The organism is Roseomonas genomospecies 6 (genome assembly GCF_008365375.1).
Taxonomy (GTDB): domain Bacteria; phylum Pseudomonadota; class Alphaproteobacteria; order Azospirillales; family Azospirillaceae; genus Azospirillum.
In genome coordinates this window covers 1-224601 of sequence record NZ_QOKW01000002.1, presented here as the reverse complement: position 1 = coordinate 224601, position 224601 = coordinate 1, and the positions used below count along the sequence as shown (strand labels likewise).

The window sequence follows — 224601 nt, the reverse complement described above, 5'->3', positions numbered from 1 at the left end:
CTGGATGCGCTTGAACAGGACGGTGACGTATTTGCGGTCGTTGGGGGCCACGACGTCGAAGAGGCTGGTGCCGACCAGCCCGGCCACGTCGCCTTCGGTCAGGCGGCAGCGCGCGCCCGCGCAGAACAGGATGGTTCCCCGCGCATCCGTCTCGATCAGCAGATCCGCCGCGGCGAAGGCGAAGCCGACGAAGCGGTCACGCTCGCGCAGCGACGGACGTCGGACCTGCGCGCTGGTCTGCGGCACCGGGCGTCTGATCGAGTCATGCGCAAGCTGCATCATCAATGGCCCGGAATTGAGAAAAAGTTTATCGAATTTCGTTCATTCATTGAGTGGAGACTAGCGGGGTTCCCGCTTTGAAAAAAGCGGCAAGATTGACCCAACGGTTTCGAACAAAATTTCGAAACATCGCATTTTCAATGATTTAAGGGAAAATGCCGCAAGGGGCGCGCCCGTTTACCGCACCCATGGCGAGAAAAAGCGAAACGGCGGGCCGTCCCGGAACAGGGAGCGGCCCGCCGCGGCGATCGAATAGGGCGGTTGCGTGATGATCTGGCAGGGAGGTCAGGAGCGCGGGAAGAGCCGCGTCACATGGCCCATCTTGCGGCCCGGACGGGACTCCGCCTTGCCGTAGAGGTGCAGGCGGGCGCCGGGTTCGGCCATCAGGTCCGGCCAGCGGTCCGCGTCGGCGCCGATCAGGTTTTCCATCTCCGCGTCCGCCACCCGTTCCACCGAGCCGAGCGGCAGACCGCAGACGGCGCGGACGAGCTGCTCGAACTGGCAGGAATGGCACGCGTCCATGGTCCAGTGGCCGGAATTGTGTGGGCGCGGCGCCATTTCGTTGACCAGCACGCCGCCGTCCGGGGTCACGAACATCTCCACCGCCAGCACGCCGACGAGGTCCAGCGCCTCCGCGATGCGGCGGGCGACCCGCCCGGCCTCCGCAGCCGTCTCCGCGTACACGCGGGCCGGGGCGAGGGTCTTGTCCAGGATGCCGTCCTTGTGCCGGTTCTCCACGGCGGGGTAGGCGGCCATGGTGCCGTCCAACCCGCGGGCGACGATCACCGACACCTCGCAGGTGAAGGAGACGAAGCCCTCCACGATGCCGGCGTCGGAGCGGATGGCCGCCCAGGCGTCCGCCGGGTCGGTGCCCGGCTCGATGCGGGCCTGCCCCTTGCCGTCATAGCCGAGGCGGGTGGATTTCAGGATGCAGCGCGGCCCGATCTCCGCCACCGCCTTCGCCACCTCCTCGGCGCTGCGAGCGGCGCGCCAGGGGGCGGTGCCGATGCCCAGCGCGTTGACGAAGGACTTCTCCTCCACCCGGTCCTGGGCGACCGACAGAACCTTGCCGCCGGGATGGACGGGGGTGAAGCGGCCCAGATGCTCGACCACGGCGACCGGGACGTTCTCCCATTCCAGAGTCACCACGTCGACCGAGCGGGCGAAGGCCTCCAGCGCGTCCAGGTCGTCCCAGCCGGCGGAGGTGAAGGCCGCCGACACCTGGGCGCAGGGGCTGCCCTCCGACCCCGGCGCGTAGACGTGCGTCTTGTAGCCCAGCCGGGCGGCGGCCAGAGCGGTCATGCGGCCGAGCTGCCCGTCGCCCAGCATGCCGATGGTGGAACCGGGCGGAAGGATGCGGTGGGACATGGCTCAGGCGGGCTCGTCCACGGGGGCTTCGGCGACGGCGGCGGTCTGGCGGGCGCGCCAAGCGTCCAGAGCCTCGGCCACCTTCGGGTCCATCAGGGCGATGACCGATCCGGCCAGGAGCGCGGCGTTGATCGCCCCGGCCTTGCCGATGGCCAGCGTGCCAACGGGAACGCCGCCGGGCATCTGGACGATCGACAGCAGGCTGTCCATGCCCTTCAGCGCGTGGCTTTCCACCGGGACGCCGAAGACGGGCAGGGGGGTCATGGAGGCGGCCATGCCCGGCAGATGGGCGGCGCCGCCGGCCCCGGCGATGACCACCTTCAGGCCGCGCCCGCGGGCGGTGGTGGCGTACTCGACGAGGCGCTGCGGGGTGCGGTGGGCGGAGACGATCCGGACCTCGTGCGGGACGCCGAGCGCGGTCAGCGTCTCGGCGGCGTGCTTCATGGTGGTCCAGTCCGACTGGCTGCCCATGATGATGCCGACCAGCGGCGTGTGGTCGGTGGTGGCGGCGATGGATGCGGACACGGCGCGCGCTTTCCTCTAGGTCCGGAAAGCGGCGCATTATAGAAAGCGCGCAGGCGGAGTCCAGAGCGACGCGATGCGCCGGCCTGCCTTTTCCCACCGGGGCGGCGATCAGGCGATGATGTCGGGCAGCAGGCGGCTTTCCAGAACCGCGATCTGGTCCTTGAGCGCAAGTTTGCGCTTCTTCAGACGTTGCATCTGAAGCTGGTCGAACGGCGCACGTTCGTGCAGTCGGGCGATCACGTCGTCGAGGTCGCGATGCTCGCTGCGAAGCGTGGCCAGTTTGTCCTTAAGCATCTCTTGTTCGTTCATACGCGCGGGGCCCGCTGGCTGAGCGGCCGGGACTATACCAGATTTCCAGCGCAGCGGCAGTGCGAAACCACTCATTCTTCGCAGGGTTATAATCCGGTCGCCGGAATGTAATATACTCGGAGGACCAGAACCATTGCGGTGGAGCAACGTTCTGGTATGACTACCTTTCGCAGCGGTTCCAGACGACACGGGACAGTCATCCATGACAGCAGGCAAGCGCATCGGCATTCTCACCAGCGGCGGCGACTGCGCCGGGCTGAACGCGGTCATCCGCGCGGTGGTCCACCGGGCCGTCCTGACCTATGGGTGGCAGGTCCTGGGCATCAAGGAAGGCACCCAGGGGCTGTTGCAGCGCCCGGTGCAGTATCAGGTGCTCGACCTGCCGCAGGTCGACGGCAACATGATGCGCATGGGCGGCACGATCCTCGGCACCACCAACCGCGGCGATCCCTTCGCCTATCCGATGGCGGACGGCACGCAGAAGGACCGGTCGGACGAGATCATCGGCGGCTACCGCGAACTGGGGCTGGACGCGCTGATCGGCATCGGCGGCGACGGCAGCTTCGCCATCCTGAAGAAGCTGGCCGACAAGGGCGGCTTCCAGATGGTCGGCATCCCCAAGACCATCGACAACGACCTGGGCCTGACTGAGGTGTCGGTGGGCTACGACACCGCCGTCGGCGTGGCGGTGGAGGCGCTCGACCGGCTCCAGCCGACCGCGGCCAGCCATGCCCGCGTCATGGTCCTGGAGGTGATGGGCCGCGACGCCGGCCACATCGCCCTGGCCGCGGGCATCGCCGGCGGCGCCGACGTGGTGCTGATCCCCGAGATCCCCTATTCCATCGAGAAGATCGCCGCGAAGATCCGGCAGGTGCGCGCCACGGGCCGGAACTTCGCCCTGGTCGTCGTGTCGGAGGCGGTGAAGACCGCGGACGGCACCGGCGTGCAGAAGCTGTTGCAGGGCGGGGAGAAGCGGTACGGCGGCATCGGCGACTACATCGGCGAGAAGATCGCCGAGGCGACGGGGGCCGAAACCCGCGTCACCGTCCTGGGCCACGTCCAGCGCGGCAGCATGCCCAGCCCGCGCGACCGGCTGGTCGCCTCCGCCTTCGGCGTGCACGCCGTGGACCTGATCGCGGAGGGCAAGTTCGACCGCATGGTCGCCTGGTCCGACCGCGGGGTCATCGACGTCCCGATCACCGATGCCATCGCCAAGTACGCCTGCGTGGAGATGGACGGCGCGATGGTCAAGACCGCCCGTGGCCTGGGCATCAGCCTGGGCGACTGAGCGGAGGCTCATGAGGAGGCAGGCACGGCGATGTCGGAAAACCCGCTTTGGGACTTCTCGCTCGCCGTCTACGGGCGGCCGGGCGTGCCCGCCGCCTGCCTCGACCTTCAGGACCGGCTCGGCCAGGACGTGAACCTCCTGCTGTTCGCCGCCTGGGCGGGCATGGACTGCAACGCCGACCTGCCGGCGGCGGAGTTGGAGCGGATCGACTCCGCCGTCGCCCCCTGGCGGGCGGAGGTCGTCCGCCCGCTGCGCGCCGTGCGCCGCCGGGTGAAGGGGGAGGACGACGCTCTCTACCGCCGCATGAAGGCCGCGGAGCTGGAGGCGGAGCGCGTCCAGCAGGACCGACTCTTCGCCCTGTCCGGTCTCACCCCCGCCCCGGGCGGCAGCGTCGAGGCGGCCGCGGCGAACCTCTGCCGGCTGGTGCCGGACGGGGACCCGGCTTTGATGGCGCTTCTGGCGGCGCTCGGCACGCCGCCCGAGCCCTGACGGAACCGGTGCGATGACGACGCCGGCCATCCTCACCTCTTTCCGGCTGATCCTGCGTCCCTGGCGGGACGGGGACGGCGACGCCTTTCATGCGCTGTCGCGCAACCCTACGGTGATGGAGCATCTGCTGCCGCTTCCCGACCGGGCGGCCTGCGACGCGGTGATCGCGCGCATCGGCGAGCATTTCGACCGGAACGGTTTCGGGTTCTGGGCGGTGGAGCGGCCGGGACACAGCCCCTTCATCGGCTTGGTCGGGCTGGCCCGCGTGACCTGGGAGGCGCCTTTCGCGCCCGCCGTGGAGGTGGGCTGGCGGCTCGACCCGGCCCACTGGGGGCAGGGGCTGGCGACGGAGGCCGCCGGGCTGGCGCTCTCCTACGGGTTCGACACCGTCGGGCTGACGGACATCGTGGCCTTCACGGTGCCGGCGAACCGGCGTTCGCAGCGGGTCATGGAGCGGCTGGGGATGGAGCGCGACACGGCGGGCGACTTCGACCACCCGTGGGTGCCCGACGGCCACCGCCTGAAACGGCACGTCCTCTACCGCATCGGGCGCGAGCGGTGGCGGGCCGGACTCGACGCGGGAATCAGCGGACGAGGATGAGGCTGTTGCGGTCGCCGGTCTCGTCGGACACCTGGAAGGGCTTGCCGACATAGAAGGCCTGGCAGCGCTTGCCGCCGGACAGACGGGTCAGGGCGGCCTCCCACTCCTGGCCGCGCGGGCCGAGGATGCGCAGCTTCAACTGTTCGAGCAACGGGAAGATCTGATAGCCGTCGATGTCCAGCGGCTCCCCCTTGGCGGAGAAGGCGTCCTGGTTCAGCGTCAGGGTCTTGCCGTTGAGTTCCAGCGTCACGTCCTGCGCCCACGGACAGCCGTTGCCGCCGGCTCCGCCGCCCTTCTCGCTGGCCGCCGCGGGGGACGGTTCCACGGCCAGGATCGCCGGAACGAGGGCGCAGGTCAGGGCCAGGGCGCAAACGTTCAAGGTGCTTTTCATGGGTGGAAGGCTCCCGGCACGCTGAATACTCCGGTGTGTTCCGGCGGGTTGGATGCATCATATTTGCCGCAAATGCGAAACGCAACGTGGGGCTTCTCGTGGGTGGGTTGCGGGAACGGCAGGTCTGTGTCAGATCGGGAGCACCGATTCCCTCTTCCGCCCCGGAAGTGGGATGGTTTTTCTCATGTCCTCCGGCATTTCCCATGGCGACGATCATCGAAGCTCTTCTGGCCGCCATCGACCACCACCAGTCGGGCCGGCTGGCCGAGGCGGCGACGCTCTACGGGCGGATTTTGGAGGCCGACCCGGAACAGCCCGACGCCGCCCAGTTTCTGGGTGTGCTCCGCATCCAGACGGGCCGTCCGGCGGAGGGGGAGCGGCTGTTGCGCCGGGCGCTGGCGCTTCGTCCCGATTCGGCAGGCGCGCAGTCGAATCTGGCCGGCGCCCTCCAGACCATGGGCGACGCACCGGGGGCGGAGGCCGGCTACGCCCGCGCCCTTCGGCTGGACCCGCTGCTGGCCGACGCCCATGCCAGCCGGGCCGGCGCCTTGCGCGACCTGAACCGGGTGGAGGAGGCCGTGCGCTCGGCGCAGCGCGCTCTGGCGCTGGTTCCGGCCTCGGCGGACGCTCTGGTGAACCTCGCCGAATCGACCCTGGCCGGGCGGCGGGCGGCGGCGGCCGAGCGGGCGGCCCGGCGTGCCGTCGCCCTGTCGCCCGGATCGCCGGCGGCCCGCATGGCGCTCGGTTCCGCCTGCGCCGCTCAGAAGCGGGACGACGAGGCGGAGGCCGCCTACCGCGCGGCGCTGGGGCTCGCCCCCGGCTACGGCACGGCCTGGGAAAATCTGGGATCGCTGCTCGCCGGGCAGGGCCGGTTCGAGGAGGCGCTGGACGCCTTCGCCGCGGCGGAGCGTGGCGGCGCCGGGCCGTCCCTGTGGGCGGCGCGCGGCGGCGCCTTGCTCGCCATGGCCCGCCCGGTGGAGGCGCTCGCCGATTTCGACCGGGTGCTGGAGGTCCGCCCCGGCGATGCCGGTATGCGCTGGAACCGCGGCTTCGCCCGGCTGCTGGCCGGGGATTACGACGGTGGCTGGCCGGAGTTCGACTGGCGGCGCCACGATGCGGGGGCGGAACCGCCCTGGCGCCGCTTTTCACAGCCCACATGGACCGGTGAGGACACCGCCGGGCGCACCATCCTGCTCTACGCCGAACAGGGGTTGGGCGACACGCTGCAATTCGTCCGCTACGTCCCGCTGGTGGCGGAGCGCGGGGCGCGGGTGATCCTGGAGGTGCAGCGGCCCCTGACGACCGTTCTGTCCGGCCTGCCGGGGGTGGAGCGGCTGATCGCCCGCGGCGATCCCCTGCCGGAATTCGACCTGGAATGCCCGCTGATGAGCCTGCCGCGCGCCTTCGGCACCAGGCTGGACCGGGTTCCCGCCTCCGTTCCCTATCTGCGCCCCGATCCGAGGCGCGCCGCCGCCTGGAGGGAACGGTTGGCGGAAGGGGAAGGGCTGCGGGTCGGGCTGGTCTGGGCGGGCAACCCGCGCTTTCCCGGCGACGCGCTGCGCTCGCCCCGGCTGACCGGGCTGCGGCCCGTGCTGGAGGTGCCGGGCGTGCGCTTCTTCGGGCTTCAGAAGGGGCCGGGGCGGGAGGATCTGGAGCGGGTGGCGATGCCGCTCTCCTTCACCGACCTTGGGCCGGAGATCGCCGATTTCGCCGACACGGTGGCGATCATGGCCAACCTGGACCTCGTGATCTCGTCCTGCACCGGGCCGGCGCATCTGGCCGGGGCGCTGGGGGTGCCGGTCTGGGTGGTGCTTCCGTTCTCGCCGGATTGGCGCTGGCTGCTGGGGCGGGAGGACAGCCCCTGGTACCCGACCGCCCGGCTGTTCCGCCAGACGCGCGTCGGCGACTGGGCGGAGGTGGCCGGGTGCGTCGCCGAGGCGTTGCGCGCCGTGTCCGTTACGACTTCAGGGTGATGGTGGTCTGGGTCATCTCGTCGGCGGTGGACACCAGCTTGGAAGCGGCGGAATAGGTTCGCTGCGCCTGGATCAGCGTGGTGAACTGCTCCTCGATCTTGACGTTCGAGCCCTCGACGCTGGCCGTGTTCAGCTTCGCCCCCACGGTCGTCGGCGCGCTGGTGCCGGTCTCGTTCGACAGGTTGCCGAAGGAGTTCAGGCGGATGGCGCCCGAGTCCGCGGTGGTCCGGAACATGGTGCCGGACACGCTCTCCAGATCCGTCGGGTTGATGACCGTCGCGTCGGGGATGCGGTAGACGTAGCGCTGCTTCCCGCCCTGGAAATTCGCCGCGACGAAGCCGTCCGCGGTCAGTTCCGCCCCCTGGTAGGTGCCGGCCCGGATGCCGTTGTTGCCCTGGACGATGCCCAGCTCCATGCCCGCGATGCTGGTGATGGAGTTGTTCATTTTCCCATAGGAGCCGATGTCCAGCGTCGTCTGGGCGAAATTGCCGCCGGGGTTCAGCGTCAGGGTCGCCGGGGCACCGGTCGTCCCGCCGGTCAGCGTGCCGTTGCGGGCGAAGTTCAGCGTGCCGAGCGGTTGCCAGGTGGTCGGATCGTTGACCGTCCCGTTGCCCACCGGCTTGCCGTCCGCGCCGGCGACCCCGGCGTTGAAGACCTGCCATGAGGAGGTGCCATCCTCCGCTTCTCCGGTCTTCAGGAAGCGAAGGGACATCGTCCCGTCGGCGCCGTTCTTGTCCACGAGCTTCAGAACGACGCCGGTGGTGTTGGCCGTGGTGATCTCGCCGGTCACCGGGGCCTGATCGCGCGGCAGGTTGAGGTTCAGCGACGCCTGGGTCGAGGCTTCGCGGTAGTCGCGCAGCCCCTCCAGCGTGACCGCCGAGAGCGTGCTGGCGCTTCCGAAACCGCCGGTTCCGCTGGCGGGGTCGAGCTTGAAGCCCATCAGCGCCTTGCCGGCGCCGTTCACCAGATGGCCGTCCTTGTCGGGGGTGAAGTCGCCGGCCCGCGTCAGGAACAGCGAATCGTCGTTCGGCCGGCCGGTGGTTCGGGTCGTGCCGGCCAGGAAATCCATGTCCTGGACGACGAAGAAGCCGTTGCCGACGATGGCCGCGTTCGTGGTGACCCCCGTCTGGGTGACGGTGCCGCCCGCGTGGTCCAGCCGATCGAACGCGCGGACGCCGTTGCCGGGGTCCATGTTTCCGTTGCGGTCACTCAGCGCGAAATCGGCGAATTGGGTTTCCGACGCCTTGTAGCCGGCCGTGTTGGCGTTCGCGATGTTGTGCGAAATGGTGCCCAGCGCCCGGCTCTGCGCCGTCAGCCCAAGAACGCCATTGTTGAGGATGTTGGTGATGCCCATGGTCCGGCCGCCTCATTCCCGTCGAAGCGCGTGTGTCGGAACGCGCTGACAAGTGGAAAGCAAGAGACGTGCCAGGAATGAGGAGAGGGTTGGTGCCCTCTCCCGCCCCGGAAAAGGGGCTTTTGCACCGGGAAGGCGACGGAGTGGGCATAAATTTCCCGGCAGGACCGCTCCGGTTGCCGTCCGCTGGGTAGCTTTCGCCCACCCGAAGCCCTCAATCGACCGGCTCGAACATCTTCGTCTTGGAGTTGATGGCCCACAGGTCCCCGTTGTCCAGGTCGAACCACCAGCCGTGCAGTTCCAGCGTTCCGGCCTCGACCCGCTCGCGCACGAAGGGGAAGGTCATCAGATTGTCCACCGAGGTGCGGACGGCGGCGCGCTCGATCACATCGGGTTTCTGCTGAAGACGCTCGAAGGCGGCCTTGCGCTGTTCCTCGTCGGTATCGCCTTGCGCGGGCGGTATGTAGGGGTCGAGCGCCGCGCTGGCGATGGACACCCAGGGCGACACGAAATCGTTCTGGTCCGGATCGCCCTTGCGCAGGCGGATCAGCCCCTGGATGCCGCCGCACAGCGCGTGGCCCAGCACGATGACATGGCCGACCTGAAGCACCTGCACCGCATACTCGATGGCTGCGGAGGTGCCGTGGTAGCTGCCGTCCGGCTGGTAGGGCGGAACGAGGTTGGCGACGTTGCGGACGACGAACATCTCGCCCGGCTCGGCCTCGGTGAGCAGCGCCGGATCGACGCGGCTGTCGGAGCAGCCGATCATCAGGATCTTCGGCTTCTGCCCCTGCTGGACGAGCTGGCGCATGCTGTCTGGCCGGCGCTCGTAGTAGCGGGCGCGGAATCCTTTCATCCCGGCGAGAAGCTGACGAATCGGAACGTCTTGGTCGCGGGTGTGTGGCATCGTTCTGATACCCCTCATCGGTCGGGATTTAGCGGATGCGGTATAACCCAGGCCGGCTCATGTTTCCAGAACCTCCGCAGGCGCCGGTTCCCCCCAGCGGCGGACGATGCCGGCGTCCAGCCCGAACAGGTCGAGCGCCCGGCCCACGGCGTGGTCCACCAGATCGTCGATGGTCCGCGGGCGGTTGTAGAAGGCCGGAACCGGCGGGGCGATCACCGCGCCCATCTCGGCCAGTTGGGTCATGGTGCGCAGATGCCCCAGGTGCAGCGGCGTCTCGCGCACCATCAGCACCAGCGGGCGCCGCTCCTTCAGCGTGACGTCGGCGGCGCGGGTCAGCAGCGTGGAGGTCACCCCGGTGGCGATCTCGCTCATCGTGCGGACGGAGCAGGGGGCCACGATCATGCCCATGGCGCGGAAGCTGCCGCTGGCGATGGCCGCGCCGATGTCGGCGGCGGCGTAGGACACGTCGGCCAGAGCCCGCAGATCCGCCACCTTCATGTCCGTTTCATGGGCCAGGGTGACTTCGGCGGAGCGGCTGACGACGAGGTGCGATTCGACGCCGATGCGGCGCAGCACGGACAACAGCCGGATGCCCAGGATCACGCCCGAGGCTCCGCTGATTCCGACGACGAGACGGGAGGGTGCGGTCATGCCCGAGATGTAGCGCGCGGGCGGCGCGGCGTCCAGAGCGCGCAACGCGGGGGCGGGGAGGAACGGGCCGCCCCCGTCTTCAACGACAGGAGTTTCTCCGGCGCAAAAGAAAAGCCCCCCTCCCGCCGGGGGAGAGGGGCCGGGGAGGCGGCGTCAGCGCGCCTCTTCCCGCTCCGAATAGGGCGACTCGTCGCCGTAGCCTTCCTCGCCGTCCTGCGCCTCGCGCTCCTCCTGGGACAGCGGAACGCCGCCGCGGCGGACGGCCAGGGCCAGGGCCTCCTCAAGCTCCCGCTGGGTGCACAGGCCGAGCAGCACGGGGTTGCGCGGCTTGATGTTCGGCGCGTTCCAGTGCGTGCGGTCGCGCACCGCCGCGATGGTCGGCTTGGTCGTGCCGATCAGACGGCAGAGCTGCGCGTCCGACAGCTCCGGATGGTGCTTCAGCAGCCAGGAGATGGCGTCCGGCTTGTCGCCGCGCTTGGTGATCGGGGTGTAGCGCGGCCCCTTGGACCGGGCGGCCGGCAGCGGCAGGTCGGGGACCAGCAGCTTCAGGCGCAGATCCTGGTTGCGCTCGCACCGTTCGATCTCGGCCTTGGTCAACTGACCGTTGGCCACCGGGTCCAGCCCGACCATGCCGACCGCCACCTCGCCATCGGCGATGGCCTGGACCTCCAGGGAATGCAGGCCGCAGAAGGCGGCGATCTGCTCGAAGGTCAAGGATGTGTTCTCGACCAGCCAGACGGCCGTCGCTTTCGGCATCAAGGGCAGTGCCATCGTCCCTCCTGACAAACTCCAACCCGACCGCACCCGCTGGCGGCTGGGGCGATCGGCCATACTTTACCGGACAGTCCCGAGCGTCGCCCTCCATATAGGGCCGGAACCGGTCGATGTAAGCGTGCTCGGGCAGGCGGCCGGGAAAACCCGGACGCCGATCCTCTGCTAACCGTCTTGGCGCGCTTTAGCAAGCCCACCCCGCGGTTCGCAAACAAGAATGAGGCGAAAAAAATGCTTGAAAGGGAATTCCAGGCTGTGATGCCGCGGAATTCCCTTCGCAAGCCAACGGTTCGCGCCGGCGGCGATCAGCCGCCAACCGTCATGACGATCTTGCCGATGTGCGCGCTGGATTCCATCAGCGCGTGCGCCTCGGCGGCCTGCTCCAGCGTGAAGACCTTGTGGATCACCGGCTTGACCGTGCCGGCTTCCAGCAGCGGCCAGACCTTCCCGCGCAGGGCGGCGGCGATGCGGCCCTTCTCCTCCACCGAGCGGGCGCGCAGGGTGGAGCCGGTGAGGGTCAGACGCTTGGTCATCACCGGGAACATGTTGATGGAGACCTTCGGCCCCTGGAGGAAGGCGATGGAGACGTGCCGCCCGTCCGGGGCCATGATGCCGATATCGCGGGCGATGTAGTCGCCGCCCACCATGTCCAGCACCACGTCCACGCCGCGCCCGCCGGTTTCCTTCTGGATGACGGCGGCGAAATCCTCGGTCTTGTAGTCGATGGCGCGGTCGGCGCCGAGTTCCTCGCAGGCGCGGCACTTCTCGGCGCTGCCGGCGGTGGTGAAGACCTTGGCGCCGAAGGCCTTGGCGAGCTGGATGGCCGTGGTGCCGATGCCGCTGGAGCCGCCATGGACCAGCAGCGTCTCGCCGGGCTTCAGGGCGCCGCGCTCGAACACGTTGGTCCAGACGGTGAAGAAGGTCTCCGGCACGGCGGCGGCCTCGACCATGCCATAGCCCTTCGGGACGGGCAGGAGCTGCGGCGCCGGAACCGCGCAATACTGGGCGTAGCCGCCACCGGAAATCAGCGCGCAGACCGCGTCGTCGGCGGCCCAGTCCGTCACCCCTTCGCCCAGCGCGACGACGCGTCCGGCGATCTCCAGGCCGGGCAGGTCGGAGGCGCCCGGCGGCGGGTCGTAGCGGCCCTGGCGCTGCAGCATGTCCGGACGGTTGACGCCCGCCGCCTCCACCGCCACCAGGACCTCGCCGGGGCCGGGCACCGGGGCCGGGCGCCGCACGGTGCGCAGGACCTCCGGGCCGCCGGGTTGCGAAATCTCAACGCAGGTCATGCTGTCCGGCAGGGCGATGCCCATGGTGTCCTCCCCCATTCCTCGTTGACGCGGTGTCCACCAATCCGGCCGCCGCCGATCCGGGTCCCGGGCCGGGCCGTTTGTGTCCGCAGGCGTCCAAAGTTAGAATTCCCGACCGGCGCTGACAAGCACGCGCCGCCGGGCTTTCCGGTGGGCGGGAAGCGGACGGCGCGGGGCAGGGATGCGCGACGGCGGAAGGAGAAGCCCATGGACATCGACGATCTGGAGCCGCGCAAGGCCAAGCCGGTGCCGAAGGACCTGACCGCGCTGGGCGTGGCGGAGTTGAAGGACTACATCGCCGGGCTGGAGGCCGAGATCGCCCGCGCCCGCGCCGCCATCGCCGCGAAGGAGGCGCAGAAGAACGCCGCGGAGGCCTTTTTCAAGAAATCGTCCTGACATTGGGAAACGCCCCTCTCCCGGATGGGAAGAGGGGCGTCCGGACGCGCAACCTCAGTCCGCGCCGACCAGATCGCGGTAGCAGTGCCAGGAGGCGTGGCCGATCAGCGGCAGGGCCAGCGCCAGACCCAGGAAGCCGGTGACCATCCCCGCCGCCATGAACAGCACGATCAGGAAGGCCCAGCCGGCCATGGTCCGCAGATTCCCGCGCAGAACCGCGACGCTGGTGGCCATGGCGGTGAAGGTGTCGGTGTCGCGGTCCAGCAGCATCGGGATCGACACCACGCTGATGGCGAAGACCGCCGTGGCGATGATTCCGCCCACGATGGTTCCGGTCAGCAGGAACGGGATCGTCTGGGACGAGAAGAAGATCCGGTCGACGAGCTGGTCGAAGGCCGGCGGCTCCGTCGCGAAGAACAGCGCGAAGAGCAGGAAGGCGATTCGTATCCAGGCCAGCATCGCCAGCATCAGCGCCAGCCCGATCCCGGCGATCTGCACGCCGTTGCGGCGGTAGGCGCCGGCCACCTTCATCAGGGTCGGCTTCTCCCCCCGTTCCAGCAGGCGGCTGGTCTCGTACAGGCCGACCGCGAAGACCGGCCCCAGCAGCATGAAGCCCGCCGCCATCGGCAGAACCAGATACTGCATGTCGTACATCGCCAGCCCGGCCACCAGCACGAAGCTGGAGATGACCGCCAGAAGCCCGTAGGCGATGCTGATCCCCGGGCTCGCGCACATGTCGCGCCAGCCCGCGCTCAGCCACACCCAGGGGCGGTCGACGTCGACACTGCGGATTCGCGGAAGATAGGAAGCCGGCTTGTGGAACTCGGACGGTTCCTTGCGCCGGATCGGCCGATGGAACTGGGACGCACCGCGGTGAGACGACATGTCGACCATGATGATGGTCCTCCTCTTTGCCCTTTGCGCCTCTCGAGGGGCAACTGTAGCAAAGCGATCCGCAGCGTTCCAGATTGTCTTATGGACGAACTGTCCGGGTTGCCAATTGTCACAAAAGCGATACCAAAGCACGGGCTGGGCCGTTACTCCTCGACCTTCTTGCCGTCGAGATCCGCCGCGCGGCGCTCGGCATCCTGGCGGTCGCGGAGCTTTTCGGCCTTGGTGCGTCCGAAGCGGATGCGGTTCTCCTCGGCGGTCTTTTCACGCTCCTCCTTCAGGCGCATCTTTCGGAAGCGGTTCAGGTTGACGATATCGGCCATGGGCGCATCTCCGGGGCGCGGGGCATTTCGTCCTTCGGACGACATCAGCCGTTGGAATGCCCAAATTGCTTGTTTTCCTTTGGGGCGATAGCTTAACGGAACACGGCGCCTCCCGGAAGGCCGGGGCGGGCGCCGTCGATTCTCTCGGCTTTTGGCAAAGATACGGCGACTCAACAGCCGAACGGTGGGGAAGGCGGGTCAACCGGTGAAGAAATTCCTGATCGCTGCTCTGGTTCTCGTCGGCCTTCTCGTGGCTGCGGTGCTCATCGTGCCCAGCGTGATCGATTGGAACGCCTACAAGGCCCAGATCGCGGAGAGGGTGTCCGCCGCCACGGGCCGCAAGGTGGAGCTGAAGGGCGACATCGGCCTGTCGCTGCTGCCGGCCCCGGCGTTGACGGTGCGCGACGCGCGGCTGGCCAACGCGCCCGGCGGGTCGGAGGAGGACATGGCCCGCCTGAAGGAGCTGGACGTCCGCGTCGCGCTCGGCCCGCTGCTCGGCGGCCACATCCAGGTGCAGAGCATCCGGCTGATCGACCCCACCTTCCTCTTCGAAACGCTGCCGGACGGACGCCTCAACTGGGACCTGTCGCCCGCCGGTGCCGGGCGTCCGGCGGACGGCTCGGGCGGGTCCGGCGATGGGCTGGCCTCCGCGGTCAGCTTCGATCAGGTGACGGTGGAGAACGGCACGATCCTGTACCGCGACGCCCGCACCGGGCAATCGGAGGTCATCGACCGGCTCGACGCGCGGATCGTCGCCGGCAGCTTCACCGGTCCGTTCCAGGGGCAGGGCAGCTTCCGCGCGCGCGGCGTGCCGCTGCGCGGGGAGATGTTCGTCAGCCGCCTGATCGACGGCGCCGCGGTCCAGGTCCGGGCCTCGCTGTCCATGGCCGACACCGACGCCACGCTGCGCTTCGCCGGAATCGTCACCAACCCGCCGGGCAACGGCGGATCGCGCGCCCAGGGCGACCTGCGCGCCGAGGGCAGCGATCTGGCCCGCGCGCTGGCTCTCGTCCGCGGCGGTTCGGCGAACGGCGAGGGCAAGGGAACCGACGCGCTGCTCGCCCAGCCCTTCGGCATCCGCACGGCGGTCGAAGCGTCCCCGGCGGGAGCCAGCTTCACCAATCTGGAAGGGCAACTCGGCGACACGCGCGCCACCGGCACAGCGACGCTGCGCACCGGCACCCCCGCCCGGGCGGAGGTGACGCTGGCCCTCAACCGGCTCGACCTCGACGCCTGGCTGGACCGCGCCGGTTCCGGAGGCAGGTCCGGTGCGGAATCCTCAACCCCGCCGGCGCCGCCGCGCAACGGCACCGCGGCCAAGGGTGTCCAGCCGCCGAACGGCGCGCCCACGCCCGCAGCCGGTGGCGGCACATTCGCCCTGCCGGACGCGTTCGACGCCAAGCTCGACCTCGCGGTGGACGGCATCACCTACAACGGCGGCGTGGTCCGCCAGGGGCGTGTCGAGGCCAGCCTGTCCGGCGGCACGCTGAACATCGACCGGTTCAGCGCCCTGCTGCCCGGCGGGTCCGACATCGTGGCGGCGGGCGAACTGGCCGCGGCCAACGGCCAGCCGAACCTCAACCTGCGGATGGAGGCCAACGCCGACAATCTGCGCGCCCTGCTGGAATGGCTGAAGGTGGACGTGCGCGCCGTGCCCGCGGACCGGCTGCGCCGCGCCTCGGTCGCCGCGCAGGTTCAGGGGCGGCCCGGACGGGTGGACGTGAACGGGCTGGACTTGCGGGTGGACGCCAGCCGCCTGACCGGCGCCGTCGCCTATGTCGACCGCGGACGGCCCGCCTTCGGCGCGCGGCTCGACCTCGACCGGCTGAATCTCGACGCCTATCTGCCCCAACCGGCCGGCAACGCGGATACCCAGGCGGCGCCCGCCGCTCCAGCCACCGCTCCGGCGGGGACCGCCATGGCCCCGGCGCCCGCGCGCAACGGACGTCCGCCGATGACGCCGGCCCGGCTGTTGGCCGGCGTGGACGCGAATCTCGAACTGTCGGTGGGGCAATTGACCGTGCGCAACACGCCGGTCCACGGGCTGCGGCTGGACGCCACCGCCGCGGGCGGTGCCCTGTCAATCAAGGAAGCGAAGGTGGAGGACGCCGCCGGGATGAAGCTCCGTCTGGACGGGCAGATCGCCGGTCTGGAGCCGTTGCGCGGCGCGCACCTGACTCTGAACGCCGAGGCCGCCAGCCTGGAAGGGCTGGCTCGCGCCGTTCCCTGGCCGGAAGGCGCACCGGCGCCGGGGCGGTTGGGCGCGGTGAAGGCCCAGGCCCGCCTGTCCGGCGACGCCGAGCGTCTGGCGGTCGAGCTTGGGCTCGACGCGGCGGGCGGCTCGCTGGAGGCCGGGGGCGCGCTGCTGAACGTCGAGAAGGACGTCTCCGCCGACCTGAAACTGCGCGCCAAGCACCCGGAGATAGCCCGGCTCGCCAGTTTGTTCGCCGATGATGCGGTCTCCGGTTCCTTTGGGCAGATGGACCTCTACACGGAGCTGGCGGGGACGCGGAAGGCCTTCACGCTGGGCAACATCCAGGGCGTTCTGGCCGGCGTCACGGTCAAGGGAAAGGCCGGCGCCGATCTGAACGGCGGCAAGCCGCGCGTGGAGGCCGAACTTCAGACCGGCGACCTGGAACTGGACCGTCTGGCGGCGCTCCCCGCCGCGGCCTCCCGTCCCGCCGCCCCACCACCCGCCGCCCCGCCACCCGCCACCACGGCGGACGCGGCATCCCCCACCGCGCCCGCCGCCGCCGGTACGGCGGAGTTCGGCTGGCTGCGCCGCTTCGACGGGCGTCTGGTTCTGACCTCCTCGGCGCTGGTGAAAGGCGGGACGCGGATCGAGAATCCAGCCCTGCGCGCCACCGTGATGAATGGGGTGCTGACGGTGGAGCGGTTCGACGGCGGCCTGATGGGCGGCCATCTCGGCGCCACCGGGCGGCTGGCCGCTCCGGGCGACCGGACGCCGACCGCGGAGGCCACCGTCACCCTGTCCAAGGCCAAGCTCGCCGAGGCGGTGGGCAGCGGCTTGGGCGGAGGGGCGCTGGAGATCGCCGGGGGTGTTCTGGACGCCGAGGCCAACCTGTCCACCAGCGGGGCTGGCGGCGACGCCATGCTGAGGGCGCTGTCCGGCCATGGCCGGATCAACGCCCGCGACGGCCTGCTCCGCGGTTTCGACCTGGGTGCCCTGCGCGACCGGCTGACCAGGCTGGAGCGCCCGCAGGAGCTTCTCGGCGCGGTGATGGGCGGGCTTCAGGGCGGCGAGACCCGCTTCGCCCGTCTGGACGGCAGCTTCGCCATCGACAAGGGCGTGGCGCGGACGGAGGACATGCGCCTGACCTCCGACCTGGGCGAGGGGACGGCGGCGGGGCAGGTCGACCTGCCGGCGCAGACCATCGACATGCGCGTCCGCCTGACCGTCCAGTCCGATCAGGCGCTGCCGCCGCTGACCGTCCGCCTGACCGGCCCGCTGGACAAGCCGACCCGTTCCTTCGAGATGCAGGAGGTGCAGGAGTATTTCGCCCGCCGCGCCGCCGAGGGGCTTCTGAACAGGGTCGTGCCCAAGGATCTGCCGCTTCCGGGCGGCGGCGGGGGAACCCCGAAGCCCGACGCGCTTTTGAAGGGACTGATCGACGGGTTGCGGCGTTGAGAGGGGTGGTCCCGTGACGCATCGCGTCCAAGCCCGTTGAAGTTCTGTGGGTCGGGTCCCATAATGCGGCAGACAAGAAGCGGATTTTGAGTCGATGCAGGTGGACAATAAGATTCTGGACGATCTGGCCCGCGTCGCGGGCGGCGCGCTCGGCGCGCTGTCGTCCCTGCGCGAGGAAGCTGAGGCGCAGATGCGCCAGCAGTTCGAGCGCGTTCTGTCGCGGATGGACGTGGTGAGCCGCGAGGAATACGAGGCCGTCCGCGCCATGGCCGCGAAGGCCCGCGAGGAGCAGGAAGCCATGGCCGAGCGGCTCGCCGCGCTGGAGGCCACGGTGGCCGGCCTGAAAGCCGGGCACGAGCCCAAGCCGGCGCCGGACGCCCCCGCCGCCGCTCCCGCGGTCGGCCCCATTGCCGGAGGGGGCATGGGGCCGGTCTGATCCGGCCACGTCACCCCTCCGTTCCTTCACGGATGCACCGCCGAAAACCAGTTGCGCCGGCCAGACCCTTTTGGCACGGTGCGTCAGGTGGTACCCATCCGGCTGCCAGCCACAACATCTCGGGGCTCCCCTTCTTGCGCGAAGGCGGACCGGCCCCGGGGCGGTTCCGTCCACCGCGCCTTTACAGGAGGACGCCGACATGTCGGCTGTTGCCGTCGACACCCCCTCTTCCGCGCACAATCCCCTGGACATCGTCGAGGAGATCGTCACCGCCAACGAATGGCCCTTCGAGCGGGCCGGCGAGGATGAACTCATCGTCGAGATCGGCGGACGCTGGTGCGATTACCGGCTCTATTTCGTCTGGCAGTCCGACGTCAGCGCGATGCAGTTCTCCTGCCAGTTCGACATGAAGGTCCCGGCGGCGCGCCGCTCCTCCGTCAACGATCTTCTGGCGGAGGTGAACGCGCGCATGTGGCTGGGCCATTTCGACGTCTGCGCGGAGGAGTACACCCCGATGTTCCGCCAGACCATGCTGCTGCGCGGCTCGCGCGGCGCGACGGTGGAGCAGTTGGAAGACCTCGTGGAGATCGCCCTGTCGGAGTGTGAGCGCTTCTATCCCGCCTTCCAGTTCGTGATCTGGGGCGGCAAGTCGGCGTCGGAGGCGGTCTCGGCCGCCATCCTGGACACCGCCGGTGAGGCATGACCGTCATGGCTGAAGGTCGGGCGCAGGGTTGCGCATTGCTTCTGGCCGGCTGCGGCAAGATGGGCGGCGCGATGCTCGACGGCTGGCTGAAGGCCGGCATCGCGTCCAGCGTCGCCGTGGTCGAGCCGGCGGGCCTGCCGGAATCCCTGCGCGGCAACCCCGCCGTCTTCCTGGCGAGCGCGCCGGACGCCGTCCCCTCCACCTTCGTGCCCGACGTGGTGGTCCTGGCGGTGAAGCCGCAGGTGATGGACTCGGTCCTTCCGGCCTACCGGGCGCTGGTCCGCCCCGGCACGGTGTTCCTGTCCGTCGCCGCCGGCAAGACCATCGCCTCCTTCGAATCCGCGCTGGGGGAGGGGGCGGCCATCGTCCGCTCCATGCCCAACACCCCCGCCGCCATCGGGCGCGGAATGACCGTCGCCGTCGGCAACCCGGTGGTGACCGGGGCGCAGAAGACGCTGTGCGATTCGCTGCTGCGCGCGGTGGGCGACGTCGCCTGGGTCGATGACGAGTCGCTCCTGGACCCGGTGACCGCCGTGTCCGGCAGCGGCCCCGCCTACGTCTTCCTGATGGTGGAGGCCATGGCGAAGGCCGGTGAGGCCGCCGGATTGCCCGCCGATCTTGCCATGCGTCTGGCGCGGGCCACGGTTGCAGGGGCGGGCGAGTTGCTCCACCAGTCTCCAACCGCCGCCGCCGACCTGCGCAAGGCGGTGACCAGCCCCAACGGCACCACCCAGGCCGCGCTGGACGTGCTGATGGCCGAGGACGGGATTCAGCCGCTGTTCGACCGCGCCGTCGCCGCCGCCGCGAACCGCTCCCGCGAGCTGGCGAAGTAGCGCGCCGTGGGCACCCTCAGCCCCTCCGCCCAGCGGGTCCAGGAGCTTCTGGACGGCTTCGGCCACGGCCACGCCGTGGTGGAGCATGAGGGCAGCACCCGCACGTCGGAAGACGCCGCCAACGCCATCGGCTGCACCGTGGCGCAGATTGCCAAGTCCTTGATCTTCCGTGCGAAAGACAGCGGCCGTCCGGTGCTGGTGGTGGCCAGCGGGGCCAACCGGGTGGACGAGAAGGCAGTGGGCCGGCTGATCGGCGAGAAGATCGAGCGGGCCGATCCGGACTTCGTTCGGGAGAACACCGGCTTCGCCATCGGCGGGGTGCCGCCCATCGGTTACGCCGTGCCGCCGCTGGTGCTGATCGACGCCGATCTGCTGGCGCTGGACGCCATCTGGGCCGCCGCGGGCACTCCAAACGCGGTCTTCCGCCTGACCCCGGCGCAGCTCGTCAGCATGACCGGCGGGCGGGTCGAGACCATCCGAAAAGGCTGACCGGGACCCGGAAAGGCCGGTCAACCGGGCAGGATGCCGCAGCGCGGCATGACGGCGCATCGCCGGGGCACCCCCCTTCCAACCCTCTGGATTCTCTGGCAAGACTCTCCCCAACGAGTTCTTGAACAGAGACGCATTGGGAGGACCCCGTGACCGACGCCCGGCACAACCCGTACGAGACCGACCTCGACCAGAACGCCGCCAACGCGGTGCCGCTGTCGCCGCTCTCGTTCCTCCGCCGCACCGCCGCCGTCTATCCGCAGCGCATCGCCGTGATCCACGGCCCGGTCCGCCGCACCTGGGCGGAAACCTATGAGCGCTGCGTGCGCCTCGCCTCGGCCCTGGCGAAGCGGGGCATCGGGCCGGGCGACACGGTCGCGGTGATGGCCCCCAACACGCCGGAATCCTTCGAGGCCCATTTCGGCGTGCCGATGACCGGCGGCGTCCTGAACGCCCTGAACATCCGCCTGGACGCGGAGGCCCTGGCCTTCATCCTGGAGCATGGCGAGGCCAAGGTCCTGCTGACCGACCGGGAGTTCTCCGGCGTCATCTCCAAGGCCGTCCACATGCTGGAGCCGAAGCGCCGCCCCATCGTCATCGACATCGACGACCCGCAGGCCAAGGGTGGCGAGCTGATCGGCGAGCAGACCTACGAACAGTTCCTGGAGACCGGCGACCCGGCCTACGAGTGGCCGATGCCGGCGAACGAGTGGCAGGCCATTGCGCTGAACTACACCAGCGGCACCACCGGCAATCCGAAGGGCGTCGTCTACCACCACCGCGGGGCCTATCTGAACGCCATGGGCAACGTCCTGACCTGGGCGATGCCGCACCATCCGGTGTATCTGTGGACCCTGCCGATGTTCCACTGCAACGGCTGGTGCTTCCCCTGGACGGTCACCGCCATGGCCGGCACCAACGTCTGCCTGCGCGCCATCTCCGCCAAGGGCATCTACGACGCGCTGGCCGACCTGGGCGTCACCCACATGTGCGGCGCGCCCATCATCATGGGCCTGATCGTCAACGCGCCGGAGGACCAGAAGCGCGAGATCCCCACCGGCGTGAAGATGATGACCGCCGGTGCCGCCCCGCCCGCCGCGGTGATCGAGAAGATCGAGCGGTTGGGCTTCGACGTCACCCACGTCTATGGCCTGACGGAGGTCTACGGCCCGGTCACCATCTGCGCCTGGCACGAGCACTGGAACGACCTGCCGCTGGACGAGCGCGCGGCGCTGAAGGCGCGGCAGGGCGTGAACTACGCCACGCTGGAAGGGCTGATGGTCGCCGACCCCAACACGCTCCAGCCGACCCGCAAGGACGGCGTGACGATGGGCGAGATCTTCATGCGCGGCAACACCGTCATGAAGGGTTACCTGAAGAATCCGCGGGCCACGCAGGAGGCCTTTTCCGGCGGCTGGTTCCACACCGGCGATCTGGGCGTCTGGCATCCGGACGGCTACATCGAGCTGAAGGACCGGTCGAAGGACATCATCATCTCCGGCGGCGAGAACATCTCGACCATCGAGGTCGAATCGGTCCTCTACAAGCATCCGGACATCGTGGAGGCCGCCGTGGTCGCCCGCCCGGACGAGAAGTGGGGCGAGACGCCCTGCGCCTTCGTCACGCTGAAGGAGGGCAAGCAACTGACCGAGGCGGAGGTGATCGCCTACTGCCGCGAACATCTGGCGCATTTCAAGTGCCCGCGGACCGTCGTCTTCACCGCGCTGCCGAAGACCTCGACCGGCAAGATCCAGAAATACGTGCTTCGCGATCAGGCCCGCGCGCTGAACGGGACGAAGGCGTGACGGCTGTGGCCGGGGGCTTCGGCCCCCTGTTGCCGGAGGAGCGGGCGGACGCCGCGGCTCTGGTCCGCCAGGGCTTCGGCATTCCCCGCGCGTATTTCGACCGGTCCGTGGAGCTGTTTGGACCGGATGTGATGCGGGGCCTGCGCGCCGGACCGGAAACGGGCCGGGCCGGGCAGGTCGTCGCCTGCGCCGCCGTCTGGCCGATGGACCAATGGTTCGGCGGACGCCCGGTGCCGGCCTGCGGCGTGGCGGCGGTCGCCGTCGATCCCGCGGAGCGCGGGCGCGGCTACGGCAGCGCGCTCATGCGCGGCGTTCTGGAGGAGGCGCGGACCGCCGGGGCGGCGCTGTCCGTGCTCTACCCCGCGACCTTGCCTCTCTACACCCGCCTGGGATTCGGGCGGGGCGGGGTGTCCTTCGACTGGAGCGCGCCGCCGGCCTCCCTCGCCGCGGGGCCGCCGCCAGGGGACGGATGGGTCCGCCGAACCGACGCCGCGGACGCCAGTCATCTTGCGGCACTTCGCCGCAGCCTGTTCGCCTCCGCCAACGGTCTGGTGGAACGCAACGAGGGGCTGTGGAGCTTCGCGCTCTGTCCGGACGGCGTCCCGTCGGACGTCTACACCCTGGACGGACCGGGCGGACCGGAGGGTTACATCGCGGTCGCGCCGCCGGCCAAGCGCGCGCTGACGGTGGCCGACCTCTGCCTGCTCAGCCCGCGCGCGGTGCGGCTGGCTCAGAGCTTCCTGGCCGGCTACCGGGCGCAGGTGGACCGCGTGTCCTGGCGCGGCGGGCCGGACGACCCGCTGGCCCTGCTGGCCCCGGACACCGGTCCGCGGACGGACGCGAGGGACGAGTGGCTGCTGCGAATCCTGGACGTCCGACGCGCCTTGGAGGCCCGCGGGTACCCACCGGGGATTGCGGGGGAACTGATCCTGGATGTCGCGGATAGCCTGATTTCCGGCAATTCCGGCCGCTTCCGGCTACGCCTGTCCGGAGGAAAGGCCACCGTGACGCCCATGGCGGGGGGAGAAGAGTCCGGTAAATCGGCGGTCGGAACGGTGCTTTCCCTGTCGGTTGGGACCTTGGCCACCCTCTACAGCGGGAACAAGGGTCCGGGTGTTCTCCGTCAGGTTGGGCTTCTGCGCGGCGGCGATGCCGCTATGGCGTTGGCATCGTTGATGTTCTCCGGACCGGTGCCGTGGATGCCGGACCGGTTCTGAAGCGGTGTTACCAGTCGTGTTTGTCAAACCAGAAATTAACCCTTTATGCTGTATCCCTTAGAGACGAAGGCATGACGACGGTCAGTGCATAAGGCCGTATGAGGCGGGGGAGCCCGATTTCATGACGATTGGAACGCGGATTGCGCTCGGTTTTGCAGCGGTCCTTCTGATGACGGTTGCGGTGGCGTTCGTTGGGTGGAACAGCCTGCGCACCTATGCCGGGCGTGTCGATCTGGCGGCGCACACCGCCGAACTGGACGCCCGTCTGAAAACCGTGCGGATCGAGGAAGCCCGCTTCGTCACCGAACGCGACTCGAAGGCCGCCGACAACGTTCCCGGCATGCTGGACCGTCTGCGCGATGAGGCGCAGGGCACGCGGGCCGCGCTGGAAGACGCCGGCAGCATCCGTCTGCTGGACGAGATCCTGGCGGGAATCGCCGGCTACCGCGGCGCCTTCGCCAACTTCGTCGCCCAGGACAAGGAAGCCCGCGCCCGCACCCGGAGCATGGAGACCCGCGCCCACGCCCTGCGGGACATCGCGGAAAAGATCGGCAAGCAGCAGTCCGACCGCTACGATCAGAACATGGTCAGCCTGAAGGACGCCGAGCACGCCGTGCGGCAGAGCCGCGACACCTCGGACCGGGCCGACCGGCTGATCGAGATGGTTCTGGAGGCGCGGCGCCTGCAGGCCGACGTCGCGCACACCCGCAACCCTGCCACGATGGAAGCCGCCGGGGCGGCCATCGCGGCCCTGCTGGCGAACGCGGAAGCCATCGAGAAGGACCTGGTCGGCACGAACGACGAGGAGCTGGCCGGGCGCATCGTCACCACCGTCAACACCTACCGCACCGCCTTCGAACAGCTCCGCGCCGACGGCGCGGGAGAGGTGAGCGGCGCGCGCATCCAGGCGCTCGACCGCAACGCCCGCCAGATCCAGGATCTCGCCCATGAGATGCAGGAGAACCAGTCGATGGTCTCCAGCGCGCTCCAGGAGGCCGCCAACTTCGCCCAGAGCGAGGTGAACGAGGCCGTTCTGCTGCGCAGCATCGCCATGCGCCTGATCCAGGGCGCGCAGTCCGCCATGCTGGGGCAGCGCGATTTCATCCTGGCCGGCGGGGAGGACGCGCGCGCGGCGGTGGCCTCGGCGGTGACGCAGACCCTGTCGCTCGCCAGGCAGGCCGGCGCGGTTCTGGTGGATGCGGAGGGCCGCGCGCTGATCGCCGCCATCACCGAAGCCGCCCAGGCGTTCGACAAGGAGTTCGCCGCTCTGGTCGCCGCCAGCGACAATCAGCGTGCCGCGTCGATGTCCATGGCCAAGGCCGCGGGCGACGTCAGCGAGCAGGTGGCCCGCCTCGTTTCCATCCAGCGCGACGACCGTGAGAACGGGCGCAGCGGGGCCGAGATCATCATCGCCATCGGCGCCGCCATCGCGCTGGCTCTGGGCATCGTCATGGCCTGGATCATCGACCGCGCCATCACCCACCCGATGCACGCCATGACCAAGGCCATGGGCCGGCTGGCCGAGGGCGACCTGACGGTGGACATCCCCGGCAGCGACCGCAAGGACGAGCTGCGCGCCATCGCCGACGCGCTGAGCGTCTTCAAGGAGAACGCCCTGGAGATGCAGCGCATGGAGGGCGAGCGGGAGGAGATGCGCCGGCAGATCGACGCCGACCGCCGCCGCACCATGAACGAATTCGCCAACGGCTTCGAGCAGGCGGTGTCGGGCGTCGTCCTGTCGCTGACCGAGTCCGCCGGCAATCTGGGCCGCGACGCGCAGGAGATGTCGTCCGACGCCGCCCTGACGACCGCGAAGTCCAGCGCCGTCGCCGCGGCGTCGGAACAGGCGTCCAGCAACGTGCAGACCGTCGCCGCGGCGGCGGAGGAGCTGTCCTCCTCCATCGCGGAGATTTCCCGCCGGCTCAACGACAGCTCGCAGGTGGCGGTGGGCGCCGCCGCCAAGGCGACGGAGACCAACGGCATCGTCGAAGGTCTGGCCGAGGCCGCCCAGCGCATCGGGCAGGTGGTGGACCTGATCGGCGAGATCGCCGAACAGACCAACCTGCTGGCGCTGAACGCCACCATCGAGGCGGCGCGCGCAGGCGAGGCCGGCAAGGGATTCGCCGTGGTGGCGACGGAGGTGAAGAACCTCGCCGGGCAGACCGCCAAGGCGACGGAGGAGATCTCCACCCAGGTGGCGCAGATGCAGGCGGCGACCGGCGGGGCGGTGGGGGCCATCCGCACCATCTCCGACGCGGTCGGCACCATCAGCGGCACCGTGACCGAAATCGCCCGCGCCATGGAGCAGCAGGGACTCGCCACCCGCGAAATCGCCCAGAACGTCAACCAGGCCGCCGAGGGCACGCAGGAGGTGATGCACCACATCGCCGAGGTGACCAACGCCGCCACCAAGACCGGTGGCGCCGCCGACGCCGTTCTGGACGCCAGCCGCACGCTGACCCGGCAGGCCGAGCATCTCCGGTCCGAGGTGCAGGGCTTCCTGAACAAGGTGCGCACCGCCTGACCGCCTGACCGCCTGACGGTCTGGCCGCGGTTTGCCGGGGGGCGGGGGTGGTGGACTGGGCGGCCCTTGAGGTGGTGCTGCGTCTGCTGCGCCTACAACCTGCGCCGTGCGGCCGGCGTATTGGCGCCAGCGTGAGGGAGGACTCCGTCCGCATGGCGCCACGCCACTCGCCTCCACCCCCGCAACGCCCCCAAAATGCTCCGCCACACCCCTCGGGCGGGCCTATCGCGAAACCCTCCTCCGGGGAGAGTGAGGTCGGAATGTAACGCACCCGGAACCCGCCGCTTGCACGGCGTGTGGGAGGGCGCTAACTATGCCCGTTCCACAAGAGTCGCCGGCCCGCCACAGCGTCGGCCACCTTCAGGCGTCGGAGAGTGTGCGTTGAAGTACGTCAGCACGCGGGGCCAGGCCCCGGTCCTGGGTTTCGAAGAAGTCCTTCTGGCCGGTCTGGCGCGTGACGGCGGCCTTTATGTGCCGGAAAGCTGGCCGCAGTTCTCGGCGGACGAGATCCGGGCGATGCGCGGCCTTCCCTACAGCGAGATCGCCGCGCGCGTCATGCTGCCCTTCCTGGGCGGCGCCATCGCCGAGGACGATTTCCGCGCCATCGTGACGGACGCCTACGCCGGCTTCGACCACGCCGCGGTGACGCCGCTGGTGCAGATCGACGAGCGCACCTGGGTGATGGAGCTCTTCCACGGCCCGACGCTCGCCTTCAAGGACGTGGCGCTGCAGCTTCTGGGCCGCCTGTTCGACCATGTGCTGGCCAAGCGCGGGGAGCGGGTGACCATCGTCGGCGCCACCTCGGGCGACACCGGCTCCGCCGCCATCGAGGCGTGCCGCGACCGGCAGAACGTGGATATCTTCATCCTGCACCCGAAGGGCCGCACATCCGAGGTGCAGCGCCGCCAGATGACCAGCGTCCTGTCGGACAACGTGCACAACATCGCGCTGCACGGCACCTTCGACGACTGCCAGGATCTGGTGAAGGCGATGTTCAACGACATGGCCTTCCGTGACAAGATTGGCCTGTCGGCGGTGAACTCGATCAACTGGGCGCGCATCATGGCCCAGATCGTCTATTACTTCGTCGCCGCGGTGGCGCTGGGCGCGCCGGACCGCAAGGTGGCCTTCACCGTGCCCACCGGCAACTTCGGCAACGTCTACGCCGCCTACGGCGCGCGGGCGATGGGCCTGCCGGTGGAGCGGCTGATCGTGGGCTCCAACGCCAACGACATCCTGGCCCGCTTTTTTGCCAGCGGCACCATGTCGGCGGCTCCGGTCGTGCCCACATTGAGTCCCAGCATGGACATCCAGATCTCCTCAAACTTCGAGCGGCTGCTGTTCGACCTGCTGGGACGCGACGGCGCCGCCGTGCAGGCCGCCATGGACGGCTTCCGCGCGGAGGGCCGGTTCGCCGTCACCGACGCGCAGCTTGCCGAGGCGCACGCGATCTTCGCCGCGGGCCGCGCCGACGATGCGCGCACCATGGACGTCATCAAGGAGGTCTGGGAGAAGACCGGCGGCTATCAGGTCGATCCGCACACCGCCGTCGGCGTCCATTCCGCGATGACCGCCCCGGTCGATCCGTCGGTGCCGGTGGTCGTGATGGCGACCGCGCACCCCGCCAAGTTCCCCGACGCGGTGGAGAAGGCCACGGGCCGCCGCCCGGTCCTGCCGCCGCGCCTCGCCGATCTCTACGAACGGGAGGAGCGGCTGTCCGAACTGCCAAACGATATGGCGGCGGTCCAGGCCTTCGTCGCCGAACGCGCCCGCGCCGCCCGGGAGGCCGCATGAGCATCCGTGTGACCACGCTGCCGAACGGCTTGCGCGTCGCCACCGACACCATGCCCGACGTGCAGTCGGTCTCGCTCGGCTGCTGGGTCGGGGTGGGCACGCGGAACGAGGCGCCGAGCATCAACGGCGTGGCGCATCTCGTCGAGCATATGCTGTTCAAGGGCACCAAGCGGCGCTCCGCCTTCCGCATCTCCGAAGAGATCGAGAATGTCGGCGGCCAACTGAACGCCTACACCACCCGCGAGCAGACGGCCTATTACGCGAAGGTCCTGCACGAGGATACGGCGCTGGCGCTCGACCTCATCGCCGACATGCTCCAGAACTCCGTCCTCGACGAGGAGGAGCTGGCGCGGGAGCGCACGGTGGTGCTTCAGGAGATCGGGCAGTCCGTCGACACACCCGACGACATCATCTTCGACCATTTCCAGTCCACCGCCTATCCGGGGCAGGCGCTTGGGCGCCCGGTGCTGGGGTCGGCGGAGATCGTCGGCGCCCTGTCGCGTCCGGCGCTGGTGGACTACATCGACGGTCATTACGGCGCGCCGGGCATCGTCCTGGCCGCGGCCGGGCGGCTGGAGCACGACCGGCTGGTCGACATGGCCCTGTCGGCCTTCGGCGGCCTGTCCTCCCGCGCGGCGCCGGAATCCGAGAACGCGCGCTACACCGGCGGCGACTTCCGCGAGGCGCGGGATCTGGAGCAGATGCACCTCGTCCTGGGCTTCGACGGGGTGGGGGTGCACGATCCGGACTATTACGCCCATTCGGTGATGTCCACGCTGCTCGGCGGCGGCATGTCCTCCCGCCTCTTCCAGGAGGTGCGGGAGAAGCGCGGTCTGGTCTATTCCATCTACACCTTCTCCGGCGCCTACCGCGACGGGGGCCTGTTCGGCATCTACGCCGGCACGGGCGAGGACGAGGTGGCGGAACTGGTGCCCGTCGTCTGCGACGAGGTGATGAAGGTGGCCGAGGACGTGACCGAGGAGGAGGTGGCCCGAGCCGCCGCCCAGCTCAGGGCCGGCACGCTGATGGCTCTGGAAAGCTCCATGTCGCGGTGCGAGCAATTGGGGCAGCAGCTTCTGGTCTATGGCCGCCCGGTGCCGGTGGAGGAGATCGTGCAGAAGATCGGCGCGGTCGACCGCGAGTCCATCGTCCGCGTGGCACGGCGCCTGCGCGACAACCGTCCCACCCTGGCCGCGCTCGGCCCCATCAACCGGCTCGAGGAGTATGACCGCATCGCCGCGCGGCTTCAGTAGGGGAGAGGCGGCATGATCCGCCTGCTCGGCAGCGGTCTCATCAGCCCGCCGGCGATCCGGCTCGACGGGCCGGTCTGCTACATCCGTCCACCGCTGCCGCGGGACTGGCGTGAATGGGCCGATCTGCGGGCGGAGTCCCGCGCCTTCCTGACCCCGTGGGAGCCGACTTGGCCGGCGGACGCCCTGACCCGCGCGGCCTTCGGACGCCGGCTGCGGCGGCAGGCGCAGGAATGGCGCGACGACCAGGGCTACAGCTTCCTCGTCTACGACCGGGCGACCGACCGGCTGGTCGGCGGGCTCGGCCTGACCAACCTGCGGCGCGGCGTGGCCCAGATGGCGACGCTCGGCTATTGGGTGGGGCAGCCTTACGCGCGCAACGGCTACATGTCCGGAGCGACACGTCTGGTGCTGGATTTCGCCTTCGGACAATTGGGATTGCACCGGGTCGAGGCCGCCTGCCTGCCGACCAACGCGCCCAGCCGCGGGCTGCTGGAGAAGGTCGGCTTCACCCATGAAGGCTACGCGCGCGGCTATCTGCGCATCGACGGGGTGTGGCGGGACCATGTCCTCTACGCCATCCTGCGCGAGGAATGGCGGGGATAGCCCATCCGGTCTGGGTAGGGCGCTCCCAATTCCCTGGGCTTTGCCCTGGTCGGCTTAACCCGCGATTAACGGGGCGGGTGCAGGCTGACGGCATGTCCTTCGCATCGAGAGAGGCGGATATGTCGTCGAACCCCATCTGGACGAAAGAAGATTCCCTGACCTACACCGTCGAACTGGACGGGCGCCGGGTCGATCTGCGCTACGAGGCGTCGGGCTTCCAGAGCGGTTGGGCCGTCTATGCCGGCAACAAACTGGTCGAACGGTGCGGCGAGCTGATGCAGGCCCGCGGTCTCGCCATGGCGCTCGCCAGCAAGGGGCTTTGAATCGCCGTCCGTGTCGTGAACGTCCCGCCGCTTACAGCGCGGCGGGTTTGCGGCCCAGGCCGACCTCCAGCGTCAACTGATCGATCCGCCCATCGAGACGGCCGATCTCCCGCATCCGCAGGACGCCGATCATCTCCTTCATCTGGCGCTGCTCCTCACCGAACTCACTCATGGTCTTTTCGAGGCGGCTCACGCGCGCGTCGAGGTTTGCCACGTCGTCCTTGGTGGCGAGGGTCGGGAGAGTTGACTCGATGCGTTCGACCTTGTCGAGAAGAACGGTCAGGATCGACTTCAGTTCGGCATCCATTGCGGGCTCCGCTTGCGTACCATCGTAGGATACCACCGGGAGGCGATCTTCTCCAGTCCCGTTACGCGTGCCCGGCTTCCGCCGACAGCATGGAGAGGCTGACGCCGAGCTTGGCGATGGAGCGTTCCCATTTGGTGTCCAACTCGGGATCGAAGAGGAGCGACTCGTCGCAGGGGACGTTCAGCCAGCCGTTCGCCTGGATTTCCGCGTCCAACTGGCCCGGCCCCCACCCGGCATAGCCCAGCAGCAGGATGTTGCGGCGTGGCCCGCGATTCTCGGAAATGGCGCGCAGGATGTCGATGGTCGCGGTCAGAGCCACCTCGTCGTCCACCACCAGCGTGCCGTCCCGCACATAGTCGGTCGAGTGCAGCACGAACCCCCGCCCGGATTCCACAGGACCGCCATAATGGACGGGCATGTTGGCGATTGGCTCCTGGATGTCGATCTCGAGTTGTTCCAGCAAATCCTCGAAAGTGACGGACCCGAACAGGCGATTGACGACGAGGCCCATGGCGCCGTCTTCGTTGTGTGCGCACATATAGATCACGGTCCGCTGAAAACGCGGGTCCGTCATGCCCGGCATGGCGATCAGCAACTGGCCGGTCAGATAGTCCGAGGACTTGGTCAGGTGCGGCATGGGCGCTATCCTTGTGTCGGGGGACGGGCGGACCGTTGGGCGGCCACCCGCAGCCGTCTTCGCCCGAGTGTGACAGCACGGGCCAAGCTTTGTCATCCATATACAGCCGCGGCCGATTGGCGGCCCGCTGCGTCTTGATATGAGAACAGTCGCTGCGATGAAAAGGTTTGTTCCGTTCCTGCTCGCCATCCTGGCCTTGGCCGCACCCGGAACGGGGTGGGCGGAGACCGGTACCTGGGTCAAGTCCGGCCCGGTGGAGGCGCGGCTCGTCGCGTCGGTGCGGGGGGTGGGCGACCTCGCCACGGTCCCGCTGGGCATGGAAGTCCGGCTGGAGCCGGGCTGGAAGACCTATTGGCGCACGCCGGGCGACGCCGGGTTCGCGCCCCGGCTGGACTGGTCGGAATCGCGGAACCTGAAGGGTGCGGAGCTGAGCTACCCGGCGCCGCACCGCTTCACCGTGCTGGGTTTCGAGACGGCGGGCTACGACGCGGAGGTGCTGTTCCCCATCGCCGCCACCCCGGCGGAACCGGGCAAACCGCTCGACCTCGCGTTGAAGGCGGAACTGCTGGTCTGCTCGACCATCTGCGTGCCGGAGATGGTGGCGCTGTCCCTGTCCATCCCCGAAGGACCGGCGGCGCCGGGACCGTCCGCCAACGACATCGCCCGCGCCCAGGCTCTTGTGCCCGGCGACGGGCGGGCGTCGGGCCTGACGGTGACGGCGGTGCGCGGGCAGGGCGCCGCCCTGGAGGTGGAGGTGACCGCCCGCGAGCCGATGGTCGCGCCGGACGTGTTCGTGGAGACCGAGCCGCCGGTGACCTTCGCCGCCCCCAAGAGCCAATTCCGGGACGGCGACCGGCGCGTGATCCTGCGGATGAACGCGACCGATCCGCCGCCCGGACTGGACCTTTCCGGACGGGCGATGACGCTGACCGTGGTGGACGGCAACCGGTCGGTCGAAACCCCGGCGACCGCCGCGGCGGGGCTGGGCGGAGGCGCCGGGGCGGCTCCGGCGGGGCTGCTGTCCATGCTGGGGGTGGCCCTGCTGGGCGGGCTGATCCTGAACCTGATGCCCTGCGTGCTGCCGGTGTTGTCGCTGAAGCTGTTGTCCATCGTGCAGCACGGTGGAAGGGCTCCCGCAGCGGTGCGGGCGGGGTTCCTGGCCTCGGCGGCGGGCATCCTGACCTCCTTCCTGATCCTGGCTGGGGCTCTGGTCACGGTGAAGGCGGCGGGCGGTGCCGTCGGCTGGGGCATCCAGTTCCAGCAGCCGCTGTTCCTCGTCTTCATGGTCGTTCTGGTGACCCTGTTCGCCGCCAATCTGTGGGGCCTGTTCGAGCTTCCGCTGCCGCGCGCCATCGCCGACCGGCTGGGCGGGCCGGTGGGGCAGGGGCCAGAGGGACAGAGGTTGGGCGGGCAATTCGCGACCGGCGCCTTCGCCACCCTGCTCGCCACACCTTGCTCCGCGCCGTTCCTGGGGACGGCGGTCGGCTTCGCGCTGGCGGGCGGAACGCTGGAGGTGTTCGCCATCTTCGCCGCCCTCGGCGTCGGGCTGGCGCTGCCCTATCTGCTGATTGCCGCCTTCCCGCGCGCCGCGCGTCTGCTGCCGCGCCCGGGACGTTGGATGGTGGGGCTGCGCCGGGTGCTGGGCGCGGCGCTGGCGCTGACGGCGCTCTGGCTGCTGTCGGTGCTGGTGGTCCAGGTGGGCGAGGTTCCGGCGCTGGCCGTCGCGGTGCTGATGGGTGGGCTGGTCGCCGCCTTGTGGCTGGGACGCCGTCTGGCGGAGTCGGCGCGCTGGGCCGGGACGGCGCTGGCCGGGCTGCTGGCCCTGGTGGCCTTCGCCGTTCCCGCGGTCTTCGGCCCCTCCGCCGGAGCGGCCCCGGTGGCGGAAAGCACGGCGGCGCGCTGGATTCCCTTCGACGAGGCGGCGATCCGGGAGCAGGTGGCCGCCGGGCGCACGGTCTTCGTGGACGTGACCGCCGACTGGTGCATCACCTGCCAGGCGAACAAGAAGCTGGTGCTGAACCGCGGCACGGTCGCGCAACGGCTGGAGGATGCCGGGACGGTGACCGCCATGCGCGCCGACTGGACCCGTCCGGACGAGGCGATCGCCCGCTACCTTGCCCGACACGGCCGCTATGGCATTCCGTTCAACATCGTCTATGGTCCGGGGGCTCCGGAAGGCATCGCGCTTCCGGAGTTGCTGACCGAGGGCGCCGTTCTGGATGCGCTCGACCGGGCGTCAGGCAAACTCAAAAGCTGAATCACAAAAAATCGGGAGTTCAGGAGACATGACCATCCAAGTGGGCGACGCCATTCCGACCGTCACGCTGAAGCATCTGACCGACAACGGGATGCAGGACATCACCACCGACACGCTGTTCAAGGGCAAGACGGTGGTGCTGTTCTCCGTGCCGGGCGCCTTCACCCCGACCTGCTCCGCCAAGCATCTGCCGGGCTTCGTCCAGAAGGCCGAGGATCTGAAGGCCAAGGGCGTGGACGACATCGTCTGCCTCGCCGTCAACGATCCTTTCGTGATGCGCGCCTGGGGCGAGAAGAACGGGGCGTCCGGCAAGGTCACCATGCTGCCGGACGGCAACGCCACGCTGACCCAGGCTCTGGGCCTGACCATGGACGGCACGGGCTACGGCCTGGGCCTGCGCGGCCAGCGCTTCGTCCTGGTCGCCAAGGACGGCAAGGTCACCCACCTCGCCGTCGAGAAGCCGGGCCAGTTCGAGGTGTCCTCGGCGGACGCGGTGCTGGGGGTTTTGTAAAAGGGGGCCTGAATCCCTCTCCCGGGGCGGGAGAGGGCATGTTTGCGGCGTCACCCCACCTTCGTGCGGTCCCAGGTGGTGTCGCCGACACCGCGCTCGCGCAGCTTCGCCTTTTGCACCTTGGCGGTCGGCGTCTTGGGGAAGGCGTCCACGATGTCGATGTAGCGGGGCTGGGCATAGCGCGGCAGTTCGCGTTCAGCGAAGGCCGCCACGGCCTCCGGCGTCAGGGTGACGCCGGGTGCGGCGACCAGGGCGACCATGATTTCGTCCTCCGCCCCCGGAATGCCCGCCGGCACGGCGTAGGCGGCGACCTCCGCCACCCCGTCAAGCCGCGACAGCACGGTTTCCACCTCGTAGGACGAGACGTTCTCGCCGCGGCGGCGGATGCAGTCCTTGATGCGGTCCACGAAGGTGACGTAACCCTCCTCGTCCATCACCGCGGCGTCGCCGGTGTGGAACCACAGGTTCCGCCACGCCTCCACCGTCTTGTCGGGCATCCGGTGATAGCCGGACAGGAAGCCGAAGGCGGCCTTCGGGCGCACCATGACCTCGCCGACCTGACCGCGCGGCACGGGGATGTCGGTCTGCGGGTCGCGGATCTCCACCTCGAAGTAGCGGTCATAGACCCGCCCGCAGGTGCCGGGGCGCGGCTTGCCCATCTCGGCGTAGAGAGGGATGTTCACCTCGGTCATGCCATAGAGGCTGATGACGTCGCGGATGCCGAAGCGCTCGCGCAGCACCCACTCGGTGTCCGCCGGGTTGGGGGCGGCGCCGACGAGGCGCAGGGGATGGTCCCGGTCGTCGGGGCGCGGCGGCTGGGCCACCACGAAGGCGGTGACGGCGCCCAGCGAGTTGGTTACCGTGCAGCCGTGGCGCCGGATGTCGTCGAGCCAGGAGGAGGCGCTGAACCGCTCCCGCAGCACCGCCGATCCGCCGGAGATCATCGCGGCGTAGAGCTGCATGTACAGCCCGTTGGCGTGGAACAGCGGCAGGCAGATGTAGAAGCGGTCCTCCTCCGTCAGCGCGAAATTGTCGATGGAGCCCAGACCGAACAGGAAGCCGTGGCCGTGCGGCATCAGCACGCCCTTCGACAGGCCGGTGGTGCCCGACGTGTACATGATGCAGGCGTCGTCGCCCGCGCGGGGCAGGGGGCCGTCGTAGGGGGCGGCGTCGCGCCAACATTCCAGGGCGATGTGAGGCGATCCGTCCGCCGCGCCGGGCACCACCAGCCGGCGCAGCGCGGTCAGGCGCGGCGCGATGTCGGTGATGCGGTCGGCCAGAGCGGCGTCGACCACCGCCAGAGCAGCCCCGGCATTTTCCAACTGGTGCTCCAGGAAGCCGCCCTTCAGCTCCGTGTTCAGCGCGACCATGACGGCGCCCATCCGCCCCAGCCCCAGCCACACGCGCACGAAGTCCAGCCCGTTCGGCAGCATCACCGCCACCGTGTCGCCCGGCTTCACACCCAGCCCGGCGAAGAAGCCGGCCATGCGGGCCGCCTGCTCCTGCGCCTCGGCGTAAGTCAGCGAATCCCCGCCGATCATCGTGACGAAGGTCTTGCCGCCGCGTTCGGCGGCTTGATGGGCCAGCACCTCGGGCAGCACCCAGCGGGCTTCGTTCCGCAAATGCGGATACATCTCGGTCTCCTCCCAACGATCTTTCGTCGTTCGTTATGGGAGGGAGCCTAGCGGGGCGGGAGGGTTGCCGTCCAGGGACCCTTGCGGGATGGCGCTCAATCGCCGGACGGGATCAGCCCCGCGCGGCCTGCCGGACGTCGGCGACGCCCTGCCGTGCCAGCGCGTCGGCCCGTTCGTTCTCCGGATGGCCGGCGTGGCCGCGGACCCAGTGGAATTCGATCCGGTGCTGCCGCTTCGCCTCGTCCAGGCGGCGCCACAAATCCTCGTTCTTCACCGGCTTCTTGTCGGCGGTCTTCCAGCCACGGGCCTTCCAGCCGTGAATCCACTGGGTGATGCCGTTCTTCACATACTCGCTGTCGGTGTAGAGCCGCACCTCCATGGGCCGCTTCAGGGCTTCCAGCGCCTGGATGGCGGCCATCAGTTCCATGCGGTTGTTGGTGGTGGCCGGTTCGCCGCCGTACAACTCCTTCTCCACCCCGTTGTACCGCAGGATGGCGCCCCAGCCGCCGGGACCGGGGTTGCCGCTGCACGCACCGTCAGTGAAGATATCCACGATCTTCGGTGCGCCTTCGCCGCCGTTCGCTGCTTCGGTCATCGCATCAGACCTGATCGCTGCCGCCGTCGTCGAGCGCGTAATCGCCCACGCCGCGGACGGTCTGGTGGAAGCGCAGCTTGCGCAGATATTCCAGCGGGTCCTTCGGGCGTACGAAGGCTCCCGGCGGGTGGTTCAGCCAGTCGTACAGGCGCGTCAGCAGGAAACGCACGGCGCTGCCGCGGCACAGCCAGGGCAGGGCGGCCAGTTCCTCCGGCGACAGCGGGCGGACCTTCTGATAGCTGGTCAGCAGCATCCGCGCCTTGGTGGCGTTGAACGACCCGTCGATCTCGAAGCACCAGGCGTTCATGCAGATCGCGATGTCGTAGGCCAGGAAATCGTTGCAGGCGAAGTAGAAGTCGATCAGCCCGGACAGCCCGTCGCCGCGGAAGAACACGTTGTCGGGGAACAGGTCGGCATGGATGACGCCGGACGGCAGCCCGGCGGGCCAGTTAGCCTGCAACGCCGCAAGCTCCGCCTCCAGCGTGGCGCGCAGGTCGCGGGCCACCTCGTCGGCGCGGTCGGCGCATTTCCCGAACAGCTCCGTCCAGCCGTCCAGCGACAGGGCGTTCCGGCGCTCCATCCGGAAATCGGCGACGGCCAGATGCAGGCGGGCCAGCGCCGTCCCCAGCTCCGCGCAATGATGCGGCGTGATGCGGCGAGGCCACATGCCGGCCAGGAAGGTGACGATCACCGCCGGGCGCCCGGCCAGCTCGCGCAGAGCCTGCCCGTCCGTTCCCTGGACCGGCAGCGGGCAGGCGATGCCCTTGTCGGCGAGATGCTCCATGAGCCCCAGGAAGAAGGGCAGATCCTCCCGCCGGGTGCGCTTCTCGTAGAGCGTCAGGATGTAGGGGCCGCGCTCCGTCACCAGGAGGAAGTTGGAGTTCTCCACCCCCTCCGCGATGCCCTTGCAGGACAGGACGGCGCCCAGATCGTACTGGGCGATGAAAGCGTTCAGCTCTTCGTCGGTGACTTCGGTGTATACGGCCATGCCCAGCGCCTTACCGGGATTCGGGGCGCCGGTCAATGCTGCCGCGGCCGCTCACAGCGCTATGCCGTCGTAAAGCGCGGCCAGGGGAAGCTCCGCCCCGATGGAGGCCAGCGGCAGGGTCGCGTCGCCGGTGAAATCCTCGACGATCCAGCGCCGCCCGTCGCGGCGCCAGAGCTGCGCGCGGACGGCGCGGCTGTCCACGAGCAGGACCTCCTGAATCGAGGGGATCTGCATGTAGTCGGGCACCTTGGTGCCGCGGTCGTGGCTGGCCGTGCTCTCCGACAGGATCTCGACCACCAGCACCGGGTTCGGCGTGGAGCGCTGGCCGGGCTGGTGGGGCGAGCAGGTGACGGCGATGTCGGCCTCGTAGAAGCGGTCCGCCCGGTCGTCCCGTTCGATGGCGGCTTCGGACAGGACGCGGCAGGGTGGGCGCAACCGCCGACGAACCTCATAAACGACGTTCGCGGCGATCTGGCTGTGCGCCTGGGAGCAGGCATTCATCGCCCGCGGCTGCCCGCCGACCAGTTCATAGCGTGTGTCCGGCTCCTGCCGGTCGGCCCAGTCCAGGAAATCGTCGATGTCCATCTTCTGAATGGCCGGGGCGCCCATGAACGTCTCCTTCGCGAAGGCCGGTCCCTGGATTATGCGTCCGCCGGGACCGGACGGGAAGGGGCGCCGCCGTCCAGGAGCGGCTTCGGCAGCTTGAAGGTGATGTCCTCGAAGGCGGTGCGAAGCTCCTCAACCGTCACGGCGTAGCGGGCGCGGGCGGCCTCGATGACCTCCTCCACCAGCACTTCGGGGGCGGAGGCTCCGGCGGTGATGCCCAGCGTGGCGACTCCGTCCAGGGCCGACCAGTCGATGTCCGCCGCGCGCTGGACGAGCTGCGCCCGCTGGCAGCCGTGGATCTTCGCCACCTCGACAAGCCGCTTGGAATTGGAGGAGTTCGGCGCGCCCAGCACCAGCAGGGCGTCCACCTTGGGTGCTATGGCCTTCACCGCCTGCTGGCGGTTGGTGGTGGCGTAGCAGATGTCCTCCTTCTTCGGCCCGCTGATGGACGAGAAGCGGGCCTGAAGAGCCGCGACGATGCTGGCCGTCTCGTCCACCGACAGGGTGGTCTGGGTGGCGTAGGCGAGGTTGTCCGGATCGGCGACCTGGACCGTCGCCACGTCCTCCACCGTCTCCACCAGCACCACCGCGCCTTCCGGCAACTGGCCCATGGTGCCGATCACCTCCGGGTGGCCGGCATGGCCGATCAGCACGATCTGGCGCCCCTCGTTGAAGTGGCGTTCGGCCTCGCGGTGCACCTTGCTGACCAGCGGGCAGGTGGCGTCGAGGTAGAACAGGCCGCGCTGCTCCGCCGCAGCCGGCACCGACTTCGGCACGCCATGGGCCGAGAAGACCACCGGCACGCCGTCGGGCACCTGATCCAGCTCGTCCACGAAGATGGCGCCCTTGGCCTCCAGGCTCTGCACCACGAATCGGTTGTGGACGATCTCGTGCCGGACATAGACGGGGGCGCCGAACCGCTCCAGCGCCACCTCCACGATCTGGATCGCGCGGTCCACGCCGGCGCAGAAGCCACGGGGGGCCGCGAGCAGGATGGTCAGGGGCGTCTGGGTCATGCGCGTCGTTCCGGTGTCTCGAAAAAGGGGCCGTATGGGTTCGTTCGTCGGAGCGGCGGCGTGGCCTTGTGCCGGCCCCACCGCTTCTCTAAAGTCGTGGCAGAACACACCCTTCCAACCGTTAGGCCAGACCGATGGACCGCCGCCGCGACCGTAATATAGGAACCCCCGTCCGGAAAAGCCCGCGGGCGCTTGCATTCGCGAGTCTCGGCGCGGGTCTCGGCGTCTTGGCGCTCACCGGCTGCTCCGGCTTGGGGGGCGGATCGAACACGCCGGCGGACGCGGCGCTGGCCTGCCCGAAGGTGTCGATCGTCCGCGATCTGGCGGAGGTCACCCAGTTCCGCAACGGCGGGCGCGACCTGACGGACGTGACCTCCCGCGCGGCTCTGGCCGATTACTCCGGCAACTGCGATTACACCAGCGACGGCGTCACGGTGAACGTGAACGTCTTCCTGATCGCGGAGCGCGGACCGGCGATGCAGGGCAACACGGCGAATTACCGCTATTTCGTCGCCGTCGCCAAACCGGGCGAGGAGACGCCGACCACCAAGACGGAGTTCGACACCTCCGTGACCTTCGAGGCGGGCAAGCTCCGCTCCGGCAGCCGTGAGGAGCTGGCGCCGAAGATCCCGCTGCCCAAGGATGCCAACGGCAAGGACTGGAAGATTTTCCTCGGCTTCCAGTTGACGCCGGAGCAGTTGGCCTTCAACCGGGCGCAGATGAAGCAGTGAGCGGGTGACGGGGGAATGGGAGGCGCCCCCGATCCTCGCCGGGAACGGGACCTTCACGGATTTCGCGGATTGGACCACGGATTTCCGGCGCCCGCCGGAAGCCGCATCGAACCCCGATTGACATTCCCAAAGGTCCCGGTAGGTTAAGCGGCACAAGCTGACGATCCCTCGCGGGAGAGATCGCCGTCCGGCCACCGGAAAACCGGATGTCGGACGGTGGCGCCGAAGGAGCAACCGCCCCGGAAACTCTCAGGCAAAAGGACCGCAAGGGGGATAAGGCAACTCTGGAAAGCAGCTTTGTCCGCGCATAGCGGACGACGGCTCACCGAAGGAGTAAACCGGTTGTCAAGGGTTGGACCCCGCCGGTGAATCTCTCAGGTCCAGGACAGAGGGGGCAGGACCTGCGCCAATTCCGGCGCGGGTTGTGCGACCCTATGTCGGAGGACCCGCGTGACCGAGGCTTCTGAGTCCCTCAAGACAACGCCGCTGCACAGCCTCCATCTGGAGCTGAAGGGCAAGATGGTGCCCTTCGCCGGCTACGACATGCCGGTGCAGTACCCGCTCGGCATCCTCAAGGAACACCAGCACACCCGCGCGAAGGCCGGGCTGTTCGACGTGTCGCACATGGGGCAGGTGCGCCTGACCGGCGACGACCCCGCGGCGGCGCTCGAATCGCTGGTCCCCGGCGACATCAAGGGGCTGGCTCGTGGGCGCATGCGCTACACGCTGTTCCTGAACGAGCAGGGTGGCATCCTGGACGACCTGATGGTCACCAACGCAGGCGACCACCTGTTCCTGGTCGTCAACGCCGCCCGCAAGGACCACGACGTCGCCCACATGCGCGAGCGCCTGAAGGGCAAGGCCGAGGTGGAACTGCTGGACGACCTCGCCCTGATGGCCCTTCAGGGGCCGGAGGCCGCGGCGGTGCTGGGACGCTTCATCCCCGAAGCGGCCACCATGAAGTTCATGAGCTACCTGCCGGCCACCTTCAACGGCATCCCAGTCATCATCACCCGCTCCGGCTACACGGGTGAGGACGGCTACGAGATTTCCTGCGACAAATCCGACGCCCAAACCATCGCCCGCGCTCTGCTGGCCGAGGACGAGGTGGAAGCCATCGGGCTGGGTGCCCGCGACTCGCTGCGCCTGGAAGCCGGGCTCTGCCTCTACGGCCACGACATCGACGAGACGACGACCCCGGTCGAAGCCGGACTGGAATGGGCGCTGTCCAAGCGCCGCCGGGAGGAGGGAGGCTTCCCCGGTTACGACGTCATCAAGGACCAGCTCGCCAACGGGACTCCGCGCCGCCGGGTCGGCATCCAGCCGGAAGGCCGCCAGCCGGCCCGCGAGCACACCGACATCTGCGACACGGACGGCAAGAAGATCGGCGAGGTGACCAGCGGCGGCTTCGGTCCCACCGCCTCGGCCCCGGTCGCCATGGGCTATGTGGACCGCGCGCACGCCGCCGTGGGCACGCCGGTGCAGCTCATGGTCCGCGGCAAGCCGCTGGCCGCCAAGGTCGCCGCCATGCCCTTCGTGCCGCAGCGTTACTACCGCGGCTGACCAAACAAACACCGAGCGAACAGGGGAAGACCATGACCATCAAGTACACCAAGGACCATGAGTGGGTCCGCGTCGAGGGCGACGTCGGCACCGTCGGCGTCAGCGACCACGCCCAGCACCAGCTCGGCGACGTCGTGTTCGTCGAACTGCCGGATGTCGGCCGCCAGCTTCAGCAGGGCAAGGAAGCCGCCGTCGTGGAATCGGTGAAGGCCGCCAGCGACGTGTTCGCCCCGGTCTCCGGCGAGGTGATCGAGGCCAACGCCGATCTGGAGAACGACCCGTCGCTGGTGAACGCCGGGGCGGAGACCACCGGCTGGTTCTTCAAGCTGCGCCTCAGCAACCCGTCGGAGTTGGATGGGCTGATGGACGAAGCCGCCTACAAGGCCTTCGTGGAAGGGCAGGCCTGAGATGCGCTATCTGCCCCTGACCGAGGCCGACCGGCGGTCCATGCTGGAGGCCATTGGCGTGCCGTCGGTGGACGCGCTGTTCCGCGACGTGCCCGAGGCGGCCCGCCTCTCCGGCCCGATCGAGGGGCTGTCCAACCATATGGGCGAGCTTGAGGTCGATCGCGCCCTGTCGGCGATGGCGGGGAAGAACCTGCCCGCCGGCAGCGTGCCGAGCTTCCTCGGCGCCGGCGCCTACCGCCACCACATCCCGGCGACGGTGGACCATCTGGTGCAGCGCGGCGAGTTCCTGACCGCCTACACCCCGTACCAGCCGGAGGTGAGCCAGGGCACGCTTCAGGTCCTGTTCGAATTCCAGACCCAGGTCTCGCTGCTGACCGGCATGGACGTCGCCAACGCCTCCATGTACGACGGCGCCACCGCCTGCGCGGAAGCCGTGATGATGGCGAACCGCGTCACCCGGCGGAAGAAGGCCGTGCTGTCCGGCGGCCTGCACCCCCATTACCGCGACACCACCACCACCGACGCCCGCTTCATCGGCTTCGAGACGGTCGCCATGCCGCCGGCCCCGACCGGTGGCGAGGACCTGCTGGCCGAGGTGGACGGCGACACCTCCTGCGTCGTCGTGCAGAACCCGGACGTGTTCGGCCATGTCCGCGATTACACCGAGCTGGGCAAGGAGTGTCAGGCCAAGGGCGCCCTGCTGATCGTCGTGGTGACGGAGGCCGTGTCGCTCGGCCTGCTGACCCCACCGGGCGCGATGGGCGCCGACATCGTGGCGGCGGAAGGCCAGTCTCTGGGCAACGCGCTGAACTTCGGCGGCCCCTATGTCGGGCTGTTCGCGGTGAAGGAGAAGCTGGTCCGGCAGATGCCGGGCCGCCTCTGCGGCCAGACGGTGGACGCCGACGGCCGGCGCGGCTTCGTGCTGACGCTCTCCACCCGCGAGCAGCACATCCGCCGCGAGAAGGCGACCTCCAACATCTGCACCAACTCCGGCCTGTGCGCTCTGGCCTTCTCCATCCACCTCAGCCTGCTGGGGGAGGAGGGCTTTGCCCGGCTCGCCCAGATCAATCACGCCAAGGCCGTGCAACTGGCCGACAAGCTGGCCGCGGTGAAGGGTGTGGAGATCGTCAACGGCAGCTTCTTCAACGAATTCACGGTGAAACTGCCCAAGCCCGCGGCGGACGTGGTCGAAGCGCTGGCGCAACGCGGCATCCTGGGCGGCGTCCCGGCGTCCCGCCTGTTCGGCGGCGGGCTGGACGACCTGCTGATTGTCGCCGCCACCGAGACCAACACCGAGTCCGACATGGACGCCTTCGCCACCGCCCTCGCCGAGGTTCTGTGATGAGCATGAACAACCAGGGTCGCCCGACCGGTATCCAGAGCACGGACAGCGCCGTTCCGGAGACCGTCACCGGCAACCGCGGCCTTCAGATCGAAGAGCCGCTGATCTTCGAACAGGACAGCGCGGGGCGTTGCGGTGTGGACCTGCCGGACGTTCCGGCGGTGGGCTCGCGGCTGGGTGCGGTGAAGCCGCGCGGCCGGATCGGGCTTCCGGGGCTCGCCGAGCCGCAGGTGGTCCGCCACTACACCCGCCTGTCGCAGAAGAACTACGCCATCGACAGCGGCCTGTATCCGCTCGGCTCCTGCACGATGAAGCACAACCCGCGCCTGAACGAGAAGATGGCGCGGCTTCCCGGTTTCGCCGACGTGCACCCGCTCCAGCCCGAAAGCACGGTGCAGGGCGCCTTGGAGCTTATGGCGGAGCTTGGCCGCTGGCTCGCCACGCTGACCGGCATGGCGGCGGTGACGCTGGCCCCGGCGGCGGGCGCGCATGGCGAGATGTGCGGCATCATGGCGATCCGCTCCGCCCATGACGCCAAGGGCGATAAGGGCCGCACCAAGATCCTCGTCCCGGAAAGCGCCCACGGCACCAACCCGGCGACCGCCGCCGCCTGCGGCTACACGGTCGAGGCGATCCCGGCGACCGAGGACGGGCGAGTCGATCTGGAGGCGCTGAAGGCCAAACTCGGCCCCGACGTGGCCGGCCTGATGCTGACCAATCCGAACACCTGCGGCCTGTTCGAGCGCGACATCATCACCATCGCCGAGGCGGTGCACGCGGCGGGCGCCTATTTCTATTGCGACGGCGCCAACTTCAACGCCATCGTCGGGCGGGTGCGTCCGGCGGACCTCGGCATCGACGTGATGCACATCAACCTGCACAAGACCTTCTCCACCCCGCACGGCGGCGGCGGTCCGGGCTCCGGCCCGGTGGTCTTCGCGGAGTCGCTGGCTCCCTTCGTTCCGGTGCCCTACGTGGTCCAGGACAAGGACGGCGCCTTCCGTCTGGTGGAGCAGGCCGGCGACGGCCCGGCCTTCGGGCGGATGAAGGCGTTCCACGGCCAGATGGGCATGTTCGTCCGCGCGCTCGCCTACATGATGAGCCACGGCGCCGACGGGCTGCGGCAGGTGGCGAACGACGCGGTTCTGAACGCGAACTACCTGCTGGCCCGCCTCCAGGACGTGATGACGCCCTCCTTCGAGGGACCATGCATGCACGAGTGCCTGTTCGACGACCGTTTCCTGAAGGGGACGGGGGTGACCACGCTCGACATCGCCAAGGCGCTGATCGACGAGGGCTTCCACCCGATGACCATGTACTTCCCGCTGGTCGTGCATGGTGCCCTCCTGATCGAGCCGACCGAGACGGAGTCGAAGGCCAGCCTGGACCAGTTCGTGACCGCCCTGCGCGCCCTTGCGGAGCGGGCCAAGTCCGGCGACGTGGCCTATTTCCAGGGTGCCCCGCGCCTGACCCCGCGCCGCCGCCTGGACGAGACCGCCGCGGCGCGCAAGCCGGTGCTGCGGTGGGCGCCGGTGGTTGAGCCGGAGAAGGTCGCGGCGGAGTAGGGCGTACTTGCCCCCATTACCCTCTCCCCTCTGGGGAGAGGGTCAGGGTGAGGGGGCGCCCGAAGGGCGGAAACGTAGCCTCATTGCAGAGCTTTTCCGGCCTGCGGCCGCCCCCTCATCCTAACCTTCTCCCCAGAGGGGAGAAGGAACTGGGGCCTACCGCTGATCCAGCTTCACCTCGATCCGCCGGTTCCGGGCCAGCGCCTCGTCGCTGGTGCCGGGGTCGAGCGGCTGATACTCGCCGAAACCGGCGGCGGCCAGACGGTCCGCCGGAATCCCCTGGTCGATCAGATACTTCACGACCGAGATCGCGCGCGCCGCCGACAGTTCCCAGTTCGAGGCGAACTGGATGCGCACCGGGCGCGCGTCGGTGTGGCCGTCCACGCGCAGAACCCAATTGATGTCCGGCGGGATCGTCCGGCCGATCTCGATCAGCGTGCGCGCCAGTTCGGCCAGCCGCAGCTTGCCCGCCTCCTCCAAGGTCGCGGAGCCGGAGGGGAACAGAAGCTCCGACTGGAAGACGAAGCGGTCGCCGACGATGCGGACGTCCTGCCGGTTGCCCAGAGCCTCGCGCACCCGCCCGAAGAACTCCGACCGATAGCGGGCGAGGTCCTGCACCTTGGCGGCCAGTGCCTGATTCAGCCGCGACCCGAGTTCGGCGATCTGGACCTGCTGCTCCTCCGCCTTCTTCTCAGAGATTTCCAGAGCCGCGCCGATGCGGGCGAGTTGCTCGCGCAGGGCGGCCATCTGCCGGTTCAGCAGATCGACCTGCTCGTTCGCCTTGCCGGTCTCGCCCCGCTCGGCGGTCAGGGAGGCCATCAGTTCGGTGATGCGGATGTCGCGCTTCTCGATGTCCTTCTGCGCGAGCATCGTCTTCTCGTCCGCCGTGGCGAGCCGCGACTCCAGCGCCTTGGCGCGGTCGCGCTCCCCGCCCAGCTCGGTCAGCAGGGCCTGGCGCTGCTCCTCGGTCAGGCGCTGCTGCGCGGCGGCGGCGGCCAGTTCGCCTTCCAGTTTGGTCCGGGCCTCGCGCAGAGCCTTCAGGTCGGCCTGGAGGCTGGCGGCCTCGGCCAGCTTCAGCTCGATGGTTTCCTTGTCGGCGCGGATCGTGCGCTGCAACTCCTCCGCCGCGCGGGCGGCGTGGTCGAGGTCGCCCTGGAGCATGGCGATGCGGCTGGTCATCGTGTCCCGCGCCGCGACGGAGCCCTGAAGCTCCGCCGAAAGCTGGGCGACGTTGATGCGCAGGTCGGCGTTGGCGTCCCGCTCCAGCGCCAGCAGGTCGTTCAGCTCCGCCACCTTGCGGTTCAGGCTGCTGAGCTGCTCGTCCCGTCCGGTCAGAGCGGTCGCCATGTAGAATTGGGCGACGATGAAGACCATCAGCAGGAAGATGACCACCATGACGAGGGACGACAGCGCGTCCACCCATCCGGGCCATGCGCTGGCCTCGCGGTGGCCGTTGCGGCGGCTGATGCTGGGCATGGCGGGGTGTCCCTCCGGGCGTTGAACCCCTCTCCCGCCTCGGGAGAAGGAGAGTGAGGGTGTGGCACGAAGGATGCGCTGATCCTCGCCCATACCCTCACCCGGCCGCTTCGCGGCCACCCTCTCCCGGGACGGGAGAGGGAAGACAGGTCAGCGCTGTTCCGACTCTTCGGCCAGGGCTGCGATGGTGCGGGCCAGCAGCTTGATCTCGCTGCGGATCTCCTGCACCGCCTGGACCCGGCCCGTGGACGACTCCTCGACCATGCGGGCAAGGTAGATGTCCATGTTGCGCAGATGCTGGCGCGAGGCATCGTCGAACCCGCCGATGGCGGCGTCCGACAACCGGTCGAGCAGCCCCTTCATCTCGAGCTGGCTCTCGCCCAGCCGCAGGAGAAGCTGCTGTTCGGCGCGCATCTGGTCGGTCAGCGTGCTCAGCCGCTCGGTCAGAGCCATCAGGTTGGCGTTGGCGGACCGGCGGCCCTCCTCGGCGGTGGCGACGGTGCGCTGGAGCGAGTCGAGGTTCTCCGCCGTCTGCTCCAGAAGCGCGGTCAGATAGGCCGGCATCGACTGGTCGCCGGTTTCCAGGCTGCCGCCGGCCCCGCTCGACAGGCGGGTGGCGCCGGACAGCCAGTCCTCCACGTCCTGGAAGAAGCGGTTGTGCGCCTGGCTGGCCTGAAGCTCCAGGAAGCCCAGAACCAGCGACCCCGCCAGACCGAACAGCGAGGAGCTGAAGGCCGTGCCCATGCCGGTCAGCGGCGCCTCCAGCCCGTGCTGGAGGTTGCTGAACATCGCCCCGACGTCGCCGCCCTGCACCGACAGCCCGCCGATGACCGAACCGACCGACTGCACCGTGTGCAGCAGGCCCCAGAAGGTGCCGAGCAGGCCGAGGAAGATCAGCAGCCCGATCAGGTAGCGCGACAGCTCCCGCGACTCGTCCAGCCGCGAGGCGATGCCGTCGAGCAGCGAGCGCATCGACAGCGCCGACAGGGTCAGGCGGCCGCGCCGTTCGCGCAGCATGCGCGCCATCGGGGCGAGCAGCACCGGCTCCGGCGCGGCGACGGCGGGGTTGCCGGACTGGAAATGCTCCAGCCACGCCACCTCGGGCCGCAGCATCAGCACTTGGCGGAAGATGAACAGGATACCGGCGAGCAGCGTGCCGAGGATCAGCCCGTTCAGCGCCGGGTTGTTCATGAAGGCGGCGCGCAGGGCCGGGAACAGCAAGGCCGTCACGCTTCCCACGACCACCAGGAAGAGGATCATCCGTGTCAGGAAGCGCTCCGGGCGCGTCATCGGGGAAGGCTCCTCAAGCGGCTGGGACGACGGGGCGATGGCGGCCATGGGCACTCTCGTCCAGGGGAAGGGGCAGGCGGTACGGGTTACAGAGGGCAGCTCACTGGTTCAGGAACTCCACGTCCAGCCGGTCCGGCGCGCCGCCGCTCGCCTCCATGCCCATGGCGCGGATGTCCACGCGCGTGCTGGCGATGCCGGCGGCCCCCAAACGCTCGCGGACGGACAAAGCGCGGGCCAGCGACAATTGCCGCGCCTCGCGCGCCGTCTCCGGCGTGCCGCTGGCGTAGGAGCGAATCTGAAGCCGCAACTGGCCGCTCGCGCGCATCCGCTCCGCGATGGCGTCCAGCCGTGCCTGGGCCGTCTCCGGCAGGTCGGCGGCGGCGCCGTCGAACAGCACGGTCAGCGGCTCCATCCGGGGCAGGGTGGGCGGCTGCGGCGTGCCGGGGGACGGTGGCGGCAAGGCGGCGGTCTGCGTCCGGTCGGTCTGCGTCCGGTCAGGCGGCGGAGGGGGGGCCGGCCGCGCGGACGCCGGGACCGGGGGGGCGCCCTCCGGCATCGGCGGCGGGGGCGGGCTGGCTCCGACCTCGATCCGCGGCAGGTCCGGCGCCGTCATCATGGTCGGAGCCTTGAAGACGGGCGGGGCCGGCGGCGCCGGGGGCGGGAAGATGTCCGGCCGCGGCGGGATGGGCAGCGGCTGCGCGTTCTCCAGCGTCAGCGCTCCCGCGTTGGCGGTGACCGCCGGGGCGGGGGCGGAGGCGCCGGACTGTGGAGGCGGGGCAGCGGGCGTCGAGCAGGCGGTCACGGCCAGGGACAGCACCGCGGCGGCGGCGGTCCGGACGCGCAGGGATACCGATCGCCCGGCGGGCGCATTCGGAGAACGGCTCATGCGTCCGACAATCCTCATGGTGACCAGCGCATTGTTCCCAGTTACACGGAAAAGCGTTGGTACCATAGCCCTTCGATTGGCGTAGCGACAACGCCCTTTGGGCCGCGCGGCGAGTTTCCCCACCAAAGCGCGGCCCCGCTATCCTATCGTCAACAAGGGCTTATGGCCCAGCCGGAGGTCAGCCCTGACCGGCATCCGCCGTTCCGGCGGGGGCGGAGCGGACCTTGCGCTCCGTCGCACCGCGCAGGATCTTGGCGATCGGCAGATGGAAATGGGCGTTGGCCGCCAGAATGGTCCCGCCGAACACCGGGTTGCGCCCGCCGCCGATCTCACCGACGAAGCCGCCGGCCTCGGTCACCAGCAATTGGCCCGCCGCGGCATCCCAGGGGGCGAGACCGCGCTCCCAATAGCCGTCGAAGCGGCCCGCCGCGACATAGGCGAGGTCGAGCGAGGCGGCGCCGAAGCGGCGGATGCCCGCGACCTCCTTCATGAGGGCCTCGGCCTCCACCAGGAAGCCGGCATGGTCGCCCCGGCCCTTGAAGGGGATGCCGGTGGCAAGCACCGCGTCGGCGAGGTTGCGGCGCTCCGACACGCGCAGGCGCTGGTGGTTCAGGAAGGCGCCCTGGCCCTTTTCGGCCCAGAACATCTGGTCGTGCACCGGCTCGTACACCACGCCGGCGACGATCTCGCCGTTCTTTTCCGCGGCGATGGAGATCGCCCAGTGCGGGATGCCGTGCAGGAAGTTGGTGGTGCCGTCCAGCGGATCGACGATCCAGCGGGCGGCCGGGTCGCTGCCCTTGCTGGCGCCCGTCTCCTCCATGAGGAAGCCGAAGTCCGGGCGGGCCTTCTGCAGCTCTTCGCGCAGCAGCTTTTCCGCCTTCATGTCGGCGGCGGACACGAAGTCCGCCGGGCCCTTGCGCGAGACCTGGAGGTGCTCGACCTCGCCGAAGTCGCGGACAAGGCCGCGGGCCGCCTTTTCGGCGGCGCGGACCATCACGTTGATGAGGGCGGAACGGGTGGCCATGGGCGTGCTTTATCTCGTGCGGAACCGGAAAAAGAATACACCGGCCCCCGCCGTGAGCGAGAGCCGGTGCGCAGAAAAATCGTCAGGACGGTCAGTCCTTGGCGCGCTCGACATACTCGCCGGTCTGGGTGTCGACGACGACGCGGGTGCCCGACTCGATGTGCGGCGGCACCAGGATCGACACGCCGTTCTCCAGCTTGGCCGGCTTGTAGGAGGAGGAGGCCGTCTGGCCCTTCACCACCGGGTCGGCTTCGGTGATCTGCAGGGTGACCTTGCCGGGGATCTCGACGCCGAGCGGCGCGCCTTCGAAGGACTGCACGGTGACTTCCATGCCGTCCTGCAGGAACACCTTCTGGTCGCCGATGATCTCACCGGGGATCGAGGTCTGCTCGTAGCTTTCCTTGTCCATGAAGGTGTAGCTGTCGCCTTCGGCGAACAGGAAGGTCATCTCGTGCTCGTCCAGGCGGGCGCGCTCGACCGTCTCCTGGGTGCGGAAGCGCTCGGTCGACTTGTTGCCGGTGCGCACATCCTTCATTTCAAGCTGGATGAAGGCGCCACCCTTGCCGGGCTGGACGATAGCGGTCTTCGTGATGACCCAGAGCTTCCCGTTGTGCTCCAGCACATGGCCGGGACGCATCGTGTTGGCGTTGACCTTCATGACTTACTCGTGATCTCCAGAAGACAGGCGGCGCGGAACCTAGCAGCTTGCCGGGCCGGTGGCAACGCCGGGCGGGGGGTGAATCGGCGTTCTGCGCCTTCTTTGTCCGTTTTCGCCGCCGTTCCCACTCTGCTAAGCAGCGTCATCGCACCGTCAGTGAAGGCCGTCATGCCCCCCGTCACGCCTCCCTGGGCGCCCGAGAGCTTCGCCCGCCGCCGTCCGAACCTCGCCGTGCGCGGCCGCGTGCTGGGCGCCGTCCGCCGCTTCTTCGAGGAGAACGCCTTCCTGGAGGTGGACACCCCGGCGCTCCAGGTGTCGCCGGGGATGGAGCCGCATCTCCAGGCTTTCGCGACGGAGCTGGTGGGGCCGCACCCTGACGACCGGCTGAGGCTGCACCTGCACACCAGCCCCGAATTCGCCATGAAGAAGCTGCTGGTGGCGGGGCTGCCGCGCATCTATCAGATCGCCCACGTCTTCCGGAACGGCGAGCGGTCGGCCACCCATTCGCCGGAATTCTCCATGCTCGAATGGTACCGGGCGGGGGAGGGCTACCGGACGCTGATCCGCGATTGCGAGGATCTGGTGCGCGAGGCCGCCATCGCCGCCGGGCGGACGCGATTCGCCTTCCGCGGCATGACCTGCGACCCCTTCAAGGAGTGGCGGGTGCTGACCGTGCAGGACGCCTTCCGGGAGTATGCGGGGATCGACCTGCTGGAGACCTTCGACGGCACCCACGACCCCGACCCGTCTCCGCTGGCCGCGGTCGCGGCGCGCATCGGCATCCACCCGCACGACGGCGACCGCTGGGAGGACATCGTCTTCCGCATCATGTTCGACCGGATCGAGCCGCATCTGGGCGAGGGCGTGCCCTGCGTGCTGACCGACTATCCCGTTTGCATGGCCGCTCTGTCGCGCCCCAAGCCGGAGGACCCGCGGCTGGCCGAACGGTTCGAGCTGTACGCCTGCGGCCTGGAACTCGCCAACGCCTTCGGCGAACTGACCGACGCCCGCGCCCAGCGCGCCCGCTTCGAGGCCGACATGGACCTGAAGGAGCGGATCTACGGCGACCGCTTTCCGGTGGACGAGGACTTCCTGGCGGCGCTGGAGCACGGCATGCCGGAATGCAGCGGCATCGCGCTGGGCTTCGACCGGCTGGTCATGCTGTGCAGCGGGGCGGAGAGCATCGGCGAAGTGCTGTGGCTGCCGGTGGCGGGGGGCTGAACCCCGCCACCGCCACCAACCGGCCTCAGGCCGTGACGTCGATCACCACGCGCCCGCGCACCTGGCCCGCGAGGATCTGCCCGGCAAGCTCCGGCAGGTTCGACATAGGCTCCACCGTGTACATCGCCTTCAGGTGGTCCTTGTCGAGGTCGCGGGCCAGCCGTGCCCAGGCGCGCTCGCGCCGCGCGATGGGGGCGGCGACCGAATCGACGCCGATCAGCGTGACGCTGCGCAGGATGTGCGGCAGGACCGTGCCCGGAAGGTCGGCGCTGCCCGCCAGACCACAGGCGGCGACGGCCCCGCCCCAGACGGTCTGCGACAGGGCGTTGACCAGTGTAATCCCGCCCACCGAATCGACGCCGCCAGCCCAGCGCTCCTTCTGAAGCGGCGGACCCTTTTCCTGCAGGGCGGCGCGGTCGATGAATCCGGTGGCGCCCAGGCCGGACAGGTATTCATGAGTCTCGGGTCGTCCGGTGGAGGCGGTGACCGGATAGCCGGCCTTGGCGAGCAAGGCCACCGCGACGGAGCCGACTCCGCCCGCGGCCCCGGTGACCAGCACCTCCTTCCCGCCGGGCTGGATCGTCCCCCAATCCTCCAGCGCGTCCACGCACAGGGCGGCGGTGTAGCCGGCGGTGCCGATTCCCATCGCCTCTTCCGGCGAGAAGGCGTCGGGCAGGCGGATCAGCCATTCCGGCTTCACCCGCTGGAACCGGCTGTAGCCGCCCCACTGGGTTTCCGACAGGCCCCAGCCGTTGACGATCACCTTGTCCCCCGCCTTCCAGTCGGCGGAGCGCGACTCCACGACCGTCCCGGCGAGGTCGATGCCCGCGACCATCGGCAGCTTGCGGGCGATCCGGCCCTTGCCGGAGACGGCGAGGCCGTCCTTGTAGTTCAGGGTGGAGAAGGCGACCTCGACCAGCACGTCGTGGTCCGGCAGGTCGGTCAGGCTCAACGGCTTGAAGCCCCCTTTGGGCTTGCCGTCGGCGTCTTCGATGACGAAGGCGGTGAAGGTGTCGGCCATGCGGATTTCTCTCCCGGATCGCGTTCTTGATTGGCGGCTCGATTGGGGGAAAGCCTAGCACGGAAGCCGGGATGGACAAGATGGGCGTCGGGTAGGGGACGCGGATGGGGAGTGCCCGCCCGCGCCCACCAACCGGCAAAATCAGAACGTGATCTTCGTCTGGAGCGCGATCACGTCCACATGGGCCTTGTAGTCGGCGGACAGGTTGCCGCGGAAGGCGTCGCTGCCCGTCAGGTTGTCGCGCAAGTCGATCTTGGCCTTGTTGGCGAAGATGTGGCTGTAGCCGATGTCGGTCCGGATGCTGTCCGTGAACTGGTAGCCGGCGCCGATCGACACCCAATACCGGTCCTCGTCCGGGATGCGCGGCGTGCGGTACTGGTCGCTGACCGGGGTCTGGTCATAGGCGACGCCCGCGCGCAGGGTCAGCTTCTCGTTCCACTTGTAGGCCGCACCCAGCGCGAAGAACCAGGAATCGTCCCAGTTCTCGTCGGTCACCGAATCGGTGCGCAGCGGGTTGCGGTAGCGGATGCGCAGTTCCTTGAAGCGCGACCAGTTGGTCCAGTGCGCGTCGGCCATGACGGCGAAGGAGCTGGTCAGCTCGTGGTAGGCGCCGAAGGCGATCACGTCCGGCGTGGCGACCTTCGCCCGCACCGGCGAACCGGCGAAACTGGCCTGGAGCGCCGGAACGGCGGGCACCGCCTCGAACTTCGAATCGCCGTCCAGTTCGTGGAAGACGGAGGAGCGGTAGGAGACGCCGAAGCGGGTGCCCTTCACCGGCTCGTACAGCATGCCGGCGGTGAAGCCCACGCCCCAGTCGTCGCCCTTCACCTCGCCCACGCCGTCGCGCGATCCCGGCGCGATGGGAACGCCGGTGGCCGCCAGGATCGAGCCGAAGTCGATGGCCTGGCTCAGCCGCGCCTTGGCGTACTGGAACTGCAGACCGCCGGCGATGGTCAGGTCCGGCATCAGCCGGTAGGACACGGTGGGGGAGATGTTGATGGTCAGCAGGCTGGAGTGGATGCCGTGGTAGCGGCCCGTCCAGCTTTCCGGATAGTCGGTGGACAGGCCCCAGGGGGCGGTGACGGCAAGGCCCAGCTTGACGTCCGGCGACACCGTGTAGGCCAGATAGCCCGAGGGAATCACCGCGTCCATGCCGATGTCGCCGGGGTTGCTGGTGCCCAGGATGGTGCTGCCGCCGAGCCGCGCGGCGCGCGTGCCGCGGGCGTTGCTGGTCTTCGAGGTCGGGAACACGCCGCTCAGCACGCCGACCGCCTGATTCCCGTCCACGGCGCCGAGCGCCGCCGGGTTGAAGAAGAGGGCGGTGGCGTCACCCATGCCGTTGGCGGTCGCGCCCGCGAAGGAGGTGCCCTGGCCCGAGGCGCTCTGCTCCTTCAGCAGGTAGCCGGCGGCCCCGGCGGGCAGCGGCGCGGCGATGGCGGCAACCGCGGCGGCGGCGAGCAGATTCCCCTTCAGAGACCATTTCGACATGCGTTTCTCCCCAATTTCGTTATTTGACGCAATGATACACACATTGACGTTAACGTAAAGTGGGTGAACGGAAAAAATGTTGGGCCAACAATCTATGTGCCCAGAGGTGGATTTTGGGGGTGGAATGCGCGCCGCGGTCGATTCGCCGCGGGCTGGAGAAAGGGTGTGGGGTGGCGGTCAGCCGAGCCAGTCGGCGACCATCGCCATGCCGGCGCCGATCACGCTCTGGGCGTCCGTCCAGATCAGCTTCGCCGTGATGGCGATGGAGGCGATGACCAGCATGGGCCGGACGATGGCGGCCCCGTTGCGGATGACCATGTGCGCGCCGACCTGCGCGCCGACCATCTGGCCCAGCCCCATCAGCAGCCCGGCCACCCAGGCGATCTGGCCGCCGGCCAGGAAGAACAGCAGCGCGGCGATGTTGCTGGTGAAGTTCAGCACCTTGGTGTGGGCGGTCGCCTTGCGCAGGTTGAAACCCAGAAGCGAGACGAAGGCGATGGCGAAGAAGGTGCCCGTGCCCGGCCCGAGAAAGCCGTCGTAGAAGCCGATGCCCGTCCCGGCGAGCAGCGCGAATCCGCGCTCCCCGATGCGCTGCTGCGCGTCGATCTCGCCGGCCTTCGGGGAGACGAGCAGCCAGATGGCGATGCCGATCAGCAGCGCCGGGATGACGTTGCGCAGGAATCCCGGGTCGATCATCTGGACGATGATGGCGCCCGCGGCGGAGCCGGCGAAGGTGCAGGCGATCATCATGGCCATGTCGCGCGGCTTCACCTCGCCGCCGCGCGTGAACTTCACGGCGGCGGAGAAGGACCCGAAGCTCGATTGCAGCTTGTTCGTCGCCAGCGCCTCGGCGGGGGAGAGTCCGGCCCAGAGCAGGGCGGGAAGGGTCAGAAGCCCGCCGCCCCCGGCGATGGCGTCAACGAAACCCGCCAGAAGGCCGACCGCGAACAGCGCGGTCAGCGTCTCGATGGAAAGAAGGTCCATGATCGGAAAACGGCCTTCACTCTCCAGCGGATTCGGCGGCGGCGATGGCGGCGTTGAACGCCTTCACGGCGGCGCCCGGCCCGTCGGGATGGTTCCACACGGCGCCGACCACGGCCAGGAAATCGGCCCCGGCCCGCACCAGCGGTCCGCAATTCTCCGGGGTGATTCCGCCGATGGCGACGCAGGGCACCTCCATCAGCTCCGACCACCATTGGAGCAGTTCCAACTCCGCCTTGTGTTCGGCGTCCTTGGTGGTGGTGGGAAAGAAGGCGCCGAAGGCGATGTAATCCGCCCCGGCCTCGCCCGCTTCCATGGCGAGATGGCGGCTGTCGTGGCAGGTCACCCCGACGATGGCGTCGTTGCCGACGATCCGGCGCGCCTGGGCGTAGGGCGTGTCCTTCTGCCCCACATGCACGCCGTCGCAGCCGGTCTCGCGGGCCAGCCCGGGATGGTCGTTCAGGATGAAGGCCACCCCGCGGTCCTGCGCGATCGGGCGCAGAACGTCGCAAGCCCGGCGCACGGCGTCGTCGGAGCAGTCCTTCAAACGCAACTGGACGCAGGCGACATCGCCCGCGTCCAGCGCTTCGGTCAGTTTCGGCGCGAACGCCGCCGGTTCCAGGACCGGCGGCGTCACGAGGTAGAGCCGGCAGGCGGTTTCGGTCAACCGAGGCGATCCTTACTCTTTGCCCTGATAGATCTTCATGATCCGGTCGAGCAGCTTCAGGGCCTCGTCGCGCGGACGCTGGAAGGCGTTGCGGCCGATGATCGACCCGTTGCCGCCGCCGTCGCGGATGGCGCGGGCGTCCTCGAACACCGCGTCCTCGCCCTTGGTGGCGCCGCCGGAGAAGACCACGATGCGGCGGCCGTTGAAGGCGCACTGCATGATGTGGCGGACGCGGTCGGCCTGGGTGGCGATCTGGATGCCCTTGGACTCGTAGACCTTCTTGGCCTCCGCCTGCTCCAGATGGGCCGACGGCAGCTTCACCTTGATGATGTGGGCGCCGAGCAGGGCGGCCATGTGGGCGGCGTAGCCGATCACGTCGATGGCCAGCTCGCCGTCCTTGGAGACGGTGCCGCCGCGCGGGTAGGACCACAGCACGGTGGGAAGGCCGACCGACTTGGCCTCCTTCGACAGCTCGCGGATCTCCTCGTACTGGTCGTACATGGCGTCCGAGCCGGGGTAGATCGTGAAGCCGATGGCCGAGCAGCCCAGCCGAAGCGCGTCCTGCACCGAGGCGGTCACCGCCTGATCGGCGTTTTCCTTCTGGCGCGACAGGCTGTTGGCGCTGTTCATCTTGAGGATCAGCGGGATCGAACCGGCGAAGGTGCCGGCGCCGGCCTCCAGCGAGCCCAGCGGAGCGGCGTAGGCGTTGCAGCCCGCGTCGATGGCGAGCTGGTAATGGTAATGCGGGTCGTATCCCGGCTCGTTCGGCGCGAAGCTGCGCGCCGGGCCGTGCTCGAAGCCCTGGTCGACCGGAAGAATGACCAGCTTGCCGGTGCCGCCCAGCTTGCCTTCCATCAGAATGCGGGCAAGGTTGGCCTTGACGCCGGGGTTGTCGCTTTCGTAGTTCGCAAGAATTTCCTTAACGCGACGAGTGAGCTTCATCTGGCTCTTCCCCTTGGGGTTTCTGTCGGAAATGCGGCCCTCATAGCCCAGCGCGGGCCTCTTTGCAACGCCGGCAGGGGTGTAGTGCGGCCTTCCGCGGCGGCAAAAGGGCCTATCCGGGAGGTCAGGTCCGGCGGCGCCAAAGGGCTATGCAGCCGTCGCGGCAGGGCCGAATTTTGTCACAGCCGAATATTGTCACAGAACAGATTGAACGACGACGTAGAGGCCGTACCCGGCGCCAACCGCCACGGCCCAGGCCCCGGCGGCCAGGCCGACCCAGATGGCGACCAGCCGCGGACCTCGGATCGCTTCCACCCGCGGAGCGGGAAAGCGGGAGCCGCGGGGAAGCCCGTCCGGCCTTTCCGGAAGGGGGGTGGGACCGTCACCCTTCGGCGTCGTGGCGTCCGCATGGGGCCGCAAAGGCGTGGTCGTGCTCATCGGGGTGGTACCGCATCGTGGGTTCGAAACCACAATACACCACTTCCGATCGTGGTGGTTTGGGGAAAAAGCGGTATCGCCTTGGGACTATTCCGTGACAGAGATGCGACCTTGCCCGCCCAGCCATTCCCGGCAGGCGCGCCGTGGATCGCGGACGCCGCGCAGATCGAGCGGCTCGGGCAGGCCCGTCAGCAGGCGCGCACCGCTCCGGGCGGCGATGTCGGCCAGCCGGGCCGCGATGTCGGCCCGCCCGGTGAACAGAAGGGCGGCCATCCCGGCGGACAGCGCTGCCAGGACGTCGCCGGGACGGTCGGCGCAGTCCAGAACCGCCATCGGAGCCACCTCCGGATACAGTGCGGAGGCGCGGTCGGTGATCGCGCGGAACCAGCCGGCCCCGGCGTAGGCCGCCGCTCCGGGCGCGCTGACCAGCAACAAAGGGACGTTCAGTTCCGCCGCCGCCGCGCAGGCGGTGCTGGCTTCGGCGAGGCTGTGGACGCGGATGGGGCGGGTCTGCGGGAGCGGTTCGGTCATGTCGGGACGAAACGGGGCGGGCGTCTTCCCATCCCGACTCCGGGAATTGAGGCAGGTCAAACCGCGGGGCCGGAGGCGAGGCTATCCTCTCACCCTACGCATCCCCTAGGGTCGCCGACGATGATGGACTATAAGGGCTACAAGGCCCAGATCGATTTCGACAACGAGGCCGGCATCTTCGTCGGCGCCGTCATCAACACGCGCGACGGCATCACCTTCACCGGCCGGTCGGTCGATGAGCTGCGCAGGGCCTTCCGCGAGGCGGTGGACGACTATATGGCGATGGCCTGCGACATGGCGGGCAACACCGAGCGGCCCTTTTCCGGAAAGCTCGCCATCCGCGTCAACCCGATGCTCCACCGCGCCATCGCGACCTGCGCCGAGCGCGAGGGCAAGAGCGTCACCGCCTGGGTGGCCGACCGCCTGACCGAGGCCACGGGCATCAACGCCGTCAAGGCGGGGTGACCACGGTCCTGTCGTGACGGAGCGGTCATGAAAAAGAAGGGCGCCCCTTTGCGGGGGCGCCCTTCTCCTTTGGCAGCAAGCCGTGGGCGGCTTACTTGGCGTTCGCCATGGCGACGGCGGTGTCGCTCATGCGGTTGGAGAAGCCCCACTCGTTGTCGTACCAGGTCATGATGCGGACGAAGTTGCCGTCGATGACCTTGGTCTCGTTCAGCGCGAAGATCGAGCTGTGCGGGTCGTGGTTGAAGTCGGTGGAGACCAGCTCTTCCGTGTAGGCGCCCAGCACGCCCTTCAGCGGGCCGTTGGCGGCCTCGGAGATGGCCTTGTTGATCTCCTCCACCGAGGTGGCGCGCTTGGCGGTGAACTTGAAGTCCACGACCGAGACGTTCGGGGTCGGCACGCGCATGGCGGTGCCGTCCAGCTTGCCCTTCAGCTCCGGCAGCACCTTGCCCACGGCCTTGGCGGCGCCGGTGGAGGTCGGGATCATGTTCAGCGCCGCGGCGCGGGCGCGGTGCAGGTCCTTGTGGTTGGTGTCGACGATGCGCTGATCCCCCGTGTAGGAGTGGATCGTCGTCATGAAGCCCTTCTCGATGCCGATCAGGTTGTGCAGCACGAAGGCCACCGGGGCCAGGCAGTTCGTGGTGCACGAGGCGTTCGACACGATGCGGTGCTCGGCCTTGAGCTGGTCGTGGTTGACGCCGTAGACCACCGTGATGTCCTCGTCGGTGGCCGGGGCGGAGATCAACACCTTCTCCGCGCCCGCTTCCAGGTGCTTGGCGGCGTCGGCGCGCTTGGTGAAGATGCCCGAGCATTCCATGGCGATCTGGACGCCCAGATCCTTCCACGGCAGCTTGGCCGGGTCACGCTCCTGCACGACCTTGATCGAGTGGCCGTTGACGATCAGCTCGCCGTCGCGGGTCTCGATGGTGCCGGGGAAACGGCCGTGGACGCTGTCGTACTTCAGCAGGTGGGCGTTGGCCTTGAGGTCGGCCAGGTCGTTGATCGCCACGACCTCCACGTCGTTGCGGCCGCTCTCGTAGATGGCCCGCAGAACCAGACGGCCGATACGGCCAAAACCGTTGATCGCTACCCGAACAGCCATTGTTTTCCTCCAGTCTGGCATTCCCCGACCCCGAACCATACGGCTTGGGGCGGTAACTCCCGGCCCCGGATGTGTGGTCCGGGGCGGTGATTGTCAGCCCCGGACCGTCGGCCCGGAGCCCGATCCCGCGAACGCTCGCTCTTTTACAGGCGCGCCTTGGCCGCGGCGACCACGGCCTCGGCGGTGATGCCGAAGTGCTTGTAGAGTTCCTGATAGGGAGCCGACTCGCCGAAGCCGGTCATGCCGACGAACGCGGTGCCCGTGGCGCCCGGATAAGCCAGCCAGCGGTCCCAGCCCTGACGGATGGCCGCCTCGACCGCGACGCGGACGCCGCTGCCCAGAACGGACGCCTTGTAGGCGTCGTCCTGCGCCTCGAACAGCTCGAAGCTCGGCACGGACACCACGGCGGCGCCGATCCCCTCGGCCTGGAGCGCCTTGCGGGCCTCCACGGCCAGCGAGACTTCCGAACCGGTGGCGAGCAGGGTCACCTTGCGCTCGCCCTCGGCCTCCAGCAGCACGTAGCCGCCGCGGGCGGAGCGGTTCTCCTCCGCATGCTCGGTGCGCAGGGTCGGCACGTTCTGGCGGGTCAGCGCCAGGACGGACGGGCCGTTGACGCGCTCAAGCGCGATCTGCCAGCACTCCGCGGTCTCCACGGCGTCGGCCGGGCGCAGGGTCAGCAGGTTCGGGATGGCGCGCAGCGCGGCCAGATGCTCCACCGGCTGGTGGGTCGGGCCGTCCTCGCCCAGGCCGATCGAGTCGTGGGTCATCACGAAGATCGAGCGCTGCTTCATCAGCGCGGCCAGACGGATCGCCGGACGGCAGTAGTCGGCGAACTGCATGAAGGTGCCGCCGTAGGGGATGACGCCGCCGTGCAGCGCCATGCCGTTCATGACGGTGGCCATGCCATGCTCGCGCACGCCGTAGCGGACGTAGCGCCCGTTGAACTCACCCCGGCCCTTCACGTCGGCGGTGTTCTTCGCCTTGGTGTTGTTCGACGGGGTCAGGTCGGCGGAACCGCCGATCATCTCCGGCACCGCCGGGACCAGGACGTCGAGCACGTTGCCGGAAGCGACGCGGGTGGCCCAGCTCGGCTTCTCCTCCGACACCTTCTTCTTGAAGGCGCCGATCAGCTCGTCCAGGCCGGCGGGAACGCCGTGGCCCATGGCCGCCTCGAACGCCTTGCGAGCGGAGGGGTCCAGCGCCGCGACGCGCTGCGCCCAGTCGGCGTAGGCGGCGTCGGCGCGGGTGCCGGCGGCGCGCCAGGCGTCCAGCACGTCCTGCGGGACGACGAAGGGCTCGTGCGGCCAGCCGAGATTCTCGCGGGTGGCGGCCACCTCGTCGGCGCCCAGCGGCGAGCCGTGGCAGCCGTGGGTGTTGGCCTTGTTCGGGGCGCCCTTGCCGATGATGGTGCGGCAGGCGATCAGCGTCGGCTTGGCGGAACCCTGAGCGGCCTCGATGGCCTTGGCGACGGCTTCCGGATCGTGGCCGTCGACGGTCGCCGTGTTCCAGCCGTAGGAGCGGAAGCGGGCCGGCGTGTCGTCGGTGAAGCTGAGGTCGGTCGAACCGTCGATGGAGATATGGTTGTCGTCCCACAGCACGATCAGGCGGCCCAGCCCGAGATGGCCGGCCAGCGAGCAGGCCTCGTGGCTGACGCCCTCCATCAGGTCGCCGTCGGAGGCGATGACGTAGGTGTAGTGGTTGACCAGATCGTCGCCGAAGCGCGCGTTGGTGATGCGCTCGGCCAGCGCCATGCCGACGGCGGTCGAGATGCCCTGGCCCAGCGGACCGGTGGTCATCTCGATGCCCAGCGACGGATCGACCTCCGGATGGCCCGGCGTCAGGCTGCCGAGCTGGCGGAAGCGCTTCAGCTCCTCGATGGTCATCCGCTCATAGCCGGTCAGAAAGCCCAGCGAGTAGATCAGCATCGAGCCGTGGCCCGCCGACAGGACGAAGCGGTCGCGGTCGGCCCAGGCCGGCTGCTTCGGGTTGAACTTCAGGAAGCGCGTGAACAGCACCGTCGCCACGTCGGCCATGCCCATCGGCATGCCGGGGTGGCCGGACTTCGCGGCCTCCACCGCGTCCATGGACAGCGCGCGGATGGCGTTCGCCATGGTGGTGATGGGGGCGGGCGGGGTGGCGGCGGAAGCAGCGGACATCGGGCAGGGTTCCTGAAGAATGTTCCCGCGGGCGGGCGCGCAGTCGAACTGAGGTGGGCCGGACGGGGTTGGGCAACACCGATTGGCGGGAAACCAGGGCTTCCCGCAAGACGCGCGCACCATGCAGAACCCGTGTGCGCAGGTCAACACGGGAATGGGGATGACCGCCCGGCTTCCGGCGCATTTTGCGGGTGCCGTTTCCGCCGCGTTCCGCGGCGTAATTCCGGTTGACGGCGCGGCATGGTCGGCCCAACTGTAGCGCTCGGCATTTTATGCATCTGCGAACCGCTGGTCCATTAGCCGTCCGTTTGCCCATCAAGGTTCCCCGCCCATGGATTCCCTGAAAGCCGCGCTCGACCGCCTCTCCAAGGCCGTGGACCGCCTGGAGCATGCCGCCTCCGCCCGCGAGGAACGGGTGACCAAGCGCGAGCAGGAGCTGACCGAGTCCCTGCGCGAGGCCCGCATCGAACAGGCGCGTGCCCAGGAGAATGCGGAAACCGTGTCGAAGCGTCTGGAGGCGGCCATCGGACGTCTCGAAGCCGTGCTGGAGAATTGAGCCATGGCCCAGGTGGACATCGAGGTGAACGGGCGCGCCTACCGCGTCTTCTGCCAGGACGGCCAGGAGGCCCGCCTGCGTGAGCTGGCCGCCTTCGTCGACGCCAAGCTGAAGCAGGTGACCGGCGGCGGCAAATCCGGGTCGGAGGCGCAGATGCTCGTCCTGACCGCCATCGTCATGGCGGACGAGATGCAGGACGTCATGGCGGGCCGCGGCCTCGCGTCGCTGTCCACGGTGAGCGAGGCCGAGATGGCCGCCGCGGTGGACAATGTAGCCTTGCGCATCGAAGAGGTTGCCGCGCGGCTCGAGCGCGCCTAAGTTAGGTCTCGGAAGGTCGCTGCCTGGTTCGTCAGGTCGCAATAATCCCCAGGGCCGATAATCTTAGACTCTCGGGAGCTGTCCCTGTCCGGACCCTGGTCCGGTTACACGGCGCCCACCTGCTCTGCAGGTCATGGAGGATAAGCAATGCCAACGGCCGAGGCGGCACCTTCCGCCCTCCCATGGATTTCCCAGACTTCTCCCAGGCGACGATGACCGACCCGCGCGCGGCCAAGGACGCCGCCCGAGCCCGGGCGCGCGCCCGGCGCGACTCCCTCGGCGATGACCGGATGCGCGCTTTTGCCGCGGACGCGCTGCGCGACCGGTTCCTGGAGGAGCTGGTTTCGCCGGGGCTGGTTCCCGATGGTCCGATCGCCGGCTATTGGCCGCTGGGTTCGGAACTCGACGTGCGGCCTGTGCTGCTCCATCTTAAGGCCGGCGGGCGATCCGTCGCCTTGCCGGTGTCCGGGCCGCGCGGGCGGGCGCTGACCTTTCGCGACTGGGACCCGGCGCAGCCGCTGGCCGCGGGGCGTTACGGCATTCACGAACCCGGCCCCGACCGGCCCGAGGTCGTGCCGGCGGTGCTTCTGGTGCCGATGCTGGCCTTCGACCGCAACGGCCACCGGCTGGGTTATGGTGCAGGCTATTACGACCGGACGCTGGACGCCCTGCGCGCGATCCGGCCCGCACTGGCGGTCGGGGTGGCCTTCGCCGCCCAGGAGATGGACGCGGTGCCCCGCGGGGCGCACGACGAGCGGCTCGATTGGATTCTGACGGAGCGCGAGACGCTCCGCTTTGCGCAGTGAAGGTTGGGGACGATGCGGCTTCTGTTTCTGGGTGACGTGGTGGGGCGGACGGGGCGCGACGCGGTGATCGCGCACATGCCGATGCTGCGCGAAAAGCTGGACCCCGACCTGACCGTGGTGAACGGCGAGAACGCCGCCGGTGGATTCGGCATCACCGTGAAGATCGCCGAAGAGTTCTTCGCCGCGGGCGTGGACGTGGTGACGCTCGGCAACCACTCCTGGGACCAGAAGGAGCTGGTGGCGGCCATCGACCAGCAGCCGCGGATCATCCGCCCGCTGAACTACCCGGACGGCACGCCGGGGCGCGGCTTCGTGCTGCTTCAGGCGCGGGGCGGGCGCAAGGTGCTGGTCATGAACGTGATGCTGCGTCTGTTCATGGACCCGATGGACGACCCCTTCGCCGCGGTGGACCGGGTGCTGCGCGCCCACCGGTTGGGCCCCAACGGCGCCGACGCCATCCTGGTCGACGTCCACGGCGAGGCGACCAGCGAGAAGATGATCATGGGCCATTTCTGCGACGGCCGCGCCTCGTTGGTGGTCGGCACGCACAGCCACGTCCCGACGGCGGACCATGTGGTGATGAAGGGCGGCACCGCCTATCTGACCGATGCCGGCATGTGCGGCGACTACGACAGCGCCATCGGCATGAAGAAGGAGGTCGCCATGGCCAAGATCATCCGCAAGTTGCCGACCGAGCGGCTGAGCCCGGCGGAAGGCGAGGCCACCCTCTGCGGCTGCTACGTCGAGACGGACGACCGCACCGGCCTCGCCACCAGCATCCAGCCGCTGCGGCTGGGCGGCCGGCTGAGCCAGTCCATGCCGGTGCGGGGCTGAGCGACATCACCGGCCCGGGTCCCGCAGGGCGCAAAAGGGGCGCCCCAATCCTGCCATATTGACTTTCTAAATGGGTAGGTGTCGTCTCCGGCGCCGAAAGCGTGCGGTGGCGCACTGGAACTGGTACATGTGTCCCTCCGCTTTCCAAGCTGTTTCACAAGACCTTGTCTCTTTGAATCCATCTGGGGCTCGTTCGACGCATGGCCGGTCATAGCCAATTCAAGAACATCATGCACCGCAAGGGCGCGCAGGACGCCAAGCGGTCGAAGATCTTCAACAAGCTCGCCCGGGAAATCACCGTGGCGGCCAAGGCGGGCCTGCCGGACCCGGCGGCCAACCCGCGCCTGCGCGCGGCGATCACCGCGGCCCGCACGCAGAACATGCCGCGCGACCGCATCGACCGCGCGATCAAGCAGGGCACGCCGGGCGGCGGTGACGACACCAACTACGACGAAGTCCGGTATGAGGGCTACGGCCCCGGCGGCGTCGCGCTGATCGTCGAGGCGCTGACCGACAACCGCAACCGCACGGCCGCCGAGGTGCGCTCCGCCTTTACGAAGTACGGCGGCTCGCTGGGCGAGACGAACTCGGTCAGCTTCATGTTCAGCCGCGTCGGTGCGATCTACTACCCGGCCTCCGCCGCGGCGGCGGACGCCGTGTTCGAGGAGGCGCTGGAGGCCGGTGCGGAGGACGTGGCATCCGACGAGAACGGCCATGAGGTCACCACCTCGGTGGAGAATTTCGCCGTCGTGCGCGACGCGCTGGAAACCAAGTTCGGCGGTGCGGAGAGCGCGCGCCTGACCTGGAAGCCGCTGAACACCGTCGCACCGTCCGAGGACGCCGCCGCCAGCCTGATCAAGCTGCTGGACGTGCTGGAAGACAACGACGACGTCCAGACGGTCGAAGGCAACTTCGACATCTCCGAAGAGCTGATGCAGAAGCTGACGGCCTGACGCCAGGCTGCGGAGCGGAGGGGACCGGGGTGCTTGGGCAGGCCGGAAGAAGCGGGGCGGTGCAACAGCCGCCCGTACGCCTGTTGGGGCTGGACCCCGGCCTCCGCCACACCGGCTGGGGCGTCATCGACGTGTCCGGCAACCGGCTGACCCATGTGGCGGACGGTGCCGTCCATTCCGACGGCGACCGCCCGCTGGCCGAGCGCCTGTGCCAGATCCACGACGCCCTGTCGGAGGTGCTGGAGCGCTACCGCCCCGACGAAGCGGCGGTGGAGGAGACCTTCGTGAACAACAACGCGGTCTCCACGCTGAAGCTGGGGCAGGCGAGGGCCGTGGCTTTGCTGGTTCCTGCGTTGGCCGGCTTGGCGGTCGCCGAATACGCCAACAACATGGTGAAGAAGGCCGTGGTGGGGCAGGGCCGGGCCGACAAGACGCAGGTGCAGGCCATGGTGCGCCTGCTTCTCCCCGGCTGCGCCATCACCACGCCGGACGCCGCGGACGCGCTGGCCGTGGCGATCTGCCACGCGCATCACCGCGCAAGCTGGCAGATGTGGCGGAGGGGGACGGATCAATCCCTCTCCCGCCCCGGGAGAGGGTGGCCCGAAGGGCCGGGTGAGGGTCTTGCGTTGCTTGACCCGGCCAAACAAGCGAAGCGCTATCCGACGCCGCAGGAGACCGAACGTGCGCGGATCTTGCGACGCGATTCCACCGATGTGGAGAAAGTCCTCTGGCAGCGACTCCGCAACGGTCAGCTCGGGGCGAAATTCCGGCGGCAGGAGGCCATATTCGGCTACACGGTCGATTTCGTTTCCCACGACCATCGCCTGATCGTCGAATTGGATGGCGGGCAGCACGCCGACCGTGCCGAACAGGATATGCGCCGATCCCGCCTGCTGGAACAGGCGGGCTTTCGCGTGCTCCGTTTCTGGAACAACGATGTGAACGAGAATCTGGAAGGCGTGCTGAGCACGATCAAAGCACGCCTGGAAGAAACCACCGTGGTGCGTCGGCCGGTCGCTGCGGCGGCACCCTCACCCGGCCCTTCGGGCCACCCTCTCCCGGGGCGGGAGAGGGGAAGCGGGGATGAAAGCGCATGATCGCCAAGCTCACCGGTGTCGTGGATTCGGTCGGGACCGACTGGGTGGTGGTGGACGTCAACGGGGTCGGCTATCAGGTCGCCTGCTCCAACCGCACGCTGTCGCGCATGGCGGTGGGGGAGCGGCGGGCGCTGGTCGTGGAGACCTTCATCCGCGACGACCGGATCACCCTCTACGGCTTCGCCGATACCGGCGAGCGGGACTGGTTCCGGCTGCTGACCACCATCCAGGGCGTCGGCTCGCGCCTCGCCCTGTCGATCCTCGGTGTGCTCGACCCCGACCAGCTCACCCGCGCCATCGCGGCGCAGGACAAGACCGCGCTCACCCGCGCCGACGGCGTGGGGCCGAAGGTGGCCGCGCGCATCGTCAACGAGTTGAAGGACAAGGTGGGCAACCTCACCCTCGGCGCCTCGGCCGCCGCCGCTCCGGCGGCGGGCGGCAAGGCGGCGCCGGCGGCGGGCGGTCCCGACAACATGGTCATGGCGGACGCCGTCTCGGCCCTCGTCAATCTCGGCTACGGGCGGTCGGAGGCGTTCGGCGCCGTCGTGGCCGCCGGGCGCAAGCTGGGCGACGGGGCCGGCGTGTCGGAGCTGATCCGCCATGGCCTTAAGGAACTCAGCCAATGACCGCCGACCAGAACGGCTCCGATCCCGACCGGCTGGTGCAGCCGGGGCGGGGCGCCGGCGACTCCGGCGAATCTTCCATCCGCCCGCTCTCGCTTGCCGAGTTCATCGGCCAGCGGCAGGCGCGTGAGAACCTGTCGATCTTCATCCAGGCCGCCCGCTCCCGGGGGGAGGCGCTGGACCATGTGCTGCTGTTCGGGCCGCCGGGCCTGGGCAAGACCACGCTGGCCCAGATCGTCTCGCGCGAGCTGGGGGTGGGCTTCCGAGCGACCTCCGGCCCGGTCATCGCGCGGGCGGGCGACCTCGCCGCTCTGCTGACCAACCTGCAGCCGCACGACGTCCTCTTCATCGACGAGATTCATCGCCTTAATCCCGCCGTGGAAGAGGTGCTCTATCCCGCCATGGAGGATTTCCAGCTCGACCTCATCATCGGCGAAGGCCCGTCGGCGCGGTCCATCCGGATCGATTTGCCGCCCTTCACACTGGTCGGCGCGACGACGCGCTCGGGCCTCATCACGCGTCCCTTGCGCGAACGCTTCGGCATTCCCGTGCGGTTGCAGTTCTACGAGCCGGACGAGTTGGAGTTGATCGTCCGCCGCGCCGCGGGCGTGCTCAACATGCTCATCACGCCGGAAGGCGCGCGGGAGATCGCGAACCGGTCGCGCGGGACGCCGCGCGTGTCGGGCCGGCTGTTGCGCCGGGTGCGCGATTTCGCCGCGGTGGCCGGCGTGCCGGAAGTGGACGCCCGCATCGCCGACGCCGCCCTGACGCGGCTGGAGGTGGACCGGCTGGGCCTCGACAGCATGGACCGGCGCTATCTGGGCATCATCGCCAACAACTACGGCGGCGGCCCGGTGGGTGTGGACACGCTGGGCGCCGCGCTGGGCGAGCAGCGCGACGTGCTGGAGGAGGTGGTGGAACCCTACCTGATCCAGCAGGGCTTCCTGCAGCGGACTCCGCGCGGGCGCATGCTGACCGACCAGGGCTTCCGCTATCTGGGCCTGAACCCGCCCTCGGCGCCGACCCGCCAGTTCGACCTGCTGGACCGGTTGGCCGGTTCCGGCCAGGAGCCGGAGGAGGACGGCGATGCCTGACGGCGCCGGGGCCGCGAATCTTTCGGGCTGGTTTGACGAGAACGCGCAGCACAGGCTGCGCTTGCGGGTCTACTACGAGGACACGGACGCCGGGGGGCTGGTGTATCACGCCAACTACCTGCGCTTCTTCGAGCGGGCGCGCACCGAGATGCTGCGGCTGGCCGGGTTCACCAACGCCGGACTGGCCGAAAGCGACGGTGTGTCATTTGCGGTACGACGGGCGGAGATCGATTTTGTCGCTCCCGCAAAGCTCGAGGATACGCTTGAAGTGGTGACGCGAATCACCGATACCGGCGGTGCCTCCTTCGCAGTTGCACAACTTGCCCGTCGCGACGGTCGCGACCTCGCGCGGGCGGAGATTCAACTGGCGATGATCAACCTGGCCGGCGACCGGGCCGGACGTCCCGCGCGCCTTCCGGCGCCGGTCCGCGAGGCGCTCAACGATTTGTACAAAAGGCAGAAGCGAGACTGACTGCGATGGATCTTAATTCCGCCCAGGTGGTCGGGGCCGCGGCGAAGGCCCACGACATCACGATGTGGGGCCTGTTCTGGCAGGCCGACCTGATCGTCAAGGTCGTGATGCTGATGCTGCTGGTTGCCTCGGTGTGGTGCTGGGCCATCATCATCGAGAAGCTGATGCGCATCCGCCGCCTGAACGCGCAGGCGGACGCCTTCGAGGAGAGCTTCTGGTCAGGCGGATCGCTGGACGCGCTGTACGACCGCATCGGCCAGAACCCCGCCGACCCGATGTCGGCGACCTTCGCCGCCGGCATGCGCGAATGGCGCCACGCCGCCGACCGCGGTATCGGCTCCATGAAGGGCTCGCTCCAGCAGCGGGTCGAGCGTGTCATGTCCGTGACCATCGGGCGCGAGATGCTGCGCGCCGAACGCTACATGACCTTCCTGGCGTCGGTCGGTTCGACGGCGCCCTTCATCGGCCTGTTCGGCACGGTGTGGGGCATCATGAACTCCTTCACCTCCATCGCCGCGTCGGGCAACACCAGCCTCGCCGTCGTCGCGCCCGGCATCGCGGAGGCGCTGTTCGCCACGGCGCTGGGCCTTGTGGCCGCCATTCCCGCCGTGATCTCGTACAACAAGTTCACCACCGACCTCGGCCGCTACGCCGACCGGCTGGAGACCTTCTCGGGCGAGTTCTCGGCGATCCTGTCGCGCCACCTCGAGGAGCGGGGAGCCGCCTGACATGGGAGCCCAGCTCGCAGGGAAGGGCGGCCACGGACGGGGCCGCCGCCGCGGATACCGCGCGATGGCCGAGATCAACATGACGCCCTTCATCGACGTCATGCTCGTGCTGCTGATCGTCTTCATGGTGGCGGCGCCGCTGCTGACCGTGGGCGTGCCGGTCGATCTGCCGAAGACCAACGCCGCCCCGCTGGAGGCGCAGAAGGACCCGCTGTTCGTGACCGTGCAAGCCGACGGCCGGGTCTATGTGCAGGAGACGGCGGTGGAGACGGGCAACATGGTCCCGCTGCTGATCGCCGTCACCAACAACAATCCCGAAGCCCGCATCCTGGTGCGCGGCGACGCGAAGATCGCCTACGGCAAGATGCTGGAGGTGATGGGCACCATGAGCGCCGCCGGCTTCAAGAAGGTCGGGCTGGTCGCCGAGATGCCCAACGGGCCGGGCGCCACCGGGCCGCGCGTCGGCGGTCCGGCGCAGCGCTGAGACGCCACGGCGAGTTGAAGGCTGACCCATGCGCAAACCCCTGATCGCATCGGCAACGCTGCACGTCGCGCTGATCGCGCTGTTCGTGCTCGGCATGCCGCCCAGCGATCGCAAGCTGGACATCCCCGCCTCCATCCCGATCGAGATCGTGGATGTGGGCGAGGTGACGGAAGCCGCGCGCGTCGACAAGGGCGAACCGAAGCCGTCGGCCCCCAGGCCGCCGGTGCCCGAGTCCAAGCCCAGCCCGCCGGCTCCTTCGCCGCCGGAACCGGCCAGCGAACCGCCGCCCCCGCCGCCCCGGCCCGAACCGAAGGTTCCGGAGCCGCCGAAGGTCGCCCAGGTGACGCCGCCCCCGGCGCGCGAACCGCCTCCGCCGCCCAAGCCGGCTCCGCCCCCGCCGCCGCCCGATCCGGAACCGGCCCCGGTGGTCAAGCCGCCCGAGCCCAAGCCGGAGCCGAAGCCGCAGCCGCCCAAACCCGAGCCCCCCAAGCCGGAGCCGCCCAAACCGGAACCGCCAAAGCCCGAGCCCCCGAAGCCCGAGCCCAAGAAGCCGGAACCGGCCAAACCGGAGCCGCCGAAGCCGGAACCCAAGAAGCCCGAGCCCGCCAAGCCGGAGCCTCCGAAGGCCGAGCCGAAGAAGCCGGAGCCGCCGAAGCCGGAGAAGACCGATGCGCTCGCGGATCTTCTGAAGAACGTTCAGAAGAACGCTCCGGCGAAGCCGGCGCCGTCCGACGCGAAGGCCGACAGCAAGGCGGACAGCAAGGCCGAGGCCAAGCCGTCCCAGCAGGCCGCCGCGTCGCAGGCGCCGTCCGGGGCCGCCAAGGCCGTGAACGGACCCGACAAGCCGTTCAAGCCGTCCGGGCGCGCCATCGACGGCATCCGCGGGGCGGTGAGCAAGAACTGGAACTTCGACCCGGGCCGCAAGGACGCCGGGAACATGCAGGTGGAGATCATCGTTGAGCTGGGCCGCGACGGTTCGGTGCTGAACGCGACGATCAACGAAAGGTACCGCTCCCGCTACATGTCGGACGCGGCCTTCCGGGCGTCCGCCGACGCCGCGCTGCGCGCGGTGAAGCGGGCCAGCCCCCTGCCCATCAGCGAGTTCTCCGGCGACTTCACGCCCGCGCGGTATGAAGAGTGGCGTTACTTCGTGTTCAATTTCGACCCGAGGGACATGTTCTGACCATGACGAAGAAGACGAGGCTTCTGCTGAAGGCCGCCGGTTGCGCCGGCGCCCTGCTGCTCGCCCTCGGCGTCGCGGCGCCCGCCCCGGCCCGCGCCGAGGTGCGTATCGACATCACCAAGGGCGTGGTCGAGCCGCTGCCGATCGCCATCACCAGCTTCGCCGGAGCCGGCGGGCGCGAGGCGCAGGTCGGTTCGGACATCTCCAAGGTGGTCTCCGCCGATCTGGAACGGTCGGGCCTGTTCCGTCCGCTCGATCCCAAGGGCTTCCTTCAGACCCCGGACCAGCTCCGCTCCGGCGAGCCGCGCTATCAGGACTGGCGCGCCGTCGGTGCCCAGGCGCTGGTCGCCGGCAACACCACCGCCATGGGCGACGGCCGCATGAAGGTGGACTTCCGCCTGTGGGACGTGGCCGCCGGCCAGTACATGCAGGGGCTGAGCTACACCGCGACCGCCGACAGTTGGCGCCGCATCGCCCACATCGTCGCCGACGCCATCTACAAGCGGCTGACCGGCGAGGAAGGCTATTTCGACACGCGCATCGTCTATGTGGCCGAATCCGGCCCGGCCAACGCGCGCAAGAAGCAGCTCGCTATCATGGATCAGGACGGTGAGAACCACCAGTTCCTGACCGACGGCAAGAATCTGGTCCTGACGCCGCGCTTCTCGCCGGCGACCCAGGAAATCACGTACATGTCCTTCTTCAACAAGAAGCCGCGCGTGTACCTGTTCAACATCGACAGCGGCCGCCAGGAGGTCCTTGGCGACTTCCCCGGCATGACCTTCGCCCCGCGCTTCTCGCCGGACGGCAACAAGGTCATCATGAGCATGGCCCAGAACGGCAACACCGACATCTACGCGCTGGACCTGCGGACCCGCCGCCAGATCCAGCTCACCGATTCGCCGGGCATCGACACCGGTCCCAGCTTCTCGCCGGACGGCCAGCGCATCGTCTTCGAGTCGGACCGCGGCGGCAGCCAGCAGCTTTACATCATGAACGCGGACGGTTCGGGTGCGAAGCGCCTGACCTTCGGCGAGGGCCGCTACGGCACGCCGGTGTGGTCGCCGCGCGGCGACCTGATCGCCTTCACCCGCCAGCGGGGCAGCAACTTCGCGCTCGGCGTGATCCGTCCGGACGGCACCGGCGAGCGTATCCTGACCGAGTCGTTCCATGTCGAAGGCCCGACCTGGGCACCGAACGGCCGCGTGCTGAGCTTCTTCCGTGATGTCCCCTCAGGCGATGGCCGCGGGCGCAGCGCGAAGCTCTATACAATCGACGTGACCGGGGCAAACGAACGCCGTGTGATCACTCCGCTCGACGGCTCCGATCCTGCATGGTCGCCCTTGATTCCCTAGTGGAGTAGCCCTATTTTGCGCGCGCAAGAACGTCGCTCAAGACATGGCCGGAAGTCGGTACTTCCGTCGGGGTCTGGCGGAAGTCGGCGCCGTTCTTCCTCCACAATCCGGTCAAAAACATCTCGTGTCGCTTAGGGGGTCATTAGACATGCGTATCAAGTATCTGAGCCTGATCGCGGCCGTCGCTCTGGTTGCCGCTTGTGAAACCGCTCCGAAGGACGCCGGCAACGCCAACACCAATGGTGGCGCCACCCAGTCCAGCATCCGTCCGGGCTCGCAGGAAGACCTGGTCGTCAACGTCGGCGACCGCGTGTTCTTCGGTCTCGACCGCTACGACCTGGCTCCGGAGGCTCGCGCCACCCTGGACCGTCAGGCGTCCTGGCTGAAGCAGTACCCGAACGTCACCGTGACCATCGAAGGCCACGCCGACGAGCGCGGCACCCGCGAGTACAACCTCGCCCTGGGTGAGCGCCGCGCCAACTCCGTGAAGAACTACCTCGCCGCCGCCGGCATCACCCCGGCGCGCGTCAAGGTCATCTCCTACGGCAAGGAGAAGCCGGCGGTCCTCGGTTCCAACGAGGCCTCCTGGGCGCAGAACCGCCGTGGCGTGACCGTCGTCGACTAACGACGGCGCCCGTCCGGGTTCCAAGAAAGACGCCGCTCCGGAGCGATCCGGGGCGGCGTTTTTCATTTGGGGTGATGGGGGCAAGGCCCACCCATCACCGAATGCAGAACGCAAAAAGCCACGCAGGCCGGTGAACGGCTGCGCTTCAGCGTTTCCAAAGAAATAACAAAGGGGGGAGAATGGTGCTGCCAGAGAGGATTGAACTCTCGACCTCTCCCTTACCAAGGGAGTGCTCTACCACTGAGCTACGGCAGCGCCGGGACGGTGTTGCTGGCCGGGAAGAACTTGCGGCCAACCGTCGAAGTGGCGCGGGTTATGCCACAGGCTTTGCGTCGATGCAAGCGGTGAAGCGGCCTTCACGAAAGAAAAATGGGCGGGAAAATTCCCGCCCATCGTCGCGTCCGTTTTGGCTCCGGTTCAACGCTCCGGTCCGATGCCCGCCGTGGCGTTGCCGAAGGCGCTGGGCGGCGGCAGGACGGCCTCCGCGCGGAAGTCGGGGACGATGTTGGACAGGATGGTCATCACCCGCTCGGTGTCGCCGGCCCGCGCCGCCGTCTCCATCTCGCCCAGCGCGCGGTTGATGAGGGCGTAGTCGATCACGCGGGGGGAGGCCAGGAACACGCCGTCCGCCGAGGTGCGCGTCGGCGCCTCCGCCGAGGTCAGGATCTCCTCGAACAGCTTTTCGCCGGGGCGCAGGCCGGTGAACTCGATCTTGATGTCGTGGCCGGGGCGGTAGCCGGCCAGCCGGATCATCTGGCGGGCGAGGTCCACGATCTTCACCGGCTCGCCCATGTCGAGCACCAGCACCTTGCCGCGCTCCTCCGCGCGGGCCACGCCGTGGGCCGACGCCTGGAGCACCAGCTCGACGGCCTCGCGCACCGTCATGAAGTAGCGGCGCATGTCCGGGTGCGTGACGGTCAGCGGACCGCCCTTGGCGAGCTGGCGGGTGAACAGCGGCACCACCGACCCGCTGGAGCCCAGCACGTTGCCGAAGCGCACGGTCATGTAGCGGGTCGCCGTCTCGCCGCCGTCGCGCGGCGGCAGCATGTCGAGCGCCTGGCAATAGCACTCGGCGAAGCGCTTGGTGGCGCCCATGACGCTGGTCGGGCGGATGGCCTTGTCGGTGGACACCAGGACCATCGCCTGACAGCCCCCGGCGCGCGCCGCGTCGGCCACGTTGCGGGTGCCGATGATGTTGGTCAGCGCGCCTTCCGCCGGGTTGGCCTCCACCAGCGGCACATGCTTCAGCGCGGCGGCGTGGAAGACCATGTGCGGGCGCTGCGCCTGGAACAGGCGGAAGATGCGGTCGCGGTCGCGCACGTCGGCGATCACCGCCTGAAGCGTCAGGGCGGGGTGGCGCTCCCGCACCTCCATCTCGATGGTGTAGAGGTTGAACTCCCCGGCATCGACGAGGATCAGCGATTCCGGCTGAAGGGCGGCGATCTGGCGGACCAGCTCGCTGCCGATGGTGCCGCCCGCCCCGGTGACGACGACGCGCCGCCCGGTGACGAGGCTGGCGATGGCGCCGCGGTCGAGAACCGCCTGGGGGCGGCCCAGAAGGTCTTCCAGGGCGATCGGGCGCACCTCGATCTTGCCCTCGCCCAGCGCCGACTTGAACTCGGTCAGGCTGGGCAGGCGGGCCATGGAGAGGCCGAGGGATTCCGCCTGTTCCAGCAGGTCGCGCAGGACGGTGCCGGGCACGTCGGCCTGGCCCTTGGCGACGATCAGACGCTGCGGGCGGTCGCCGCGCTGCGCCAGTTCCTCGACCACGCGGGGCAGGTCGTCGGGGCCGCCCAGAACGGGAACGCCGCGGATGGCGTGGCCGACGCGCCGGCCCTTGTCGTCCAGCATGCCGACCACACGATAGGCGGCGCCCGCGTTCTGGTCCAGCGAGCGGATGAACAGCTCCGCCGCGTCGCTCACGCCCAGCAGAAGCACCGGGATGCGCGGCACCCCCGGCTCCCGCTCGTGGAGGCCCAGCCGGCGGTCCTTCAGAAGGCGGTAGGCGAAGCGCGGCCCGCCCAGCAGGACGAGCTGCACGAACCACAAAATCACCGGCAGGGAGCGCGGCAGGGCCTCCAGCCGGGTCAGCAGGAACATGACAGCCACGAAGCACAGAACGACCATGGTGACCGCGCGCAGAAGCTGCGCCAGATCGGGCACCGAGGCGTAGCGCCAGATGCCGCGGTACAGCCCCGACAGGCGGAAGACCACCGCGGCGATCAGCACCAGGATGGGCAGCCCCGTCAGCAGCGGATCGCTGTAATCCTGAAACGTCTGCTCGCCCACGCGCAGATACAGCGCCACGACCAGGGCGACGGCCGTCATCGTCAGATCGTGCAGGTAGACGAGGGACGCCCGCGGGGACGGGATACGCATGCGCTTTACCTTAGATTTTCGCTTCGCCGGGACGGTTCCCTTTCGGGAAGTCCCTGGACCATGTTCGGCGTTCAGCCGCGCACAGCTTTGAACCATTCGGCGGTCAGGCGCAAGCCGTACGCGGGATAGCAGGGTGGTCGCCAGTTCAACGCCCGGCGGATGGCGCCGTCGTCGATCACCAGCGACCCGGCGACGCGGTCCAGCATGGCCTCCCGCCGGGCCAGCCGCGCGGCGAGCGCCAGGAGGGACGGCGGGACGGGCAACAGGCGCGCGGGCTTGCCCAGCGCCTCCGCGATGGCGCGCACCAGTTCCGCCGTGGACATGGGGCGCCCGTCATGGACCAGGAACCGCCCGCCCGCCGCCTGCGGGTGGGTCAGGCATTCCTGGATGGCGTCGGCCAGATTGCCCACGAAGATCAGGCTGCGCCGGTTCTCCAGCGCGCCCAGCGGCAGGGGGATGCCGCGATCCACCGCCTGCATCAGCCGAAGAAAATTACCGCCCACGCCGGGGCCGTAGACCAGCGGCGGACGGATCACCACCACCTCCAGCCCGGTGCGGGTGGATATCTCCGCCAGCGCCCGTTCGGCCTCCAGCTTGGAAATGCCGTAGGGCGAGTGCGGATCGGGCTCCGTCTCCTCGCTCAGTTCGTCCGGGCGGCTCTCGTCGGCCAGCGCCTTGACGCTGCTCAGATAGACCAGACGCTTCACGCCCGCCGCCGCCGCCGCCTCGGCCAGCACGCGGGTGCCGGCGGTGTTGACCCGGCGGAAGGCGGCCAGAGGGTCGGACTCGCGGTCGCGCATGACGTGGACGCGGGCGGCCAGATGAACCACCGCGTCCACGCCTTGAAGGGCATTGCCCCAGGCGGTGGCGGGGCCGATGTCGGCGATGGTGACGGTTTCCGCCGCTTGCGGAACCGGAATGTCCTGACGGCCATCCCCCTTCTGGCGGACCACGGCGCGCACGCTGTGCCCGCGCTCGACCAGAAGCGGAATGACCGTCCGGGCGACGAAACCGGTGGCCCCGGTGACCAGGACGCGCATCACGCCGCCGCCCGTACGGGCCGCGCCAGCAGAGCCAGCAGCAGCACGACCGCCACGGCCCCCGCCGGAAGCACCGTCCAGCCGAGCGCCAGCGACGCCACGGCCAGCAACAGCAGGGCGGCGTTCAGCGCAAGGACCAGCCGCACGACCTGGGCGTGGTTGCGCCCGCGTTGGGTGGCCTTCTGGTAAAAATGCTCGCGGTGGGCCTGCCAGACCTTCTTGCCCTCGGCCAGACGGCGCAGCAGGGTGAAGGTGGCGTCGGCGAGGAAATAGGCGGGGATCAGCAGCGCCGCCACCCACAGCCCCGACGCCGCCAGGACCAGCAGCAGCCAGCCCAGCGTGAAGCCCAGCGGCACGCTGCCGACGTCGCCCATGAAGAGCTTGGCGGGGTGCCAGTTCCACATCAGGAAGCCCAGCGCCGCCCCCGCCGCCGCCAGCCCGTAGAGGGCCAGGGCCGGGTCGAGCGCGCCGAGCGAGGCGACCAGCGCCAGCCCGGCGCCGATGGACGCCGCCTCGCTGCCGGCAAGCCCATCGATGCCGTCCATGAAATTGAACAGGTTCACGAACCACAGCCAGCCGACCGCGGCCACCAGCCGGTCCGCCCAGAAGGGCAGAAGCCCCTGAAAGACCGACCCGTCGGCGGGAAGTGCGCTGAGCCCCGCGACCACCGCGGCGATCTGGGCGAGGAAGCGCGGCGCCGGACCCAGCCCGCGCCGGTCATCCATCCAGGACACAGCCATCAGGGCCACCGCCCCGGCCAGGATCGGCAGCGCCCGCAGCGGATCGTCCGCCGTCACGGCGATGAGAATCCAGGCGGGCAGCAGCGTCAGCATGACGCCCCAACCGCCGCCGCGCGGCGTCGGAATGGAGTGGCTGGACCGGTCGTTCGGGTGGTCGAGGATCGCCTTGTGCCGCAGATAGGCGAGCACCCGCCCGGTGAGCAGCCAGGACAGCGCGACGCTTCCGGTCAAGGCAAGGAACAAGGCCAGCGGGCCGCTCATGATGCCTCCGCGACCGGGGCGGCGCCGGGCTGGGCCGAGGCCAGCAGCCGGTGGTACAGTTCGACCGTCTTCGCGCCCACCCGGTCGGACGCCATGTCGGATTCGACCAGGCGCCGGCTGGCCGCGCCGTAGCGGCGGCGCAGGGCCGCGTCGCGCACCAGAACCTCCAGGGCGTCGGCCAGCGCTGCGGCGTCGTCGGGCGGGACCAGAAGGGCGTTCTCACCCGCGTGCGCCACCTCGCGGCAGCCCGGCACGTCGGTGGCGACGATGGCGCGCCCGCAGGCTGCGGCCTCCAGAAGGCTCTTCGGCAGCCCCTCGCGGCGGGAGGCCAGCACGGCGATGTGGCAGCGCGCCCAGATCTGCCGGACATCGGCGGTGTGGCCGGGCAGTTCGACGCCGGGCAGGGCGGCCCAGCGGTCCAGCTCGGCCTGCGTCACGGAGGTGGGGTTCTCCGGATCGGGCGTGCCGGCCAGCAGCAGCCGGACGTCCAGCCCCTTGGCCCGCAACCTCTGCTGCGCCCCGACCAGAGGGCCGACGCCCTTGTCGGCCAGCAGGCGGGCGACGCAGCCCACCGTCACCGGCGGTTCGGGCGGTTCGGGCAGAACTTGATAATGGGCGGTGTCGACGCCGGAGCCGCGGATGATCCAGGCGCGCTCGTCGGGCAGCAGGCCGGCGGCCACCAGGGTCTTCCGGTCGTCCTCGTTCTGCAGGATGGTCAGGCTGTTCGGGCGCTTCAGCACGGTGCGCAGCAGCGGGCGCGCCACCGCACCGGCGATGCGGGACTTCAGCCCGCCCGTGCCGAGAAAGGCGGAGCCCAGCCCGGTCAGCGCGTTCACGACCGCCGGTACCCCGGCCAGCCCGGCGGCGATCCCGCCCAGCAGCACCGGCTTCATGGCGACGTGATGGACCAGATCCGGCGCCTCCCGCCGGTAGAGCGCGGCGATCTCCGCCACGGCGGACAGGGCGCCCGCCGGGTTGATGCTGCGCCGCTGCCAGGAGAGCGGCAGCACGCGGAAGCCCTCCGCCTCGATGCGGGGGCCGTGCTTGTCCACGCGGGTGGCGACGGCGACCTCGAACCCGGCCTCGCGGGCGGCGCGGGCCATGGGCAGGCGGTGGGACCAGAAATACCAGTCCTCCGTCACCAGATAGATCAGCTTGCGGCTGGTGCTCACGGGACGGGCCTCGGGCAATGCCGTGATCATCCTTGTGCCACGCGATGAAGCGGGGCCGCCGCGACGTGCGAACCGATGAAACCGGGCGCGCCGGTGACCACGATCGTCATATCCACCATCCTTGACAGGCACGCGCCGGGCAAGCGCTTGCCTCAAACGTAACGCGCGCGCGTCAACCGCCCGTCTTATGCCCGAGCGCGGGGCCGGACGCCAGTCCGCAAAAAGCGGCCCGCCGCTTGACAGCCGCCGGGCACACCCGATCTACTGCCGCGACCTTTTCCAAGTTGCCGAGCCGGACACCCATGCCGCCGAAAAAGAATCCCGCGAACCTCAACCCGCTCCAGCTCAAGACGCTGACGCTTCTTCAGGAACTCGCCCGGCTGGAGCAGAAGCCGGTCGAGGGCGAGGAAGGGGCCTTCCTGGTCACCGGCCTGCCGCACGCCCACGGCAACCATTTCCACCTGGGCAACGCGGTGGTCGCCACCCGCGACGCCACCGGCCTGGGCAACGAGGCGGTCTGGAACATCCTCCAGCGCAAGGGCATGGTGCGCCGCACCGCCGATTACGGCGTCGTGACCGCCGAGGGCATGGCCTACGACACCGGCCTGCGCGACAGCATCCTGCACCGTTCCGACCACTGAGAACGGGAGCGACCCGCCGTGTGCGGCATCTGCGGCTTCCTGGCCGGTCCCGGTCCCGATCACGGGCTTGAGGCCGCGGCGCGGCGCATGGCCGACACCATCGCCCACCGCGGCCCGGACGGGGAGGGTGTGTGGACGGACGGGGAGGCCGGGATCGCGCTCGGCCACCGGCGGCTCGCCATCGTGGACCTGTCGCCGCTGGGCCGCCAGCCGATGGAGTCGGCGGACGGGCGCTGGGTCGTCGCCTACAACGGCGAGATCTACAATTTCCAGGACTTGCGGGCGGAGCTTGAAGCCGCTGGCCACCGCTTCCGCGGCCACTCGGACACCGAAGTGCTTCTGGAGGCCTGCGCCGCCTGGGGCGTGGAGCGCACCGTGCGGCGGCTGGTCGGCATCTTCGCCTTCGCCCTGTGGGACCGGCGCGAGCGCACCCTTTACCTCGTGCGCGACCATCTGGGCGTGAAGCCGCTCTATTGGGCGCGGATGGGCGGGGCGCTGCTGTTCGGCTCCCAGCCCAAGGCGTTGCGCGCCCATCCCGCCTTCGCGGCGGAGATCGACCGCGACGCCCTGTCCGCCTATCTGCGCTTCAGCTACGTCCCGGCGCCGCACAGCATCTACCAAGGTGTCCACAAGCTGGAGCCGGGCAGCATCCTGACCGTCCGTCCGGGCCGCGAGCCGGAGCGCAGCGTCTATTGGAATGCGGGCGAGGCGGCGCGGGCCGGCATCGCGGACCGGCTCTCCCTGTCCGACGCCGAGGCCACGGACGCGCTGGAATCGCTTCTTAAGGACGCGGTCGGGCGGCAGATGATGGCCGATGTTCCGCTGGGCGCCTTCCTGTCCGGCGGCATCGACAGCTCCACCGTCGTCGCCCTGATGCAGGCGCAGAGCGCGCGGCCCGTGCGCACCTTCACCATTGGGTTCGGCGAGAATGGCTACGATGAAGCGGTGCACGCCCGTGCGGTCGCCGCCTATCTCGGCACCGAGCATACGGAGCTTCGCGTGGAGGCCAGCCACGCGCTGGAGGTCATCCCGAAGCTGGCCGACTGGTACGACGAGCCCTTCGCCGACAGCTCCCAGATCCCGACGCTGCTGGTGTCGGAGATGACGCGGCGGTCCGTCACCGTGGCTCTGTCCGGCGACGGCGGGGACGAGCTGTTCGCCGGGTACAACCGTTATCTGACGGCGCCCGCCCTGTGGCGGCGCATCGCGCCTCTGCCCGCCGGGCTGCGGCGGGGCGCCGCCGGGCTGATCCGCGCCGTCCGGCCCGCGGGCTGGGACAGGCTGGCCGCTCTGATCCCCGAGGCGCGGCGCCCGCGCCAAACCGGCGACAAGCTGCACAAGCTGGCCGGGGTGCTGGACGCCGCCGGGCCGGACGCCATCTACCGCCGTCTGGTCAGCCAGTGGCAGGACCCCGACGCGCTGGTCCGCGGCGGGCGGGAGCCGCATGGCCCGGCCTGGAACGACGGGCTGGCCGCTGGCATCCCGGATTTCGTCGAGCGTATGCAGCATCTCGACAGCGTGACCTACCTTCCCGACGACATCCTGGCAAAGGTGGACCGCGCCAGCATGGGCGTGTCGCTGGAGGCACGTGTGCCGCTGCTCGACCACCGGGTGGTGGAGTTGGCGTGGCGCGTGCCGCCGGCGCAGAAGCTGCGCGACGGCAAGGGCAAGTGGCTGCTCCGTCAGGTGCTCTACCGCCATGTGCCGCCAACCCTGGTGGAGCGTCCCAAGGCCGGCTTCGCCATCCCGCTGGACGGCTGGCTGCGCGGCCCGCTCCGCGACTGGGCGGAGGATCTGCTGGACGAGGGGCGGCTGCGCCGGGAGGGCTTCTTCGACCCCGCGCCGATCCGCGCCTGCTGGGCGGAGCATCTGGCCGGAACCCGCAACAACCAGCACCGGCTTTGGAACGTCCTGATGTTCCAGGACTGGAACCGCCGCTGGGGCAGCGCCGCCGCCCCGGCCCCGCTTGCCGCGAGCGCCGCATGACGACCGAAGACCAGACCAAGACTCCCGCCGCCCAGCCGAAAAAGGACGACAAGCAGGAGCGCCTCGCCGCCCGCCTGCGCGAGAACCTGCGCAGGCGCAAGGAGCAGGCGCGCGGGCGGGAGAAGGACGGGCAGCCGAACTGAATGCGGTGAGCCGGTGACGCATTTGCCGCATCGGTTCGGTTTCATTCGCACGTTATCGTTGCCGCCGATCCGGAACAGGGTGGGGTGGGGTCATGGCGGTTGATGCGGCGCGGGCGCGCCTGTGGGGCTATGGCTGCATCGTCGCCTCGGCGCTGCTGTTCGGCGTGGCCGGAACCGCAGCCAAAATGCTGTTCGTCGCGTCCATGCCGCCGCTGGTGATGATCGCGGTGCGCGCCATGGTGTCCGCCGCCGCGCTGGCCCTGATCATGCTGGCGCTCGGCCGGCCGATCCGGGTGCGGCGGGCGGACCTGCCGTTCCTGGCGGAGCTGGCGGTCTGGCTGACGCTGGTGAACCTGACCTTCTTCTACGCCATCGCCCTGACCAACGTGGCGTTGGCCCTGATGCTGGAATACACCGCCCCCATGCTGATCGTGGCCGCCGGTCTGTTCCTGGGCACCCACCGGATGAACCGGACGGTCGCGCTGATCCTGGCCGGCAACGCCGCCGGCTGCTTCCTGCTGGTCGGCGCCTACGACCCGGCCCTGTGGTCGGGGAACGCGCTGGGGGCGGCGGTGGGCATGCTTTGCGCCGTGTCCTTCGCCGCCTACAACGTCCGCTGCGCCCATGGGCACCGCAAAGGGCTGGACAGTTGGTCGATGACCTTCTGGCCCTTCTTCCTGTCGGCGCTGTTTTGGCTGCTCGCCACCCCGGCCATCGACTATTCGGCGGTCGAGCCGACCTGGGAAACCGTGGGGTTCGTCCTGTTCATCGGCGTGTTCGGCACGGTGGCGCCCTACTGGCTCTATCTGGAGGGGCTGAAGACCATCGAACCGTTCCCCGCGACGGTGATCGGCATGCTCGATCCCGTCTTCGCGGGGGTGACGGCCTTCGTCCTGCTGGGCGAGAGCTTCGAGCCGCCCCAGCTTGCCGGGATGGCGGTGGTCTGCGCGGTGATCGTCTTCCTGAAGCGCAACGAATCCGCCGTGCAGGCTATTCCCCGTCCCGCCGCAGAGACTTCCTGAACCAGATCTGCGTGTGCCCCGGCGGGTATCCCTCCATCTCCGCCCAAACCTCGTAGCCCTGCTTGCGGTAGAAGCCCGGCGCCTGGAAATCGTAGGTGTAGAGGCGCGACCAGCGGCAGCCGCGCCGCACCGCCTCCTCCTCCGCCGCGGCCAGCAGGCGGGCGCCGAGCCCGCTCCCGCGCCGGCTGTCATGGACCCACAGATAATCCACGTACAGCCACTCCCAGTTGGTGTAGCCGGTCAGTCCGGCCATCAGCGCCCCGTCCCCGTCGCGGACGGTCGCCATGATCTCCCGCAGGTCGTAGGGGGCGGTGAAGCGCTCGTTGAAGGCGCGCAGTTCGCCGTGGATCTGCTTCACCTCGTCCGGGTCGAGCCGGCCGGACAGGGAGAGGGTCAAGCCGCCCATGATGTTGTGTTGGGCGTTCTCCTGGGCGCCGTTTTGGATCACGCGATTGGTCCTTTCATTGCATCTGGTCTTTGCAGCGCGGGAAAGGCTTCCATGAGAAAAAGCCTCAATTCCATCCCTTGAGCGCGTCCGCATGCTCCGCTACAACGCCTGGGAGGATCAATCCCCGATATGACTTCGGGAGTCCGGCACGATGGGCATGTTGCCGGACCTCCGGACCCGCAAGATGGCCTAATCCGCCGGGCTTCGGCCTTTTCGACAGCATCTGACCGGACAAGACAGCTTCATGGACAAGATCCGCATCCGCGGCGGCAAGCCCCTTCACGGGTCGATCACGGTGGGGGGCGCCAAGAACGCGGCGCTTCCGCTGATGACGGCGGCGCTTCTCAGCGACGAGACGCTGACGCTCACCAACCTGCCGATCCTTGCCGACATCAACACGCTGTGCAACCTGCTGCTCCAGCACGGCGTCGCGATCCACATGGCCGGGGCGGGCGGGGATTGCGCCGGCCGCGTGGTGGAGTTCACCGCCCGCGACATCACCAACACCACGGCCCCCTACGACCTCGTCCGCAAGATGCGGGCGAGCGTGCTGGTGCTCGGCCCGCTGCTCGCCCGCTGCGGCGAGGCCAAGGTGTCACTGCCCGGCGGCTGCGCCATCGGCGCCCGTCCGGTGGACCTGCACATCAAGGGCCTGGAGGCCATGGGGGCGGAGATCCGCATCGAGGGCGGCTACATCGTCGCCAAGGCGCCGCCGGGCGGCCTGCGCGGTGCGGAATACGTCTTCCCCAAGGTGTCGGTCGGCGCCACCGAGAACCTGCTGATGGCCGCCACGCTGGCCCGCGGCACCACCGTCCTGGTCAACGCCGCCCGCGAGCCGGAGGTGACCGACCTCGCCGAATGCCTCGTCAAGATGGGCGCGAAGATCACCGGCATCGGCAGCGACCGGCTGACCATCGTCGGCGTGGACCGGCTGCACGGCGCCCGCCACATGGTGGTTCCGGACCGCATCGAGACCGGCACCTACGCCATGGCCGCGGCGATGACCGGCGGCACGCTGGACATCCTGAACACGCGCCTGGACCTGATCAAGGCGGCGGTGACGGCGCTGGTCCCGGCGGGCGTGGAGTTCACGGAGATCGTCACCAACGGTCAGACGGGCATCCGCGTGTCGCGCACCAACGGCGAACTGATCGGCGTGGACGTGATGACCGAACCCTATCCCGGCTTCCCCACCGACCTTCAGGCCCAGATGATGGCCCTGATGTGCACGGCCAGGGGTGCAGGCATGATCACCGAGACCATATTTGAGAATCGGTTCATGCACGCGCCCGAGCTGACCCGCATGGGAGCCCGCATCACGGTGCACGGTTCCTCCGCCCTCGTCCGGGGGGTGGAGCGTTTGACCGGCGCGCCCGTTATGGCGACGGATCTCCGCGCGTCGGTGTCGCTGGTCCTGGCCGGTCTTGCGGCGGAAGGGGAGACGACGGTCAACCGCGTCTATCACCTCGACCGCGGCTATGAGCGGGTGGAGGAGAAGCTGGCGGCCTGCGGCGCGGACATCGAACGCATCCGGGCGGAGGACGACTGACGGCGTCCCGCGCCCGATCAGCCGTCCACAGCGAATGGAACCCCATGAGGAAGCCCATGACCGCCACGCCGATCCGCCTGCGCGCCCAGGACGACGAGGACCTGAAAGTCGTCTCCGCCTGTCTTCAGGACGCCATCCTGCCCATCGGCGACATGTGCTTCCTGCCGAAGGAGGCGCGGTTCGTGCTGGTGGTCAACCGCTTCAGATGGGAGACGGCGGACGAACGCCGTCCCGGCCCCACCGCCGACGACGACCATCTGGCCCCCTTCGAGCGCGTCCATTGCGGCGTGCGCATCGAAGGGGTGACGGCGGTGAAGATCCGCGGCCTCGACGTGAAGAACCGCGCGCAGATCCTGGAACTGCTGTCCGTCGAGACGGCGGAGGGCGCCGTGATCCTGAACTTCGCCGGCGGGGGGTGCATCCGGCTGGAAAGCGCCTCCTGGACCTGCTTCGTGGAGGATCTGGGCGAGCCCTGGCCCACCGGCTGCAAGCCCTGCCATCCCTTGGAAGACGAACAATAATCGGGAGACCGCCATGAAGGCGCGCGTGAAGTGGGTTGACGGGAAGATGTTCGTCGGCGAGTCCGGCAGCGGCCACGCCGTGGTCATGGACGGCGCGCCGGAGGCCGGCGGGCGCAATCTGGGCATCCGTCCCATGGAGATGCTGCTGATCGGCATGGGCGGCTGCACCGGCTTCGACGTGGTGATGATCCTTGAGAAGGGCCGTCAGGCCGTCACCGGCTGCGTGGCGGAGATCGAGGCCGAACGCGCCGACACCGATCCCAAGGTCTTCACCAGCATTCACGTCCACTTCGTGGTGACCGGGCGCGGCCTGGACCCGGCGAAGGTGGAGCGCGCCATCGCCCTGTCGGCGGAGAAATACTGCTCCGCCTCCATCATGCTGGGCGCCACCGCCAGGATCACCCACGACTTCGAGATCGTCGAAGCGCCGTAAGGCGCCGCAAGGACGCCGCAGGGACGCTGACATCAGCGGAACCGTCAGGCTCCGGGCGGGTTGGGACAAGGTCGATGCGTCCCAGCCCACGGAGCCTGCCAGCCATGCCCACACCCCCCGCCACCGAACGGAACCGGCCCGTCGTCGTCGTCACCGGAGCGTCCGCCGGGGTCGGGCGCGCCGCGGCGCTGGCCTTCGCACGGGAGTGGGGGGCGGCGGTCGGGCTGATCGCCCGCTCCCGCGACGCGCTGGAGGCGGTGGCCGCGGAGATCGAACGGCTCGGCGGCACGGCGCTGGTCCTGCCCGCCGACGTGGCCGACGCCGACGCGGTGACCGCCGCCGCGGATGCCGTCGAGCGGTCGCTCGGCCCCATCGACGTCTGGGTCAACAACGCCATGGTGACGGTGTTCGGGCGCGTCCGCGACGTGACGCCGGAGGAAATCCGGCGGGTGACGGAGGTGACCTATCTCGGCTCCGTCCACGGCACGCTGGCGGCTCTGCGGCACATGCTGCCGCGCGACCGCGGAGTCATCCTTCAGGTGGGATCGGCGCTGGCCTACCGCTCGATCCCGCTCCAGGCCGCCTATTGCGGAGCCAAGAGCGCCATCCGCGGCTTCATCGACAGCCTGCGGTCGGAACTGATCCACGACGGCAGCCGCCTTCAGGTGACCATGGTCCATCTGCCCGCCGTCAACACCCCGCAGTTCGATTGGGCGCGCAGCCACATGCCGCGCCGGGCGAGGCCGGTCGGCGCCATCTTCGATCCCGACGACATCGGGCGCGCCATCGTCCAGGCCGCGGCGGACCCGAAGCGTGAACACTGGCTGGGCTTCACGACGGTCGAGGCGATCATCGGAACCCACGCTCTGCCCGCCTACGCGGACTACCGGGTGGCCTTCACCGCCTTCGAAGGGCAGGAGACGGAGGAGGCGGAGAACCCGGACCGGCCCGACAATCTGTTCGCTCCGGTCCCCGGCCTGCACCGCACGCATGGGCGCTTCACCGGGCAGGAGGAGCGTTTGTCCCTGACCACCACGGGAACCGCGGCGCGCGGCTTCGCCTTCCTCGCCGGCCTCGCGGTGGCCGGGGGGATCGGCTACGCCGCGCGCGCGGCCCTGCGGAAGGAACGCGCCTGACGACGGATCAGGGCGTGATGAGCTTGAGCCCCAGGATGCCCGCCACGATCAGCGCGATGCAGCCAAGCCGGAGCAGGTCGGCGGATTCACCGTAGAGCCAGATGCCGAGGATCACGGTGCCGACCGTCCCGATGCCGGTCCACACGGCGTAGGCCGTGCCCAGCGGCAGCGATTTCAGCGCCAGCCCGAGCAGGGCGAGGCTGACGATCATCGAACCGATGGTGAGCGCGGTGGGAATGGGACGGGTGAAGCCGTCCGTCTGCTTCAGGCCGACGGCCCAGCCGATCTCGAACAGGCCGGCGAAGAACAGGATGACCCAGGACACGGGACACCTCCGATACCATGGAGGCAGGGTCGTCCCCGCCGGGTTCCCCACGCCCGTCGCGGGCGTGCCGTGGTGAGGTCGTCCTCACGGGAGGGCGACCGGGATATAAGGATGCGGGCGGCCCGGTCAAGCCCCGTCCCAACGATGGCCGCTGTCCGTTTCGCACAGCATGGCAACCTCGCGGCGCGGGCAGCGCCGGTCGTCCAAGGGCAAGAGGGCCAGGGGCAGAAGGGGCAGGGGCGCGGCATCGTCCGCCGGTCGCTCGCGGTCAGGCGGCTGAGGGGCAGGAACGGTCGGGAGACAGGTGTCGATGCGGCGGGGCATGGCGTTCACCGGGGCAGGGGGGCTGTGCACCCCACCGTACCGACACGGACCCGCCCGCGCTGTGGCGGGCCTCACAAGACGCCGTCATGAGGCGGGTCAGGCCCGCTTGCGCTCCGTCGTGTCCTTGGGCAGGAACAGGCGGCAGGTCATGACCGGGCCGACCTCGTAGCCGTTCACGCGGGGAAAGCGCTGGGCGGCGCGGTCCAGCGCCTCCTTCTGGTTGGATGCGACGATCAGGTAGGTGCGCCCGTCGCGCCAGGACGCGGCCATGGCGGCGCTGGTGTAGAGGGCGTCCGGCGCGCGGCGGACCGCCACCTCCCAAATGGTGCCGGGGCGGGCCTCCAGCCGGTCGAAGACGTGGTACTGTTCCACTGGTGCCTGCTGGAGCGCGTCGAACTGCCGCTCCAGCGCTTCGGTCTGCCGCTTCGCCTCCGCCAGCGTCTCATCCAGGCCACCCAGACGGCCGCGCGTCGCCTCCAGCGTCTTCCGGGCCTCATGGAGGCGCTGCTCCATCGCCCGGATGTCCTTGTCGGCGGTGGCAAGCTCGTCGCGCGCCGCGCGGACGCGGCGTTCGCCCATCCGGTTCACCAGAACGCTGGCCACCAGAAGAAGCAGCGCCGCGTAGAGGATGATCGCCGTCATGGGGACCCCGGCCGCCCGCTGTCGTTGGCCCTACTGTCGTTGGCCCCGTTTCCGACCGGGATCAGCGGGACCGTGTCGAGCCGCGAGGACAGGACCCCGTTGCGCGTGCCGAAGGCGCGCTGGAGCATCGCCGCCGCGGCGTCCGGCGTGTCGGCCCAGACGCGGGCGATGTTCCGGCGGTCCCAGATCGCCCGCGCGAACAGCATGCGCCGGGGGTCGAGCCGGGCGAAGTCCGGGATGGTGCGCAACTCGCTCTCATAGCGTTGCGCCCCGCTCTGGGCGTCCCCGATCTCATGCACCAGGGCGACCTTGGACGCCTTGACCGACGCGATCAGGCCGGTCAGCCGCCCGCGCTCGGCGGTCAGCCGGTCGATGGCCTCCTGCCTGGCGTCGCTCTCGGCCTGAGCGCTCTCGGTCTGGCGGCCGAGGGCGGCGAGATCGGCGGCCTGGGCCTCCAGCTTCCGCCGCACCAGCGCCCTGCGGCTGCTGGTGGCGGTGAGGCGCGATGCTTCGTAGACCACGGAGAGGCCGAGCGCTGCGATGCTGAGGACGAGCACGGCGAGGGCGAAGGTGTCGAGGTTCATGATGGCGCCGCCCAACCCGTCAGCGCCGGGCCGGTGGCGTGTCGGGGACGTCGTCCACCACGCCGGCCAGGGCGCGCCCCAGCCGCTTGGCGTCCGCCGGGGAAACCGGACGGCCGGAGCGCATGGCGGCTTCGAAAAGGTCCCGCAGACCGCGGTCGAGGGACTCCGCCTGCCCGCCGCCGAAAGGGGGCATCCCGGCGAAGCCGTCGCCCGCCCGCTCCCCGCACGCTTTCCCCCCGTTCCCATGCGCGGTCAGCCAGGCGGCGGCGGCGTCGACCAGCGGCAGGGGCAGAAGCGCGCGCAACGCCGCCCCCAGCAGCGGATCGCGGCGGCTGTAGAGGCCGGCCACGGCGAACAGCGCCATCGCATCCGGTGCCACGCTTCCGCCGGTCAGAGCGCCGCGCACACAGGCCAGAAGCTCGTCGATCTCCATGTCCGCCGCCCGCCCGCCCAGCGTCCGCCAGCCGTCGGACAGGCGCAGCGCGGCGGTCAGCGTCTCCACGTCCGCGCCGTCCAGCGGGCGGAGCGCCGCGACGCCGCCGGGAATGGCCAGAGCGCTGGCGGCGCGCATGCGGTGGGCGTTCGCCTCCTCCAGGAACAGGGCGAGTGCTGTGGGATCGGTGCGCACGGCGTCCAGCACGGACAAGGACCCGCCGCGCAGCGTCTCGGCCCAACCGGCCATCTCCGCCGAGGCCAGCACGCGGTCCAGGGCGCCGTTGGCCAGCCGGTCGTCGAGACGGGATTGCACGGTGGCGGGCAGGTCGTCCATGCGCCGCGACAGTGCCGGCCACCAGCCCGCGGTGTCGACGACGCGGACGCAGCCGGGCAGAGGCTCGGCGATGGCGAGCAGGGCCGGGTCGCGCAGCATCACCGGCTCCAGCCAGCGCGCCCACAGGCGCCGCGTGTGCGCCCGGCGCCGGCTGGACAAAAGGCCGCGGAGCATGGCGCGCACCGGTTGAACGGTGGATTCCTCGGCGGTCCGCTCCGGACCGATGCGGGTGCCGTGGTCGAGGCGCGACAGGAGCCGGCGGAACGTCGCGTACCGGCTGACGGGCATACCGTTCTGGTTCATAACCATACGCGGGCCAACTCCCTCGTTTTCGGAGAGTATAAAAGAGAATGGTAATACTTGGGTATTCATCAATGGGCAGAAGCCATGTCAATTCGCGTTAAATGCCTCTAAAATATCGCGTTTTGTGACATTTTGCGACAGCCCTGGACGGGTGGGCCTAGGTCTCGTACCGCTTTGGTGCCTTCCCTGTCCATCGTTGCGGAACCATTTGGGTAGGTCATGCGTGGAGGGGCCCATGGGCCAGGAAATGGACGAAGGTCTGGACGACGAGCCGCTGTTCGGTCCCGGCGACGGGTTTGCCGACGATCCCGCGGTCAACGCCCGGCCAGCGGAGCCCTGGCCCATTCTGGTGGTCGACGACGATCCCCAGGTCCACACCATGACCGAGGTGCTGCTGCGCGACTTCGAGTTCGAAGGGCGCCCGTTCGAGGTGGTCAGCGCCCTGTCCGCCGCCGCCGCGCGGTCGCTTCTCCTCACCCGCCCGGATATTCCGGTGGCGCTTCTCGACGTGGTGATGGAGACCGACGACGCCGGGCTGCGTCTGGTCCGCTTCATCCGCGAGGATCTGGGCAACCGCCGCATGCGCATCATCCTGCGCACCGGCCAGCCCGGCCAGGCGCCGGAGCGGGACGTGGTCGTCGCCTACGACATCAACGATTACAAGGCTAAGAGCGAACTCACCGCGCAGCGCCTGTTCACCACGCTGGTCAGCGGGCTGCGGGCCTGGCGCGACATCGTCACCATCGAGCGGCACCGCCAGGGGCTGGAGCGCATCCTCGCCGCCTCCGCGCCGCTGTTCGAGACGCGGTCCATGCGCACGCTGGTGGAGGAGCTGGTGGACCAGCTCAGCAAGGTGGTGGACAACAGCGGCGGCGCGGTTCTGGCCTGCCGCATGGTGGACCGCGGCGACGGCAAGGCGCGGGCCACCGTGGTCGCCGGCTCCAGCCGCTTCGCGCGTTTCGTCGGGCGGCCCGCCTCCGACGCCCTGGAGCCCGATCTGACCGCCCAGGTGATCACCGCCTTCGAGACGCAGCAGAGCGACTTCCGACCGGACCGCTGCATCCTGGCCTTCCGCACACGGGAGCACGGGACGACGGTCTTCGCGCTGGAACGGACCGAACCCTACGGGGAGGACGATCACCGGCTGCTGGAGCTGTTCTGCGCCCGCGTCACCATCGGTTTCGACAATGTGTGCCTCTATGAGGATCTGGTCGCCCTGAACCAGTCGCTGGAACGGCGCGTCGGCGAGCGGACCGCCGAACTGGCCACCAACCAGGCCGCCCTGGTCGCCGCGAAGGAGCGGGTGGAGCGCGCGCTGGAGGCGGAGCTGGTCGCCCGCGAGCAGCAGCGCCAGTTCGTCACCATGGTCAGCCACGAGTTCCGCACCCCTCTGGCCATCATCGACAGCGCCGCCCAGATGCTGACCCTGCGCGCGGAGCGGGAAAACCGGGACGCGCTGGAACGGCTGGGCGTCATCCGCAACAGCGTGCAGCGGCTGACCGGGCTGATCGACACGCATCTGACCGACGAGCGGCTCCAGGCCGGGACGCTGAAGGTGCAGCGGGCGGAGGTGGACCTGACGGCGCTGCTGAGCTCGGTGACGGAGCCCTTCCGCACCGCCTACACCGGGTGCGAATTCCATCTGGAGCTGGACAGCCTGCCCCCGGTGGTGATGGCCGACGGGCACCTGCTGGGCATGCTGTTCAGCAACCTGCTGAACAACGCGGTCAAGTACGCGGACGGCGACTGCCGCGTCACGGTGCGCGGGGAAACCGACGGCGGCGTGGCGGTGGTGGAGGTGGCCGACCAGGGCCGCGGCATCCCGCAGAACGAGCTGCCCCTGCTGTTCGAGCGGCATTACCGGGGGAGCGGTTCGGCGGGCGTGCCGGGGACGGGCATCGGGCTGAACACGGTCCGCCAGATCATCCAGATGCACGGCGGGTCGATCACCGCGGAGAGCACGGTCGGGCAGGGCAGCGTCTTCCGCGTCCGCCTTCCCGTGAAAGGCTGATTGCGCAACGCCCCTCCGCCGCTGCGCACCCGATAATCCTTCCAGCGCGGCAGGCGGAAATGTAACGTGTCCATAGACAAGGCCGAAGCGATCGCCGGACATCGGGCCGGAGCGCTCAAACCAACAGGCGGCCCCTTCGCACTTCAACGGAAGAACCGCGGACTCCATCATGCTCGCTCAGCAATATGCCGGGATCAAACGGGACCTCGACGAGAAAGGCATCATTTTCTCGTTCAGCGGCTATCTGTCCGAGGGGATACTCTACTCTTTGGGCGAGGCGCTGCGGGAAAAGATGACCTTGGAGGAAACCGACGGCCCGACGGTCCGCCGCGTCTTCTCCGTCTTCGTCGAGCAGATGCAGAACATCATCCGCTATTCCGCCGAGAAGGTGACCGGGGCGCGCGAGAAGCCGGTGGAGCTGAGCGCCGGAATGGTCACCATCGGCATGGAGGGCGGAAAGGTCTTCATCGTCTGCGGGAACACCGTGTACAACGCCGACGTTCCGCGCCTGCGCGAACGGCTGGAGTATCTGAAGGGCTTGGACAAGGACGCCATCAAGACCTACTACCGGGAGCAACTGCGCGAAGCCCCGGAGGAGGGGGCTCGGGGGGCCAACATCGGCCTGATCGAGATCGCGCGCCGCGCCAGCGAACCCATCGAGTATGATTTCCTCGAAATGGACGAGGGCAAGAGCTTCTTCTGCCTCAAGGCTCGGATCTGAAAGCGGCTGTGGACATCCGGACAACCATGGAATCCCTGAAACTACCCGCGACGGGCCGAACCCCCGAGGTCGATTTCGACTTCGCCGGCGGCGTGCTTCGCCTGACCGGCGAATCCTATCCCGACGACGTGGCGACCTTCTTCGGACCGATCTTCACAGCCCTGCGCGACTTCCTGGCCGAACCGGGCGGACACCCCATCCGGTTCGACATGGAGCTTCTGTACTTCAACAGCTCCAGCGCGAAGGCCCTGATGAACATCTTCCAGATGCTGGAGACGGCAGCCCGCGACGGGCGCAGCATCTCCGTCACTTGGTGTTTTGAGGAGAACGACGAGTCCATGCAGGAGCTGGGCGAGGATTTCGCCGAGGATCTGCATCACGTCGCCTTCACGCTGAAACAGATTCCGGCAGACGGGGCGCCATGACCTTCAACCTCTTCGCCGCCGAGGAGCAGGCCATCGAGCAGGCCCGCCTTCTGGGGGAGAGGCTGGGCGCCGCCGCGCCCGAACTGCGCGCCGAATTCGATGCGTTCGTGGAGGCGTTCCAGCGCAGCACGCGCGAACAGCGCCGGCTGGTGCGCGTCAGCGACCGGCTTCAGGCGCAGCTCGGCTCCGCCAACCAGGAGCTGGAGCGCCGCCGGCAGGAGGCGGAAACCGCGCTGGCCGACCTGCGCGAGGCGCAGGAGGCGATGGTCCGCGCCGAGAAGCTGGCCTCCCTGGGCGCGCTGGTCGCCGGGGTCGCGCACGAGATCAACACGCCCGTGGGCATCGCCGTGTCCTGCGCGTCGCACCTGTCCGACGCCACGGCCCGGCTGCGCGGGCGCGCCCAGTCGGGGGATCTGAGCAAGGCGGACTTCACCCGCTACCTGACCACGGCGACCGACACGTCGGCGCTGATTCTCGCCAATTGCGAACGCGCCGCCAAGCTGATCGCCAGCTTCAAGCAGGTGGCGGTGGACCGCGCCAGCGCCGAGCGCCGGGCGGTGCATCTCAACCGCTACATCCAGGAAACGCTGGTCAGCCTGGAGCCGAAGCTTCGCCAGGGCAAGCACAGCATCACCGTGTCCTGCCCGGACGGGCTGGTGGTGGACAGCTATCCGGGCGCGCTGTCGCAGATCCTGACCAACTTCGTGATGAACTCCGTCACCCACGCCTTCGTCGACGCGCAGGGCGCGGAGGGGCAGGGCGGAACGCTGACGGTCACGGTGGACGAACCGGAGCCCGGCACCGTGCGGATGGTCTACACCGACAACGGCCGGGGCATCCCGCCGGACCATCTGCCGCGCATCTTCGATCCCTTATTCACCACCCGGCGCGGCGAAGGGGGCAGCGGGCTCGGCCTGCACATCGTGCACAATCTGGCGGTGGGCGCGCTGAAGGGGACGATTTCGGTGGACTGCGCGTCGGGGCAGGGGACCCGCTTCGTCCTGACCTTCCCGAAGGACACGCCACCGGAAGACGGGGTGGCCTGATCGGCGTATCAGGTCATCCGCACCGGGGCGGAGAACACATACCCCACCCCGTGGACCGACTTGACCGGGGCGGTTTCGCCGATGGCGTTTTCCACCTTGTGGCGCAGGCGCCCGACCACCGTGTCGATGGAGCGGTCGTCCGGGTTCCAGCGGCGGTTGTAGAGCGCCATGGAAATCTGGTCGCGGGTCGCCGGCTGGCGCGCCTGTCCGGCCAGCAGCGAGACCAGCTTCATCTCCATGCTCGTCAGGCTGACGCGCACGCCCGCGGGGCTGGTCAGTGCCCAGGCCGTGGCGTCCAGCACCCAGTGGGCCTCGTCCGAGGGGGGCGGGGCGGGCGTCTGCGGGGCCGCCGCCGTGCTGCCCGGACCGCTCGCTTCCAGGCGGCGCAGCAGGGCCTTGGCCTGGGCCTCCAGCTCGCGCATTTCGACGGGCTTCACCAGATAGGCGTCGGCGCCGAGTTCCAGCCCGACCACCCGGTCCACGGTGGAGCCGCGGGCGGTCACCATGATGATTCCGATGGCGGGGTTCTCGCGCAGGCGGGTCGCGATCTTGAAGCCGTCCTCGCCCGGCAGGTTGACGTCCAGAACAACGAGGGAAACCGGGCGCGCGGCGATCTGCTCGTCCAGTTCGCGCCCATTCTTCGCGCCGACCGCGTCGAAACCGCAGCCGCGGAGATATTCGATCATGTCACGGCGCAGCGACGCCTCGTCCTCGACGACAACGATCGTAACGGCCGCCATCCCCTTTGCTCCCCCTCTGCTCCCACATTACCGGTGCTTATTGTTCATAGGGCCGGCGCGGAAACTATATGAATTCGAATGGTAGGTCGAGCGACTTCCATCCGACGCGGCCCTACTGTCGTCTTATTACGAAACTCTCAAGAGGGTGTTTACGCAGTTTCCCACGCTGCGGCGCGCGCCGGGTCCGCCGGGTCCGCCGGGTTCCCGTCCAGCCGGACGCGGAAGCCGACCATGGTGATGTCGTCGCGCTGCGGGCGGCCGCCCTGGAAGCCGGACAGGCTGGACTCGATGCTCTCCTTCTGCCGGTCCAGCGGCAGCGCGCCGCAGGCCTCGATCACGCCGTGCAGCCGGCGCTTGCCGAAGCTCCGCCCCCGTTCGCCGCCGCACTGGTCGGTCAGCCCGTCCGTGCAGATGTAGAAGGTCTGGTCCGGCAACAGCTCCAGACTGTGATTCGTGAAGGCCGGGGTGGGGCCGGTGGCCCGGTAGCCCAGGCTGCGGCGGTCGGCACGGACCTCCGTCAGCCCGTCCGGCCCGACGACGGTCAGGGGCAGGCGGGCGCCGGCATAGACCAGCCGCCGCTGCGCCGGCTGGACGTGGCAGAGCGCCAGATCCAGCCCGTTGTCGAAGCCGCCCTCCCAGCTCGCCGCGTCGCCGTCCTGATGCAGGGCGGCACGCACCTTGTGGTCGACCATGGCGAGCAGCGCCGCGGGATCGGCGGCGCCCATCGCGTCCACCACGTTGTTCAGCACCGCGCTGGCCGTCATGGTCATGAAGGCGCCGGGGACGCCGTGGCCCGTGCAGTCGGCCACGCCGATGAGGAAGCCGCCCTCCACCTCGCGGTAATAGTAGAAGTCGCCGCTGACCACGTCGCGCGGGCGCCACAGGACGAAATGCTGGGCCAGCCCGCCGTCCAGAACCTCCGGTTTCGGCAGGATGGAGGACTGGATCAACTGGGCGTAGTTGATGCTGTCCATGATGCGGCGGTTGATGTCGGCCAACGCCTCCGTCCGCTCCTGCACGCGGGATTCCAGGGTCTGGGTGTAGTCCTGGACCGTCTCGGCCATGCGGTTGAAGGTCTTGGTCAGGACGCCGATCTCGTCCTCGCGCTCGGTGGCGAGGCGGGCGCCGTAGTCGCCATGGGCCACCGCCTGCGCCGCCTGGGTCAGCCGCCGCAGCGGGCCCAGCACGACACGGTTCAGCATCACGCTGATGATGACGATGGCGCTGACCAGCGACAGCAGCAGCAAGCCCACCACGGGCAGAAGCGCTTCCAGCGTGTTGCGGTGGATTTCCGCCGTCGAATAGAGCAGGCGCAGCGTCCCGACATGCCGGGTCACCCCGTCGCGCCCGCGCAGGTCGATGGTCTTCTCGACGGTCGTGGAATCGGCGGAAGTTCTGGGATCGCCGGACACCGCCATCGGCTCGCTGCGGCCCGGTTCGAACACGGAGACGGCGAGGATGGCAGGGTCGCGCTCGCGCAGCGAATCGATGATGTTGCGGACGGCGCGGTCGTCGATTTCCCAGATCGGGTTGGCGAGCGCGTCGGTCTGCATGGTGGCGACCAACTCCGCCCGCCTGGTCAGCGCCGAGAACTGCTGGTGCTCCACCACATTGGCCGACACGGCCACGGCGACCACCCCAACGGCGGCGGCGGTGACCAGGATGATGCTGCCGATCCGGGTCAGCAGCGAACGGTCGCGCCGGCCATGGGCGAGGGAGCGCAGTTCGGTCACGGGGCGATCCCCTGCCGGGTCCACAAGGCGGGCAACGCGCCGCTGCGCTCCAGCCGGTCCAGCGTCGCGTCGACCCAGGCGGCGTCGACCGGCCCGCCGCGCCGGACCAGGATGGTGTGCTCGTAGATCTGGTCGGTGCGGTCGGAGACCAGGAGCAGCGGCGCCATATCCGGGTTCGACTTCAGGAACCGCGTCAGGAAGGAGCGGGTGACGATGGCCAGCGCGGCCCGGCCCGCGGCGACGCTGCGCACGTTGCCCTCATGCGTGACGGTCAGGCGCGTGTTGAAGCGCTTTTCCAGAACCTCCGGGTCGGCGGTCATCCCGGCGAAGGCGTAATGGTAGCCGAGCCGCCCCAGGATCGTCTTGCCGTCCAGCGCGTCGAAATAGCTCTGGTCCACGCCGGGGCCGGACTTGGCGACGAACACCTCCGCATCGCGCAGGAAGACGCGCGACGCCTCGACGGGCCGCCCCTTCCAGCCCCAGGCGAGGCTTTCGAAGGCGATCATGTCGAAGCGCCCCCGCTCCATGTCCTCGTAGCGCCGCTGGGGGGACGTGCGGACCAGTTCGAACCGGAAATCACCCTGCTCCCCGTTCAGCAGGTCGAGCAGCGCCTGGGTCACGCCGGCGCCGGATTCGGTCACGTAGGGCGGAAACTCATAGGCGCCGACCTTGACCGTGACGGGCGCGGGGGCGGCGGTCGCGGCGGCACCCGGCGTCGGCAGGCCGCCCGCCAGAAGGCCGGCGAGCGCCAAGGCCAGTGCCGTACGTCGGGCAACCGCTTTTGCCATCTTCAGCCCCGATGCCGATTGCGCAGGATCACGGAAGGTTTGACGCAATTTACCCCTGTATGTGCGGTTGCAGCAACGAATGTCGTGCCTTTCGGATCAGGAATTTCGACATCACGCCGCTTCCGTTTCCCGTTCCACCGCGGCCAGATCGCCGATCTCCTCGCCGCTCAGCGTCTCGCGCTCCAGCAGGGCGGCTGTGATCCGCTCCAGCGAGGCGCGGTCGGCGGCCAGGATGCGGCGGGCGCGCTCCATCCCCTCGTCGGTGATGCGGCGGACCTCCTCGTCGATCCGCCAGGCGGTGCGCTCGGACCGCACCACGGCGGGGTCGTTGCCGGCATGGGCGACATAGCCGATGGCCTCGCTCATGCCCCAGGCGGTGACCATCCGGCGGGCGAGGTCGGTGGCGGCGCGGAAATCGGCCTCCGCCCCGGTGGTGACGGAATCGGGGCCGAAGACCAAGTCCTCCGCCGCGCGCCCGGCCATGGCGACGGCGATATCGGCCTGCAGCTTGGCGCGCGACACCGACACGCGGTCGCCTTCGGGCAGCCGCACCACCATGCCCAGCGCGCGGCCCCGCGGGATGATGGTGGCCTTGTGGATGGGATCGGCCTCCGGGCAGCGGATGGAGACCAGCGCGTGGCCGGCCTCGTGATAGGCGGTCAGGCGCCGCTCATGGTCGGACAGGGCGAGGCTGCGACGCTCGCAGCCCATCAGGACGCGGTCCTTCGCCGCCTCGAAATCGGCCATGCCGACGATGACCCGCCCGTTGCGCGCGGCGGACAGGGCAGCCTCGTTGGTGAGGTTCGCCAGTTCCGCGCCGGAGAAGCCGGGCGTGCCCCGCGCGACCGTGCGGACGCAGACGTCGGGGGCGAGCCGCAGCCGGCCCGTATGGACTCCCAGGATGGCCTCGCGCCCGGCCACGTCGGGCAGCCCGACATGAATGTGGCGGTCGAAACGGCCCGGACGGAGCACGGCGGGGTCCAGCATTTCCGCGCGGTTGGTGGCGGCGATGACGACCACCTCGCCGCCGTCCACGATGCCGTCCATCTCCACCAGAAGCTGGTTCAGCGTCTGCTCCCGCTCCGAATGGGAGTTGGATTCGCCGCGCTTGCCGGCGAGCGCGTCCACCTCGTCGATGAAGAGCAGGCAGGGAGCGCTGGCCCGCGCGGTCTTGAAGACGCCGCGCACCCGCGCCGCGCCGAGACCGACGAACATCTCCACGAAGTCGGAGCCGGAAACGGTGAAGAAGGGCACCCCGGCCTCGCCCGCCGCGGCCTTCGCCAGCATGGTCTTGCCGGTGCCCGGCGGGCCGACCAGAAGGATGCCCTTGGGCACGCGGGCGCCGGCCATGGCGAAGCGGCGCGGGTCGCGCAGGAACTCGACGGTTTCGCGAAGCTCCTCCTTGGCCTCGTCCACCCCGGCCACGTCGGCGAAGACGGTTCCGGTGTCGCTCGGGCGCACGCGGGTGGCGCGGTTGCCGCCCAGGAACTGCCCGCCGCTGAGAAGGAGCGCGCCGATCAGCAGGCCGATGACCAGGAAGGGAGCCAGCTTCTCCAGAACGGAGACGGTGCCGGAGACCAGCCCGCCGCCCGCCTCCTCGAAAGCGATGGCGATCTTGCGCCCGCGCAGTTCCTTCAGCAGGTCGTCGGTGACCGGAACGACGGCCCGCAGCCGCTGGCCGTCCGGCGTGACGGCGTGCGCCCCGTCGCCGCGGAAGGTGACCGAGGCGATGTCCCCCCGTTCCGCCGCCGCCACCAAGTCGCTGTAGGTCGCGGTCTCCTCCGCGCCGTCGCGCGTGTAGTCGGTCCAGGCCGCGAAGGCGAACCAGCCAAGCAGAAGCGCAGCAATAACGGCGAGGGCGGTCAGATATTTTTTCGGGATCGGCGGCATGGCGTCCTACGAAAGCAGCGAAAGCCGTTTCCGGCACATCGCCATCATTGATGAGGACGCCGCCGTCCCGCATCAACCGCATTCGGTCCAGGACTTTTCTTTGACATACAAGTGAGGAGATGGTTAACGGCGGGCGCCGTTCATGGGGTGTGACCGTGCCCCCTCCCTGACCCTCCCCCGCTCTCGCAGGGGAGGGGACCGGCGTTACTCCAGGCCGGCCTTCTTGCGCACGTCGTAGCTGCGCGTCCTGGCCCATTCCTCCACGAACTTGACCAGCTCCGCGTCGGGCGGGTCGGGGAGGACGACCTTCAGCTTCACATACTGGTCGCCGGCCTGCTTGGTCGCCTGATTCATCACGCCCTTGCCGCGCAGGCGCAGGGTGGAGCCGGTGTTGGTCCCCGGCGGGATCTTCAGCGCGACCGGGCCGCTGACGGTGGGAACCCGGATGGTGGAGCCCAGAACCGCCTCGTTCAGGGTGATCGGCACCTCGACATGGATGTCGGCACCCTGGCGGGTGAAGAAGGGGTGGGCCTCGACATGGACCTCGACGATGGCGTCGCCGGCCCCGAAGCCGCCGGCGCCGGGAAGCCCCTGGCCCTTCAGCCGCAGCTTCGCCTGATCCTCCGTCCCCGGCGGGACGGTGACGTCGATGCTCTTGCCGTTGGACAGGCTGATGCGCCGCTTGGTGCCCTGCGCCGCCTCGACGAAGGGCACGGAGACCGAGTAGTTGATGTCGCTCCCGCGCGAGCGGGACCCGCCGCCGGACGCCCCTCCGCCGGACGCCCCGGCACCGCCCGCCGCTCCGCCGCGCTTGCGCCCGCCGCCGAACAGGTCGGAGAACCAGTCCTCGCCGCCGAAGAAGGAATCGTCGCCGGCCCCACCGCCGGCCCCGCTGTAGGCGCGGCTGCGCCCGGCGTTGGCGCGGGAGCGGCCGCCGAAGCCATGCCGTTCCTGGCCCGAGGCGTCGATCTCGCCCCGGTCGAAGCGGGCGCGCTTCTCGGCATCCGACAGCAGCGTGTAGGCCGCCGAGATCTCCTTGAAGCGCTCCTCGTTCGCGGCGTTGCCGGGCGTCAGGTCCGGGTGGTGTTCCTTGGCGAGCTTGCGATACGCCTTCTTGATGTCGTCGGCGCCCGCGGACCGGCTGAGGCCGAGGATTTGATAAGGGTCACGCATGCTTTGTATGGCCAGAGTTCTTCCACCCCGAAGCCCGGGGATAAGGCGTTACGAATTGGCGACGATCTTCCACGTACCGTCGCCCTGTTTGCAAGCGGTTCCGTAGGCCAATTCGGTCTTGCTCTTCGTGGTTACCGACTGCTGGAACTCCCGGCAATACTGACCGGCGTTGTTGTAACCCTCGCGGGTCGTGACCAGCGAGCCGTAATGGCCCGTCGTGGGGTTGGTCCAGCCCACCTGATCGCCGACCGGGGCGGCATAGGCGCGCTTGGCGGCGGTTTCCGCGGCGGCGGCGTCGGACGGGTCGATGGCGGCGCCGCCGATGAAGGCGCCCAGCAGCGGGCCGGTCCCCGACGACGCGACCTTGCCCGACGCGTTGCCGTATTTGGACGAGATCGTGCCACCGACCGTCTCCGCGTTCTTGGTGGCTTCCTTGGTGGTGCTGGTGCAACCCGCGAGCAGGGCGACCGCCATCGCCGCCGGGACGAGCTTCTTCACGAACATCGATGCTGCCTCGAAAGGTTGGGAGCCGGCGTGCCTTGCTTCTGGCGCACCGGTGGACACTCATATATGCGAGGCTATCATATCTGTGAATTGGGCATATTCGTGAAATGGGTCGGCGCTGTGACCAGTGCCGACCCGGCCCGGCCCGGAGACGATACCGCGCCGAAACGCCGCACCGACGGCTGCGCAACGAGGGGAAGATGAGCGAATCCAACGACCGGGACCCGTACGCCCTGTTCCAGGACTGGATGGACGAGGCCAGCCGCAGCGAAATCAACGATCCCAACGCCATGGCGCTCGCCACCGCGGACGCGCAGGGGGTGCCGTCGGTCCGCATGGTCCTTCTGAAGGGCATCGATCCGCGCGGATTCGTCTTCTACACCAACACGGAAAGCCGCAAGGGCGAGCAGCTTCTGGCCAACGCCAACGCCGCGCTGTGCTTCCACTGGAAGACGCTGAGGCGTCAGGTCCGCGTGGAGGGCGCGGTGGAGCAGGTCTCCGACGCCGAGGCCGACGCCTATTTCGACAGCCGTCCGCGGGAAAGCCGCATCGGCGCCTGGGCGTCGCAGCAGTCGCGTCCGCTCGAAGGACGGTGGGAGTTGGAGACGCGCGTGGCCCAGTTCGCCGCGAAGTTCGGGCTGGGGGCCGTTCCCCGTCCGCCGCACTGGACCGGATTCCGCATCCTGCCACGGCGAATCGAGTTCTGGCAGGACCGCCCCTTCCGCCTGCACGAGCGGACCCTGTACCTGCGCGAGGGCGACCCCGCGGCCAGCGAACCGGCGCGCTGGACGACGGAGCGGCTTTACCCTTAGAAAACGGGCGTCACGAACATAAGAAGGCGCTCATGAGCGAGTCGCATCTGCACCGGCTGCGTCGCTACGCCACCTACGCCAGCGTCTCCGTTTCCCTGACGCTGATCCTGGCGAAACTGGTGGCCTACATGGTGACCGACTCGGTCAGCATCCTGTCGTCGCTGATCGACTCCAGCACGGACATGCTGGCCTCGGTGGTGACGCTGCTGGGGGTGCGGACGGCGCTGCGCCCGCCGGACGCTGCGCACCGCTTCGGCCACGGCAAGGCCGAGGCGCTGGCAGCGCTGGCCCAGGCCGCCTTCATCGGCGGCTCCGCCCTGTTCCTGACCATCGAGGCGGTGCGCCGACTCGTCAGCCCGCAGCCGGTGGGCGAGGGGGCCGTCGGCATCGCCGTGATGCTGCTGTCGATCCTGCTGACCGCCGGTCTGATCACCTTCCAGCGCCATGTGGTGAAGGCCACCGGTTCCGTCGCCGTGGGGGCCGATCGCCTGCATTACGCGGGCGACCTGCTGATGAACGCGGCGGTCATCCTGGCGATCCTGCTGACCGGCTGGACCGGGATCAGCGCCTTCGACCCGCTGTTCGGGCTGGGCATCGCGGCCTTCCTGCTCTACGGCGCCCGCAACGTGGCGCGGGAGGCGCTGAACGTGCTGATGGACCGCGAACTGCCGGCGGAGGAGCGGGCGCGCATCGAGGCGCTGGTGAGGGCGCAACCGGACGTGGCCGGGATGCACGATCTGCGCACCCGCAGTTCCGGCATCGGGGCCTTCATCGAACTCCACCTGGAACTGGACCCCAATCTGTCGGTGGCCCGGGCGCACGACATCGCCGACCGGGTGGAGGCCAGCCTGCGCGACGCCGTTCCCGGCGCCGAGGTGTTGATCCATCAGGAACCCGCCGGGCTTCAGGACGAGCGGCTGGACCGGCGCATCGCAAGCGGTGGTGAGGGGTGAATCCTGCTCCCCTTTTGATTGAGAGGGCATTGCAATTGCGCAATAGATGGGCGCCCGAACCGCGGAATGTCCCTTACTCCGTTGCGCTCCTGTAAGGGTTCGGTAATAATTGCATTGGATTTTAGCGCCTTGCGCATTCTTGTGAAACGGATGGCGGGAAAATGGACAGTGCGTTCGGCGGCCGCTCTCATCTGATCGCGGACATTGCCACCGAAGCGGGCAACCTCGGGATCGAGATCGCCGACATCGCCGGGCATGTGGAGGAGGTCAACGGCCGCCTCGGACATCAGGCCAACGTGTTCGCGCAGTTGCGCGGCACCGGGAACAAGATGTCGGAGAGCACGCAGCGCATCTCCGCCGCCGCCACCGTGGCGCGTTCCGTGACCGAACAGGCCCGTCAGGAGGTCGAATCCTCCCATGACCGCGTGCAGCGCTCCATGGCCGACATCCACGCCCTCGTCGCCGCGGTGGGCGGCATGGAAGGGCAGATCGCGGGGCTTCAGGAGGCACTGGACCGCGTGGGGCGGGTCGCCAAGGAAATCTTCGTCATCGCCAAACAGACCAACCTCCTGGCGTTGAACGCCACCATCGAGGCGGCCCGCGCGGGCGACGCCGGGCGCGGCTTCGCCGTGGTGGCGAACGAGGTGAAGGCGCTGTCCAAGAAGACCAGCGAGGCGACGACGGAAATCGACGCCACGCTGAAGTACCTGAACGATCAGGCGCAGCGCCTGATGACCGAAAGCGCGGCCAGCGCCGGCAAAGCCCGCGCGGTGAGCGAGGGCACCACCGCCATCGGCGCGGTGATCGAGACGGTCGGCCGGGCCATGACGGAGCTGAACGGCGAGACGGACAAGATCGACGCGGCCTCCTCCGAGATCGGCTCGAACTGCGAGGAATTGCAGCACGAAATCGACGACCTCGCGGTCGGCGTCCAGTTGTCCAGCGACAACCTCGCCCAGGCGCGCGACCGCGTGAACACGCTGGTCGGCATGAGCGAGCGGCTGATCGGCATCACCGCCGAACTGGACGTGGAGACGGTGGACACGCCCTTCATCCGTCTGGTCCGCGACGCCGCGTCGCGCATCTCCGCCGATTTCGAGGAGGCGCTGTCGCGCGGCGAGGTCGGGGAGGGCGACCTGTTCGACAACAGTTACCAGCCCATTCCGGGCTCCAACCCGCAGCAGCACATGACCCGCTTCACGCAGTTCTGCGACCGCGTGCTGCCGGGCGTCCAGGAGTCGCTGCTGGGCCAGAACGAGCGCATCGTCTTCTGCGTGGCGGTCGATTCCAACGGATACCTGCCGACCCACAACCGGAAGTTCAGTCAGCCACAGGGGGCGGACCCGGTGTGGAACGCGGCCAATTGCCGCAACCGGCGCATCTTCAACGACCGCGTCGGTCTGTCCGCCGGGCGCAACACGAAGCCCTTCCTTCTCCAGACCTACCGCCGCGACATGGGCGGCGGCAAATACACCCTGATGAAGGACGTGTCGGCGCCGATCACCGTGCGCGGACGCCATTGGGGCGGCCTGCGTCTGGCCTACAAGGTCTGAAACACCTCGCACCCGCATACCGGGGGATGACATTGCGCCGCAGGGGCGGCGCATGTCCCGTCGCCTTTCCGTGTTGCGATTTTGTGATTGTTTGCATTGAATGCGTTTCGGGTGGGTTGCGGATGATTTATTGAGCCGACGAATGTTCGCTCGGCCATCCTTGGGGGAGTCGTCACCGATCGTCTTTGGAGGTGATGTTCATGCCCGAACGTATCGTGGCGTTGTCGCGCGCCGTGTCCGACCTTGCCACACGCAAGATGGACGAGATCCAGGCCGTTACGAACACGACCAAGATCCTGGCGCTCAACGCCCTGATCGAAGCCATGCGCGCCGGGGAGGCCGGACGGGGCTTCGCCGTGGTGGCCCAGGAGGTGAAAGCCATTTCGGAGCGGATCACCGGCATCGGCCAGGAACTGCGCTCCCAGATGGCGGTCCAGACGGACGAGCTGAACACGCTCGGCAAAGGTCTGGTGTCCCAGTTGCGGGGCGGGCGGCTCGCCGATCTGGCGCTCAACATGATCGACATCATCGACCGCAATCTGTACGAGCGCTCCTGCGATGTGCGCTGGTGGGCGACGGACAGCGCGGTGGTGGAATGCGCCGCCGATCCGTCCGAGGCCAACCGCCGCCACGCCGCGCAACGGCTGGGCGTCATCCTGGGAGCCTACACCGTCTATCTCGACCTCTGGGTCGTCGATGCGAAGGGCGTGGTGCTGGCGAACGGCCGGCCCGACCGCTACCGCCGGCCCGTCGGCAGTTCCGTCGCGTCCGAATCCTGGTTCCGCGAGGCCATGGCGACCCGCAGCGGCGCCGATTTCGCGGTGGCCGACATCGGCACCAACGAGCAGTTGGACCGCGCCACCGTCGCCACCTACGCCACGGCCATCCGCGCGGGCGGGGAGGAGGACGGGGCCGTCATCGGCGTGCTGGGAATCTTCTTCGATTGGCAGTCCCAATCCCAGGGGGTGGTCGATTCCGTCCGCTTGACCGACGACGAGCGGCCGCGGACCCGCTGTCTTCTGGTGGACAGCCGCCACCGGGTGATCGCCGCGTCCGACCGGCAGGGCGTGCTGACGGAAAACTTTCCGCTGCGCACCGGCGGGCACGGGCACGGCAGCTATCTGGACGACAAGGGGCATGTGGTCGGCTTCGCCGTGACTCCGGGCTATGAAACCTACAAGGGACTCGGCTGGTTCGGAGTGATCGTCCAGGATTCGGTCGGCGGTTGCGGATAGACGTCTCGGATTGCAGCAATTCGTTTCTTTTGGGGGTGCCGCCTGAAATGTTGGCGAAACACCTCTGTGGTGCAGTTGAACCACGGAAAAGGTGATGCGCATGCAGGCTCTCAGGCAAATCGTGACCGTACCGGAACAGGAAGACGACCTCGTCGCGGAGGCGATCCGCGACGTGTTGGTGGCGGACGTCATCGATCAGGCCACGAAGGACAGGCTGGTGGATGGTCTGACCGTGCTGAAGGCCGGGCTGGACTGTCCGGACTCCGGCTGCACCGGCTGTTTCCACCGCCGGTCCTGCGAGCGCTTCATCGAGAACATTCTGTGGACCAGTTGACGGCGGACTCCACCGGAAGGGGGTGTCCTCCCTCTTTGGAGCCGGCGGTGCTGTGACGGTCGTCACCGCGTAAATCGAAAACCATGATAAAATGCCGTTTTAACGGTCTCCGTTCGCCGGGGCCGGATCGGTGGTTCCGAGGTCGGCATGGGCTTTTCGGTGACGTTCTGGGGAGTTCGGGGCACGGTCCCTTGCCCGTTGCCGTCCCACATGGGCTTCGGCGGCAACACGAGCTGCGTGGAGGTTCAGGCCGGCGGCCAACGCATCGTCATCGACGCCGGCACAGGCATCCGCATGCTCGGCAAGCGCCTGCTGAAGGAGGGCGCCACCGAGGCCACCCTGCTGATGAGCCACACCCATCTGGACCACATCTGCGGCTTTCCCTTCTTCGCCCCGGCCTACGGCAAGGGTTTCCACCTGCGCATCGTCTCCGGCCATCTGAAGGGAAATCCCGGCATCGAGGCGGCCATGGCCCGGCAGATGGAACGTCCCCTGTTCCCCGTGCCGATGCGCACCATGGGAAGCAACATCGTCTTCGACGAAATCACGGCGGGCGACCGTTTCGCGCTGGGCGAGGGGGTGCGGGTCCGCACGGCGCTTCTGAACCACCCGGACGGCGCCACCGGCTACCGCATCGAGCATATGGGCAAGTCCTTCGCCTATGTGACCGACACGGAGCATGTGCCGGGCCAGCCCGACCGCAACATCCTGGACCTGATCGACGGCGCCGACCTCGTGCTCTACGACAGCACCTACACGGACGAGGAATGGCGGAACCGCATCGGCTGGGGGCATTCCACCTGGACCGAAGGCGTCCGGCTGGCCCGGGCCGCGGGGGTGAAGCGGCTGGTGCTGTTCCATCACGACCCCGACCACGACGACGCGGCCATGACGGCCATCGAGGCGGCGGCCCAGGCGGCGTTCCCGGATTGCTTCGCCGCGCGCGAGGGGATGACGGTCACTCTGGCCTGATCCTTATGGCCCAACCCTTCCCTGGACCGCTATAGAGGGGCGGCTTTCCCTCCCCTCGGCGAATCCCCGATCCATGCCTGCGATTTCCATGACCGCCCAACCTTTGACGCTGACGGTCGTCGTCCTGTTCGTCGTCACCTACGCCGGCATGGCGCTGGGGCGCTTTCCCGGCCTGCGCATCGACCGGACGGGCATCGCCCTGGTCGCGGCGATCCTGCTGCTCGCCGTCGGGGCGCTGGAGTCGGGGCAGGTGGCGGCGGCCATCGACTTCCCGACGCTGTTCATCCTGTTCGGGCTGATGGTGCTGTCCGCCCAATACGCGGCCAGCGGCTTCTACGACTGGTGCGCCCTGCGGGTGGCGCAGGCGGCGCGGTCCCCGGCGCGGCTTCTGGCGGTGACGGTGGCGGTGGGCGGCGGCCTGTCGGCGGTGCTCGCCAACGACGTGGTGGTCTTCGCCATGACGCCGATGCTCTGCGTCGGGCTGGCGGCGCGCGGTCTCGACCCGCGGCCTTACCTGATCGCCCTGGCCGGAGCGGCGAACGCCGGGTCGGCGGCGACGGTGATCGGCAACCCGCAGAACATCCTGATCGGCCAAATGGGGCATCTGGATTTCTGGCGCTTCCTTTCGGTGTGCGGAGTTCCGGCTCTGGCCGGTCTGGTGTGCGTCTACGCCGTGGTGTGGTTCGCCTGGAAGGGCCGCTTCGGAGAACCGGCCAATGGCGCCGTGGGGGAGGGCGGGGCGGAGCCGGTGGAACTCGACCGGGCGCAGCTTGGCAAGGCGGTGGTGGCGACCCTGGTGCTGTTGGGCCTGTTCACCACCGACCTGCCGCACGAGATCGGCGTGCTTCTGGTCGCCGGGGCGATGCTGGTCAGCCGGCGGCTGGCGTCGCGGGAGATGCTGGGCATGGTGGACTGGCATCTGCTGGTCCTGTTCGCCTCCCTGTTCGCGATCAACCACGCGCTGAAGCTGACGGGACTGCCGGCGGAGTTCATCGGCGGGCTGGAGGCCGCGGGCTGGCTGCCCGACCGGCTGGCGGTGATGACCCCGCTCGCGCTGGCGGCCAGCAACAGCATCGGCAACGTGCCCGCGGTGATCCTGCTCCTCTCCGCCTGGCCGTCGCCGCCGGAAGGGGCGCTCTACGGGCTGGCGGTGCTGTCCACCCTGGCCGGCAACCTTCTGATCCCCGGCAGCCTCGCCAACATCATCGTGGTTGAGCGGGCGGCGGCGGCGGGCGTCCGGCTGGGCTTTCTGGAGCACGCCCGTTGCGGCATCCCGATGACCCTTCTGTCGATGGGCTTCGCCGTTTTGTGGCTGTGGGGCACGGGTTGGATGCCTCTGAACTGACTTTTCTCCTTTCGGGCTATGCGAATGGTGCCGCCCCTCTCCGTCCGGGGCATTGCCCTCTCTTCGCAAAGCAAAAAACTTGGGGTGGCCGCCTGTCGAGGCGCTGCCCCAAGGCACAACGCCCCAAAAGGCACAGACGAAGGACGGAAGCCGCATGTCAGAAGCCCAGACGCCCCGGACGCCGGACGCCGGAGCCCCGGAACGGCCTTGGGAGACTCCCGTCGTCGCGGTGGTCGTCACCCACAACCGTCTCGCCCTGCTGAAGGGCTGTCTGGCGGCCATCCACGGGCAGGAGCCGCGCCCCGACCGCATCGTCGTGGTGGACAACGGCTCCAGCGACGGCACGGCGGAGTGGCTGGCCGAGCAGCGCGCGGCCATGCCGGAGCTTCTGGTGGTCCGGCAGGCCAACATCGGGTCCGCCGGTGCCTATCACACCGCCTTCGACACGGCGTTGAGCCTGGGCGCCCGGTGGATCTGGAGCACCGACGACGACGGCATTCCGGCGCCCGGCGCGCTGGCCGAACTGCTGCGCCAGGGCGAGCGGCACGACCTCGACCTCGTGGGGCCGACCGTGGTCGCGGCGGAGGACCAGGGCGATCTCGCCTTCACCCTGCAGGGCTTCACCAAGGCCGACGCCTTCACCGCCGCAGCGCAGGACGGCATCGTTCCGGGCGCCATCGCCCTGTTCAACGGCACCCTTCTGCGCCGCCGCGTGTTCGAGCGGATCGGCAACATCAAGCGCGAGATGTTCATCTGGGGCGACGAGTGGGAGTTCACGCTGCGCGCCCGCCGCGCCGGGCTGCGCGACGGAACGGCGGTGCATGCTCTGCACGTCCACCCGCGCAACCGGCGCACCCAGCGCCCGCTGGCCGGCGGCCTGCTGGGCACGGTGGAGGAGATGCCGGAGAACCGCGCCCCCTATTTCTTCCGCAACATGGGCTACATCCACGCGACCTATGAGCGGAAGGCCATCGCCCGCATGATGGTCAAATACACGCTCTACTACCTGCTGCACCGGCGCGCCGACGTGAAGGGGCTGCGCGGATTCTGGACCCATTACCGGGCTGGCCTGCGCAACCGCTACCCGGACGACCTGCAGGCGTCCCCCACGGCGTCGGTCCCTGCGGCAGCCCCCGCCGCTCCGCAGCGGTCCTTCCCGGAAAGCGTGTGAAAGGAAGCTGCATGTTCAGGGATTCCACCCTCGACGGGCGGGCGGCGTCGCGCGCCGAGTCCTGGTTCGTCTGGCCCGCCGCCCTGCTGATCCTGGTGGCGGCTTCGGTCCCCGTCTGGATGTTCGAGATTCCGGCGCTCGGCGACTACGTCAACCACGTCACGCGCATGTACGCCCTGGCCCATCTGGATCAGGACCCGGCGCTGGCGGAGTTCTACATGGTGCGCTGGGCGATCATCCCCAATCTGGTGATGGACATCGTCGTGCCGCCGCTGGCCAAGCTGGTGGGGGTGCACACGGCCAGCCGGCTGTTCGTCACGGCCAGCTATCTGGTGCTGGTCACCGGGTCCATCGCGCTCTACCGCGCGGTCTGGGGCCGGGTGGAACTGGGGCCGCTGGCCGCCGGGCTGTTCCTCTACACCCTGTCCACCTACATGGGCCTGTTCAACTACCTGTTCGGGCTGGGGCTGGCGCTGTGGGGAATCGCCGGCTGGATCGCGATGCGGGAGCGGGCGCCCTGGCAGCGCGGGCTGGCCTCGCTGGGCGTCGTTCTGCTGCTGTTCATCTCGCACCTGTTCGCGCTCGGGCTGTACGGGTTGACGCTGCTGGCCTTCGAGGGCTGGCGGCTGTGGCAGAGCGGCGGCTGGCGGGAGCCGCGGCGGGTTCTACCGGACGCCCTGGCCTTCGGGCTGCCCTTCCTGATCGTGCCGCCGCTGCTGCTGATGAGCCCGTCCTCGGGCTTCGCCGACGCGGTTCTGTGGGTCGGCACGGCGAAGCTGATGGGCTTCGACTTCCTGTTCGGCGGCTACGCCGACACGGTGGGCTATGTGACGGGGATCGCCGTCGGCCTGGGCATCGCCTGGGGGCTGTGGAGCGGGGCGTTGCGGCTCCATCCCGTCGGCGCCATCACCATCGCGCTGGGGCTGGTGGTCTATGCGGCGATGCCGCTGGTGCTGTTCGGGTCCTGGTTCGCGGACAGCCGCCTGCCCATCGGCATCGCCTTCGTCGCGCTGGGCTTCGTGCGCTGGGAACTGGCAACCTCCGCCATGCGGGCGGGCTTCCTCGCGGTGGTGGTCGCGCTGTCGCTGCTGCGCAGCGCGGACGCGGGGGTCGGGCTTGCCAAGGTGGACCCGCTGCTGGAGGAGGTGCGCCAGTCCTTGCAGCGGATCGAGCCGGGCAGCACGGTGCTGGCCACCTACGCCGACGAGACGCTGCGCAAGTCGGTCTTCCGCGCCACCCAATTCACCGACGACCGCGCCCTGTCCTTCGGCCTTCACCACGCGCCGGTTCTGGCGCTGATGGAGCGCTCCAGCCTCGTGCCCATCGCCTTCACCCATCCGGGCAAGCAGGTGCTGTTGCTGAAGCCGGATTATGTCGATCTGGACGGCGATTTCACCTACATGCCGCGCATCGGCTACGTCGCCGACGCGGTGCGGCAGCCGGGGCTGAGGGACAACCATTACTGGGCCGACTGGCCCCGGCGCTTCGGCTACGTCTATGTCCTGTTCAGCGAACCGGGCCGTGCGAACCCGGTGCCGGAGCATCTGACGCTGGTGCAGGAGGGGCGGTACTTCCAGCTTTACAAGGTGAAGTGAGGGGAGACGGTTGCCCCCTCCCTAACCCTCCGCCGCTGGGCGGGGGAGGATAGGTGGGGGCAATGACGCCCCTCAGCCCGTCCCTTCCGCGCCCCGCACGAACTGGTCGAACATCGGCTGGATCACCGCCTCCCCCAGATCGCGGGTGATGAAGACGATCTTGGAGCGGTGATCCTCGCCGGGCCATTCCTGAAGTTGGACCGGCGGATGGAACATGTGCTGGACGCCGTGGACGACGACCGGCAGCGGGCTTTCCTTGACGTTCAGAAGTCCCTTGATGCGCAGCAGGTTTTCCCCGCCGGCGGCGATCAGGGCCTCCATGAAATCCACGAAGCCGTTCCACGGAATCGGCTCGTCCACCACCATGCAGAAGGCGCGGATGTGGTCGTCGTGCCGGTTGGCGTCGTGGTGATGGTGGTGATCGTGCCCGCAGTCCGGACCGCAGGAATCGCCATGGTCGTGATGGTGGTGATCATGGTCGTGGTCGTGGTCGTGGTGATGGGCGTGCTCGTCGCGGTACGCCTCCTCCCGAAGCCAGCGGGCCACGTCGGGGCTCTTGGTTTCGGGATTGTAGAGGCCGGCGTCGAACAGAAGCTTCGGGTCCACCTCGCCGAAGGCGGCGGGGATCTGCGGAGCCGCCGGGTTGATGGCCGACAGGCGCTGGCACAGGGCGAGCGTCGTGTTCGGCGTGGCGAGGTCGGTCTTGGTCAGCACGATGCGGTCGGCGACGGCGGCCTGCTTCACGCTTTCCGGCTGGCGGTCGAGCTGGCTGGCGCCATGCACCGCGTCCACCGTGCTGATGACCCCGTCCAGGCGGAAGCGGGCGGACAGCAGCGGGTCGCTCATCAGCGTGTGGATGATCGGGGCCGGGTCGGCGAGGCCGGTGGTCTCCACCACCACCCGGTCGAATTCCGGGATGTCGCCGCGCACCCGCTTCAGGAACAGGTCGCGCAGCGTGTCCACGAGGTCGCCGCGAATGGTGCAGCACAGGCAGCCGCTGTCCATCAGGACCATGTTCTCCGACGCCTTTGCGACCAGCAGATGGTCCAGCCCGACCTCCCCGAACTCGTTGATGACCACGGCGGTGCGGGCCATGCCGGGATGGTGCAGAAGCCGTTGCAGCAGCGTGGTCTTGCCGCTGCCGAGGAAGCCGGTCAGCACCGAGACGGGCAGGCGGGGCGGCGGGGCGGCCGGAGTGGGGGCGGCGGTCACGGGGTCTTCTCCTGGCAGTCGGTGCATGTGCCCCGCACCTCGACGGTGGGGCGGCTCACCTGGAAACCGCGCTCGGCGGCGATGGTGCCGATGGCGCTGCGGATGCGTGGGTCGTCGATCTCCGCGGCGTTGCCGCAGGTCTCGCACACCAGGAACTGCCCGGAATGGACGGCTCCCGGCGCCGCGCAGCCGATGTAGGCGTTCAGCGATTCGATGCGGTGGACCAGCCCTTGTTCCACCAGGAATTCCAGCGCGCGGTAGACGGTCAGCGGGGCGGCGGACTTGCCCTCCCGCTGGCTGAGGTCTTCCAGGATGGCGTAGGCGCCGCGTGGCTTGTGGCTGCTCCAGACCAGTTCGAGAACCTGCCGGCGCAGCGCGGTCAGCCGCGCGCCGCGCTCCGCGCACAGGGCGTCGGCGCGCATCAGCGCGTCGGCGATGCAATGCGCGTGGTCGTGGCCGGTGGTGGGCTGGGAGTCGGTGATCATTGCGTTATCTTATAACGTCACGGGAGCCCGACACCAGAAAAGAAGAAGGGCGGCCCCGGATGCGGGGGCCGCCCTTTCAGGCGTGTCGCTTCGTTATGGAACGGACTTGCGTCCGGTCAGAGACCGATCACGCCGCCGTCCTTCTTGGTGATGGCGACCACCGACGGGCGCGGCGGCATGTTGGGCTTGAAGTCGGGCCAGCGGGTCGCCGGGTCCTCGAAGGAGGAGAGCTTTCCCTTGAAGCCGTCCCACTGGTCCACGCCGTCCGTGGCCGGGTGCTGGACGGCGACGAACAGGGTCCGGTCGTCGGGGGTGAAGCAGGGGCCGCACATCTCCGCACCCACCGGCACGCGGTAGAACATCTTGGACAGGCCGCGCAGGTCGCCTTCGGTTTCCACGGCCCAGACGCCGTCGGCGGTGCCGGACGCCTTCTTCCAGTTCTCGCCCTGGTCGGTGGTGATCCACAGGCGGCCGCGATGGTCCACCGCCGCGTTGTCGGGGCAGGAGAACCAGCCGTTGGCCGAGGTGTCGGCGTGGAACTGTGCGCCGACCTTCCCGTCCGCCGGGTTGCCGCCGCGGACCAGGATCGTCCACTCGCCCTTGGTGGAGGCGTGGTTGCCGTTCTCCGGCAGGATTTCGACGATGTGGCCCCAGTTGTTCTCGGCGCGCGGGTTGGTGGCGTCCACCTGCTCCGGCTTGCGGCGGGAGTTGTTGGTGAGCATGACGTAGACCTTGCCGGTCACCGGGTTCACCTCGATGTCCTCGGGCCGGTCCATCTTGGTGGCGCCCAGCGCGTCGGCTGCGAGGCGGGCGTTGATCAGGACGGTGGCCTGATCGGGGAAGCCCTTCTCCGCGGTCAGCGGGCCCTGGCCATGGACCAGCGGCAGCCATTCGACCGAGGCGTCGGCCTTGAACTTCGCCACATAGAGCGTCCCGGTCTCCAGGATGTCCATGTTGGCGGCGCGGTTCTTGGGATCGTACTTCTTCGCCGCGACGAACTTGTAGACATAGTCGAAGCGCTCGTCGTCGCCGGTGTAGGCGACCACGGTTCCGTCCTTGCCGACCGCGATCTGGCAGGCCTCATGCTTGAAGCGGCCGAGCGCCGTGCGCTTCTTCGGGGTCGAGGTCGGATCGTAGGGGTCGATCTCGACGATCCAGCCGAAGCGGTTGGATTCGTTCGGCTCCTTGGCGATGTCGAAGCGGTCGTGATGGACGCCCCAGTTGTACCATTCGCCGGGGAAGCCGTAGCGCTTCAGCGCCTTGGCGTTCGGGTTGGTGTCCTCGACCTTGCCCCAGAAATAGCCGTTGAAGTTCTCTTCCGCCGACAGCCAGGTGCCCCAGGGCGTCATGCCGCCGGCGCAGTTGTTCAGCATGCCGCGGACCTTCGTACCGGTCGGGTCGTAGCCGGTCTTCATCAGGGCGTGGCCGGCGGCGGGGCCGGTGATGGCGCAGACCGTCTCGCCGGTGATGCGGCGGTTGTACTTGGAGTTGGGGTCCGTCACCCACTTGCCCTTGACCTTGCGGATCTCGATGACGGTGCCACCGTGGGCGGCCATCTCGATGTCCACCAGCGTCTTGGTCATGCGGGCGAACTTATCCTTCTGCTGCTCCACCCCGACGCCGGGGAACATGACCTCCTCGTCGGTGTATTCGTGGTTCACGCAGAGCAGCGCGCGGTCCGGCGACTTGGAGCCCAGCGGCAGCGGGGCATAGCCGACGAAGTCGTTGTTGTAGCCGAACTGCTTCGACTGCGCCTCGGCGGACTGGTTCATCGGGTCGAAGGCCGGCGCGCCGGGCAGCACCGGGTCGCCCCAGCGGATCAGGATGTCGGCGTCGTAGCCCGCGGCGACGTGGTGGGTGGCGTCCACGCCGTGCGCGACCTCCTGGAAGGAGAAGCTGGCCTTGGCCGGGCGGACCGCGCCGGGGGCCGCGGCTTCCGCCTCGCCGGTGGAGGAGATCAGGGCCGCCGGGCCGATCAGGGCGCTGACCGCCGCACCGGTCAGCATGCCCCGCATCAGGTCGCGTCGCCCGAGGCGGGCGTTGATGACGTCGCCCATGGTCGGGTTATCGGACGGGTTGGAGCCGATGTCCTCCCGGCCCTCGAAGGTCAGATACTTGGTGCCCTTCTGGGGCAGGTCATGGGTGTCCATCGGTGCGCCTCGTCTCTTTCCGCGATTGTTCTGGATAGGGGCGGGCGCACCTTAGCCGTGGCCTGTGACGGTTTCTTTGCACTCCCATGAAGGCGGAATGAAAACGCATGGGCGGGCTTCACGATCCCGTTCCGGTCAATCCTCCACCTTCTTGATGTCAGCGAAGGCGGCCAGCGCGCGGTCTCGGGCGGTGCCGTGATCCACGATCGGGCGCGGATAGTCGTGCCCGATCCTCACACCCGCCCGGCGCAGGTCATCGTCCGGCGCCTGCCAGGGCTTGTGAATCCAGCGGCTGGGCAGCTTCGCCAGTTCGGGGACGTAGCGCCGGACGTAATCGCCCTTGGGGTCGAACTTCTCGCCCTGGAGGATCGGGTTGAAGACGCGGAAGAAGGGGGCCGCGTCGGCGCCGCAGCCGGCCACCCATTGCCAGTTTCCCGCGTTGTTGGCGATGTCGGCATCGACCAGCGTGTCCCAGAACCACGCCTCTCCCTCCTGCCAGGGAATCAGCAGGTCCTTGATGAGGAAGGACCCGACGATCATGCGCACGCGGTTGTGCATCCAGCCGGTCTGCCAGAGCTGCCGCATGCCCGCGTCCACGATGGGATAGCCGGTGCGCCCGCGCTGCCAGGCGTGCAGCCCCGCCTCGTCCTTGCGCCAGCGGAAGTGCACGAAGCGCCGGTCCAGCGGGGTGTCCGGAATGCCGGGCTCCTCGCGCAGCAGATGGTGGTTGAACTCCCGCCATCCCAGTTCCCGCAGGAAGGATTCGGCGCCGGAGGCCAATTCGGGCCGATGGTCGGCGGCGTGGCGCGCGGCGTGCCAGACCTGCCGCGGCCCGATTTCTCCGAAGGCGAGGTGGGGCGACAGGGCGGAGGTGCCGTCATGGTCCGGGCGGTCGCGCTCCGTCGGATAGGCGGCGACCGGACCGTCCAGGAAATCGGCCAGCCGCTCGCGCGCGGCGTCCTCGCCGGGCGTCCAGCGCTCCCGCAATCCGCCGGCCCAATCCGGTGCAGTTGGCAGCAGGCCCCAATCCTCCAGGGACTCGCCGGGCACCGGTTTGGCCGGGGGCGTCAGCCGGGAGGGCGCGCGGGTGGGGTGGGGCGGTTCCGACATCGCCAGCAACGCCTTCCAGAAGGGCGTGAACACGCGGAAGGGCGTGCCCGATTTGGTGCGGATCGTCCCCGGCTCAAAAAGCAGGGCGGCGTTGTGGAACCGCACCGTCACGCCGTGTGCGGCCAGCCGCTGTTCCACCCGCCGGTCGCGGGCGAGGGCGGCGGGACCGGCGCGTTCGTTGCACAGAACGGTTCCGGCGCCGGTTTCCTCCACCAGCGCTTCCAGCACCGCGGCGGGGTCGCCGCTGCGCAGCACGAGCGGCGAGCCGAGCGTCTCCAGCGCCTTGCCCAGCCGTTCCAGGCTGCCATGCAGCCACCAGCGGGAGGCGGCGCCGGGCAACCAGGGATCGTCGCGGTCCTCCTCCCGGATGAACACCGGAACGACGGGTGCGCCGCTCTCCACGGCGGAGATAAGGGCCGGGTTGTCGGCAAGGCGAAGATCGGTTCGGAACCAGACGAGAATGGGTGCGGGATCGGTCTTCATCGGCCCACTGTAAGGATATGGATAGAAAAACAGGCATGCCAAAACGCCGCAGTCTGCGACCGCGGTCAATGGGTCTTGCTACGCGGTGGGCTTTGCTCCGGATCACCGGGGAGGAAAAAATTTTTTCTGGCGATTTCCTGTTGACCACGGCTTTGGCGCCGCTATTTCCGCCTTCGCTGCCACGACGTGGAGCCGGAGGCACGGCGGCCGACGGGCCCGGTTTCACGGTCGGGGGAGGAAAAAGACCATCAAGCCCCATTCGCAAGCCCCATTCGCAAGCCCCAATCGAAGGAGGAATCTCATGTCTCGCCTGTCGCGTCTGCTGACCGCCGCCGCCGTGGCCCTGCCGATGTCCTTCGCCGCCGCCACCGCCGCGAAAGCAGCGGACATCGTGGACACCGCCGTGTCGGCGGGCCAGTTCAAGACTCTGGTCCAGGCCGTCCAGGCCGCCGGCCTCGTGGACACGCTGAAGAGCGGCGGTCCCTTCACCGTCTTCGCCCCGACCGACGAGGCGTTCGCCAAGCTTCCCGCCGGCACCGTCGAAAATCTTCTGAAGCCGGAGAACCGCGAGAAGCTCCGCTCCGTACTCACCTATCATGTGGTGTCGGGCAAGGTGACCTCGGCCGATATCGCCGGCAAGACGGCGGCGCCGAAGACCGTGCAGGGCACCACCGTGGACATCGACGCGACGAAGGGCGGCGTGATGGTGGACAACGCGAAGGTGGTGAAGCCGGACGTCATGGCGTCCAATGGCGTCATCCACGTCATCGACACCGTCATCATGCCGAACTGACGTCCCGTCCTTTTGATCGAGGTCCCTCCTGCCGGACGTCTTACCGCCGGTTCCGGCAGGACAACTCGCCCGGAGAGTTCCCCCGACTCTCCGGGCGTTTCTTTTCCTATGCCTTGTCGGGCGAGAGGCGGCCGCGCGGGAAACGGTGGACCTTGCCGCGGGCCAGCAGATGCACCTCGAACCGCTCCGCCAGCAGGCCGGACACCGCCGGGTCCAGAACGTTCAGCCCACCCGCGTAGGCGCCGAAAGCCGGCAGGATCAGCTTCCGCCCGTCGAAGGCGAAACAGCGCTCCCGCACCCGCCGTCCCGGCACCAGAACGGCGGCCACCGGGTGCAGATGCCCCGACAATTCGCCCACCGCGCCCGGCACCGCTTCATGCCGGAAGGTCAGCGGGCCAAACGTCAACTCGTCCAGGATGCGCCCGCCGAAGCCCTCCGGCGGTTCCGGGTCGTGGTTGCCGGTGACCCACAGCCAGTCCGTCACCCGCCCGGTCAGCTCGCGCAGCCGCGCCACGTCCCCCGCCTCCATGCGCCCGGCGGCGCGGCGGTCATGGAAGCTGTCGCCCAGGCAGATCACCCGCTCCGGCACCAGCCGCTCCACCAATCCGGCCAGCCGGTCGAGCGTCGCCCGCGTGTCGTAGGGCGGCAGCATCCGCCCGCGCGCGGCGAAGGCGGACCCCTTCTCCAGATGCAGGTCGGCGACCACCAAAGTCCGCTCCGCCGGCCAGATCAGCGCGCCGGAGGGATCGGGAGCCAGTTCGGCACCCCTCAGGACCATCGTCGTTTCCATGGACGTCACAACGTCAGCCGGCCTTGCGCGTCACGGGGCGAGTCCAGTTCCGGCATCGCCTCCGCCACCAGATCGGCGGCGGCCTGTTCCAGAAGCTCGTCGGTGGCGGAACCGTCCACGCGCTCGCGCCCGATCTCCAGGATGACCGGCACGGCGAGGGGGGAGATGCGGTCCAGGTCCTTGTGGGTGATGCGGCCCTTCACCCGCTCCAGGAAATCCGACAGGCGCCGCACGTCGGTCAGCCCGCCCGCCGCGTCGGCGCGGGTGGCGCGCAGCAGCACATGGCCGGGATCGTGCTTGCGCAGCACGTCGTAGATCAGGTCGGAGGAGAAGGTGACCTGCCGCCCCGACTTCTCCTGCCCAGGATGGCGGCGGTCGATGACCCCGGTGATGAGCGCCACGTTGCGGAAGGTCCGCCGCAGCATGGAGGACTCGTCCATCCAGGCTTCCAGATCGTCGCCCAGCATGTCCTGGTCGAACAGCCCGTCCATGTCCTTCGGGGTGCGCAGCGACCAGACCGCCAGCACATAATCGGTGGCGACGAAGCCCAGCGGGCCGCAGCCCATCCGCTCCATCCGCCGGGTCAGCAGCATCCCCAGCGTCTGGTGCGCGTTCCGCCCCTCGAAGGCGTAGACAACGAGGAAGCGCTTGCCCGCCTTGGGGAAGCTCTCCACCAGCAGCCCGTCGCGCGCCGGCAGGACGGAGCGCCAGCGCTGAAGCCTCAGCCATTCCTGCACGTCCTCCGGCAGGCCGGGCCATTGCGCCGGGTCGGCCAGCATGGCGCGCACCCGGTCGGCCAGAGCGGTGGTCAGCGGCAGCCGCCCGCCGGCGTAGGCCGGGACCTTCGGCTCCCCGGTGCCGCCCTTGGCGACCTGCGCCTCCATCTCGCGGATGCCGAGGAACTTCAGCAATTGTCCCGCGAAGACGAAGGTGTCGCCGGGGGTGAGGCCCTGGATGAAATGCTCCTCCACCTCGCCCAGCACCGGGCCGCGATTCAGACGCACGCGCAGCATGGCCTCCTGCGTGATGGTGCCGACATTCATGCGGTACTGCCGCGCGACCGCCGGCCCGGCCACCGCCATGCGCCCGTCCTCCCGCAGCTTCAGGCGATGGAAGCGTTCGTAATTGCCGAGCGCGTAGCCGCCGGTCGCCACGAAATCCAGCACGTCGTCGAACTCGTCCCGCGCCAGCCCGGCGTAGGGAGCGGCGCAAACCACCTCGTCATACAGGTCGTCGGGCCGGAACGGCTCCGCGCAGGCCATGCCGAGCATGTGCTGGGCCAGCACGTCCAGCCCGCCGGGACGGGGGCGCTCGCCGTCCAGGCTCATGGCCGCCACGGCGTCCAGGGCGGCGCGGCATTCCAGCACCTCGAACCGATTGGCGGGGACGAGCAGGGCGCGGCTCGGCTCGTCCAGCCGGTGGTTGGCGCGCCCGATGCGCTGGACCAGCCGGCTCGCCCCCTTCGGCGCGCCGATCTGCACCACCAGATCGACCGCCGCCCAGTCGATGCCGAGGTCGAGCGACGAGGTCGCCACCACCGCCCGCAGCTTGCCCGCCGCCATGGCGGCCTCGACCTTGCGCCGCTGCTCCGCCGCCAGCGAGCCGTGATGGAGCGCGATGGGCAGGTTGTCGTCGTTGCGGCGCCAGAGTTCCTGGAAGACCAATTCCGCCTGCGCGCGCGTGTTGACGAAGACCAGGGTGGTGCGGTGGGCGCGGATGCGCTGGTACACCTCCTTCAGCGCGTGCATGGCCATGCGGCCCGACCAGGGCAGCCGCTCGCGGGTCGTCAGGATTTCCACCTCCGCCGACGCGCCGGCTCGGCCCGTGACAAGCCGCACGTCGCCGCCATCCGCCTGTCCCGATTTGGACAGCCATGCCAGCAGTTGCGCCGGCTCCGCCACCGTGGCCGACAGCCCGACCCGGCGGGCCTGCGGCGCCAGCCGGGCGAGCCGCGCCAGCCCCAGGGCCAGCAGGTCGCCGCGCTTGGTCCCGGCCAGAGCGTGCAACTCGTCCACGATGACGCAGCGCAGGTGCCGGAAGATCGCCGCAGCGTCGGCGTAGGCGATCATCAGCGCCAGACTTTCCGGCGTGGTCATCAGGATGTGCGGCGGGTTCGCCCGCTGCCGCCGCCGCTTGGATTCGGGCGTGTCGCCGGTGCGCGTCTCGGTGCGGATGGGCAGCCGCATTTCCGCGACGGGCTCCTCCAGATTGCGCTGGATGTCCACGGCGAGCGCCTTCAGCGGCGAGATGTAGAGCGTGTGCAGCCCCTCGCGCGGGCGCTCCGCCAGATCGATCAGCGAGGGCAGGAAGCCGGCCAGCGTCTTGCCGCCGCCGGTGGGTGCGATCAGCAGGGCGCTATCCCCGGCTGCCGCCGCCTCCACCATGGCGAGCTGATGCGGGTGCGGCGCCCAGCCCCGCGACCGGAACCAGCCTTGGACGTTGGCGGGGAGGAGGGGAGAGGGAGGCGATGACATCGGGGAAGCCGGGCGCTTTTCGGAAACACCCGAAGAATAGTGACGAGAGTCGAACGGAGCAAGAACGAGCCTCTCCGTCGCGCTCTTTGACGGCCTGGGAAGCTGTGTTAATGTCGGGAGCAAGGAGGTGATGCGCCTTCGTTGTCCTGAAGGCGGAGCCGGTTTCCCGACCCCGCCTGTTGGTTCTTACCGATCGTGGTCCTGGTTGAAGCCGGCCTCGAACTCCAACTTCATCCGGAACCAGAAGCGTCGGAACCACTTCAGGTACGTTTTCAAGCGCATCACCTCCTTTCGGATGCCGGACGGGCGACGCCCGCCGGCACGCAACATCCAAACGAATGCTTCGACGTGGTCAACCGGGTTCGTCGCCCGGTGGGGTGGCTGCGGCTTTTGGGCGCGTCGTCGGGTTGGGGCGTCGTCGGGGGGCGGCGTCTTGCCCCCACCCTGACCCTCCCCCGCTAACGCAGGGGAGGGAATGGCTAGCGGGGTGGTCAGGCGCCGGTCACGATGCGGACGTGAATGGGCAGGGGGATCGTGCCGTCCTGGGCCTGCGTGTCGAAGCGGCGGGTCACCTCGGCGTCCAGGTCGGCGCGCTGGTCCGTGGTAAGGGCGTGCAGGCGGTGGCCGAAGCTCATTTCCAGGGTGGCGCGCCAGAAGGGCTGGCCCTGGGGTGCCTTGCGCACGGGGGTGATGTCCGTTTCGGTGACGGTGGAGAAGCCGGTGGCGCGCATCGGCTCCGCCAGGGTGCCGGGCGCGGCGAAGCGGAACAGCGGGTCGAGGCTGCGGTCCTCGCCCAGACGGGCGGCAACTGCCTCGCCCACCGTGTCGAACAGGGCGTTGCCGGCGCGCGGTCCCCAGACCATGAAGGCGACCCGCCCGCCGGGGCGCAGCACGCGCCGCAGCTCGGCCAGGGCCGCCGCGACGTCGGGAACGAACATGATGCCGAAACGGCAGGTCACCCGGTCGAAGGTCCCGGTGGCGAAGGGCAGGGCGGTCATGTCGGCGGCGGCGAAGACGGGGCGGCGCCCGTCCGCGATCCCGGAGGCGCGGCGCAGGGCGCCCGCCATCATGCCGGGCACGAGGTCGCTGCCGACCACCAGCCCATCCGGCCCGGCGCGGAGCGCCGCGCTCAGCGCCGGTTCGCCGGCTCCGGAAGCGAGGTCCAGCACCCGGTCGCCCGCCGACACCCCGGCGGCGTTCAGCAGCGGCTGGTTCAGCTTGTCCGCCAGATCGGCCATGGGGTCGGCCCAGCGGTCCCAGGCGTCGGCGCTGGCGGTCCAGCGGGCGCGCTCCGCCTCGCCGTCGATGGAGCAGAAGGAGGAATCGGCCATGATCAATGAAGAAGCCTTGCGCTGCCGGAAATGCGGGGAGCGGAGTCCGCGTCGCGGAGCCGTTCGCCCAGCGCCGTGACGTCCTCCGCCAGCTTGCGGTTCGCCTCGGTCAGGTGCCGGATGCGCAGGTCGGCGGCTTCCTGCCGGGCGTTCAGGGTGGCGACGGTTTCCGCCAGCTTGCGGAGTTGCTGGGACTGCCGGGCGCCGCCCTCGTTCACGCTGCGGCGGATCGAGCCGACGGCGGCCAGGACGATGACGCTGATCGTGGCGCCCGCGAGAAGGGCCGCGATGGCCAGCGCCCAGACCCAATCTCCGGAAAGCCATTCCATGGCCGAAGCCGCCCCTGCGTTGAGTCCGGTCCGGCGGCGACGAACCTCCGGTGGACGACAACGCCGAGCATCCGCCGAATCGCCGGATTGGTCAAGACGGGGCGCCCGAACGGCAAAAGGCCCAGCCGTCGCCGGCCGGGCCTTTCGTCATGAAGCGTTCGTTGAACCGCCCGATCAGGCGACCGTGTCGTCCACCGGACGGGTGGCCTTGGCGCGCATGTCCTTCAGGTGGTCGCCGAAGGCGCGCAGGACCGGCATGATGCGCTGCATCTGGTCGGCGGTGACGTGGGCGTCCGTCTTCAGGACGATGGTCGGCGCCTCCGACATCAGGCGCTTGGCGCGCATCGGACCCACCTTGTCGTCCATGAACATGGACAGCCCCATCAGAATGCCGAGCGTCACGTCATCGGGCGCCTTGGGCAGAGCCAGCACGTCGTGCAGCTCGTTGAGGAGGGTGTAGGCGACGATGGACGTGCGTTCGATGGTATCAACGTCGGCGGCCATGGACATCGGTCGGAATCCTTGAGGCGCTGAAAGTGTGCGATGTGACCGAAGGTTAGCCTTCGGATCGTAACCAAACTGTTAACCATCGCTCACCCGAGTCGCCGCGAGTCGTTTTTTTCGAGTCGCAATTCCTGGTCGCCGAATCAGAGGCGCCGACTCATGTAACCGCGTAGGCCAATTCGGCGGCAACGGCGCGGTCCACCCGTTCGATCGCGGCCATCACCGCTTCCGGACGGGCGTGCTGCGGCATATGGCCGGTCCCCGCCAGAAGATGCAGGGTCGATCCGCCGATCGCGCCGTGCAGCCGCACCGCGTGGGCCTGCGGATCGACGATGCGGTCCTCCCGGCCCGCGACGATGGTCGTCGGGCAGCGGATCTCGGGATAGCGGGAAACCATCGCCGCCACGCCGGGGACCAGAGCGGCCAACTGGGCCGCCGCCGCCTCCAACTGCGTCGGGCGCAGCAGGAAGTCGGGGGGCAGTTGGTTGTAAGCGGGCGGCACTGGGTTCGGCTCGAAGATGCGGCGCATCAGCGCCGGCAGGATCATCCGGTCCACCGGCTGAAGCACGGTGCGGCTGAGCAGCGGCCCAACCGCGGGAATGGCCGGCCCCATGAGGGGGATGAAATCGGCCCGCGGAACCGGGTGGGTGAAGGCCGACAGGATGACCAGCCCGCCGACCTCCTCTGGGAACTCCAACGCCCAGGCCAGGGCCACCGCACCGGCCAGCGAATGGCCGACGATGATGGGACGCTCCAGCCCCAGCTTGCGCGTGGCGGCGCGCAGCAGCGCGGCCTGTGCGGCGGGACCGGCGTCGCGTCGCGGAGTCCCTTCGCTGTAGCCGTGGCCGGGGCGGTCGAAGCAGACGCAACGCCAGCGCCGGGACGCCTCGTCCAGCAGGCTCAGCGACCAGTCGTCGGCGGTGGTGCCGTTTCCGTGCAGGAACACCACGGGGCGCGCCTTGCCGTTCCTCGGCCCGCGGTCGAGGTAATGCAGGCGCGTGCCGTCGACGTCCATGAAATGGCCGGTCGGCGGGTGGTCGCGTTCCGCCCGGTTGGTGCGCCGGTTGGTGTCCAGCCACAGGCCGGCCAGCAGACCGGCGGCGAGCGCCAAGCCGCTGCGCATCAGCGGACCCTCCGGTGGTGGGCGTGCCCGTTGCGGGCGGTCGAGGTGCCGGGGCGGCGTGTCGGGTGGGGCATCGTCGTGGCTCCTCCGGTTGCAGGGACAGGGGAGCAACACCAGGAGGATGGGGGCGGTTCCGGCGCGCAGGGCCGCCATGTCTCAACAATGTTTCGACAAATTAAACTAAAATCTTATCATTCTCACGACACAAGGACGGGCGAACCGTCCACCGTTCGGAATTGGAACGACACCATACCATGAAGGTTCATTTCAAAGCGGGAGTATCGCGATGAGCGCCGCCGCCAAGCAGCAGCCGACCCCAGCCGTGCCGGACAGCCCCCCTGCGTCCACCGCGTCCCTGCCGGCCGTCTACACCGACCTTGGCCGCATCATCGAAAGCATGACCCGGCGCTTCCTGGACGTGCTGCGGATGGAGCTGGCGCGCATCGGGATCGACGACCTCAGCCCCGGCCAGGCCCTGATGCTCATCAACATCGGCGGCGAGGAACTGTCGGTGCGCGACCTGCTGGAGCGCGGCTACTATCTCGGCTCCAACGCCTCCTACAACCTGAAGCATCTGGTCGAGGCGGGCTACGTGGACCGCTCCGCCTCCCAGCGCGACCGGCGGACGGCGCGGCTTCGGCTGTCGGAACGCGGCCTGAAGCTGTGCGAGGCGCTGCGCGGGCTGGAGGCTGTGCGGGGCGAGGCGCTGATCCGGTCCGATGAGGAAGCCGCCGATCTGGAGACGACGTACCGCACGCTGCGCCGTTTGGAACGGGCATGGAGCGATCTGATCCGCTACGATACGCCGGACTATTGATTCCCGAGCGGTCATTCCGGAAGACACAGCGCATGCCGAAGCGGTCCCTCAGCCAGAAGGACGTCGAACGCCTGCTGGCGGCGCCCGACGCCCAGGCGCGCATCGACACCATGACCCATCTGGTGCGCGACCTGGAGGCGGGCGAGCTTGCCGACGCGGAACGGGCGCTGGCGATGGACATCCTGCAACGCTTCGCCGCCGACGCGGTGACCGCCGTGCGCGAGGCGGTGGCGTGGCAGATCCACAACTCCCCCCTGCTGACGGAACAGCTTGCGGCAAAGCTGGCCCGCGACGTGGACCGGGTGGCCTTTCCCATCCTGCGCCACGCGGAGACGCTCAGCGAGGGGCTGCTGCTGGACATCCTGCGCGAACGGCGCCCGGCGAAGGAGCTTGCCATCGCCGGGCGCCGCAGCGTGTCGCCCGCGGTGTCCGACGCGCTGGTGCGCAACGGCAACGTCATCGTCATCACCGAGCTTCTGCGCAACCGGGGCGCCGTCATCCCGGAACCGTCCCTGCACGGCGTCCTGGACCGCTGGGGCGGCGTCGCCACGGTGAACGAGGCCATGGCGGCACGGCCCGACCTGTCGGCGGCGGTGGTGGAGAAGCTGATCCTGTTCGTGTCGGAGGAGATCCGCAACCGGCTGATCCGAAGCCACCGGCTGAACCCGCGCCTGATCGGCATCCTGGTGGAGCGCGCGCGGGAGGCGGTGACCCTTCTCCTCCTGAAGCCGCTGACCCCGCGGGAGGCGGATGTGGAGCTTCTCGCCCGCCATCTTCTGATCCGCGGGCGGCTGACGGCGCCGCTTCTCTTCCGCGCGCTCTGCGCCGGGGAGATCGCGCTGTTCGACGCCGGCCTTGCGGTGCGCGCCAACCTGCGGCTGGAGAACGCCCGGCAACTTGCCTGGGACGGCGGGCCGCACGCGCTGAAGGGGCTGTTCGCCAAGGCGGGCCTGTCCTTCACCCTGCTGAAGCCCTTCCGCGTCGCCATCGCGGTGGCGAAGGCGCTGGACTACCGGGGCGGGGACGAGGGGCGCGAGCGCTTCCAGACGGAGGCCATCGCCACCCTGTTCGACGCCTGCGGCAACAGCCAGGACCGGGAAATCGACGACCTGCTTCTGCAATTGTTCGACCAGACCTCGGCGGATGTCATCGAGAAGGCGCTGGAGCAGGCGGGCATGCCCTTCTCCCCGCTGAACTGACGGTCGGTCACAGGCTGAAGAAGGTCTTCAGACGCGCCAGCAGATCATGCTCGGTCGGGGCTGGCGCCGTGGCGGCGGGAGCGCTGGCGCGGCGGTGGGCGTCGTTGCGGCGCTGGCGCAGGCCCATCAGGTCGGCGAGCCGGGCGGCCAGCTCCGGACGGCGGCGCAGGATGGGGTCGAGCGTCCCCTTGTCCAGCTCGTAGACCACGGCGTCGGTGTTGGCGATCACCGACGCGCTGCGCGGCTGGCCGGTCAGCAGCGACATCTCCCCGAACACATCGCCCGGCCCCATGTGGTCGAGAAGCAGCGTCCGTCCCCCGAAGGCCCCGCGCACGTCCAGCGCGCCTTCCGCCACCAGGAACAGGGAGGTGCCGGTCTCGTCCTGGCGCACCACCGCCTCCCCGGCGGCGACGTGGCGCAGGCGCATGCCGGAGGCCAACTCGTCGATTTCCTCCGGGCGAAAGGCGGCGAACAGGTCCACATGGGACAGCAGGTCCCGGCCCAGCCCCAGGGCGGAACAGGGCGGCGGGCGGTTGCTGCGGCGGCGCATCTCCTGCTTGGGGCTGGCCGGCTCCAGACCGGCGCGGGCCAGATGCTCCAGGATGGTGGACGCCACGGCGTCGCGGGTGGCGGCCAGCCGGGAATAGTCCGCCACCCAGAAACGCGCCTGATAGGTGACCCCGTTCAGGGTGATGGACTCCACCACCACGTCGGACCGCGGCTCCGACGGCACGGCGTCGCAGCAGACGATGGCCGACAGGATGATCCTCTTGGCGCGGGCCACCGGCACCTCCGCATCCAGGGTCACCGGCACGCCCGCGCGGAATCCGCTGCCGGGCTGGCTGTAGTTGGTGATGCGGTTTCCCGCGGCCAGTCCGTTCGGAACCACCAGCGCCGTGCCGTCCAGCGTGACCAGCCGCGTGGCGCGCCAGTTGATCTCGTCCACCCGCCCGGTCACGCCGGGGGTCAGCTCCACCCAGTCGCCGATGCGGTAGGGATGCTCGACGTTGAGCGCGATGCCGGAAAAGATGTCGGCGATCATGTTGCGCAGCGCGAAGCCCAGAACGGCGATCACCACGCCGGAGGTGGCGACCAGACCGGTCACCGGCTGCCCCAGCACGAAGGCCAGGATGCCCAGCACCGCCAGCCCGTAAAGGAAGGCGCGAAGCAGATCGGTCAGCAGCCGCGGCATCGGCGTGGCGCGGGCGTTGCGCGCCACCACGAGGTCGATGACCCGCGACCCCAGCCACGCCGCCCCCAGCCACGCCACCGCCGCCAGCAAGGCCACCAGCGCGTCCGCCACCATCACGCCCGCGATGGGGGCGATGTGGACGGACAGCCAGGGCCGCTGCCCCGCCGCCCAGGCCGCCCCCAGGGTCAGCAGCACGGGGGACAGCAGGTGGCGCAGGCCCAGCCGCGGCGGCGCTCCGGCGGGGCCGATGGGAAGCGGGGCGAGGCGGGATGAATCGGGCATGCGGGACCGGCGACCTCCTGCCCCGTGACCTTCGCACCGGGAGCCGAACCGTCAAGCCCAAAATAGGAATAGGCGGACCGGCCCCCCTCTTCGCGCAAAGTGGGGTGAGTACCGATCGGCTTCGATCCTTAATATTCGGGGGGTGGGGAGAGAAAGGATAGGGACCGAAAAACCGCGAACATTGTGCGTCCACCAAGCATAAGATTGTAAATCTCTAAGAGAAGGGGGAGTCCATGCACCATGCCGCCATGATCGTGGCGGCCGCGCTGCTCCTGTTGCCGGGTGCCGCGTCGGCCCAGAGCACAAATGCCCAAAGCGCAAATTCCCAGAGTGGAAGCGACCAGAACGGAAATGGGCGCGAGAAGGCGCCGCAGGGTGCCCGGGCCTACATCATGTGGCCGTCCAACGGCGCGACGATCCCCGGCGGAAAGCTGTGGGTCCGCATGGGCTTGCAGAACATGGGCATCGCCCCGGCGGGCATCCGCAAGGAAGACACCGGACACCATCACCTTCTGGTGGACAGCGACCTCGCAACCTACGACGAGCCGATCCCGAACACCCGGCAGTCGCTGCATTTCGGGGGCGGCCAGACGGAGGTGCGGCTGGAACTGCCGCCGGGCCGGCACACGCTCCAGATGGTCCTGGGCGATGCGGACCATGTGCCGCACGACCCGCCGGTCATGTCGCAGAAGATCACCATCGTCGTGCCCTAGCCATCGTGCCGTAACCATCGTGCCGTAACCATCATGCCCCAACAGGCTGCGACAGGGAGGAAGTCATGATGCGCACCGCCGCCTTGCCGGCCCTTCTGGCCGTCCTGCTCGCCGCCGGTCCGGCGTCCGCGCAGTCCTCGCCGGAGGCCGACCCGCTCGACAAGCCGCTGTCCGACACCACCAACACGCCCCAGCCCGCCAGCCCCGGGCACGAGCATGAAAGCACCCCCTCCACCCCCGATGCGGCGAAGTCCGGGCGGACGGCGGCGCCGAAGGATGCCTATCTCTACATCGGCTGGCCCAACGACGGGGAGACGGTGAGGGGCCGCTTCAAGGTGTGGTTCGGTCTGCGCAACTTCGGCGTGGCTCCGGCGGGCGTGCGCAAGGAGAACACCGGGCACCACCACCTTCTGGTGGACACCGATCTGCCGCCGATGGACGAGCCGATTCCCAACAACCGCAACTATGTCCACTTCGGCAAGGGCCAGACGGAAACCTATCTGGAGCTGCCGCCGGGCCGGCACACGCTCCAGCTTCTGATGGGCGATGCGGAGCACATCCCGCACGACCCGCCCATCCTGTCCAAGAAGATCACCATCACGGTCCGTCCGGGCGGCGACAGCACCCGCGTGTCGGTCCGCTGAACCGTTCCGGCGAGCATCCAGCGAGCATCCAGGGAGTGGGGCCATGGGATTTGGGGCCATGGGATTTGTCCGGCGCACCGGTTTCGCGAGAGTGGCCGCCGTGGCGGCGCTCCTGCTGGTGGGGGCCTGCGTCACGTCGGGCGAGCAGGCGACCCTGGTCCAGAAGCCGAAGACGCCGCCCGTGCGCACCGTGTCCAACTTCAGCGAGGCGCTGCGCTGCATGGACACGCTGATGTGGAACCATGGCAAGCGCGACATCTTCATCACCTCCAACGGCATTCCCGACGCCACGGGCCGGGTGGCCGGCGGCACCAAGGAGATGCTCATCACCGCCGTGTCGCGCATGTCGGAACGGTCGAGCGCCTTCCGCTTCGTCGATTTCGAGCCGACGCTGGACGACGTGAACGCGCTCTATTGGATGATCGGTGTGCAGCCGAACTTCCGCGCGCCCTCCTACTACATCCGCGGCGCCATCACCCAGCTCGACGACAATGTGGTGAGCGAGGCGGCCAGCGCCGGCATCTCCCTGCCCACCTTCGACCTGGGCATCTCCGCCGATCAGGTGATGTCGGTGATCTCCGTGGACCTGAACATCGGGGAGCTGGCGACCCGCCAGATCATCCCCGGCCTGTCGGCCAGCAACTCGCTCGCCGTCATCTCGTCGGGCAAGGGGGCGGACGCCGGGGCGGTGATCGGCAAGGCGGGCCTGTCCTTCAACGTCTCGCTCAACAAGTCCGAAGGGCTGCATCAGGCGGTGCGCACCCTGATCGAACTCAGCACGATCGAGGTGCTGGGCAAGATGACCCGCACCCCCTACTGGCAATGCCTGGGCATCGACCAGACCAACCCGGCCTTCGCCGGGCAGGCGCGGGACTGGTTCGACGGCATGGCGCCGTCGCAGCGCGTGGCCTACGTCCAGCGCGTCCTGCTGGCGGAGGGCTATTACGACGGTCCGGACAGCGGCCAGCTCGACGAGCGCACCCGCGACGCCATTTCCCGCTATCAGGCCGACAACGACCTGATCGCCACGGGCCGCGTGGATTTCGACCTTTATCAACGGATGCTGGCCCAGCCCAGCGGGCAAAAGGGACCGGGGGCGCCGCGCCTGCAATCGGTGTCGAACGCGGGCGGGGAGGGGCTGCCGCGCGCCGCACCGCCGCCCGCCGGGGCCGCGCCCGATCTGGTGCTCGGTTCCGACCGCGGGCCGCAGCCGCGCTACCGCGCCGGGGAGACCCTGGTGGTGCGCGTCCAGCCGACGGCGAACGGCTTCGTCTACTGCTATTACCAGGACGCCGCGGGGGCGGTGGCGCGCATCTTCCCCAACCGCTTCCAACCCGACAGCTTCGTCCAGGCCAACCAGCAGATCGAGGTGCCGCCGGGGGCACAGAAGCCCTTCAACCTGCGCATGGACCGGCCCGGCGCCGCCGAAACCATCGCTTGCGTCGTCTCCCCCGACGAGATCGGAACCCGCATCGCCGAACGCTTCAAGATCGAGGACCTTCAGCCCATCCCCGGCGCGACCCTGGCGGACGTGCTGGGCGCCTACGCCAGCATCCAGGGCACGAGCGTCCGCAGCCGGCAGATGGCCGTGCAGGTGCTGCCCGCGGTGTCGGCCCAGCGGTGACGGTCTCGACCTGTGGGCCGCTTCACAGCGCGGGGGCATGGGGTGGAGTAGAGAAGGGGGCAGAAAGACGCCACGCCGTTTCATGGGAGACCACCGATGCCGCGACCGTTCTCCAAGACCAGCGCCCGACTGCTGAGCGGCGTGGCGCTTCCCATCGTTGCCCTGGCCTGTCTGGCCGGGCCGGCCCTGGCGCAGACCGTCGAGGGCTCCGGCGGCAACCGCGTCATGATGTTCGAGCGCCCGCCGACCGTGGACGAGCTGCGCGAGGCGGTGAAGCCCGGCGCGGCGCCCGCAGATGGCACGGAACAGCCGAAGATCCGTACCCGCAGCATCGAGATCATCGGCGGGGGCATGAGCAGCGCCAACCGCCCACGCCCGACCGACAGCGTGAACTATGGTGCGCCCGCCGCGCAGCAGAGTTTCAGCCCGCCGCCCGCGCCCGTGGCTCAGCCGGAACCGGCGCCCCAGCCGAAGCCCAGGCGCGCTCCGGTCCAGGAGGCCGCGGCCCCGCCCATCGCCCCGCCTCCGGCCGCCCCGCGCCGGTCCAACGGGGTGCAGCCGGCCACCCTTTCCGCCCCGGAAACTCCGGCGGAGACCCGCCCGACCAACGGCTTCGGCTTCCGCATCAACTTCGCCTTCAACTCCGCCGACGTCCCACGGGAGTTCTACTCCTACATCGACGCGGTGGGCGGACTGATGTCGCAGGACCCGCAGCTCCGCCTCGTCATCGAAGGGCACACCGACGCGGTGGGAAGCGATCAGTACAACCTCGCCCTCTCCGAACGCCGGGCCGTGTCGGTGGGCGAGTATCTGGTGCGCGTCCACCACATCGAGCCGCAGCGCATCGCCATCGCCGGTCTGGGCAAGAGCCAGCCCCTGACCCCCGACCCGACCGACAGCCGCAACCGGCGCGTCGAGTTCCGGCCCATCCAGTAATCCTGACGGCAAATCTGACGGTGGGAGGGCGCGCCATGGTCCGGCAACTTCTTCTCCTGGCGGCGATCGCGGCGCTCCCTCTGTTTGGGAGCGCCGCCGACGCGACGGTGGTCCGCAAGAAGGGTGCGGAATCCGGCCCCCATGCCGGCGGGATCGACGTCGGGGTGCCTCAGGGGCGCGTCCGCATACAGTGCTGGCAGGACGGCGAGAAGATCATCGACGAGACGGACCTGAACGTCCTGTCGCTCAGCGTCGCCAGCCAGTTGAATTCCTTGCGGTTCCGCCGGGCGGGCGAGCCGGGGAACAGTCTGGCCATCGTGACGCGGAACCGGACGGCGTGTCTGTTGAGCCCGAAGGGGTGACTGCGTTGAGTGAGAGGGAATTATCCTGCACTGGCGGGAATTATTCTGCAATGGAACCTGGGATTCGATGGGACCCACGGGGATCTCATGGGATATGGAGTTGGGCCAGTGGGATGAGATCAGCGGAAAGAGAGCGGTGAACGTAGCGTTCCATCACTCGCGGCGACGCCGCTCTTTTTCCACACTGGCGACCAAGAGCAGGTTGAACGCGGCAATCTCGCGCCGACGATCAGCGTGAACGCGGTTGAACTCGCGGTCGATGGTTTGGCGCAAATCATCTGCCTCTTCCACACTCAGCGGCGCTCGGTTCCGGGCAACCCAAGCGACCACCACATCTGCTATCCGGTCGATCACCACGCTTCCCTCATGTCCAAAGTGCGGCGCGCGGTAGGCTCCTGTCCCCGCCTTATGCGCGCTCTCCGGCAGGCGGAGGTTCGTACGTGTGCATGGTTCCGCAGCTTAGGCACCGTTCGGTAACGGGATGAGGACCATCCGGCGAGAGTTCAACATCGGCGCAGTGGTTTTTCACCGTATCCTCCCGCATCCGAACCACGCGGGCAATATCCCGATATGACCAACCATGAGCGCGGAAAGTACGTGCGCGGTGGAAGTTAATCGCGTGCCGCCCCGTGGGAATGGAGTAGTCGCTACCGCCCAGCGCATTCGCAATCTGAACCGCAACATCCCATCCAAGCACCTGCACAAGGCGGTGATCGGGGCGGGATTGGAGCGTCCGCACTTCAGGAATGTGCAGTCGGCTGTCACCAAACTCCCACGCGAACTTGAATGTCGCATCATCGCCCACAGCGCGCGCGATGTCGGCCAGCACTCCGGGCCATCCGATCACAGGCAGCTTGGGGACGTGAACCTTGAACCGTCGCTCCGACATGGGCGCCTCGCAGGTGATACCGGCATCGGCTGGTGCCGATGCCGGGACAATCGTTTAAAGGTAGGAAGACACCACCAGTTCGGCGGAACCCGCCCATTCGTTGGCAACGGACATCGACAAATCGTCCGGAGGTTCACCAACGGTGATCACCCGCGTATCGTTCTTGAGTATACGAAGCGCGGGACCCTCCAATTCGTCGGGCACAACGAGCAGGGTCGGCGACACACCCAGCTTGCGGCCATTGTCGCCCCGGACGGATTTCATGGCCGCACGAGCGGCCTCGTAGTTCTCAGGCGTGAGCGGTGCCTTGCTGCCGTAGGCGAGCTGCCACAGGCCAAAGCCAGCGTTGGCCCGAGCCCAGACGCCGTAGACGAAGGTACCCTCATTGAACACCTTCTCATCGGTCGGGGCATCCATCCGATCAAAGGTGTAATCCCGGCGCTTCTGGAACACGAGCGGCTTGATCGGACGGGAACCGTCGATCAGGAACCACGCGGGACCGTCACCAGCTTGCATGTTGCTGTGGGGGACCGCTTCGGTCTCGCTGAGATTGATCGGATGATCCACGGCGAAGAACGGCTTCCCATCATAGCACGGCACCACGAAGCCCTGGTTCAGCAGTTCGTAGACCAGGGCGTCGGGGTGCCGGGCCGCCTCGTAGCCCATGTTCTCGAACAGCGGGGCAAACACACCGACGTTATCATCTTCAATGTCGTCACGCTTGACCCCGATGGTCATTTCGAACGGACGGTTGGTGATCGTGTAGCCATGAACCTCCAGGCCGTGGACGATGCGCGGACCAATCCATTCGCGCAGCGCCGGAAGCTGCCCGAGCCATGCGTACTTCTCTTCGCGGGAGCCGCTCGGCACCTCCATCGCGATGGTCTTGTAGGTGCTGTTGGCGCCCTGGAAGCCCTTGTTGAAGGACGTCTTGAAGCCGGTGAAAAGGTCGCTGAGGTTGTTCGCGGTCACGAGCATGGGTCACGCTTCCAGGTTCTTGGCATAGTCGGAGGGATCGAGGTTCATGCTCGCGCACAGCGCGAGTTGGTTCTCTGTCAGTTTGTTGGAGCTGCCACCACCCCACCGGGCACCGGGCAGCAGTTCGCGCGAGAGGTTGGCGAACACGGCGGGTGCGGTGCGGCTGAACTCGTCGAAGCTGGCCGGGTTCTGTCGGCAGATGGCAAGCCCCCAGTCACGCTGCGCCGGGGTCAGCTTGCCGTCGCGAATGGCCGCCTCCACCTTGGCCACGGTCTGTTCGTCCGTCAGGTTGGAGCGCACCGAGGCAAGCGCCATGGTGGCCTCGTCGTACATGGCGCGAGGGACGTAGCGCGCCGGATCGGGCACGGCGGCGGCGGTGGCCGTGACGCTTCCGTCCTTCAACTTCGTGATCGCGTCGATGACGGCGGCTTGGTCGGCGGTCTTGGGCAAGCCAAGGGCTTCCAAGACCGCCACAAGGATGGGGTCCATGGTGCTTCCCTGAAATGATGCGAGAGCGGGCAGACCGGGCAAGGCCGGTCGGTTGGTCAACCCCGCACCAACGATGCGGGTAACGATGCCGTCCTTGGTGTGCAGGAAGGACGGCGAAATGAAGCGGTACTCTTTGTCCGCAATGGCGCTGGCACCGGCCTTGGTCCACTCCACCCGACCCCAAATGCCGTCCGCGCGAGCGGAGAGTTCTTTGATCCAGCCCGCCGCCGGGGCCATGCCGCCTTTGGGCGCAGCAAGATCGGCGGCATGATCGTAGTCGATGGCGAGAATGCCCTTCGGCGCGGCGGCCAATGAGGCTGCAACGACCTTGGATACGTCTCTCAGCACCCAACCCGCTCGCCCATCGTTCGGCTGAAATCGTCCAACCGGAAGAAGCTGCACCCATTCCGGAGCGGCTCCATCGGTTGGCAACGCAGTGGTCAGAGCGGAACAGACGGCGGTTTCGTAGGAGAGGCTGCAATCGGCCATGGGACTTTACTCACTGAGTGTCCCGTACAGTCTGAAACCCCCTGCAAAAAATGTTCAGGGAGCGAGTTCCCTACTGGAAATGGCGTCGGACTTTAGATTGCTACCGCCCTGGAAGCCCGCACTATGCCTTATGGTTCCGACGTATCCACCCGCCGAACCGAACATGCGATTTCCCGGCTTTCATGGCAGTCGCGAAATGGGGGCGCCTGTGATCAGGGGGGAACGCCACCTTCCCCGTGGCTGTCGGCGGTTTTCCCACCCACAGAACCGGACCGGCGATTTCCCGGTTGTCACTGGTCACAGGCGTTGTTCAGAGGTAGGACGCCCGGCCCAGGATGTAAAGCACTGCCAGAAGGCCGTGGATGCGTTCAAGGAGGTTGCAGGCGTCAACCCACCGTCTGCGTCTTACACCTGTTTAAAACCCCGTTTAAACGGGCGGCGCGGTGGTTACCAGCACGGAGGATCACGCCCGTGCGCGGCGCGCCCATTGCCAATAGCGGTGCAGGGCGGAACGGGACGGCACTCGGTCCGCGCCAAAGGCTTCAATAGCTGCGCACCGCACTTCATCCAAGGTAAGGCGGGACAACCGGTCATCGACGAAGCGGCGAAGCTCCGCATCGTCGCAAACACGGGAACGGACCCCCTTCTTGACCGGGTGCTGCGCGTTCCAGAAAGCGGTGATGCGCGACCGCGACCATCCGCAGTCATCCCCGAATTGCTCCTGAATGACCCGTTCCAGAACGGAAAAGGTCATCTCTCGGGGAGCCGCAAGAATGAAGGTTTGGATATCGCGGTCGTCGGACATTAGGCGGCAACTCCAGTTGGCTTGCGGTTCTGCATGCTCTTCAATGCGGTGATCACCTTCTGCGCGTTTGCCGCTGGGATGAAGCGGACGGAACTGACCTTGAACTTGCTCTCCAGCCATTTGCCGAGGCTGGCGTCATCGCCCGTGTCGTTGGTGTAGTCCGCCCACAGCCGACGAATGAAGGCAACTTGGCGAGGTGTCGCCATATCAGCCCGATAGCCGAGGTTGGTCCGGTTCCAGGTGCTGCGAAAGCCGAGTTGGGACAGGCGGAACATGACTGCCTCGAACCCGTCGTCATTCAGATCCTTGGAACTGGCGACACCCCCACAGTTGCGAAGGATGCCCCGGTAATCCTCTTCGGTCAGTCCAAGCTGCTGACGGGCGACCTGGATGACGGCGATTTTGCTACGCGAAAGCGACATGTTCGGCCCCCCTGTTCAGGCGTTGCTTGATCTGACCGGCCTTGTCGTTGATCAGGTCCAGAAGCGCGGCTCCGTCCGCTTCGTCACCGGCGGCAACGCGCTCCGACGCAGCACGGGTGCAGGCGTCCAACTGGCGTAGGTCGGTGACCAGCGAGGGACGGGCAGCGCCCATGAGGTAAGCTGCGCGGCGGCGCCCTCTCTCGGCGAAGGCTGCTGTGAGAATGGCCCTGATTTCGGCCACGTCATCATCGTGTGCCATGGATCACCCCCGCGCCATGATGTCGGCTTGGAACAGGTGATCGACCGTCACCGCAGCTTCGCCAGCGGCAAGACGGGCATTCGTGAGAAGCTGTTCCAGGCTATGAAGGCCAATGCCACCCTTGAGGCAGCCTGCGATCAGTTCATGTTCGCGCCGTCCGGAAAGCCCCATGTGCTGGCAAAGGGATTTCACGTCGTCATGGTCCGGCTGCGGCATGACAAGGCGCTGACCGATGCGGGCGCGGAAAGCCGCGAAGGCTTCTGCGGTAGCCTTGGCCCTGCGTCCCGGCTGCGGTGCCCACAAGGCTTCCATATCGGGCGTTCCCACCAGCACGAAACCGCACTTGGCCTCGTCCCAGATTTCCCGGACGATGTGCACCAAGTCGGGCGTCATGTGATTGGCTTCGTCAATGATCACCAGCACGCCCGGCTTGCTGTGGAGATAGCCGACCAGCTCCTCAGCCAAATCGGCCTTGCCCGTGTGAATGGTGTGCGGGAGGCCAGCGGCACGGCACAGCCGCACCAGGAAGGGTTGCGGCGTGTTGGCAACCACGGGCAAGCGCATATAGACGGTGTTGGACGGGTGCCGTTCGGCATGGGCCTTGGCCGTTGTGGTCTTCCCGGTGCCCGTGGTGCCGACGATGACGCCGATCTGCCGCAACTGGCGGCACACGTCGAGAAGGTCACCCGCATCCCGGAAAGCCCGGATGGCGCAGGGCTTTCCCAAGGCGTCCGCATCCACTATGTTTGTGTTCTCAGTCATGTTACCTCACAGGCTGAAATCCGGGGTCGCTCCCGGTGCGGGCCGTCGGGTGTTGCCTCACCCGGCGGCCTTTAGCTTTTCGCGTTCCATGATCATGCGCCGCACGTCCGCGGAACTTGGGCGGGCGGACCGGTCCGGAGTGGCAGGAAGGTTGCGGGACAGGCGCGCGGCCTCGCGGAACTCGGGCCGAATGCTCGCCTTGCCGCCGGGCAGCGCAACCGGGGCGGCCCCGGACACTGCGACTGCGGCGGCCATTGACTGTTCCAGGTCGATCCGGTCGGTTTGACCTTCCAGCGCACGGATTTGGCGATTGAACTCCGCCGTCATGCGCTGCTGTTCACCCGCACCCGCGATATCGTCGAAGCTGAAGACGGGCACGGGTCGCGCCACGCACAGGGGTTTGTTGTCTTCATCGAAGACGAACAGAGCCTCGCGGTTGCCGAACAGCGGTTCACGGACGATGACGGACCCGACACCGGCCAGCATCAACAGCGCGTCATGCCGGTAGAGCGTGCCATTCCAAGAGAATTCGCCACCCGGACGGACCTTGCGCGCATCCTCGACACAGAAGGCGACAGCCAATTCAGCCGGATCAAGCAACAGGCTTTGCCAACCGCTCGCGACAAGCTCAGCGAAGCGCACGGACGGGGACTTGTTCTTCAGGTGTCCCGACTGTGTCTTGACATGGTAATAGGCAAGCGCATTCGCGAAGGATGCCTTGAAGTCCTCGAAGGTGCCCGGATACGGCACTGGCTCCCGGCCTTGGTTCTCGACCTTCTTCTTCATCCGGTCGCCGCCAATGTGCCCAGGGATTTGCGCCAGGGCAGTGCGTTCCAGGACGGCGAACAGCGTCTCGATGACCTTGCTCTGCGGATTGTAGGGCCGGGAGCGGTGCATACCGGCATCGGCGCCGAAGTCCGCCACGTCCCGCACCTCGACCGCGTGCTTGAGCTTGGTCAAGTCCACAACGAAGTCACCCCAATTGTATTCGCCGCCGTGGTCAACATAGAGCCGCGTTGGCACGCCCCAATTCGGGTCAGCGCACATGTCTACAAAGGATTGGATGACGTGTTCGCGCCGGATCATCTGCCCCTTTGGCATCACGAACAGGCTGACGAAGGCGCGGTTCGTGGCAAGGTCCATCCACGCCACGGCTTTGACCGTGCACAACGAGCCGTCATCGCGGCGGAAGGCGATGTCGATGTGGTGCACGTCGCCCGCAACCCATTCCATGGGCCGCAGGTGCGAGCGGTCGCGATGCACGCGCGGCGTCTGGATAGCGGCGGAACGGCCAGCATCCTTGCGTCGGATGGCGACGGCCCGGAAATTCCGCTCCCGCTCAATCAGATCACGGGGCAGCATGCAGGCCGCCCGTAGCTCGTCATCATTCACCGTGCACCCGGCCTCGCGGGTCAGGGCCATGACGAAGGGCAGGCTGTTCAACTGGACGGTCGGCCATGTCGGGGCACCGGAACGCCACTGCGAAGCGATGTGTCGCTGCACTGCCGCCGCGATCCGTTCTTGTTCGGCCTCGCTCAACCCGGCGGCTTCTGCCAGTGCATCCCAGGTCCGGGAGATGACGACGCGGCGCTGGCCGCGATCAGCGCGGGCCTTGCGCATCAAGCCGGCAAAGCCGGCGGCTTCGTATTCGGCAATCCAGGCGTACAAGGTCCGTTCGGAAACGGGTTGGCCGCGCCGCGCCCCCGCCTGATAGCGGGCCGTCCGGGCAATCTCCGTAACGGCGGTGGAACGTTCGGATGAGCCGCGCGGGTGCGCCAGCGCGGACCGGATGAGGCTATGCCGCCATGCCCAGCTATCAGACAAACGGGGATTTGCCGCTGGCCGGTTATCTTGCGTGACGGAAGTAACGGGCTGGGATGCCAGAGCCGATGTGGGGGCAATATTTGGAAAATGGGTATCCACATCAGGATTGATTGCTGGCAGACTGTCGGCGGAAACTTCGTACTGAATGCCGCTCCGTCCTCCACGACCGTGGGCCAATCGCACGTTTAGATGATGCCCGCGCCAGGGCTTTCCAGCATGCGCCCGCGCCAGCGCTTGCCGCGCCATCCGCTCAGAGATACCGACGCGCGCAGCAAAGGAAGCCGCATCGATCCAGGCGATAGTGGGGTTGCCATCCATGGCGCTATGTGTATTATAATAGGCATCCATGCATGATAGTATGGCACCTATTTTAGTAGGTGGTCAACCTGAAAAAGAGGCTTCCATGGTCGAAACTACCATTGGCTCACGGCTGCGGGACGCGCTCGCGGAAAGCGGCATGTCGTTGGCTGCGCTTAGCGAAAAGGCGGGGCTGGTTTACAGCTCCGTCCAGAACTACGCCGCCGACAAGCAGAACCCCGGAGCGGAAGCCCTTACCAAAATCGGGCGTGCAACCGGGATCAATCTGCATTGGCTGCTGAGTGGAGAAGGTGAAAAGTTCACCAAGGCCGTCGCGATCATCCCGCGCGAAATGACGATGCGGGATTACCAGGAGCTTCGCGCCCGGTTCACCAATTTCGATGAAGTGTTCACGTTCAAGAACCCGTGGGAATTTGGGGACGTGAAAGAGAACATGCCCGAATACGAAGCCATGTCGTTTCGTGGCACCATTCGCGCCATGGAAGCGCTGGGCATCGGCGACGTTCAGTCGGTTCTGGCTGGTCGGAACCTTGACCATATGTCGCGAGACGAACTTGCGACCGTGTTCCGTCAAGTCATCGAAACTGTGCAGCCGGCCGGCTAACCGAGGGCTGCACCAGATCAGGCCGGGCGACGTTTGGACACGTTGCCCGGCCTTTTTTGTGTCTGCTGACAGCGGGGCAGGTAAGCTCAGAGGGGGGCCGAACTAGGCTCCGCAATAGGTCCGCAATTGGCTCCGCAATCACACAGCGGCATTTGCATGCGTGCGCTGTCTTCTTGTTTGTCAATAACTTAGCACGCCACCCCGATTGCGGAGCCTCCCCGCTGGGGGTCGAACTATTGCGGTATAGTTCGGCCCCCTGTAAGCTGTTGATTGGTAAGCTGTTTCAGCCGTGCCAGTGCAGGATAATTCCCGCATGTCAGTGCGAAATAATTTCCGCTATATCAGCGTGGGGCAGGTCTTGCCCCCTCCCTGACCCTCCCCCGCCTTTGGCGAGGGAGGGGATTCGTGCTGCGGGCGCGAAGAGTCTCGCGAGTGAGGGTGGGGGCCGGTTTCCGCACCTGCGCAACTCTGTGGAGCGTCTCACAGCGGTCCAGGCCCTCCGCCGCCTAGCCTCGACACGCCGGCGACAGGCCGGTGCGCATCATCTTCGGAGGTCCGATCATGCCCGTCCGATCACGGGGCCAGCCCTTCTTTGGGCCGGGTCCGCAGGCCCGTCCTTCCCCCTTCGCCGCCTGGACAGGAGTCCGGGAAACGCCAATGATTCCGCGATCCCCGCCGGTGGAGGCGTGCATGGCACAAAAGACCCTGAGCGCACTCATGGGTGCCGCCCTGACCCTGGCGGCTTTCGGCGCCGTCGGTTTCGCGGCCAGCCGTGCGGCGGCGGAGCAGGCCGTGGTGGTCGCCTCCACCGCCCCCGGCTATGTCCAGGGGCAACTGGTCCCCGACGGAGCGGCGGTCAGCGTGCCGGACGGCGCCAACGCCATGTTCCTGTTCGCCAACGGGCGCATGCTGCGGGTGAAGGGGCCGTTCGACGGGCCTCTCGACCGCATGCCCGACGCCTCGGGCTGGGGCGGCGTCGGCAGTCTCGTCGGTGGCGAGCGCTTCTTCCAGACCGATCTGGGCGCCGCCCGCGCGGTCGGCAGTCCCCTGCAGAAGGGGGAGGAACAGGTCTTCACCCTCGACCCGGGCCGCGCCGGGACCCAGTGCGTGAAGTCGGGCGGCACGGTGCTGCTGCGCAAGCCCGCCGACCCGGCGCTGGTCCCGGCCACCCTGCGCGAGGAGGGCCGGGGCGCCGCCGTCACGCTGCGCTGGGACAAGGGGGCGACGGTGCCCTGGCCGCGCGAGCTTCCGATGGCCGACGGCAACAGCTTCACCGTCGCCGGAGCGGACGGGCGGACGCGCCACAGCCTGACCCTGCGCGTGATCCCCGCGGATGGGCAGGGCGCGGAACTGGCCATGCGTTTGGCCGGCGCGGGCTGCGCCACCCAGGCGGCGGCCCTGCTGGACCCGGTCAGGGAGAGCGTGGCGCCGCTGAACCTCTATCTGTCCACGGACCGCGGCCTCTACCCGACCTACCGGTCCGGGGAGACGGTGACGCTGGTGCTCCAGACGAACCGCGACGCCCACGTCTACTGCTACCTGCGCAACACGCGCGGCCAGTTGACGCCGATCTACCCGCCCGGTCCGTCGGACAGTTCGCTGGTGGAGGGACACCGCACCCTGACGTTGGACGGCGACCGCATGCCGGTGCCCCTGCGCGCCGCGGAACGGGCGGGGAGCCTGTCCGCCGACCAGGACGTCCGCTGCTTCGCCGCCGGGCGCGATCTGGGCGCCGACCTGCCGGGGCGGCGTGACGCCTTCCGTCCGCTGACCGACGAGGCGGCGGCCCGTCTGGAGCGGACGCTGAATTCGCTGAAGCAGACCGATCTGGTTATGGCGCAGGTGATTCTGCGCGTGGAGTGAGGGCGCCGCCGTTGGGGACATCGGGGGGCAGGCCGGGCCGGGTGAAGGCCGCGTGGCTCGCCAAGGGTTTGATGGCCAAGGGTTTGATGGGAGTGGCCGCGGTGGTGGGCGTGTCGGCGGCGGCGCTGGGGCTGACCCGGCTGGTGCCGCCCCTGCGCTCCGCCGACGAGAGCTTCCGCGACCTCGCCATCGCCTATTTCACGCCGCCCGCCCCGCAGCATCCCGGCATCGTCCTGGTCACGCTGGGGGAGGACCTGTTCGCCACGCTGGCCTGCCGGTCGCCGGTGGACCGGGGTTTCCTCGCCGATCTGGTGGGGAGGCTGGAGGCGGCGGGGGTGCGGGCCATCGGGCTGGACATCCTGTTCGACCAGCCGACCCTGCCGGCACTCGACGAGCGGTTGCGCCAGCGCATCCAGCGCGCAAAGGTGCCGGTGGTCGCCATCACGGCGCTCGGCGACACGGCGCTGACGGAGGAGCAGCGCCGTTATCTCGGGCGGTTCCTCGACGGCATTCCGCACGGCCACGCCAACCTCGCCAAGGACCGGCTGGACGGCACGGTGCGTTGGCATGTGCCGCGCGGTCCGGACGGGCTGCCCAGCTTCCCGGCGCGGATGGCCCAGCTTGCCGGAGGGGCTGCGGGGGGGGAGGTCCCGGCGGAGCCCTTCCGCATCGACTGGCACGCCCGCCCGTCGCCGGACGCGCCGCCCTTCCCGACCTATCCGGCGGACATGGTGGGAATGCTGCCGCGCGGCTGGCTGGCCGGGCGGATCGCCGTGGTCGGCACCGTGCTCGTGGGGGTGGACCAGCACCGCACGCCTCTGTCGGTCGCCGGCCTGTCCACGCCGGGGGTGGAGATCCAGGCCCACGCGCTGGCCCAGATCCTCGACGGGCGGACCAGCCGCGACCTGTCGTCCGGCTGGGCGGCGCTGCTGGTCCTGGCGCTGAGCGCCGCGGGTGTCGCGCTGGCGGTGGCCGGCTGGCCGGTGTGGCTTCTGGTGCCGGCGAGCCTGCTGGGTCTGCTGGGCCTGTGGGCGGCGGCGCTGGCTCTGTTCGCCCAGGGCGGGCCGCTGGTCGCGATGATGGCGCCGTCCGCCGCATGGCTGGGCGGCATCGCGGCGATGACCGCGCATCTGTCGCTGAAGGAGCGCGCCGACCGCCGCAGCATGATGCAGTTGTTCGCCAACCACGTCTCCCAGCCCGTCGCCGAGGAGATCTGGCGGGAGCGCGCGACCTTCCTGGCCGGCGGGCGCCCCCGTCCGCAGGAGCTGACCGCCACCGTCTTCTTTTCCGACATCGAGGGCTTCACCACCGTCTGCGAGGCTCTGGAGCCGGAGCCGCTGATCCTGTGGCTGGAAGGTTATCTCGACGCCATGGTCCGTGTGGTGGCGGCTCATGACGGGATCGTGCTGCGCTTCGTGGGCGACGCCATCCTGGCCGTCTTCGGCGCCCCCGTCGCCCGCACCACCCAGGCGGAGATCGACGCCGACGCGGAGCGCGCCGTTCGCTGCGCCATCCAGATGGGGCGGGAACTTCACGCGCTGAACCGGCGCTGGCAGGCGGAAGGGCTGCCGCCCATCGGCATCCGCGTGGGCATCCACACGGGGCCGCTGGTGGCGGGCAGCCTGGGCGGGCTGCGGCACATGGAATATTCGCTGCTGGGCGACACCGCCAACACCGCCGCCCGGCTGGAGGCGCTGGGCAAGACGGTGGACATGCGTTCCTCCCCCCATTGCCGGATCGTCATCGGGGAGCCGACCTGGACCGCGTTGCAGGGCAAGGTCGCGGGCCTGCCGGTCGGCGACATGGCGCTGAAGGGCAAGCGCAAGGCGGTCCGCGCCTGGCTGGTTCTCGACCGGGGGGGCGACCGGGAGGAGGACAAAGCCCGGCCCGCGGAGGCGGCGGGGGAGTGACCGTCACTCCCCGTATTCGGGATTAGGCTGAATGAGCGCTTGGTGCGCAGGAATCGAAATCATAAGCTGGTGTGACAGGCAATTTTATGCCGACAGGTGCCGGGTGCGGGGTGCGCAACCGCTTTCCCACCATGGAGCCGGCCGATGTCCGACGAACCGTTGACGCGGCGCTGGTTAGGCGGGTGGCTTCGGCCTCTTGCCGCCTTCGTCCTGCCCCTCGTCCTGCTGTTGCTGGGCCTTGCCGCCGGGGCGCCGCAGGCCGTCGCACAGATGCCCCCGCCTCCGGAAAAGCGCATCGCGCTGGTCGTCGGCATCGGCAAGTACGAGTTCGCCCCCGAGCTTCAGAACCCGGTCAACGACGCCAAGGCCATCGCCGAGGCCCTGCGCAAGCTCCAGTTCGAAGTCGACGAGAAGTTCGACATGGACAACCGCGGCTTCGAGCGGGCGCTGCGCGACTTCGGCATCCGCGCCTCGCAGGCCGATGTGGCGGTGATCTTCTACGCCGGGCACGGCATCCAGGTGGGCGGCAACAACTACATCGTCCCGGCGGACGCGAAGCTGGAGCGCGAACGCGACCTCGTCTACGAGGCGATGCCGCTGAACCTGATGCTGGGCGAGCTGTCGCAAGCCCGGAAGCTGGGCATCCTGATGCTCGATTCCTGCCGCAACAACCCCTTCGTGGACCGGCTGAAGCAGGCCGGTCAGAACCGTGTCCAGGTGAATTACGGCTTCGCCCGCGTGGACGATACGCCGAGCGATACCCTGGTCGCCATGGCGACCCGCGCCGACCAGTTGGCGGAGGACGGGCAGGGCGACCACAGCCCCTACACCGACGCGCTGCTCCAGCACCTCCAGACACCGGGACTGGAGTTGAGCCTGTTCTTCCGCAACGTGCGCGACACCGTGCGGCAGGCGACCAACGGGCGGCAGGAGCCCTACATCTTCGGTTCGTTGGGGGCCGCACCCTTCTACTTCAACCCGCGCCCGCCCAACCGCCCGCCGGTGCTGGGGGAGATCCGCCCGCTGGAGCTGTCCGACCGCGCCGACCCCGAGCCGCTGCGCATCGGGCGCCCGACCGACCCGGACGACGACCAGCTCTTCGCCCAGATCTCCGGCCTGCCGCTCGGCGGCAGCGTGCGCATCGGCGACCGCATCGTGCTGATCGGCGATTACCTGACGGTGGAGCAACTCGCCGCCACCAGCTTCAAGCCGGACGCGACGGCGGTGGGGGATGCCGGGCGCTTCGACTTCGCCATCATGGACGGGCGCGGCGGCGTCGCGCGGGGCGGGGTGGCGATCACCATCACGCCCAGCAACCGCGCGCCGGTCGTCGCCGGGCCGCGCACCATCCGCGCCCTGGCGAACCCGCTGGCCATCGATCCGCCCGTGGACCCCGACGGCGACGCCCTGACCATCACCGTCACCGCCGTGCCCGACCGCGGCAAGGTGCGGGACGGTGCCACCCTGGTCCGCCCCGGCGACCGGCTGCCGCCCGAAGGGCTGGCCCGGCTGACCTTCGATCCGGAGCAGGAGGCCGCCGGCCCCGCCGGAGCCTTCGCCTATCTGGCGGAGGACGGGAAGGGGGGACGGGCCACCGGCACGGTGGCGTTGGAGATCGCTCCGCCGGGCGCCGCCCCCACGGCGCCCGCGCTGGAGGAATCGCTCTGGCAGATGGTGAAGGGCAGCCGCGAGGCCGCCGACTTCGAAGCCTTCCTGAGGCTGTTCGGCAACGGCACCTACGCGAAGCCGGCGCGCGAGAAGCTGGGCGCGCTCGCCCCCGCCACCAAACCCGCCGCCAAACCGCCGGAAGTCGCCGCGGCGGAACCGCAACCACCCCCGCCACCTCCGCCGCCTCCGCCGCCGGTGGTCGAGGCCGCGTCACCGCCTCCACCCGCGCCACCTCGCCCCGCGCCGCCTCAAGCCGAGCCGGAACCGGAGCAGGTGGCCGCCGCGCCCGCCAACGGCAACAGCGCGGTGCGCAACCACAGCCGGTCCGCCAGTTTCCGCGATTGCCCCGATTGCCCGGTGATGGTGCGCATCACGCCCGGCAGCTTCATCATGGGCAGCGACCAGGGCGACCGCTCCGAACGCCCGACGCATCGGGTGACCATCGCCAAGCCCTTCGCGATCGGCGCCTACGAGGTGACGGTGGCCGAATGGCGCGCCTGCGTGGAGGGCGGCGGCTGCTCCGGCGGCATGCCGCGCATGACCAAGCCCAGCGACGCCACCCCGATCCACAACATCTCCTGGCTGGAGGCCCAGGCCTACACGAAGTGGCTGAGCCAGAAGACCGGCCAGCGCTACCGCCTGCCGACCGAGGCGGAATGGGAGTACGCGGCGCGCGGCGGCACGACGGGCCGCTATTGGTGGGACGGGCAGACGGGGACGCTCGCCAATTGCAAGGACTGCGGCGGAACGCAGGAGCGTCTGACGCCGGCCTCGGTCGGCAGCTACAAGCCGAACCCCTTCGGGCTGCACGACATGAACGGCGGCGTGGCGGAGTGGGTGGCCGACTGCTGGCATCCGGACTATGGCGGGGCGCCGACGGACGGCAGCGCCCGGACGTCGGCCAACTGCCGGGAGCGCGTGCTGCGGGGCGGGTCCTGGCGGGCCAGCCTGAACGACATCAGCGACACCGCGCGGCTGTTCTACGACGCCGACGTGCGGTACCTGAACAACGGGGTGCGGGTGCTGCGGGAGTTAAATTGAGGGGGGAGTGGTTGAGGTGGGCCCCCTCCCAATGTTGACAGACAGTGAACCCTGGAGTGGGCGGGATATGACGGGATTTGGCGGGATGCCGTGGGATCGTTGATTCCATTCGGGTTTCCCATCGTCGCCCCAGCGCTCCCAAAATTCCGTTGAACCTGGAGTGCGGAGAAAATCCGCCTCCGGGTCATTTATCTTTGGAGCGCCATAGGGACCGGTCGGCGGGCGCTTCAGGCGTCTCTTAGCGGGCCGGGATACCCTCTTAACACGCTTCGAGAAAACCGTGCGAAGCTGCATATTCGCGTATGAGTTGTCAACTGCCCCTTCAGTATGCACACTCTCGTGTGGGGTATTCCGTACCACTCTCAGGCCAAGCGTTTGCTTGAGGCGGGATCGCTGGCCGCGGAGCGCAGCTCGTTGCGGAGCTGGGCCAGCCGCATCTTGAGAGCGCCAGGATAGTCCTCCGGGCCGTCCGATGCAGCCACGATTTCGTTGACCAGGCGCGCGGCCATGCGGCCGAGGTGAACCGGCGCGAGCCCCTGCCCGGCATCCTTATAGGCCGCCGTGATCCCATCCACCAGACGAGCCATCAGATCCTCATCCAGCATATAGGCCGGAACGGCCATGCTGGTTCCTTCGGTGCCCTCATGCCCGGAGTGCTTGGCCTCGATCAGATACATCTCACCATGCCCGGTGATGATCCAATCCAACGAGTACCCAAGCTCTTGAAGGCGGGCGAGAAATTCGTGGTCAGGCAGGTTCTTGCCCTGCTCGTAGTTGGCGAGGGTGTTGAGTTTCCAATTCAGCTTCTCGGCCATCGGTGCGTCTGACCTATCCCATGCGCGGCCTGTCGGGCGGGCCGATGGGGATCGTCGTCGGTCAGGACATCGACGACGACGACGTGACACTCACCATAGCGATTTTCGGCCAATGACAAACGCCCTCATCAGCACCATGGATTGGGTGTCGAGCGCCGGCACCGTTCTGAGCACGAACAGCGAGGTCGATGGGCTTGGAGTAGCCAACCTCGCGACCTTGTCGCCGGAGGAGGTGTGGCGGTCGCTTCCAGGCAGCGGGCGGTGGGTCCAGGCGGACTTCGGCCGGCCGGTCGAGGTGGGCGTGGTCTGCCTGGTTATGCCGCGCAGCGGCGTCCAGCTCGGAACCGGCGAAGGAATTACGCTGACGCTCGACGCCGCCACGCCTGGAACTGGCACGCTTTTGTCTGTTCCGTTGGTTAACGCCGACTATGGCTATTGGTGGAGCTTTCTGCCGGCGGCGCAGTATCCACGGTACCTGCGTCTGACCGTTGCCTCCGCAGCACCGTATGTCCAGGGGGGCGCCTTTGGGCGGGGCCCGCCCACGTCATGGCACGCAACTTCTCCTATGACTGGGCGCGGGAGTGGGTCGACGAGGGCAAGAAGAGCAAGGCGCCCAAATCCGGTCGACGGTTTCGCACTTTTGGGCCTCGGTATCGACGGTTGTCCATCACCTTCCCGCGGGTGCCTTCGTCCGATGCGGACGTGATCGAGGATGCTGATCGACGTCTGGGATGCCTCGGGCAGATGCTTATTTGCACCCATCCGGACACACCGCTTCGCCGCGTGCTGCTGGGCACGCCGGAGAGTGTGACCCCCATCACGCAGCCACGGGTGTCCGCGTTTTCCAAAACCTACATCATTGAGGAAGACCTATGATGGTGAAGTACGGCAACAGAGTGTTGCAGACCACAACGACGGTGGGGACCGGCACCTACACGCTTGGCGGTGCGCCGACCGGCTGGAACAGCTTCCTCTCAGCGGGCGGCATCACCAGCGGCGATCGAGTTGGGTACACCGTGGTCGACAGCCTGGACCAGCCCACCCAGTGGGAGGTTGTCGAGGGAGTCATCACCGCAGGCAGTTCCGTCACCCTAACGCGAGCGGCGGTGCTCAGTTCATCCAACGGCGGGGGGGCCGTGAACTGGGGTGCGGAGACGAAGTATGTCTACTCGACAATCCCAGCCCAGCGTGCCATGGCGAAGGATGAGAACGGAGGCGTTCCCTTCGACGTGGGCTCTGCTGTTGCACCATCTGCATATTTTGGCCCGTGGAGTGGTAGCGGGTTCTTCTCTCCCGGCGCCGATGCCGTCGCCGTCGCCAATGCTGGCGTTGAGTCATGGCGGCTGTCCGCCACCGGCAACATGTACGTGGGCACTGCCGGCACCGCCCAAATCCCGGGGGAGAGGATCGCCGTCCGGGGCTTCGTGACCGTGGGTGACACCACTCACACGGGCCTCATCGGGCCAACCGGAGCCGGGACCATCGTTGTGGGCGCCTACTCCGGCACGACCGTGGAACTGCGCTCCGCCAATGTCCCGCAGGTAATGGTGCTTCCGAAGGCGTCTGCAAATCGCGCAATCACATTCATTGGAGGCTCGTCGAGCGACGGTACTTGCGCTACGATTGGGACCAATAGTGGAGATCTGGGGGTCCAGGCCAATCTCCGTCCTGTCGTCGACAACGCGTATTCGTTAGGGGCATCGGATGCCCGGCTCTCTGCGATTTGGTCGGCGAACGGGACCATCCAGACATCCCATGGCCCGGACAAGGCCGACCGCGAGCCCATCGATGGCGCGCGCGCCGCAAGGTTCCTGGCCTTGCTTCAGCCGATCACCTTTCGCTGGCGAGAGGGTGGCGTACAGATCGACGTCGTGCCCGACGAGCCGGAGATCGTGGAGCGCCAGAAGATGCGGCGGGTGCAGCGAGAGGTCGAGCGCGTGGCCGTCGAGAATGGCCGGGCCATCGTCCGGGTCGAATTCGAGGAAGTCGACGAACCGATGTTCCTCGAATATCCAATGTTCACCGAGGCGGGGCAGGCGATTCGCGGCGCTGATGGATCGCAGATCACCTACCGGGTCCCCGTGATGGAAACCGTGGAGATCCCGCGCAGCCGACTTGTGCTGACCCCGCGGGCCGGTCGTCGCCGGCATGCAGGGTGGGTTGCGCAGGATGTGGTCGCCGCCGCGCTTGAGGCAGGTATAGCGACCCGTGATGGCGATGCTGTAACCGCTCCTGGGTTCTGGGTACTGGAGGAGGATGGTCGCCAAGCGCTCCGGCCAGACCAGTTGCTGCCCTATTTCGCGGCGGCGGTCCAACACCTGTTTCGCGATCTTGATGCGCGGGTCGAAGCCATTGAGCGGAGCAAATCGAATGCTCCAGATTGATGTGTCCGGCACTCCAAAATTATGTGGCGCGCTTCACCCAACCCTCCCCCACTTCGCGGGGGAGGGCTCAAATCCCCTCCCTCGCCGAAGGTGGGGGAGGGTTAGGGAGGGGGCCCAACGCAACCACTCCCCCTTCACCCATTCGCCTCCGCGATCTCCTCCAACGCATCGCGGTCGAGCAGGGTGATCCGCCCGGATTCCACGGAGATCACGCCGTTCCGCTGCCACTCGCCCAACAGCTTGTTGATGCTCTCGCGCGAGACGCCGACCAAACAGCCGAGCTGCTGCTGCGACAGCTTGATGTCCAGCTTCAGCCCGCCCGGCGCTGGCTTGCCGAACACGTCGGCCAGCCGCATCAGCGCCCGGGCGAAGCGGGAGGACGCTTCCAGGAACAGCGTGTCCTCCAGATGCTCGCTGGTCTGGCGCAGGCGCTTGCACAATACGGTGATGAGCTGGAGCGCCACCGCCGGCCGCTCGTTCAGCAGGGGCACGAACTTGGAGCGGTCGAGCACCAGCAAGTCCGTCTCCTCCAGCGCCACGGCATCGGCGGTGCGCGGTTCCCCGTCCAGCAGGGCGATCTCCCCGAACAGGCCGCCCTTGTTGATGATGTTCAGCACCAGTTCCTTCCCGTCGGTGGAGTGGGAGCAGATCTTCACCCGCCCGCGGATGACCGCCATCATGCTGTCGCCGGGGTCGCCCTTCTGGAAGATGACCGCGCCGGGCCGGAAATAGGCCAGCCGGGCGCTGGCGGCGAGGCGTTGCAGTTCCGGCTTCTCCAGATGCTTCAGCAGGAAGTGCCCCGACAGCACCAGTTCCTTGTCGAACGCGATCCGCACCGTCGTCATGGCCGCCCCCACCCGGGTTGTGCATAGCCAGTGTACAAGGCGTGCGGCCCACGTCCGTGGCGCCCAGAGGCGGTAACGCGCTCGCCCGCGCCTGCCACGTCCTTGCGGGTATCGGGGGCAAGCCGACCGAAGGTGAACCTTGTTCTGTCCAATGGTTCGTGGCTACCATCATCCGCAAGGCGTCCGGTATGAGGCGCCATCCGGAAAAGTGCAGGGGAGGGCATGACCGTGGACGCCGAACTGGCCAGACGCACGGCCAACCATGTGCCGCTGACGCCGCTGGACTTCCTGCGCCGCTCCGCGATGGTCTATCCGGACAAGACCGCCGTGGTCTACGGCCCCCTGCGGCGGAGCTGGGCGGAGGTGGAGCGCCGCGCACGCGCGCTGGCCTCCGCGGTGACCGGGGCCGGCGTCCGTCCGGGGGAGGCGGTGTCCGTCCTCGCCTTCAACACCCCGGCGATGCTGGAGGCGCATTTCGGCATCCCCGGCGCCGGGGCGGTGCTGAACGCCGTGAACACGCGGCTGGACCCGCCCGCCGTCGCCTTCATCCTGGAGCACGCCGAAAGCCGCCTGTTCCTGGTGGACCGCGGCCTGTCCGCCGTGGCCCGCGCCGCGCTGGAGCGCATGACGAACCCGCCGCGGGTGGTGTGGATCGACGATCCCGCCGGGCAGGACGCCGATCCGGTCGGGGATGTGGAGTATGAGGACTTCCTGAAGACCGGAGACCCCTCCGCCCCCTGGCGCGTACCGGAGGACGAGTGGGAGTCCATCGCGCTCAACTACACGTCCGGCACCACGGGGAACCCCAAGGGCGTGCTGTATCACCACCGCGGCGCCTATCTGAACGCGCTCGGCAACGTCGTCACCTTCGGGCTGCGGCCCGACAGCGTCTATCTGTGGACGCTGCCCATGTTTCATTGCAACGGCTGGACCTACCCCTGGGCGGTGACGGCGGTGGGGGCAACCCATGTTTGCCTGCGCACCGTGGACCCGGCGGCGATCTTCCGCCTGATCGCGGAGGAGAAGGTCACCCATCTCTGCGGCGCGCCGGTCGTGCTGACCATGATGATCCACGCGCCGGACGCGGTGAAGCGGGTCTTCGATCACGGCCCCGTTCAGGTGGCGACCGGCGGGGCGGCGCCGCCCAGCGCGGTGATCGCGGGCATGGAACGGATGGGCTTCCGCCTGACCCACCTCTACGGCATGACCGAATGCTACGGCCCCTCCACCGGCTGCGCGTGGCAGGAGGGCTGGGCGGACCTGCCGCTGGAGGAGCGCGCGGTGCTGATGGCGCGCCAGGGCGTGCCGAACGTCACCATGTCCGCGCAGACCGTGCTCGACCCCGAGACCGGCCAGGAAGTCCCCGCCGACGGCGAGACTCTCGGCGAACTGGCGTTGCGCGGCAACACGGTGATGAAGGGTTATCTGAAGAACCCCACGGCGACCGACGAGGCGCTGCGCGACGGCTGGCTGCACACCGGCGACCTCGCCGTCCTGCATCCCGACCGCTATGTCGAGATCAAGGACCGCGCCAAGGACATCATCATCTCCGGCGGCGAGAACATCGCCTCGCTGGAGGTGGAGGAGGTCCTCTACAAGCACCCCCATGTCATGGAGGCCGCCGTCGTCGCCCGTCCGGATGCGAAATGGGGCGAGAGCCCCTGCGCCTTCGTCACGCTGAAGCCGGGATCGGAGGGGCGGGTGACGGAGGCCGATGTGATCGGCTGGTGCCGCGACCACCTCGCCCATTTCAAGGCGCCCCGGACGGTGGTGTTCGGTGCCTTGCCGAAGACCTCCACGGGGAAGATCCAGAAGTTCGTGCTGCGCGAACAGGCGAGGGGGTTGGGAAGGGGGCCCGATGCATGAACTCCAGCCCTAATAGCATGACTTCAGGACCCACCCCATGACCCTCACCCTCACCAACCTCAGCGCTCTCGTCACCGGGGCCTCGTCCGGCCTGGGCCGGCATTTCGCGGGCGTGCTGGCCGCTGCGGGAGCCCGCGTCGCCCTGGCCGCTCGGCGGCGCGAGAGCCTGGACGCCGCCGTCGCGGAGATCGAAGCCGCGGGCGGCCAAGCCGTCGCCGTCCCGCTGGACGTCACCGACGCCGCCTCCGTCCGCGACGGCGTTCAAATGGCCGCGAGCGCGCTCGGCGGGCTGGACATCCTCGTCAACAACGCCGGGACCACGGTGTCCAAGGCGGCGCTCGACCATGGCGAGGAGGATTGGGACCGCGTGATCGACACCAACCTGAAGGGCGCCTTCCTCACCGCGCAGGCGGTTGCGCGCGTGATGAAGGAGCAGGGGCGGGGCGGTTCCATCGTCAACATCGCCTCCATCCTCGGGTTGCGCGTGGCGGGCCATGTCGCGGCCTACGCCGCGTCGAAGGCCGGGCTGGTCCAACTCACCCAGGCGCTGGCGCTGGAATGGGCGCGCCACGGCATCCGCGTGAACGCCTTGGCCCCCGGCTATATGGAGACCGACCTGAACCGCGATTTCCTGGCGACCGACGTAGGGCAGGCGCTGATCCGGCGGGTGCCGCAGCGGCGGCTGGGGCGGCTGGCGGACCTGGACGGGCCGTTGCTGCTGCTCTGCTCCGACGCGTCGGCCTACATGACCGGGGCGGTCGTGCCGGTGGACGGCGGACATCTGGTCAGCACCTTGTAGCAAGCAAAGAAGAAAGAACGACGGAGAGGACCGCAACCGATGGATTTCAGCCTGCCCCCGGAGATTGAGGATTTCCGCCGCCGCGTGCGCGCCTTCGTGGAGGAGCGCATCCTGCCGCTGGAAGCGGACCCGGCCTCCTTCGACGAGCATGAGAACATCGCGCCCGCCCTGCTGGAGCGCCTGCGCGGGGAGGTGAAGGCCGCCGGGCTGTGGGCGCCGCAGATGCCATCGGTGCGCGGCGGGCAGGGGCTGGGAATCGTCGGCATGGCCGCGGCCTACGAGGAGATGAACCGCTCCATCTTCGGGCCGGTCTGCTTCAACTGCGCCGCCCCCGACGACGGCAACATGCAGCTTCTCAACAAGGTGGCGACGGAGGCCCAAAAGGAGCGCTGGCTCCAGCCCATCGTGGACGGCACGGTCCGCTCCGCCTTCGTGATGACCGAGCCGCATCCGGGCGGCGGTTCCGACCCCTCGATGATGAAGACGCGGGCGGAGCGGCGGGGCGACCGCTGGGTGATCTCCGGCCACAAATGGTTCATCACCGGGGCGGGGGAGGCGCAGCATTTCATCCTGATCGCCCGCACCTCCGACGACAAGCGCAAGGGGCTGACCGCCTTCCTGTTCGACAAGGACCAGCCCGGCTGGGAGATCGTCCGCCGCATTCCGATCATGGGTCCGGAGGAGCATGGCGGCCATTGCGAGCTGCGCTTCGACGGGCTGGAGGTGTCCGACGAAAACGTCCTGATGAACATCGGCGACGGGCTGAAGGCGACGCAGATCCGGCTCGGCCCGGCGCGGCTGACCCACTGCATGCGCTGGACCGGCCTGTCGAAGCGCGCCATGGAGATCGCCGCCGCCTATGTGCGCGAGCGCGAGAGCTTCGGCACCACGCTGGCCGGGCACGAGGGCGTGCAGTGGATGATGGGCGACGTCGCCATGCAGATCGAGATCGGGCGGCTTCTGGTCATGAAGGCGGCGTGGCAGCTCGACCGCGGCGACTTCGCCCGCAAGGAGGTGTCGATGGCCAAGGTCCATGTCGCCGACACGCTGCACAAGGCGGTGGACACGGCCATCCAGCTTTGCGGGGCCAGGGGCTATTCGAAGGACACGGCGCTGGAGTGGATGTACCGCTACGCCCGGCAGGCCCGGCTGGTGGACGGGGCGTCGGAGGTCCACAAGATGGTGCTGGCGCGATTCTACATGGATGAAGGCGACGGATTCTGGGCCTGGGGGTGATGGGATGGGCGCACTGATCGACGGGGAAAGCCGGCCGCGTCTGGAATCGTGGCTGGCCGGGGCGACCGGCGCGACGCGCGTGTCGGTGGCCGACGAAGGCACCCTGGGCGGGGGAGCCATCTCGCTTAACCTCGCGGTAACTCTGGACATCGACGGCGGGCCTCAGGCCGGGCGGCACGCCTGCGTGCTGCGCGCCCAGCCCGCCGGCAACAAATCCGGCGGCGGCGCCGCGGCACCTGCCATGAAGGCCAGCATTTCCAAGGCGCAGGAGTTCGCCGTTCTGCGCGCCGCCTTCGGCGCCGGGGTGGCAGCACCGGAACCCATCGCCGCCTGCGGCGATCCGGCGGTTCTGGGCGCCGACTTCTACATCATGCGCCGCGCCGAGGGCATCGGGGCCGGGCACAAGGTGGTGAAGTCGGACCAGCCGCAACGCGGCCTCGCCCGCGAGCTTGGGCGCCAGTTGGGCCGCCTGCACCGGGCCGGGCCGGACACGCCGGGGCTGGAGAACCTGCCCGTCCCCAACCCGTCGCCGGCCATCGACTGCGTTCACGCCTACCGCGACTGGCTGGGCGATGTGGCGGTGCGGGACGCGGTGCTGGCCTGGGGGCTGCGCTGGCTGGAGATCCACGCGCCGCCGCCGGGCGATCTGGTGCTGTGCCACCGCGACTATCGCACCGGGAACTATCTGGTGAAGGACGGGGCACTGACCGCCATCCTGGATTGGGAGTTCGCGGGCTTCAGCGATCCCATGGAGGATCTCGGCTGGTTCTGCGCCCGCTCCTGGCGGTTCGGGCGCCACGACCGTGAGGCGGGCGGGCTGGCCGGACGGGAGGACTTCTACGCCGGCTACGAGGAAACCTCGGGCCGCCGGGTGGACCCGCAGGCGGTGGCCTATTGGGAAACCGCGGCCTACATGCGCTGGGCGGCCATCGCCGTCCTTCAGGGCCGCCGCCACACCTCCGGCGAGGAGCGCTCGCTGGAACTGGCGCTGACCGGGCGGATGCTGCCGGAAATCGAATTGGACCTGCTGCGCCACATCCGCAGCCTGGGGCTCACGGCGGCTCCGGCGGCGTCCGTGGGAACCGGCCTGTCCGGGGACGCCAGCGAAGAGAGGGTCGCCTGATGCGCACCAGCCCCGACGCCCAGGAATTGCTGGGCATCACCGCGGAGACCTTCCGGACGGAGCTGCTTCCCCACATCCCGCCAGCCCAGCGCTACACGGCGCTGATGATCGCCAACGCGCTGGGGATCGTGCAGCGCGAACTGGCCGGGGTGGACGAGGCCGGCCACGCCATGCTGGCCGCGCTGGCCCTGCTCTACGGCGAGGACGCCGACGACAGCCTGTCCGGCGCCGACCTGCGCCAGCGGGTGGACGCCTTGCAGCACCGGCTGTGCATCGAGATCGCGGCGGGCGACTTCGACCACGAGGGCCAGGACGTGCTGATGGAGTGCCTGGAGGAGATCGTCCAGGCCCGGCTGGGCATCGCCAACCCGAAGCTGCTGCGGGGGTAGGGAGTTGCCGGGATTTTCCTTTCTCGACTCCCTCCCTTGCCGTTACCATTTGGCTGGCCGAGCGCCTTTCATGAAAGCCGATCGTCATGCCCATCGATTTCAGTCACTTGTCCGCGCAGGAACGCCTGGAGCTTATCGGAGAGCTTTGGGAATCGCTGGAGGACGGCGACGTGCCGGTTGCCGAAGAGGTGCGGGCCGAGCTTGACCGCCGGAACGCCAATTTTCACGAAAGCCGAGTGAAGGCCGTGTCCTGGACCGAACTCCGGGGCGTCCTGCGTCCGGCGCGCGCGTGAGCCGCCCCGTCTACTTTCTTCCTGAAGCGGCTGAGGAATTGGCTGAAGCGCAGGCATGGTACGATGCCCGCTCCGCCAGTCTGGGCGACCGCTTTTTCGAGGCCGTCGATTCGCTGTCGTGGCGGATTGGAGAAGCGCCAGGCCGGTTCCCGCGCGTGCATGGCTGCATTCAGCGGGCATTGCTTGATCGCTTTCCCTACGCACTGTTCTTCCGTGTTGAATCGGACGGCGTGTATGTCATCGCCTGCTTCCACACAAGCCGCCATCCGGAACAGTGGCGCCGCCGGACCTGACGGCGCCATCGTTCCGTATCACTCCGCGATCGGTTCGTAGAATTCCGGGCCGAAATCGGCGGCTTGGCGGCTGGTCACGTTGAAGGGCTTCTTCAGGCTGCCGCGGAAATACTGTTTCACCAACCCCTGCCACGTTTCCACGGGGTCAACGCCGCGCTTCGCGCAGAGATGGCCGAACCAGCGGCGCCCGGCGGCGACGTGGGTGATCTCCTCGTCGTGGATGACCTGGAGCAGGGCGGCGCTTTCCGCGTCGCCGAATTCGTTCAGGCGGCGGACGGTGTCCGGGGTGACGTCCAGCCCGCGGGCCTCCAGCACCATCGGCACCACGGCCAGCCGGGCGGCGAGGTCGTGGGCCGTGGTGGTGGCCGCCTGCCACAGCCCGTCATGGGCCGGCAGCTCGCCATAGCCGGAACCGAGCTTGTTCAGCCGCTCTTCCAGCATCTGGAAATGCCGGGCCTCGTCGTCGGCGACCTGCACCCAGTCGTCGGTGAAGCCCTTCGGCATCCCCTCGCCGACGAAGCGGCACACGATGTCCCAGGCGAGGTCGATGGCGTTCAGTTCGATGTGGGCAAGCGCGTGCAGCAAGGCGACGCGGTTCTGCGCGCTGCCGCCCCGCCCGCGCTTGGGCATGTCGCGGGGCAGCATCAGGGGAGGGCGCTCCGGGCGGGCGGGGCGCTCCGGCGGGGCCAGCGAGCCGAAGTCGGAGATGCGTCCGTCGCGCCACGCCGCGGCGTAGGCCCGCGTCAGGCGCACCTTTTCCAGCGGCGCCGCGGTGGTCAGCACCGCGACGGCCGCGTCACACAGGGTCGTTACCATCCATACGCAACGAAGTGGGGGTTCAGGATGTCGGCCTTGCCGTAGAGGAAGGGAGAGCCGTCCGGCTGCTCCACCCGTCCGCCGGCGGCGGTGAGGATGGCGTGGCCGGCGGCGGTGTCCCATTCGCTGGTCGGGCCGAAGCGGGGGTAGAGATCGGCCTTGCCGGAGGCCACCGTGCAGAATTTCAGGGAGCTGCCGCAGGTGATCCGGTTCTTCACCGTGTAGCCGGCGAGGAAGCTGTCCAGTTCGCTGCCGCTGTCGTGGGAGCGGCTGGCAACCACGGTCAACCCTTCGGGCGGCGGCTTGCGGACCTGGATCGGGTAGTCGTGGCGGCCCTCCACCCAATGGACGGCGGTGCCCGGCCCGCAGGCCGCGTAGAGGTCGCCCGTGGCCGGCGCGTAGACCACGCCGAGGACCGGGCGTCCGCCGTCGATCAGCGCGATGTTGACGGTGAACTCGCCGTTGCGGCTGATGAATTCCTTGGTGCCGTCCAACGGATCGACCAGCCAGAACCGCCCGCCGGAAACGTCCGGCCGGTTCCCGGCGGCGACCGCCTCCTCCGCCACCACCGGGATGCCGGGGGCGATGTGGTGCAGGGCCGGGGTGATGACGTGTTCGGCGGCCAGATCGGCCTGGGTGACCGGGCTGCCGTCGACCTTTGTGGCGGCGTCGATGCCGTCGTTGTAGAAGCGCAGGATCACCTGACCCGCTTCGTGGGCGATGGTCCGCACCTTGGGCAGCAGGCTTGCCGCGGCGGTGTCGGTCATGGGTGGTCCTCCGGTCGGCTGGTGGGCGAACGGTCACCATAGCGCGCCCGGACGGTGGGCTGGAAGGCTGGAAAGGGCGGGGAGGACGGGAGAATGCGGATGAACGGACGCTGGCGGCCCATGGAAGCGGCGGATTTGGAGCGCGTCATGGCCATCGCCGAGGTGGTGCACCCCGATTACCCGGAGGACCGCGCCGTCTTCGCCGAACGGCTGGCGCTGTATCCGGACGGCTGCGCCATGGCGGAGGCCAGTGGGACGCAAACCTGTGGGACGCAAACCTGTGGGGCGGAGGCCGATGACGACTGCATCGGCTACATCGTCATGCATCCGGGCCGGCTGGGCGCCCCGCCGCCGCTCGATGCGCCGCTGGGCGCTCTGCCGGATGCGCCGGACTGCCTGTATCTGCACGACGTCGCCCTGCTTCCGGTGGCGCGGGGGCTGGGGCTGGGCGCCGCGGCGCTGGAGCGGATGAACGCGCTGGCGGCGCGGCAGGGGTTCCGCTGGCTGGCCCTGACCTCCACCCCCGGCGCGCGGGCTTTCTGGGACGCGCAGGGGTTCCTGCCGCATGACGGCGGGCCGGGGCTGGCGGCCAAGCTGGCCTCCTACGGCGGCGGCATGACCTACATGACGAAACCGGTGACGAGCTGACCCGGCATTTTTCGGAAAATTTGCCTCGAATTGCATCGAGTCCGGTGGAAGAGGATTCCATTTGCGGCAAGTTGTCCGACCCCGCCGGGACGATCCGGATGGTATCGTGCCCCTTCCTCCACACCACCAGCGCGGCCGTTCGCCGACGGGGCCCCATGCAGCCATCCGTTCGTTTCCCCTGGAAGCACGAATACACGGTCGGAAACGAGACCATCGACGAACAGCACCGGACCCTGCTGGAACTGGCCGGGCTGCTGCACATGGCGGTGGCGGCCGGGCAGGGCTACAAGATCATCCAGAACGCTTTCGCCGCCCTGGTGAAGTACACGGAGGAGCATTTCTCCGCCGAGGAACAGTTCTGGAGCAGCACCAAGTCGGCCATCCTGGATCAGCATAAGCGCCTGCACCGCGACATCACCGACGAACTGCTGGCCCTGCGGTTCGAGGGGCCGTATGGCGTCGTCTTCTGCACGCCCAATGAGCTGACCAACTGGGTCCAACACCGCCTGATCGCCCATTTCATCGAAGAGGACCAGCGGGTCTACCGCAGCCTGAACCAGGGCGCCAAGCGGAAGCGGACGTCCGCCTGATTGCCCTCCGCCTGACCTCCGTCCGCCTGATTGCCGTCGGGCTGCCGCCCTTTCCGGAACCGGTCGACCGGACCGGCCCCGATCCCCTTTTCACCCGGCCTTGGTGGACTCCGAAGCCGCGCCCGCTCCATCCCGGACGACCTGCCCCGGATGCGGGCCGTGAAGAACACGTTTGCATGAGAAGTTTCTGCATGATCAATTGCAGAAAAGCGGCTAAGTGCAAATGTATTCAAACAATACTGTTTCGTCTTCATAAATTATCGTTGGTATGTTTGGTCGGTAGCTCCGGCCACTCCGAAAAAATATAAATGAATGCAATTCGTGAAGTCATGCATTTCATTTGTTGTATGGCGTTTGCGTCAAGACCATTCGGATGGTTGGGGTGTCTAGCCAACCGTGAGGGAGCGCCATGACTGAACGTTACAAACTGCCGCCGTCCACGTCGGTGGCCTATCCGGCCAGCCTTCCGTCGGGAACGGTGATGCTGTACGCCGATCAGAACTGGACCAGCAGCAATCTGACCATCACCACCTCTGGCGCGATCGAGGGCGTCCAGAGTTCCTTTGCCGGGACCAGCATGAACGACCGGACCACCTGGGTTGCCTTCAACCTGCCGGAAGGGGTCGTCCTTACCCTGCTGGAACACAAAGCCACCCCACCTGCCGGCCAGCCCTACAGCTTCAAAGGCTGCGGGCGCTGCGTCGATCTGATCGGCAATGGCCAGACGCAAACGGTCGATGTCGAGAAGCTCGGTGCCAACGATTGCCTGTCCGCCTACATCTGGCGGCGCGTGGACCTGAACACCGGCGTGTTTCAGTTGTTCGACGGGCTGACCTACGCCGACAACCGCAACACCTTCTTCCTGTGCGAATGGCCGATGAGTTCGACGCTGTCGCTGGAGGGCTGGTACATCTGCGACCGGGCGGCGTCGATCTATTTCGGCGGGCTGACCGCCCAGCAGGTGGCGCTGTACGATGGTGGCCAAGGCGAAGGGGAGACCCTGTCCGTCGCCGGCTGGCTGAGCATGGACGGCATTCCGGACCTGCGCAGCAACTCCTTCGTCGACAAGGAGGGCTCGTGGCGGTGGGACCTGCTGCCCCCGGTCCATTCGGAGGTCGAGCCCTTCTCGATCACCTCGCCGGTCCCCGCCAGCCCGTCGAGCACAATCTCCAGTTCGATCTCCGGAACCAACCAGGGCTCGGCGACGCTGTTCGACACGGTGTCCGTCACCAGCGGGAAATCGCAGTCCCTGACGCTGTCGGTCACCGACTCCTACACGATCGGCTATGTCCAAGATGTGCGCTTCACCTACGGGATCGGGCTGACCGGTGAGGTCGAGGTCGGCTGCACCTTCTCCATGTCCTACACCTACACGGGCACGAAGGAGACCTCGGTCACCAACTACTACGATCTGTCGGTCAGCCAGACGGTCGAGATCCCGGCCGATTGCCGCTACAGCTCGAAGATGACGATCCTGATGGCGGAAATCCCGCCGACCTCCTACAGCACGCCGGCGGTTTTCTACTACACCCAGCCGGTTCCCGGCTCGACCTACGATCCGGCGATGAGCGCCGAACTGGGCAAGACGGTCTACGCGCTGCGCCAGACGGTGACGGGCTACGTCAACGGCGGCGTCTCGGTGGACGTCCAGAGCAGCACGGACACCCAGCCGCTCACCGCCGCGGCGATGGCCGGCGCCTGAGCGCGATCCCGTCCGCGGAGCGGGTCCGCCATCGCAGGTTTAATGTCCACCGTTGCCTTTGCCGTGGAACGGACCCACGTCTGGTTGGTTGAAGATGTCGCGCGGTCCGCCGGACGGTCGTGGGAACACCCCGTCCGCCCGGCGGTTCCATACGACCAGACCAGCGGAGCGACGGCGGCGGTATGAAGAACTCGGACAATGGCCGGATCGATCGGAACGACACGCTCTGGTACAAGGACGCGGTCATCTATCAGCTTCACGTCAAGGCGTTCTTCGACGCCGACAACGACGGCATCGGCGACATCGCCGGCCTGACGCAGAAGCTCGATTACATCCAGGAGCTTGGCGTCACAACGCTGTGGCTGTTGCCCTTCTACCCCTCGCCGTTGCGCGACGACGGGTACGACATCGCCGATTACAAGGCGGTCAACCCGTCCTACGGCAATCTCCAGGACTTCAAGCGGTTCCTGCGCGAATGCCACGACCGCGGCCTGCGCGTCATCACGGAGCTGGTCATCAACCACACCTCCGACCAGCACCCCTGGTTCCAGCGCGCCCGTCAGGCGAAGCCCGGCTCCAACCACCGCAACTACTATGTCTGGTCCGACACCGACCAGAAATACCAGGGCACGCGCATCATCTTCTGCGACACGGAAAAGTCCAACTGGACCTGGGATTCCGAGGCGCAGGCCTATTTCTGGCACCGCTTCTACTCGCACCAGCCCGACCTGAACTTCGACAACCCGAAGGTCCTTCAGGAGGTGCTGAACGTCATGCGCTTCTGGCTGGACATGGGGGTGGACGGGCTGCGGCTCGACGCCGTTCCCTACCTGAAGGAGCGCGAGGGCACCAACAACGAGAACCTGCCGGAAACCCACGACGTCCTGAAGGCCATCCGCACGGAGATCGACAAGGGCTACGGCGACCGCATGCTGCTGGCCGAGGCGAACCAGTGGCCGGAGGACGTGCTGCCCTATTTCGGCGATCTGGAGAAGGGCGGGGACGAATGCCACATGGCCTTCCACTTCCCGCTGATGCCGCGAATCTACATGGCCGTCGCCATGGAGGACCGGCACCCCATCGCCGACATCATGCGCCAGACTCCGGACATCCCGGACGAATGCCAGTGGGCCATCTTCCTGCGCAACCATGACGAACTGACGCTGGAGATGGTGACCGACCGGGAGCGGGACTATCTCTGGGACTTCTACGCCGCCGACCGGCGCATGCGGATCAACCTGGGCATCCGGCGGCGCCTCGCCCCGCTGCTCCAGAACGACCGCCGCAAGATCGAGCTGCTGAAGAGCCTCCTGCTGTCCATGCCGGGCACGCCGGTGCTCTATTACGGCGACGAGATCGGCATGGGCGACAACATCTATCTGGGCGACCGCGACGGCGTGCGCACGCCGATGCAGTGGTCGCCCGACCGCAACGGCGGCTTCTCCCGCGCCGACCCGGCGCGGCTGTATCTGCCGGCCATCCAGGACCCAATCTACGGCTTCCAGGCCATCAACGTGGAGGCGGCGCAGCGCAGCCCGTCGTCGTTGCTGAACTGGATGAAGCGGCTGATCGCCGTGCGCCAGCAGCACAAGGCCTTCGGGCGCGGCAGCTTCCAGCTTCTCTATCCAGGCAACCGGAAGGTCCTGGCCTATCTGCGCTGCCACTCCACGGAGGAGGGGGACGAGGTCATCCTCTGCGTGGCCAACCTGTCCCGCTCCGCCCAGGCGGTGGAACTGGACCTCAAGCAGTTCCGGGGCCGCGTGCCGGTGGAGCTGCTGGGCCGGACCGTCTTCCCACCGGTCGGCGATCTGCCCTATCTGTTGACCATCCCCGCCTACGGCTTCTACTGGTTCGCCCTGGCGGCGGAGGCGGCGCTGCCGTCCTGGCACGAGACGATGCCGGAGCCGGTGCCCGACCTGCTGACCGTGGTGGTGCGCGACGGCTGGAAAAGCTTCATCAGCGGGCGCGCGGAGGCCGAACTGGCGCGCGACATCCTCCAGGCCTATCTGCCGCAGCAGCGCTGGTTCGCCGCCAAGGACCGCCGGATCGAGCGGGCCCATGTTCCGGTGTCCGCACGGTTGAACGGGCCGGGCGACGGCTTCATGCTGCTCCACACCGACGTCGAGCTTTCCGGCGGCGGCACCCAGTCCTATTTCCTGCCGCTGGCCATGACCTGGGAGGAGAACGCCGGGAACATCGGCTGGCCTCTGCTTCCCTTCACGCTGGCCAAGGCCCGCCGTGGTCCGCGCACCGGCGCCATTTTCGACGCCATGCAGGCCGACGCCTTCATCCGCAGCCTGCTGGCCGCGCTGCGCGAGGGGCGGGACATTCCGGCGTCCCATGGCACGATCCGCTTCTCCCCGACCGGCTGCATGGCCGATCTGGCCGTGGAGGAGGACACGGAGATCCGCCGCCTGGGCGTGGAGCAGAGCAACAGCTCCATCCTGGTCGGCAGTCAGGCCGTGCTGAAGGCGTTCCGCCGCCTGACCCCCGGCGCCCATCCGGAACTGGAGGTCGGACGCTTTTTGACGGAAGTGGCGGGCTTCCAGAACACGCCGCCGCTGCTCGGCTCCGTGGAGCATGTGGCGGAGGACGGCACGCCGACGGCGCTGTTCGTTCTCCAGGGCTTCGTCCGCAACCAGGGCGACGGCTGGAGCAGCACGGTCGATTCGCTGGTCCGCGACCTGGACGACATCCGGCTGGGCCTGTCCCACGATCTGGAGGAACCGGAGGAGGGCGAGCCCTTCGGGATGCACACCGCCATGATGGCGACCCTGGGTCAGCGCACGGCGGAACTGCATTGCGCCCTGGCCAAGCGGACCGGCGATGCCGCCTTCGATCCGGAGCCGGTCACCGCCGACGATCTCAAGTCCTGGGGCGAGGCCGCCCGCCGTCAGGCCGAGGCCGCCTTCGCGGCCCTGCCGGGCGCGCTGGACCGCCTGGCCCCCGCCGTGCGGGAGCAGGCCGAATCCCTGCTGGCCCGCCGCACCGACGTGATGAACCGCCTGGCCGAGCTTGCCGACACCGCGCCGCAGGGGGAGAAGACGCGCATCCACGGCGACTATCACCTGGGTCAGGTGCTGCGCGCCCAGAACGACTGGTACATCATCGACTTCGAGGGCGAGCCGGCGAAGACGCTGGAGGAGCGCCGCGCCAAGCACAGCCCTCTGCGCGACGTGGCGGGGATGCTGCGCTCCTTCAACTACGCCACCTGGGCGGCGCTGTTCCGGATCGACGAGACGGGCACGCTGGAGGAGGCCGGCGCGGTGATGGAGGCGGCGCTGGACTGGGAACGGCGCAGCATGCAGTGCTTCCTGGACGCCTACCGCAGCACCATCGCCGCCTGCCCGGACGTGCCGGACGGCACCGGCGAGGACCGGCGCCTGCTGGCCCTTTTCCTGATGGAAAAGGCGCTCTACGAGATCGCCTACGAGGCCGCCAACCGCCCGAACTGGATCGGCATCCCGGTCAAGGGCGTGCTGGGTCTTCTGGACGGCGACTCCTGAGGCGAAACCCAAAGCGGGGCATAGGACGCCGCGGGCGTGGTGTGACAAACGCCCCGGCGCTATGTTCACACCCCAAGAATGAGCAGGGCAGGGGAAAGGTCAACCGATGCCGAACGACATCCGCACGGGAATCCGGGCCGAAGCGCAGGGCGCGTCATCGCTGCGCGGTGGCATCGACGCCATCGTCCGCGCCGATCATGGTGACCCCTTCGCGATCCTGGGGATGCACCAGCCCGGCTCCGGCAAGCCCGTGGAGGTCCGAGCCTTCATTCCCGGCGCCGAGAAGCTCTGGGTGATCGACAGCGCGTCGGGAGATCCGGCGGGCGAGGCGGACAAGGTCCATGACGAGGGCTTCTTCGTCGCCGTCATGCCCGACCGGACGGAGCGTTTCCGCTACCGCCTGCGCGTCCAGTTCCCGCTGGCGACGGCGGAATTCGAGGACGCCTACCGCTTCGCCTCCGTTCTGGGCGAGTTGGACATCCATCTGCTGGCCGAGGGCACGCACCTCAAGAGCTTCGAGCGGCTGGGCGCCCATCCGCGGGAGATCGACGGGGTGGCGGGCGTGGCCTTCGCCGTCTGGGCGCCCAACGCGCGGCGGGTCAGCGTCGTCGGCGACTTCTGCGAATGGGACGGGCGGCGCCTGCCGATGCGCAAGCGGGTGGAAGCGGGCGTGTGGGAGATCTTCGTTCCCCACGCCACCGCCGGCCAGCGCTACAAGTTCGAGATCAAGGGGGCGGGCGGCGACCTGCTGCCTCTGAAATCCGACCCCTACGCCTTCCAGGCGGAGTTCCGTCCCCAGACCGCCTCCGTCGTGCATGGGCTGCCGTCCTACGACTGGCAGGACGCCGAATGGCAGCGGACCCGCTCCGCCAGCGCGGACCTGACCGCGCCGATCTCCATCTACGAGGTCCATCTGGGGTCCTGGGCGCGCGTGCCGGAGGAGGGCGACCGCTTCCTGACCTACCGCGAGTTGGCCGACCGGCTGGTGCCCTATGTGAAGGATCTGGGCTTCACCCACATCGAGATGCTGCCGATCACGGAGCATCCCTTCGACGGCTCCTGGGGCTACCAGCCCATCGGCCTCTACGCGCCGACCAGCCGCCACGGCACGCCGGAGGACTTCAAGTATTTCGTGGACGCCTGCCATGCGGCAGGGATCGGCCTTCTGCTGGACTGGGTGCCGGGCCATTTCCCGACCGACCCGCATGGCCTAGGCTGGTTCGACGGCACGCACCTGTACGAGCATTCCGACCCGCGCCAGGGCTATCACCAGGACTGGAACACGCTGATCTACAATTTCGGCCGGACGGAGGTGCAGAACTTCCTGCTGGGCAACGCGCTGTTCTGGCTGGAGCATTACCGGCTGGACGGGCTGCGGGTGGATGCCGTGGCCTCCATGCTCTACTTGGACTACAGCCGCAAGGCGGGCGAGTGGGTTCCCAACCGCTTCGGCGGGCGCGAGAACCTGGAATCCATCGCCTTCCTGAAGCGCATGAACGAGCTGACCTACGGCCACCACCAGGGAATCATGACGGTGGCCGAGGAATCCACGGCTTGGCCGGCGGTGTCGCGGCCCGTCTATCTCGGCGGCTTGGGCTTCGGCTACAAGTGGAACATGGGCTGGATGCACGACACGCTGGAGTATATGGCGAAGGACCCCATCCACCGCCGCTACCACCACCACCAGCTCACCTTCGGCCTGATCTACCAGTTCTCGGAAAACTTCGTCCTGCCGCTCAGCCACGACGAGGTGGTGCACGGCAAGGGCTCGCTCATCAACAAGATGCCCGGCGACGACTGGCAGAAGTTCGCCAACCTGCGCGCCTATTACGGCTTCATGTTCGCCCACCCCGGCAAGAAGCTGCTGTTCATGGGCGGCGAGTTCGGCCAGTGGCGCGAGTGGAGCGAGGCCCGCAGCCTGGACTGGCACCTGCTGGAGGAGCCGCTGCACCAGGGGCTCCAGTCGCTGGTGCGCGACTTGAACCGGATGTATCGCGGCCTGAAGCCGCTGCACCAGACCGACTGCGATCCGGCGGGCTTCGAGTGGATCGAGGCCAACGACAGCGACAACTCCGTCCTGGCCTTCCTGCGCAAGGGGGCGGAGGACCCGGAGCACCATGTGGTGGTCGTCTGCAACTTCACCCCGCTCCCGCGCGACGGCTACCGCGTCGGCGTCACCCTGCCGGGGCGCTATGAGGAGGTGCTGAACACCGACGCCCCGGAATACGGCGGCAGCGGTGTCGGGAACTCGGGCGGCGTGGAGAGCGAGGAGACGGCGTGGCATGGCCGCCCGCACTCCATCTGCCTGACCCTGCCGCCGCTGGGCACGCTGGTGCTGGAGCGGAAGGCGGGGTAGGGGCGCCGTTGCTGTCGAAGGGAGGAGGAGCGCGAGGCGTTCCGCACTTGACGCGACGGACTTGCCACTCCTTTATTGCAGCAGGTGGCTATCCGCTTCGGCTAGGCCATCTGCTGCGTTCAACGCAAGCCGCTCGCGGTTCCGCCCGACCTTCGTGCCCGTGGTGAGTCTGCCCTGATGTCCATCTCCACCGCCACGCGCACCGCCGTCTGGCCCGGCAAGCCCTATCCGCTGGGGGCGAACTGGGACGGGTTCGGGGTGAATTTCGCCCTCTTTTCCGCGCACGCCGAAAAGGTCGAGCTGTGCCTGTTCGACCAGACCGGCCAGCGGGAGGTCGAGCGGGTCGTCCTGCCGGAGCACACCGACGAGGTCTGGCACGGCTATCTGCCGGAGGCCCGGCCCGGCCTGCTCTACGGCTACCGCGTCCATGGACCGTACGAGCCGCTGGCGGGGCATCGCTTCAACCCGAACAAGCTGCTGCTCGACCCCTACGCCAAGGCGCTGTTCGGTCCGTTCCGCTGGTCGGACGCCCATTACGGCTACCGCATGGGCTCGACGCGCGAGGATCTGTCCTTCGACCGGCGCGACAACGCGCGCGGCATGCCGAAATGCCGGGTGGTGGACCGCGCCTTCACCTGGGGGCACGACCGGCATCCGGCGGTGCCCTGGTCGGACACGGTGATCTACGAGACGCATGTCGGCGGCTTCACCATGCGTCATCCGGAGGTGCCGGCCCCGCTGCGCGGCACCTTCGCGGGCATGTCCACCCACGCGGTGATCGACTATCTGAAGGCGCTGGGCATCACGTCGGTGGAGTTCCTGCCGGTGCAGTCCTTCGCCGACGACCGGCATCTGGTCGGGCAGGGGCTGCGGAATTACTGGGGCTACAACAGCATCGGCTTCTTCGCGCCCGAGCCGCGCTACATGACCACCGGCGTCCTGTCGGAGTTCAAGACCATGGTCGCCCGGCTGCACGAGGCGGGGATCGAGGTCATCCTGGACGTGGTCTACAACCACACGGGCGAGGGCAACCATCTCGGCCCCACCCTGTCCTTCAAGGGCATCGACAATCTCAGCTATTACCGGCTGCTGCCCGACAACCCGCGCTTCTACATCAACGATACGGGGACCGGAAACACCCTGAATCTCAGCCACCCGCGCGTGCTCCAGATGGTCATGGACAGCTTGCGCTATTGGGTGACGGAGATGCATGTGGACGGCTTCCGCTTCGACCTCGCCACCGTGCTGGCGCGGGAGCCCTACGGGTTCGATCCCGGATCGGGCTTCCTCGACGCGGTCCGGCAGGACCCGGCGCTGGCCGACGTGAAGCTGATCGCGGAGCCGTGGGACGTCGGTCCAGGCGGCTATCAGGTCGGCAACTTCCCGCCGGGCTGGGCGGAGTGGAACGACCGCTACCGCGACACCGTGCGCCGCTACTGGCGCGGCGACGAGGGGATGCTGCCGGAACTGGCGGGGCGGATCGCCGGCTCGTCGGACCTGTTCGAGAAGCGCGGGCGGCGGCCCTGGTCGTCTGTGAACTTCGTCACGGCGCATGACGGCTTCACCCTGCACGACCTCGTCTCCTACAACGAGAAGCACAACTGGGCCAACGGCGAGGACAACCGCGACGGCCATTCCGCCAACCATTCCTGGAACCACGGGGTGGAGGGCGAAACCGACGACCCCGCAATCCGGGAGGCCCGCGCGAAGCAGAAGCGCAACCTGCTGGCCACCCTGTTCCTGTCGCAGGGCACGCCGATGATGCTGGCCGGCGACGAGATCGGCCACAGCCAGAAGGGCAACAACAACGCCTACTGCCAGGACAACGAGATTTCCTGGCTCGATTGGGCGGGCCTGAAGGGCGACGGCGGGCCGATGCTGGCCTTCGTCAAGCGGCTGATCGCCCTGCGCAAGGCGCATCCGGTGCTGCGACGCCCGGTGTTCCTGCACGGGCGCCGGACCTCCGCGGATGGGCTGAAGGACATCGTCTGGTACACACCGCAGGGCGTGGAGAAGTCGGCGGAGGATTGGCGCAACGTCCATGCGCGCTGCATCATGCTGCTGCTGAACGGCCATGCCGGACATTACACCGGGGTGGATGGGGCCTCGCAGGACGACGGGGTGCTGCTGATCGTGCTGAACGCCCACACGGGCACGGTCAACGTCACCCTGCCGGAGGTGCCGGACGCGCGCGGCTGGCGCTGCGTGCTGGACACCCGCGTGGCGGACGGGGCCGGCGATGGGCGGATGCAACTCGCCGGGCGGACGATGCCGGTGGACGGGCGGACCGCGCTGGTGTTCGTTCAGGTTGAATCGCCCGGTCGTTGATGCGGGTCAATAGGCGGCCTTTTCCGCCTGTGCTAACGTCCTGGCCGGTGGTGGCCTCTCCACCTCCGGTTTCCGCGGAACGGACGCATGCCCGATTACGACTTCTCGTTGGTTGACGCCGTCATCATCGACACACAGTCCAACACCCAGCGCGTCCTGCGCGAGGTGCTGGCGCGGTTGGGAATGAAGCGGGCGGAAACCTACGGCTCGGTCCGGGACGCGGGGGAGGTGGCGACGGCGGCCACGCCCGATCTGATCCTGCTGGACGCCGACGCGGAGGAGGCAGAGACGCTGCGCTTCATCCGTCGCCTGCGCAACGAGCCGGACACCCGCAATCCCTACGCCTGCATCGTCGCCACCACATGGCAACCGACCCCGCTGCTGGTCATGCGCGTGACCAACGCCGGGGCCGACGATCTGCTGGTGAAGCCCGTCTCGCCCAAGCAGGTGCAGGAGCGGCTGGCCGCGCTGATCGAATCGCGCAGGAAATTCGTGGTGACCGCCGACTACACCGGCCCCGACCGGCGCAAGTCGCCGCGCGAGGGCGCCCAGGTCCCGCTGCTCGACGCACCGAACACGCTGCGGCTGAAGGCCACCAACCGCTGGGCGCACATCAACGCCCGCCAGCTCATGGCCGAGGCCAACCACTTCGTCAACGAGCAGAAGCTGCTGCGAATCAGCGTTCAGGTCGCCTTCCTGATCGAGTTCGCCGCCCCCGGCCTGGCCGCCCGCCCGCCGGAGCGCATGGCGGTCGAGCATCTGGCCCGCGTCCCGGCCTTCCTGGACGATCTTCTGCGCCGCCTGGACGATCTGGGCGAACCCGGCCCGGCGGAGTCCGTCGCGAAGTCCCTGAAGATGATGGCGGAGCGCCTTCGCCTTCAGGCCGAATCGGGCGCCGTCGCGTCGGAGGAGATGGGGAGCGTGCGCTCCCTCGCCCGGGACCTGATGCAGGCGGTGGATACGGCCCGCCCGCTCGACGCCATGATGGCGGAGGTCGCCGCCGCGGTGGCCGGCTATCGGTCCCGGTTGGAGCAGATGGCGCAAGCCAAGGCGGAGGCCGCGCGGGCGGCCTTGGCAGTGTCCCCAGCCAACGGGAATGCCTCGAAAGAGGCGGTGGGCGAATGACCCGGCGAACAGCGCGCCGCTGAAGGCGAGGGCCGGATCATCCAGGGTTGCGGCGTGTTGTCACCCTTGCCCCCTTGCCGCTCGCGAAAGCGTTGCGGTGAATGTGAAAATTCGAATGTTCGGGGCTGGACGGAACCGGTCCGACGCGCAATGCTCGCGCGCGGGCCGTTGCGCGCCAGAATGACGCCACCAAGTCGCCAACAAGACGCCACTACCGATAAACGCGGGGAACCCTGAATGAGCGATCTCGACCGGCTTGCCGAACGGCTTGGCATCGAGCCCTTCTACCATGACATCTGGGGCAACCGGCGCGAGACCTCCGACGCGACGAAGCGGTCTCTGGCCGCCGCCATGGGCTATCCCGCCGGCACGGGCGAGGAGCTGGCGGCCAGCCTGCGCGCGGTGGAGGACCGGGCGTGGCGGCGCATGCTGCCCCCCGTCCTGGTGATCGACGAGGGCGCTCCCCTCAGCCTCGCGCTGGCCGTCCCGGCGGGGCTGGAGGACGCCGAACTGACCTGGACGCTGACCGAGGAAGGCGGGCTTGCCCATCGCGCGTCGCTGCGCGTCGGCAACCTGCCGGTGGCCGATCAGCGGGTGCTCGACGGCGCAGCCTACGAGCGGCGGACGGTCTCCACCCGCCTGCCGCCGACCCTGCCGCTCGGCTATCACCGGCTGTCGGTGGTGATCCGGCCCCAGGGCGTGGGCGGAACGCTGGAGGGCGGCACGGTGCTGATCGTCGCGCCGCAGCGCTGCCTGACGGTGGAGGAGGTGGTGCCCGGCGGGCGGACCTGGGGAATCGGCCTTCAGCTCTACGCGCTGAAAAGCGGCGACGATTGGGGCATCGGCGATTTCGACGATCTCGGGCGCTTCGCCGAGACGGCGGCGGGACTCGGGGCCGGGCTGGTCGGGCTGAACCCGCTGCACGCCCTGTTCCCGGCGGACCCCAACCACATCGGCCCCTATTCGCCGAGCAGCCGGACCTTCCTCAACATCCTCTACATCGACGTGGAGCGGGTGCCGGAGCTGTCCGCCACGCCGCAGGCCCAGGCTCTCATCGCCTCGGAGGAGTTCCGGCAACGGCTGGCCGCCGCGCGGGCGACGGAGCTGGTGGACTATCCCGCGGTCTCCGCCCTGAAGATGCCGGTTCTGGAGGCGCTCCACACCACCTTCCGCGCGCTCGGCGAAAGCGACGCGCGGCGGCAGGCGTTCGAGGCGTTCCGGCGGGAGATGGGCGAACCGCTGCGCCGCCACGCCGTGTTCGAGGCGCTGCACGAGCATTTCTACCGCCGCGACCCGTCCCAATGGATGTGGCGGAGCTGGCCGCCGGCCTTCCAGAATCCGGACAGCCCGGAGGTCCAGGCCTTCGCCGCCGAGCACGCCGAGCGGGTGGACTTCTTCGAGTATCTCCAGTGGGAGGCCGACCGCCAGTTGGGGACGGCGGCGGAGCGCGCGCGCCGGGCGGGGCTGCCCATCGGCTTCTACCGCGATCTGGCCGTGGCGGCCCATCCCGGCGGGGCGGCGGCCTGGGGCGAGTCGGACATTCTGGTGCAGGGTGCCAATGTCGGCGCGCCGCCGGACCAGTTCAACATGAAGGGGCAGAATTGGGGCCTCGCCCCGCTGTCGCCGGTGGGCCTGCGCGAATCGGCCTACGGCAGCTTCATCGCCATGCTGCGGGCCAACATGCGCCATGCCGGGGCGCTGCGCATCGACCATGTGATGGCGCTGCAGCACCTGTTCTGGATTCCGGCGGACGGCAGCGACGGCGCCTATGTCGAATACCCGTTCGAGGATCTGCTGCGGATCATCGCGCTGGAGAGCCGGCGCAACCGCTGCATCGTCATCGGGGAGGATCTGGGCACCGTTCCCGAAGGATTCCGCCCGGCGCTGGAGCGGGCCGGCATCCTCAGCTACCGCGTGCTGTATTTCGAGCGCAGCGCGGACGGCGGGTTCAAGGCGCCGCAGGAGTATCCCGCCGGGGCCATGGTCACGGTGACCACCCACGACCTCGCCACCTTCAAGGGCTTCTGGACCAACCGCGATCTGGACTGGCGCGCGCGGCTGGACCTCTATCCCGACGAGGGCGCACGGAACAAGGACGCCTGGGACCGGGGGGTGGACCGCTGGCGGATGCTGCAAGCCTTGGCCCGCGAAGGGCTGCGCCCGTCCATCTACCCGAACGACGAGGGCTCCCAACCCTTCTCGCGCGAGTTGATGGAAGCGGTGCACCGCTATCTCGCCCGGTCGCCGGGGCGCATCGCCATGGTGCAGATCGAGGATGCGCTGGGCGAGGTGGAGCAACCCAACCTGCCGGGCACCGTGGACCAGCATCCGAACTGGCGCCGCCGCCTGGGCGTGCCGGTGGAGGCCATGGCCGAGGACGAGGGTTTGCGCCGTCTGGCCGAGGCGGTCCGCGGCGAGCGGCCCTGAAGCTGGCCCGGAAGCTGGCCCTGAAGCTGATTGCCATCCCGCGGTATTGGCTTACACTCGGTCCCAGTCGTCGGGCGAAAAACAGAAGGCCGCGCGCCACGATGCGCGGCCACTCAATACGGAGGGGAATATGAAAGGTGATCCGAAGGTCATCCGGCACCTCAACACGATTCTGACGAACGAGCTGACGGCCATCAACCAGTATTTCCTGCACGCCCGCATGTTGAAGAACTGGGGCCTGCACCGTCTGGCGCGTACGGTCTATGAGGAATCCATCGGCGAGATGAAGCACGCCGACAAGCTGATCGAACGCATCCTCTTCCTGGAGGGGCTTCCGAATCTTCAGGACCTGCACAAGCTGAAGATCGGCGAGGATCTGCCGGAGATGTTCACCGCCGACCTCGGCATCGAGAGCCACAACCGCGGCAACCTGCTGGAGGCCATCGCCGACTGCGACGCGGTGCGCGACTTTCAGAGCCGCGAGATCTTCCGGGAAATCCTGGAGGAGACCGAAGAGCACATCGACTGGCTGGAAACCCAGCTCGACCTGATCCAGCGCGTGGGCCTGACGGCCTATCAGCAGGAGCAGATGTACGGCGACGACGCGTCGTAATCGCCGGCGGAAGAATCGTCTCTCAGATCGAGAACCCAGCCGACGCACCGGCCGCATAGGCCGCGGCGTCGGCTTTCCGATAGGCCGTGATGGCCGCCGACCAGGGCTCGATGTGCAGGCCGCTTCCCATCGCGTCCTGATGGATGCTCTGCGCGATGAAGCCGGCGTTGGGGGTGGCGGACAGGCGGGGAGACGCGCCGGTCACCGGCCCGTCCGCGGCCTCCGCATCGTCCAGCGAGAATCTTGCGGAGGACCCGGCGCGCCCGGCGCGGTTGCCCTCCGCCCCGCCAAGCTCTGCGCGCTTTCCGCTCTTCAGCGCGTCCTCGGCGGCCGCGATGTCGTCGGACCGCCGGCGCTCCTGTTCCCCCGGCACGCGCCGGATCGGCTGCACCGCGATGGCCTCGCTGGCCAGCATCTGCCGGATGCGGTTCAGCCCCGAAGGGGACTGCGCGCTGGACGGCGATGGAAGGGACAGAATGCTGGACACGGGGGCAGGGAAGGTTGTGGAGGGACCAAGCCACGCATGGTATCAGCCCAAACCTTCCCGATACCTTAAAATAATGGGGCAGGGGGCGGCGCCGTCGTGGGTGCCGTTGTGGGTGCCCGTCCGGCGCCGCGGATGGACACCCACGCGACGGTCTTAAGACCCTTTGCTGCCACGGACGTTGCGGCGGACGACCGACTGCGCCTCCACGACCAGATCGGAACCGCCCAGGACGCGGGTGAACAGAGCCTTCACCGTAGCCCGGCCATGGACCGTCAGCACGCCGCTGCGCGAATCATCCTCGATCCTCAGGGTCGCGGCGTGGGCGCCCAGGAAGCTCTTGGAGAAAGCGTTGTCGAAGAAGGTGCGGATGTGGCCGTCGCGCTGGTCGTCGAACATGACCCGCCCGCCGGCCAGCGCCGCCGCGTCCACGGCCTGCGCCAGACGGGCCTGGACGGCGTAGCCGCGCACCGTCTCCATGGTGTAGCCGGCGCCCACCGCCAAGGGCAGGCCGAGCGCGGCGATCAGCGCCAGAAGGAGCCTGCGCCCGGAGCGCCGTTCCTGCCGATGCTGGAGCGCGTAAGGGTGGTAGACCATCACCATCGCCGGACCTGAAGAATGTGAGGGGGAATGCAAGATCAAAGATGCTGGATTTGACTTAACGAGCGATTAACGGCGTCCGCCTAAGTCTTCCAATATTTAAAAACATGATAACGGCGGCGTGTATTTGTCCGCACTTATTCTTATTACTCTTTTGAGTTTGGATAACCTTCAAGGCTTTGTGGTGATAAAATAGTTCGAAATTCGTATCAAAGAGCGTGGGTGGGTGGAGCGATCGGTTGCCGACCGGGAACATAAGGTTTCTGCGCCGCATCGGAAGGGTAAAAGAATGGATTGGCCTCCCAGGGCACCGATGCGCCGAAGGGGCAGGGGAATAAAGCCCTTCGCCCCTGCGTCCACGCAACACCATCGACGCAACGACAATGCAGGGGAGGGCATTCCATGATCCGCACCATCCTTGGGGCCGTGCTTTCGGCGGGAATTCTGCTGCCGGCCGTCCCGGTCCTGGCGCAGACCTCCGGCGGGTCCGCGGGCATGAGCTTCTTCATCACCAGCGTGGGTCCGGGGAAGGGCGCGGACCTTGGCGGGCTGGAGGGGGCGGACCGCCATTGCCGCCAACTGGCGCAGGCCGCCGGGGCGGGGAGCCGCGACTGGAAGGCCTATCTGTCCACCCAGGCGGCGGACGGCAAACCCGCGGTGAACGCCCGCGACCGCATCGGCAGCGGGCCGTGGCAGAACGCGAAGGGGGAGGTGATCGCCCGGACCGTCGAGGAACTGCACACCACCAACGCCCTGACCAAGCAGACCGGCCTGACCGAAACCGGCGAGACGGTCAAAGGCCGGGGCGACACCCCCAACACCCACGACATCCTGACCGGCAGCCAGCCGGACGGCACGGCCTTCGCCGGTGCGGAGGACCGGACCTGTGGCAACTGGACCCGCAGCGGAACGGAGGGCGCCGCCATGGTCGGCCACCACGACCGCATCGGGCTGAGCGACGACCCGCCCGCCAAATCCTGGAACAGCTCCCACATGACGAGGGGCGGCTGCAGCCAGGATGCCCTGCGGGGCACCGGCGGGGCCGGGCTGTTCTACTGCTTCGCGGCGGATTGACGATCGGGGAGCGGGTGGGGACGCCCGCCCGCTCCCTTTCCGGAGGCGCCCGGGGGCGTTACAGTCGCGCCTTCCTGATGATGTGTGGAGGCGGCCCGATATGCGGGGCGGGGCATGGCGTTCGGCGGTGTTGGGCCTTGCGGTGGCGGGCATGGCGTTCGCCTTCCTGGGGGTGGAGGTCGGGCGGCTCGCCGCCGCCGACCCGGAACGCTCCTTCCTGGACATGGGCGCCGTCGGGCTGGGCGTGCTGGCCTTGTGGATCGCCTTCGCCCGGTTGAACCGCCATTTCCGCGACCTGGGACGGCTGCGCGAGGCCCTGTCGGCGTGGCGCGGGCGCAGCGCCGCCGCTCTCGCCGCCGATGCCAGGGATGACGAGGCCGGCGACCTCGCGCGCGCGGCGGCGGAGGCCCTGCGCCATGGCCGCCATGGGGAGCACCGTCCGGGAGAGCGGCTGGCCGGCGTGATCGCCGCGCTGGAGGAGCCGGTGGTGGTGCTCGACGATTTCGGGCGGATCGACTCGCTGAATCCCGCGGCCTCCTCCCATCTGGGATTGGAGGCCGGGGCCGACATCTACGACCACCTGTCGCGCCCTGAACTGTTCCGCGCCATCGAGCGGGCGCGCGAGGATGGGCAAATGGTCTCCGCTCTGCTGCGCCGAGCCCAGGGGGGCGAAGTGCCGGTGCGGGTGAAGGATCTGGGGCTTCAGTCCGGGATCGCGTTGGTCTTTCCGGCCAAGGCGGGGGGCGCGCAGCCGCTGCTGTCCGGCGACCGGCTGGTCCTGCGCCCCAATGCCCGGCCCGCCCATCTCGACGACGAGCAGCCGTTGCCGGCCCTGCCGATGGTCAGCCTGTGGGTCGCCACCGCCGGCGGACGGCTGGAGGATGGCCCCGTCGTGGCGGTGGGCACGGTGCGCATGGCCGGGCCGCGGGTCTTCCGCAGCCTGTCGCTGGAGCTGTTCATCGATCCGGGCACGCCCATCCCGCCCGAGGGAACCGCTGCCCATGGCGTGACCGCGGCGATGGTGGAGGGATCGCGCCCCTTCGCCACGGCTTGGCCGGTGATCGCCGACGCTTTGCGCGGCTGCGTCGTGGTCGGCGCGGGGGTGGAACCGTCGCTCGGCGCGCTGGCCCGCGCCTGCCGGGACGCCGGCCTGCCGGAGCCGGACGCGCCGCCGTCGCTCGATCTGGCGTGGCTGGCGGCGGCGTTCGATCCGGCTCTCGAAGGGGCCGGCCTGGACCGGCTGGCCGCCGCCTTCGGCCTGGCCACCGACCGTCGCATGGGACCGTTCACACCCGCCCTTACGGAGGCGGAACTGGCCGCAGTGCTTCTGAAGCGGCTGGAGCAGCGGGGGATCGCCACCTACGGGCAGGCGCGGGCCTTCGCCGCCGGTCAGGCCGGAGCGCTGCCGGAGTGACGCTCACTTCCGCTTGACGCTCACTTCCATTTGGGCCGGCGCCCGGCCTTCAGCGCCTGCACCGCCTGATCGAGCGTCTGCAGGAACTTCGACTTGTCCTGCTGGCTCATCGGCTTGTTGCCGCCGCTGACGACTCCCATGTCGCGCAGATCCTGCATCAGCGCGCGGGTGGCGATGGCGGAACCGATGCTGTCTTCCGTGAAGGGGCGTCCGGTCGGGCCGATCACCACGGCGCGCTTTTTGACGCAGCGGTCGGCCAACTGGATGTCGGCGGTCACCACGACGTCGCTCTCCGTGGCGTGCTCCGCGATCCAGTTGTCGGCGGCGTCGAATTCCGACCCCACGACGACCAGTTCCGAAACGCACTCGTTGGGCAGGCGCAGCGGGCCGTTGCTGACGATCCAGACCTTGGTTCCGGTGCGCCCGGCCACCCGGTAAATTTCGGACTTTACTGGGCAGGCGTCGGCATCCACATAAATCTCGACCACCCGGCCTCCCTCCTTCGCCGTTTCATGCCGCGTTCTTATGCGCTAAAACCCTGGACGAGCGAAGTGGCGCCGCGGATGGCGTCCTGAAATTTTCCTTTTTGTGCAGAAGGGTCGGAGCGGCGCATGGCGTCCTATCAATATGTCTATGTGATGAAGGGCCTGTCGAAGGTCTACCCCGGCGGCAAGAAGGTTCTGGACAACATCTGGCTGTCCTTCCTGCCCGGCGTTAAGATCGGCGTTCTCGGCGTCAACGGCGCCGGTAAGTCGACGCTGATGAAGATCATGGCCGGTCTCGACAAGGACTTTTCGGGCGAAGCCTGGGCCGCGCAGGGGGCCAAGGTCGGCTACCTGTCGCAGGAGCCGCAGCTCGATCCGACGAAGACCGTGCAGGAGAACGTCCTGGAAGCCCTGGCCGAGACCAAGGGGCTGCTGGACCGCTTCAACGCCGTGTCGGAGGCGATGGGCGACCCGGACGCCGACTTCGACGCGCTGATGGCCGAGCAGGCCGAGCTTCAGGAAAAGATCGACGCCGCCGACGCCTGGGACATCGACCGCACGGTCGAGATCGCCATGGACGCGCTGCGCTGCCCGCCGGGCGATTCCGACGTGACCAAGCTGTCCGGCGGTGAGCGCCGCCGCGTCGCGCTGTGCAAGCTGCTCCTGGAGAAGCCCGACCTGCTGCTGCTCGACGAGCCGACCAACCATCTGGACGCCGAGTCCGTGGCGTGGCTGCAGAAGCATCTGGAGGACTACAAGGGCACCGTCGTCCTGGTCACCCACGACCGCTACTTCCTCGACAACGTGACCGGCTGGATTCTCGAACTCGACCGCGGTTCGGGCATTCCGTGGGAGGGCAACTATTCCTCCTGGCTGGAGCAGAAGCAGAAGCGTCTGGAGCAGGAAGGCCGCGCCGAGGAGGCCCGCCAGAAGCAGCTCGCCACCGAGCTGGAGTGGATCAGGCAGTCCCCGCGCGCCCGTCAGGCCAAGAGCAAGGCCCGCATCTCCGCCTACGAGACGCTGCTGGCCGAGAGCGGCAAGGAAGCGACGGGCGAGGCCCGCATCGTCATCCCGACGCCGCCGCGCCTGGGCAACGTCGTCATCGAGGCCGAGAGCATCAACAAGGGCTTCGGCGACCGCCTGCTGATCGACGGCCTGTCCTTCCGCCTGCCGCCGGGCGGCATCGTCGGCGTGATCGGCCCGAACGGCGCCGGCAAGACCACCCTGTTCCGCATGATCACCGGGCAGGACGGGCCCGACGCCGGCGCCTTCCGCGTCGGCGAGACGGTGAAGCTGGGCTATGTCGACCAGAGCCGCGATTCGCTGAACCCGAACAAGACCGTGTGGGAGGAGATCTCCGACGGGCTGGACATCATCGACCTCGGCAAGAAGTCGATGCCGAGCCGCGCCTACGTCTCGTCCTTCAACTTCCGCGGCCCCGACCAGCAGAAGAAGGTCGGCCAGCTTTCGGGCGGTGAGCGCAACCGCGTCCACCTCGCCAAGATGCTGAAGTCCGGCGCCAACGTGCTGCTGCTCGACGAACCGACCAACGATCTGGACGTCGACACGCTGCGCGCCCTGGAAGAGGCCCTGGAGTCGTTCGCGGGCTGCGCCGTGGTCATCAGCCACGACCGCTGGTTCCTCGACCGCCTCGCCACCCACATCCTGGCCTTCGAGGGCGACAGCCATGTGGAGTGGTTCGAGGGCAACTTCGAAGCCTACGAGGCCGACAAGAAGCGCCGCCTGGGTGAGGATGCGGTGAACCCGCACCGCATCAAGTACAAGCCGCTGGTCCGTTCGTAAGCGGCTGATGCGGCGATGAAATCCCTCTCCCGTCCCGGGAGGGGGTGCCCGCGCAGCGGGCGGGTGAGGGTGCCGGCGAGGATCGGTGCGGTCTCCGCGTGCGACCCTCACCCTCCCGCCGCTGTGCGGCGGGGCCCTCCCTCTCCCAGGGCGGGAGAGGGCGCATTGGTTGGCTAACCCTCCAGCTTCTGGTGCTCCAGGAAGGCCGTCTTCAGCAGCGTCTTCAGATCGTCGCTGTACTGGTGGAAGCGGACGGAGACCTGACCCTTTCCGATGCCTTCGCTGACCACCACCATCCGCGCGCTGGCCGTGACGTCGTCCCGTCCTTCCATCGACAGCCGCGCGTCGATCGTCTCGCCTTCGTGGAACAGGTTGTCCGGAACGCGCAGGCAAAGGCCGCCGATGGACCAGTTGCGCGTCGGATGGGCGCCGCGGTCGGTCCGGACGATCAGGCTCGGGTGGGCGTAGCGCCTTTGCGCGCGCCGCTCCTCCGGCACCGGCGGCGGCGGTGGGGCGGTGGCCTCCGCCACGGTGATTCCCGTGCCGTCGAGCTTCGCCCCGGCCAGCTTGGCGGAGCGCAGCACCGCGTCCTCCATCCGGGCGTCGCGCAGATCGGCTCCGGTCAGGTTGGCGCCGTCGAAGTTGGTCGGCCAGGGACGGTCGCCGGACAGGCGGGCGGGGCGGGCGTCGGCGCGCGCCAGCACGGCGCGGGCGAGCCCGGCGCGGCGCAGGTTGGTGCCGTTCAGGCAGGCTTCCGTCAGGTCGGCTCCGACCAGTTCGGTGTAGGAGAGATCGGCCATCTCCAGGCTGGCCTTGCGCAGGCGCACGCCCATCAGGCGGCAGCGGCGCAGCCTTGCGGCGGCCAGCACGCGGCCCGTCAGGTCCGCCCCGACCACCGACACGAGGTCGAGGTCGAGATGGCGCCCCTCCGCGCCCTGGCTGTTCACCCAGCGCTCATGCTCGGCGACGGCCTCCAGGAATTCCGCCGACGGCATGGATTTGTAGGCCGGCTTGACGATGGCGTTTTCCGGAAGGGAGGCGGGCAGGTAGTTGCGGTCCAAGGTTGCTTCGTCGATGGTCGTCCCGTCGAAGGTCACGCCGTTCAGCGTGGCGCCCCAGAAATCGGCGCCGACCAGAACCGCGGCGGTCATGTCGGCGCCCGTCAGGTCGGCGTCGTTCAGGTCCGCGCCGCTGAGGTCGCAGCCCGTGAAATTCGCGCCGGCCAGGATGGAGCGCTCCATCTTCGCTTCGGTCAGGCGGGTGACGCCGTCGCTGCGCGGCTTGTCCTCCACCCCGCTCATCAGCGATCCGGCGCGGAAGTCGGCGCCGCGCAGGTTGGCGTCGGTCAGCACGGCCCGGTGCAGGTTGGCGCCCCGCAGGTCCACCCCAATCAGCGTCGCCGCCGTCAGGTTCGTCCCCTCCATGTCGGCGCCGAACAGGTCGGCCTGCGAAAGGTCGGCCCGGACGAGGCGCGCCCCGACCAGATTGGCTCCGGCCAGCTTGGCGCCGTTCAGGTTCACCCCGTCGAGCTTGAGGTTTGACAGGTCGCGGAAGCTGAGGTCGGCGCGCCGCCCGCCGCGGCGTTTCAACCAGGTCTGGTGGGCGACGAGGATCGCCTTGATCTCTTCGATCTCGTTCGGAGTCCGGTCGGCCATCGGAAAGGCGCCCGCTGCTGCAACACAAAAGAGGCTATGCGCGCGACCATACCTCTTCCGGACGGGTTCGTCACGGAATCGCCGTTCGAACCTTCGTGAAAACATGGACCAAGAGAAAAGGAGCCATGAAAAAGGGCCGCCCGAGGGCAGCCCTTGAAAAAGTCCGGCAAGGCGGGAGGGCGGTACCGGAACCGGTCAGCCCGCGGAGCCCACCTTCTGGCGGAGCGCCTGGAGCAGCCCTTCGACCCGCCCGCCATTCTGGCTGATGACGGAAGCGAATTCCTGGCGCTGGGTCACGCCCATGCTGACGCCCTCGACCACCACGTCGATGATCTTGTAGCCGGCGTCGCGCTTGCGCACGCGCCAGTCCACGTTCACCGGCGGGCCGCTGGGACGAACGATCTGGGTGGTCACCATGGTGTCCGCTTCGCCTTCCACGCGGGACCCAGTGATCCGGAAGGTTTCCCCCGAATACTCGACGAAGCGGTCGGCGTAGGTGTTGACGATCAACCGCTCGAACAGCTTCTGGTACTCGTCGTGCTGCTGCGGCGTGGCGGAGTTCCAATAGCGGCCCAGCACCCAGCGCCCGATGTAGGGAACGTCGAAGCCCTGGTAGAGCAGGGTGCGGAAACGCTGCACCGCCTGCTCGCGCGACAGGCTCTTGTTCGAGAAGGTGGCGACGGCCTCGTTCCCCATCGACTGGATGAACGCGGTTGCGCCCGGATCGGCCGATTGCGCGGCGGCGGGACGGGCGGCCCAGCTGCTCACCGCGAGCAGGGCCGCGCACACGAGAAACAGGCGACGTGTCAGCATGGCAAGGCAAAAGTGGCTGCCGCGGGGGCTTTGTCAACACTCAATCGGTTGAAGGATCGAGCGCGGACGGCTGTTCCGCGGCATGCCCCCCTCCTTATTTCTTGGCGGGTTCGTCGAAATCAGGGAATTCCGGCGTTGCCGGCGCGATGTCGTTGGCGATCGCGGCGCGGCGCTGCTGCGCGTACAGGCTGCGGGCCGTCGCGTAGAAATCCAGGGAGTTCTTGCGCAGATCGTCGATCTCGCGCAGGAGCTGCGACCGCCGGTCCAGGCCCGCGGCGCCGGTCCGCCCGTACTGCGCGGCGTCCGCCCCGGCGGCGTTGGTGCCGATGCGGAACGGGTCGGCCAGCGTATCGACTCCGTAGCCCAGCGTGTCGCGGACGTTCGACGGGCCAAGGAAGGGCAGCACCACATAGGGACCCGGTCCGACGCCCCAGACGCCCAGCGTCTGGCCGAAATCCTCCGGACGGTCGCCGATGCCGGCCTCCGTCGCGACGTCGTTGAAGCCGAGGCCGAGGATCGTGTTGGTCATGAACCGTCCGGTGGCGACCTGCGCGCCCTCGAAATCGCCCTGCAGCAGGTTGTTGGCGATGTAGAGCGGGCCGAGAAGGTTCTGGACGAAATTGTGCACCGCCTGGCGCAGCGGGTCGGGGACGACGCCCACGTAAACCTCGGTCGCCGGACGAATCAGCAGGATGTCCGCGGTCTCGTTGACGGCGAAGACGAATCGGTTGGGGATTTCCAGCGGGTCGCTGACCGTGACGTCGGCGTCGCCGGTGCCGGGCGCGGTGGCGCAGCCCGCCATGCCGAAGGCGACAACGGCCACGGCGGCCGAGCGAAGAAGGGAGCGGGAAAGGTTGGCCAGCTTCATCGGCGACGGCTCTTTCTGGGGACACGACTTTGGGCGGGGCATCCGATACCGCGGCCCCGTCGCGCCACGACCAAAGGCTCAACCCTTCGCCGGGCGGCAACGGAAGCTGCCGGACAGGGCATCGTACGGCGGAAATCCGCAAGATCCCTTGGTTCCGTCCCTAACACAGGCGCCGCCTTTTGACCAGCGTGCCACGCAAGGTCACCGCGCGGTTGCTGCCTAATGTGGTAGGATTGCCGCGCCTTTCGCGTGGGTCCGGGGTGCCGGCGGCGTCCGAAGCCAATGGATTGCCCCGCGGAATGCCCCGGTTGGATGCGCGGCCGGCGAAAACGTGTTTACGCTGCATAAAGATATCTTTATATCTGTATCCCGCATGGCGCGCCGTGGGGGTGCGCCGGTCTCACGGTGCGTTTCGGGGCGGTGCCTGCGGTCATGGACGAATTGCTTGCGACATTGAAGGCGGCGGCGGAGACCACGCGGCTTCGGCTGCTGGCGCTGTGCGCGCATGGCGAGCTGACGGTGACCGAACTCACCCAGATCCTGGGGCAGAGCCAGCCGCGCGTGTCCCGCCATTTGAAGCTTCTGTGCGATGCCGGTCTGCTCGACCGCTTCCGGGAGGGCACCTTCGCCTTCTACCGGCTGACGGAGCGCGGGGCTTCGGCGGAGTTGGCGCGGGTTCTGGTGGACGCCATCCCGTCCGACGATCCGATTCTGACGCTCGACCTGGAGCGGCTGGAGGCGATCAAGCGCGCCCGCTCCGAAGCGGCGGCCAGCTATTTCCGCGAGAACGCCGCCCGCTGGCACGAAATCCGGTCCCTCCATGTTCCGGAGCGCGAGGTGGAGGAGGCGCTGCTTCGCCTGCTCCCCGCGGACGGCATCGGGGACCTGCTGGACATCGGCACCGGCACCGGCCGCATGTTGGAGGTGCTGGGTCCACGCGCCCGGCGCGCCATCGGCGTGGACCAGTCGCGCGAGATGCTGTCGATCGCCCGCACCAAGCTGGAGGACACCGCGCTCCGCCACTGCCATGTGCGGCAGGCGGACATGTACCAGCTTCCTTTTCCGTCCGGCTCCTTCGACGCGGTGGTCGTCCACCAGGTGCTGCATTTCGCCGAAGCGCCGGCCGATCTGCTGGCCGAGGCGGCGCGGGTCCTGCGGCCCGGCGGGCTTCTTCTGGTCGTCGACTTCGCCCCGCACGCTCTGGAGTCCCTGCGGGCGGAGCACGCGCACCGCCGCCTGGGCTTCTCCGACGCGGAGGTCGCCTCCTGGTGCCGCCAGTCCGGCCTGGAGTGCGGCACCGTGGTGCATCTGCCCGGCGAGCCGCTCACCGTATCCATATGGCCGGCGGTGCGCGCCGCGAAGGGTGCATCCCCGGCCGATCCCTCCATCCTCTCCATCAGCGGAGCCCAGTCATGACGTCCGGCATCCCGTCGGTCAGCTTCGAATTCTTCCCGCCCAAGACGGAGAAGATGGAACAGAGCCTGTGGCAGGCGATCCAACGCCTCGCCCCGCTCGGCCCGTCCTTCGTGTCGGTGACCTACGGTGCCGGCGGCTCGACGCGCGAGCGCACGCACAACACGGTGACCCGCATCCAGAAGGAGACGGGCATCCCCGCCGCCGCGCACTTCACCTGCGTGGGCGCGACCCGCGACGAGATCGACGCCATCGCCCGCACCTATTGGGACGCCGGCATCCGCCATCTCGTGGCCCTGCGCGGCGATCCGCCGGAAACCGAGGGCGGGGTGGGCGGGCGCTACGTCCCGCATCCCGGAGGCTACGCCTACGCCGCCGATCTGGTGGCCGGGATGAGGAAGGTCGCCGATTTCGAGATCTCTGTCGCCGCCTACCCGGAAACCCATCCGGAGGCGCCGAGCGCGCAGTTCGACCTGGACAACCTGAAGCGCAAGGTGGATGCCGGCGCGACGCGGGCGATCACCCAGTTCTTCTTCGACAACGACGCCTATTTCCGCTTCCTGGACCGCTGCGCCGCCGCCGGGATCACCGTGCCCATCGTGCCCGGCATTCTGCCGATCACCAACTTCGCCCGCGCGGTGGAGTTCGCCGGCAAGTGCGGCGCGGCCATGCCGAAGCGCTACGCCGAAACCTTCGAAGGGCTGGATTCCGATCCGGAAACCCGCCATCTCGTCGCCGCGACCATGGCGGCGGAGCAGTGCCAGGCGCTCCAGGCCCGGGGCATCAAGGACTTCCATTTCTACACCCTGAACCGTTCGGACCTGACGGTGGCCATCTGCCGGATGCTGGGCGTCAAGGCGAAGCAGCCGGCGGTGTCCTGACCGCCCCCCTGTGATAGGGTGTTGCGGATGATCGCGGTCGCGGAGGGAGGGCCATGGACAGCCGGATCGGGTATGACGACGATTTCTACGCCTGGACCCAGGAGCAGGCTCGTCTGCTGCGCGAAGCGGCGCGGGAGCGGCTGAACACGCCCATCGACTGGGACCATGTGGCGGAGGAAATCGAGGACATGGGCAAGAGCGACCGGCGTGCGATCAACAGCCATCTGGCCCGCGTCATCGAGCATTTGCTGAAACTGGAGTTTTCCCCCGCACCGGACCCGCGCGGCGGATGGCGGAGGTCGGTGCGCGAACAGCGGGCCGCCGCCGTGGATGCGCTTGCCGACAGTCCCAGTCTGAAAGGCCATGTGGACCTTGATCTCGCGTTCCGCCGTGGATGCGGTTTCGCCAGTGACGGGCTTGGACAGGATCGCGTCGATGAGCGGGATCTGCCGTCTGAATGCCCCTACGCGCTCGAACAGCTTCTTGACGAAGACTGGTGGCCGGTGAACCGCCACGGTCTTGAATGAAACGCTGACTTCCTGAACCTCTCCGCCCGACCTTCCTTCCGAAACGGACCAGACCCTTCCCATGCCGCACATTCTCGACACTCTCCGCGACCGCGTCCTGCTTTGCGACGGCGGGTTCGGCAGCCGCATCCAGGCGCTCGACCTCGATGTGGAGAAGGATTACTGGGGGCACGAGAACTGCACCGACATCCTGCCCCTGTCCCGTCCGGACATCGTGCGGGAGATCCACCGCGGCTACTTCGAAGCCGGTGCGGACATGGTGGAGACGGACACCTTCGGCGCCTCCCCGGTGACGCTGGGCGAGTTCGGCATCTCCGAAAAGGCGTTCGAGATCAACCAGCGCGCCGTCGAGCTGGCGCGCGAGGCGGCGGAGACCTTCACGGACGGCCTGCCGCGCTTCGTCATCGGCTCGGTCGGGCCGGGCACCAAGCTGCCCAGCCTGGGCCACATCCCCTATCAGGACCTGGAGGACAGCTTCTTCGTCCAGGCGGCTGGCCTGATCGCCGGCGGCGCCGACGCCATCCTGGTCGAAACCTGCCAGGACCCGTTGCAGATCAAGGCCGCCGTCAACGGCATCAAGCGCGCCCGCGCCGAGGCGGGAAGCGACACGCCGGTGTTCGTGCAGGTGACGGTGGAGACGACCGGCACGCTGCTGGTCGGCACCGACATCGCCGCGGCGGCGACGGTCATCCAGGCGCTGGACGTGCCGCTGATGGGTCTGAACTGCGCCACCGGCCCGCTGGAAATGAGCGAGCACGTCAAGTGGCTGACCCAGAACTGGCCGGGCCTCGTCTCCGTGCAGCCGAACGCCGGCCTGCCGGAACTGGTGGACGGCAAGACCCATTACCCGCTGCGCGCCGACGACTTCGCCCATTGGCTGGAGCGCTTCGTGACCGAGGACGGGGTGAACCTCGTCGGCGGCTGCTGCGGCACCAACGTCCCGCACATCGCGGCGGCGAACCAGATGCTGCGCAAGCTGGCCCCGGCGGGCTCGCATCGCCCGAATCCGAAGGGCCGCACGGTCCATTGGGTGCCCGCCGTCGCCTCGCTCTACTCCCAGGTCACGCTGCGCCAGGAGAACGCTTTCTTCGCCATCGGCGAGCGCTGCAACGCCAACGGTTCCAAGAAGTGGCGCGAGCTTCAGGAGAAGAACGACTGGGACGGCTGCGTCGAGATGGCGCGGGAGCAGGTGAAGGAGGGATCGCACACTCTGGACGTCTGCACCGCCTTCGTCGGGCGCGACGAGGTGGCGGAGATGACGGCGGTCGTGCAGCGCTTCTCCGGCTCGGTCACGGCGCCGCTGGTCATCGATTCCACCGAGTACATCGTGTTGGAAAAGGCGCTGGCGCTCTACGGCGGCAAGGCCATCATCAACTCCATCAACTTCGAGGACGGGGAGGAGCCCGCCCGCAAGCGCCTCGCGCTCGCCAAGAAGTTCGGTGCGGCGGTCATCGCGCTGACCATCGACGAGGAGGGCATGGCGAAGACGCCGGAGCGCAAGCTCGCCATCGCCAAGCGGCTCTATGACCTCGCGGTCAACGAATACGGCCTGCCGGCCCACGACCTGCTGTTCGACCCGCTGACCTTCACCATCGCCACCGGCAACGAGGACGACCGCAAGCTGGCGATCTGGACGCTGGAAGGCATCGAGGCCATCGCGAAGGAGATGCCCGGTTGCCAGATCATCCTGGGCCTGTCCAACGTCTCCTTCGGCCTGAACGCGGCGGCGCGCCACGTCCTGAACTCGGTCTTCCTCGACCACGCCGTGAAGCGCGGCATGACCGGCGCCATCGTGCATGTGTCGAAGATCATGCCGCTGCACCAGATCCCCGAGAAGGAGGTCAAGACCGCCGAGGACCTGATCTTCGACCGCCGCGCGGAAGGGTACGACCCGCTTCAGGCCTTCATCGCGCTGTTCGAGGGCCGCAAGGCCGCGGACGCCAAGAAGAAGGCCCGCGCCGAGACGGTCGAGGAGCGGCTGAAGGAGCGCATCGTCGACGGTGACCGCACCGGGCTGGAGGACGATCTCGCCGAGGCGATGAAGACCCACCCGCCGCTGGAGATCATCAACACCTACCTGCTGGACGGCATGAAGGTGGTGGGCGAGCTGTTCGGCGCCGGCAAGATGCAGCTTCCGTTCGTGCTCCAGTCCGCGGAGACGATGAAGGCCGCCGTGGCGTGGCTGGAGCCGCACATGGAGAAGCTGGACGGCCAGCAGAAGGGCACCATGGTGCTGGCCACCGTGAAGGGCGACGTCCACGACATCGGCAAGAACCTCGTGGACATCATCCTGACCAACAACGGCTACAAGGTCGTCAACCTGGGCATCAAGCAGCCGGTCGGCGCCATCATCCAGGCGGCGAAGGAGCACAAGGCCGACGCCGTGGGCATGTCCGGCCTGCTGGTGAAGTCCACCGTCGTCATGCGCGAGAACCTGGAGGAGATGACCCGCGAGGGGCTGGAGGTTCCGGTCCTGCTCGGCGGCGCCGCGCTGACCCGCGCCTATGTGGAGACGGACTGCGTGGCCTCCTACGGCTCGGGCCGGGTGGCCTATGCGGGCGACGCCTTCGACGGGCTGACCCTGATGGATCAGGTGGTGGGCGGCAGCTTCGACCAGCAACTCGCCATCCAGCAGGCCAAGCGGGCGGGGCGGGCGGTGAATCGCCGCCGCGTGCTGGGGCAGGCGACCAGCGCCACGGTCGGCCCGGTGGACAAGGACGCCGCCCGCGCCCGCCGCGCCCGTCTGGCCGAGGGCGTGCCGGTGCCGACCCCGCCCTTCTGGGGGGCGAAGGTCATCGAGCATGTGCCGCTGAAGACCCTGGTGACCTACCTGAACGAGCGGATGCTCTACCAGCTCCAGTGGGGCTACCGGAAGGACGGCAAGTCCTTCGAGGAGTTCAAGGAGTGGGCGAAGAAGGAGCTTCGCCCGGTGCTCGACCGCATCCTTCAGATCGCCGCCAAGGAGGAAATCCTGCGGCCCCAGGCGGTCTATGGCTATTGGAAGGCGGCGGCGGAGGGCAACGACGTCATCCTGTTCGCCGAGGACGGGACCAGCGAGGTCGCCCGCTTCACCCTGCCGCGTCAGGCGAAGGAGGATGGCGAATGCATCGCCGACTTCCTGCGCGACGTGAACGATCCCGAGCGTGACGTGCTGGGCCTCCAGATCGTCACCATGGGCCAGCATTGCGCCGAGGTGGCGCGGGAGTGGTTCGCGGAGAACCGCTATCAGGACTATCTCTACCTGCACGGCCTGTCGGTGGAGATGACCGAGGCGATGGCGGAGTATGTCCACGCCCGCATCCGCGCCGAGCTCGGCTACGGCGCCGAGGACAGCCGCGACAAGGAGAAGCTGTTGCAGCAGGCCTACCGCGGCAGCCGCTACAGCTTCGGCTACCCGGCCTGCCCGAACCTGGAGGACCAGGAGCAGCTTCTGAAGCTCCTCGACGCCGGGCGGATCGGTGTGGAGATGTCCGACGAGCACCAGCTCCACCCGGAGCAGAGCACCTCGGCCATCGTGCTGCATCACCCGCGGGCGAAATATTTCAGCGTGTGATGGGACGAGGCCGTCGCCTCCGCGACCGGCGGGGGCGACGGCGTCCGGTGCTGAGCGCGGTCCGCTTTAGAACTTCTTGATCTCGTAATAGGTCGTGGCGTCGAAGCTGATGAAGGCGATCCGGCTGCCGTCCGTGTTGACGTAGAAGTGCAGTTCACTTTTTTCGTCGGGAACCTTGACGGTGAAGTGCTTCGTCTTTCCGGCGGCCGCCAGCGGACGGGTCTGGTGCTGGTGGATATTCCACACGACCGTGCAGGTGGTGGTCTTGTTGGTGGAGGACGCCTTCTCCAGCGCCGCCAGCGTGCGGCTGCCGTTCGGCTTCCCGAAGTCGTACTGGCGGCGGTTGTTGTAGGTGGTGTCGACGTAGGTCTGGAGCGTCGCCAGAGGGACCGCTTCCAGATCCACGTCCGCGCTGCTCAACGCGGGATGAGCGATGAGGAAATCGGTTTTGCTGTTCGCGTTCTGAGCCAGTTTCAGCATGTCGGCCTCGGGAGTTCGGGGGGGAGGGGGAGAGCGTCCGGTTCTTGCGCTCCCTGCCTCTGGAACGAATGACTCCCGATGCCCGTGAATGTCGGATTCGGCTGAAGGAGTGCGTTCGAGGCGCCGCAAGCCGGTTCCCAAAGCGCGGCGGCTTCGCTTATCCTTGGGGCCATGAACCATTCGCCAGCCCCGCTTTGCCTGCACCGGGAAACGGTCCGTCCGGAGTGGATCGACTACAACGGCCACATGAACGTGGCCTATTACCTGCTTGCCTTCGACCACGCGACCGACGCCGTGCTCGACCATTTCGGGATCGGCAAGGACTATGCGGAGACCGAGGGGCGCTCGATGTTCGCGGTGGAGGCGCACCTGACCTACGCCCGCGAGGTGACGGAGGGCGACGGGCTGACCTTCGTGTCCGTCATCCTGGGGGCGGACGCCAAGCGGCTGCACCTGTTCCATGAGATGCGCCACGAGGAGGACGGCTTCCTCGCCGCCACGGCGGAATTCGTGCTGGTCCATGTGGACCTGACGGAGCGCCGGTCGGTGCCTCTGCCCCTGGAGACGGCGGAACGGCTTGCCGGCATCGCGGCAGCGCATGAGGGGCTGCCCCGCCCGCCGCAGGCCGGACGCTCGGTCGGTCTGCGCGCGCCGAAGAGGGCGTGACCGGACGCCGCCGTCTTTCATCGTGTGGGTCTCTTTTGTCGTGCGGAACCCTTTGTCATCGGGCCTCGGCGACACTATCTGTTGGCGCATGAAGACGACAATTTTCGCCGCCTTCGCGGTACTTGCCACCTTCCTGGGCACCGCCCTGGTCCCCGCTCCCGCACTGGCCGATTGCACCGACCCGGCGCAGCCGAAGGTGAACTGGCGCCGCTGCTACTTCGACGGGCGCGATCTGTCGTCTGCGAAGCTGGCCGGGGCGATGCTGCGGGACGCCACCTTCCAGAGGGCCACGCTGAAGGACGCCGACCTGTCGGAAACCGACGGTTACCGGGCGAAGTTCTTCAGCGCCACCATGCCGGGGGTGACATTGGACGGCGCCCGGCTGATCGAGGCCGATTTCACGCGCGCCGACCTGACCGGCGCGTCGCTGAAGGAAGCGGACCTGCGCAACGCGAAGCTGGTGAGCGCCATCCTGCAGAAGGCCGACTTCACCGGCGCACGGCTGGGCGGGGCGGACCTGCGGCACGCCGATCTGTCGGGGGCAACCTGGATCGACGGCACGACGATCTGCGCCGAGAAATCCGTGGGACAGTGCAACTGATAAGGCAGCAAGTAAATTTGCCTGATACCGTAATATAATGACCCTTTCCGAAAGTCGCTTGCCCGCCCGTTTCCCGCTGCGGTAGCCTTTCCCGTGACTCAGTGGAAAGGCGACGGCGATGGCAGGCGATGAGGATTTCGAGAAGGCGCGTGTTCTCGCGGACCGTGCCATGGATCGGATCATCGCCAACGGCCTGTTGCCGAATCCGGAGAACTTCACCCTCTGGTACGCCTATTTCGGCGGGCAGAATCCCGATCTGACGCGCGCCATCGAACTGGCACAGCGCGACGGCGCCATCCTGTCGCAAAGCCATTGCGACGAGCTGTACAAGCGCTTCTTCACGCTGGACGCCGAAACCCAGGCCATTCGCGAAACGTCGGACCGGGCGCGCGTCGCGTTGGGCCGCATCCTGGACCAGTTGGGAAGCGTGGGGTCGGAGACCGACCGCTACGGGCAGACCCTGGCCGGCTTCCGCGGGGAATTGGACCAACCGCTGACCCTGGCCGAACTGCGCGCCATGGTGGCGGCGATCGCGGCGGAGACGACCGCCATCGTGGATCGCCAGACCCGCCTGCAAAGCCAGCTTCTGGAATCCAGCCAACAGCTTGCCGAACTGCGCGTCGTTCTGGATTCCGCGCGGCGGGAGGCGATGACCGACGGGCTGACCGGCATCGCCAACCGGCGCGGCTTCGATATGGCGCTGGCCGCCGCCGCGGAAGCGGCGACGCAGACCGGCATGCCGATGACCCTGCTGATGGTGGACATCGACCATTTCAAGCGCTTCAACGACACCCACGGCCATCTGGTCGGCGACCATGTGCTGAAGCTGGTCGCCAAGGTGCTGACGGAGGGGGTGAAGGGGCGCGACACCGTCGCCCGCTACGGCGGGGAGGAGTTCAGCGTCATCCTGCCCCACACGGGCCTCGCGAACGCGGTGACGCTGGCGGAGCAGCTTCGCGCCTCCGTCGGGTCGCGGCAGATCATCAACCGGTCGCGCAACGCCAATTACGGCTCGGTCACCCTGTCGGTCGGCGCGGCGGAGTACCGGCCCGGCGAGGATCTGCTTGCCCTGATGCGCCGCGCGGACGAAGCGCTCTACACCGCCAAACGCGGCGGGCGGAACCGCGTCTGCGCCGAGGAATCGGTGGCGGGTTAGCCGTCAGGCATCACCGCTCAGGCGCCGAACCACGGTGTCGGTTTCACCCACCAGCCGCGCCATCAACTCCGCCGCCGTCTGCCGCCGCGCCAGTCGGACGCCCTGTCCGGCCCAGAGCGACAGGAACTCCGCCCGGCCCTGCTGCGCGGCGGCGGTGCGCATCGGGCGGGTCAGCGCGTTCTGAAGGGGAAAGGGCAGGGCGTCGTCGTCCGGGATGTCGTCCATCACCCGGTTCACGATGCCGCGCGCCGGACGGCCCGAGAAGGCGCGGGTGACGCGCGTCTGCGTTTCGCGCGCGTCGAGGATCGCCCGTTTGTGCACTTCGGGGATGCCGGCCTCCGCGCAGGTCAGGAAGGCGGTGCCCATCTGTACGCCGGCAGCGCCCAAGGCCAGCGCCGCCGCGATGCCGCGCCCGTCCATGATGCCGCCGGACGCCACCACCGGCAGATTGACCGCGTCCACCACCTGCGGGACGAGCGCCATGGTCCCGACCAGACCGGCGGCGAAATCCACCTCTTCCGGACCTGTGGCAAAGCTGCCGCGATGGCCGCCGGCCTCTGCGCCTTGGGCGATCACGGCGTCCATGCCGGCCCGCTCCAGCGCCACGGCCTCCTCCACGCTGGTCGCCGTCCCCATCAGGAGCATGCCCCGCGCCTTGATGGCGGCCAGCGCGTCGGCGGACGGAATGCCGAAGGTGAAGCTGAAGGCCGACGCGCCGCTGTCCAGCGCCGCCGCCATCTGGGCGGCGAAACCGTCGGCGCCCAAGGACGGCGTTCCGGGAGCGGGCAGGCCGAGGTCGGCGTGATAGCGCGCGATCCGGGCGACCGCAGCCGCAACCTCTTCGGCCTCCGGCATGGCGGTCGCGGGCAGGGGGGCGAACAGGTTGATCCCGAAGGGGCAGGAGGTCCGGGAGCGGATGGCCCGCGCCCGCTCCGCGATCTGGTCCGGGGTCAGGTAGGCCGCTCCGACGAAGCCGATGCCGCCCGCCTCGCCCACCGCGGCCACGAGATCCGCCGTGTCGGCACCCCCGGCCATCGGAGCCTGGACGATGGGACAGGACAGGCCAAGCCGCTGCGTCAAACTGGTGTGGATCGGCATCGCGCGCCCTCCGCCTTTGGTGTTCTGCCATTGCAGGCTGAAGGAGGGAGGCTAGGGCAGTCCGCCCATCGTGAAAAATGATTTGTTCAGATGGGACGGATCATGTTCGGTGATGAAGGCCGCGCGCGCTTCACGCCGCGCGCAGCCACACCGCCGTATCGTGGAAGGCGGCTCCGCCCGCGGGGGGAACCGGTTCGGGCGAGGTCAGGGTGTTGATCCCGATCCCCTCCACGAAGGCCCCGTTCGGCCAGATGCCCTCCACGATCACCACCCCGCGCGGCACCCCGGCGAAGGGTTTGGCGTGGACGACGACGCTGCCCTGCCGGTTGCCGAGGCGCACGGCGTCGCCTTCGGCCAGGGCGAGGCTTGCCGCGTCCTCCGGATGGATCAGGGCGGTGGGGCGGCCTTCGCGGCGCTGGGCGGTCACCGTCTCGGTGAAGCTGGAGTTCAGGAACTGCCGCGCCGGGGCGGTGACGAGGCGGAAGGGATGCTCCGCGTCCGCCGGGCGGCCCGGCGTCATATGGTCCGGCAGGTCCGGCAACTGGCCGGCGCCGTAGGGGCCGAGCGCCGCCCAGTCCGGCGCGAAGCGGAACCGCCCGTCCGGGAAGGCGAATCCGTTGAGGAAATGCGAGGTTTCGAAATCCGGCTGGGCGTCGATCCAGCGCCGCTCGGTCAGGGTGGCGGCGTCGGTCAGGCCGGAGGTCCTGAGCATGGAATCGATGATCTCCAGCGCGCTCATGCCGAATCCCGGATGCTCGGCGCCGACCCGGCGGGCCAGTTCGGAGATTACCCGGTGGTTTTCACGCGCCTCGAACTGCGGCTCGATCACCTTGCGGCCGATCAGGATGTGCATCTGGCCGCCGCCGCGGTAGAGGTCGTCATGCTCCAGGAAGGTGGTGGCGGGGATGACGATGTCGGCCAACTGCGCCGTGTCGGTCATGAACTGCTCGTGCACCGCCACGAACAGGTCGTCGCGCAGGAAACCCCGGCGGACGCGGGCGCTGTCCGGGCAGATCGCCGCCGGGTTGGTGTTCTGGATCAGCATGGCGGTGACGGGCGGGCCGCCCGCGATGTCCTCCCCCGTCAGCACCGCGCCGATGCGCGACTGGTCGAAGCCGCGGACCGACGTGTCCAGACGGTCCAACCCCTCCGACAGGGTGCGGTCGATGCTGTAGATGCCGGAGGAGCAGTAGAGCGCCCCGCCGCCCTTGTGCGCCCAGGCGCCGGTGACCACGGGCAGGCAGGACACCGCGTGCATCTGCGCCGCCCCGTTGTGGCCGCGCGTCAGACCGTAGCCGAGCCGCAGATAGCTGCGCCTGGTGACCCCGTAGAGGCGGGCGAATCCGGTGATCTCCTCCACCGTCAGGCCGGTGATGGCCGCCGCCCATTCCGGCGTGCGGGTGGCGAGATGCGCCTCCAGCCGGTCCGCCCCGGCGGCGTAACGGTCGAGATAGGCGCGGTCGGCCAGTCCTTCGCGGAACAGGACGTGCATCACCGCGCAGGCCAGCGCGCCGTCGGTGCCGGGGCGCAGCATCAGATGGATGTCCGACACCTCCGCCGTGCCGGTGCGGTAGGGATCGACGGTGACCAGCTTCGCCCCGCGGCCCTTTCGGGCCCGGCTGACGTGGGTCATCACGTTGACCTGGGTCGCCACCGGATTGCCGCCCCAGTTCACGATCAGATCGCTGTCCGCCATCTCGCGCGGGTCGGCCCCGCGGATGTCGCCGTGGCCGGCCAGCCAGCCCATGTTGGCCGGGGTGTCGCAGACCGTGCTGATCTGCCGGGAATAGCCCTTCGCGTGGCGCAGCCGCTGGATGGCGCCGCGCTGCACCAGCCCCATGGTGCCGGCGTAGAAGTAGGGCCAGACGGCTTCGGGTCCGTAACGCCGCTCGGCGTCCAGGAAGGCGTCGGCGATGCGGTCCAGCGCCTCGTCCCAGCCGATCTCCGCCCATTGGCCGGACCCCTTCGGGCCGGTGCGCCGCAGCGGCGTCTTCAGCCGGTCGGGGGAGTGCGCGCGCTCCGCGTAGCGGCTGACCTTCGCGCAGATGACGCCCGCCGTGTAGCTGTTGGCGGCGGCCCCGCGCACCTTGCCGATGCGGTCCGGCGCCAGCCGCTCCACCTCCAGGGCGCAGGTGCTGGGGCAATCGTGCGGGCAGGCGGTCGGCAGGAAGACGGAAGTCACGGAGGGACGCCTCGGCGCGGGTAAAGCGAAGGGCAGCTTATGTCCGGCATCACGCTTTCCGCAACCGGTCGGGATTGTTTAAGGGCTGCCATCAGATTTCAATATTGCAGCCCTATCCTTGTGGAGACGCATCGTGGAAAGATGTATGTTTCCTTCAAAATGCTCGCTTGAGTCGGCATAGGCGCCGCTGAAAGAGCGAAACGACACGACAAAGGAAAGCCTTATGAACGCGAACGTTGCCGGAAGCGTCCGGCGGACTCTGCGGAACGGGGCGCTGGGCACCCTGTTCGGGGCGATGATCGGCGCCATCGCCGGAATGGCCGCTCCGGGGATCGCCGCGGCACGGGCGGACGGCGTCAAGCTGGGCTATGTGGAGTTTCCGCCCTACACCCAGACCGACGGCGGCACCGCGAAGGGCAGCCTGATCGAAGCCTTCGACAAGGCCGCCAAGGCCGCGGGCATCGCCTACACCGCCGAATCGGCGCCGGCCCGCCGTCTCTTCTCCGGGATCGCGGACGGCGAGTTCAACGTCTTCCTGGGCATCCGCACGGTCAAGGAATTCGAAGGCGCCACGCTGGTCAGCGCCGCTCCCATCGCCCGGATCGAGCTGAACGCCTACGGCATCGGCGAAGCCCCGGCGGTGAAGGCGAAGGAGGACCTGTCGGGCAAGGCGGTCATCGCGCTGAACGGCTATTCCTATGGCGGCTGGCGTGTCTGGATGGAGGACCCGGCCAACAAGGTGCAACTGATCGATGCGCGCACCGCCGATCAGGCGCTCCAGCTTCTCCAGGCCGGGCGCGCGCCGACGCTTCTGCAATATTCCCTGCCGATGCAGCAGGCGCTGGGCGGGAAGGCCCTGCCGGAGCTGAAGGCCACGCCGGTCCAGAGCCTGGACGTCTACATCGTCGTGTCGAAGAAGACTCCGGACGCCGAGGCGGTTCTCGCGAAGCTCGAAGCCGGCTTCAAGGCGACCCAGTAACGCCGCGGCTGGCGGCGCCGGCCGTTCAGCAAGGCGGTTCCCAAGCTTAGGAAAAGGGCGGATCATGACGGTCAATGGGTCGGCGAGCGGGAATCAGGGCGGTGGATTGGGACTGCGCCTGCGGGCGCTGCTTCTGATCGGCGGCGTGCTTCTGGTCTATCAGGTGCTGGCCATCGCCTGGGGCGTGCACGGTTCGGCCCATCAGGCGAAGGAGACGCTGGCGGCCCGCGCCGACATGGTGGCCACGCTCCAGGCCCGCGCGGCGGCCATCCCGCTTTACGACTTCGACACCGAGCAGGTGCGCGAGGTCGCCAGGGCGCCGTCCTCCGACCCGGATTTCCTCGGCGCGCTGGTGCGCGACGACAAGGCCAAGCTGGTGGCCGAGGTCGGCGACACCAAAGCCGCGAAGGGCTTCATCGAGGTGGTGAAGCCCATTGTCGGCGGGCAGGCCGGTCAGCGCAAGACCATCGGCGAGTTCGTCCTGCGCCTGCGCACGGACCGGGTGGAGGCGCGGGTGACCGCCGACGCGGTGACCCAGAGCGCGGTCGGGGCGGTCGCCTTCCTCGCCATCATGGCGGCGCTCTACCTCGTCGTGTCGGCCATCACGCGCCCGCTGATGCAGATCACCGCCATGGTCGGGCGGCTGGCCCAGGGGGACTATGCGGTTGCCGTCCCGGCCCTGGACCGCCGCGACGAGATGGGCGCCATGGCCCGGACCATCGACGTGCTGCGCCAGAACGCCCAGCACCGGCAGCAGCTCGAAGCCGAGAAGCTGGCCCGTCAGGCGGAGGAGGCCCATCGCGGCGAACGGCTGACCCGCCTCGCCGCCGATTTCGACCGCTCGGTCCAGGCGACGGTCGGCGAGGCCTCCGCCGCCGCCTCGCAGATGAAGGGCAGCGCCGGCAGCATGCTGGACAGCGCGCTGCGCGCCGACCAGTGCAACGCCTCGGTGGCCGGCGCCGCCGACGAGACCAGCCGCACCGTGCAGACCGCCAGCGCCGCGGCGGAACAGCTCACCCAGTCGATCCGCGGCATCGCCGACAGCGTGAAGCAGTCGGTCGCCATCTCCGCCCAGGCGATCGACCGCGCCGATGCCAGCCGCAAGACGGTGGAGGCTCTGGCCGCCGGCGCCGCCAAGATCGGCGAGATCACCAGCCTGATCACCTCCATCGCCGGGCAGACCAACCTGCTTGCCCTGAACGCGACCATCGAGGCGGCACGGGCGGGGGAGATGGGCAAGGGCTTCGCCGTGGTGGCGAGCGAGGTGAAGAATCTCGCCAGCCAGACCGCCAAGGCGACGGAGGAGATCGCTGCCCAGATCGGCGCCATCCAGTCGGTGACCCAGGAAACCGTCTCCGCCATCGGCGCCATCACCGAAACCATCGGCCAGCTCAGCCAGCGTTCGTCGGAAATCGCGTCCGCGGTGGAGGAGCAGTTGGCTGCGACGGGGGAGATTGCCGAGAGGGTCCGCACCGTGGCCGGCGAGGCCGACACGGTGACCCGCAGCATCGCGGTTGCCTCCGGCGCGTCGGCGGAGGTGGCGACGGCGGCCCGCCAGTCGGTGGAGGTCGCCCAGACCCTTCAGGCCCGCTTCGTCGAGCTGCGCGACGAGGTGCAGAGGTTCCTCTCCTCGATCAAGGCGGCGTAGCCCGCGCCGCCCGAGGGACGGGAAGGGCGGGTGGAAACGCCCGCCCCCGGCAACTTGCGTTTCCGGTTTCCGCCCCGCCGCACTAGGATGCCGCTCCCGAACGGCGAGGACGATGATGGAAGACGGATTGAAGTGCCCGAAGTGCAACTCCGAGCATGTCTATCAGGATGGCATGCTGTGGATCTGCCCCGAGTGCGCGCATGAATGGAACCCGCAGGCCGACGGTGCCGCGGTTGCGGACGCCGCAGCGGATCAGGGGGTGCGGGACGCCAACGGGAATGCGCTGACCGACGGCGATTCGGTGACCGTCATCAAGGATCTGAAGGTCAAGGGTTCGTCCCTCGTCGTCAAGGGCGGGACCAAGGTGAAGAACATCCGTCTGGTGGACGGGGCCGACGGGCACAACATCGCCTGCAAGATCGACGGCATCGGCGCGATGAACCTGAAGTCGGAGTTCGTCAAGAAGGCGTGACGGAACCCGGTTTCTCCGAAAAGCAAAACCCCTCGCCGGAGCGCTCCGGCGAGGGGTTTTGCTTTTGGGGCTTCACCCGCGGACAGGAGATTACATCATCCCCAGCGCACGCGGCAGCCACAGGGAGACGATCGGCACGTAGGTGACCAGCACCAGGAAGCCCAGCATCGCCAGCAACCACGGCCAGACGGCCACGGTCAACTCGGTGATGCCCATCTTGGTGATGCCCGACGCGACGTAGAGGTTCAGGCCCACCGGCGGGTGGCACATGCCGACCTCCATGTTCACGACCATCATGATGCCGAAATGCACCGGATCGATGCCCAGCTTGATGGCGACCGGGAACAGGATCGGCGCCATGATGAGCACGATCGACGACGGCTCCATGAAGTTGCCGGCCATCAGCAGAAGGATGTTCGTCACCAGAAGGAAGGCGATCACGCCCAGGCCCTGTGCGACGATCCAGTCGGCGATGCCCTGCGGGATGTTCTCCGACGTCAGCACGAACGAGAACAGCACCGCGTTCGTGATGATGTAGAGCAGCATCGCCGACATGCTGGCCGAGGACAGCAGCACCTTCGGCACGCCGCGCAGCGGCATGTCCTTGTAGACGAAGACCGCGATGATGAAGGCGTAGACGGCGCTCATCGCCGCGGCCTCGGTCGGCGTGAAGATGCCCGAATAGATGCCGCCGATGACGATGACGATCAGCAGAAGACCCCAGATCGCCTCTCGGAACGCCCTCAGCCGCTCGACGCCGCTGGCCTTCGGCAGGCGGGGGTAGCCGAACTTGCGCGCGCGGTACCAAGTGACGCCGCCGAGAATCGACGCCAGCATCAGGCCGGGGATGACGCCCGCCATGAAGAGCTGTCCGACCGAGGCGGCGTGCGGGCTGCCGCTGGTGGCGACCGAGTACATCACCATCACGATGGACGGCGGGATCAGGATGCCCAGCGCGCCCGACGTGGTGATGACGCCGGCGCCGAACTGCCTCGGGAAGCCCTGAGCCACCATCGCCGGCAGCACGATGGAGCCGATGGCCACCACCGTCGCCGGGCTGGAGCCGGAAACCGCCGCGAACAGGGCGCAGCCCATCACGCCGGCAAGGCCGAGGCCGCCGTGCCAGTGGCCGACCATGGCCGTGGCGAAGTTGATCATGCGCCGCGCCACGCCGCCGTGCGTCAGGAAGTTGCCGGCCAGGATGAAGAACGGGATCGCCATGATCTCGAACTTCTCGATGCCGGTGAACAGCTTCAGCGCCACGGCCTGGATCGGCACGTCGGTGAAGGCGAAGAGGAAGGTCAGAACCGTCAGGCCGAGCGAGATGGAGATCGGCATGCCGGTCAGCATCAGGATCAGCAGAAGGCCGAAGATGATCGCGGCGCTCATCGGTCGTTCTCCTTGGTCCCGTCGCCTTTGGCCGGGTTGCCGCCGGTCTTGCGGCCTTCATGATGGGCGATGTCGTGCGGGTGCAGGTTGTCGTCCATCTCGTACCAGTTGACGTCCTGGGCGGCGCGCTGCGGGTCGGTCTTGTCCTCCTCCAGGCCCTCGACATGGCCGTGGTCGTGGTGCGGCAGTTCGCCCGTGCGCAGGAAATTCACCATCACCTGAAGGAAGCGGAAGCACATCAGGTAGGAGCCGACCGGGATCGCCAGATAGATGATCCACATCGGCCATTCCAGGTCCGCCGACACCTGCTCGGTGTCCGACATGTGCCAGACGAAATTGGTGCCCATGGTGCCGACCAGCCCGGTGAACAGCGCACCCGCCAGCAGGCCGAACACGATAAATTTCGACCGCATCGGGCTGGACAACTGGTTGATGACGACGTCCACACCCACATGGATGCCGGTACGGACGCCGTAGGCGGCACCGAACTTCGCCATCCAGACGAACATGTAGATGCACAGCTCCTGCGCCCAGGCCAAATTCCAGTGAAGGATGTAGTCCTGGATAACGGGGATGCCGGAAGCATAACGGTGAACGACGGCGACGAAGATGATCGTCGTCGCCGCGGCCATCAGGAAGGCGATAAGAATCTCCTCCAGATGGTCTAGGATTTTCATGGGCATGGTGGCTCCGCGCGCAGGAGGAAGCACCCGCGTCTTTCGCGCGGGCGCTTGCCGAAGGCCGTGCTTTGGTTTTTTCTTGATCAGGACGGGCGGCTAAGCCGCCCGGTCAGGCACTCTAAATCATTCGCACTTGGCGGCGTCGGTCTCCGCCTTGATGCTGGTCAGCAGTTCCTTGCCGACGCGCGACGCCATGTCCTCGTGGACCGGCAGCATGGCCTGGCGCCACGACGCGCGCTCGTCCTTGGTCAGCTCGTAGAACTTGGTCTTGCCGGCGGCCTTCATCGCCTCCAGCGCCTTGTCGTTCTCTTCCTGGGCGATGTTGTTGGCGTACTCGGTCGCTTCCTTCATCGCACCGTCGAGCTGGGTGCGGACGTCCGCCGGCAGGCCGTCCCAGAACTTCTTGTTCACGATGACCGCGTAGCCCAGATAGCCGTGGTCGGAGAGCGTGGCGTGGCTCTGCACCTCGTGCATCTTCTGGGTGTACATGTTGGACGGCGGGTTCTCGGTGCCGTCGACGACGCCGGTCTGCAGCGCCTGATAGACCTCGGAGAAGGCCATCACCTGCGGCAGGGCGCCGAGGGCGCGCATCTGCGCGTCCAGCACCTTCGACGACTGGATGCGCATCTTCAGGCCCTTGAAGTCCGCCGTGGCGTGCAGCGGCTTGTTGGCGCTCATGATCTTGAAGCCGTTGTCCCAATAGGCCAGACCGGTGATGCCCTTGTTCTCCAGCTTCTGGAAGAGCTGCTTGCCGATCGTGCCGGTGGTGACCTTCACCAGGGCGGCCTTGCAGGGGAAGATGTAGGGCAGGTCGAAGATCTCGAATTCCTTGGCGCCCAGCGGGCCGAACTTGGCCAGCGACGGGGCCAGCATCTGGACGGCGCCGAGCTGCAGGGCCTCAAGCTCTTCCTTGTCCTTGTAGAGCTGGCTGTTCGGATAGACCTCGACCTTCACCTTGCCGCCGGTGCGCTGTTCGGCCAGTTGCTTGAACTTTTCGGCGCCCTTGCCCTTCGGGGTCTCCGGGGCGACGACGTGGCTGAACTTGATGACGATCGGCTCCTGCGCGGTGGCGGCGGTGGCGGCCATCATGCAGCCGGCGGCGACGGTGGCGCACAGCAGCGAGACGAACTTCATAGGGGTCATCCTCCATTGTTGTTGGGCGGACTGATAGTCCGACCTTTGATATTCTTTCATTGTTCGATAATTTCGCCCTGGCCGCTATTGTGGAAATCCGTAGCTATGACCGAGACGAAGCGGCCACCGTGCCCATACCTTTGCCATCCATGACGAACAGCGCTTCGAACACCGTCTCCGGCAACGCCGCCTCGGGCCTTGGGCATCGCGGTCCGGTGCAGGCCATGCCCATCGTGGCGATGGCGCTGGTGGTGCTTCTGTTCGGCGTCTTTCTGTGGGTTCTCCACCGCAGCGAACGGGAGGAGGAGACTCTCACCCTCATCAAGGACGTGTTGTGGGTGGAGCAGAACCTCCATTTCCAGCTCACCTCCGACGAGGAAAAGCTTCAGCATCTGGCGGAAACGCTGGGGCGGGACGACGCCACCCCGGTGAACTTCACGGTCATGGCGCGTCACATCGTCACCGTCAATCCGGCGATCCAGCGGGTGGTGCGGCTCGACAGCCAAGGTCGCCCGGTGCGGTCGGAGCCGCCGGTGGACGACGGGCCGGTCCTGGACGACGCCTTCGGACCCAGCCCGCGCGCCGATGCCTTCCTGATCGCCCGCTCCTCGGGCCGGCGGGCCTATTCCGCGCCCTACCGGCTGGGCGGAACGGACAGCGCCTTCGAGGTCGTCATTCCCATCTTCCGCGGGCAGGAATTCGCGGGCGCGCTGTCCGGCGTCCTGTCCATCGATGCCCTGCTGACCCACCATGTCCCCTGGTGGTTCGCCCAGCGCTACCAGCTCGAGGTCGTCGACCATTACGGCGCGGTTCTGGGGACCAAGTCGCGCATCGCCATGCCGGAGCCGCGGCGCAGTCACATCGTTCCCTTCGACCCGCCGGGCCACGGCCTGACCCTGGTCGCCACGCTGCATCAGGTGTCCGGCAACGTCGGGCGCAACATCCTGGTCGCGGCGATCTTCGCCCTGACGGTCTCGGCGCTGTGGAGCCTGTGGGCGGTGCGCCGCCACATCGCCCGGCGCATCCGGGCCGAGGAGGCCCTGCGCGCCGAGCACGCCTTCCGCAAGGCGATGGAGGACAGCCTGACGGTGGGCATGCGGGCCCGCGACCTGGACGGGCGCATCATCTACGTGAATCCGGCCTTTTGCCGGATGGTCGGCTGGTCGGCGGAGGAGCTGGTGGGCTCCGGCCCGGTCATGCCTTATTGGCTGCCCGAGGATCTGGCCCACACGGAGGAGGTCTTCCGCGCCGTGCTGGCCGGCAACGCGCCGGCAAACGGGTTCGAGCTGTGCTTTCGCCGCTCCAACGGCGAACGGTTCGACGCGCTGATCTACGAGGCGCCGCTGATCGACGCCAAGGGGCGCCACACCGGCTGGATGGGCTCGGTCCTCGACATCACCGAGCGCAAGCGGGCCGAGGAGCTGGCCCGCCAGCAGCAGGAGCGGCTCCAGCAGACGGCGCGCCTCATCACCATGGGCGAGATGGCCTCCACCCTGGCGCATGAGTTGAACCAGCCGCTGTCGGCCATCGCCAGCTATTGCACCGGCTGTCTCAACCGCCTTCAGGCCGGCAGCATCCGGCCGGACGAGCTGGCGACGGCGCTCGACAAGCTGTCCGGGCAGGCCAGACGCGCCGGCCAGATCATCCGGCGCATCCACGACTTCGTGCGCAAGAGCGAACCGAACGTCGCCCCCTGCTGTCTGGCGCGGGTCCTGGAGGATTGCGTGGCGCTGATGGACGCCGACGCCCGGCAGCAGGGGGTGAAGCTGGAGCTGGAGACGGGCGACGGCCTGCCGGCGGTGATGGCCGACCGAATCCTGCTGCAGCAGGTGGTTGTGAACCTGATGCGCAACGGCATCGAGGCGATGGCGGCGACCCGGCGCGACCGGCGCCGGCTGAGCGTCGCGGTGCAGGCGGTGGACGGGGCGGTCCTGACGCGCATCCGTGACCGCGGTTGTGGAATTTCCCCCGAAAATGCGGAAAAACTGTTCTCTCCCTTCTTCACCACCAAGACCGAGGGCATGGGCATGGGCCTGAACATCTGCCGGTCCATCATCGAGCACCATCAGGGACGCCTGTGGTTCGAGCCCGCCCCGGACGGCGGCACCGTGTTCCTCTTCTCCCTTCCCGTGCATGCCGAGGCGCCCGGGCCGGGCGGCGCCGCCTCCCAGGATGCAGGAGCGGACCATGCCTGAACCGAGGCTGCACATCGTCGACGACGACGAGGCGATCCGCGACGCCCTGGGCTGGCTGTTCCAGTCGCGCAACGTGCCGGTTGCCTCCTGGCCGTCGGCGGAGGCGTTCCTGGCCGACTACGACCCCGCCATGGCCGGCTGCCTTCTGCTGGACATCCGCATGGAGGGTATGAGCGGGCTGGAGCTGTTCGACCGGCTGACCGCCATGGGCTGCCGGATGCCCGTGCTGTTCCTGACCGGCCACGGCGACGTGCCCATCGCCGTGTCGGCACTCAAGAAGGGCGCCCGCGACTTTGTGGAGAAGCCCTTCAACGACAACGACCTCGTCGATCGGGTGATCGAGGCGCTGGCCTTCGACGCCGGGGAACGGGTACGGCAGGCGGGGCAGGCCGGCGTGGCCGCCCGGCTGGCGACGCTGACCCAGCGCGAACGGCAGGTGATGGAGCTGGTGGTGGCCGGCAAGCTGAACAAGGTCATCGCCGACGAGCTGGGCATCAGCATGCGGACCGTCGAGGTTCACCGCGCTCACGTCTTCGAGAAGATGGGCGTCAAGACCGCCGTGGAACTCGCCCGCATTCTCGCGGCGGTGGGTTGAGGCGCGGATTTGGTCAACCGACGGGCTTGACAGGCGGACGGATGCGGGCGACCCATTGGGATGGGAAGCGCGCCGTCTTCCCACGTTCCAACCCCGACGCCATCCCGTTTCCGTCACCGGTCGGAGAGTGCCTTGCGCCTGCCCTCATCGACGCTTGGCCTGGGGCTTGCCGCCATCGCCCCGCTGCTGCTGTTCCTGGCGGTGGTGGTCTGGATTCTCGATCTCAGGCAACAGGACGTTCTGGCGGCGGAGCTGGCGGCGCAGGCGCGCTCGGTGATGGTCGCCATCGACCGGGAGCTGGAGAGCAAGGCCCGCCCGCTGGAGCTTCTGGCGGCGCTGGGCCGCGATGCCGTGCACGACCTGCCGCTGCTGAGATCGGAGGCGGTGGAGGCCGTGCGCAGCCAGCCGGGCTGGCTGGCGATCGGGCTGGTGGATGTGGAGAGGCTGTCCTTCCTGCTGCACAGCCAGTTCCCTCTGGGCGCGCCGCTGCCGCCGCCGCGGCTGGACGACGTGACCCGGAAGGTGGCCGCCACCCGCCGGACGGTGGTCGGCGGGGTGCTGCCCCCAGGCGGACCGCCGGGGCGTCCGGCCTTGATCGTCCGGGCGCCGGTCCTCGCCCCGGAGGGCGGTCCGGACCAGCCCGTCCGCCATGTGCTGTCGCTGGCGGTCGCCCTGGACGGCTTGGACGCCGTGCTGCGCGGATCGGGGGTTCCACCGGCCTGGACGGTCTCGGTCGTGGACCCGGCCATGATCATCGCCGCACGGTCGCGCGACCCCGAGAGGCATGTGGGGCATTATGTCTCGGACCACATGGTGTCCATGCTGAAGGAGAATCATTCCCGCCTGTTCTCGGCGACGACGCGGGAAGGGCAGGAGGCTCTGATGCTGGCTCACCGGTCGCAGCAGACCGGCTGGTCGATCATCGTGGCCGTGCCGTACGAGCAGGTCAGCAGCCGTCTGAACCAGACGCGCACCACCATCCTGGCCGGTGCGGCGGGTGCCGGTCTGGCGACGCTGGTGCTGTCGCTGGTGGTGACGCGCCACGCCCGCCGCCGCCGTCACGCGGAAGCCGAGGCGCGTCGGGCCCGCGAGGCCATGCTGGTGGAGCAGCGGCGCCGTCTGGAGTCGGAAAAGGACCATGCGGAGGCCGCGAACCGGGCCAAGTCCGATTTCCTCGCCAACATGAGCCACGAACTGCGCACCCCGCTGAACGCGATCATCGGCTTCAGCGAGGCGCTGCTGTCCGGCCTGTTCGGCCCGAGCCCGCCCAAGCACCAGGAATACATCGGCAGCATCCATGCCTCCGGCCAGCATCTGCTGTCGCTGGTCAACGACGTGCTGGACATGGCGAAGATCGAAGCGGGCCGGCTGGAACTGTACCCGGAACCGGTCCCGGTCGCCGTCCTGCTGGGCGAGTGTCTGGAGCTGATGGAGGCGCTGGCCGATCAGAAAGGCGTGCGGATGGTGGGGGCGCCCGTCGAGCCCGGCCTTACGGTGGTCGCGGACAACATCCGGCTGCGGCAGGCGGTGCTGAACCTGTTGTCCAACGCCATCAAGTTCACTCCGTCGGGAGGGCATGTGCGGGCGGAGGCGGCGCGCGGGGAGGACGGCAGCGTGACCCTGACCATCGCCGATTCCGGTGTCGGGATGTCGCCGGAAGACATCCAGATCGCGCTGGAGCCCTTCCGGCAGGTGAACAGCTACATGACCAAGGCACAGTCCGGAACCGGGCTGGGACTGCCCCTTGCCAAGCGCTTCGTGGAGGCTCATGGCGGGCGGCTGGAACTGCGCAGCGCCCCCGGGGAAGGCACGGTGGTGCGCATCGTCCTGCCGGGAACGCCGCCCGCCACCCCGTCGGCCGATGGCCGGGTCGTGTCGGCGTCGAAGGCGGGGTAAGAGGGCGGCCCGCGGTCAGGCCGCCATGCGCTTCAGCCGGGCTTCCATGCCTTCGATTCCATTCACCAGCTCCTCCGCGGTCTGGTCGGCGATGGCGCGGGCGAAGGGCCACGCGTCGTCGGTGGCGATGCGCGCCGCCTCGACGCGCGCGCACAGCCGGTTGCGCTGGCCGCGCAGGACGTCGAGCGTTCGCTCCATCTCTTCCCGGGTCATGTTCTCGTGAGTGTCCGGACCGGACCGCTCCACCAGCGACCGCAGCCGGTCCAGCCGGTCGGCGGTTGCCCGAAGCAGGTCGCGGCACTTGGCGTCATGGGCGTGCCGATCGCGGCAGCTCATTTCTCACTCCTCCTCTCGGATCGCTTGGGTAACACCTTCCCGATGCCCGACCCATGTCTCAGGGCGGTGCTGCACAGCAAAAACACGACTTTTGAAAACATTGTGCATCGCAAAAGAGCATCGTTGCTGCAGCGCCAAATCACGATGTCCGTCCGTCTGCCCTTCATATACATATGAAAAGCATTTTTAGTTCCCAGGGACTTGGAATTTTGCGTGTCCCGAACGGGTGATAGCAATCGGCACCGCTCCGAGTTTTTTGGTTTTCTTGGAGCCGTTCCGATTCTTTGTGCAGGAATGGTCCCGCCACGTCAAGCGGGGCAGGGGTGTAAGTCTACGGCGATTTGTCGCAGCCGAAGGGCAGTGCCCTATGGGCGCCGGTCGGAAACAGAACGGAGCGGAAGGACGTGTCCAGTCCCGAAAGAAATCGGCTTCCGCCTGGATTGAAGGGGCGGTTTACGACAGAAGGACCGCCGCCGTTTCTGCATCGGGCGGCCGGTGGACCAGGGCTGTTGTTCCGGTGACTTGTCCAGACGGGGGAGTGTGGCGCCCTTTACTCCGCCGCGATGCCGTAAGGGAAGCCTTCGGTGTTGGCCGGTTCCGGCAGCGGGGCTGCCTGCTGCGCCGCAGCCTGGCTGGGGCAGGTCGGGCATTGGTTCGCGCAATGGCTTTGCACCATGTCCCGCATCATCGGAACGCACTTGCCGCATTGAACCTGACGCTCGTAATGCCGGAAAACCGAGGCGGGCGTCCGGGCGCCATTCTCAAGTGCCTTGCTAACCTGCTTGTCGTTCAGCGCGTGGCAGATGCAGACGTACATGGGCCCCCGGCAGCGGTGCGTGTTGTGCGGTCTTGCTGAGGCCAATGTGCTGCGACTGAGAATGATTGTCAATTGATCCAGATCATGACAGGCAAATTTAAGCGGATTGCGACGCAATGTCACAGCCCGCCAGGGTGGGGTACGGCTTCGGCGGCGGCTGAGAATTGCGTCGAGCGCTCTTGCAATCCCGCTCAAGGAACGCTAGCCCCTGGGCATGAGCGACTCATCCGACAATGCGCCCGCCCTTCCGGTGCCGGGGCACACCCCGTTGGGGCAGACCATCTATCTGGCGCCCGAGGGTTTCGTGCAGGACCTCGTGGCCGAACTGGGCGACGTGGCGGCGGTCGAAGACCGGCTGGTCTTCGCCGACGGGCCGGCGCGTCCCGCCGCCTGGGCGCAGAACATCTGGCACGATCCGGTGCGGATCGAGTTCGCCTCGATCAAGGAGGGCGCGCGGGCCCTGCGTTCCATCCAGCGGAACTGGGCGCTCTGGTCGCTGCGCCATCACCGGCGCGCCAGCCTGATCCAGGAGAACCTGCCCCACGTCTCGGCCAAGCCGGTCGTCTTCCCGTCGCCGCTGCCGACCGCGCCGCTGGGGTCCTGGACGCTGCTGGACGAGAACACCATCGTCGCGGCGGCCCGCTGCTCCAGCCCCTACCGCCATGGCGAGATCGCCTTCGTCGAGAACCGGACGGTGCCGCCCAACCGCGCCTATCTGAAGCTGTGGGAGGCGCTGACCCTGTTCGGGGAGCAGCCGGGACCGGGCGACCGCTGCATCGACCTCGGCGCCTGCCCCGGCGGCTGGAGCTGGGTGCTGCACGAGCTGGGCGCCAGCGTAATCAGTGTGGATAAGGCGCCGCTCGACCCGGCCATCGCCGCCCTGCCGCGCATCGAATTCCGGCAGGAAAGCGCCTTCGGTCTGAAGCCGCAGGACGTCGGCCCGGTGGACTGGCTGTGCTGCGACGTGATCTGCTACCCCACGCGCCTGCTGCGGCTGGTGAACCAATGGATGGACAGCGGGCTGGCCAAGCGCTTCATCTGCACGCTGAAATTCCAGGCGGATACGGACCACGAGACGGCCCGCGCCTTCGCCGCCATCCCCGGCGGGCGGGTCCTGCACCTGCACCACAACAAGCACGAGCTGACCTGGATGTGGCCGGCGGGTCCGCTCTGACGACGCTTACGCCCGGCGCAGGGCCAGATCCAACGCCGGCTTGAGGATCGACGCGGCGCCGTAGCCGATCTCCACCACCTCCTCCGCCCGGTCGAACTCCAGGATGCCGACGTGGGCGAGGCGTGGAGCGATCAGCACGTCCGGCGGCTCTCCGGCCAGGCGGGAGCGGGTGATGCGGTCCTGCATGATGTCGATGGACCCGGCCATCACGTCCATCACGTTGGGGGTGACGTTGGGGGCCGGGGTGCGTTCGAGCTGGTCGGCCAGGAAACGCGTCCGCGCCGCCGGGCGCCGCCCCATCCAGGAGGCGATCTGCGAGGTCAGCGTGGAGAAGACCGGCGAGGTCGCGTCGCCCGCCGGGGCCATCGCCACCTCCGGAACCGGTGCTTCGGCGTGCATCTGGACGGGCTTCGCCTCCGCCGCCTTCCGCAGCTTCGCGGCCCCGCGCCCGGAGGGGCGGCTCAGCGGCGACAATTCGCTGTTCAGATTGACCGCGATCACCACGTCGGCGCCCAGCGCGCGGCAGAGCGACACCGGCACCGGATTGACCAGTGCCCCGTCCACCAGCCAGTGATCGTCGCGCCGCACCGCCGGGAACAGGCCCGGCATGGCGGCGGACGCCTGCACCGCGCTGAGCAGGGGACCGTCGCGCAGCCAGATCTCCCGCCCGGTGCCGAGGTCGGTGGCGACCGCGGCGAAGGGCTTGTGGAGCTGGTCGATGGTGACCTCGGTCCGGTGGTTGCGGAACCGGTCGAAGGTGCGGTCGGCGGCCAGCAATCCGCCCCGGCGGAAGGTCAGGTCGATGATGCCCAGCATGCCGAGCCAGCCCATGCTCTGCGCCCAGGCCTGCAATTCGTCCAACTGGTCCGTCAGATAGGCCGCCCCGACCACCGCGCCGATTGAGGTTCCGCAGATCACGTCGGGCTCGACCCCGATCTCCTCCAGCGCGCGCAGAACCCCGATGTGCGCCCAACCGCGCGCCGCCCCGCTGCCCAGGGCCAGTCCGATCTTCAGTCCGCTCACCGCCAGCACCTCGTGTTTTGTTCGGGCTTGGTGTTTTGTTCGGGCTTGGTCAGGCTTCTCCGGCGCCGCCGCGTCGATGGGTATCCAAAGGGATCTGGGGTGCCGGTGCGCCGGGAGGAACCCTTCCATCCGTGGGATGCGGATCGCGCCCCAGGGCTGCCCAAGGGGGATACCGAAAATTGTACCCGCTTTTGCCTTCTATTTGACTTGTATCATGTTTTCTTCCCATTACCTGTGGCATTCGAGTGGATGAAAGAGTTTCCGGGCGACGTTAACCAAACATCAACTGGAAACGTCCAATGTCGCTTTCAGCACGGACAATCAGGGATGGCGGAGGTTGCCATGGCCCAGGAACTCAAGAGCTTCAAGAAGGATTGGCAGCGTTGGTCGGCTGCGGAAAAGCTGACGGCGGTCGCCATCCTGATCGTCGCCGCCGTCGCGCTGGGCGGCCCGGTGACGATCCTTCTGTGATGCTTGCCGGGTGACCGGCGCCTCCCGCCTCACAAAAGCGAGGCGAGGGCCGCGATCCCGAACCCTCCCAGCACCGCGCCCGAGCCGCGGTTGATCCACAGCATGGCGGCGGGCGTGACCCGGCGCCGGAACGCCCCGACCGAGGCGCTGAGACCCAACCACCACAAGGCCGAACCGCTGAAGACGCCCGCGACGAGCAGGGCGGCCACGGTGGTACTGTTCCCCTCGCCGGCCGCCGAAACGCCCAGCCCGCCGAACACCGCGGCGAAGCTGAGGATCGTCGCCGGGTTGGCAAGCGTCAGCGCGAAGGTGGAGGCATAGGCGCCGGCCAGACCGGCGGCTCCGCCGGCTGCCGCGGGCCGCTCCGCCGGACGGGCGCGCAGGGTGCTCCACCCCAGCCACAGCAGCATCAGGCCGCCCACCAGCTTCAGCGTCACCTGCGCCCCGATCAGCGCGTCGGTCACCAGTGCCACCCCGAAGCCGGCGATGGCGCCATAGACCGCGTCCGCGCTGGCCGCTCCCAGCCCGCTGGCGAAGCCGTGCGCCGGCCCGTCGGACAGGGTGCGGCGGATGCACAGCAGCCCGATCGGCCCGACCGGGGCGGCGATGCTGAAGCCGATGACGAGGCCCTTCAGGAGGGCCGGCAGCGTGTCCATGGCGGACGCTCCGAACGGGTCAGTCTGAAACGATGGGAAGGACCGGCGTTTCCTTGACGGATGACAGCGCGATCACGGTGTGCGAGCGGACCACGCCGGGGAGGCTCTTCAGCCGGTCGGACAGGAAGCGCTCCAGCGCGTCCGTGTCCGGCACGCGAATTTTCAGCAGATAGGACCAGTCCCCGGTGACGTGGTGGCATTCCTGAACCGCCGGCATGGCGCGCATGGCCTCGCGGAAGGGCGCGTCATGCTCCGGCCGGTCCAGCAGCACCTCCACGAAGGCCAGCACGTCGAGGCCGGCGGCCTTGGGAGAGACCCGCGCGCCCCAGCCCTGAATCACGCCGTTTGCCTGCAGTTTCTTCAGCCGCTCGTTCACGGCGGACACCGACAGCCCCGCCGCAGCACCGATGTCGGCGTAGGAAGCGCGTCCGTCCACCTGGATGCGCGCTATGATTTTCCGGTCAATATCGTCCATGGCCGCAATATTTTCTGAGATGGCGACAAAAAGCAAGGCCGATTCCCGTCATTCTCCCATCCTGCGGACGTCGGCCTGCCCGACTCCTCAGCGCGGGCGGGGCGCCGCGGCGGGGAAGGGTGGGCATGGCGGATCGTCTGGCGGATCGAGGTGCCGCACTATGCGCCGCGTTCCTTTGCGCGATGATGACGGTTGCCGGAGGAAGGGGCGGGCTCAGCGCCGCCGCGGCGCCTTGCCCTTGAGATGCGCGCGCTGGAGCTTCGCACCGTCCAGGTCCGCCCCGTCCAGGTCGGCGTTCTCCAAATCGGCATCGGTCAGGTTGGCCTGGACCATGCGGGAGTCGGTCAGCATCGCCTGCCGCAGGTCGGCGCCCATCAGGTTCGCGGCCCAGGAGCGCCCGGTTGGCCGTCCGTTGGGGTCCTTGATCTCCGCCGGGCCGAGGTTCACGCGAGTCAGATCGGCGCCGGCCAGATGGGCGAAGCTGAGGTTGGCTCCGGACAGGTCGGCGCCCATCAGGTTCGCACGCTCCAGATTGGCGCCGGACAGGTCGGCCATCATCAGCCGCGCGCCGGTCAGCGCCGCGTCGGACAGGTTGGCGCCTCGCAGCGAGGCCGCGCTCAGGGTGACGCCACGCAGGTCGGCGCGGCTGAGGTCGGCGCCGTCCAGGTCGGCCCGCTCGCCCCGCTGGCCGAAGCTGTCGATCCAGCGCTCATGATCGAAAATCGCCCGCTGGATCTCCGACCCCATGCTGTCGATGGGCCGGGTCATGCAGGCGGAACCCAGCTTGGCCCGCGACAGGTCGCAATCGACCATCCGCGTGCCGACCAGATCGGCGTTGTCGAAGGTGGCGCCGTCCAGCAGGGCGCCGGTCAGGTTGGCCCCGTTCAGCCGCGCGCCGGACAGGTTGGCGTCGGTCAGCACCGCTCCCGTCAGGTCGGCGTTCTGAAGGACCGCCCCGCACAGGTCGGCCTCCGTCAGGTTGGCGCCGGCCAGAACGGCGCCGGTCAGGTCCGTCGGGATGCCCCCTTCCGCCGTAGCACCGCCCTGAAGCCGGGCCAGGGCGGTCCGGTGCGTCTGCCGGGTCGCCTCGGCATCCTGCGCGTCCGGCCCGGTGCCGCAACGGGCGGCACCTCCCGGCTCCAGCGTTCCGACCCGCAGGTCCGCGCCGCGAAGATTGGCGTTCGAGAAATCGGCGGAGCGCAGCCGGGCGCCGCGCAAATCCGTCTGCATCAGGTTGGCGCGCGTGATGTCCGCGTCGCGCAAATCCACGCCGAACAGATCGGCGCCGGCCAGATTGGTGCCGCTGAGACGGCAGCGCGCCAGCTTCGCGCCGACCAGCCGGGCGCCGCGCAGGTCGCGCTGCGACAGGTCCGCGCCCTCCAGATCCGCCAGGGCCAGATTGGCGCGCGCGCCGCCCGGCTGGCCCTTGATCCAGCGGGCATGCCGATCCAGAACTTCGGCCAGTTGATCGGGCCGAAGATAGGAGGTGGCCGGCGCTGGGGCTGTGGCGACGGGGGGCACGGGCAGGATTCTGACGGGGGTTGTTTTCGCTATCCAAACTATGGGGGTGGATTCCTTACCGAAGGCTAAACGGTACAGGCTGCGGCAGTACCCCTTTTGGTTGCCGCTTTTTGCCGCAGCTTTGCCACGGCCGGGCGCGAATCGGGTGGGACTCGGGCGAATCGGGTTGGTGGCGGCTTGTGTTTCAGGGCTGTAACGCGACGCTCCGCCGCCCCGACGGGCGGATTTCCGGCCCGGAAAGCACGGAAAAGACGGCATCCTTTAAAACGTTAACCATTGGTTTCTTGACACAAGCGGGGGCTCTGCCGCCAAAAGGCATCGGACAAAAAGGGGATGGTGCACCCACCGCCCCGTTCGGGACCCGATGGAGGCATGATGACCGAGGCCGAATTCCAACCGACCCCAGCAGCCAAGCTCGGCCGGCGGGAACTGTTGCGCATCGGTCTGGCCACCGCCGCCGCCGGGATGGTGATGGCGCCCGAGGTGTCGGAGGCGGCGCTGCGCGCTCCTCCCCGGCAATTGGTCCTCCTCAACCTCCACACCGGGGAGCGGGTGCGGACCGAATATTGGGCCAAGGGCCGTTATCAGCGTGAGGGTCTGCGCGAGATCAACCATCTGCTGCGCGACCACCGCACCGGCGCGGTGCATCCCATCGACCCGAAGCTTCTCGACCTGCTGCACGCCCTGACGCGCAAGGTCGGCAGCAAGAACCCGGTGCACATCATCTCCGGCTACCGGTCCCCGGAGACCAACGCCTGGCTGCGCGAGCAGGACGGCGGCGGCGTGGCCCAGAACAGCTTCCACATGCAGGGCAAGGCCATCGACCTGCGGGTGCCGGGCCTGCCGCTGCGCACCTTGCAGCGGGCGGCGCTGAGCCTGCGCGGTGGCGGGGTGGGCTACTACCCGGACAGCAACTTCGTCCATGTGGACGTCGGTCCGAAGCGCCATTGGGCGGCCTGACGGGATTTTTGTAACGCTGACGGTGTTGAAAGGTCGGATGTTGCTCGAGCGCATCTCCGCCGATCACGAGGGCGGAACGGCAGGCACCGGCCTCCTCGCGCCGGCCCGGGCGCCGGCCTTGGGCTCCGGCATGGGGATGAACTTGGCGAGCTTGGGAAAATTCCTGGCGGCGGCGGCGGGGTAGTCAACAACGCAATGTCCCGCCAAGGCACCTTCAATCCGGTCCGGCTCGGTCCCGACCGCACCCATCGCCGTCCAGCCTCCCCCGAGGGATTGCGATCTGACGTGCAACGGAACAGGCTTCGCCCGATTGCCCTGACTGTCTAGGACCCATCGGCCGATAGTGTTATACTGCTGCGGTGTGAATACGGGAACCCTTTGCCCGCCCTCTAAGCCGGAGCGGATGCCGTGAAATTGTCGGAATTTCTGCCGATCGCCCACCTGCAAAGGCTTTGCGAGGAATTTACCACCCTGACCGGCGCGGTGACCGCTGTCCTTGATCTCGAAGGTAACATTCTCGTCGCCACCGGCTGGCAGGATATCTGCACGCGGTTCCACCGCGTCCATCCGGGCACCGCGTCCCGGTGCCACGAAAGCGACACCGAGTTGGCGGCCAGCCTCGATCAGGGGCAGCCCTACAAAGTCTACAAATGCCGAAACGGTCTGGTCGACGCCGCCATGCCGATCGTCGTCGAGGGCAAGCATGTCGGCAACTTCTTCACCGGACAGTTCTTCTTCGAGCGGCCCGACGCCGAGGCTTTCCTGGCCCAGGCCCGCCAATTCGGCTTCCCCGACGAGCACTATCTTGCGGCCCTGAACCGGGTTCCGGTTCTTTCGGAAGACCGGGTCCGGCTGATGATGGGCTTCTTCACCCTCGTCACCAACATGATCGCCAGCATGGGCATCGCCAACGAGGAGTTGCGCTTGCGGGGCGAGGAGCTGCGCCGCGCCAACACCACCCTGGCGGCCGAGGTGGCCGAGCGCAAGCGCGCCGAGGAAGAACTGCAACGCGCCCACGACGAGTTGGAGGAACGGGTGTTCGAGCGCACCCGGTCGCTGAGTGACGCCCTGGCCAAGCTGGAGCGCCAGCAGGACGAACTGCGCGTCGCCAAGGAGGCCGCCGAACGCGCCAATCGGGCCAAGTCCGACTTCCTGTCGTCCATGAGCCACGAACTGCGCACGCCTCTGAACGCCATCTTGGGTTTCGCCCAGATCCTCGACAGCGCCATCTCGGCGCCGCTCGACGACAAGCAGCGCTTCCGCGTTCAGCAGATCATGAAAGGCGGCAACCACCTGCTCAGCCTGATCAACGAGGTGCTCGACCTGGCCCGCATCGAGAGCGGTGTGCTGATGCTGTCGGTCGAGCCCATTGAAACCAAGGCACTGATGGCCGAGGTGCTGGAACTGACCCGTGCCTTCACCACTCGCGGCACCACGGTGGTCCATGACTGGAAGGTGGCCGACGACGTGGCCGGGTGGGTGTACGCGGACCACATGCGTTTGAAGCAGGTGCTGCTCAATCTGACCTCCAACGCGGTGAAGTACAATCGTCCCGGCGGCACCGTCCGCTTGGCCGCGGAAGCGGGTGGCGGGGGCTCGGTGCGCTTCGTGGTCGCCGACGACGGCCCAGGCATCCCGCCTGAAAAGCACTCCCAGATCTTCGAGCCGTTCAACCGTCTGGGCGCCGAAACCACCGAAATCGAGGGCACCGGCGTTGGCCTGACCATCACCAAGCGCATGATGGAAGCCATGGACGGCCGCATCGGCTTCGAGACCGAGATGGGGCGCGGCACCACCTTTTGGGTGGAGGTGCCAGCCAGCCCGGGTCCCCTGACCGCCCCGCCGGAGACGGTCGAGGAAAATGCGCACGATTCGCTGCGCATAACCGCCGGGGCCCCCCGCAGGCTGCTCTATGTGGAGGACAATCCAGTCAACCTCCAGCTCATGCGCGATCTGGTGACCGAACTGCCCGACTTCACCTTGGCCTCGGCACCCACCGCAGAGATCGGCATCGAGGTGGCGGCGGCGGCCCAGCCCAACGTCATCGTGCTCGACGTCAACCTGCCCGGCATGAACGGCATCGAGGCCTTGGGCCTGCTCAAGGCCGATCCCAGGACCAGTCACATCCCGGTCATCGCCCTATCCGCCAACGTCAACCCCAGCGTCATCCGCCGGGGGATGGAGGCGGGCTTCCTGCACTACCTCGCCAAGCCGCTCGACGTCAGCCTGTTCCTCCGCATCGTCATGGAGTTGTGCCCCAGGCCACCGGCTTGAATGGGAGTGCGCTGGTCCCCGTTTCCCAGTTCTCCCGCAGTTTGCGTTGATCGGGCTGCGAGGAGCCGGATTGTACATCCGCCGACAGCGGACATGAAAAAGCCCCCGCCGGTTGGGCGGGGGCTTTTTCCTTGACCAGGCGGATTTATTCGACCGTCACCGACTTGGCGAGGTTGCGCGGCTGGTCCACGTCGGTGCCCTTCAGCACGGCGACGTGGTAGGCGAGAAGCTGGACCGGGATGGCGTAGAGCAGCGGGGCGACCAGGGGGTCGCAGGCCGGAAGCTCCAGCGACCAGCGGACCTTGTCGGACAGCTTGTCGATGCCCTTCTTGTCGGCGATCAGCAGCACCTTGCCCGACCGCGCGCAGACCTCCTGCACGTTGGACACGGTCTTTTCGAACAGGTTGTCCGACGGCACCAGGACGATCACCGGAACGCTTTCGTCGATCAGCGCGATGGGGCCATGCTTCAGTTCACCCGCCGCGTAACCTTCGGCGTGGATGTAGCTGATTTCCTTCAGTTTCAGCGCGCCTTCCAGGGCCAGCGGGTACATGGCGCCGCGGCCCAGATACAGCACGTCGCGGGCCTCCGCGACCTCCTGCGCCAGCTCGTGCAGGCGTTCGTCGTGGGCCAGCACGTCGGCGGCGCGGGCCGGCACCTCGCGCAGGGCCTGGGCGATCTGCTGCATCCGCTCCGCCGGGATCACGCCGCGCTCAAAGCCGACCGTGACCGCCAGGCAGGCCAGCGTGGTCAACTGCGTCGTGAAGGCCTTGGTCGAGGCCACGCCGATCTCCGGACCGGCCATCGTGTAGAGCACCGCATCGGATTCGCGCGCGATGGTGCTTTCCGGCACGTTGACGATGGACAGGATCTTCTGGCCCTGGCGCTTGCAGTAGCGCAGCGCCTCCAGCGTATCCAGGGTCTCGCCCGACTGGCTGATGAACAGGGCCACGCCGCCCTCGGGCATCGGCGCCTCGCGGTAGCGGAACTCCGAGGCGATGTCGACCTCGACCGGCAGGCGGGCCAGCGTCTCGAACCAGTATTTCGCCACCACGCCCGCGTAATAGGCGGTGCCGCAGGCCACGATGGTCAGCTTCGTCGCCTTGGCGATGTCGAAGTTGGCCTCCGGCAGGGTGATGCGGCCGGTTTCCGGGTTGATGTAGGCGTTCAGCGTGTCGCCGATGACCTGCGGCTGCTCGTAGATCTCCTTGAGCATGTAGTGCCGGTAGCCGTCCTTGCCGATCAGCGCGCCGGACAGCGCGGTGGTCTTCACCGGACGCTCCACCACCGCGTCGGAGGCGTCGTGGATCACGGCGGCGGTGCGGGTCAGCTCCACCCAGTCGCCGTCCTCCAGATAGCAGATGCGGTTGGTCAGCGGGGCGAGCGCGAAGGCGTCGGAGGCGAAATACATCTCCCCATCGCCGTAACCGACGGCCAGCGGCGTGCCGTGGCGGGCGCCGATCAGCATCTCCTCCTCGCCGGAGAACAGCAGCACCAGCGAGAAGGCGCCGGTGAAGCGCTTGAAGGAGGCGGAGGCGGCCTCGACCGGGCCGAGCCCTTCCTTCTCCATATAATAGGTGACGAGGTGGGCGATGACCTCGGTGTCGGTGGCGCTTTCGAAGACGTAGCCGTGCCCGATCAGCTCGGTCTTCAGCTCCTGGTAATTCTCGATGATGCCGTTGTGCACCACGGCCACGCGGTGGGTGGCGTGCGGGTGGGCGTTGTTCTCGGTCGGGCCGCCGTGGGTGGCCCAGCGGGTGTGCCCGATGCCGATCACGCCCGGAAGCGGCGCCTCGCGCAGCTTGGCGTCGAGGTTGAGCAGCTTGCCCTCGGCGCGGCGGCGCTCGATGCCACCCTTGACCAGCGTGGCGACGCCGGCGCTGTCGTAACCACGGTATTCGAGGCGGCGGAGACCCTCGACGAGACGGGGGGCCGCGTCATGCGTGCCGATGATGCCGATGATGCCACACATGAACCTGCAACTCCTGAATGATGGCCGGGGCCGGGTGAACGGTCAACCGGGGCAATCTTACGCCTTTTTCGCTTTCTCGTTTTGCTTCCGTTCGCGGAAACGCCTGGCCCAGCCGGTGTAAGCCTGCTGGCGCCCGCGTGCCACGGCAAGCGCGTCGCCCTCCACGTCGGTGGTGACCACGCTGCCCGCCCCGACGATCGCGCCGTCGCCCACCTTGACCGGAGCCACCAGCGCGGTGTTGGAGCCGATGAAGGCCCCGGCGCCGATGTCGGTGTGGCTCTTGGCGTAGCCGTCGTAATTGCAGGTGATGGTCCCGGCGCCGATGTTGGCCTTCGCCCCCACCCGCGCGTCGCCGATGTAGGTCAGGTGGTTGACCTTGGCCCCGGCCTCGATCTTCGCGTTCTTGATCTCGACGAAGTTGCCGATGTGGGCGTCCGGGCCGATCTCCGCGCCCGGCCGCAGGCGGGCATAGGGGCCGACCTGGGCGCCGCTGTCCACGCGCACCTGCTCCAGATGGCTGAAGGCCTTGATCTCGACCCGGTCGGCGACCACCACGCCGGGGCCGAACACCACATGCGGGCCGACGATCACGTCGCGGCCCAGCCGCGTGTCCACGCAGAAGGTGACGCTGTCCGGGTCGGTCAGGGTGGCGCCGTTGTCCATGGCGGCCTTGCGCAGGCGGCGCTGGATCAGCCTCTCCACCTCCGACAACTCGGCGCGGGAGTTGACGCCGACGACCTCAGCCGGGGCGGCCTCCACCACCGCGCAGGCCATGCCGTTGCCGCGGGCGATCTGGACCACGTCGGTGAGGTAGTATTCGCTCTTGGCGTTGGCGTTGCCGATCCGGTTGATCAGGTCGAACATCCGCGTGCCGTCGAAGGCCATCAGCCCGGCGTTGCACAGGGTGACCCGGCGCTCCTCCTCCGAGGCGTCCAGATACTCGACGATCTTCTCCAGCCCGCCGCGGGCGTTCAGGATCAGGCGGCCATAGGCGCCGGGATCGTCGGGACGCATGCCCAGGACGACCACCGCCGGGTCGCTCGGCTGGCGCCGTGCGGCGACCATGGCGCGCAGCGTGTCCGGGGTGACCAGCGGCGTATCGCCGTAAAGGACCACCACGTCGCCGTCGAAGCCCTCCAGCAGGCCGAAGGCGGCGCGCACGGCGTCGGCGGTGCCGCGCTGCTCGTGCTGGACGGCGGTGGGGTAGGGGGCGACGGCGTCGGCCACATCGTCCATGCCGGGGCCGACCACCACGACCACATGGTCGGGGTCGAGCGCCTTCACCGCGGACAGGACATGGCCGACCATCGGCTGCCCGGCGACGCGGTGCAGGACCTTCGGCAGGTCCGACTTCATGCGGGTGCCTTTGCCGGCGGCGAGAATGACGCAGGCGAGCGGGCGGTGCGGAGTCATCGGATGTTCCTGCAGTATTGGGTGCGGGTTATGGCGGACGGGCGGAAAAGCGTGCGCATCAATATCCGGGCGAAAGGTCTGTCCTCAAGCATTGAGTGCCACATCCGGAGCCGGGACCCCAAGTCAACTTTTGTGTCAATCTGACATACACAAAGCGCGGCCCGAGGGTGTACGCATCCCGCGCCTGCGGCGCCGAAGGGCCTATGCCAGGGGTGGTTCGCGGGAACGGAGGGTCGCCGCCGGGGGAAGGCCGTGCTATCGAAAGGGGTGCCGCACGCCTTCGATCCGCTACGGAACCCTTGCCCATGCCCGCCATCTCTTCCGCCATTCCCTTCTACGCGGTCGTCTTCGACCTGGACGGCACGCTGATCGACAGCGCACGGGACATGACCCGTGTCCTGAACCGCACCCTGTCCCGCTTCGCGCGCCCCGCCCTGACGGAGGAGCAGGTGCGGGGCATGGTGGGCGACGGCTCGGCCAACCTCGTCCGGCAGGCCTTCGCCGCGACCGGCGAGGCGCTGTCCGAGGAGGCGTTGAAGCCAGCCCTCGCCGATTATCTGGAAACCTATTTCCAGGATGACGAGCCTCCGGCGCTCTATCCCGGCGTGCCGGAAACGCTGAAGGCGCTGGCCGACGGCGGCGTCCGGCTGGGCCTGTGCACGAACAAGCCGGAGCGGATCACCCGGAAGCTGCTGGACAGGCTCGGCCTGTCGCCGCTGTTCGGCGCGCTGGCCGGCGGCGATACGCTGCCGGTCAAGAAGCCGGACGGGCGTCATCTGTCCTGGGTGGTGGAGGCGCTGGGCGGCGGCTCCGCCGCGATGGTGGGTGACAACGGCAACGACGTGAAGGCCGCCCGCGCCGCCGGGCTTCCGGTGGTGGCGATGACCTACGGCTACCCCCGGATGCCGGTGCAGGATCTGGGCGCCGACATCCTGCTGGACTGCTTCACCGATCTGCCGGACGCCCTGCGCCGGCTGGCCTGACCGGAGACTTCCGTCCGGCGCCCCTTGTCCATTTGTCAAGCGGGGCCAGTGGTCCAGCGGGGGCCTTGCCGTAGGTCTCCTTCTTGTCATGGTTAATGAGAGATTAACAGTGGCTAACGAAAGGTAAATGTTGTTGGATGGGTGCATCGAATGGCGGTGAGTGAAGGAGACATCCGATGGCCCAGATCCTTGCCTTCCCCGGAAAGACCCAGACCGGCAATGCCGCCCACCATCACGCCAGCAGCCAGATCGAATCGGCCACCGCCGACTTCGACCGCATGATGGCCCACCACAGCGAGCTTCAGCGCCAGATGGCCGAGTTCAACCGTCTGTGCGAGCAGGCCCTTGCCGAACGGCCCATGGCCGAGCTGCTGTACCACCCGACCGCCTGCGGCGGCGAGGTCTGCCGCGCCTGACCTTCGGCGGAGAGCCCCTCAGCGGAGGGGCGAACCCTCCGGCCCGGCGGGCCGTTCCGCCGTCTGGTCGGTCTTGCGGGCGGCGGTGAGATGGACGACCACCCCGCCGAACCCGCTGTCGGTTTCCAGCCGGACGGGCAGGGGCGGGCCGGCACCATCCACGGGGGCGATCCACACATCGACGGGCGGGCGCTCCTCCCGCCCGCTGCCGCGCTGCCAGAAGGATTGACGCGGCCTGCGCTCGTAGCCGGCCACCGGTTTGTAGGACACCTGGCATTGCCGTGCCGCGCCGGAGAACACGGAGTGGCGCGACACCCCGACCATGGTCATCCCCCGATCCGCAAACATCATGTCGTAGCGGCGGCGCCCGTCGTAGATGGGCACCGTCCGCCCGCATCCCTCACCATGAAGCCCGGCCAGCAGCATCTCCACCACCCCGCTCAGCGGGTCGCGGGTCCTTCGGCTGAGCGCCTCGGGGACGGGGTCGCGGTCCTCCTCCTCCGGAGGCGGGGAGACCTGCGCCCGCACGCTGCCGTCCGGGCCGTAGTCCAGCGTCACGGCGCGGGGCGCGCCGCGCAGGACGCCGGTCTGGGTGTGGCGGATCGGGGCGACGCCGTCGGGACGAACCATGCCGACGCTGAGCGATTGGCTTTCCCAGGGAAACATGCGCCCCAGGAAGCCGTCGGTCGCCGCGTTCACCTGGACGGAATAACGACCCTCCGTCAGCGTCAGCTCCGCCCGGGCGTCGAGCACGGCCACGCCGCCGACATGGACGCGGTAGTCCAATTGCCAGCGCTGGGCGAGGGCGGGCAGGGGAAGCAACCCGACGAGCGCCGCGCACAGACCGGCGGCGAGGGCGGCGGCAAGGGCGGCGGAGGGAAGCGCGGCCGAGGGAAGCATGGTCGGGTGCGTCATGTCCGTTTGCTCATCAGGGGCGTGCCTCCGGGTGACCGGGTGTCTTCGCCGGCTTCTTTGATATTGGTGCGAAACAGGTGCTTGACAGGAGGGGGCGGGGCCTTTAGAAACCCGCCTCACCGCAGCGACGGCAACGACGCGACAGCGTAACGAGCCCGATGCCGAAGCGGTTTTACTGGGATGGGCGCATAGCTCAGCGGGAGAGCACACCCTTCACACGGGTGGGGTCGTAGGTTCAATCCCTACTGCGCCCACCATCCCAAAGTCCGGTGGTTCATGGGCTTTGCGGATGGTACCATCCCCTCCACCGCAGGATCGGTCGAAATCGGGGTCCGTCGGGCCTCGCATCGTCGTCTTCGCGGTGTGTCATCGGCCGCTTCTTTGGGCGGTCGTTTCTTTGGGATGGGCGCATAGCTCAGCGGGAGAGCACACCCTTCACACGGGTGGGGTCGTAGGTTCAATCCCTACTGCGCCCACCATCCCAAAGCCCCGGATGTCATCCGGTTCTTCACAGCAACGACGACCGGCAGCCGGCAATCCATTGGGTTGCGCGGCCCAATCCGCTTGGTCCGATACCGCACGGAATTCCTTGTCCTTTCGGCCGTGTCTTTTTGGAACGAACGCCGCCGCAGTTGATTCAGATCAGCTACAGCGCGTGGGGTTTTCGTCTATCGCTTCCGACATTCGATTTTCTCAATCACCTGGAAGCAGTGACATGGAAGATACGCGCGTGACCCTTCTCGCCCTCGGCCTGCTGGTCGTGGCGCTCGTCGTGATCCTCGGTTCGGTGGTCCTGTCTCCGGCCACCCTGGTCCTCCTGGCCACGCTCGGCGCCTGGGTGAACCTGACCTATCTGGTCGTCGTCACGTTGATGCGTTGATCCCCGTCCGCGGGCCGGGGCGGGCGTCCGCCCATCCCGCCCGCAGGATGGAAAAATTTCAAGATCGGGTGCTGCCCGTTAATTCCATGACTGGACAGCGCCGGGCCGGCGGTTTATCCCAGCGCCGTTTATGACGCCTGTGGAGCACCCGCCATGACCTCCCTCGCCGCCACCGCCCGCATTCCGGGGTCGGAACAGCCCCTGCCGGTCGTCCGCAGCGTGGACGATCTCCGCGCCCAGGTTGCCGCCTGGCACCGCGAGGGCAGGACGGTGGCCCTGGTGCCGACCATGGGGGCGCTGCACGACGGCCATCTCGCCCTGGTGCGCCGCGCGCGGGAACTGGCCGACCGGGTGGTCGCCAGCGTCTTCGTCAACCCCACCCAATTCGCCCCGCACGAGGATTTCGACCGCTACCCGCGCGACGAGACCGGGGATTCGCGCAAGCTCGCCTCGGCGGGTTGCGACCTGCTTTACGCCCCCACGGTGCGCGCCATGTACCCGGAGGGCTTCGCAACGGCGATCTCGGTCGGCGGCCCGGCGGAGGGGCTGTGCGGCACCTTCCGGCCCCAGATGTTCGGCGGTGTCGCCCTGGTGGTGACGAAGCTGTTCCTGCAGGCCCAGCCCGACGTGGCGGTGTTCGGGGAGAAGGATTACCAGCAACTCATGGTCATCCGCCGTTTCGCCCGCGATCTGGACATCCCGGTGCGGGTGGAAGGGCTGCCGACCGTTCGGGAGGCCGACGGGCTCGCCATGTCGTCGCGCAACGCCTATCTGTCCGCCGACGAGCGCGCCCGCGCGCCGGAGCTGAACCGCGCGCTCGTCGAGGCCGCGTCGGCGCTGGCGGGCGGGGCGGAGGCCGCCGCGGTTCTGGAGGCGGTGCGGGCGCGCATCACCGCCGCCGGCTTCGGGGCCATCGACTATGTGGAACTGCGCGATGCCGACACGCTGGCGCCCGTCACCCGCGCGGAACGGCCGGCGCGCCTTCTGGCGGCCGCCTGGATGGGCAAGGCCCGCCTGATCGACAACGTCCCCGTCATTCCGATCTGACACCCGGCTGGAACAGGTCGCCGAGAGCGGCCTGAAGCAAGGCCGGACTGATCGGCTTGTACAGCACGGGGCATCCGATGCTCCTTGCCTCCGCCTGTGGCAGGGCTCCGGTCTCCCCGGTCAGCAGAAGGGCGCGGACGGGCGTGTCGTACAAGTCCACCAGCGCGCGCAGGACGGACACGCCGGTCACACCGTCGCGCAGCCGGTAATCGGCGATCACCGCGTCGGGCGTCCTCCCGCTGCGGCGCAGGGCGGCGTCCGCTTCCTCCCAGGAGCCGGCGTCCATGGTGCGATAGCCCCACTGCCGGACCATCGCCACCAGCCCGGCACGCACCAGCGCGTCGTCCTCGACCAGCAGGACGAGGCGCCCGTTGCCGGCGGCGCCTCCATCGGGGGCGGGCGCCTCCAGGTTGTCGCACGGGGTGGCGCCCGACGGCGCGGCGAGCGGGACGGTGACTGAAAAGTCCGAGCCCACGCCGAAGCGGGACCGCACCCGCACGGGATGCCCGACCAAACGCGACAGGCGCTGCACGATGGCGAGACCCAGCCCCAGCCCCTGGTTCCGGTCGCGCTCCGGGTTGCCGAGCTGGGTGAACTCCTGGAAGATTTCATCGAGCTTGTCTTCGGGGATGCCGATCCCGCTGTCCCGCACGGTGATCGTCAGATCCTTCTCCTCGACGGCGCAAAGCAGTTCGACCCCGCCATCCAGCGTGTAGGTCAACGCGTTCTCCACGAGGTTGCGCAGGATGCGGGCCAGCAGGCCCGGATCGCTGTGCACCAGAACGGGCGCTCCGTTCACCCGCCAGCCCAATCCCTTGGCCGCCGCGCGCGGGGCGTAGGTGGTGTTCAACTCCTCCAGCAGCGTGGCGATGGGGAAGTCCGCCGTCCGGGGCTGCACCGCCCCGGCGTCCAGCTTGGAAATGTCCAGCAGGCGGTCGAGAAGGGCGCGCAGGGCCTCCAGGCTCATTTCCAGGTTCGCGGCGGTTCTCCGGGCGCGCGGGTCGGTCAGGCCGGGGGCGAGGGCCGCTGCGAAGAGAAGCGCGGATTGCAGAGGCTGGCGCAGGTCGTGGCTGGCCGCGGCGAGGAACTTCGACTTGGACAGGTTGGCGCGTTCCGCCTCCTCGCGGGCGCGCAGGGCGGCCTGGGCATCGGCGGCGGCGCGCTCCCGCTCCTGATGCGTTCCGGAGTCGCTGGACAGGCCGGCGTAGCCGAGCAGGGCGCCGTCCCGTCCGTGCAGGGCCGTCACCTCCAGCCAAAGCGGAAGGTGCGATCCATCCTTGCGGATGAAGGTCCATTCCCGGCGGTAGGGCTTGCCGCGGCGGGGCAGGGCGGTGAAGACCGCGAAGTCCGGGGCCACCGCTTCGCCAAGCTCGCTCGACAGGCGGGCGGCCTCGGCGGCCAGTTCGTGGCGGTCGTGGAACAGCACGGGGGTGGCGCGGCCCGCCAGTTCCTCCCGCCGGTAGCCGAGCCGCCGTTCCGCAGCCGGGTTCAGGTCGAGGATGAGGCCGGACGGGTCGGTGACGATGACAAGGTGAGCGGTGGCGGCGAACAGCGCTTCGAAGCGCGCGGAGCGTTCGGGGTCGGCCGGTTCATGGCGGTCCAGGCGGCAGGCCGATTCCGCGTCCTCCATGTCTCCGCATCTCCCCTCTGCGCGCCATGATCCCGTGGACGACGGAATCCGGCTTTCCATCGGGCCGTTGATGGCCACTTCTTGCATCACAGCCGTATGCGCCACGACCATGCTGCACAATGGCGCGACGGGCTGTCCAGGGCAAACCGCCCGTGCCGCGCGAAGGAATTGCCGCAGCGGCGGCAAAGCATCGCAGGCCCGGCGGCGCGCCCTATAGTTTCTGCCGAACGCGCGGCTGCGCGCAAGAACCGAGGGAAGGAAGGCACCATGCCGTATGATTCCGTGGACACCGCCCGCCGGCTTGGGTTGAAGGACGCCGAACTGCTGCGATTCCAGTGCTTCATCGACGGTCGCTGGACCGATGCCGACAGCGGGAAGACCGTGGAGGTGACCAACCCCGCCGACGGGAGCGTCCTGGGAAGCGTGCCGATGATGGGCGCGGAGGAGACGCGCCGCGCCATCGCGGCGGCGGAGCGGGCCTGGCCGGCGTGGCGCGCCCTGACCGCGAAGGAGCGCGCGAAGATCCTGCGGACCTGGTTCGACCTGATGATGGCGAATCAGGAGGATCTGGCCCGCATCATGACGGCGGAGCAGGGCAAGCCGCTCGCCGAGGCGCGCGGCGAGGTGGCCTACGCCGCGTCCTTCATCGAGTGGTTCGCGGAGGAGGGCAAGCGCGTCTACGGCGACACCATCCCGCAGCATCTGCCGGGCCGCCGCATCGTCGTGACCAAGGAGCCGATCGGCGTCACCGCCGCCATCACGCCCTGGAACTTCCCGGCGGCGATGATCACCCGCAAGGCCGGGCCGGCGCTGGCCGCCGGCTGTCCCATGGTCATCAAGCCGGCGACGGCCACCCCGCTGACCGCGCTCGCCATGGCGGTGCTGGCGGAGCGGGCGGGCGTCCCGGCGGGCATCCTCAGCGTGGTCACCGGCTCGGCCCGCGCCATCGGCGGGGAGATGACCGGCAACCCGACGGTGCGCAAGCTGACCTTCACCGGCTCCACCGAGATCGGGAAGGAACTGATGGCCCAATGCGCCGGAACGGTGAAGAAGGTGGCGCTGGAACTGGGCGGCAACGCGCCCTTCCTGGTCTTCGACGACGCCGACCTGGACGAGGCGGTCAAGGGCGCCATCGCGTCCAAATACCGCAACACCGGCCAGACCTGCGTCTGCGCGAACCGGCTTTTGGTGCAGTCCGGAGTCTACGACGCCTTCGCGGCCAAGCTGGCGGAGGCGGTGAAGGCGCTGAAGGTCGGCCCCGGCCTGACCACGGAGGGCGCGCAGCAGGGACCGCTGATCGACATGGCGGCGGTGGAGAAGGTCGAGGAGCACATCCGCGACGCCACCAGCAAGGGCGCCCGCGTGGTGCTGGGCGGCAAACGGCATGACCTCGGCGGCAGCTTCTTCGAGCCGACCATCCTCGCCGACGTGACCCCGGCCATGAAGGTGGCGCGGGAGGAGACCTTCGGCCCGGTCGCCCCGCTGTTCCGCTTCGAGACCGAGGAGGAGGCCGTGCGGATGGCCAACGATACGGAGTTCGGTCTGGCCGCCTACTTCTACAGCCGGGACATCGGGCGCGTGTGGCGGGTGGCGGAAGCGCTTGAATACGGCATCGTCGGCATCAACGAGGGCATCATCTCCACCGAGGTCGCTCCCTTCGGCGGCATGAAGGAAAGCGGCATCGGGCGCGAAGGCTCGAAGTACGGAATCGAAGACTTCCTGGAGATCAAGTATCTGTGCATGGGAGGCATCGGCGGCTGACCGCCGCTGGCCGATTGCGGGTAAAAAGCGGGGCCGGCCGCGCAACGCGCTTTGACCGGCCCCGCTTTTTTATCTAAAATAAATCTTCGCTGAATTTGCCACAGCCCCGATCGGGGGAAAGGCGGGCCGGTGCGGTTGCTGCTGCGGCGCTCCGATGGAGAATCGGTGTCCCTGATGCCCATCATCATCGCGGTGGTCCTGGTGCTGCTTGCCGCGCTGGGTACTTGGACCGTGATGTCCGGCAAGTCCGGTGCGCGCAACGCCGGCGGCGAGCGCAAGCCGCAGAAGACCTACGCCTCCCTGCCGCAGATGACCTTCACGCTGGGCGGCAGCGACGCGCGTCTGGTGGACATCCGCGTCCTGCTGGAGATCGACCCCACAACGGACCCGAATCCGGCCACCCCCTTCGTTCCCCGCATTGCGGATCAGATGGCCGACCGGCTGCGCCAGATCGAACCGGACCAGTTGACCGGGGCCGACGGCGCCAATCTCATCAAAAGCACCGTGGCGAGTGTGATGAAGCGGGAAGCGCAGTCCGTCAGGGTGCGCGAGGTGCTGTTGGAGCGGATGGTGGTGCGGTAACTCAACGGTGCCCCCACCCTCCCGCGCTCGCGCGCGGGTCCCTCCCTCCCATAGGCGCTAACATGAGGCTGATGCGATAGATGTGTCCGGCGTAACGGAGTGCGCCGGGCTCTGTTTTCCGGGGATGCTTTCAACTGATCCCGCCGATGCCCCCTGGCGCACGGTTGAGACGCTGGTCCGCTCGGTCATCGACCTTGAGGAGAGCGCCGCCCGCACGGGGGCCTTCCGCCAAGCCCGCGGCGTGCCGAGCGCGGC

Annotated in this window: 211 protein-coding genes, 3 tRNA genes, 1 other RNA gene, 1 pseudogene and 1 riboswitch (1 of these 217 only partly in view); of the genes and pseudogenes, 121 read left to right on the top strand and 95 right to left on the bottom strand. The window is 68.5% G+C overall.

Features of this window, described 5'->3' with window-relative positions; genetic code table 11:
* From DS843_RS03505 to DS843_RS03490, 4 genes are all read right to left on the bottom strand, one after another.
* Positions 1 to 246, bottom strand: the 5' end (the start) of a protein-coding gene (locus DS843_RS03505) for an EAL domain-containing protein (protein WP_149467515.1). Its footprint begins 1437 nt before the window's first position; 246 of the gene's 1683 nt are visible here — the first part of the coding sequence; the start codon lies at positions 244 to 246; its stop codon lies beyond the left edge, outside the window.
* Between the two features lie 318 nt (positions 247 to 564).
* Positions 565 to 1647 carry a 5-(carboxyamino)imidazole ribonucleotide synthase gene (locus tag DS843_RS03500; protein WP_149467514.1) on the bottom strand — a complete coding sequence of 361 codons (1083 nt, stop codon included), beginning with the start codon at positions 1645 to 1647 and terminating at the stop codon, positions 565 to 567.
* A 3-nt stretch (positions 1648 to 1650) separates the two neighbouring features.
* Positions 1651 to 2118, bottom strand: coding sequence for a 5-(carboxyamino)imidazole ribonucleotide mutase (gene purE, locus DS843_RS03495; protein ID WP_149467701.1), 468 nt, complete (start codon positions 2116 to 2118; stop codon positions 1651 to 1653).
* Between the two features lie 162 nt (positions 2119 to 2280).
* Positions 2281 to 2466 carry a YdcH family protein gene (locus DS843_RS03490; RefSeq protein ID WP_407653261.1) on the bottom strand — a complete coding sequence of 62 codons (186 nt, stop codon included), beginning with the start codon at positions 2464 to 2466 and terminating at the stop codon, positions 2281 to 2283.
* 217 nt (positions 2467 to 2683) lie between these two features.
* Here DS843_RS03490 and DS843_RS03485 point away from each other — a divergent pair, with 217 nt between their 5' ends.
* The 3 genes from DS843_RS03485 to DS843_RS03475 are packed head-to-tail and all read left to right on the top strand — an operon-like array spanning position 2684 to position 4859.
* A complete protein-coding gene (locus DS843_RS03485) occupies positions 2684 to 3769 on the top strand; it encodes an ATP-dependent 6-phosphofructokinase (protein WP_149467512.1) in 1086 nt (361 codons plus the stop codon).
* 30 nt (positions 3770 to 3799) lie between these two features.
* On the top strand, positions 3800 to 4258 hold the full coding sequence (locus DS843_RS03480) for a TIGR02444 family protein (protein ID WP_149467511.1): 459 nt from the start codon (positions 3800 to 3802) through the stop codon (positions 4256 to 4258).
* Between the two features lie 13 nt (positions 4259 to 4271).
* Entirely contained in the window at positions 4272 to 4859 is a 588-nt protein-coding gene (locus DS843_RS03475; RefSeq protein ID WP_149467510.1) for a GNAT family N-acetyltransferase, read from the top strand.
* Here DS843_RS03475 and DS843_RS03470 read toward each other — a convergent pair.
* A complete protein-coding gene (locus DS843_RS03470; protein WP_149467509.1) occupies positions 4843 to 5250 on the bottom strand; it encodes a hypothetical protein in 408 nt (135 codons plus the stop codon). The genes DS843_RS03475 and DS843_RS03470 overlap by 17 nt on opposite strands.
* 203 nt (positions 5251 to 5453) lie before the next feature.
* Here DS843_RS03470 and DS843_RS03465 point away from each other — a divergent pair, with 203 nt between their 5' ends.
* Entirely contained in the window at positions 5454 to 7223 is a 1770-nt protein-coding gene (locus tag DS843_RS03465) for a tetratricopeptide repeat protein (protein WP_149467508.1), read from the top strand.
* Here the strand turns inward: DS843_RS03465 and DS843_RS03460 are convergent.
* The 5 genes from DS843_RS03460 to DS843_RS03440 all read right to left on the bottom strand — a co-directional run bounded on the left by DS843_RS03460 (position 7207) and on the right by DS843_RS03440 (position 12219).
* Positions 7207 to 8577, bottom strand: coding sequence for a flagellar hook-basal body complex protein (locus tag DS843_RS03460; RefSeq protein ID WP_149467507.1), 1371 nt, complete (start codon positions 8575 to 8577; stop codon positions 7207 to 7209). The genes DS843_RS03465 and DS843_RS03460 overlap by 17 nt on opposite strands.
* Positions 8578 to 8791: 214 nt before the next feature.
* Positions 8792 to 9484 carry a carbonic anhydrase gene (locus DS843_RS03455; RefSeq protein WP_149467506.1) on the bottom strand — a complete coding sequence of 231 codons (693 nt, stop codon included), beginning with the start codon at positions 9482 to 9484 and terminating at the stop codon, positions 8792 to 8794.
* Between the two features lie 57 nt (positions 9485 to 9541).
* Positions 9542 to 10135 (bottom strand): UbiX family flavin prenyltransferase, encoded by a 594-nt coding sequence (locus tag DS843_RS03450; protein ID WP_149467505.1) that lies wholly within the window; start codon positions 10133 to 10135, stop codon positions 9542 to 9544.
* A 153-nt stretch (positions 10136 to 10288) separates the two neighbouring features.
* Entirely contained in the window at positions 10289 to 10906 is a 618-nt protein-coding gene (locus DS843_RS03445) for a DUF1013 domain-containing protein (protein ID WP_149467504.1), read from the bottom strand.
* Positions 10907 to 11211: 305 nt separating this feature from the next.
* Positions 11212 to 12219: an NAD(P)H-quinone oxidoreductase gene (locus DS843_RS03440; RefSeq protein WP_149467503.1), complete on the bottom strand. Its 1008-nt coding sequence runs from the start codon at positions 12217 to 12219 to the stop codon at positions 11212 to 11214.
* Between the two features lie 204 nt (positions 12220 to 12423).
* Between DS843_RS03440 and DS843_RS03435 the strand changes: the two genes are divergently transcribed.
* Positions 12424 to 12612 carry a DUF1192 domain-containing protein gene (locus DS843_RS03435; protein ID WP_149467502.1) on the top strand — a complete coding sequence of 63 codons (189 nt, stop codon included), beginning with the start codon at positions 12424 to 12426 and terminating at the stop codon, positions 12610 to 12612.
* Positions 12613 to 12666: 54 nt separating this feature from the next.
* Here the strand turns inward: DS843_RS03435 and DS843_RS03430 are convergent, their stop codons facing one another.
* Both DS843_RS03430 and DS843_RS03425 read right to left on the bottom strand, forming a co-directional pair.
* On the bottom strand, positions 12667 to 13506 hold the full coding sequence (locus tag DS843_RS03430) for a DUF2189 domain-containing protein (RefSeq protein WP_149467501.1): 840 nt from the start codon (positions 13504 to 13506) through the stop codon (positions 12667 to 12669).
* A 143-nt stretch (positions 13507 to 13649) separates the two neighbouring features.
* Positions 13650 to 13826 carry a DUF4169 family protein gene (locus DS843_RS03425; RefSeq protein WP_149467500.1) on the bottom strand — a complete coding sequence of 59 codons (177 nt, stop codon included), beginning with the start codon at positions 13824 to 13826 and terminating at the stop codon, positions 13650 to 13652.
* Positions 13827 to 14031: 205 nt separating this feature from the next.
* Between DS843_RS03425 and DS843_RS03420 the strand changes: the two genes are divergently transcribed.
* The 12 genes from DS843_RS03420 to DS843_RS03365 all read left to right on the top strand — a co-directional run bounded on the left by DS843_RS03420 (position 14032) and on the right by DS843_RS03365 (position 29455).
* Entirely contained in the window at positions 14032 to 17475 is a 3444-nt protein-coding gene (locus DS843_RS03420; protein ID WP_149467499.1) for an AsmA family protein, read from the top strand.
* Positions 17476 to 17569: 94 nt separating this feature from the next.
* On the top strand, positions 17570 to 17911 hold the full coding sequence (locus DS843_RS03415; protein ID WP_149467498.1) for an accessory factor UbiK family protein: 342 nt from the start codon (positions 17570 to 17572) through the stop codon (positions 17909 to 17911).
* Between the two features lie 199 nt (positions 17912 to 18110).
* Complete coding sequence (locus tag DS843_RS03410; RefSeq protein ID WP_149467497.1) at positions 18111 to 18614, top strand: type III secretion system chaperone family protein; 504 nt, start codon at positions 18111 to 18113, stop codon at positions 18612 to 18614.
* A gap of 5 nt (positions 18615 to 18619) precedes the next feature.
* Complete coding sequence (proC, locus tag DS843_RS03405; protein ID WP_149467496.1) at positions 18620 to 19447, top strand: pyrroline-5-carboxylate reductase; 828 nt, start codon at positions 18620 to 18622, stop codon at positions 19445 to 19447.
* Between the two features lie 6 nt (positions 19448 to 19453).
* Positions 19454 to 19936 carry a YbaK/EbsC family protein gene (locus DS843_RS03400; RefSeq protein ID WP_149467495.1) on the top strand — a complete coding sequence of 161 codons (483 nt, stop codon included), beginning with the start codon at positions 19454 to 19456 and terminating at the stop codon, positions 19934 to 19936.
* Between the two features lie 149 nt (positions 19937 to 20085).
* Complete coding sequence (locus DS843_RS03395) at positions 20086 to 21741, top strand: acyl-CoA synthetase (RefSeq protein WP_149467494.1); 1656 nt, start codon at positions 20086 to 20088, stop codon at positions 21739 to 21741.
* A complete protein-coding gene (locus tag DS843_RS03390; RefSeq protein WP_286191911.1) occupies positions 21738 to 22958 on the top strand; it encodes a GNAT family N-acetyltransferase in 1221 nt (406 codons plus the stop codon). The genes DS843_RS03395 and DS843_RS03390 overlap by 4 nt, the downstream gene beginning before the upstream one ends.
* A gap of 121 nt (positions 22959 to 23079) precedes the next feature.
* Positions 23080 to 25482 carry a methyl-accepting chemotaxis protein gene (locus DS843_RS03385; protein ID WP_149467493.1) on the top strand — a complete coding sequence of 801 codons (2403 nt, stop codon included), beginning with the start codon at positions 23080 to 23082 and terminating at the stop codon, positions 25480 to 25482.
* Between the two features lie 381 nt (positions 25483 to 25863).
* Positions 25864 to 27276 carry a threonine synthase gene (gene thrC / locus DS843_RS03380; RefSeq protein ID WP_149467492.1) on the top strand — a complete coding sequence of 471 codons (1413 nt, stop codon included), beginning with the start codon at positions 25864 to 25866 and terminating at the stop codon, positions 27274 to 27276.
* Positions 27273 to 28529, top strand: coding sequence for a M16 family metallopeptidase (locus tag DS843_RS03375; RefSeq protein WP_149467491.1), 1257 nt, complete (start codon positions 27273 to 27275; stop codon positions 28527 to 28529). The genes thrC and DS843_RS03375 overlap by 4 nt, the downstream gene beginning before the upstream one ends.
* Before the next feature lie 12 nt (positions 28530 to 28541).
* Positions 28542 to 29132, top strand: a complete 591-nt coding sequence (locus DS843_RS03370; protein ID WP_149467490.1) for a GNAT family N-acetyltransferase — start codon at positions 28542 to 28544, stop codon at positions 29130 to 29132.
* 119 nt (positions 29133 to 29251) lie between these two features.
* On the top strand, positions 29252 to 29455 hold the full coding sequence (locus DS843_RS03365; RefSeq protein ID WP_149467489.1) for a hypothetical protein: 204 nt from the start codon (positions 29252 to 29254) through the stop codon (positions 29453 to 29455).
* 31 nt (positions 29456 to 29486) lie between these two features.
* Here DS843_RS03365 and DS843_RS03360 read toward each other — a convergent pair whose 3' ends face one another.
* Together DS843_RS03360 and DS843_RS03355 are read right to left on the bottom strand one after the other, a co-directional pair.
* Entirely contained in the window at positions 29487 to 29762 is a 276-nt protein-coding gene (locus DS843_RS03360; RefSeq protein WP_149467488.1) for a hypothetical protein, read from the bottom strand.
* A gap of 61 nt (positions 29763 to 29823) precedes the next feature.
* Positions 29824 to 30399: a YqgE/AlgH family protein gene (locus DS843_RS03355; protein WP_149467487.1), complete on the bottom strand. Its 576-nt coding sequence runs from the start codon at positions 30397 to 30399 to the stop codon at positions 29824 to 29826.
* A 157-nt stretch (positions 30400 to 30556) separates the two neighbouring features.
* Here DS843_RS03355 and DS843_RS03350 point away from each other — a divergent pair, with 157 nt between their 5' ends.
* A complete protein-coding gene (locus DS843_RS03350) occupies positions 30557 to 32656 on the top strand; it encodes a protein-disulfide reductase DsbD family protein (RefSeq protein ID WP_149467486.1) in 2100 nt (699 codons plus the stop codon).
* 28 nt (positions 32657 to 32684) lie between these two features.
* Entirely contained in the window at positions 32685 to 33167 is a 483-nt protein-coding gene (locus tag DS843_RS03345) for a peroxiredoxin (RefSeq protein WP_149467485.1), read from the top strand.
* A 50-nt stretch (positions 33168 to 33217) separates the two neighbouring features.
* On the opposite strand, the gene DS843_RS03340 is transcribed toward DS843_RS03345, so the two are convergent.
* From DS843_RS03340 to ispH, 5 genes are all read right to left on the bottom strand, one after another.
* Entirely contained in the window at positions 33218 to 34801 is a 1584-nt protein-coding gene (locus DS843_RS03340) for an AMP-binding protein (RefSeq protein ID WP_149467484.1), read from the bottom strand.
* A 112-nt stretch (positions 34802 to 34913) separates the two neighbouring features.
* Entirely contained in the window at positions 34914 to 35396 is a 483-nt protein-coding gene (gene rnhA / locus DS843_RS03335; protein WP_149467483.1) for a ribonuclease HI, read from the bottom strand.
* A 4-nt stretch (positions 35397 to 35400) separates the two neighbouring features.
* Entirely contained in the window at positions 35401 to 36384 is a 984-nt protein-coding gene (locus tag DS843_RS03330) for a homoserine kinase (RefSeq protein ID WP_149467482.1), read from the bottom strand.
* Positions 36385 to 36435: 51 nt separating this feature from the next.
* Positions 36436 to 36993 (bottom strand): Uma2 family endonuclease, encoded by a 558-nt coding sequence (locus DS843_RS03325; RefSeq protein WP_149467481.1) that lies wholly within the window; start codon positions 36991 to 36993, stop codon positions 36436 to 36438.
* 32 nt (positions 36994 to 37025) lie between these two features.
* Positions 37026 to 38006 (bottom strand): 4-hydroxy-3-methylbut-2-enyl diphosphate reductase, encoded by a 981-nt coding sequence (gene ispH / locus DS843_RS03320; protein ID WP_149467480.1) that lies wholly within the window; start codon positions 38004 to 38006, stop codon positions 37026 to 37028.
* 227 nt (positions 38007 to 38233) lie between these two features.
* On the opposite strand from ispH, the gene DS843_RS03315 reads away from it, so the two are divergent.
* The 5 genes from DS843_RS03315 (at position 38234) to gcvPB (ending at position 43614) form a co-directional block, all read left to right on the top strand.
* On the top strand, positions 38234 to 38737 hold the full coding sequence (locus DS843_RS03315; RefSeq protein WP_286191910.1) for a hypothetical protein: 504 nt from the start codon (positions 38234 to 38236) through the stop codon (positions 38735 to 38737).
* 161 nt (positions 38738 to 38898) lie between these two features.
* Positions 38899 to 39012: riboswitch (glycine riboswitch) on the top strand.
* 175 nt (positions 39013 to 39187) lie between these two features.
* Complete coding sequence (gene gcvT / locus DS843_RS03310) at positions 39188 to 40300, top strand: glycine cleavage system aminomethyltransferase GcvT (RefSeq protein ID WP_149467478.1); 1113 nt, start codon at positions 39188 to 39190, stop codon at positions 40298 to 40300.
* 32 nt (positions 40301 to 40332) lie between these two features.
* A complete protein-coding gene (gcvH, locus tag DS843_RS03305) occupies positions 40333 to 40707 on the top strand; it encodes a glycine cleavage system protein GcvH (RefSeq protein WP_149467477.1) in 375 nt (124 codons plus the stop codon).
* 1 nt (position 40708) lies between these two features.
* On the top strand, positions 40709 to 42049 hold the full coding sequence (gene gcvPA / locus DS843_RS03300) for an aminomethyl-transferring glycine dehydrogenase subunit GcvPA (protein ID WP_149467476.1): 1341 nt from the start codon (positions 40709 to 40711) through the stop codon (positions 42047 to 42049).
* Entirely contained in the window at positions 42049 to 43614 is a 1566-nt protein-coding gene (gene gcvPB, locus DS843_RS03295; protein ID WP_149467475.1) for an aminomethyl-transferring glycine dehydrogenase subunit GcvPB, read from the top strand. Before gcvPA ends, gcvPB begins: the two co-directional genes overlap by 1 nt.
* Before the next feature lie 156 nt (positions 43615 to 43770).
* On the opposite strand, the gene DS843_RS03290 is transcribed toward gcvPB, so the two are convergent.
* The 5 genes from DS843_RS03290 to efp form a co-directional block, all read right to left on the bottom strand.
* Complete coding sequence (locus DS843_RS03290) at positions 43771 to 45090, bottom strand: peptidoglycan -binding protein (protein ID WP_149467474.1); 1320 nt, start codon at positions 45088 to 45090, stop codon at positions 43771 to 43773.
* Positions 45091 to 45240: 150 nt separating this feature from the next.
* Positions 45241 to 46428 (bottom strand): DNA repair protein RecN, encoded by a 1188-nt coding sequence (locus DS843_RS03285; protein WP_119510309.1) that lies wholly within the window; start codon positions 46426 to 46428, stop codon positions 45241 to 45243.
* Positions 46429 to 46480: 52 nt separating this feature from the next.
* On the bottom strand, positions 46481 to 47266 hold the full coding sequence (locus tag DS843_RS03280) for an OmpA family protein (RefSeq protein WP_149467473.1): 786 nt from the start codon (positions 47264 to 47266) through the stop codon (positions 46481 to 46483).
* Positions 47267 to 47444: 178 nt separating this feature from the next.
* Positions 47445 to 48290, bottom strand: a complete 846-nt coding sequence (locus tag DS843_RS03275) for an inositol monophosphatase family protein (RefSeq protein WP_149467472.1) — start codon at positions 48288 to 48290, stop codon at positions 47445 to 47447.
* A 91-nt stretch (positions 48291 to 48381) separates the two neighbouring features.
* Positions 48382 to 48948, bottom strand: a complete 567-nt coding sequence (gene efp, locus DS843_RS03270; protein ID WP_149467471.1) for an elongation factor P — start codon at positions 48946 to 48948, stop codon at positions 48382 to 48384.
* Positions 48949 to 49116: 168 nt separating this feature from the next.
* Here efp and epmA point away from each other — a divergent pair, with 168 nt between their 5' ends.
* Complete coding sequence (gene epmA / locus DS843_RS03265; RefSeq protein WP_149467470.1) at positions 49117 to 50169, top strand: EF-P lysine aminoacylase EpmA; 1053 nt, start codon at positions 49117 to 49119, stop codon at positions 50167 to 50169.
* 25 nt (positions 50170 to 50194) lie between these two features.
* Here the strand turns inward: epmA and DS843_RS03260 are convergent, their stop codons facing one another.
* The 7 genes from DS843_RS03260 to DS843_RS03230 form a co-directional block, all read right to left on the bottom strand.
* The gene (locus tag DS843_RS03260; protein ID WP_149467469.1) at positions 50195 to 51190 is read right to left on the bottom strand and encodes an MDR family oxidoreductase; all 996 of its coding nucleotides are present in this window, start codon (positions 51188 to 51190) and stop codon (positions 50195 to 50197) included.
* A gap of 141 nt (positions 51191 to 51331) precedes the next feature.
* Positions 51332 to 52678 carry an OmpP1/FadL family transporter gene (locus DS843_RS03255; protein WP_149467468.1) on the bottom strand — a complete coding sequence of 449 codons (1347 nt, stop codon included), beginning with the start codon at positions 52676 to 52678 and terminating at the stop codon, positions 51332 to 51334.
* 177 nt (positions 52679 to 52855) lie between these two features.
* Positions 52856 to 53662, bottom strand: a complete 807-nt coding sequence (locus DS843_RS03250; RefSeq protein WP_149467467.1) for a TSUP family transporter — start codon at positions 53660 to 53662, stop codon at positions 52856 to 52858.
* Positions 53663 to 53678: 16 nt separating this feature from the next.
* Positions 53679 to 54326, bottom strand: coding sequence for a thiamine phosphate synthase (thiE, locus tag DS843_RS03245; protein ID WP_149467466.1), 648 nt, complete (start codon positions 54324 to 54326; stop codon positions 53679 to 53681).
* Positions 54327 to 54338: 12 nt separating this feature from the next.
* Positions 54339 to 55268, bottom strand: coding sequence for a class I fructose-bisphosphate aldolase (locus tag DS843_RS03240; protein WP_149467465.1), 930 nt, complete (start codon positions 55266 to 55268; stop codon positions 54339 to 54341).
* 195 nt (positions 55269 to 55463) lie between these two features.
* Positions 55464 to 55706 (bottom strand): hypothetical protein, encoded by a 243-nt coding sequence (locus tag DS843_RS03235; RefSeq protein ID WP_149467464.1) that lies wholly within the window; start codon positions 55704 to 55706, stop codon positions 55464 to 55466.
* Positions 55707 to 55793: 87 nt separating this feature from the next.
* On the bottom strand, positions 55794 to 56237 hold the full coding sequence (locus DS843_RS03230) for a hypothetical protein (RefSeq protein WP_149467463.1): 444 nt from the start codon (positions 56235 to 56237) through the stop codon (positions 55794 to 55796).
* Between the two features lie 120 nt (positions 56238 to 56357).
* Here DS843_RS03230 and DS843_RS03225 point away from each other — a divergent pair, with 120 nt between their 5' ends.
* Positions 56358 to 56702, top strand: a complete 345-nt coding sequence (locus DS843_RS03225; protein ID WP_149467462.1) for a type II toxin-antitoxin system HicB family antitoxin — start codon at positions 56358 to 56360, stop codon at positions 56700 to 56702.
* 91 nt (positions 56703 to 56793) lie between these two features.
* On the opposite strand, the gene gap is transcribed toward DS843_RS03225, so the two are convergent.
* Both gap and tkt read right to left on the bottom strand, forming a co-directional pair.
* Positions 56794 to 57801 carry a type I glyceraldehyde-3-phosphate dehydrogenase gene (gene gap / locus DS843_RS03220; protein WP_149467461.1) on the bottom strand — a complete coding sequence of 336 codons (1008 nt, stop codon included), beginning with the start codon at positions 57799 to 57801 and terminating at the stop codon, positions 56794 to 56796.
* A 143-nt stretch (positions 57802 to 57944) separates the two neighbouring features.
* Positions 57945 to 59957, bottom strand: a complete 2013-nt coding sequence (gene tkt / locus DS843_RS03215) for a transketolase (RefSeq protein WP_149467460.1) — start codon at positions 59955 to 59957, stop codon at positions 57945 to 57947.
* A 331-nt stretch (positions 59958 to 60288) separates the two neighbouring features.
* Here tkt and DS843_RS03210 point away from each other — a divergent pair, with 331 nt between their 5' ends.
* The 16 genes and pseudogenes from DS843_RS03210 to pal all read left to right on the top strand — a co-directional run bounded on the left by DS843_RS03210 (position 60289) and on the right by pal (position 71085).
* The gene (locus DS843_RS03210) at positions 60289 to 60513 is read left to right on the top strand and encodes a hypothetical protein (protein ID WP_149467459.1); all 225 of its coding nucleotides are present in this window, start codon (positions 60289 to 60291) and stop codon (positions 60511 to 60513) included.
* Between the two features lie 3 nt (positions 60514 to 60516).
* Positions 60517 to 60831 (top strand): cell division protein ZapA, encoded by a 315-nt coding sequence (locus DS843_RS03205; RefSeq protein WP_149467458.1) that lies wholly within the window; start codon positions 60517 to 60519, stop codon positions 60829 to 60831.
* 13 nt (positions 60832 to 60844) lie between these two features.
* A non-coding RNA gene (ssrS, locus tag DS843_RS03200) (6S RNA) lies at positions 60845 to 61004 on the top strand.
* A gap of 39 nt (positions 61005 to 61043) precedes the next feature.
* Entirely contained in the window at positions 61044 to 61637 is a 594-nt protein-coding gene (locus DS843_RS03195) for a 5-formyltetrahydrofolate cyclo-ligase (protein WP_149467457.1), read from the top strand.
* 12 nt (positions 61638 to 61649) lie between these two features.
* On the top strand, positions 61650 to 62471 hold the full coding sequence (locus DS843_RS03190) for a TIGR00282 family metallophosphoesterase (protein ID WP_149467456.1): 822 nt from the start codon (positions 61650 to 61652) through the stop codon (positions 62469 to 62471).
* A 200-nt stretch (positions 62472 to 62671) separates the two neighbouring features.
* Positions 62672 to 63424, top strand: coding sequence for a YebC/PmpR family DNA-binding transcriptional regulator (locus tag DS843_RS03185; RefSeq protein ID WP_149467455.1), 753 nt, complete (start codon positions 62672 to 62674; stop codon positions 63422 to 63424).
* A 59-nt stretch (positions 63425 to 63483) separates the two neighbouring features.
* A pseudogene (ruvC, locus tag DS843_RS31715) lies at positions 63484 to 63966 on the top strand (crossover junction endodeoxyribonuclease RuvC); the annotation flags it as partial.
* 6 nt (positions 63967 to 63972) lie between these two features.
* A complete protein-coding gene (locus DS843_RS31710; RefSeq protein ID WP_286191929.1) occupies positions 63973 to 64521 on the top strand; it encodes an endonuclease domain-containing protein in 549 nt (182 codons plus the stop codon).
* Positions 64518 to 65147, top strand: coding sequence for a Holliday junction branch migration protein RuvA (ruvA, locus tag DS843_RS03175; RefSeq protein WP_149467453.1), 630 nt, complete (start codon positions 64518 to 64520; stop codon positions 65145 to 65147). The genes DS843_RS31710 and ruvA overlap by 4 nt, the downstream gene beginning before the upstream one ends.
* Complete coding sequence (gene ruvB, locus DS843_RS03170) at positions 65144 to 66238, top strand: Holliday junction branch migration DNA helicase RuvB (RefSeq protein WP_149467452.1); 1095 nt, start codon at positions 65144 to 65146, stop codon at positions 66236 to 66238. The genes ruvA and ruvB overlap by 4 nt, the downstream gene beginning before the upstream one ends.
* The gene (ybgC, locus tag DS843_RS03165) at positions 66231 to 66710 is read left to right on the top strand and encodes a tol-pal system-associated acyl-CoA thioesterase (protein WP_149467451.1); all 480 of its coding nucleotides are present in this window, start codon (positions 66231 to 66233) and stop codon (positions 66708 to 66710) included. The genes ruvB and ybgC overlap by 8 nt, the downstream gene beginning before the upstream one ends.
* Positions 66711 to 66715: 5 nt before the next feature.
* Positions 66716 to 67438 (top strand): protein TolQ, encoded by a 723-nt coding sequence (tolQ, locus tag DS843_RS03160; RefSeq protein WP_109069625.1) that lies wholly within the window; start codon positions 66716 to 66718, stop codon positions 67436 to 67438.
* 1 nt (position 67439) lies between these two features.
* On the top strand, positions 67440 to 67922 hold the full coding sequence (gene tolR, locus DS843_RS03155) for a protein TolR (protein ID WP_149467450.1): 483 nt from the start codon (positions 67440 to 67442) through the stop codon (positions 67920 to 67922).
* A gap of 28 nt (positions 67923 to 67950) precedes the next feature.
* On the top strand, positions 67951 to 69105 hold the full coding sequence (locus tag DS843_RS03150) for a cell envelope integrity TolA family protein (protein ID WP_149467449.1): 1155 nt from the start codon (positions 67951 to 67953) through the stop codon (positions 69103 to 69105).
* A 2-nt stretch (positions 69106 to 69107) separates the two neighbouring features.
* Positions 69108 to 70460, top strand: coding sequence for a Tol-Pal system beta propeller repeat protein TolB (gene tolB, locus DS843_RS03145; protein WP_149467448.1), 1353 nt, complete (start codon positions 69108 to 69110; stop codon positions 70458 to 70460).
* A 148-nt stretch (positions 70461 to 70608) separates the two neighbouring features.
* On the top strand, positions 70609 to 71085 hold the full coding sequence (pal, locus tag DS843_RS03140) for a peptidoglycan-associated lipoprotein Pal (RefSeq protein ID WP_149467447.1): 477 nt from the start codon (positions 70609 to 70611) through the stop codon (positions 71083 to 71085).
* A gap of 180 nt (positions 71086 to 71265) precedes the next feature.
* Here the strand turns inward: pal and DS843_RS03135 are convergent.
* The 5 genes from DS843_RS03135 to DS843_RS03115 form a co-directional block, all read right to left on the bottom strand.
* Positions 71266 to 71340 (bottom strand) — tRNA-Thr (locus DS843_RS03135).
* Between the two features lie 162 nt (positions 71341 to 71502).
* Positions 71503 to 73464 carry a polysaccharide biosynthesis protein gene (locus tag DS843_RS03130; protein ID WP_149467446.1) on the bottom strand — a complete coding sequence of 654 codons (1962 nt, stop codon included), beginning with the start codon at positions 73462 to 73464 and terminating at the stop codon, positions 71503 to 71505.
* Between the two features lie 71 nt (positions 73465 to 73535).
* A complete protein-coding gene (locus tag DS843_RS03125; RefSeq protein WP_149467445.1) occupies positions 73536 to 74504 on the bottom strand; it encodes an NAD-dependent epimerase/dehydratase family protein in 969 nt (322 codons plus the stop codon).
* Positions 74504 to 75505 (bottom strand): MraY family glycosyltransferase, encoded by a 1002-nt coding sequence (locus DS843_RS03120; protein ID WP_149467444.1) that lies wholly within the window; start codon positions 75503 to 75505, stop codon positions 74504 to 74506. The genes DS843_RS03125 and DS843_RS03120 overlap by 1 nt, the downstream gene beginning before the upstream one ends.
* A complete protein-coding gene (locus DS843_RS03115) occupies positions 75502 to 76677 on the bottom strand; it encodes a glycosyltransferase family 4 protein (RefSeq protein ID WP_286191909.1) in 1176 nt (391 codons plus the stop codon). The genes DS843_RS03120 and DS843_RS03115 overlap by 4 nt, the downstream gene beginning before the upstream one ends.
* Positions 76678 to 76979: 302 nt before the next feature.
* Here DS843_RS03115 and DS843_RS03110 point away from each other — a divergent pair, with 302 nt between their 5' ends.
* From DS843_RS03110 to DS843_RS03100, 4 genes are all read left to right on the top strand, one after another.
* Positions 76980 to 77318: a hypothetical protein gene (locus DS843_RS03110; protein WP_149467443.1), complete on the top strand. Its 339-nt coding sequence runs from the start codon at positions 76980 to 76982 to the stop codon at positions 77316 to 77318.
* 18 nt (positions 77319 to 77336) lie between these two features.
* Positions 77337 to 79304 (top strand): asparagine synthase (glutamine-hydrolyzing), encoded by a 1968-nt coding sequence (gene asnB / locus DS843_RS03105; RefSeq protein ID WP_149467442.1) that lies wholly within the window; start codon positions 77337 to 77339, stop codon positions 79302 to 79304.
* Complete coding sequence (locus tag DS843_RS31025) at positions 79301 to 79447, top strand: hypothetical protein (RefSeq protein ID WP_167525181.1); 147 nt, start codon at positions 79301 to 79303, stop codon at positions 79445 to 79447. Before asnB ends, DS843_RS31025 begins: the two co-directional genes overlap by 4 nt.
* Before the next feature lie 92 nt (positions 79448 to 79539).
* Entirely contained in the window at positions 79540 to 80469 is a 930-nt protein-coding gene (locus tag DS843_RS03100; protein ID WP_149467441.1) for a DMT family transporter, read from the top strand.
* Here DS843_RS03100 and DS843_RS03095 read toward each other — a convergent pair.
* A complete protein-coding gene (locus DS843_RS03095) occupies positions 80438 to 80917 on the bottom strand; it encodes a GNAT family N-acetyltransferase (RefSeq protein ID WP_286191908.1) in 480 nt (159 codons plus the stop codon). The two genes, DS843_RS03100 and DS843_RS03095, sit on opposite strands and share 32 nt — an antisense overlap.
* A 244-nt stretch (positions 80918 to 81161) precedes the next feature.
* On the opposite strand from DS843_RS03095, the gene murA reads away from it, so the two are divergent.
* The 4 genes from murA to DS843_RS03075 all read left to right on the top strand — a co-directional run bounded on the left by murA (position 81162) and on the right by DS843_RS03075 (position 84556).
* Positions 81162 to 82466, top strand: a complete 1305-nt coding sequence (gene murA, locus DS843_RS03090) for a UDP-N-acetylglucosamine 1-carboxyvinyltransferase (protein ID WP_149467440.1) — start codon at positions 81162 to 81164, stop codon at positions 82464 to 82466.
* 56 nt (positions 82467 to 82522) lie between these two features.
* A complete protein-coding gene (locus DS843_RS03085) occupies positions 82523 to 82987 on the top strand; it encodes a DUF2948 family protein (RefSeq protein ID WP_149467439.1) in 465 nt (154 codons plus the stop codon).
* Positions 82988 to 83000: 13 nt separating this feature from the next.
* Complete coding sequence (locus tag DS843_RS03080) at positions 83001 to 83420, top strand: OsmC family protein (RefSeq protein ID WP_149467438.1); 420 nt, start codon at positions 83001 to 83003, stop codon at positions 83418 to 83420.
* Between the two features lie 104 nt (positions 83421 to 83524).
* Positions 83525 to 84556, top strand: coding sequence for an SDR family oxidoreductase (locus tag DS843_RS03075; RefSeq protein WP_149467437.1), 1032 nt, complete (start codon positions 83525 to 83527; stop codon positions 84554 to 84556).
* Between the two features lie 7 nt (positions 84557 to 84563).
* Here DS843_RS03075 and sugE read toward each other — a convergent pair whose 3' ends face one another.
* The 4 genes from sugE to DS843_RS03055 form a co-directional block, all read right to left on the bottom strand.
* Positions 84564 to 84881: a quaternary ammonium compound efflux SMR transporter SugE gene (gene sugE, locus DS843_RS03070; protein ID WP_149467436.1), complete on the bottom strand. Its 318-nt coding sequence runs from the start codon at positions 84879 to 84881 to the stop codon at positions 84564 to 84566.
* A 420-nt stretch (positions 84882 to 85301) separates the two neighbouring features.
* Positions 85302 to 85847: a hypothetical protein gene (locus DS843_RS03065; protein WP_149467435.1), complete on the bottom strand. Its 546-nt coding sequence runs from the start codon at positions 85845 to 85847 to the stop codon at positions 85302 to 85304.
* Positions 85844 to 86431 (bottom strand): hypothetical protein, encoded by a 588-nt coding sequence (locus DS843_RS03060; protein ID WP_149467434.1) that lies wholly within the window; start codon positions 86429 to 86431, stop codon positions 85844 to 85846. The genes DS843_RS03065 and DS843_RS03060 overlap by 4 nt, the downstream gene beginning before the upstream one ends.
* 19 nt (positions 86432 to 86450) lie before the next feature.
* A complete protein-coding gene (locus DS843_RS03055) occupies positions 86451 to 87488 on the bottom strand; it encodes a hypothetical protein (protein ID WP_149467433.1) in 1038 nt (345 codons plus the stop codon).
* Positions 87489 to 87738: 250 nt separating this feature from the next.
* Between DS843_RS03055 and DS843_RS03050 the strand changes: the two genes are divergently transcribed.
* The 4 genes from DS843_RS03050 (at position 87739) to DS843_RS03035 (ending at position 91706) form a co-directional block, all read left to right on the top strand.
* Entirely contained in the window at positions 87739 to 89514 is a 1776-nt protein-coding gene (locus DS843_RS03050) for an ATP-binding response regulator (RefSeq protein ID WP_149467432.1), read from the top strand.
* A 169-nt stretch (positions 89515 to 89683) separates the two neighbouring features.
* Positions 89684 to 90235 (top strand): SiaB family protein kinase, encoded by a 552-nt coding sequence (locus DS843_RS03045; RefSeq protein WP_149467431.1) that lies wholly within the window; start codon positions 89684 to 89686, stop codon positions 90233 to 90235.
* A 26-nt stretch (positions 90236 to 90261) separates the two neighbouring features.
* Positions 90262 to 90660 (top strand): DUF1987 domain-containing protein, encoded by a 399-nt coding sequence (locus DS843_RS03040; RefSeq protein WP_149467430.1) that lies wholly within the window; start codon positions 90262 to 90264, stop codon positions 90658 to 90660.
* Positions 90657 to 91706 carry a sensor histidine kinase gene (locus tag DS843_RS03035; protein WP_149467429.1) on the top strand — a complete coding sequence of 350 codons (1050 nt, stop codon included), beginning with the start codon at positions 90657 to 90659 and terminating at the stop codon, positions 91704 to 91706. Before DS843_RS03040 ends, DS843_RS03035 begins: the two co-directional genes overlap by 4 nt.
* Positions 91707 to 91714: 8 nt before the next feature.
* On the opposite strand, the gene DS843_RS03030 is transcribed toward DS843_RS03035, so the two are convergent.
* The 6 genes from DS843_RS03030 to DS843_RS03005 all read right to left on the bottom strand — a co-directional run bounded on the left by DS843_RS03030 (position 91715) and on the right by DS843_RS03005 (position 98534).
* On the bottom strand, positions 91715 to 92446 hold the full coding sequence (locus tag DS843_RS03030; protein WP_149467428.1) for a response regulator transcription factor: 732 nt from the start codon (positions 92444 to 92446) through the stop codon (positions 91715 to 91717).
* Between the two features lie 149 nt (positions 92447 to 92595).
* Positions 92596 to 94179, bottom strand: coding sequence for a SpoIIE family protein phosphatase (locus DS843_RS03025; protein WP_149467427.1), 1584 nt, complete (start codon positions 94177 to 94179; stop codon positions 92596 to 92598).
* Positions 94176 to 94967, bottom strand: a complete 792-nt coding sequence (locus DS843_RS03020) for a substrate-binding periplasmic protein (protein ID WP_149467426.1) — start codon at positions 94965 to 94967, stop codon at positions 94176 to 94178. The genes DS843_RS03025 and DS843_RS03020 overlap by 4 nt, the downstream gene beginning before the upstream one ends.
* 111 nt (positions 94968 to 95078) lie before the next feature.
* Positions 95079 to 96857: an ATP-dependent zinc metalloprotease FtsH gene (ftsH, locus tag DS843_RS03015; protein ID WP_149467425.1), complete on the bottom strand. Its 1779-nt coding sequence runs from the start codon at positions 96855 to 96857 to the stop codon at positions 95079 to 95081.
* 204 nt (positions 96858 to 97061) lie between these two features.
* Positions 97062 to 98030 (bottom strand): DnaJ C-terminal domain-containing protein, encoded by a 969-nt coding sequence (locus DS843_RS03010; RefSeq protein WP_149467424.1) that lies wholly within the window; start codon positions 98028 to 98030, stop codon positions 97062 to 97064.
* Between the two features lie 48 nt (positions 98031 to 98078).
* Positions 98079 to 98534 (bottom strand): RT0821/Lpp0805 family surface protein, encoded by a 456-nt coding sequence (locus DS843_RS03005; protein ID WP_149467423.1) that lies wholly within the window; start codon positions 98532 to 98534, stop codon positions 98079 to 98081.
* 200 nt (positions 98535 to 98734) lie between these two features.
* Here DS843_RS03005 and pdxH point away from each other — a divergent pair, with 200 nt between their 5' ends.
* The 9 genes from pdxH to DS843_RS02960 all read left to right on the top strand — a co-directional run bounded on the left by pdxH (position 98735) and on the right by DS843_RS02960 (position 108504).
* Positions 98735 to 99346, top strand: coding sequence for a pyridoxamine 5'-phosphate oxidase (pdxH, locus tag DS843_RS03000; protein ID WP_149467422.1), 612 nt, complete (start codon positions 98735 to 98737; stop codon positions 99344 to 99346).
* A 32-nt stretch (positions 99347 to 99378) separates the two neighbouring features.
* The gene (locus tag DS843_RS02995) at positions 99379 to 100299 is read left to right on the top strand and encodes a cation diffusion facilitator family transporter (RefSeq protein ID WP_149467421.1); all 921 of its coding nucleotides are present in this window, start codon (positions 99379 to 99381) and stop codon (positions 100297 to 100299) included.
* Positions 100300 to 100460: 161 nt separating this feature from the next.
* The gene (locus tag DS843_RS02990; RefSeq protein WP_149467420.1) at positions 100461 to 101852 is read left to right on the top strand and encodes a methyl-accepting chemotaxis protein; all 1392 of its coding nucleotides are present in this window, start codon (positions 100461 to 100463) and stop codon (positions 101850 to 101852) included.
* A 200-nt stretch (positions 101853 to 102052) separates the two neighbouring features.
* Positions 102053 to 103087 (top strand): methyl-accepting chemotaxis protein, encoded by a 1035-nt coding sequence (locus tag DS843_RS02985; RefSeq protein ID WP_149467419.1) that lies wholly within the window; start codon positions 102053 to 102055, stop codon positions 103085 to 103087.
* 100 nt (positions 103088 to 103187) lie between these two features.
* On the top strand, positions 103188 to 103421 hold the full coding sequence (locus DS843_RS02980; protein ID WP_149467418.1) for a hypothetical protein: 234 nt from the start codon (positions 103188 to 103190) through the stop codon (positions 103419 to 103421).
* A 198-nt stretch (positions 103422 to 103619) separates the two neighbouring features.
* Positions 103620 to 104393: an MBL fold metallo-hydrolase gene (locus tag DS843_RS02975; RefSeq protein ID WP_475849036.1), complete on the top strand. Its 774-nt coding sequence runs from the start codon at positions 103620 to 103622 to the stop codon at positions 104391 to 104393.
* Between the two features lie 73 nt (positions 104394 to 104466).
* Positions 104467 to 105738: an SLC13 family permease gene (locus tag DS843_RS02970; RefSeq protein ID WP_286191907.1), complete on the top strand. Its 1272-nt coding sequence runs from the start codon at positions 104467 to 104469 to the stop codon at positions 105736 to 105738.
* Positions 105739 to 105892: 154 nt separating this feature from the next.
* A complete protein-coding gene (locus tag DS843_RS02965) occupies positions 105893 to 106909 on the top strand; it encodes a glycosyltransferase (protein WP_149467416.1) in 1017 nt (338 codons plus the stop codon).
* A gap of 11 nt (positions 106910 to 106920) precedes the next feature.
* Entirely contained in the window at positions 106921 to 108504 is a 1584-nt protein-coding gene (locus DS843_RS02960) for a hypothetical protein (protein WP_149467415.1), read from the top strand.
* A gap of 72 nt (positions 108505 to 108576) precedes the next feature.
* Here DS843_RS02960 and DS843_RS02955 read toward each other — a convergent pair whose 3' ends face one another.
* The 4 genes from DS843_RS02955 to DS843_RS02940 all read right to left on the bottom strand — a co-directional run bounded on the left by DS843_RS02955 (position 108577) and on the right by DS843_RS02940 (position 113944).
* On the bottom strand, positions 108577 to 109716 hold the full coding sequence (locus DS843_RS02955; RefSeq protein ID WP_408902049.1) for a CobW family GTP-binding protein: 1140 nt from the start codon (positions 109714 to 109716) through the stop codon (positions 108577 to 108579).
* Positions 109713 to 110201, bottom strand: a complete 489-nt coding sequence (locus DS843_RS02950; RefSeq protein WP_149467413.1) for a Fur family transcriptional regulator — start codon at positions 110199 to 110201, stop codon at positions 109713 to 109715. The genes DS843_RS02955 and DS843_RS02950 overlap by 4 nt, the downstream gene beginning before the upstream one ends.
* Positions 110202 to 110317: 116 nt before the next feature.
* Positions 110318 to 112351, bottom strand: a complete 2034-nt coding sequence (locus DS843_RS02945; protein ID WP_149467412.1) for a PhoX family protein — start codon at positions 112349 to 112351, stop codon at positions 110318 to 110320.
* A gap of 135 nt (positions 112352 to 112486) precedes the next feature.
* Positions 112487 to 113944 (bottom strand): cryptochrome/photolyase family protein, encoded by a 1458-nt coding sequence (locus DS843_RS02940; protein WP_149467411.1) that lies wholly within the window; start codon positions 113942 to 113944, stop codon positions 112487 to 112489.
* A gap of 301 nt (positions 113945 to 114245) precedes the next feature.
* On the opposite strand from DS843_RS02940, the gene DS843_RS02935 reads away from it, so the two are divergent.
* Complete coding sequence (locus tag DS843_RS02935; protein ID WP_149467410.1) at positions 114246 to 114737, top strand: fasciclin domain-containing protein; 492 nt, start codon at positions 114246 to 114248, stop codon at positions 114735 to 114737.
* A gap of 106 nt (positions 114738 to 114843) precedes the next feature.
* Here DS843_RS02935 and pdeM read toward each other — a convergent pair whose 3' ends face one another.
* The 6 genes from pdeM to DS843_RS02905 form a co-directional block, all read right to left on the bottom strand.
* Positions 114844 to 115527: a ligase-associated DNA damage response endonuclease PdeM gene (pdeM, locus tag DS843_RS02930; RefSeq protein ID WP_149467409.1), complete on the bottom strand. Its 684-nt coding sequence runs from the start codon at positions 115525 to 115527 to the stop codon at positions 114844 to 114846.
* A 5-nt stretch (positions 115528 to 115532) separates the two neighbouring features.
* Positions 115533 to 118001 carry a ligase-associated DNA damage response DEXH box helicase gene (locus DS843_RS02925; RefSeq protein WP_149467408.1) on the bottom strand — a complete coding sequence of 823 codons (2469 nt, stop codon included), beginning with the start codon at positions 117999 to 118001 and terminating at the stop codon, positions 115533 to 115535.
* Positions 118002 to 118492: 491 nt separating this feature from the next.
* On the bottom strand, positions 118493 to 119332 hold the full coding sequence (locus DS843_RS02920) for a class I SAM-dependent methyltransferase (RefSeq protein ID WP_149467407.1): 840 nt from the start codon (positions 119330 to 119332) through the stop codon (positions 118493 to 118495).
* Between the two features lie 2 nt (positions 119333 to 119334).
* Positions 119335 to 119661 (bottom strand): hypothetical protein, encoded by a 327-nt coding sequence (locus DS843_RS02915; protein WP_149467406.1) that lies wholly within the window; start codon positions 119659 to 119661, stop codon positions 119335 to 119337.
* Positions 119662 to 119835: 174 nt separating this feature from the next.
* On the bottom strand, positions 119836 to 120171 hold the full coding sequence (locus DS843_RS02910) for a hypothetical protein (protein WP_149467405.1): 336 nt from the start codon (positions 120169 to 120171) through the stop codon (positions 119836 to 119838).
* Between the two features lie 151 nt (positions 120172 to 120322).
* Entirely contained in the window at positions 120323 to 121288 is a 966-nt protein-coding gene (locus DS843_RS02905) for an alpha/beta fold hydrolase (RefSeq protein ID WP_167525180.1), read from the bottom strand.
* Positions 121289 to 121574: 286 nt separating this feature from the next.
* On the opposite strand from DS843_RS02905, the gene DS843_RS02900 reads away from it, so the two are divergent.
* Positions 121575 to 122105: a MarR family winged helix-turn-helix transcriptional regulator gene (locus DS843_RS02900; RefSeq protein WP_149467403.1), complete on the top strand. Its 531-nt coding sequence runs from the start codon at positions 121575 to 121577 to the stop codon at positions 122103 to 122105.
* A gap of 32 nt (positions 122106 to 122137) precedes the next feature.
* Positions 122138 to 123304, top strand: a complete 1167-nt coding sequence (locus DS843_RS02895) for a DUF2336 domain-containing protein (RefSeq protein WP_149467402.1) — start codon at positions 122138 to 122140, stop codon at positions 123302 to 123304.
* A 7-nt stretch (positions 123305 to 123311) separates the two neighbouring features.
* Here DS843_RS02895 and DS843_RS02890 read toward each other — a convergent pair whose 3' ends face one another.
* On the bottom strand, positions 123312 to 124778 hold the full coding sequence (locus DS843_RS02890) for a mechanosensitive ion channel family protein (protein WP_286191906.1): 1467 nt from the start codon (positions 124776 to 124778) through the stop codon (positions 123312 to 123314).
* A 233-nt stretch (positions 124779 to 125011) separates the two neighbouring features.
* Between DS843_RS02890 and DS843_RS02885 the strand changes: the two genes are divergently transcribed.
* From DS843_RS02885 to DS843_RS02865, 5 genes are all read left to right on the top strand, one after another.
* A complete protein-coding gene (locus tag DS843_RS02885; protein WP_149467401.1) occupies positions 125012 to 125491 on the top strand; it encodes a DUF4399 domain-containing protein in 480 nt (159 codons plus the stop codon).
* 65 nt (positions 125492 to 125556) lie between these two features.
* Entirely contained in the window at positions 125557 to 126135 is a 579-nt protein-coding gene (locus DS843_RS02880; protein WP_286191905.1) for a DUF4399 domain-containing protein, read from the top strand.
* Positions 126136 to 126193: 58 nt separating this feature from the next.
* Entirely contained in the window at positions 126194 to 127759 is a 1566-nt protein-coding gene (locus DS843_RS02875) for a DUF4384 domain-containing protein (protein WP_286191904.1), read from the top strand.
* A gap of 96 nt (positions 127760 to 127855) precedes the next feature.
* Positions 127856 to 128695 carry an OmpA family protein gene (locus DS843_RS31525; protein ID WP_149467399.1) on the top strand — a complete coding sequence of 280 codons (840 nt, stop codon included), beginning with the start codon at positions 127856 to 127858 and terminating at the stop codon, positions 128693 to 128695.
* Positions 128696 to 128730: 35 nt separating this feature from the next.
* Positions 128731 to 129057, top strand: coding sequence for a hypothetical protein (locus DS843_RS02865; protein ID WP_149467398.1), 327 nt, complete (start codon positions 128731 to 128733; stop codon positions 129055 to 129057).
* A 153-nt stretch (positions 129058 to 129210) separates the two neighbouring features.
* On the opposite strand, the gene DS843_RS02860 is transcribed toward DS843_RS02865, so the two are convergent.
* The 9 genes from DS843_RS02860 to DS843_RS02820 all read right to left on the bottom strand — a co-directional run bounded on the left by DS843_RS02860 (position 129211) and on the right by DS843_RS02820 (position 136322).
* Positions 129211 to 129414 (bottom strand): hypothetical protein, encoded by a 204-nt coding sequence (locus DS843_RS02860; RefSeq protein ID WP_149467397.1) that lies wholly within the window; start codon positions 129412 to 129414, stop codon positions 129211 to 129213.
* Positions 129415 to 129463: 49 nt separating this feature from the next.
* Positions 129464 to 129886, bottom strand: a complete 423-nt coding sequence (locus tag DS843_RS02855; RefSeq protein ID WP_149467396.1) for a hypothetical protein — start codon at positions 129884 to 129886, stop codon at positions 129464 to 129466.
* Between the two features lie 114 nt (positions 129887 to 130000).
* Positions 130001 to 130924 (bottom strand): Mu-like prophage major head subunit gpT family protein, encoded by a 924-nt coding sequence (locus DS843_RS02850; protein WP_149467395.1) that lies wholly within the window; start codon positions 130922 to 130924, stop codon positions 130001 to 130003.
* Between the two features lie 3 nt (positions 130925 to 130927).
* Complete coding sequence (locus tag DS843_RS02845; RefSeq protein ID WP_149467394.1) at positions 130928 to 131902, bottom strand: phage protease; 975 nt, start codon at positions 131900 to 131902, stop codon at positions 130928 to 130930.
* Between the two features lie 463 nt (positions 131903 to 132365).
* On the bottom strand, positions 132366 to 132707 hold the full coding sequence (locus tag DS843_RS02840; protein WP_149467393.1) for a hypothetical protein: 342 nt from the start codon (positions 132705 to 132707) through the stop codon (positions 132366 to 132368).
* Positions 132707 to 133129, bottom strand: coding sequence for a regulatory protein GemA (locus DS843_RS02835; protein ID WP_149467392.1), 423 nt, complete (start codon positions 133127 to 133129; stop codon positions 132707 to 132709). The genes DS843_RS02840 and DS843_RS02835 overlap by 1 nt, the downstream gene beginning before the upstream one ends.
* Entirely contained in the window at positions 133113 to 133388 is a 276-nt protein-coding gene (locus DS843_RS02830) for a hypothetical protein (protein ID WP_149467391.1), read from the bottom strand. The genes DS843_RS02835 and DS843_RS02830 overlap by 17 nt, the downstream gene beginning before the upstream one ends.
* Positions 133389 to 133391: 3 nt before the next feature.
* Complete coding sequence (locus tag DS843_RS02825) at positions 133392 to 134150, bottom strand: AAA family ATPase (protein ID WP_149467390.1); 759 nt, start codon at positions 134148 to 134150, stop codon at positions 133392 to 133394.
* A 57-nt stretch (positions 134151 to 134207) separates the two neighbouring features.
* Positions 134208 to 136322: a helix-turn-helix domain-containing protein gene (locus DS843_RS02820; RefSeq protein WP_149467389.1), complete on the bottom strand. Its 2115-nt coding sequence runs from the start codon at positions 136320 to 136322 to the stop codon at positions 134208 to 134210.
* Between the two features lie 55 nt (positions 136323 to 136377).
* Between DS843_RS02820 and DS843_RS02815 the strand changes: the two genes are divergently transcribed.
* The 4 genes from DS843_RS02815 to DS843_RS02800 all read left to right on the top strand — a co-directional run bounded on the left by DS843_RS02815 (position 136378) and on the right by DS843_RS02800 (position 143378).
* Positions 136378 to 136896, top strand: coding sequence for a helix-turn-helix domain-containing protein (locus DS843_RS02815; RefSeq protein WP_167525179.1), 519 nt, complete (start codon positions 136378 to 136380; stop codon positions 136894 to 136896).
* 690 nt (positions 136897 to 137586) lie between these two features.
* Entirely contained in the window at positions 137587 to 138759 is a 1173-nt protein-coding gene (locus DS843_RS02810; protein ID WP_167525178.1) for a DUF4384 domain-containing protein, read from the top strand.
* A 71-nt stretch (positions 138760 to 138830) separates the two neighbouring features.
* The gene (locus tag DS843_RS02805) at positions 138831 to 140669 is read left to right on the top strand and encodes an adenylate/guanylate cyclase domain-containing protein (RefSeq protein ID WP_149467386.1); all 1839 of its coding nucleotides are present in this window, start codon (positions 138831 to 138833) and stop codon (positions 140667 to 140669) included.
* A 144-nt stretch (positions 140670 to 140813) separates the two neighbouring features.
* Entirely contained in the window at positions 140814 to 143378 is a 2565-nt protein-coding gene (locus DS843_RS02800; protein WP_149467385.1) for an SUMF1/EgtB/PvdO family nonheme iron enzyme, read from the top strand.
* A 362-nt stretch (positions 143379 to 143740) separates the two neighbouring features.
* On the opposite strand, the gene DS843_RS31705 is transcribed toward DS843_RS02800, so the two are convergent.
* Positions 143741 to 144193: a helix-turn-helix domain-containing protein gene (locus tag DS843_RS31705; protein ID WP_286191903.1), complete on the bottom strand. Its 453-nt coding sequence runs from the start codon at positions 144191 to 144193 to the stop codon at positions 143741 to 143743.
* A 546-nt stretch (positions 144194 to 144739) separates the two neighbouring features.
* Between DS843_RS31705 and DS843_RS02790 the strand changes: the two genes are divergently transcribed.
* Positions 144740 to 145069, top strand: a complete 330-nt coding sequence (locus DS843_RS02790; RefSeq protein WP_149467384.1) for a hypothetical protein — start codon at positions 144740 to 144742, stop codon at positions 145067 to 145069.
* On the top strand, positions 145066 to 146577 hold the full coding sequence (locus DS843_RS02785; protein ID WP_149467383.1) for a hypothetical protein: 1512 nt from the start codon (positions 145066 to 145068) through the stop codon (positions 146575 to 146577). The genes DS843_RS02790 and DS843_RS02785 overlap by 4 nt, the downstream gene beginning before the upstream one ends.
* Before the next feature lie 134 nt (positions 146578 to 146711).
* Here the strand turns inward: DS843_RS02785 and DS843_RS02780 are convergent, their stop codons facing one another.
* The gene (locus DS843_RS02780) at positions 146712 to 147422 is read right to left on the bottom strand and encodes a Crp/Fnr family transcriptional regulator (RefSeq protein ID WP_149467382.1); all 711 of its coding nucleotides are present in this window, start codon (positions 147420 to 147422) and stop codon (positions 146712 to 146714) included.
* Positions 147423 to 147644: 222 nt separating this feature from the next.
* Here DS843_RS02780 and DS843_RS02775 point away from each other — a divergent pair, with 222 nt between their 5' ends.
* From DS843_RS02775 to DS843_RS02745, 7 genes are all read left to right on the top strand, one after another.
* Positions 147645 to 149288, top strand: coding sequence for an acyl-CoA synthetase (locus DS843_RS02775; RefSeq protein WP_149467381.1), 1644 nt, complete (start codon positions 147645 to 147647; stop codon positions 149286 to 149288).
* Between the two features lie 37 nt (positions 149289 to 149325).
* Positions 149326 to 150087: an SDR family NAD(P)-dependent oxidoreductase gene (locus DS843_RS02770; protein WP_149467380.1), complete on the top strand. Its 762-nt coding sequence runs from the start codon at positions 149326 to 149328 to the stop codon at positions 150085 to 150087.
* 39 nt (positions 150088 to 150126) lie between these two features.
* Complete coding sequence (locus DS843_RS02765; RefSeq protein WP_149467379.1) at positions 150127 to 151323, top strand: acyl-CoA dehydrogenase family protein; 1197 nt, start codon at positions 150127 to 150129, stop codon at positions 151321 to 151323.
* Between the two features lie 4 nt (positions 151324 to 151327).
* Complete coding sequence (locus DS843_RS02760) at positions 151328 to 152446, top strand: phosphotransferase family protein (protein ID WP_149467378.1); 1119 nt, start codon at positions 151328 to 151330, stop codon at positions 152444 to 152446.
* The gene (locus DS843_RS02755) at positions 152446 to 152835 is read left to right on the top strand and encodes a DUF6285 domain-containing protein (protein WP_149467377.1); all 390 of its coding nucleotides are present in this window, start codon (positions 152446 to 152448) and stop codon (positions 152833 to 152835) included. The genes DS843_RS02760 and DS843_RS02755 overlap by 1 nt, the downstream gene beginning before the upstream one ends.
* Positions 152836 to 152921: 86 nt before the next feature.
* Positions 152922 to 153128, top strand: a complete 207-nt coding sequence (locus tag DS843_RS02750; protein WP_208852173.1) for an addiction module protein — start codon at positions 152922 to 152924, stop codon at positions 153126 to 153128.
* A complete protein-coding gene (locus DS843_RS02745; protein ID WP_149467375.1) occupies positions 153125 to 153421 on the top strand; it encodes a type II toxin-antitoxin system RelE/ParE family toxin in 297 nt (98 codons plus the stop codon). Before DS843_RS02750 ends, DS843_RS02745 begins: the two co-directional genes overlap by 4 nt.
* An 18-nt stretch (positions 153422 to 153439) precedes the next feature.
* Here DS843_RS02745 and DS843_RS02740 read toward each other — a convergent pair whose 3' ends face one another.
* Both DS843_RS02740 and cysQ read right to left on the bottom strand, forming a co-directional pair.
* Positions 153440 to 154237, bottom strand: coding sequence for a ferritin-like domain-containing protein (locus tag DS843_RS02740; protein WP_149467374.1), 798 nt, complete (start codon positions 154235 to 154237; stop codon positions 153440 to 153442).
* Positions 154231 to 155004 carry a 3'(2'),5'-bisphosphate nucleotidase CysQ gene (gene cysQ, locus DS843_RS02735; protein WP_149467373.1) on the bottom strand — a complete coding sequence of 258 codons (774 nt, stop codon included), beginning with the start codon at positions 155002 to 155004 and terminating at the stop codon, positions 154231 to 154233. Before cysQ ends, DS843_RS02740 begins: the two co-directional genes overlap by 7 nt.
* Before the next feature lie 99 nt (positions 155005 to 155103).
* Between cysQ and DS843_RS02730 the strand changes: the two genes are divergently transcribed.
* The 9 genes from DS843_RS02730 (at position 155104) to bfr (ending at position 170299) form a co-directional block, all read left to right on the top strand.
* On the top strand, positions 155104 to 155652 hold the full coding sequence (locus DS843_RS02730; RefSeq protein WP_149467372.1) for a GNAT family N-acetyltransferase: 549 nt from the start codon (positions 155104 to 155106) through the stop codon (positions 155650 to 155652).
* A gap of 155 nt (positions 155653 to 155807) precedes the next feature.
* A complete protein-coding gene (locus DS843_RS02725) occupies positions 155808 to 156242 on the top strand; it encodes a bacteriohemerythrin (RefSeq protein WP_167525177.1) in 435 nt (144 codons plus the stop codon).
* A gap of 409 nt (positions 156243 to 156651) precedes the next feature.
* Positions 156652 to 157944: a hypothetical protein gene (locus DS843_RS02720; protein ID WP_149467370.1), complete on the top strand. Its 1293-nt coding sequence runs from the start codon at positions 156652 to 156654 to the stop codon at positions 157942 to 157944.
* 182 nt (positions 157945 to 158126) lie between these two features.
* Positions 158127 to 161450, top strand: a complete 3324-nt coding sequence (gene treS, locus DS843_RS02715) for a maltose alpha-D-glucosyltransferase (protein WP_149467369.1) — start codon at positions 158127 to 158129, stop codon at positions 161448 to 161450.
* A 106-nt stretch (positions 161451 to 161556) separates the two neighbouring features.
* Positions 161557 to 163806, top strand: a complete 2250-nt coding sequence (glgB, locus tag DS843_RS02710; RefSeq protein WP_149467368.1) for a 1,4-alpha-glucan branching protein GlgB — start codon at positions 161557 to 161559, stop codon at positions 163804 to 163806.
* A gap of 177 nt (positions 163807 to 163983) precedes the next feature.
* On the top strand, positions 163984 to 166134 hold the full coding sequence (glgX, locus tag DS843_RS02705) for a glycogen debranching protein GlgX (protein ID WP_149467367.1): 2151 nt from the start codon (positions 163984 to 163986) through the stop codon (positions 166132 to 166134).
* A gap of 87 nt (positions 166135 to 166221) precedes the next feature.
* Positions 166222 to 167259 carry a response regulator gene (locus tag DS843_RS02700; protein WP_149467366.1) on the top strand — a complete coding sequence of 346 codons (1038 nt, stop codon included), beginning with the start codon at positions 166222 to 166224 and terminating at the stop codon, positions 167257 to 167259.
* A gap of 237 nt (positions 167260 to 167496) precedes the next feature.
* A complete protein-coding gene (malQ, locus tag DS843_RS02695; protein WP_149467365.1) occupies positions 167497 to 169686 on the top strand; it encodes a 4-alpha-glucanotransferase in 2190 nt (729 codons plus the stop codon).
* Between the two features lie 130 nt (positions 169687 to 169816).
* Entirely contained in the window at positions 169817 to 170299 is a 483-nt protein-coding gene (bfr, locus tag DS843_RS02690) for a bacterioferritin (protein ID WP_149467364.1), read from the top strand.
* Positions 170300 to 170321: 22 nt separating this feature from the next.
* Here bfr and DS843_RS02685 read toward each other — a convergent pair whose 3' ends face one another.
* The gene (locus DS843_RS02685; protein ID WP_286191902.1) at positions 170322 to 170786 is read right to left on the bottom strand and encodes a hypothetical protein; all 465 of its coding nucleotides are present in this window, start codon (positions 170784 to 170786) and stop codon (positions 170322 to 170324) included.
* Between the two features lie 153 nt (positions 170787 to 170939).
* On the bottom strand, positions 170940 to 171380 hold the full coding sequence (locus tag DS843_RS02680; protein WP_286191901.1) for a hypothetical protein: 441 nt from the start codon (positions 171378 to 171380) through the stop codon (positions 170940 to 170942).
* Positions 171381 to 171785: 405 nt separating this feature from the next.
* Here DS843_RS02680 and DS843_RS02675 point away from each other — a divergent pair, with 405 nt between their 5' ends.
* The gene (locus DS843_RS02675) at positions 171786 to 172457 is read left to right on the top strand and encodes a hypothetical protein (RefSeq protein WP_149467362.1); all 672 of its coding nucleotides are present in this window, start codon (positions 171786 to 171788) and stop codon (positions 172455 to 172457) included.
* A gap of 151 nt (positions 172458 to 172608) precedes the next feature.
* On the top strand, positions 172609 to 173871 hold the full coding sequence (locus DS843_RS02670; RefSeq protein ID WP_286191900.1) for an exonuclease domain-containing protein: 1263 nt from the start codon (positions 172609 to 172611) through the stop codon (positions 173869 to 173871).
* 20 nt (positions 173872 to 173891) lie between these two features.
* Here DS843_RS02670 and DS843_RS02665 read toward each other — a convergent pair whose 3' ends face one another.
* Positions 173892 to 174359 (bottom strand): YaiI/YqxD family protein, encoded by a 468-nt coding sequence (locus tag DS843_RS02665; RefSeq protein ID WP_149467360.1) that lies wholly within the window; start codon positions 174357 to 174359, stop codon positions 173892 to 173894.
* A 123-nt stretch (positions 174360 to 174482) separates the two neighbouring features.
* Here DS843_RS02665 and ettA point away from each other — a divergent pair, with 123 nt between their 5' ends.
* Positions 174483 to 176159, top strand: coding sequence for an energy-dependent translational throttle protein EttA (gene ettA, locus DS843_RS02660; RefSeq protein WP_149467359.1), 1677 nt, complete (start codon positions 174483 to 174485; stop codon positions 176157 to 176159).
* A 173-nt stretch (positions 176160 to 176332) separates the two neighbouring features.
* Here ettA and DS843_RS02655 read toward each other — a convergent pair whose 3' ends face one another.
* The 3 genes from DS843_RS02655 to DS843_RS02645 all read right to left on the bottom strand — a co-directional run bounded on the left by DS843_RS02655 (position 176333) and on the right by DS843_RS02645 (position 179495).
* Entirely contained in the window at positions 176333 to 177814 is a 1482-nt protein-coding gene (locus DS843_RS02655) for a pentapeptide repeat-containing protein (protein ID WP_149467358.1), read from the bottom strand.
* Positions 177815 to 178009: 195 nt separating this feature from the next.
* Positions 178010 to 178582, bottom strand: coding sequence for an MlaC/ttg2D family ABC transporter substrate-binding protein (locus DS843_RS02650; RefSeq protein ID WP_286191899.1), 573 nt, complete (start codon positions 178580 to 178582; stop codon positions 178010 to 178012).
* Positions 178583 to 178721: 139 nt separating this feature from the next.
* Positions 178722 to 179495, bottom strand: a complete 774-nt coding sequence (locus tag DS843_RS02645) for an MlaA family lipoprotein (protein WP_149467356.1) — start codon at positions 179493 to 179495, stop codon at positions 178722 to 178724.
* Between the two features lie 432 nt (positions 179496 to 179927).
* Here DS843_RS02645 and DS843_RS02640 point away from each other — a divergent pair, with 432 nt between their 5' ends.
* The 4 genes from DS843_RS02640 (at position 179928) to metH (ending at position 185869) form a co-directional block, all read left to right on the top strand.
* Positions 179928 to 180911, top strand: coding sequence for an ArsR/SmtB family transcription factor (locus tag DS843_RS02640; RefSeq protein WP_149467355.1), 984 nt, complete (start codon positions 179928 to 179930; stop codon positions 180909 to 180911).
* Positions 180908 to 181789, top strand: a complete 882-nt coding sequence (gene metF, locus DS843_RS02635) for a methylenetetrahydrofolate reductase [NAD(P)H] (protein ID WP_149467354.1) — start codon at positions 180908 to 180910, stop codon at positions 181787 to 181789. The genes DS843_RS02640 and metF overlap by 4 nt, the downstream gene beginning before the upstream one ends.
* Positions 181790 to 181842: 53 nt before the next feature.
* Positions 181843 to 182316: a DUF29 domain-containing protein gene (locus tag DS843_RS02630; protein WP_149467353.1), complete on the top strand. Its 474-nt coding sequence runs from the start codon at positions 181843 to 181845 to the stop codon at positions 182314 to 182316.
* Between the two features lie 61 nt (positions 182317 to 182377).
* On the top strand, positions 182378 to 185869 hold the full coding sequence (gene metH, locus DS843_RS02625) for a methionine synthase (protein WP_149467352.1): 3492 nt from the start codon (positions 182378 to 182380) through the stop codon (positions 185867 to 185869).
* Positions 185870 to 185935: 66 nt separating this feature from the next.
* Here the strand turns inward: metH and DS843_RS02620 are convergent, their stop codons facing one another.
* Positions 185936 to 186349 carry a hypothetical protein gene (locus DS843_RS02620; RefSeq protein ID WP_149467351.1) on the bottom strand — a complete coding sequence of 138 codons (414 nt, stop codon included), beginning with the start codon at positions 186347 to 186349 and terminating at the stop codon, positions 185936 to 185938.
* 171 nt (positions 186350 to 186520) lie between these two features.
* Between DS843_RS02620 and DS843_RS02615 the strand changes: the two genes are divergently transcribed.
* The 3 genes from DS843_RS02615 to DS843_RS02605 all read left to right on the top strand — a co-directional run bounded on the left by DS843_RS02615 (position 186521) and on the right by DS843_RS02605 (position 188772).
* Positions 186521 to 187015 carry a thioesterase family protein gene (locus DS843_RS02615; protein ID WP_149467350.1) on the top strand — a complete coding sequence of 165 codons (495 nt, stop codon included), beginning with the start codon at positions 186521 to 186523 and terminating at the stop codon, positions 187013 to 187015.
* An 88-nt stretch (positions 187016 to 187103) separates the two neighbouring features.
* On the top strand, positions 187104 to 187616 hold the full coding sequence (locus tag DS843_RS02610) for a pentapeptide repeat-containing protein (protein WP_149467349.1): 513 nt from the start codon (positions 187104 to 187106) through the stop codon (positions 187614 to 187616).
* A 169-nt stretch (positions 187617 to 187785) separates the two neighbouring features.
* Positions 187786 to 188772 carry a GGDEF domain-containing protein gene (locus tag DS843_RS02605; RefSeq protein WP_286191898.1) on the top strand — a complete coding sequence of 329 codons (987 nt, stop codon included), beginning with the start codon at positions 187786 to 187788 and terminating at the stop codon, positions 188770 to 188772.
* 3 nt (positions 188773 to 188775) lie between these two features.
* Here DS843_RS02605 and DS843_RS02600 read toward each other — a convergent pair whose 3' ends face one another.
* Together DS843_RS02600 and DS843_RS02595 are read right to left on the bottom strand one after the other, a co-directional pair.
* Positions 188776 to 189870, bottom strand: coding sequence for an NAD(P)H-dependent flavin oxidoreductase (locus DS843_RS02600; protein WP_149467347.1), 1095 nt, complete (start codon positions 189868 to 189870; stop codon positions 188776 to 188778).
* Between the two features lie 130 nt (positions 189871 to 190000).
* Entirely contained in the window at positions 190001 to 192052 is a 2052-nt protein-coding gene (locus DS843_RS02595; RefSeq protein ID WP_149467346.1) for a molybdopterin oxidoreductase family protein, read from the bottom strand.
* A 223-nt stretch (positions 192053 to 192275) separates the two neighbouring features.
* Between DS843_RS02595 and DS843_RS02590 the strand changes: the two genes are divergently transcribed.
* The 3 genes from DS843_RS02590 (at position 192276) to DS843_RS02580 (ending at position 195151) form a co-directional block, all read left to right on the top strand.
* Positions 192276 to 193031 (top strand): substrate-binding periplasmic protein, encoded by a 756-nt coding sequence (locus DS843_RS02590; protein WP_149467345.1) that lies wholly within the window; start codon positions 192276 to 192278, stop codon positions 193029 to 193031.
* A gap of 64 nt (positions 193032 to 193095) precedes the next feature.
* On the top strand, positions 193096 to 194679 hold the full coding sequence (locus tag DS843_RS31015) for a methyl-accepting chemotaxis protein (RefSeq protein ID WP_167525176.1): 1584 nt from the start codon (positions 193096 to 193098) through the stop codon (positions 194677 to 194679).
* Positions 194680 to 194794: 115 nt separating this feature from the next.
* A complete protein-coding gene (locus DS843_RS02580) occupies positions 194795 to 195151 on the top strand; it encodes a zinc ribbon domain-containing protein YjdM (protein ID WP_149467692.1) in 357 nt (118 codons plus the stop codon).
* Between the two features lie 90 nt (positions 195152 to 195241).
* Here the strand turns inward: DS843_RS02580 and DS843_RS02575 are convergent, their stop codons facing one another.
* The 3 genes from DS843_RS02575 to DS843_RS02565 all read right to left on the bottom strand — a co-directional run bounded on the left by DS843_RS02575 (position 195242) and on the right by DS843_RS02565 (position 198354).
* Positions 195242 to 196540 carry a TRAP transporter large permease gene (locus DS843_RS02575; RefSeq protein WP_149467344.1) on the bottom strand — a complete coding sequence of 433 codons (1299 nt, stop codon included), beginning with the start codon at positions 196538 to 196540 and terminating at the stop codon, positions 195242 to 195244.
* Positions 196537 to 197223, bottom strand: coding sequence for a TRAP transporter small permease (locus DS843_RS02570; protein ID WP_149467343.1), 687 nt, complete (start codon positions 197221 to 197223; stop codon positions 196537 to 196539). Before DS843_RS02570 ends, DS843_RS02575 begins: the two co-directional genes overlap by 4 nt.
* Positions 197224 to 197343: 120 nt before the next feature.
* The gene (locus DS843_RS02565; protein ID WP_149467342.1) at positions 197344 to 198354 is read right to left on the bottom strand and encodes a TRAP transporter substrate-binding protein; all 1011 of its coding nucleotides are present in this window, start codon (positions 198352 to 198354) and stop codon (positions 197344 to 197346) included.
* A gap of 149 nt (positions 198355 to 198503) precedes the next feature.
* Here DS843_RS02565 and DS843_RS02560 point away from each other — a divergent pair, with 149 nt between their 5' ends.
* The 3 genes from DS843_RS02560 to DS843_RS02550 all read left to right on the top strand — a co-directional run bounded on the left by DS843_RS02560 (position 198504) and on the right by DS843_RS02550 (position 203040).
* On the top strand, positions 198504 to 200549 hold the full coding sequence (locus tag DS843_RS02560) for a sensor histidine kinase (RefSeq protein ID WP_149467341.1): 2046 nt from the start codon (positions 198504 to 198506) through the stop codon (positions 200547 to 200549).
* Positions 200542 to 201144 (top strand): response regulator transcription factor, encoded by a 603-nt coding sequence (locus tag DS843_RS02555; RefSeq protein WP_149467340.1) that lies wholly within the window; start codon positions 200542 to 200544, stop codon positions 201142 to 201144. The genes DS843_RS02560 and DS843_RS02555 overlap by 8 nt, the downstream gene beginning before the upstream one ends.
* Before the next feature lie 132 nt (positions 201145 to 201276).
* The gene (locus tag DS843_RS02550; RefSeq protein ID WP_149467339.1) at positions 201277 to 203040 is read left to right on the top strand and encodes a sensor histidine kinase; all 1764 of its coding nucleotides are present in this window, start codon (positions 201277 to 201279) and stop codon (positions 203038 to 203040) included.
* A gap of 15 nt (positions 203041 to 203055) precedes the next feature.
* On the opposite strand, the gene DS843_RS02545 is transcribed toward DS843_RS02550, so the two are convergent.
* Entirely contained in the window at positions 203056 to 203376 is a 321-nt protein-coding gene (locus DS843_RS02545) for a hypothetical protein (protein ID WP_149467338.1), read from the bottom strand.
* 550 nt (positions 203377 to 203926) lie between these two features.
* On the bottom strand, positions 203927 to 204193 hold the full coding sequence (locus tag DS843_RS02540; protein ID WP_149467337.1) for a (2Fe-2S)-binding protein: 267 nt from the start codon (positions 204191 to 204193) through the stop codon (positions 203927 to 203929).
* A 214-nt stretch (positions 204194 to 204407) separates the two neighbouring features.
* Between DS843_RS02540 and DS843_RS02535 the strand changes: the two genes are divergently transcribed.
* Entirely contained in the window at positions 204408 to 205367 is a 960-nt protein-coding gene (locus DS843_RS02535; RefSeq protein WP_149467336.1) for an SAM-dependent methyltransferase, read from the top strand.
* Between the two features lie 6 nt (positions 205368 to 205373).
* On the opposite strand, the gene DS843_RS02530 is transcribed toward DS843_RS02535, so the two are convergent.
* Positions 205374 to 206390, bottom strand: a complete 1017-nt coding sequence (locus tag DS843_RS02530) for a patatin-like phospholipase family protein (RefSeq protein ID WP_353618317.1) — start codon at positions 206388 to 206390, stop codon at positions 205374 to 205376.
* 342 nt (positions 206391 to 206732) lie between these two features.
* Between DS843_RS02530 and DS843_RS31700 the strand changes: the two genes are divergently transcribed.
* Positions 206733 to 206861 carry a hypothetical protein gene (locus DS843_RS31700; protein ID WP_286191897.1) on the top strand — a complete coding sequence of 43 codons (129 nt, stop codon included), beginning with the start codon at positions 206733 to 206735 and terminating at the stop codon, positions 206859 to 206861.
* A gap of 29 nt (positions 206862 to 206890) precedes the next feature.
* Here DS843_RS31700 and DS843_RS02525 read toward each other — a convergent pair whose 3' ends face one another.
* The 3 genes from DS843_RS02525 to DS843_RS02515 all read right to left on the bottom strand — a co-directional run bounded on the left by DS843_RS02525 (position 206891) and on the right by DS843_RS02515 (position 209513).
* Positions 206891 to 207517: a LysE family translocator gene (locus DS843_RS02525; RefSeq protein ID WP_149467334.1), complete on the bottom strand. Its 627-nt coding sequence runs from the start codon at positions 207515 to 207517 to the stop codon at positions 206891 to 206893.
* 19 nt (positions 207518 to 207536) lie between these two features.
* On the bottom strand, positions 207537 to 207992 hold the full coding sequence (locus DS843_RS02520) for an Lrp/AsnC family transcriptional regulator (RefSeq protein WP_149467333.1): 456 nt from the start codon (positions 207990 to 207992) through the stop codon (positions 207537 to 207539).
* 213 nt (positions 207993 to 208205) lie between these two features.
* Positions 208206 to 209513 carry a pentapeptide repeat-containing protein gene (locus tag DS843_RS02515; protein ID WP_149467332.1) on the bottom strand — a complete coding sequence of 436 codons (1308 nt, stop codon included), beginning with the start codon at positions 209511 to 209513 and terminating at the stop codon, positions 208206 to 208208.
* 372 nt (positions 209514 to 209885) lie between these two features.
* Between DS843_RS02515 and mepK the strand changes: the two genes are divergently transcribed.
* Together mepK and DS843_RS02505 are read left to right on the top strand one after the other, a co-directional pair.
* Complete coding sequence (gene mepK, locus DS843_RS02510) at positions 209886 to 210473, top strand: peptidoglycan L,D-endopeptidase MepK (protein ID WP_149467331.1); 588 nt, start codon at positions 209886 to 209888, stop codon at positions 210471 to 210473.
* A 408-nt stretch (positions 210474 to 210881) separates the two neighbouring features.
* The gene (locus DS843_RS02505; protein WP_149467330.1) at positions 210882 to 212747 is read left to right on the top strand and encodes a PocR ligand-binding domain-containing protein; all 1866 of its coding nucleotides are present in this window, start codon (positions 210882 to 210884) and stop codon (positions 212745 to 212747) included.
* Positions 212748 to 212892: 145 nt separating this feature from the next.
* Here DS843_RS02505 and glmS read toward each other — a convergent pair whose 3' ends face one another.
* Both glmS and glmU read right to left on the bottom strand, forming a co-directional pair.
* Positions 212893 to 214719 (bottom strand): glutamine--fructose-6-phosphate transaminase (isomerizing), encoded by a 1827-nt coding sequence (gene glmS / locus DS843_RS02500; protein ID WP_149467329.1) that lies wholly within the window; start codon positions 214717 to 214719, stop codon positions 212893 to 212895.
* A 57-nt stretch (positions 214720 to 214776) separates the two neighbouring features.
* The gene (gene glmU, locus DS843_RS02495; RefSeq protein WP_149467328.1) at positions 214777 to 216132 is read right to left on the bottom strand and encodes a bifunctional UDP-N-acetylglucosamine diphosphorylase/glucosamine-1-phosphate N-acetyltransferase GlmU; all 1356 of its coding nucleotides are present in this window, start codon (positions 216130 to 216132) and stop codon (positions 214777 to 214779) included.
* Positions 216133 to 216437: 305 nt separating this feature from the next.
* Between glmU and gph the strand changes: the two genes are divergently transcribed.
* Together gph and DS843_RS02485 are read left to right on the top strand one after the other, a co-directional pair.
* Positions 216438 to 217115 (top strand): phosphoglycolate phosphatase, encoded by a 678-nt coding sequence (gene gph, locus DS843_RS02490; RefSeq protein WP_149467327.1) that lies wholly within the window; start codon positions 216438 to 216440, stop codon positions 217113 to 217115.
* A 176-nt stretch (positions 217116 to 217291) separates the two neighbouring features.
* The gene (locus DS843_RS02485; protein ID WP_149467326.1) at positions 217292 to 217531 is read left to right on the top strand and encodes a hypothetical protein; all 240 of its coding nucleotides are present in this window, start codon (positions 217292 to 217294) and stop codon (positions 217529 to 217531) included.
* Between the two features lie 18 nt (positions 217532 to 217549).
* Here the strand turns inward: DS843_RS02485 and DS843_RS02480 are convergent, their stop codons facing one another.
* Positions 217550 to 218446: a DUF3108 domain-containing protein gene (locus tag DS843_RS02480; RefSeq protein ID WP_286191896.1), complete on the bottom strand. Its 897-nt coding sequence runs from the start codon at positions 218444 to 218446 to the stop codon at positions 217550 to 217552.
* Positions 218447 to 218628: 182 nt separating this feature from the next.
* Here DS843_RS02480 and DS843_RS02475 point away from each other — a divergent pair.
* From DS843_RS02475 to panC, 4 genes are all read left to right on the top strand, one after another.
* A tRNA-Val gene (locus DS843_RS02475) sits at positions 218629 to 218703 on the top strand.
* A gap of 147 nt (positions 218704 to 218850) precedes the next feature.
* A tRNA-Val gene (locus DS843_RS02470) sits at positions 218851 to 218925 on the top strand.
* A 236-nt stretch (positions 218926 to 219161) separates the two neighbouring features.
* Positions 219162 to 219326, top strand: coding sequence for a hypothetical protein (locus DS843_RS02465; RefSeq protein ID WP_014240656.1), 165 nt, complete (start codon positions 219162 to 219164; stop codon positions 219324 to 219326).
* Between the two features lie 153 nt (positions 219327 to 219479).
* Positions 219480 to 220373 (top strand): pantoate--beta-alanine ligase, encoded by an 894-nt coding sequence (gene panC, locus DS843_RS02460; protein ID WP_149467325.1) that lies wholly within the window; start codon positions 219480 to 219482, stop codon positions 220371 to 220373.
* Here the strand turns inward: panC and DS843_RS02455 are convergent.
* Entirely contained in the window at positions 220360 to 222003 is a 1644-nt protein-coding gene (locus DS843_RS02455) for an ATP-binding protein (RefSeq protein WP_167525175.1), read from the bottom strand. The two genes, panC and DS843_RS02455, sit on opposite strands and share 14 nt — an antisense overlap.
* A gap of 267 nt (positions 222004 to 222270) precedes the next feature.
* Between DS843_RS02455 and gabD the strand changes: the two genes are divergently transcribed.
* The gene (gabD, locus tag DS843_RS02450; protein ID WP_149467323.1) at positions 222271 to 223764 is read left to right on the top strand and encodes an NADP-dependent succinate-semialdehyde dehydrogenase; all 1494 of its coding nucleotides are present in this window, start codon (positions 222271 to 222273) and stop codon (positions 223762 to 223764) included.
* A 174-nt stretch (positions 223765 to 223938) separates the two neighbouring features.
* Positions 223939 to 224346, top strand: a complete 408-nt coding sequence (locus DS843_RS02445; RefSeq protein WP_286191895.1) for a flagellar basal body-associated FliL family protein — start codon at positions 223939 to 223941, stop codon at positions 224344 to 224346.
* Positions 224347 to 224601 lie beyond the last annotated feature (255 nt).

Excerpts from the sequence above, each read along its gene's own strand:
- DS843_RS03500 (WP_149467514.1), bottom strand. The coding sequence starts at position 1,647 with ATGTCCCACCGCATCCTTCCGCCCGGTTCCACCATCGGCATGCTGGGC.
- purE (WP_149467701.1), bottom strand. The coding sequence starts at position 2,118 with ATGGGCAGCCAGTCGGACTGGACCACCATGAAGCACGCCGCCGAGACG.
- DS843_RS03490 (WP_407653261.1), bottom strand. The coding sequence starts at position 2,466 with ATGCTTAAGGACAAACTGGCCACGCTTCGCAGCGAGCATCGCGACCTC.
- DS843_RS03485 (WP_149467512.1), top strand. The coding sequence starts at position 2,684 with ATGACAGCAGGCAAGCGCATCGGCATTCTCACCAGCGGCGGCGACTGC.
- DS843_RS03480 (WP_149467511.1), top strand. The coding sequence starts at position 3,800 with ATGTCGGAAAACCCGCTTTGGGACTTCTCGCTCGCCGTCTACGGGCGG.
- DS843_RS03475 (WP_149467510.1), top strand. The coding sequence starts at position 4,272 with ATGACGACGCCGGCCATCCTCACCTCTTTCCGGCTGATCCTGCGTCCC.
- DS843_RS03470 (WP_149467509.1), bottom strand. The coding sequence starts at position 5,250 with ATGAAAAGCACCTTGAACGTTTGCGCCCTGGCCCTGACCTGCGCCCTC.
- DS843_RS03465 (WP_149467508.1), top strand. The coding sequence starts at position 5,454 with ATGGCGACGATCATCGAAGCTCTTCTGGCCGCCATCGACCACCACCAG.
- DS843_RS03460 (WP_149467507.1), bottom strand. The coding sequence starts at position 8,577 with ATGGGCATCACCAACATCCTCAACAATGGCGTTCTTGGGCTGACGGCG.
- DS843_RS03455 (WP_149467506.1), bottom strand. The coding sequence starts at position 9,484 with ATGCCACACACCCGCGACCAAGACGTTCCGATTCGTCAGCTTCTCGCC.
- DS843_RS03450 (WP_149467505.1), bottom strand. The coding sequence starts at position 10,135 with ATGACCGCACCCTCCCGTCTCGTCGTCGGAATCAGCGGAGCCTCGGGC.
- DS843_RS03445 (WP_149467504.1), bottom strand. The coding sequence starts at position 10,906 with ATGGCACTGCCCTTGATGCCGAAAGCGACGGCCGTCTGGCTGGTCGAG.
- DS843_RS03440 (WP_149467503.1), bottom strand. The coding sequence starts at position 12,219 with ATGGGCATCGCCCTGCCGGACAGCATGACCTGCGTTGAGATTTCGCAA.
- DS843_RS03435 (WP_149467502.1), top strand. The coding sequence starts at position 12,424 with ATGGACATCGACGATCTGGAGCCGCGCAAGGCCAAGCCGGTGCCGAAG.
- DS843_RS03430 (WP_149467501.1), bottom strand. The coding sequence starts at position 13,506 with ATGGTCGACATGTCGTCTCACCGCGGTGCGTCCCAGTTCCATCGGCCG.
- DS843_RS03425 (WP_149467500.1), bottom strand. The coding sequence starts at position 13,826 with ATGGCCGATATCGTCAACCTGAACCGCTTCCGAAAGATGCGCCTGAAG.
- DS843_RS03415 (WP_149467498.1), top strand. The coding sequence starts at position 17,570 with ATGCAGGTGGACAATAAGATTCTGGACGATCTGGCCCGCGTCGCGGGC.
- DS843_RS03410 (WP_149467497.1), top strand. The coding sequence starts at position 18,111 with ATGTCGGCTGTTGCCGTCGACACCCCCTCTTCCGCGCACAATCCCCTG.
- proC (WP_149467496.1), top strand. The coding sequence starts at position 18,620 with ATGGCTGAAGGTCGGGCGCAGGGTTGCGCATTGCTTCTGGCCGGCTGC.
- DS843_RS03385 (WP_149467493.1), top strand. The coding sequence starts at position 23,080 with ATGACGATTGGAACGCGGATTGCGCTCGGTTTTGCAGCGGTCCTTCTG.
- DS843_RS03375 (WP_149467491.1), top strand. The coding sequence starts at position 27,273 with ATGAGCATCCGTGTGACCACGCTGCCGAACGGCTTGCGCGTCGCCACC.
- DS843_RS03370 (WP_149467490.1), top strand. The coding sequence starts at position 28,542 with ATGATCCGCCTGCTCGGCAGCGGTCTCATCAGCCCGCCGGCGATCCGG.
- DS843_RS03365 (WP_149467489.1), top strand. The coding sequence starts at position 29,252 with ATGTCGTCGAACCCCATCTGGACGAAAGAAGATTCCCTGACCTACACC.
- DS843_RS03360 (WP_149467488.1), bottom strand. The coding sequence starts at position 29,762 with ATGGATGCCGAACTGAAGTCGATCCTGACCGTTCTTCTCGACAAGGTC.
- DS843_RS03355 (WP_149467487.1), bottom strand. The coding sequence starts at position 30,399 with ATGCCGCACCTGACCAAGTCCTCGGACTATCTGACCGGCCAGTTGCTG.
- DS843_RS03350 (WP_149467486.1), top strand. The coding sequence starts at position 30,557 with ATGAAAAGGTTTGTTCCGTTCCTGCTCGCCATCCTGGCCTTGGCCGCA.
- DS843_RS03345 (WP_149467485.1), top strand. The coding sequence starts at position 32,685 with ATGACCATCCAAGTGGGCGACGCCATTCCGACCGTCACGCTGAAGCAT.
- DS843_RS03340 (WP_149467484.1), bottom strand. The coding sequence starts at position 34,801 with ATGTATCCGCATTTGCGGAACGAAGCCCGCTGGGTGCTGCCCGAGGTG.
- rnhA (WP_149467483.1), bottom strand. The coding sequence starts at position 35,396 with ATGACCGAAGCAGCGAACGGCGGCGAAGGCGCACCGAAGATCGTGGAT.
- DS843_RS03330 (WP_149467482.1), bottom strand. The coding sequence starts at position 36,384 with ATGGCCGTATACACCGAAGTCACCGACGAAGAGCTGAACGCTTTCATC.
- DS843_RS03325 (WP_149467481.1), bottom strand. The coding sequence starts at position 36,993 with ATGGGCGCCCCGGCCATTCAGAAGATGGACATCGACGATTTCCTGGAC.
- ispH (WP_149467480.1), bottom strand. The coding sequence starts at position 38,006 with ATGACCCAGACGCCCCTGACCATCCTGCTCGCGGCCCCCCGTGGCTTC.
- gcvH (WP_149467477.1), top strand. The coding sequence starts at position 40,333 with ATGACCATCAAGTACACCAAGGACCATGAGTGGGTCCGCGTCGAGGGC.
- gcvPA (WP_149467476.1), top strand. The coding sequence starts at position 40,709 with ATGCGCTATCTGCCCCTGACCGAGGCCGACCGGCGGTCCATGCTGGAG.
- gcvPB (WP_149467475.1), top strand. The coding sequence starts at position 42,049 with ATGAGCATGAACAACCAGGGTCGCCCGACCGGTATCCAGAGCACGGAC.
- DS843_RS03290 (WP_149467474.1), bottom strand. The coding sequence starts at position 45,090 with ATGCCCAGCATCAGCCGCCGCAACGGCCACCGCGAGGCCAGCGCATGG.
- DS843_RS03285 (WP_119510309.1), bottom strand. The coding sequence starts at position 46,428 with ATGGCCGCCATCGCCCCGTCGTCCCAGCCGCTTGAGGAGCCTTCCCCG.
- DS843_RS03280 (WP_149467473.1), bottom strand. The coding sequence starts at position 47,266 with ATGAGCCGTTCTCCGAATGCGCCCGCCGGGCGATCGGTATCCCTGCGC.
- DS843_RS03275 (WP_149467472.1), bottom strand. The coding sequence starts at position 48,290 with ATGGCCACCCGTTCCGCCCTCATCAACGTGATGGTCCGCGCCGCCGAA.
- efp (WP_149467471.1), bottom strand. The coding sequence starts at position 48,948 with ATGAAGGTCAACGCCAACACGATGCGTCCCGGCCATGTGCTGGAGCAC.
- epmA (WP_149467470.1), top strand. The coding sequence starts at position 49,117 with ATGCCCCCCGTCACGCCTCCCTGGGCGCCCGAGAGCTTCGCCCGCCGC.
- DS843_RS03260 (WP_149467469.1), bottom strand. The coding sequence starts at position 51,190 with ATGGCCGACACCTTCACCGCCTTCGTCATCGAAGACGCCGACGGCAAG.
- DS843_RS03255 (WP_149467468.1), bottom strand. The coding sequence starts at position 52,678 with ATGTCGAAATGGTCTCTGAAGGGGAATCTGCTCGCCGCCGCCGCGGTT.
- DS843_RS03250 (WP_149467467.1), bottom strand. The coding sequence starts at position 53,662 with ATGGACCTTCTTTCCATCGAGACGCTGACCGCGCTGTTCGCGGTCGGC.
- DS843_RS03240 (WP_149467465.1), bottom strand. The coding sequence starts at position 55,268 with ATGAAGCTCACTCGTCGCGTTAAGGAAATTCTTGCGAACTACGAAAGC.
- DS843_RS03235 (WP_149467464.1), bottom strand. The coding sequence starts at position 55,706 with ATGAGCACGACCACGCCTTTGCGGCCCCATGCGGACGCCACGACGCCG.
- DS843_RS03230 (WP_149467463.1), bottom strand. The coding sequence starts at position 56,237 with ATGACCGAACCGCTCCCGCAGACCCGCCCCATCCGCGTCCACAGCCTC.
- DS843_RS03225 (WP_149467462.1), top strand. The coding sequence starts at position 56,358 with ATGATGGACTATAAGGGCTACAAGGCCCAGATCGATTTCGACAACGAG.
- gap (WP_149467461.1), bottom strand. The coding sequence starts at position 57,801 with ATGGCTGTTCGGGTAGCGATCAACGGTTTTGGCCGTATCGGCCGTCTG.
- tkt (WP_149467460.1), bottom strand. The coding sequence starts at position 59,957 with ATGTCCGCTGCTTCCGCCGCCACCCCGCCCGCCCCCATCACCACCATG.
- DS843_RS03210 (WP_149467459.1), top strand. The coding sequence starts at position 60,289 with ATGGATTCCCTGAAAGCCGCGCTCGACCGCCTCTCCAAGGCCGTGGAC.
- DS843_RS03205 (WP_149467458.1), top strand. The coding sequence starts at position 60,517 with ATGGCCCAGGTGGACATCGAGGTGAACGGGCGCGCCTACCGCGTCTTC.
- DS843_RS03195 (WP_149467457.1), top strand. The coding sequence starts at position 61,044 with ATGACCGACCCGCGCGCGGCCAAGGACGCCGCCCGAGCCCGGGCGCGC.
- DS843_RS03190 (WP_149467456.1), top strand. The coding sequence starts at position 61,650 with ATGCGGCTTCTGTTTCTGGGTGACGTGGTGGGGCGGACGGGGCGCGAC.
- DS843_RS03185 (WP_149467455.1), top strand. The coding sequence starts at position 62,672 with ATGGCCGGTCATAGCCAATTCAAGAACATCATGCACCGCAAGGGCGCG.
- DS843_RS31710 (WP_286191929.1), top strand. The coding sequence starts at position 63,973 with ATGTGGCGGAGGGGGACGGATCAATCCCTCTCCCGCCCCGGGAGAGGG.
- ruvA (WP_149467453.1), top strand. The coding sequence starts at position 64,518 with ATGATCGCCAAGCTCACCGGTGTCGTGGATTCGGTCGGGACCGACTGG.
- ruvB (WP_149467452.1), top strand. The coding sequence starts at position 65,144 with ATGACCGCCGACCAGAACGGCTCCGATCCCGACCGGCTGGTGCAGCCG.
- ybgC (WP_149467451.1), top strand. The coding sequence starts at position 66,231 with ATGCCTGACGGCGCCGGGGCCGCGAATCTTTCGGGCTGGTTTGACGAG.
- tolQ (WP_109069625.1), top strand. The coding sequence starts at position 66,716 with ATGGATCTTAATTCCGCCCAGGTGGTCGGGGCCGCGGCGAAGGCCCAC.
- tolR (WP_149467450.1), top strand. The coding sequence starts at position 67,440 with ATGGGAGCCCAGCTCGCAGGGAAGGGCGGCCACGGACGGGGCCGCCGC.
- DS843_RS03150 (WP_149467449.1), top strand. The coding sequence starts at position 67,951 with ATGCGCAAACCCCTGATCGCATCGGCAACGCTGCACGTCGCGCTGATC.
- tolB (WP_149467448.1), top strand. The coding sequence starts at position 69,108 with ATGACGAAGAAGACGAGGCTTCTGCTGAAGGCCGCCGGTTGCGCCGGC.
- pal (WP_149467447.1), top strand. The coding sequence starts at position 70,609 with ATGCGTATCAAGTATCTGAGCCTGATCGCGGCCGTCGCTCTGGTTGCC.
- DS843_RS03130 (WP_149467446.1), bottom strand. The coding sequence starts at position 73,464 with ATGCGTATCCCGTCCCCGCGGGCGTCCCTCGTCTACCTGCACGATCTG.
- DS843_RS03125 (WP_149467445.1), bottom strand. The coding sequence starts at position 74,504 with ATGCGCGTCCTGGTCACCGGGGCCACCGGTTTCGTCGCCCGGACGGTC.
- DS843_RS03120 (WP_149467444.1), bottom strand. The coding sequence starts at position 75,505 with ATGAGCGGCCCGCTGGCCTTGTTCCTTGCCTTGACCGGAAGCGTCGCG.
- DS843_RS03110 (WP_149467443.1), top strand. The coding sequence starts at position 76,980 with ATGCCGCCGAAAAAGAATCCCGCGAACCTCAACCCGCTCCAGCTCAAG.
- DS843_RS31025 (WP_167525181.1), top strand. The coding sequence starts at position 79,301 with ATGACGACCGAAGACCAGACCAAGACTCCCGCCGCCCAGCCGAAAAAG.
- DS843_RS03100 (WP_149467441.1), top strand. The coding sequence starts at position 79,540 with ATGGCGGTTGATGCGGCGCGGGCGCGCCTGTGGGGCTATGGCTGCATC.
- murA (WP_149467440.1), top strand. The coding sequence starts at position 81,162 with ATGGACAAGATCCGCATCCGCGGCGGCAAGCCCCTTCACGGGTCGATC.
- DS843_RS03085 (WP_149467439.1), top strand. The coding sequence starts at position 82,523 with ATGACCGCCACGCCGATCCGCCTGCGCGCCCAGGACGACGAGGACCTG.
- DS843_RS03080 (WP_149467438.1), top strand. The coding sequence starts at position 83,001 with ATGAAGGCGCGCGTGAAGTGGGTTGACGGGAAGATGTTCGTCGGCGAG.
- DS843_RS03075 (WP_149467437.1), top strand. The coding sequence starts at position 83,525 with ATGCCCACACCCCCCGCCACCGAACGGAACCGGCCCGTCGTCGTCGTC.
- DS843_RS03065 (WP_149467435.1), bottom strand. The coding sequence starts at position 85,847 with ATGACGGCGATCATCCTCTACGCGGCGCTGCTTCTTCTGGTGGCCAGC.
- DS843_RS03060 (WP_149467434.1), bottom strand. The coding sequence starts at position 86,431 with ATGAACCTCGACACCTTCGCCCTCGCCGTGCTCGTCCTCAGCATCGCA.
- DS843_RS03055 (WP_149467433.1), bottom strand. The coding sequence starts at position 87,488 with ATGCCCGTCAGCCGGTACGCGACGTTCCGCCGGCTCCTGTCGCGCCTC.
- DS843_RS03050 (WP_149467432.1), top strand. The coding sequence starts at position 87,739 with ATGGGCCAGGAAATGGACGAAGGTCTGGACGACGAGCCGCTGTTCGGT.
- DS843_RS03045 (WP_149467431.1), top strand. The coding sequence starts at position 89,684 with ATGCTCGCTCAGCAATATGCCGGGATCAAACGGGACCTCGACGAGAAA.
- DS843_RS03040 (WP_149467430.1), top strand. The coding sequence starts at position 90,262 with ATGGAATCCCTGAAACTACCCGCGACGGGCCGAACCCCCGAGGTCGAT.
- DS843_RS03035 (WP_149467429.1), top strand. The coding sequence starts at position 90,657 with ATGACCTTCAACCTCTTCGCCGCCGAGGAGCAGGCCATCGAGCAGGCC.
- DS843_RS03030 (WP_149467428.1), bottom strand. The coding sequence starts at position 92,446 with ATGGCGGCCGTTACGATCGTTGTCGTCGAGGACGAGGCGTCGCTGCGC.
- DS843_RS03020 (WP_149467426.1), bottom strand. The coding sequence starts at position 94,967 with ATGGCAAAAGCGGTTGCCCGACGTACGGCACTGGCCTTGGCGCTCGCC.
- ftsH (WP_149467425.1), bottom strand. The coding sequence starts at position 96,857 with ATGCCGCCGATCCCGAAAAAATATCTGACCGCCCTCGCCGTTATTGCT.
- DS843_RS03010 (WP_149467424.1), bottom strand. The coding sequence starts at position 98,030 with ATGCGTGACCCTTATCAAATCCTCGGCCTCAGCCGGTCCGCGGGCGCC.
- DS843_RS03005 (WP_149467423.1), bottom strand. The coding sequence starts at position 98,534 with ATGTTCGTGAAGAAGCTCGTCCCGGCGGCGATGGCGGTCGCCCTGCTC.
- pdxH (WP_149467422.1), top strand. The coding sequence starts at position 98,735 with ATGAGCGAATCCAACGACCGGGACCCGTACGCCCTGTTCCAGGACTGG.
- DS843_RS02995 (WP_149467421.1), top strand. The coding sequence starts at position 99,379 with ATGAGCGAGTCGCATCTGCACCGGCTGCGTCGCTACGCCACCTACGCC.
- DS843_RS02990 (WP_149467420.1), top strand. The coding sequence starts at position 100,461 with ATGGACAGTGCGTTCGGCGGCCGCTCTCATCTGATCGCGGACATTGCC.
- DS843_RS02985 (WP_149467419.1), top strand. The coding sequence starts at position 102,053 with ATGCCCGAACGTATCGTGGCGTTGTCGCGCGCCGTGTCCGACCTTGCC.
- DS843_RS02980 (WP_149467418.1), top strand. The coding sequence starts at position 103,188 with ATGCAGGCTCTCAGGCAAATCGTGACCGTACCGGAACAGGAAGACGAC.
- DS843_RS02970 (WP_286191907.1), top strand. The coding sequence starts at position 104,467 with ATGCCTGCGATTTCCATGACCGCCCAACCTTTGACGCTGACGGTCGTC.
- DS843_RS02965 (WP_149467416.1), top strand. The coding sequence starts at position 105,893 with ATGTCAGAAGCCCAGACGCCCCGGACGCCGGACGCCGGAGCCCCGGAA.
- DS843_RS02960 (WP_149467415.1), top strand. The coding sequence starts at position 106,921 with ATGTTCAGGGATTCCACCCTCGACGGGCGGGCGGCGTCGCGCGCCGAG.
- DS843_RS02950 (WP_149467413.1), bottom strand. The coding sequence starts at position 110,201 with ATGATCACCGACTCCCAGCCCACCACCGGCCACGACCACGCGCATTGC.
- DS843_RS02945 (WP_149467412.1), bottom strand. The coding sequence starts at position 112,351 with ATGGACACCCATGACCTGCCCCAGAAGGGCACCAAGTATCTGACCTTC.
- DS843_RS02940 (WP_149467411.1), bottom strand. The coding sequence starts at position 113,944 with ATGAAGACCGATCCCGCACCCATTCTCGTCTGGTTCCGAACCGATCTT.
- DS843_RS02935 (WP_149467410.1), top strand. The coding sequence starts at position 114,246 with ATGTCTCGCCTGTCGCGTCTGCTGACCGCCGCCGCCGTGGCCCTGCCG.
- pdeM (WP_149467409.1), bottom strand. The coding sequence starts at position 115,527 with ATGGAAACGACGATGGTCCTGAGGGGTGCCGAACTGGCTCCCGATCCC.
- DS843_RS02925 (WP_149467408.1), bottom strand. The coding sequence starts at position 118,001 with ATGTCATCGCCTCCCTCTCCCCTCCTCCCCGCCAACGTCCAAGGCTGG.
- DS843_RS02920 (WP_149467407.1), bottom strand. The coding sequence starts at position 119,332 with ATGGCCGATTCCTCCTTCTGCTCCATCGACGGCGAGGCGGAGCGCGCC.
- DS843_RS02915 (WP_149467406.1), bottom strand. The coding sequence starts at position 119,661 with ATGGAATGGCTTTCCGGAGATTGGGTCTGGGCGCTGGCCATCGCGGCC.
- DS843_RS02910 (WP_149467405.1), bottom strand. The coding sequence starts at position 120,171 with ATGTCCATGGCCGCCGACGTTGATACCATCGAACGCACGTCCATCGTC.
- DS843_RS02905 (WP_167525180.1), bottom strand. The coding sequence starts at position 121,288 with ATGCGCAGCGGCTTGGCGCTCGCCGCCGGTCTGCTGGCCGGCCTGTGG.
- DS843_RS02900 (WP_149467403.1), top strand. The coding sequence starts at position 121,575 with ATGAGCGCCGCCGCCAAGCAGCAGCCGACCCCAGCCGTGCCGGACAGC.
- DS843_RS02895 (WP_149467402.1), top strand. The coding sequence starts at position 122,138 with ATGCCGAAGCGGTCCCTCAGCCAGAAGGACGTCGAACGCCTGCTGGCG.
- DS843_RS02890 (WP_286191906.1), bottom strand. The coding sequence starts at position 124,778 with ATGCCCGATTCATCCCGCCTCGCCCCGCTTCCCATCGGCCCCGCCGGA.
- DS843_RS02885 (WP_149467401.1), top strand. The coding sequence starts at position 125,012 with ATGCACCATGCCGCCATGATCGTGGCGGCCGCGCTGCTCCTGTTGCCG.
- DS843_RS02880 (WP_286191905.1), top strand. The coding sequence starts at position 125,557 with ATGATGCGCACCGCCGCCTTGCCGGCCCTTCTGGCCGTCCTGCTCGCC.
- DS843_RS02875 (WP_286191904.1), top strand. The coding sequence starts at position 126,194 with ATGGGATTTGTCCGGCGCACCGGTTTCGCGAGAGTGGCCGCCGTGGCG.
- DS843_RS31525 (WP_149467399.1), top strand. The coding sequence starts at position 127,856 with ATGCCGCGACCGTTCTCCAAGACCAGCGCCCGACTGCTGAGCGGCGTG.
- DS843_RS02865 (WP_149467398.1), top strand. The coding sequence starts at position 128,731 with ATGGTCCGGCAACTTCTTCTCCTGGCGGCGATCGCGGCGCTCCCTCTG.
- DS843_RS02850 (WP_149467395.1), bottom strand. The coding sequence starts at position 130,924 with ATGCTCGTGACCGCGAACAACCTCAGCGACCTTTTCACCGGCTTCAAG.
- DS843_RS02845 (WP_149467394.1), bottom strand. The coding sequence starts at position 131,902 with ATGGCCGATTGCAGCCTCTCCTACGAAACCGCCGTCTGTTCCGCTCTG.
- DS843_RS02840 (WP_149467393.1), bottom strand. The coding sequence starts at position 132,707 with ATGTCCGACGACCGCGATATCCAAACCTTCATTCTTGCGGCTCCCCGA.
- DS843_RS02835 (WP_149467392.1), bottom strand. The coding sequence starts at position 133,129 with ATGTCGCTTTCGCGTAGCAAAATCGCCGTCATCCAGGTCGCCCGTCAG.
- DS843_RS02830 (WP_149467391.1), bottom strand. The coding sequence starts at position 133,388 with ATGGCACACGATGATGACGTGGCCGAAATCAGGGCCATTCTCACAGCA.
- DS843_RS02825 (WP_149467390.1), bottom strand. The coding sequence starts at position 134,150 with ATGACTGAGAACACAAACATAGTGGATGCGGACGCCTTGGGAAAGCCC.
- DS843_RS02820 (WP_149467389.1), bottom strand. The coding sequence starts at position 136,322 with ATGGATGCCTATTATAATACACATAGCGCCATGGATGGCAACCCCACT.
- DS843_RS02815 (WP_167525179.1), top strand. The coding sequence starts at position 136,378 with ATGGTCGAAACTACCATTGGCTCACGGCTGCGGGACGCGCTCGCGGAA.
- DS843_RS02810 (WP_167525178.1), top strand. The coding sequence starts at position 137,587 with ATGGCACAAAAGACCCTGAGCGCACTCATGGGTGCCGCCCTGACCCTG.
- DS843_RS02805 (WP_149467386.1), top strand. The coding sequence starts at position 138,831 with ATGGCCAAGGGTTTGATGGGAGTGGCCGCGGTGGTGGGCGTGTCGGCG.
- DS843_RS02800 (WP_149467385.1), top strand. The coding sequence starts at position 140,814 with ATGTCCGACGAACCGTTGACGCGGCGCTGGTTAGGCGGGTGGCTTCGG.
- DS843_RS31705 (WP_286191903.1), bottom strand. The coding sequence starts at position 144,193 with ATGGCCGAGAAGCTGAATTGGAAACTCAACACCCTCGCCAACTACGAG.
- DS843_RS02790 (WP_149467384.1), top strand. The coding sequence starts at position 144,740 with ATGGCACGCAACTTCTCCTATGACTGGGCGCGGGAGTGGGTCGACGAG.
- DS843_RS02785 (WP_149467383.1), top strand. The coding sequence starts at position 145,066 with ATGATGGTGAAGTACGGCAACAGAGTGTTGCAGACCACAACGACGGTG.
- DS843_RS02780 (WP_149467382.1), bottom strand. The coding sequence starts at position 147,422 with ATGACGACGGTGCGGATCGCGTTCGACAAGGAACTGGTGCTGTCGGGG.
- DS843_RS02775 (WP_149467381.1), top strand. The coding sequence starts at position 147,645 with ATGACCGTGGACGCCGAACTGGCCAGACGCACGGCCAACCATGTGCCG.
- DS843_RS02770 (WP_149467380.1), top strand. The coding sequence starts at position 149,326 with ATGACCCTCACCCTCACCAACCTCAGCGCTCTCGTCACCGGGGCCTCG.
- DS843_RS02765 (WP_149467379.1), top strand. The coding sequence starts at position 150,127 with ATGGATTTCAGCCTGCCCCCGGAGATTGAGGATTTCCGCCGCCGCGTG.
- DS843_RS02760 (WP_149467378.1), top strand. The coding sequence starts at position 151,328 with ATGGGCGCACTGATCGACGGGGAAAGCCGGCCGCGTCTGGAATCGTGG.
- DS843_RS02755 (WP_149467377.1), top strand. The coding sequence starts at position 152,446 with ATGCGCACCAGCCCCGACGCCCAGGAATTGCTGGGCATCACCGCGGAG.
- DS843_RS02750 (WP_208852173.1), top strand. The coding sequence starts at position 152,922 with ATGCCCATCGATTTCAGTCACTTGTCCGCGCAGGAACGCCTGGAGCTT.
- DS843_RS02740 (WP_149467374.1), bottom strand. The coding sequence starts at position 154,237 with ATGGTAACGACCCTGTGTGACGCGGCCGTCGCGGTGCTGACCACCGCG.
- cysQ (WP_149467373.1), bottom strand. The coding sequence starts at position 155,004 with ATGACCGACACCGCCGCGGCAAGCCTGCTGCCCAAGGTGCGGACCATC.
- DS843_RS02730 (WP_149467372.1), top strand. The coding sequence starts at position 155,104 with ATGAACGGACGCTGGCGGCCCATGGAAGCGGCGGATTTGGAGCGCGTC.
- DS843_RS02725 (WP_167525177.1), top strand. The coding sequence starts at position 155,808 with ATGCAGCCATCCGTTCGTTTCCCCTGGAAGCACGAATACACGGTCGGA.
- DS843_RS02720 (WP_149467370.1), top strand. The coding sequence starts at position 156,652 with ATGACTGAACGTTACAAACTGCCGCCGTCCACGTCGGTGGCCTATCCG.
- treS (WP_149467369.1), top strand. The coding sequence starts at position 158,127 with ATGAAGAACTCGGACAATGGCCGGATCGATCGGAACGACACGCTCTGG.
- glgB (WP_149467368.1), top strand. The coding sequence starts at position 161,557 with ATGCCGAACGACATCCGCACGGGAATCCGGGCCGAAGCGCAGGGCGCG.
- glgX (WP_149467367.1), top strand. The coding sequence starts at position 163,984 with ATGTCCATCTCCACCGCCACGCGCACCGCCGTCTGGCCCGGCAAGCCC.
- DS843_RS02700 (WP_149467366.1), top strand. The coding sequence starts at position 166,222 with ATGCCCGATTACGACTTCTCGTTGGTTGACGCCGTCATCATCGACACA.
- malQ (WP_149467365.1), top strand. The coding sequence starts at position 167,497 with ATGAGCGATCTCGACCGGCTTGCCGAACGGCTTGGCATCGAGCCCTTC.
- bfr (WP_149467364.1), top strand. The coding sequence starts at position 169,817 with ATGAAAGGTGATCCGAAGGTCATCCGGCACCTCAACACGATTCTGACG.
- DS843_RS02680 (WP_286191901.1), bottom strand. The coding sequence starts at position 171,380 with ATGGTCTACCACCCTTACGCGCTCCAGCATCGGCAGGAACGGCGCTCC.
- DS843_RS02675 (WP_149467362.1), top strand. The coding sequence starts at position 171,786 with ATGATCCGCACCATCCTTGGGGCCGTGCTTTCGGCGGGAATTCTGCTG.
- DS843_RS02670 (WP_286191900.1), top strand. The coding sequence starts at position 172,609 with ATGGCGTTCGCCTTCCTGGGGGTGGAGGTCGGGCGGCTCGCCGCCGCC.
- ettA (WP_149467359.1), top strand. The coding sequence starts at position 174,483 with ATGGCGTCCTATCAATATGTCTATGTGATGAAGGGCCTGTCGAAGGTC.
- DS843_RS02655 (WP_149467358.1), bottom strand. The coding sequence starts at position 177,814 with ATGGCCGACCGGACTCCGAACGAGATCGAAGAGATCAAGGCGATCCTC.
- DS843_RS02645 (WP_149467356.1), bottom strand. The coding sequence starts at position 179,495 with ATGAAGCTGGCCAACCTTTCCCGCTCCCTTCTTCGCTCGGCCGCCGTG.
- DS843_RS02640 (WP_149467355.1), top strand. The coding sequence starts at position 179,928 with ATGGACGAATTGCTTGCGACATTGAAGGCGGCGGCGGAGACCACGCGG.
- metF (WP_149467354.1), top strand. The coding sequence starts at position 180,908 with ATGACGTCCGGCATCCCGTCGGTCAGCTTCGAATTCTTCCCGCCCAAG.
- DS843_RS02630 (WP_149467353.1), top strand. The coding sequence starts at position 181,843 with ATGGACAGCCGGATCGGGTATGACGACGATTTCTACGCCTGGACCCAG.
- metH (WP_149467352.1), top strand. The coding sequence starts at position 182,378 with ATGCCGCACATTCTCGACACTCTCCGCGACCGCGTCCTGCTTTGCGAC.
- DS843_RS02620 (WP_149467351.1), bottom strand. The coding sequence starts at position 186,349 with ATGCTGAAACTGGCTCAGAACGCGAACAGCAAAACCGATTTCCTCATC.
- DS843_RS02615 (WP_149467350.1), top strand. The coding sequence starts at position 186,521 with ATGAACCATTCGCCAGCCCCGCTTTGCCTGCACCGGGAAACGGTCCGT.
- DS843_RS02610 (WP_149467349.1), top strand. The coding sequence starts at position 187,104 with ATGAAGACGACAATTTTCGCCGCCTTCGCGGTACTTGCCACCTTCCTG.
- DS843_RS02605 (WP_286191898.1), top strand. The coding sequence starts at position 187,786 with ATGGATCGGATCATCGCCAACGGCCTGTTGCCGAATCCGGAGAACTTC.
- DS843_RS02600 (WP_149467347.1), bottom strand. The coding sequence starts at position 189,870 with ATGCCGATCCACACCAGTTTGACGCAGCGGCTTGGCCTGTCCTGTCCC.
- DS843_RS02590 (WP_149467345.1), top strand. The coding sequence starts at position 192,276 with ATGAACGCGAACGTTGCCGGAAGCGTCCGGCGGACTCTGCGGAACGGG.
- DS843_RS31015 (WP_167525176.1), top strand. The coding sequence starts at position 193,096 with ATGACGGTCAATGGGTCGGCGAGCGGGAATCAGGGCGGTGGATTGGGA.
- DS843_RS02580 (WP_149467692.1), top strand. The coding sequence starts at position 194,795 with ATGGAAGACGGATTGAAGTGCCCGAAGTGCAACTCCGAGCATGTCTAT.
- DS843_RS02575 (WP_149467344.1), bottom strand. The coding sequence starts at position 196,540 with ATGAGCGCCGCGATCATCTTCGGCCTTCTGCTGATCCTGATGCTGACC.
- DS843_RS02570 (WP_149467343.1), bottom strand. The coding sequence starts at position 197,223 with ATGCCCATGAAAATCCTAGACCATCTGGAGGAGATTCTTATCGCCTTC.
- DS843_RS02565 (WP_149467342.1), bottom strand. The coding sequence starts at position 198,354 with ATGAAGTTCGTCTCGCTGCTGTGCGCCACCGTCGCCGCCGGCTGCATG.
- DS843_RS02560 (WP_149467341.1), top strand. The coding sequence starts at position 198,504 with ATGACGAACAGCGCTTCGAACACCGTCTCCGGCAACGCCGCCTCGGGC.
- DS843_RS02555 (WP_149467340.1), top strand. The coding sequence starts at position 200,542 with ATGCCTGAACCGAGGCTGCACATCGTCGACGACGACGAGGCGATCCGC.
- DS843_RS02545 (WP_149467338.1), bottom strand. The coding sequence starts at position 203,376 with ATGAGCTGCCGCGATCGGCACGCCCATGACGCCAAGTGCCGCGACCTG.
- DS843_RS02540 (WP_149467337.1), bottom strand. The coding sequence starts at position 204,193 with ATGTACGTCTGCATCTGCCACGCGCTGAACGACAAGCAGGTTAGCAAG.
- DS843_RS02535 (WP_149467336.1), top strand. The coding sequence starts at position 204,408 with ATGAGCGACTCATCCGACAATGCGCCCGCCCTTCCGGTGCCGGGGCAC.
- DS843_RS31700 (WP_286191897.1), top strand. The coding sequence starts at position 206,733 with ATGGCCCAGGAACTCAAGAGCTTCAAGAAGGATTGGCAGCGTTGGTCG.
- DS843_RS02525 (WP_149467334.1), bottom strand. The coding sequence starts at position 207,517 with ATGGACACGCTGCCGGCCCTCCTGAAGGGCCTCGTCATCGGCTTCAGC.
- DS843_RS02520 (WP_149467333.1), bottom strand. The coding sequence starts at position 207,992 with ATGGACGATATTGACCGGAAAATCATAGCGCGCATCCAGGTGGACGGA.
- mepK (WP_149467331.1), top strand. The coding sequence starts at position 209,886 with ATGATGACCGAGGCCGAATTCCAACCGACCCCAGCAGCCAAGCTCGGC.
- glmS (WP_149467329.1), bottom strand. The coding sequence starts at position 214,719 with ATGTGTGGCATCATCGGCATCATCGGCACGCATGACGCGGCCCCCCGT.
- glmU (WP_149467328.1), bottom strand. The coding sequence starts at position 216,132 with ATGACTCCGCACCGCCCGCTCGCCTGCGTCATTCTCGCCGCCGGCAAA.
- gph (WP_149467327.1), top strand. The coding sequence starts at position 216,438 with ATGCCCGCCATCTCTTCCGCCATTCCCTTCTACGCGGTCGTCTTCGAC.
- DS843_RS02485 (WP_149467326.1), top strand. The coding sequence starts at position 217,292 with ATGGCCCAGATCCTTGCCTTCCCCGGAAAGACCCAGACCGGCAATGCC.
- DS843_RS02480 (WP_286191896.1), bottom strand. The coding sequence starts at position 218,446 with ATGACGCACCCGACCATGCTTCCCTCGGCCGCGCTTCCCTCCGCCGCC.
- DS843_RS02465 (WP_014240656.1), top strand. The coding sequence starts at position 219,162 with ATGGAAGATACGCGCGTGACCCTTCTCGCCCTCGGCCTGCTGGTCGTG.
- panC (WP_149467325.1), top strand. The coding sequence starts at position 219,480 with ATGACCTCCCTCGCCGCCACCGCCCGCATTCCGGGGTCGGAACAGCCC.
- DS843_RS02455 (WP_167525175.1), bottom strand. The coding sequence starts at position 222,003 with ATGGAGGACGCGGAATCGGCCTGCCGCCTGGACCGCCATGAACCGGCC.
- gabD (WP_149467323.1), top strand. The coding sequence starts at position 222,271 with ATGCCGTATGATTCCGTGGACACCGCCCGCCGGCTTGGGTTGAAGGAC.
- DS843_RS02445 (WP_286191895.1), top strand. The coding sequence starts at position 223,939 with ATGCCCATCATCATCGCGGTGGTCCTGGTGCTGCTTGCCGCGCTGGGT.